Annotated in this window: 186 protein-coding genes, 1 other RNA gene and 3 pseudogenes (1 of these 190 running past the window's edge); 103 read left to right on the forward strand and 87 right to left on the reverse strand. The window is 65.3% G+C overall.

The window, feature by feature from the left end; translation table 11 throughout:
- The 3 genes from J5474_RS14655 to J5474_RS14665 form a co-directional block, all read left to right on the forward strand.
- Positions 1–94 carry the final stretch of an aminotransferase class I/II-fold pyridoxal phosphate-dependent enzyme gene (locus J5474_RS14655; RefSeq protein WP_209361669.1) on the forward strand. The gene continues 1,085 nt to the left of window position 1, outside the view, so 94 of the gene's 1,179 nt are visible here — the last part of the coding sequence; its start codon lies beyond the left edge, outside the window; the stop codon is at positions 92–94.
- Between the two features lie 23 nt (positions 95–117).
- A complete protein-coding gene (locus tag J5474_RS14660; RefSeq protein ID WP_209361670.1) occupies positions 118–3,552 on the forward strand; it encodes a DNA translocase FtsK in 3,435 nt (1,144 codons plus the stop codon).
- Between the two features lie 173 nt (positions 3,553–3,725).
- Positions 3,726–4,454: a hypothetical protein gene (locus J5474_RS14665; protein ID WP_209361671.1), complete on the forward strand. Its 729-nt coding sequence runs from the start codon at positions 3,726–3,728 to the stop codon at positions 4,452–4,454.
- Positions 4,455–4,470: 16 nt separating this feature from the next.
- Here J5474_RS14665 and J5474_RS14670 read toward each other — a convergent pair whose 3' ends face one another.
- Entirely contained in the window at positions 4,471–4,830 is a 360-nt protein-coding gene (locus J5474_RS14670; RefSeq protein WP_209361672.1) for a hypothetical protein, read from the reverse strand.
- A gap of 404 nt (positions 4,831–5,234) precedes the next feature.
- Here J5474_RS14670 and J5474_RS14675 point away from each other — a divergent pair, with 404 nt between their 5' ends.
- Entirely contained in the window at positions 5,235–5,810 is a 576-nt protein-coding gene (locus tag J5474_RS14675) for a LolA family protein (RefSeq protein WP_209361673.1), read from the forward strand.
- A 459-nt stretch (positions 5,811–6,269) separates the two neighbouring features.
- On the opposite strand, the gene J5474_RS14680 is transcribed toward J5474_RS14675, so the two are convergent.
- Positions 6,270–6,863: a transglycosylase SLT domain-containing protein gene (locus J5474_RS14680; RefSeq protein ID WP_209361674.1), complete on the reverse strand. Its 594-nt coding sequence runs from the start codon at positions 6,861–6,863 to the stop codon at positions 6,270–6,272.
- Positions 6,864–7,123: 260 nt separating this feature from the next.
- Between J5474_RS14680 and hspQ the strand changes: the two genes are divergently transcribed.
- The gene (hspQ, locus tag J5474_RS14685) at positions 7,124–7,450 is read left to right on the forward strand and encodes a heat shock protein HspQ (protein ID WP_209361675.1); all 327 of its coding nucleotides are present in this window, start codon (positions 7,124–7,126) and stop codon (positions 7,448–7,450) included.
- A 47-nt stretch (positions 7,451–7,497) separates the two neighbouring features.
- Here hspQ and J5474_RS14690 read toward each other — a convergent pair whose 3' ends face one another.
- The 7 genes from J5474_RS14690 to J5474_RS14720 all read right to left on the reverse strand — a co-directional run bounded on the left by J5474_RS14690 (position 7,498) and on the right by J5474_RS14720 (position 15,081).
- Positions 7,498–8,541 carry a threonine aldolase family protein gene (locus tag J5474_RS14690; RefSeq protein ID WP_209361676.1) on the reverse strand — a complete coding sequence of 348 codons (1,044 nt, stop codon included), beginning with the start codon at positions 8,539–8,541 and terminating at the stop codon, positions 7,498–7,500.
- A 13-nt stretch (positions 8,542–8,554) separates the two neighbouring features.
- Positions 8,555–9,037, reverse strand: a complete 483-nt coding sequence (locus J5474_RS14695; RefSeq protein ID WP_209361677.1) for a YcgN family cysteine cluster protein — start codon at positions 9,035–9,037, stop codon at positions 8,555–8,557.
- A complete protein-coding gene (locus tag J5474_RS14700) occupies positions 9,034–9,966 on the reverse strand; it encodes a bifunctional riboflavin kinase/FAD synthetase (protein WP_209361678.1) in 933 nt (310 codons plus the stop codon). Before J5474_RS14700 ends, J5474_RS14695 begins: the two co-directional genes overlap by 4 nt.
- 317 nt (positions 9,967–10,283) lie before the next feature.
- Positions 10,284–11,753, reverse strand: coding sequence for a MocR-like pyridoxine biosynthesis transcription factor PdxR (gene pdxR, locus J5474_RS14705; RefSeq protein ID WP_209361679.1), 1,470 nt, complete (start codon positions 11,751–11,753; stop codon positions 10,284–10,286).
- A gap of 56 nt (positions 11,754–11,809) precedes the next feature.
- The gene (locus tag J5474_RS14710) at positions 11,810–12,463 is read right to left on the reverse strand and encodes a YggS family pyridoxal phosphate-dependent enzyme (protein ID WP_209361680.1); all 654 of its coding nucleotides are present in this window, start codon (positions 12,461–12,463) and stop codon (positions 11,810–11,812) included.
- On the reverse strand, positions 12,454–13,914 hold the full coding sequence (locus tag J5474_RS14715; RefSeq protein WP_209361681.1) for a tetratricopeptide repeat-containing sulfotransferase family protein: 1,461 nt from the start codon (positions 13,912–13,914) through the stop codon (positions 12,454–12,456). The genes J5474_RS14710 and J5474_RS14715 overlap by 10 nt, the downstream gene beginning before the upstream one ends.
- A gap of 111 nt (positions 13,915–14,025) precedes the next feature.
- Positions 14,026–15,081, reverse strand: a complete 1,056-nt coding sequence (locus tag J5474_RS14720; protein ID WP_209361682.1) for a porin — start codon at positions 15,079–15,081, stop codon at positions 14,026–14,028.
- Positions 15,082–15,363: 282 nt separating this feature from the next.
- Here J5474_RS14720 and J5474_RS14725 point away from each other — a divergent pair, with 282 nt between their 5' ends.
- Positions 15,364–15,879, forward strand: coding sequence for a DUF3576 domain-containing protein (locus J5474_RS14725; protein WP_209361683.1), 516 nt, complete (start codon positions 15,364–15,366; stop codon positions 15,877–15,879).
- Between the two features lie 97 nt (positions 15,880–15,976).
- On the opposite strand, the gene J5474_RS14730 is transcribed toward J5474_RS14725, so the two are convergent.
- Entirely contained in the window at positions 15,977–17,236 is a 1,260-nt protein-coding gene (locus J5474_RS14730) for a glycosyltransferase (RefSeq protein WP_209361684.1), read from the reverse strand.
- A gap of 416 nt (positions 17,237–17,652) precedes the next feature.
- On the opposite strand from J5474_RS14730, the gene leuS reads away from it, so the two are divergent.
- The 4 genes from leuS (at position 17,653) to J5474_RS14750 (ending at position 22,538) form a co-directional block, all read left to right on the forward strand.
- Positions 17,653–20,277 (forward strand): leucine--tRNA ligase, encoded by a 2,625-nt coding sequence (leuS, locus tag J5474_RS14735; protein WP_209361685.1) that lies wholly within the window; start codon positions 17,653–17,655, stop codon positions 20,275–20,277.
- The gene (lptE, locus tag J5474_RS14740) at positions 20,264–20,797 is read left to right on the forward strand and encodes an LPS assembly lipoprotein LptE (RefSeq protein WP_209361686.1); all 534 of its coding nucleotides are present in this window, start codon (positions 20,264–20,266) and stop codon (positions 20,795–20,797) included. The genes leuS and lptE overlap by 14 nt, the downstream gene beginning before the upstream one ends.
- A complete protein-coding gene (gene holA, locus J5474_RS14745; RefSeq protein WP_209361687.1) occupies positions 20,794–21,822 on the forward strand; it encodes a DNA polymerase III subunit delta in 1,029 nt (342 codons plus the stop codon). Before lptE ends, holA begins: the two co-directional genes overlap by 4 nt.
- A 131-nt stretch (positions 21,823–21,953) precedes the next feature.
- Positions 21,954–22,538, forward strand: coding sequence for a glutathione S-transferase family protein (locus J5474_RS14750; RefSeq protein WP_209361688.1), 585 nt, complete (start codon positions 21,954–21,956; stop codon positions 22,536–22,538).
- 4 nt (positions 22,539–22,542) lie between these two features.
- Here the strand turns inward: J5474_RS14750 and J5474_RS14755 are convergent, their stop codons facing one another.
- Positions 22,543–23,490, reverse strand: a complete 948-nt coding sequence (locus J5474_RS14755; RefSeq protein WP_209361689.1) for an L-threonylcarbamoyladenylate synthase — start codon at positions 23,488–23,490, stop codon at positions 22,543–22,545.
- 119 nt (positions 23,491–23,609) lie between these two features.
- Here J5474_RS14755 and J5474_RS14760 point away from each other — a divergent pair, with 119 nt between their 5' ends.
- The 4 genes from J5474_RS14760 to J5474_RS14775 all read left to right on the forward strand — a co-directional run bounded on the left by J5474_RS14760 (position 23,610) and on the right by J5474_RS14775 (position 27,520).
- Positions 23,610–25,298: an acyl-CoA dehydrogenase family protein gene (locus J5474_RS14760; RefSeq protein ID WP_209361690.1), complete on the forward strand. Its 1,689-nt coding sequence runs from the start codon at positions 23,610–23,612 to the stop codon at positions 25,296–25,298.
- Complete coding sequence (locus J5474_RS14765; protein ID WP_209361845.1) at positions 25,298–26,350, forward strand: MBL fold metallo-hydrolase; 1,053 nt, start codon at positions 25,298–25,300, stop codon at positions 26,348–26,350. The genes J5474_RS14760 and J5474_RS14765 overlap by 1 nt, the downstream gene beginning before the upstream one ends.
- Before the next feature lie 185 nt (positions 26,351–26,535).
- A complete protein-coding gene (locus J5474_RS14770) occupies positions 26,536–26,670 on the forward strand; it encodes an aa3-type cytochrome c oxidase subunit IV (RefSeq protein WP_209361691.1) in 135 nt (44 codons plus the stop codon).
- A gap of 178 nt (positions 26,671–26,848) precedes the next feature.
- Complete coding sequence (locus tag J5474_RS14775) at positions 26,849–27,520, forward strand: hypothetical protein (RefSeq protein WP_209361846.1); 672 nt, start codon at positions 26,849–26,851, stop codon at positions 27,518–27,520.
- Between the two features lie 98 nt (positions 27,521–27,618).
- Here J5474_RS14775 and J5474_RS14780 read toward each other — a convergent pair whose 3' ends face one another.
- Both J5474_RS14780 and J5474_RS14785 read right to left on the reverse strand, forming a co-directional pair.
- The gene (locus J5474_RS14780; protein WP_209361692.1) at positions 27,619–27,942 is read right to left on the reverse strand and encodes an AzlD domain-containing protein; all 324 of its coding nucleotides are present in this window, start codon (positions 27,940–27,942) and stop codon (positions 27,619–27,621) included.
- The gene (locus J5474_RS14785; protein ID WP_245216488.1) at positions 27,939–28,721 is read right to left on the reverse strand and encodes an AzlC family ABC transporter permease; all 783 of its coding nucleotides are present in this window, start codon (positions 28,719–28,721) and stop codon (positions 27,939–27,941) included. Before J5474_RS14785 ends, J5474_RS14780 begins: the two co-directional genes overlap by 4 nt.
- 49 nt (positions 28,722–28,770) lie before the next feature.
- On the opposite strand from J5474_RS14785, the gene J5474_RS14790 reads away from it, so the two are divergent.
- The 4 genes from J5474_RS14790 to mobB all read left to right on the forward strand — a co-directional run bounded on the left by J5474_RS14790 (position 28,771) and on the right by mobB (position 31,422).
- A complete protein-coding gene (locus J5474_RS14790; RefSeq protein ID WP_209361693.1) occupies positions 28,771–29,676 on the forward strand; it encodes a formate dehydrogenase accessory sulfurtransferase FdhD in 906 nt (301 codons plus the stop codon).
- Positions 29,666–30,202 (forward strand): hypothetical protein, encoded by a 537-nt coding sequence (locus J5474_RS14795; RefSeq protein ID WP_209361694.1) that lies wholly within the window; start codon positions 29,666–29,668, stop codon positions 30,200–30,202. The genes J5474_RS14790 and J5474_RS14795 overlap by 11 nt, the downstream gene beginning before the upstream one ends.
- 102 nt (positions 30,203–30,304) lie before the next feature.
- Positions 30,305–30,922, forward strand: coding sequence for a molybdenum cofactor guanylyltransferase MobA (gene mobA / locus J5474_RS14800; protein WP_209361695.1), 618 nt, complete (start codon positions 30,305–30,307; stop codon positions 30,920–30,922).
- Positions 30,919–31,422 (forward strand): molybdopterin-guanine dinucleotide biosynthesis protein B, encoded by a 504-nt coding sequence (gene mobB / locus J5474_RS14805; RefSeq protein WP_209361696.1) that lies wholly within the window; start codon positions 30,919–30,921, stop codon positions 31,420–31,422. Before mobA ends, mobB begins: the two co-directional genes overlap by 4 nt.
- Here mobB and J5474_RS14810 read toward each other — a convergent pair.
- From J5474_RS14810 to J5474_RS14835, 6 genes are all read right to left on the reverse strand, one after another.
- Positions 31,419–31,733 (reverse strand): 4a-hydroxytetrahydrobiopterin dehydratase, encoded by a 315-nt coding sequence (locus tag J5474_RS14810; protein ID WP_209361697.1) that lies wholly within the window; start codon positions 31,731–31,733, stop codon positions 31,419–31,421. The two genes, mobB and J5474_RS14810, sit on opposite strands and share 4 nt — an antisense overlap.
- Positions 31,730–32,923: a GNAT family N-acetyltransferase gene (locus tag J5474_RS14815; protein WP_209361698.1), complete on the reverse strand. Its 1,194-nt coding sequence runs from the start codon at positions 32,921–32,923 to the stop codon at positions 31,730–31,732. The genes J5474_RS14810 and J5474_RS14815 overlap by 4 nt, the downstream gene beginning before the upstream one ends.
- Positions 32,924–33,008: 85 nt before the next feature.
- Positions 33,009–33,761 (reverse strand): glycerophosphodiester phosphodiesterase family protein, encoded by a 753-nt coding sequence (locus J5474_RS14820; RefSeq protein WP_209361699.1) that lies wholly within the window; start codon positions 33,759–33,761, stop codon positions 33,009–33,011.
- Positions 33,758–34,222, reverse strand: a complete 465-nt coding sequence (locus tag J5474_RS14825; protein ID WP_209361700.1) for a RidA family protein — start codon at positions 34,220–34,222, stop codon at positions 33,758–33,760. The genes J5474_RS14820 and J5474_RS14825 overlap by 4 nt, the downstream gene beginning before the upstream one ends.
- A 153-nt stretch (positions 34,223–34,375) precedes the next feature.
- On the reverse strand, positions 34,376–35,641 hold the full coding sequence (locus J5474_RS14830; RefSeq protein ID WP_245216504.1) for an HlyD family type I secretion periplasmic adaptor subunit: 1,266 nt from the start codon (positions 35,639–35,641) through the stop codon (positions 34,376–34,378).
- A 311-nt stretch (positions 35,642–35,952) separates the two neighbouring features.
- Positions 35,953–37,686, reverse strand: coding sequence for a type I secretion system permease/ATPase (locus J5474_RS14835; RefSeq protein WP_209361701.1), 1,734 nt, complete (start codon positions 37,684–37,686; stop codon positions 35,953–35,955).
- Between the two features lie 310 nt (positions 37,687–37,996).
- Here J5474_RS14835 and J5474_RS14840 point away from each other — a divergent pair, with 310 nt between their 5' ends.
- From J5474_RS14840 to J5474_RS14850, 3 genes are all read left to right on the forward strand, one after another.
- Positions 37,997–38,746 (forward strand): MlaA family lipoprotein, encoded by a 750-nt coding sequence (locus tag J5474_RS14840; protein WP_209361702.1) that lies wholly within the window; start codon positions 37,997–37,999, stop codon positions 38,744–38,746.
- An 84-nt stretch (positions 38,747–38,830) separates the two neighbouring features.
- Positions 38,831–39,439: an MlaC/ttg2D family ABC transporter substrate-binding protein gene (locus tag J5474_RS14845; protein ID WP_209361703.1), complete on the forward strand. Its 609-nt coding sequence runs from the start codon at positions 38,831–38,833 to the stop codon at positions 39,437–39,439.
- 305 nt (positions 39,440–39,744) lie between these two features.
- A complete protein-coding gene (locus tag J5474_RS14850; RefSeq protein WP_209361704.1) occupies positions 39,745–41,004 on the forward strand; it encodes a molybdopterin-binding protein in 1,260 nt (419 codons plus the stop codon).
- A gap of 212 nt (positions 41,005–41,216) precedes the next feature.
- Here the strand turns inward: J5474_RS14850 and J5474_RS14855 are convergent, their stop codons facing one another.
- On the reverse strand, positions 41,217–42,215 hold the full coding sequence (locus tag J5474_RS14855) for a hypothetical protein (RefSeq protein WP_209361705.1): 999 nt from the start codon (positions 42,213–42,215) through the stop codon (positions 41,217–41,219).
- Between the two features lie 8 nt (positions 42,216–42,223).
- Positions 42,224–42,694, reverse strand: coding sequence for a transcription elongation factor GreA (gene greA, locus J5474_RS14860; protein WP_209361706.1), 471 nt, complete (start codon positions 42,692–42,694; stop codon positions 42,224–42,226).
- Positions 42,695–43,312: 618 nt separating this feature from the next.
- Here greA and J5474_RS14865 point away from each other — a divergent pair.
- The 5 genes from J5474_RS14865 to J5474_RS14885 all read left to right on the forward strand — a co-directional run bounded on the left by J5474_RS14865 (position 43,313) and on the right by J5474_RS14885 (position 49,517).
- Positions 43,313–44,482, forward strand: coding sequence for a calcium-binding protein (locus J5474_RS14865; protein WP_209361707.1), 1,170 nt, complete (start codon positions 43,313–43,315; stop codon positions 44,480–44,482).
- Between the two features lie 275 nt (positions 44,483–44,757).
- Entirely contained in the window at positions 44,758–46,407 is a 1,650-nt protein-coding gene (locus J5474_RS14870) for an electron transfer flavoprotein-ubiquinone oxidoreductase (protein WP_209361708.1), read from the forward strand.
- Positions 46,408–46,533: 126 nt separating this feature from the next.
- A complete protein-coding gene (locus J5474_RS14875; RefSeq protein WP_209361709.1) occupies positions 46,534–46,824 on the forward strand; it encodes a PilZ domain-containing protein in 291 nt (96 codons plus the stop codon).
- 109 nt (positions 46,825–46,933) lie between these two features.
- On the forward strand, positions 46,934–48,703 hold the full coding sequence (locus J5474_RS14880; RefSeq protein ID WP_209361710.1) for a tetratricopeptide repeat protein: 1,770 nt from the start codon (positions 46,934–46,936) through the stop codon (positions 48,701–48,703).
- A complete protein-coding gene (locus tag J5474_RS14885; protein WP_209361711.1) occupies positions 48,690–49,517 on the forward strand; it encodes a 4-(cytidine 5'-diphospho)-2-C-methyl-D-erythritol kinase in 828 nt (275 codons plus the stop codon). Before J5474_RS14880 ends, J5474_RS14885 begins: the two co-directional genes overlap by 14 nt.
- Before the next feature lie 123 nt (positions 49,518–49,640).
- On the opposite strand, the gene J5474_RS14890 is transcribed toward J5474_RS14885, so the two are convergent.
- The gene (locus J5474_RS14890) at positions 49,641–50,636 is read right to left on the reverse strand and encodes a polyprenyl synthetase family protein (protein ID WP_209361712.1); all 996 of its coding nucleotides are present in this window, start codon (positions 50,634–50,636) and stop codon (positions 49,641–49,643) included.
- Positions 50,637–50,705: 69 nt separating this feature from the next.
- Between J5474_RS14890 and J5474_RS14895 the strand changes: the two genes are divergently transcribed.
- From J5474_RS14895 to J5474_RS14905, 3 genes are all read left to right on the forward strand, one after another.
- Entirely contained in the window at positions 50,706–50,921 is a 216-nt protein-coding gene (locus tag J5474_RS14895; RefSeq protein WP_209361713.1) for a putative signal transducing protein, read from the forward strand.
- Positions 50,911–51,693, forward strand: a complete 783-nt coding sequence (locus J5474_RS14900) for a tRNA1(Val) (adenine(37)-N6)-methyltransferase (protein ID WP_245216489.1) — start codon at positions 50,911–50,913, stop codon at positions 51,691–51,693. The genes J5474_RS14895 and J5474_RS14900 overlap by 11 nt, the downstream gene beginning before the upstream one ends.
- A gap of 105 nt (positions 51,694–51,798) precedes the next feature.
- Positions 51,799–51,972: a YdcH family protein gene (locus tag J5474_RS14905; RefSeq protein WP_209361714.1), complete on the forward strand. Its 174-nt coding sequence runs from the start codon at positions 51,799–51,801 to the stop codon at positions 51,970–51,972.
- A 110-nt stretch (positions 51,973–52,082) separates the two neighbouring features.
- On the opposite strand, the gene J5474_RS14910 is transcribed toward J5474_RS14905, so the two are convergent.
- The 5 genes from J5474_RS14910 to J5474_RS14930 all read right to left on the reverse strand — a co-directional run bounded on the left by J5474_RS14910 (position 52,083) and on the right by J5474_RS14930 (position 56,970).
- A complete protein-coding gene (locus J5474_RS14910; RefSeq protein WP_209361715.1) occupies positions 52,083–52,682 on the reverse strand; it encodes an alpha/beta hydrolase in 600 nt (199 codons plus the stop codon).
- A complete protein-coding gene (locus tag J5474_RS14915; protein WP_209361716.1) occupies positions 52,675–53,604 on the reverse strand; it encodes a VOC family protein in 930 nt (309 codons plus the stop codon). Before J5474_RS14915 ends, J5474_RS14910 begins: the two co-directional genes overlap by 8 nt.
- A 222-nt stretch (positions 53,605–53,826) precedes the next feature.
- Positions 53,827–54,549, reverse strand: coding sequence for an acetoacetyl-CoA reductase (gene phbB, locus J5474_RS14920; protein ID WP_209361717.1), 723 nt, complete (start codon positions 54,547–54,549; stop codon positions 53,827–53,829).
- Positions 54,550–54,831: 282 nt separating this feature from the next.
- Positions 54,832–56,007, reverse strand: coding sequence for an acetyl-CoA C-acetyltransferase (locus J5474_RS14925; RefSeq protein WP_209361718.1), 1,176 nt, complete (start codon positions 56,005–56,007; stop codon positions 54,832–54,834).
- Between the two features lie 147 nt (positions 56,008–56,154).
- Entirely contained in the window at positions 56,155–56,970 is an 816-nt protein-coding gene (locus tag J5474_RS14930; RefSeq protein WP_209361850.1) for an EAL domain-containing protein, read from the reverse strand.
- A 357-nt stretch (positions 56,971–57,327) separates the two neighbouring features.
- On the opposite strand from J5474_RS14930, the gene rpsD reads away from it, so the two are divergent.
- Both rpsD and J5474_RS14940 read left to right on the forward strand, forming a co-directional pair.
- Entirely contained in the window at positions 57,328–57,948 is a 621-nt protein-coding gene (gene rpsD / locus J5474_RS14935; RefSeq protein WP_209361719.1) for a 30S ribosomal protein S4, read from the forward strand.
- A 148-nt stretch (positions 57,949–58,096) separates the two neighbouring features.
- Positions 58,097–58,657 (forward strand): hypothetical protein, encoded by a 561-nt coding sequence (locus J5474_RS14940; protein ID WP_245216490.1) that lies wholly within the window; start codon positions 58,097–58,099, stop codon positions 58,655–58,657.
- A 109-nt stretch (positions 58,658–58,766) separates the two neighbouring features.
- Here J5474_RS14940 and J5474_RS14945 read toward each other — a convergent pair whose 3' ends face one another.
- Positions 58,767–58,991: a DUF1127 domain-containing protein gene (locus J5474_RS14945; RefSeq protein WP_209361720.1), complete on the reverse strand. Its 225-nt coding sequence runs from the start codon at positions 58,989–58,991 to the stop codon at positions 58,767–58,769.
- A gap of 276 nt (positions 58,992–59,267) precedes the next feature.
- Complete coding sequence (locus tag J5474_RS14950) at positions 59,268–60,437, reverse strand: amidohydrolase family protein (protein WP_209361721.1); 1,170 nt, start codon at positions 60,435–60,437, stop codon at positions 59,268–59,270.
- Between the two features lie 236 nt (positions 60,438–60,673).
- Between J5474_RS14950 and J5474_RS14955 the strand changes: the two genes are divergently transcribed.
- Together J5474_RS14955 and rpsA are read left to right on the forward strand one after the other, a co-directional pair.
- Positions 60,674–61,627 carry a CorA family divalent cation transporter gene (locus J5474_RS14955; protein WP_209361722.1) on the forward strand — a complete coding sequence of 318 codons (954 nt, stop codon included), beginning with the start codon at positions 60,674–60,676 and terminating at the stop codon, positions 61,625–61,627.
- Positions 61,628–62,304: 677 nt separating this feature from the next.
- Entirely contained in the window at positions 62,305–63,984 is a 1,680-nt protein-coding gene (gene rpsA, locus J5474_RS14960) for a 30S ribosomal protein S1 (protein WP_209361723.1), read from the forward strand.
- A 61-nt stretch (positions 63,985–64,045) separates the two neighbouring features.
- On the opposite strand, the gene J5474_RS22995 is transcribed toward rpsA, so the two are convergent.
- Positions 64,046–64,180: a hypothetical protein gene (locus J5474_RS22995; protein WP_280842519.1), complete on the reverse strand. Its 135-nt coding sequence runs from the start codon at positions 64,178–64,180 to the stop codon at positions 64,046–64,048.
- A gap of 186 nt (positions 64,181–64,366) precedes the next feature.
- On the opposite strand from J5474_RS22995, the gene J5474_RS14965 reads away from it, so the two are divergent.
- The 4 genes from J5474_RS14965 to J5474_RS14980 all read left to right on the forward strand — a co-directional run bounded on the left by J5474_RS14965 (position 64,367) and on the right by J5474_RS14980 (position 66,307).
- On the forward strand, positions 64,367–64,717 hold the full coding sequence (locus J5474_RS14965) for a hypothetical protein (RefSeq protein WP_209361724.1): 351 nt from the start codon (positions 64,367–64,369) through the stop codon (positions 64,715–64,717).
- Positions 64,718–64,943: 226 nt separating this feature from the next.
- A complete protein-coding gene (gene ihfB / locus J5474_RS14970; RefSeq protein ID WP_209361725.1) occupies positions 64,944–65,225 on the forward strand; it encodes an integration host factor subunit beta in 282 nt (93 codons plus the stop codon).
- A 4-nt stretch (positions 65,226–65,229) separates the two neighbouring features.
- Complete coding sequence (locus J5474_RS14975; protein ID WP_209361726.1) at positions 65,230–65,592, forward strand: LapA family protein; 363 nt, start codon at positions 65,230–65,232, stop codon at positions 65,590–65,592.
- 55 nt (positions 65,593–65,647) lie between these two features.
- Positions 65,648–66,307, forward strand: a complete 660-nt coding sequence (locus J5474_RS14980; protein ID WP_209361727.1) for a phosphoribosylanthranilate isomerase — start codon at positions 65,648–65,650, stop codon at positions 66,305–66,307.
- 212 nt (positions 66,308–66,519) lie between these two features.
- On the opposite strand, the gene hemC is transcribed toward J5474_RS14980, so the two are convergent.
- Entirely contained in the window at positions 66,520–67,470 is a 951-nt protein-coding gene (gene hemC / locus J5474_RS14985; protein WP_209361728.1) for a hydroxymethylbilane synthase, read from the reverse strand.
- Between the two features lie 91 nt (positions 67,471–67,561).
- Between hemC and hemE the strand changes: the two genes are divergently transcribed.
- The gene (hemE, locus tag J5474_RS14990) at positions 67,562–68,590 is read left to right on the forward strand and encodes a uroporphyrinogen decarboxylase (protein ID WP_209361729.1); all 1,029 of its coding nucleotides are present in this window, start codon (positions 67,562–67,564) and stop codon (positions 68,588–68,590) included.
- Positions 68,591–68,760: 170 nt separating this feature from the next.
- On the opposite strand, the gene J5474_RS14995 is transcribed toward hemE, so the two are convergent.
- Entirely contained in the window at positions 68,761–69,735 is a 975-nt protein-coding gene (locus J5474_RS14995; protein WP_209361730.1) for a DMT family transporter, read from the reverse strand.
- Positions 69,736–69,931: 196 nt separating this feature from the next.
- Between J5474_RS14995 and J5474_RS15000 the strand changes: the two genes are divergently transcribed.
- From J5474_RS15000 to J5474_RS15025, 6 genes are all read left to right on the forward strand, one after another.
- Positions 69,932–70,858 (forward strand): ABC transporter ATP-binding protein, encoded by a 927-nt coding sequence (locus J5474_RS15000; protein ID WP_209361731.1) that lies wholly within the window; start codon positions 69,932–69,934, stop codon positions 70,856–70,858.
- Positions 70,855–71,616 carry an ABC transporter permease gene (locus J5474_RS15005; protein ID WP_209361732.1) on the forward strand — a complete coding sequence of 254 codons (762 nt, stop codon included), beginning with the start codon at positions 70,855–70,857 and terminating at the stop codon, positions 71,614–71,616. Before J5474_RS15000 ends, J5474_RS15005 begins: the two co-directional genes overlap by 4 nt.
- A 53-nt stretch (positions 71,617–71,669) precedes the next feature.
- Positions 71,670–72,278 (forward strand): hypothetical protein, encoded by a 609-nt coding sequence (locus J5474_RS15010; protein WP_209361733.1) that lies wholly within the window; start codon positions 71,670–71,672, stop codon positions 72,276–72,278.
- A 78-nt stretch (positions 72,279–72,356) separates the two neighbouring features.
- Positions 72,357–73,421 (forward strand): type III polyketide synthase, encoded by a 1,065-nt coding sequence (locus tag J5474_RS15015; RefSeq protein WP_209361734.1) that lies wholly within the window; start codon positions 72,357–72,359, stop codon positions 73,419–73,421.
- Positions 73,418–73,909 carry an isoprenylcysteine carboxyl methyltransferase family protein gene (locus tag J5474_RS15020; protein WP_209361735.1) on the forward strand — a complete coding sequence of 164 codons (492 nt, stop codon included), beginning with the start codon at positions 73,418–73,420 and terminating at the stop codon, positions 73,907–73,909. Before J5474_RS15015 ends, J5474_RS15020 begins: the two co-directional genes overlap by 4 nt.
- Positions 73,910–74,000: 91 nt before the next feature.
- Positions 74,001–75,140: a hypothetical protein gene (locus tag J5474_RS15025; RefSeq protein WP_209361736.1), complete on the forward strand. Its 1,140-nt coding sequence runs from the start codon at positions 74,001–74,003 to the stop codon at positions 75,138–75,140.
- Positions 75,141–75,192: 52 nt separating this feature from the next.
- Here J5474_RS15025 and J5474_RS15030 read toward each other — a convergent pair whose 3' ends face one another.
- Together J5474_RS15030 and J5474_RS15035 are read right to left on the reverse strand one after the other, a co-directional pair.
- Positions 75,193–76,254, reverse strand: coding sequence for a YeeE/YedE family protein (locus J5474_RS15030; protein ID WP_209361737.1), 1,062 nt, complete (start codon positions 76,252–76,254; stop codon positions 75,193–75,195).
- 85 nt (positions 76,255–76,339) lie between these two features.
- Complete coding sequence (locus J5474_RS15035; protein WP_209361738.1) at positions 76,340–77,011, reverse strand: class I SAM-dependent methyltransferase; 672 nt, start codon at positions 77,009–77,011, stop codon at positions 76,340–76,342.
- A gap of 150 nt (positions 77,012–77,161) precedes the next feature.
- Here J5474_RS15035 and J5474_RS15040 point away from each other — a divergent pair, with 150 nt between their 5' ends.
- Both J5474_RS15040 and J5474_RS15045 read left to right on the forward strand, forming a co-directional pair.
- Positions 77,162–77,665, forward strand: coding sequence for a cupin domain-containing protein (locus J5474_RS15040; RefSeq protein ID WP_245216491.1), 504 nt, complete (start codon positions 77,162–77,164; stop codon positions 77,663–77,665).
- A gap of 56 nt (positions 77,666–77,721) precedes the next feature.
- Entirely contained in the window at positions 77,722–78,954 is a 1,233-nt protein-coding gene (locus tag J5474_RS15045; protein ID WP_209361853.1) for an MFS transporter, read from the forward strand.
- Between the two features lie 44 nt (positions 78,955–78,998).
- Here J5474_RS15045 and J5474_RS15050 read toward each other — a convergent pair whose 3' ends face one another.
- Positions 78,999–79,382, reverse strand: coding sequence for a hypothetical protein (locus tag J5474_RS15050; protein WP_209361739.1), 384 nt, complete (start codon positions 79,380–79,382; stop codon positions 78,999–79,001).
- Between the two features lie 180 nt (positions 79,383–79,562).
- Here J5474_RS15050 and J5474_RS15055 point away from each other — a divergent pair, with 180 nt between their 5' ends.
- Both J5474_RS15055 and J5474_RS15060 read left to right on the forward strand, forming a co-directional pair.
- Complete coding sequence (locus J5474_RS15055; protein WP_209361740.1) at positions 79,563–80,429, forward strand: 50S ribosomal protein L11 methyltransferase; 867 nt, start codon at positions 79,563–79,565, stop codon at positions 80,427–80,429.
- 174 nt (positions 80,430–80,603) lie between these two features.
- Positions 80,604–80,948, forward strand: a complete 345-nt coding sequence (locus J5474_RS15060) for a hypothetical protein (RefSeq protein WP_209361741.1) — start codon at positions 80,604–80,606, stop codon at positions 80,946–80,948.
- Between the two features lie 81 nt (positions 80,949–81,029).
- Here the strand turns inward: J5474_RS15060 and J5474_RS15065 are convergent, their stop codons facing one another.
- Positions 81,030–81,233, reverse strand: coding sequence for a DUF1127 domain-containing protein (locus J5474_RS15065; protein ID WP_209361742.1), 204 nt, complete (start codon positions 81,231–81,233; stop codon positions 81,030–81,032).
- Between the two features lie 334 nt (positions 81,234–81,567).
- Between J5474_RS15065 and ruvC the strand changes: the two genes are divergently transcribed.
- The 4 genes from ruvC (at position 81,568) to J5474_RS15085 (ending at position 84,610) form a co-directional block, all read left to right on the forward strand.
- Positions 81,568–82,059, forward strand: coding sequence for a crossover junction endodeoxyribonuclease RuvC (gene ruvC, locus J5474_RS15070; RefSeq protein WP_209361743.1), 492 nt, complete (start codon positions 81,568–81,570; stop codon positions 82,057–82,059).
- Positions 82,060–82,069: 10 nt separating this feature from the next.
- Positions 82,070–82,762, forward strand: a complete 693-nt coding sequence (gene ruvA / locus J5474_RS15075) for a Holliday junction branch migration protein RuvA (RefSeq protein ID WP_209361744.1) — start codon at positions 82,070–82,072, stop codon at positions 82,760–82,762.
- Between the two features lie 71 nt (positions 82,763–82,833).
- Positions 82,834–83,859, forward strand: a complete 1,026-nt coding sequence (ruvB, locus tag J5474_RS15080; protein WP_209361745.1) for a Holliday junction branch migration DNA helicase RuvB — start codon at positions 82,834–82,836, stop codon at positions 83,857–83,859.
- A 97-nt stretch (positions 83,860–83,956) separates the two neighbouring features.
- A complete protein-coding gene (locus J5474_RS15085) occupies positions 83,957–84,610 on the forward strand; it encodes a hypothetical protein (RefSeq protein WP_209361746.1) in 654 nt (217 codons plus the stop codon).
- 129 nt (positions 84,611–84,739) lie between these two features.
- On the opposite strand, the gene J5474_RS15090 is transcribed toward J5474_RS15085, so the two are convergent.
- Together J5474_RS15090 and trpS are read right to left on the reverse strand one after the other, a co-directional pair.
- Positions 84,740–84,967, reverse strand: a complete 228-nt coding sequence (locus J5474_RS15090; protein WP_209361747.1) for a hypothetical protein — start codon at positions 84,965–84,967, stop codon at positions 84,740–84,742.
- A 203-nt stretch (positions 84,968–85,170) separates the two neighbouring features.
- The gene (gene trpS, locus J5474_RS15095; RefSeq protein WP_209361748.1) at positions 85,171–86,202 is read right to left on the reverse strand and encodes a tryptophan--tRNA ligase; all 1,032 of its coding nucleotides are present in this window, start codon (positions 86,200–86,202) and stop codon (positions 85,171–85,173) included.
- 76 nt (positions 86,203–86,278) lie between these two features.
- Here trpS and J5474_RS15100 point away from each other — a divergent pair, with 76 nt between their 5' ends.
- Positions 86,279–86,986, forward strand: a complete 708-nt coding sequence (locus J5474_RS15100; RefSeq protein ID WP_209361749.1) for a rhomboid family intramembrane serine protease — start codon at positions 86,279–86,281, stop codon at positions 86,984–86,986.
- Positions 86,987–87,250: 264 nt separating this feature from the next.
- Here the strand turns inward: J5474_RS15100 and murJ are convergent, their stop codons facing one another.
- Positions 87,251–88,804, reverse strand: a complete 1,554-nt coding sequence (gene murJ, locus J5474_RS15105; RefSeq protein ID WP_209361750.1) for a murein biosynthesis integral membrane protein MurJ — start codon at positions 88,802–88,804, stop codon at positions 87,251–87,253.
- Between the two features lie 313 nt (positions 88,805–89,117).
- On the opposite strand from murJ, the gene J5474_RS15110 reads away from it, so the two are divergent.
- Both J5474_RS15110 and J5474_RS15115 read left to right on the forward strand, forming a co-directional pair.
- Positions 89,118–90,041, forward strand: coding sequence for an HNH endonuclease (locus tag J5474_RS15110; protein ID WP_209361751.1), 924 nt, complete (start codon positions 89,118–89,120; stop codon positions 90,039–90,041).
- Positions 90,042–90,412: 371 nt separating this feature from the next.
- Positions 90,413–90,604, forward strand: coding sequence for a hypothetical protein (locus tag J5474_RS15115; protein WP_209361752.1), 192 nt, complete (start codon positions 90,413–90,415; stop codon positions 90,602–90,604).
- A gap of 276 nt (positions 90,605–90,880) precedes the next feature.
- Here the strand turns inward: J5474_RS15115 and J5474_RS15120 are convergent, their stop codons facing one another.
- Complete coding sequence (locus J5474_RS15120; protein ID WP_209361753.1) at positions 90,881–91,639, reverse strand: YHYH protein; 759 nt, start codon at positions 91,637–91,639, stop codon at positions 90,881–90,883.
- A gap of 161 nt (positions 91,640–91,800) precedes the next feature.
- On the opposite strand from J5474_RS15120, the gene J5474_RS15125 reads away from it, so the two are divergent.
- A complete protein-coding gene (locus J5474_RS15125; RefSeq protein WP_209361754.1) occupies positions 91,801–92,262 on the forward strand; it encodes a hypothetical protein in 462 nt (153 codons plus the stop codon).
- A 64-nt stretch (positions 92,263–92,326) separates the two neighbouring features.
- On the opposite strand, the gene glyA is transcribed toward J5474_RS15125, so the two are convergent.
- Complete coding sequence (gene glyA, locus J5474_RS15130; RefSeq protein ID WP_209361755.1) at positions 92,327–93,610, reverse strand: serine hydroxymethyltransferase; 1,284 nt, start codon at positions 93,608–93,610, stop codon at positions 92,327–92,329.
- A gap of 189 nt (positions 93,611–93,799) precedes the next feature.
- On the opposite strand from glyA, the gene J5474_RS15135 reads away from it, so the two are divergent.
- The 5 genes from J5474_RS15135 (at position 93,800) to J5474_RS15155 (ending at position 98,532) form a co-directional block, all read left to right on the forward strand.
- The gene (locus J5474_RS15135; protein WP_209361756.1) at positions 93,800–94,561 is read left to right on the forward strand and encodes an NAD kinase; all 762 of its coding nucleotides are present in this window, start codon (positions 93,800–93,802) and stop codon (positions 94,559–94,561) included.
- Positions 94,562–94,712: 151 nt separating this feature from the next.
- Positions 94,713–94,931 carry a hypothetical protein gene (locus tag J5474_RS15140; RefSeq protein ID WP_209361757.1) on the forward strand — a complete coding sequence of 73 codons (219 nt, stop codon included), beginning with the start codon at positions 94,713–94,715 and terminating at the stop codon, positions 94,929–94,931.
- A gap of 121 nt (positions 94,932–95,052) precedes the next feature.
- The gene (locus J5474_RS15145; RefSeq protein ID WP_209361758.1) at positions 95,053–95,715 is read left to right on the forward strand and encodes a Hint domain-containing protein; all 663 of its coding nucleotides are present in this window, start codon (positions 95,053–95,055) and stop codon (positions 95,713–95,715) included.
- Between the two features lie 424 nt (positions 95,716–96,139).
- Entirely contained in the window at positions 96,140–97,945 is a 1,806-nt protein-coding gene (gene nhaA, locus J5474_RS15150; protein ID WP_209361759.1) for a Na+/H+ antiporter NhaA, read from the forward strand.
- 41 nt (positions 97,946–97,986) lie between these two features.
- Positions 97,987–98,532: a hypothetical protein gene (locus tag J5474_RS15155; RefSeq protein WP_209361760.1), complete on the forward strand. Its 546-nt coding sequence runs from the start codon at positions 97,987–97,989 to the stop codon at positions 98,530–98,532.
- Positions 98,533–98,584: 52 nt separating this feature from the next.
- Here the strand turns inward: J5474_RS15155 and prpE are convergent, their stop codons facing one another.
- Positions 98,585–100,474: a propionate-CoA ligase PrpE gene (prpE, locus tag J5474_RS15160; RefSeq protein WP_209361761.1), complete on the reverse strand. Its 1,890-nt coding sequence runs from the start codon at positions 100,472–100,474 to the stop codon at positions 98,585–98,587.
- 290 nt (positions 100,475–100,764) lie between these two features.
- On the opposite strand from prpE, the gene J5474_RS15165 reads away from it, so the two are divergent.
- Positions 100,765–101,727, forward strand: coding sequence for a hypothetical protein (locus tag J5474_RS15165; RefSeq protein ID WP_209361762.1), 963 nt, complete (start codon positions 100,765–100,767; stop codon positions 101,725–101,727).
- 76 nt (positions 101,728–101,803) lie between these two features.
- Positions 101,804–102,253: a GIY-YIG nuclease family protein gene (locus J5474_RS15170; RefSeq protein WP_209361763.1), complete on the forward strand. Its 450-nt coding sequence runs from the start codon at positions 101,804–101,806 to the stop codon at positions 102,251–102,253.
- Positions 102,254–102,278: 25 nt separating this feature from the next.
- Here J5474_RS15170 and J5474_RS15175 read toward each other — a convergent pair whose 3' ends face one another.
- Positions 102,279–104,570 (reverse strand): NADP-dependent malic enzyme, encoded by a 2,292-nt coding sequence (locus tag J5474_RS15175; protein ID WP_209361764.1) that lies wholly within the window; start codon positions 104,568–104,570, stop codon positions 102,279–102,281.
- A 306-nt stretch (positions 104,571–104,876) separates the two neighbouring features.
- Between J5474_RS15175 and J5474_RS15180 the strand changes: the two genes are divergently transcribed.
- The 6 genes from J5474_RS15180 to J5474_RS15205 all read left to right on the forward strand — a co-directional run bounded on the left by J5474_RS15180 (position 104,877) and on the right by J5474_RS15205 (position 111,091).
- The gene (locus J5474_RS15180) at positions 104,877–105,269 is read left to right on the forward strand and encodes a cytidine deaminase (RefSeq protein ID WP_209361765.1); all 393 of its coding nucleotides are present in this window, start codon (positions 104,877–104,879) and stop codon (positions 105,267–105,269) included.
- Positions 105,269–106,558: a thymidine phosphorylase gene (locus J5474_RS15185; protein WP_209361854.1), complete on the forward strand. Its 1,290-nt coding sequence runs from the start codon at positions 105,269–105,271 to the stop codon at positions 106,556–106,558. The genes J5474_RS15180 and J5474_RS15185 overlap by 1 nt, the downstream gene beginning before the upstream one ends.
- Positions 106,555–107,766: a phosphopentomutase gene (locus tag J5474_RS15190; RefSeq protein WP_209361766.1), complete on the forward strand. Its 1,212-nt coding sequence runs from the start codon at positions 106,555–106,557 to the stop codon at positions 107,764–107,766. The genes J5474_RS15185 and J5474_RS15190 overlap by 4 nt, the downstream gene beginning before the upstream one ends.
- A complete protein-coding gene (locus J5474_RS15195; RefSeq protein WP_425342892.1) occupies positions 107,763–108,794 on the forward strand; it encodes an adenosine deaminase in 1,032 nt (343 codons plus the stop codon). Before J5474_RS15190 ends, J5474_RS15195 begins: the two co-directional genes overlap by 4 nt.
- Positions 108,791–109,423 (forward strand): uracil phosphoribosyltransferase, encoded by a 633-nt coding sequence (gene upp, locus J5474_RS15200; RefSeq protein WP_209361767.1) that lies wholly within the window; start codon positions 108,791–108,793, stop codon positions 109,421–109,423. Before J5474_RS15195 ends, upp begins: the two co-directional genes overlap by 4 nt.
- 345 nt (positions 109,424–109,768) lie before the next feature.
- Positions 109,769–111,091, forward strand: a complete 1,323-nt coding sequence (locus tag J5474_RS15205; protein ID WP_209361768.1) for an SPOR domain-containing protein — start codon at positions 109,769–109,771, stop codon at positions 111,089–111,091.
- A gap of 71 nt (positions 111,092–111,162) precedes the next feature.
- Here the strand turns inward: J5474_RS15205 and J5474_RS15210 are convergent, their stop codons facing one another.
- Positions 111,163–112,179 (reverse strand): hypothetical protein, encoded by a 1,017-nt coding sequence (locus J5474_RS15210; RefSeq protein WP_209361769.1) that lies wholly within the window; start codon positions 112,177–112,179, stop codon positions 111,163–111,165.
- A gap of 262 nt (positions 112,180–112,441) precedes the next feature.
- Positions 112,442–114,070, reverse strand: a complete 1,629-nt coding sequence (locus tag J5474_RS15215) for an AMP-binding protein (RefSeq protein WP_209361770.1) — start codon at positions 114,068–114,070, stop codon at positions 112,442–112,444.
- A gap of 97 nt (positions 114,071–114,167) precedes the next feature.
- Here J5474_RS15215 and J5474_RS15220 point away from each other — a divergent pair, with 97 nt between their 5' ends.
- Complete coding sequence (locus tag J5474_RS15220; RefSeq protein WP_209361771.1) at positions 114,168–114,818, forward strand: sulfotransferase family 2 domain-containing protein; 651 nt, start codon at positions 114,168–114,170, stop codon at positions 114,816–114,818.
- A 111-nt stretch (positions 114,819–114,929) separates the two neighbouring features.
- On the opposite strand, the gene J5474_RS15225 is transcribed toward J5474_RS15220, so the two are convergent.
- Positions 114,930–115,580 (reverse strand): ribonuclease T2 family protein, encoded by a 651-nt coding sequence (locus J5474_RS15225; RefSeq protein WP_209361772.1) that lies wholly within the window; start codon positions 115,578–115,580, stop codon positions 114,930–114,932.
- A 162-nt stretch (positions 115,581–115,742) separates the two neighbouring features.
- Here J5474_RS15225 and J5474_RS15230 point away from each other — a divergent pair, with 162 nt between their 5' ends.
- Positions 115,743–116,504, forward strand: coding sequence for a DUF1013 domain-containing protein (locus J5474_RS15230; protein WP_209361773.1), 762 nt, complete (start codon positions 115,743–115,745; stop codon positions 116,502–116,504).
- A gap of 83 nt (positions 116,505–116,587) precedes the next feature.
- On the opposite strand, the gene J5474_RS15235 is transcribed toward J5474_RS15230, so the two are convergent.
- From J5474_RS15235 to J5474_RS15250, 4 genes and pseudogenes are all read right to left on the reverse strand, one after another.
- The gene (locus J5474_RS15235; RefSeq protein ID WP_209361774.1) at positions 116,588–117,484 is read right to left on the reverse strand and encodes a hypothetical protein; all 897 of its coding nucleotides are present in this window, start codon (positions 117,482–117,484) and stop codon (positions 116,588–116,590) included.
- 560 nt (positions 117,485–118,044) lie between these two features.
- On the reverse strand, positions 118,045–118,521 hold the full coding sequence (locus J5474_RS15240; protein ID WP_209361775.1) for a hypothetical protein: 477 nt from the start codon (positions 118,519–118,521) through the stop codon (positions 118,045–118,047).
- Between the two features lie 72 nt (positions 118,522–118,593).
- Positions 118,594–118,923 (reverse strand): hypothetical protein, encoded by a 330-nt coding sequence (locus J5474_RS15245; RefSeq protein WP_209361776.1) that lies wholly within the window; start codon positions 118,921–118,923, stop codon positions 118,594–118,596.
- A 130-nt stretch (positions 118,924–119,053) separates the two neighbouring features.
- A pseudogene (locus J5474_RS15250) lies at positions 119,054–119,392 on the reverse strand (IS5/IS1182 family transposase); the annotation flags it as partial.
- 124 nt (positions 119,393–119,516) lie between these two features.
- On the opposite strand from J5474_RS15250, the gene J5474_RS15255 reads away from it, so the two are divergent.
- Complete coding sequence (locus tag J5474_RS15255) at positions 119,517–119,768, forward strand: hypothetical protein (RefSeq protein WP_209361777.1); 252 nt, start codon at positions 119,517–119,519, stop codon at positions 119,766–119,768.
- Positions 119,769–120,123: 355 nt separating this feature from the next.
- Here the strand turns inward: J5474_RS15255 and recR are convergent, their stop codons facing one another.
- The 3 genes from recR to J5474_RS15270 all read right to left on the reverse strand — a co-directional run bounded on the left by recR (position 120,124) and on the right by J5474_RS15270 (position 123,274).
- Positions 120,124–120,717, reverse strand: a complete 594-nt coding sequence (recR, locus tag J5474_RS15260; RefSeq protein WP_209361778.1) for a recombination mediator RecR — start codon at positions 120,715–120,717, stop codon at positions 120,124–120,126.
- 37 nt (positions 120,718–120,754) lie between these two features.
- Positions 120,755–121,099: a YbaB/EbfC family nucleoid-associated protein gene (locus tag J5474_RS15265; RefSeq protein ID WP_209361779.1), complete on the reverse strand. Its 345-nt coding sequence runs from the start codon at positions 121,097–121,099 to the stop codon at positions 120,755–120,757.
- 402 nt (positions 121,100–121,501) lie between these two features.
- Entirely contained in the window at positions 121,502–123,274 is a 1,773-nt protein-coding gene (locus tag J5474_RS15270; protein WP_209361780.1) for a DNA polymerase III subunit gamma/tau, read from the reverse strand.
- Positions 123,275–123,402: 128 nt separating this feature from the next.
- On the opposite strand from J5474_RS15270, the gene ypfJ reads away from it, so the two are divergent.
- The gene (ypfJ, locus tag J5474_RS15275; protein ID WP_209361781.1) at positions 123,403–124,248 is read left to right on the forward strand and encodes a KPN_02809 family neutral zinc metallopeptidase; all 846 of its coding nucleotides are present in this window, start codon (positions 123,403–123,405) and stop codon (positions 124,246–124,248) included.
- A gap of 235 nt (positions 124,249–124,483) precedes the next feature.
- Positions 124,484–125,023 carry a protein-tyrosine phosphatase family protein gene (locus J5474_RS15280; protein ID WP_342454049.1) on the forward strand — a complete coding sequence of 180 codons (540 nt, stop codon included), beginning with the start codon at positions 124,484–124,486 and terminating at the stop codon, positions 125,021–125,023.
- A gap of 113 nt (positions 125,024–125,136) precedes the next feature.
- Here the strand turns inward: J5474_RS15280 and ffs are convergent.
- Positions 125,137–125,236: signal recognition particle sRNA small type (gene ffs, locus J5474_RS15285), an RNA gene on the reverse strand.
- 115 nt (positions 125,237–125,351) lie between these two features.
- Between ffs and J5474_RS15290 the strand changes: the two genes are divergently transcribed.
- Positions 125,352–126,470 carry a THUMP domain-containing class I SAM-dependent RNA methyltransferase gene (locus J5474_RS15290; RefSeq protein WP_209361782.1) on the forward strand — a complete coding sequence of 373 codons (1,119 nt, stop codon included), beginning with the start codon at positions 125,352–125,354 and terminating at the stop codon, positions 126,468–126,470.
- 194 nt (positions 126,471–126,664) lie between these two features.
- Here J5474_RS15290 and J5474_RS15295 read toward each other — a convergent pair whose 3' ends face one another.
- Complete coding sequence (locus J5474_RS15295; protein WP_209361783.1) at positions 126,665–127,603, reverse strand: aldo/keto reductase; 939 nt, start codon at positions 127,601–127,603, stop codon at positions 126,665–126,667.
- 279 nt (positions 127,604–127,882) lie between these two features.
- On the opposite strand from J5474_RS15295, the gene J5474_RS15300 reads away from it, so the two are divergent.
- Entirely contained in the window at positions 127,883–128,284 is a 402-nt protein-coding gene (locus J5474_RS15300; protein ID WP_209361784.1) for a hypothetical protein, read from the forward strand.
- Position 128,285: 1 nt separating this feature from the next.
- Positions 128,286–128,795, forward strand: coding sequence for a hypothetical protein (locus J5474_RS15305; protein WP_209361785.1), 510 nt, complete (start codon positions 128,286–128,288; stop codon positions 128,793–128,795).
- A gap of 219 nt (positions 128,796–129,014) precedes the next feature.
- Here the strand turns inward: J5474_RS15305 and J5474_RS15310 are convergent, their stop codons facing one another.
- The 11 genes from J5474_RS15310 to J5474_RS15360 all read right to left on the reverse strand — a co-directional run bounded on the left by J5474_RS15310 (position 129,015) and on the right by J5474_RS15360 (position 141,175).
- A complete protein-coding gene (locus J5474_RS15310) occupies positions 129,015–130,106 on the reverse strand; it encodes a BMP family ABC transporter substrate-binding protein (protein WP_209361786.1) in 1,092 nt (363 codons plus the stop codon).
- Positions 130,103–130,882 (reverse strand): ion transporter, encoded by a 780-nt coding sequence (locus tag J5474_RS15315; RefSeq protein ID WP_209361787.1) that lies wholly within the window; start codon positions 130,880–130,882, stop codon positions 130,103–130,105. Before J5474_RS15315 ends, J5474_RS15310 begins: the two co-directional genes overlap by 4 nt.
- Complete coding sequence (locus J5474_RS15320; RefSeq protein WP_209361788.1) at positions 130,879–131,802, reverse strand: ABC transporter permease; 924 nt, start codon at positions 131,800–131,802, stop codon at positions 130,879–130,881. Before J5474_RS15320 ends, J5474_RS15315 begins: the two co-directional genes overlap by 4 nt.
- 97 nt (positions 131,803–131,899) lie before the next feature.
- On the reverse strand, positions 131,900–132,985 hold the full coding sequence (locus tag J5474_RS15325; protein WP_209361789.1) for an ABC transporter permease: 1,086 nt from the start codon (positions 132,983–132,985) through the stop codon (positions 131,900–131,902).
- Between the two features lie 120 nt (positions 132,986–133,105).
- On the reverse strand, positions 133,106–134,635 hold the full coding sequence (locus J5474_RS15330; protein WP_209361790.1) for an ABC transporter ATP-binding protein: 1,530 nt from the start codon (positions 134,633–134,635) through the stop codon (positions 133,106–133,108).
- Complete coding sequence (xdhC, locus tag J5474_RS15335) at positions 134,611–135,549, reverse strand: xanthine dehydrogenase accessory protein XdhC (protein WP_209361791.1); 939 nt, start codon at positions 135,547–135,549, stop codon at positions 134,611–134,613. Before xdhC ends, J5474_RS15330 begins: the two co-directional genes overlap by 25 nt.
- Positions 135,546–138,002, reverse strand: a complete 2,457-nt coding sequence (locus tag J5474_RS15340) for a xanthine dehydrogenase molybdopterin binding subunit (RefSeq protein WP_209361792.1) — start codon at positions 138,000–138,002, stop codon at positions 135,546–135,548. Before J5474_RS15340 ends, xdhC begins: the two co-directional genes overlap by 4 nt.
- 67 nt (positions 138,003–138,069) lie before the next feature.
- Positions 138,070–139,428, reverse strand: coding sequence for a xanthine dehydrogenase small subunit (locus J5474_RS15345; protein WP_209361793.1), 1,359 nt, complete (start codon positions 139,426–139,428; stop codon positions 138,070–138,072).
- 218 nt (positions 139,429–139,646) lie between these two features.
- On the reverse strand, positions 139,647–140,132 hold the full coding sequence (locus tag J5474_RS15350) for an SRPBCC family protein (protein ID WP_209361794.1): 486 nt from the start codon (positions 140,130–140,132) through the stop codon (positions 139,647–139,649).
- Complete coding sequence (locus J5474_RS15355; protein WP_209361795.1) at positions 140,129–140,488, reverse strand: ArsR/SmtB family transcription factor; 360 nt, start codon at positions 140,486–140,488, stop codon at positions 140,129–140,131. Before J5474_RS15355 ends, J5474_RS15350 begins: the two co-directional genes overlap by 4 nt.
- Before the next feature lie 57 nt (positions 140,489–140,545).
- A complete protein-coding gene (locus J5474_RS15360; RefSeq protein ID WP_209361796.1) occupies positions 140,546–141,175 on the reverse strand; it encodes a MarR family winged helix-turn-helix transcriptional regulator in 630 nt (209 codons plus the stop codon).
- A 183-nt stretch (positions 141,176–141,358) separates the two neighbouring features.
- Here J5474_RS15360 and J5474_RS15365 point away from each other — a divergent pair, with 183 nt between their 5' ends.
- Positions 141,359–142,867 (forward strand): MDR family MFS transporter, encoded by a 1,509-nt coding sequence (locus J5474_RS15365; protein ID WP_209361797.1) that lies wholly within the window; start codon positions 141,359–141,361, stop codon positions 142,865–142,867.
- Between the two features lie 82 nt (positions 142,868–142,949).
- Here J5474_RS15365 and J5474_RS15370 read toward each other — a convergent pair whose 3' ends face one another.
- Positions 142,950–143,954 (reverse strand): alpha/beta hydrolase, encoded by a 1,005-nt coding sequence (locus J5474_RS15370; RefSeq protein ID WP_209361798.1) that lies wholly within the window; start codon positions 143,952–143,954, stop codon positions 142,950–142,952.
- A 190-nt stretch (positions 143,955–144,144) separates the two neighbouring features.
- Here J5474_RS15370 and dnaE point away from each other — a divergent pair, with 190 nt between their 5' ends.
- The 3 genes from dnaE to J5474_RS15385 all read left to right on the forward strand — a co-directional run bounded on the left by dnaE (position 144,145) and on the right by J5474_RS15385 (position 149,964).
- Positions 144,145–147,651 carry a DNA polymerase III subunit alpha gene (gene dnaE / locus J5474_RS15375; protein ID WP_209361799.1) on the forward strand — a complete coding sequence of 1,169 codons (3,507 nt, stop codon included), beginning with the start codon at positions 144,145–144,147 and terminating at the stop codon, positions 147,649–147,651.
- Positions 147,652–147,808: 157 nt separating this feature from the next.
- Positions 147,809–148,807 carry a hypothetical protein gene (locus tag J5474_RS15380; RefSeq protein ID WP_209361800.1) on the forward strand — a complete coding sequence of 333 codons (999 nt, stop codon included), beginning with the start codon at positions 147,809–147,811 and terminating at the stop codon, positions 148,805–148,807.
- Between the two features lie 101 nt (positions 148,808–148,908).
- Positions 148,909–149,964 carry a potassium channel family protein gene (locus J5474_RS15385; RefSeq protein ID WP_209361801.1) on the forward strand — a complete coding sequence of 352 codons (1,056 nt, stop codon included), beginning with the start codon at positions 148,909–148,911 and terminating at the stop codon, positions 149,962–149,964.
- Between the two features lie 58 nt (positions 149,965–150,022).
- Here J5474_RS15385 and J5474_RS15390 read toward each other — a convergent pair whose 3' ends face one another.
- Positions 150,023–150,262 carry a SlyX family protein gene (locus J5474_RS15390; protein ID WP_245216493.1) on the reverse strand — a complete coding sequence of 80 codons (240 nt, stop codon included), beginning with the start codon at positions 150,260–150,262 and terminating at the stop codon, positions 150,023–150,025.
- 157 nt (positions 150,263–150,419) lie between these two features.
- Here J5474_RS15390 and hisS point away from each other — a divergent pair, with 157 nt between their 5' ends.
- The 3 genes from hisS to hisG are packed head-to-tail and all read left to right on the forward strand — an operon-like array spanning position 150,420 to position 153,684.
- Positions 150,420–151,892, forward strand: coding sequence for a histidine--tRNA ligase (hisS, locus tag J5474_RS15395; protein ID WP_209361802.1), 1,473 nt, complete (start codon positions 150,420–150,422; stop codon positions 151,890–151,892).
- Positions 151,889–152,992 (forward strand): ATP phosphoribosyltransferase regulatory subunit, encoded by a 1,104-nt coding sequence (locus tag J5474_RS15400; protein WP_342454050.1) that lies wholly within the window; start codon positions 151,889–151,891, stop codon positions 152,990–152,992. The genes hisS and J5474_RS15400 overlap by 4 nt, the downstream gene beginning before the upstream one ends.
- The gene (gene hisG / locus J5474_RS15405) at positions 152,989–153,684 is read left to right on the forward strand and encodes an ATP phosphoribosyltransferase (protein WP_209361804.1); all 696 of its coding nucleotides are present in this window, start codon (positions 152,989–152,991) and stop codon (positions 153,682–153,684) included. Before J5474_RS15400 ends, hisG begins: the two co-directional genes overlap by 4 nt.
- A 75-nt stretch (positions 153,685–153,759) precedes the next feature.
- Here hisG and yghU read toward each other — a convergent pair whose 3' ends face one another.
- Positions 153,760–154,596, reverse strand: a complete 837-nt coding sequence (gene yghU, locus J5474_RS15410; protein WP_209361805.1) for a glutathione-dependent disulfide-bond oxidoreductase — start codon at positions 154,594–154,596, stop codon at positions 153,760–153,762.
- Between the two features lie 58 nt (positions 154,597–154,654).
- On the opposite strand from yghU, the gene J5474_RS15415 reads away from it, so the two are divergent.
- Positions 154,655–155,152, forward strand: coding sequence for a YdcF family protein (locus J5474_RS15415; protein WP_209361806.1), 498 nt, complete (start codon positions 154,655–154,657; stop codon positions 155,150–155,152).
- A gap of 314 nt (positions 155,153–155,466) precedes the next feature.
- Here the strand turns inward: J5474_RS15415 and J5474_RS15420 are convergent, their stop codons facing one another.
- On the reverse strand, positions 155,467–155,895 hold the full coding sequence (locus J5474_RS15420) for a DUF1489 family protein (RefSeq protein ID WP_209361807.1): 429 nt from the start codon (positions 155,893–155,895) through the stop codon (positions 155,467–155,469).
- Positions 155,896–156,243: 348 nt separating this feature from the next.
- Between J5474_RS15420 and J5474_RS15425 the strand changes: the two genes are divergently transcribed.
- Together J5474_RS15425 and J5474_RS15430 are read left to right on the forward strand one after the other, a co-directional pair.
- A complete protein-coding gene (locus J5474_RS15425) occupies positions 156,244–157,041 on the forward strand; it encodes an MHYT domain-containing protein (RefSeq protein WP_209361808.1) in 798 nt (265 codons plus the stop codon).
- 329 nt (positions 157,042–157,370) lie between these two features.
- A complete protein-coding gene (locus J5474_RS15430) occupies positions 157,371–159,659 on the forward strand; it encodes an adenosylcobalamin-dependent ribonucleoside-diphosphate reductase (protein ID WP_209361809.1) in 2,289 nt (762 codons plus the stop codon).
- A gap of 562 nt (positions 159,660–160,221) precedes the next feature.
- Here J5474_RS15430 and J5474_RS15435 read toward each other — a convergent pair.
- The 4 genes from J5474_RS15435 to J5474_RS15450 all read right to left on the reverse strand — a co-directional run bounded on the left by J5474_RS15435 (position 160,222) and on the right by J5474_RS15450 (position 163,013).
- Positions 160,222–160,620 carry a hypothetical protein gene (locus J5474_RS15435; RefSeq protein WP_209361810.1) on the reverse strand — a complete coding sequence of 133 codons (399 nt, stop codon included), beginning with the start codon at positions 160,618–160,620 and terminating at the stop codon, positions 160,222–160,224.
- Positions 160,610–160,960 (reverse strand): hypothetical protein, encoded by a 351-nt coding sequence (locus J5474_RS15440; RefSeq protein WP_209361811.1) that lies wholly within the window; start codon positions 160,958–160,960, stop codon positions 160,610–160,612. The genes J5474_RS15435 and J5474_RS15440 overlap by 11 nt, the downstream gene beginning before the upstream one ends.
- Positions 160,961–161,280: 320 nt before the next feature.
- Complete coding sequence (locus J5474_RS15445; RefSeq protein ID WP_209361812.1) at positions 161,281–161,694, reverse strand: hypothetical protein; 414 nt, start codon at positions 161,692–161,694, stop codon at positions 161,281–161,283.
- Positions 161,695–162,572: 878 nt separating this feature from the next.
- A complete protein-coding gene (locus tag J5474_RS15450) occupies positions 162,573–163,013 on the reverse strand; it encodes a hypothetical protein (RefSeq protein ID WP_209361813.1) in 441 nt (146 codons plus the stop codon).
- Positions 163,014–163,162: 149 nt separating this feature from the next.
- Here J5474_RS15450 and J5474_RS15455 point away from each other — a divergent pair, with 149 nt between their 5' ends.
- On the forward strand, positions 163,163–164,419 hold the full coding sequence (locus J5474_RS15455; protein WP_209361814.1) for a hypothetical protein: 1,257 nt from the start codon (positions 163,163–163,165) through the stop codon (positions 164,417–164,419).
- Positions 164,420–164,602: 183 nt separating this feature from the next.
- On the opposite strand, the gene J5474_RS15460 is transcribed toward J5474_RS15455, so the two are convergent.
- Together J5474_RS15460 and J5474_RS15465 are read right to left on the reverse strand one after the other, a co-directional pair.
- A complete protein-coding gene (locus J5474_RS15460) occupies positions 164,603–165,856 on the reverse strand; it encodes a hypothetical protein (protein ID WP_209361815.1) in 1,254 nt (417 codons plus the stop codon).
- Complete coding sequence (locus J5474_RS15465) at positions 165,840–166,529, reverse strand: hypothetical protein (protein ID WP_209361816.1); 690 nt, start codon at positions 166,527–166,529, stop codon at positions 165,840–165,842. Before J5474_RS15465 ends, J5474_RS15460 begins: the two co-directional genes overlap by 17 nt.
- Before the next feature lie 849 nt (positions 166,530–167,378).
- Between J5474_RS15465 and J5474_RS15470 the strand changes: the two genes are divergently transcribed.
- The 5 genes from J5474_RS15470 to J5474_RS15490 all read left to right on the forward strand — a co-directional run bounded on the left by J5474_RS15470 (position 167,379) and on the right by J5474_RS15490 (position 172,496).
- Positions 167,379–168,725: an SNIPE associated domain-containing protein gene (locus J5474_RS15470; protein ID WP_209361817.1), complete on the forward strand. Its 1,347-nt coding sequence runs from the start codon at positions 167,379–167,381 to the stop codon at positions 168,723–168,725.
- A gap of 444 nt (positions 168,726–169,169) precedes the next feature.
- Positions 169,170–169,742, forward strand: a complete 573-nt coding sequence (locus tag J5474_RS15475) for a hypothetical protein (RefSeq protein ID WP_209361818.1) — start codon at positions 169,170–169,172, stop codon at positions 169,740–169,742.
- 21 nt (positions 169,743–169,763) lie between these two features.
- Positions 169,764–170,303: a hypothetical protein gene (locus tag J5474_RS15480; protein ID WP_209361819.1), complete on the forward strand. Its 540-nt coding sequence runs from the start codon at positions 169,764–169,766 to the stop codon at positions 170,301–170,303.
- A 255-nt stretch (positions 170,304–170,558) separates the two neighbouring features.
- Positions 170,559–171,566, forward strand: a complete 1,008-nt coding sequence (locus J5474_RS15485; protein ID WP_209361820.1) for an HNH endonuclease signature motif containing protein — start codon at positions 170,559–170,561, stop codon at positions 171,564–171,566.
- A 207-nt stretch (positions 171,567–171,773) separates the two neighbouring features.
- Complete coding sequence (locus J5474_RS15490) at positions 171,774–172,496, forward strand: hypothetical protein (protein ID WP_209361858.1); 723 nt, start codon at positions 171,774–171,776, stop codon at positions 172,494–172,496.
- 290 nt (positions 172,497–172,786) lie between these two features.
- Here the strand turns inward: J5474_RS15490 and J5474_RS15495 are convergent, their stop codons facing one another.
- From J5474_RS15495 to J5474_RS15520, 6 genes are all read right to left on the reverse strand, one after another.
- Positions 172,787–174,637, reverse strand: a complete 1,851-nt coding sequence (locus tag J5474_RS15495) for an ABC transporter ATP-binding protein (RefSeq protein WP_209361821.1) — start codon at positions 174,635–174,637, stop codon at positions 172,787–172,789.
- 3 nt (positions 174,638–174,640) lie between these two features.
- Positions 174,641–175,513 carry a metallophosphoesterase family protein gene (locus J5474_RS15500; protein ID WP_209361822.1) on the reverse strand — a complete coding sequence of 291 codons (873 nt, stop codon included), beginning with the start codon at positions 175,511–175,513 and terminating at the stop codon, positions 174,641–174,643.
- A gap of 96 nt (positions 175,514–175,609) precedes the next feature.
- Complete coding sequence (locus J5474_RS15505) at positions 175,610–177,163, reverse strand: ABC transporter substrate-binding protein (protein ID WP_209361823.1); 1,554 nt, start codon at positions 177,161–177,163, stop codon at positions 175,610–175,612.
- 77 nt (positions 177,164–177,240) lie between these two features.
- The gene (locus J5474_RS15510; protein ID WP_209361824.1) at positions 177,241–178,143 is read right to left on the reverse strand and encodes an ABC transporter permease; all 903 of its coding nucleotides are present in this window, start codon (positions 178,141–178,143) and stop codon (positions 177,241–177,243) included.
- Positions 178,144–178,150: 7 nt separating this feature from the next.
- Complete coding sequence (locus tag J5474_RS15515) at positions 178,151–179,080, reverse strand: ABC transporter permease (RefSeq protein WP_209361825.1); 930 nt, start codon at positions 179,078–179,080, stop codon at positions 178,151–178,153.
- A complete protein-coding gene (locus J5474_RS15520) occupies positions 179,074–179,856 on the reverse strand; it encodes an HAD-IIA family hydrolase (protein ID WP_209361826.1) in 783 nt (260 codons plus the stop codon). Before J5474_RS15520 ends, J5474_RS15515 begins: the two co-directional genes overlap by 7 nt.
- 152 nt (positions 179,857–180,008) lie before the next feature.
- Here J5474_RS15520 and J5474_RS15525 point away from each other — a divergent pair, with 152 nt between their 5' ends.
- Positions 180,009–180,923 carry a LysR family transcriptional regulator gene (locus J5474_RS15525; protein WP_209361827.1) on the forward strand — a complete coding sequence of 305 codons (915 nt, stop codon included), beginning with the start codon at positions 180,009–180,011 and terminating at the stop codon, positions 180,921–180,923.
- A 154-nt stretch (positions 180,924–181,077) separates the two neighbouring features.
- Here J5474_RS15525 and J5474_RS15530 read toward each other — a convergent pair whose 3' ends face one another.
- The 3 genes and pseudogenes from J5474_RS15530 to J5474_RS15540 form a co-directional block, all read right to left on the reverse strand.
- Positions 181,078–181,917 (reverse strand): ATP-dependent helicase, encoded by an 840-nt coding sequence (locus J5474_RS15530; RefSeq protein ID WP_209361828.1) that lies wholly within the window; start codon positions 181,915–181,917, stop codon positions 181,078–181,080.
- Between the two features lie 158 nt (positions 181,918–182,075).
- Positions 182,076–182,225 (reverse strand): hypothetical protein, encoded by a 150-nt coding sequence (locus J5474_RS15535; protein WP_209361829.1) that lies wholly within the window; start codon positions 182,223–182,225, stop codon positions 182,076–182,078.
- A 75-nt stretch (positions 182,226–182,300) separates the two neighbouring features.
- Positions 182,301–183,314 (reverse strand): annotated as a pseudogene (locus J5474_RS15540) (IS5 family transposase).
- Between the two features lie 62 nt (positions 183,315–183,376).
- Here J5474_RS15540 and J5474_RS15545 point away from each other — a divergent pair.
- A pseudogene (locus J5474_RS15545) lies at positions 183,377–183,921 on the forward strand (transposase); the annotation flags it as partial.
- Between the two features lie 142 nt (positions 183,922–184,063).
- On the opposite strand, the gene J5474_RS15550 reads toward J5474_RS15545, so the two are convergent.
- Entirely contained in the window at positions 184,064–184,930 is an 867-nt protein-coding gene (locus J5474_RS15550; protein WP_209361830.1) for a MurR/RpiR family transcriptional regulator, read from the reverse strand.
- A 158-nt stretch (positions 184,931–185,088) separates the two neighbouring features.
- On the opposite strand from J5474_RS15550, the gene J5474_RS15555 reads away from it, so the two are divergent.
- The 8 genes from J5474_RS15555 to J5474_RS15590 all read left to right on the forward strand — a co-directional run bounded on the left by J5474_RS15555 (position 185,089) and on the right by J5474_RS15590 (position 194,842).
- Positions 185,089–186,033: a TAXI family TRAP transporter solute-binding subunit gene (locus tag J5474_RS15555; protein WP_425342893.1), complete on the forward strand. Its 945-nt coding sequence runs from the start codon at positions 185,089–185,091 to the stop codon at positions 186,031–186,033.
- A gap of 75 nt (positions 186,034–186,108) precedes the next feature.
- Entirely contained in the window at positions 186,109–188,745 is a 2,637-nt protein-coding gene (locus J5474_RS15560) for a TRAP transporter permease (RefSeq protein ID WP_209361831.1), read from the forward strand.
- 12 nt (positions 188,746–188,757) lie between these two features.
- Positions 188,758–189,183: a universal stress protein gene (locus tag J5474_RS15565; RefSeq protein WP_209361832.1), complete on the forward strand. Its 426-nt coding sequence runs from the start codon at positions 188,758–188,760 to the stop codon at positions 189,181–189,183.
- Between the two features lie 3 nt (positions 189,184–189,186).
- Positions 189,187–190,515 carry an aspartate aminotransferase family protein gene (locus J5474_RS15570; RefSeq protein ID WP_209361833.1) on the forward strand — a complete coding sequence of 443 codons (1,329 nt, stop codon included), beginning with the start codon at positions 189,187–189,189 and terminating at the stop codon, positions 190,513–190,515.
- Complete coding sequence (locus J5474_RS15575) at positions 190,512–191,354, forward strand: beta-keto acid cleavage family enzyme (protein ID WP_209361834.1); 843 nt, start codon at positions 190,512–190,514, stop codon at positions 191,352–191,354. Before J5474_RS15570 ends, J5474_RS15575 begins: the two co-directional genes overlap by 4 nt.
- Positions 191,355–191,605: 251 nt before the next feature.
- The gene (locus tag J5474_RS15580; RefSeq protein ID WP_209361835.1) at positions 191,606–192,064 is read left to right on the forward strand and encodes a (2Fe-2S)-binding protein; all 459 of its coding nucleotides are present in this window, start codon (positions 191,606–191,608) and stop codon (positions 192,062–192,064) included.
- A 3-nt stretch (positions 192,065–192,067) separates the two neighbouring features.
- The gene (locus tag J5474_RS15585) at positions 192,068–194,227 is read left to right on the forward strand and encodes a xanthine dehydrogenase family protein molybdopterin-binding subunit (protein ID WP_209361836.1); all 2,160 of its coding nucleotides are present in this window, start codon (positions 192,068–192,070) and stop codon (positions 194,225–194,227) included.
- A 3-nt stretch (positions 194,228–194,230) separates the two neighbouring features.
- Positions 194,231–194,842 carry an Isoquinoline 1-oxidoreductase subunit gene (locus J5474_RS15590; RefSeq protein ID WP_209361837.1) on the forward strand — a complete coding sequence of 204 codons (612 nt, stop codon included), beginning with the start codon at positions 194,231–194,233 and terminating at the stop codon, positions 194,840–194,842.
- Positions 194,843–195,003: 161 nt separating this feature from the next.
- On the opposite strand, the gene J5474_RS15595 is transcribed toward J5474_RS15590, so the two are convergent.
- Positions 195,004–195,453 (reverse strand): alanine racemase C-terminal domain-containing protein, encoded by a 450-nt coding sequence (locus tag J5474_RS15595; protein ID WP_209361838.1) that lies wholly within the window; start codon positions 195,451–195,453, stop codon positions 195,004–195,006.
- Positions 195,454–195,663: the final 210 nt, after the last annotated feature.

Here is a 195,663-nt window from a genome sequence, read left to right on the forward strand (position 1 = left end):
TCCGGGCGCGGGCTACATCCGTGTGGCCATGGTCGCGCCCTTTGACGAAACGCAGGAGGGGCTGACCCTCATCCGGGACACCCTTTACGGATAAAGACAAAAAGACGAGGCGGAACAATGGCATCCTATCAGGTCAACCAGACGAACCGGCGGCGCGACCCGCTGCTCGATTCGACCACGGCAGAGGCGCTGGAAAAGCGCACCCGCGAACTGGTGGGCCTGGCACTGGTCGTCATCGGGCTCATGGTTTCGGCGATGATCGCCTCCTACACACCGGACGACCCGTCGTGGCTCTCGGCCACGGACGCGCCTGTCCAGAACTGGATGGGCACGTTGGGGGCATATATCGCGGCGCCGCTGTTCATGATCGTGGGCATGGGCGCATGGGCGCTGGCGCTGGTGCTGCTGGTCTGGGGCGGGCGCTTTGCGCTGCACCGGGCGGAGGGGCGGGCATTCTCCTGTCTGATCTTCGCGCCGATCTGGCTGGCGCTGTGTTCCGTCTACGCCTCCGGTCTGCCGCAGGGAGCGGGGTGGTCGCATCACTTCGGGCTGGGCGGGCTGTTCGGCGACATGGTCATGGGGTCCGCCCTGACCGCGCTGCCGCTGTCCCCTGCCGTCGGCCTGAAGGTGATGATGCTTCTGACGGGGCTGGGCATCCTCGCGCTGGGCGCCTTCGTGTTGGGCTTCACCCGCGCCGAATTGTCCGCCATCGGGCGTTTCCTCGCCCTTGGCGTGGTGATGACCTATGCCCAGATCGCCCGGCTGCTGGGCCTCGGCGCCCAGGCAGGGCTTTCGGGCGCGGTGCGCAGCGCCCGCATCATGCAGGAAAAGGCATCCGAACGTCGCGCGACAAAAGCCGCCGCCGCAGAAGCGCAGGCGCTGGCCCATGAGGGCATCCCCCCGATGATGGCGAGTTCGGCGGGTGCCTCGCGTGTGCGCCGCTCCGTGCCGGCAATGGACGACAGCCTCGACGTTCCACTGCTGGATGACTACGATATGATGCCCGCGCCGGATTACGCGCCGCTCGCAGCCCCCGCCGCCGAGAAGCCGGAGAAGGCCGGGAAGGGCGGTTTCCTGTCGCGTATGCCCGCACTGATCCGCCGGGCAGAGCCGGAACCGATGCCGCAGCCCGAACTGGTGGACCATCAGGTGCGTCACGACGTCGATGCGCCGCGTCCGGATCGCATCAGTGCCAAGATCGCCCACGCGGTGAAGACGCGCCGCCCGGAGGCCCCGCCGTTGGCCGCGCACAAACCCGATCCGTCAAAGCCGTTGACCAAGGGCCGTGGCTACGGGCCAAAGCCATTGATCTTCAACTCCGCGCCGGGTGCCCAGGCGGGCCTGCCGCCGGAACCGCCGGTAACGGCCGGGGCACCGATTCTGCCGCCGGAGCCGCCGCTGACCGCCGCGTTGGCGCGCACCATGGCCGCCCCGGCGCTGACCGCGACTCGCGGCGGGGTGCCCCAGGCGGCGGCGCCCTTCGCGGAGGCAGCTTTCGGGGAAGCCTCCTTTGGGGCGTATGACGCTTCGGCCTATGACGCAGCCGCGTATGATGGACAGGCCGGTGACATCCAGCCCCATGACGATTACCCTTATGAGGCGGGGCGATACGGCGCCGCCCCGGAGGCTCCTGCCGCGACCCCGTCCGTCGCGATCCACCAGCGCACGCTGCAGGCGGACGCCTATAGCGAACTGACCGACTTCGACGATTATGGCGAAGACTACGACGACGGGCGCCAAGACAGCGACGGCGATGCGCGCGACGACGAGGCAGAAGGCTTCGACGACCGGTCCTGCGAGGAACAGGCGCTGGAGGCCGACGCATGGGAGTCCGATACGACCGTCCCGCCCGCCCCGCCGATGCCCGCGCCAAAAGCCCCGCCGGTGGTGCGCGCGGGCGCCGCCGTCGGCAGCCACGGCCAGATCCCCTCGGCCAAGAAGGTCGTGCAGCAGCCCCTTCGTAAACCGGTGCAGCTCTCGACCCGCGCCCAGTTGGAGGCGCAGCCCAGCCTCGCCTTCGAGGAGAAGGCGGTCGAATACGAATTGCCGCCGCTCTCGCTGCTCATGTCGCCGGACCGGATCGAACGCCACGTGCTGTCCGACGAGGCGTTGGAGGAAAATGCCCGGATGCTGGAAAGCGTCCTGGACGACTACGGCGTGAAGGGGGAAATCGTTTCGGTCCGTCCCGGCCCCGTCGTGACCATGTACGAACTCGAACCCGCGCCGGGCCTCAAGGCGTCGCGCGTGATCGGCCTTGCCGACGATATCGCGCGGTCGATGTCGGCCCTGTCCGCGCGCGTCTCGACCGTTCCGGGGCGCTCCGTAATCGGTATCGAACTGCCAAACGACAAGCGCGAGATGGTCTGCTTCCGCGAAATCCTGTCGTCGCGCGACTACGGTGACGGCAACCACAAGCTGCCTCTGGCGCTGGGCAAGGACATCGGCGGCGGCCCCATGGTCGCAAACCTCGCCAAGATGCCCCACCTGCTGATCGCGGGGACGACAGGCTCCGGTAAATCCGTGGCCATCAACACCATGATCCTCTCGCTGCTGTACAAGCTGACGCCCGAGGATCTGCGGCTGGTGATGATCGACCCGAAGATGCTGGAACTGTCTGTCTATGATGGCATCCCGCACCTGCTGTCCCCCGTCGTGACCGACCCGAAAAAAGCCGTTGTGGCGCTGAAATGGGTCGTGGGCGAAATGGAGGACCGTTACCGCAAGATGTCCAAGATGGGCGTGCGGAACATCGACGGCTATAACTCCCGCGTGAAGGACGCGCAGGAAAAGGGCGAGATGTTCTCTCGCACCGTTCAAACCGGGTTCGACGACGAGACCGGCGAACCGGTGTTCGAGACCGAAGAGATTGTCCCCAAGAAGATGCCCTACATCGTCGTCATCGTCGACGAGATGGCCGACCTGATGATGGTTGCCGGCAAGGAAATCGAAGCCTGCATCCAGCGTCTGGCGCAGATGGCGCGGGCCTCGGGCATCCACCTGATCATGGCAACGCAGCGGCCTTCGGTCGACGTCATCACCGGCACGATCAAGGCGAACTTCCCGACCCGGATTTCCTTCCAGGTGACGTCGAAGATCGACTCGCGGACCATCCTCGGGGAGATGGGGGCCGAACAGCTGCTGGGCATGGGCGACATGCTGTATATGGCTGGCGGGGCAAAGATCACGCGCTGCCACGGGCCGTTCGTGTCGGACGAAGAGGTCGAGGAGATCGTCAACCACCTCAAGGCCTTCGGCCCGCCGGATTACGTCGGCGGCGTGGTGGAGGGCCCCGACGAGGAGAAGGCGGACAACATCGACGCGGTGCTTGGCCTGAATACCGGCGGCAATACCGGCGGCGAGGATGCGCTTTACGATCAGGCCGTCGCCATCGTGATCAAGGACCGCAAGTGTTCCACCTCCTACATCCAGCGCAAGCTGGGCATCGGCTACAACAAGGCCGCGCGACTGGTGGAACAGATGGAGGACGAGGGCGTGGTGTCCCCCGCGAACCACGTGGGCAAACGCGAAATCCTTGTTCCGGAACAAGCCTGACCCGAGAACCGGCGCGATCCCGCCCGAAAGCGGCGGGATCGGCCAGCCTGCGCCGAAGCCGGGCCGACGCCCCGCGAAGCGGATCGACCGGGGGCCGCCCGGTCCTGTAGACCGACAACCGACCGCTGCACCGACGGCCCGACAGCCGACGAATGCGAGAAGGCCCCGCCGCCATGCAAATCCTCTACGCCATCGCTGCAGTGATTGCCGCCGCCACCGCGCTCGTGACCGTAGTTCCGGACACCGAGTCGCTGCCCATGCCTGCCATGGATGGTAGTTTCCCGGTGGAGCGTTACGTGGTGCCGCCGTCCCAGCCAGTGGCGGGCCACGCGCAGGGTTTTTTCGCCAACGACTGGTGGCAATGGCTGATGGCGGCGCCCGCCGGTCAGAACCCACAGGACGATTCCACTGGCCACGCTTGCGCCCGCGATCAGCGCAGCGACGTCTGGTACCTCGCCGGAGCGGTTTCGGCGAAACCGCAGCGCCGAACCTGCACAATTCCCGCCGGACTTCACCTCTTTCTGCCGCTGAGCGCGGTTTACGATACCACGGCGGCCGCGCGCCCGATGACCTGCGCGCAGGTTCGCGCCAGTGCGGCCCATGTTGCCGCTGCGCCGGTGACCCTGCGCGTCACGGTCGATGGAAGCCCGGTGCCCGCCCCCGAGAGGCTGAGGGTATCCTCCAAGGAGTGCTTCGACCTCACTGCCCGGGTTGATCCCGCGCGGGGCGTCGGGAGCCTGTATCCCACCGCAACAGAGGGTCATTTCCTGATGCTCCGTCCGCTGCCGCCGGGGCGGCACCTTCTGACACTGAAGGTCGGCAAACCCGAGGGATCGAAGGCCATGGCCAAGGTGACGCAGGACGTGACCTATGACCTGACAGTCCTGCCGCCCGACCGCTAGGCGGGCGCGGGCGTCGTCACTTGTAGAAATCCACCGCCGTCAGCGCAAAATCGATCCGGCCGGAGGCGGCTGCCAGCGGCAGCGCCAGGCCAAGCAGACGCTGATAGCCCAGCACGCCCTTGGGCCCGGAGGCGTCAAAGAACTGCGCACGTTCCGAGAGGACCGCCTCCATGATCGCCTCGAATGTCGGGGTGCCAGGGCAAGTATGCTGGCGCTCCGATAGACAGGCGCCTTCCGTCTTGGAGAGGTTGAGCGCGCGCAGCGCCGGCGAGACGTAGATGACGCGGAAATCATCCGGCTGCGCATCGGCAGCGGGGCGCACAGCCTCGGCCAGGCTGACGGCAAGCTCGGATCCGACGACATGAAGAAAACGCATCCCCTCGATCTGCGGTGGGACCTTTGGATCGTGGCGCCATGAATCCCATTGCATGAGCATTCGGCGCAGAGCCGGGCTCATCTGGGACAGGTATGGAGCGATGTGGTTCACCGGAAAAGTTCGCTGCGGAAGGGTGCCGATCGGGCCATTGCTCGGTCTATACCATACAGCATACAGCTTGGGTCCAATTCTTCCAACCTTTTGCCGTCGACACAATGTCTCGGGCGGGCGTTCTTTGCTGGTCCGCGGAGTCGCCGCGCGGGATCGGCGTGGGATTGCCGGACGTGATGCGGGTGCTTGAAGGCGGGCCAGGGAGGGTCGATATCGGATGAAACGGGGCTTGATATCGCATGACAGCGCGCTCCATGCCATATGAAGCATTCATCCCATCCGAAAGGACCCGCATGTTCCGCACGTTATTCTCGGCTCTAGCAGCCCTCGTTCTGGCTTTCGCTGCGCTCCCGGCGGCGGCGCAGCAGCTGTCGCTGAAACAGATATCGACCTACCTCAACGCGCTCCAGACGGTGCAGAGCCCCTTTACCCAGATCAATGCCGACGGCACGATCTCGACCGGGACCATCGCAATCAGCCGTCCGGGAAAGGCGCGCTTTGACTACAACGCCCCCGAAAGCGGGCTGGTGCTGGTCTCTTCTGGCGCGGTCTACATCATCGACCGCAAGCTTGGCGGCGACCCGGAGACCTACCCCCTGAACCAGACGCCGCTGTCGATCATTCTCGCGCGGAACGTGGACCTCGGCACGGCGGGGATGGTGACCGGGCACAGCTACGACGGGACCGCCACCATCGTAACCGCGCAGGATCCAAAACGGCCGGAGTACGGATCGATCCAGATGAAGTTCACCGCCGATCCGGTAGAGTTGCGGCAGTGGATCATCACGGACCGCGATGGCACGAAAACGACCGTGGTTCTGGGCGGGCTGGAGAATGTGAAACTGCCGCTGAGCAAATTCCTGCCCTGAACCCTTCGTACGCCAGGATTGCCCGCCCGTGTGTCCTGGCCTGCGGGCGGTGGCCTGAGGGCGGTGGCCTGCGGGCGGTGGCTCAGGCCATTGCACGGCATGGCGTGGCGCGAGAAGCCTTTCGTGCATTGGAGCCCGGCGAGGCCTGGGCCATCCCGGGCCAAGTACAGGTCTAGGTCCAGGTTTAGGTCTGGCAGGCGGGCGGGGCGGAGGCCGAGCTGTTCCGTAGATTGCAGCGCCCCCGGGTGAGACAACGCGTGAAGCCGGGCATTCGAAGCACCATCCTGACGTTGTCAAGGTTGGAAAGGAAGCAGGGGGGGGCGCTGCCCCCGCCGCTCCTGCGGAGCGACTCCCCCGCGGTATTTGCCGAACCAAAGAAGCAGGGGCCCACGCAGACACCCGGACGCGGAACATCGGGTCCGATCGAGAACACCCGCCCAACGGGGCGGGCGCCCTGTTTCAGCGTGCGTGGCGGCAGCGGGCGAGTTGGCTCTGGTAGGTCAGTGATCGCTGGCCGACTTCTGCGGAAACGCGCAGCAGCCATGACTTTGCGTTGTAGGATCCGTTGCGGTAGCCGGTGCGCCCCTCGTGGTAGGCGAGGTAGTGGTTGCGCGCGTCCCACATCGGAATGCCAAGCTGATCGCTCGTTTGCCGCATGTACCAGCCCATGAAGTCCGTGGCGTCCCGGATGTCGTCGCGCCGCGCGTTGCGGCGACCAGAAGAGGCGAGGTATTCCTTCCACGTCCCGTCCAGCGCCTGGCTGTATCCGAAGGCCGAGCTTTGCCGCCCCACGGGGATCACGCCCAGCGTGAACCTCAACGGTGTCCGGGCGTCCGAGTCGAACTTCGATTCCTGGTAGATCGTCGCCATCTGGACGTGCACAGGCACGCCCCATTTGCGTTCAGCGGTCTTGAACGCGCGGTAATAGGTCGGGCGCTGTCGGAGGATCGAACAGGCGTCGTCGAGGTCGTCGGGCGACACGCCGGAGCCGCCTCCGCCACCGCAGGAAGCCAGCACAAGTAAGATCACCAGCGCGCGTAGAAGTCTGCTCATCTGCCTCTCGCGTCGTTTTGGTCTTTTGTTATTAGAGCTATTTTAACGCATGGTCCGCCAAGTGGAAATGACAATTCGCGCCTCTTGCGTGCGGCGGCGCAAAGTGGCAAGGCTTTGCCGAACCCTCCCCTGTGCGCGCATCACCCGCCGCTGTGACTGTTTGTCACTTTTCCACACTCTGTTTCTGGCAAATCCGTGGCTAAAGTTGGACAAGCGCGCCGACGGGGCAGTAGAGTCAGGACATGAAGAAGGTGGAGCACATGCATAGCACGCGCGCGAAATATCACCTGGGACAGGTCGTCCGGCATCGCAAGCATCCGTTCCGCGGTGTGGTCTTTGACGTCGATCCGGAATTCGCCAATACGCAGGAGTGGTACGACGCGATTCCCGAGGAATCGCGTCCGGCCAAGAAGCAGCCGTTCTACCATCTGCTGGCGGAAAACGATCAGAGTTTTTACGTGGCTTACGTCTCGGAACAGAATCTGATCGCGGATTATTCCGGGCAGCCGGTGGACCACCCGGATATCCCCGACCTCTTCGGCGCCTTCACGGACGGAAGCTATGAGCTCCACTTTCAGCTGAACTAGGTGCCCTTGAACTTTCTCTTGCTCGATTCGAAGGCGAAGGCGGTTCCTTAAAGGGCCGCCTTCAACGTTTCCAGGAAGCGCGTCACGGCATCCTCCGACAGGTTCCAGTCGCAGACGAGGCGCGCGCGCACCATGTCGTCCGGTCCGTCGCCGGGTTCAGGCATGTGATAGTAGACCGCGCCCTTCGCCTGAAGCGTCTCATGGGTACGAAGCGGCAAACGGAAGTAGATCAGATTGGCGGGCGTTTGCGTGGTGATCTCCACGCCAAGGTGCCGCATCCCCTCAACGAGCATGGCGCAGGTGGCATTGGCCTTCCGCGCCAGTTCCAGCCAGAGGCCGTCGGCGAGGTAGGCATTCATCTGCGCCGCGAGGTAGCGGTGCTTTGACAGCAGGTGCCCCGAACGCATCCGCCGGAAGGGCAGGCCACGCGCCTTTTCCGGGTCGAAGAAGAGTACCGCCTCCACCCCCATGCAACCGTTCTTGGTTCCGCCAAAGACCACCGCGTCGGCGCCGATCTTCCAGCTCATCTCGGCGGGCGTGCAGCCAAGGCGCGCCACCGCGTTGGCAAAGCGCGCGCCATCCAGATGCACGGTCAGGCCGCGCGAGTGCGCCATGTCAAAGAGGACCCGCAACTCGTCCAGCGTATAGGTGTTGCCGCGCTCCGCGGTGTTGGTGACCGAGAGCGCGCCGCCGCTGGGCTGATGCACGTCGCCGGTGTCCCAGAAGGCCCAGGCCTTCTGCAGCGCCTCGGGCGTGATCTGGTCGCCGGGCACCACGGGCACCAGTTTTGCGCCGCCGGTGTAGAATTCCGGCGCGCCGCATTCGTCGACGTGGATATGCGCGAGGCCGGAGCAATAGACCGCCTGCCAGGGCTGTACCAGCGTGCCCAGCGTCAGCGCGTTGGCTGCCGTGCCACCGGGCATCAGAAAAACCTCTGCTTGGGGCGCGTCGAACAGGGCGCGCAGGGCGGCCTTTGCGGCCTCCGTTTCGGGGTCGTTGCCGTAGCCGTGGTCGTAGCCCTCGTTGACGCGCCTCAGCGCCTCCATCACCTGTGGATGGACAGGACCTGCATTGTCGGATGCGAAATTCATGTGCCCTCTCCGCTCATTGGGGCTCCTCGATGATATGCTCTTCCCAGTCATCCTCGCCGATCTCGAATTCCGGCACGGTCATCTCCTTCATGGAGACGCCAGCGTCGTGCACGCTTTGGGGATCGCCGGTCAGCAGCGGGTGCCAGCCAGGCAGGGGATTGCCGTTCCACAGCAGCTTGTAGGCGCAGGTCTCCGGCATCCAGTACAGGTGTTGCGGGATGTTCTGCGGCGTCATCACGATGCATTCGGGGACGAACTGGTGGCGCATCGGGTACTGCGCGCAGCGGCAGGTGGCATCGTCGAACAGGCGGCAGGCCACGCGGGTCATCACGACCTCGCCGGTCTCCTCGTCCTCGAGCTTGTTCATGCAGCATTTGCCGCAACCGTCACAAAGCGCTTCCCACTCGTCGCGGCTCATGTCGGTCAGCCGCTTCCTTTCCCAAAAGCGCGGCGCGAGGCCGGGCTTCGCGATGCTGTCGGCAGGGGTGTCGTTCACAGCGCCCTCAGGATCTGGCGAGCCGCCGCGCAATCGGCGTCCATCTGGGCTATCAGCGCGTCGAGGCTGTCGAATCTCGCTTCCGGACGCAGGTATTCCACCAGCCCGACCGACAGCGTCGCGCCATAGAGGTCGCCGGTGAAATCGAAGAGGAAGGTTTCGATATTCGGGACCTCCCCGTTGAACATCGGCCGCACTCCGACTGAAGCCGCACCGTGATAGCTACCCTTGTGCGGGCCGTCGCGGACGTCTACCAGCACGGCGTAGACGCCAAAGCGCGGCGGGTGCAGCCCGTCGATGGACATGTTGGCAGTTGGATAGCCCAGTTCGCGGCCGCGTTGCTCGCCGCCGATCACCGCGCCCTCGATCCGGTGCCAGTGGCCCAGCAATTGCGCCGCGTCGCGCGGACGGCCGTCGGACAGCGCCTCGCGGATGGCGGTGGAAGAGACGATCAGCCCGTCAGTCTGCATCAGCTCTGCCACGGTGACGCCAAAGCCCATCTCCGCGCCGAAGCGCTTGAGGTCGTCCACGGTTCCGGCGCGCCCCTTGCCAAAGCAGAAGTCGGCGCCGACCACCACGTTGACCAGCCCCAGCCCGTCGCGGATCACACGTTCGGCGAATTCGCACGGCGCAAGGCCAGCCAGCGCGGTGTTGAAATTCAATTGATAAAGCAGATCGACACCCAGCTTCTCCAGTCGCGCGGCGCGCGCCTCGGCGCTCATGAGCCGAAAGGCGGGCGCGTTCTTGGCAAAGAATTCGCGCGGGTGCGGTTCGAATGTCATTACCCCCAGACGCGCCTCGGGCACGGCCCGTCGCGCGAGGTCGATCACCGCCTGATGGCCCTTGTGTACGCCGTCGAAATTCCCGATCGCCGCGCTGGCGCCACGGTCTTCGGGTCTTGTGTACTGGTAGTCTCTGACGATCCGCATGGCCCCGCAGGTAGTGCATTTCCGGGGCGAAGGGAATGCCCCTTTCTCCGGTTGCAAGGGCTTATGGACCGGGTGGCGGCGGCCCGCTCCGGCTATGGTTTGCGGCGCTCGGCCAAGGTCGCGAAATCCCGGGCGGCGGTGCCGGCCGCGCCGGGGAGGGGGGCGCTGCCCCCCGCTCCTGCGGAGCCCCCCTGCGGTATTTGGGAACCGAAGAACACATAGGGAGGCTCCATGGTTCTTCGGTTTGCCAATACGCCGGGGAGGTGGCCGCAGGTCAACGCGAGCAGCGCGCCTCTATTGCGCGCCCCCGCACCCGTTCAGGCAAGCGCGGCGGCGATCCGCGCCACGCCGTTGGCGATGCGCTCGGACGGAATGGAGCTATAGCCCAGCCGGTAGTGGTGGCGCGGCACCTCCGGTCCGGCAAAGAAGGCGGCGCCGGGTTCGATCAAGACGCTCGACGCGCGCAGGTATTGCGCGAGCGCTGCGGTATCCACGCCATCAGGTGCGCGCATCCACAGCGAGGAGCCGCCATGCGCGCCCTTGCCCGCCACCTCCAGCCCGTGCCGGTCGACGGCCTCCTCCATCACCGCGCGGCGCGCAGCCATCGCGCGCCCGATTCGCCGTACCAGCGCGTCGTAGTGGCCCAGTTGCAGGAACTGGGCCGCTGTGCGCTGGATGTGCCCCGGCGGGTGACGCAGCACCGAGGCACGCAGCGCGCGGGCCTCGCGGATGAAGGCCTCGGACCCCACGAGGTACCCCAGTCTCAGGCCGGGGAAGAGCGTCTTGGAGAAGCTGCCGACGTAGATGACACGGCCCTCGGTGTCCCGGCTTTTCAGCGCCGGGGCCGGGGTGTCGAGGTAGGCCATCTCGAATTCATAGTCATCTTCCACCACCACCGCGTCAAGCGCCGCGGCGCGCGCCAGCAGTGTCTCGCGCCGCTCCTGCGGAAGTGTTGCGGATGTCGGGCACTGGTGCGAGGGCGTGGTAAAGATCACGCGAGTCCCATCCGGGATGGCTTCGGGTGGCAGGCCTGCATCGTCCACCGCCACCGGGGCGATGGCGCTGCCCGCCTGAACAAGCAACTGCCGCATCGCCGGGTAACAGGGGTCCTCCACCGCGACCGCGCGACCCACCGCCAGAAGCTGGACCGCCAGCCAAAGCGCATTCTGGGCGCCGAGCGTGATCAGGATCTCTTCGGCGCGGGCATGGATTCCCCGGCGGGGCAGGGTGTGCTGCGCGATGAAGCGCACCAGCTCGGGGTCGTCGGCGTCGAACTGGTCCTGTGTCAGCGCGTCGAAGTTTTTCGCCCCCAGCGCCTGCATGGCACAGAGGCGCCAGTTCCCGTGGTCAAAAAGCGTCGGGTCCGCCTGCCCGTAGATGAAGGGGTAGCGGTAGGATGCCCAGTCCGCCGGGCGCCCCATGTCGAAGGCCGGACCGCCGGTGTAGCGCCGGGCGAGCATCCGCGACCAGTCCACGGTCTCCCGCCGCGCGGGCAGCGCGCCGAAGGCGGGCGGGGCGGGCGCGTTGTCGGAGACGAAGTAGCCCGACCTTCCGCGCGAGGTCAGGTAGTCGTTGGCCAGCAGCTCGGTATAGGCCAGCGTCACGGTGATCCGGCTCACGCCGAGATGACGGGCCAGCGCGCGGGTGGAGGGGAGCTTCTCGCCCGGGGAAAAGCGCCCTGCGAGGATGCCCTCGGCCACCAGCTGCTGGATGCGCGCCTGCAGCGTGCCCGCCGCAGTGGGGGCGAGGTGGAAGGTTTCGACAGGGATCGGTTTCGCCGCGGCCATGGTCCGAAGCCTATTCTGGACGTAACGCGCGCGCAATCTGGACCGACGCGGGCGCCTTAGCCGTAGTCGCGTTCCCCGAAGATGGCAGAGCCGACGCGCACGTGGGTGGCGCCCGCCGCGATGGCGGCCTCGAAGTCGCCGCTCATCCCCATCGACAGACCCGCCAGCCCGTTGCGCGCGGCTATCTCCGCCAGCATGCGAAAATGCACCTCCGGCGCCACATCAGCGGGTGGGATGCACATCAGCCCGCGCAGCGGCAGATCGAGCGTGCGACACTCCGCGATGAAATCGTCCGCATCCTCCGGCAGGACGCCAGCCTTCTGCGGCTCCGCGCCAGTGTTCACTTGCACGAACAGGTCCGGGCAGCGACCGATCTCCTGCCCCAGCCGCGCCAGCGTACGCGCCAGCTTGGGCCGGTCGACGGAATGGATGGCGTCGAAGAATTCCATCGCCTGCCGCGCCTTGTTGGTCTGCAAGGGGCCGATCAGGTGCACCGAAACCCCGTCATACTCTTCAAGCAGGGAGGGCCAGCGTTCCTGCGCCTCCTGCACGCGGTTCTCGCCAAAAACGCGCTGGCCTTCGTCCAGCACCGCGACCACCCGCTCGCGCGGCTGGACCTTGCTGACGGCGATCAGCTGCACAGTGTCCCTTGTCCGCCCGGCTGCCTCGCAGGCAGCGGCCACGCGGGCCTCGATCTCGCTCAGTCCCATGGAAAATCTCCCCAGGCCTCGATGAAGGGGGCCAGTTCCTTTTCATACCGTCGCCATGCCTCGCGCCGCCCGCCGTGGATCGGCTGACGCACCTGCGCCAGGCTCAGCGTCTTAACCTTGCCGACGTGTTCGTGGAAGCGCAGGCACTGGTCCTCCCACTCCAGACCCGCAGCCGCGATCAGCGCGCGGCTTTGCGGTTCGGGATCGCTCACCAGATCCTCGTAACGCACTTCATGGATCAGGTCGGGCAGGCGCTCTTTCCACCAGCGGATCTGTATGCGGAAGTTGCGGATCTGGTCCGCGATGGCGGGCAGAGAGGCGGCGTAGTTGTGCGTGCCCAGCTTGAAGTGGTTCTTGTAGATCGACAGGGCCACATCGCGCGGGTCGCGGTGCACCACGATAAACCGCGCATCGGGCATACCCCGCGCGATGAGGCCAAGGACCATCTGCGTGTTGATCGCCTTGTCCGTCACCACGCCCGCATCCAGCCCGGTCTCGCGGCGGATCAGCATCTGCACCCGGTCGACCCAGACCGCGAGATCCTCGTCCGCGATGGTGTCGAGGCGCGGGAACGTGCGGAACGGTCCCAGCAGTCGGTCCGCCTGGGTATAGGCATGGCCCATCTCGCCGCCTGCCGTGACCAGAGAATGGCTGGCGATGATCTGTTCCACCAGCGTGGTGCCGGAGCGCGGCGTGCCGCAAACAAAGATCTGCCGGATCGGGCGCGGCTCCAGCCGGGGGGTGAAGTCGCAGCCATCCTGTGCCTCCAGCATGGGCGCCCAGGTGGACAGACCGGCGTTGCGGACGAACGGAGCCAGCCGCTCTTGCGCGGCATTGGCCGCGTTCAGATAGTCAAAAACCTGTTCGTACTGCCCGGAATCCTCCATGGCGCGGGCGAGGGCAAAGCCGAGCTGCATGCGCCCCGTGTCGTTCAGCTTCGGATGCTTCCAGAGCCGTTTCATCTGGGCGATCACGGGATCGCCTTTGCGCAGTTTCACGCAGACGGTCAGCGTGCGATAGAGGTCGGTCGATGTCGGGCTACGCTTGATAAGGCGGCGCAGGATCGTTTCCGCGGCATCGAATTCCCCGATCTGTTGCAAGTAGTCGGCTTTCTGCGCCGTTGCCTGCACCTTGTCCGTGGCGATCTCGATATTGGTCTCGTGCAGGGCCATGACACGCGCGTTGTCGCCAAGCCGGGTGTAGATCGGAAGCGCCGCTTCGATCAGGGCCGGATCCTTCGGGCGTTTCGCCAGTGCGGCGTCCAGCGCCTGTGCGGCACCCGCCGTATCGCCCTGACGGTCGAGCGCGCGGCTCAACTGGAACTGGACCTCCGGCGCGCCGCCGGTGGTCAGGAGAAGCCCGCGCAGCAGCACCTCCGCCCTTTCGGGGGCATCCTCGCGAATCAGCCGCTGGGCCTCGTCAAACTGTTGCTTGATCTGGGCAGGGGTCATTCTGGCTCCGTCTGTTGGTCCGGCGATATCGATCGGCGATCAGCAGGTTTTTCCAAAAGAAAAGAGCGGACGCAAGCGCCCGCTCTTCCCTTAGCCGATTGGCAGGTATCCTTAGAAGGACATTGCCAGACCCAGCGAGTAGGAGTCCCAGTCGGTCGAGACGCCGGCGACTTTGGAAGTGCCGTTGCCGTAACCGAACTGAGCTGCCAGACCGCCGCCCAGATCGTATGCCACTGCCAGGCCGTAGCCATCGGATTCGGCGTTGTTCGCGTAGGTGCCCGACATACGGTCGAAGTTTTCGTACTTGCCGTAGTTCAGGCCGATCGCCAGAGCGTTCATCTCGTAGCCGAAGCCGATGGCGGAGTGCGTTGCGTTCGACACGCCAGCTGCTTCCGGGTCGAACTCGGAGTAGTTCACAGCAACCTTGAAGCCCGATGCGAGCGTCGCGTTGACGGATGCGCCGATGATCGAACCCCAGTCGTTCTGGTCCTGGTAGCCGAGGCCGACGCCGATCTTGGTGCCGCCGAGGTCGCCCGAGTACTTGAAGCCGATGCCGTAGATGTTGTCATCGTCAGCGTTGCCGGCGCAGATGGCGCCTGCGGCAACGGTGGCCGGGCAGATGGTCAGCGCAGCGTTCTGGGTCACGGTGTTCGGCGTGTCGTCCAGCTCTGCGGAGATCGCAACCGCGAAGTCGCCGAAGGCGTACTCGAAGCGTGCAACCTGGCCATCTTCCGAACCGTCGAAGCCGCCGTTGCCGCTGAAGCCCGGGTGCTCGGTCTCGGAGTCATCGATGGAGCCACCGGACAGGTTCACTTCCTGCATGGCCCAGTCCAGGCCACCGTCGGTGTCGCCCATGGTCAGGCGTGCTGCGCCGTATGCGACATAGACGTCTGCGCCGTTGTCGTCAGCACCGCCGGAAGCGGCTGCTTCGTCCAGCTGGACCTTGGCACCGAAGGTCAGGCCGTTGTCGGCTTCACCGGTCATGGTGAAGGTGATTTCGTGCGAGGTCCAGAACTGGGTCACACCATCGGAGTTCACGGTGGCGGAGGTCGCGTAGCGGTTGCCGCCAACAACACCCATTTCAACGGAGCCGGTGACCTTGACTTCTGCAGCCGCGGCACCTGCGAATGCGACCAGAGCGGTGGACGCGAACAGGATCTTTTTCATTGTTTCCCTCATGTGTTCAAAGGCACGTACCAAGCCGTTACCGGCCTTGATGACGTTTCTATGCTCTTCGGGACCCCTTCATGGCAACCCGCTGGAAAGGCCGACGGGGCCAAAGCCGTATTGTGATGCACGATTGCCACAAGCCCTTTCCGGCACTGGGAGCATACGGGCGGTTTTGGGCGATATCCCGCCGACTTGCGCGCGCGTACTGATGGGTTGCCGGAGGCCGCCCGTCACAGTAATGAGAAACCCACAGGCAGTCTCAGGGTGGGAGTAGGACATATGAACGAGCGCAGCACTGTTTCGCGCGCGATGATCGGCGCGGGCCTTGTCGCGGTGATGCTGCTTGGCGCCTGCGGCTGGGGCGGCGGCGCGCGCAAGCCGGTGAATACGCCCACCAACGACCAGATTCAGGCAGATATCCAGGAGCGCGAGGGCCGCAGGGGCCGAGCGGCGGGGTCGATCTTTGACCTGTTCAAGCCGCGCGGCGACCAGGGCCAGATCGGCGCGGTGAACAAGTACATCTGGGACGCCTCGCTTGAGGTGCTGAATTTTCTGCCTGTGGAGACGGTCGATCCGTTCAGCGGCGTGATCAGCACGGGTTATGGCGTGCCGCCAGGTGGCGGTCAGGCCTATCGGGCCACGATCCTGATCACCGACCCGGCGCTGGACGCGCGGTCGCTGAACCTGTCGCTGCAGACCCGCAACGGACCGGCCGCCGCCTCGACCGTGCGCGCGGTGGAGGATGCCATACTGACCCGTGCCCGCCAGTTGCGCGCCCGCGACTCGCGGATCTGAAGCGGCACCAAGCCGGAATGCACGAGGGCCCGGGCGACCGGGCCTTTTTCATGTCCGCCGTTCCTCCGCCGTTCCGGTGGTTGGCGGTCCTGCGGCTTCAGTCCCGGACCGGGCGCGGTTCCAGCTCCGCCAGTTGCCCCACCCATTCAAGGTGCTGCGGCAGGCAGACCCCCGCGAGGTCGTAATGCTCGCGCACGAAGGCGCGTGCCCTGGCGCCCAGCCTCTCGCGGAGGGGCGCATCGTCGAGCAGGGCGCAAAGCCGCTCCACCAGCGCCTCCCCGTCGAAGAAGTCCACCATCAGCCCGGTTTCGCCCTCGGTCATCACCTCGCGCACCGGCTCCGTGCCCGACGCCACGATGGCGCAGCCTGCCGACATCGCCTCCAGCAGCGACCAGGACAGCACGAAGGGGTAGGTGAGATAGACGTGCACCGTGCTGACCTGCATCATCGCGAGGAATCGGTCGTAGGAAACGCGGCCCAGGAAATGCACGCGGTTCCAGTCGGGGCTGGGGATGCGGTCGCGCACCTCGTCGATGTAGATCTGTTTCCAGGTCTGCCCCTTGGGCGGCTTGGCCCCGTAAGAGGTCTCGTCCCCGCCGAGGATGACCACATGCGCGTTTTGTCGCGCCTTCAGGATATCAGGCAGGGCGCGCATGAAGATATGGTAGCCGCGATAGGGTTCGAGGTTGCGGTTGATGAAAGTGATCACCTCGTCGTCGCGGGTCAGCGTGCGGGCGTCGTCGATCGCGAGCGCAGCACCGGGGTTCGGGCGCACGGTTTCGGTGTCGATGCCGTCATGGGCGACGGTGATGCGCTCCTGCCAGTGCTCCGGAAAGGTGGAGGCCTGAAAGGAGGTCGGCGACAGACCTGCGTCCATGATCTCCTCATGCAGGCGGTTGTTGAGGTTCTTCATGCGGATTCGCAGGATGTCGGCCTCGGGCGATTGAGAGGGGAATTCCGGATCGAAGTTCAGGAAGGGAGGTTCGGTCAGGTGGTAGAGCTCGCAATAAAGCCCGAGGCGGGCGTCGGGCCAGACGTCCTTGAGGAACATCGACTCGCCCCAGCCGTGGTGGGCGCAGATCACGTCGGGCTCGAATCCCTGCTGTTTAAGCCCTTTGGCGCCACGGTAGCAGGAGGTCGCGCGCAGCAGCTTTGTTTCGAAATCGGAGAGCCATGGGTGGACGTCCGGCGTGCTGCGGCCCTGGATCGTGTAGGGGATGATGCGCACGCCCTGCCAGGTCTGCGGCTCCTTCACCTTGCAGGTGAGCGCCACCACCTGATGGCCCTGCCGCACCAGCGCCGGGGCGAGGTGCTTGTATTGGCCGGGGAAATTCTGGTGGATCAGCAGAATGCGCATACTCGCCCCTCTTGCACGCGCCTCTCTGGGCGCAATTGGGTCCAAGTGTAGGAGGTCGGGCGCGCGAAGGGAATCCGCTTCTGTTTCCGGTCGCCTTCCGGTCGCCGGGCTTTCGCTTTGCCGGGCAAAGCGAAAGCCCCCCGGCGCGCCCTGCGGGCGCGAAGATGAGTATTTGGAAAGCAGAGAAGCAGGGCGGGGGCGAAGGGGGGAACGGGCCTGCATCGGGGTCTGGGAGGTGTGTTGGCGGGCCCCGAGGGGCGCGAACTGGGGGCGGGGGCGCGAAATTGTCCGCCCTCAACCTTGCGCACTGGTATCGGTCCGGCGTGGGGCTGTGCGGAGCGGGGCACTGGACGATTGCGTCCGCAGGGCCTATCACCCGGCCCGACACTCGTTTCTTTCCCGCCCGGAGTCCGCCCATGTCGCGCTATGATCCCGCCAGCATCGAACCGAAATGGCAGAAGGCCTGGGACGAGGCCCTGACCTTCCGCGCCACGCGCGAGGGCGGCAAGCCCAAGTACTACGTGCTGGAGATGTTCCCCTACCCGTCGGGGCGCATCCACATCGGTCACGTCCGCAATTACACCATGGGCGACGTCATCGCGCGGTACAAGAAACAGAACGGTTTCAACGTGTTGCACCCGATGGGATTCGACGCCTTCGGGATGCCCGCCGAGAACGCCGCCATGGCGTCGGGCGGCCATCCGAAGGACTGGACCTACGGCAATATCGAGACGATGGTGGGCCAGATGAAGCCGCTGGGTTTCGGGCTCGACTGGTCGCGCATGTTCGCCACCTGCGACCCGGAGTATTACGGCCAGCAGCAGGCGCTGTTCATCGACATGCTCTCCGAGGGGCTGGTCTACCGCAAGAATGCCGTGGTCAACTGGGACCCGGTCGACATGACGGTGCTTGCCAACGAGCAGGTCATCGACGGCTGCGGTTGGCGTTCCGGCGCGCCGGTGGAGCGCAAGGAACTCACGCAGTGGTTCTTCAAGATCTCCGACATGGCGGGCGAATTGCTGGACGCCATCGAGGGGCTGGACGACTGGCCTGCCAAGGTCAAGCTGATGCAGGCCAACTGGATCGGGCGGTCGCGCGGGCTGCAATTCTCGTGGGAACTGACGGCGCCGGTGCATGGTGTCGAGACCGTGGAGGTCTACACCACCCGGCCCGATACGTTGCTGGGCGCGTCTTTCCTGGGGCTTAGCCCGGATCACCCGCTGGTAAAGTCTATGGAGGGTGACAACCCGGCGCTGGCCGCCGCCGTGGCAGAGATGCGCAAGGGTGGCACGACCGAGGAGGCGCTGGAGAAGGCGGAGAAGCTGGGATTCGACACCGGTCTCACGGTGCGCCACCCGCTCGACCCCTCGTGGGAGGTGCCGGTCTGGGTCGCCAACTTCATCCTGATGGATTACGGCACCGGGGCGATTTTCGGCTCGCCGGCGCATGATCAGCGCGACCTCGACTTCTGCCGCAAGTACGGCCTGCCGATCAAGGCGACTTTTGATGTGATCGAAGGCGAGGTTTATCATGGCGGAGCGCCCGATTATCGAACAGACGAGCAGACTGCCACGAACCCTCGCGGGATGGTTACGGCCTTCATCCCGCCGAAGTCTGCCAAGGTTAAGTGGCTGAACCACTTCGCCGGACTGGACGAGGCGACGGGGCAGGAGGCGGTGGATATCACCATCGACTGGATGGAGGCGCGCGGCCTGGGCAAGGGCGTCGAGAAATTCCGCCTGCGCGACTGGGGCCTGTCGCGGCAGCGTTATTGGGGCTGCCCGATCCCGGTGGTGCATTGCGACGCCTGCGGCGTGGTGCCTGAGAAGAAAGAGAACCTGCCGATCCAGCTGCCCTATGATGAGGGCGACAAGCCGATCGACTTTTCGACCCCCGGCAACCCGCTGGACCGTCATCCGACCTGGCGCGACTGTGCCTGCCCGTCCTGCGGCCAGCCGGCGAAGCGCGAGACCGACACGATGGATACCTTTGTCGATTCGTCGTGGTATTTCGCCCGCTTCACCGCGCCGCGCGCGGATACGCCCACCGACATGGCGGATGCGGAATACTGGATGAACGTCGACCAGTACATCGGCGGCATCGAGCACGCGATCCTGCACCTGCTCTATTCGCGCTTTTTTGCCCGTGCGATGATCCGCACCGGCCACCTGCCGGAGAAATGCGCCGAGCCGTTCAACGCGCTCTTTACGCAAGGCATGGTGACGCACGCGATCTTCCAGACGAAGAACGCCGAAGGCCGCCCGGTCTACCACTACCCGGAGGATGTGGACCTGCGCGATGGCCGCGGCTTCCTGAAGGATGGCACGGAGGTGGAGATCATCCCCTCCGCGAAGATGTCGAAATCGAAGAACAACGTGGTGGACCCGATGAACATCATCGCCACCTACGGCGCCGACACCGCGCGCTGGTTCGTGCTGTCCGACAGCCCGCCGGAGCGGGACGTGGAATGGACCGCCGCCGGGGCGGAGGCCGCCTCCAAACACCTGGCCCGCGTCCATCGCATCGCCGCGGAGATTGCCGGGGCGGACGTGCCGGAGACAAAGGAGGACGCCGCGCTTCTGAAGGAAACGCACAAGGTCATGCACGACGTGACGTTGGGCGTCGAATCCTTCGGCTTCAACGCTGCGATCGCAAAGCTATATGCCTTCACCAACACCCTGTCGAAGTCGCGTGCCGGGACGCAGACAAAACGCTTTGCCGCGAAGACGCTGGCACAGCTCATGTCGCCGATGACGCCGCACCTTGCGGAAGAAATGTGGCAGCTGCTCGGGGGCGAGGGGCTGATCGCGGAGGCTCCTTGGCCGAAGCCGGACGAGGCCATGCTGGTGGAAGACACCGTCACCCTGCCGATCCAGGTCAACGGCAAGCGCCGGGGCGAGATCGACGTGCCTAAGGGCATGCCCAAGGAAGAGGTTGAAAAGCTCGTCCTCGCACATGATGCTGTGCTCAAGGCGCTCGATGGCGGGCAGCCGAAGAAGCTGATCGTGGTGCCGGGGCGGATCGTGAATGTGGTGGTCTGAGACTGACCGAAAGAACGGCGTGGCGGGGCCGTCCCGCCGGTTGTTGCTGGGGGCGTTGCTGGCGGTGGCCGGCTGCGGCTTTACCCCGGTTTATGGACCGGAGGGGGCCGGCACGGCGCTTCTGGGCAAGGTCGCGCTGACCGCGCCGGGCAACGACAATACCTACGCCTTCAACCGCCGGTTCGAGGAACGGCTGGGCCGGGCGCGGGAGGCCGCGCCATACGGTCTTTCCCTGAGGATCGAGACCGACACGCAGGACATCGGTGCCACGTCGACCGGCTACACCAACCGCATCCGGCTGATCGGCCGCGCCTCCTATGCCCTGATCGACGCCAGCACGGGCAAGACCCTGCACACCGCGCGCACCAATGCCTTCACCGGCTATTCTACCACCGGGTCCACCGTGGCGACGCGCGCCGCGCAACGCGATGCCACCGAACGGCTGATGGTGATCCTCGCCGATCAGGTGATCGACGACCTGCTGCTGCACACGACGGACCTGCCCGGACCCGCAACATGAAGCTTTCCCCGCGCGAGGCTGATGGCTTCTTTCGCAAGCCCGACCCCAAGGTGCCCGGGCTGCTGATCTACGGCGAGGACACCATGCGGGTCGCGATGAAGCGGCAGGAGGCGGTATCGGCACTGATCGGCCCGGAGGGCGAGGCGGAAATGCGCCTGACCCGGTTCAACGGGGCGGACCTGCGGCGCGACGCGGCCATGCTGTTCGACAGGGTGAAAGAGGTGGGCTTCTTCCCCGGGCAGCGAGTCGTGCTGGTGGAGGAAGCGACCGACGGCTGCACGGAGGCCTTCAAGGCCGCTCTGGGCGAGTGGCGCGAGGGTGACGCCATGATCGTCGCCACCGCCGGGGTGCTGGCGGCGAAATCCTCCCTGCGCAAGTTGTTCGAGACCTCGCGCAGCGCGTTGGTGGCGGCGCTCTACGACAACCCGCTGACCCGGACAGAGATCGAGGATGAACTGAAGCGCGCGGGCATCCGCGAGGTCGGCCGCGACGCCATGGGCGCGCTGGAAGCGCTGGGCCGCGATCTGACTCCGGGCGATTTTCGCCAGACTCTTGAGAAGATCGCGTTGTACAAGCACGGCGACGCCGCACCCCTGTCGGTGGACGAAGTGACGCTGATGGCGCCTGCCTCAATCGAGGCGGACATGGACGACGTCTTCAACGTGCTGGCCGAAGGCCGCACTGCCGAAATCGCGCCGATCATGCAGCGGCTGGCGGCGCAGGGCACCGCGCCGGTGACGCTGCTCATCATGGGGGCGCGCCATTTCCGCACGCTTTATGCGCTGGCTTCCGCGCCGGGCGGTCCTGCGGCGGGCATCGGGCGGCTGCGGCCGCCGATCTTCGGTCCGCGCCGCGACCGGATGCTGCGGCAGGCGCAGGGCTGGTCCCCGGAGAAGCTGGAGCAGGCGCTTGGCCTCTTCATGGACACCGACCTGACGCTGCGCTCTGCAGGCCAGAAGGCCCCGGCCTACGCGCTGGTGGAACGTGCCTTTGTCAGGTTGGCGCATCTGGCCGGGCGGCGCTGACGCGCGGGAAATTCGCTCATACCGTTCGCGCATTGGGCGATAAGCCGCCACTGTCCGCAGCTTGGCTTGTGTGCCTGCCGGGGTGTCTGCACACTTTCCGGCAGGCGAAAACAAGCGGCAGGGAACGCGCCATGGATTACAGGCTATACGGGTCGGCGCGGAGCCGGACATTCCGCGTGCTTTGGATGCTGGAGGAGCTGGGCGTGCCCTACGACCACCGTCCCTCCGCGCCAAGGTCGGACGACATCCGTGCCGTGAACCCCACCGGAAAGGTCCCGGTTCTGGGGGTCGAGGGCGGCCTGATCCGCGACAGCTCTGCCATCCTGACCTTTCTCGCGGACCGGCATGGGCGGTTCACCGCGCCCGCCGGATCGGTGGAACGGGGCCAGCAGGATGCCTTGACCTTCCGCGTGCTGGACGAACTCGAAGCGCCCCTCTGGTTCGCCACGCGCCACACCTTCGTGATGCCGGACCCCGACCGTATTCCGGACGTCAAGGCGGGTTGCCGTGCCGATTTCGCCCGTGCGGTCGAAGCGCTGTTCGAAGAGGTCGAAGGTCCCTTCCTGATGGGGGAGGAGATGACCGTGCCGGACTTCATCCTGGGCCATTGCGGCGGCTGGGCGCATCTCGCGAACTTCCCCGAACCCGCGCCTGCCTTTGCCGACTATCTCGATCGGCTGCGCGAACGCCCTGCCTTTCAGCGCGCGCTCGGCTGAGGCCTCAGCGCTCCGCCGCCGCGCGGCTGAGACGGTCGTTGATCGCCACGCCCAACCCGACGTGAGGGATCGGTGAAACCGCGATGCGCGCGGCCCCGGTGGCGTCCAGCCGGTGCAGGAACTCGAAGAGGTTGGCGGCGGCCTCGGTCAGGTCCTCGCCTTCGGACAGGTTCAGGTCGCAGTCCACCGCACCAAAGCCCAGCCGCGCCTCGCCCGGCTCGAATTCCACCGCGTTCAGCCGCACCTGCGCGTTGGGTGCGTAATGCGAGGCCGTTTGTCCTGGGGCAGAGATCATGTCGGCCTCGTGGCGCAGCGCGATGCGCTCGCCCAGCACATGCTCCAGCGCCTCTAGCGTGATGCCGCCGGGGCGTAGCAGCGTAGGGCGCCCGGCCAGCCCGAGGATCGTCGACTCCAGCCCCACCGCGCAGGCTCCGCCATCAAGGATCGCACCGACTCTCCCACCCAGCGAGGCCGCTACATGTCGCGCCCGCGTCGGGCTGATCTGACCCGACCGATTGGCCGATGGCGCCGCGACCGGCACGCCCGCGGCGCGCAGGAGGTCGCGCGCCACCGGTGCGGCAGGCACCCGCACCGCCAGCGTATCGAGCCCCGCAGTCACCAGCTTTGACACGCGCGCGCCATCGCGCAGCGGCAGTACCAGTGTCAGCGGTCCGGGCCAGAAGGCCTCTGCCACCGCCTGCGCCGCGTCCGACCATTCCACAAGCGCCTTCACCGCGTCCAGATCGGCGCAATGCACGATCAGCGGATTGAAGCTCGGCCGACCCTTGGCCTCGTAGATCCCGGCCACCGCGCGGTCGTTGCCCGCATCCGCGCCGAGGCCGTAAACCGTCTCTGTCGGAAAGGCGACCAGCCGCCCCGCGCGCAGCAGGTCCGCGGCGCGGGCGAGACCTTCGGGCGTCGGGGAAAGCGTTTCTGTTGAACAGCCGTTCATGGGGGTGCCCTCGTGACGTGGCGTTCCGGTTGCTGCCATGCCGCAGGGGCATAGGCTTGCGGGAACGGTCCGCTTGCTACTAGGTAGCAAGGGCTTTGCCAAGCCGGAGGAGAGATTTCATGACCTATCGCGCGCCTTTGAGCGACTTTTCCCGCATCCTGAAGCACGTCGTGGGTTATGACCGCGTGGCGGAAACCGCGCTCTTCGAAGAAGCTTCTCCGGAGACGGTGGAGGCCGTGCTGGGCGAGGCCGCGAAGATGTGCGAAGAGGTCATGGCTCCGCTGCAACGCAACGGCGATCTCGACCCCGCGCGGCTGGAAAACGGCGTCGTGCGCACCTCCAGGGGTTTCGCCGAGGGCTACAAAGCCATCGCGGAGGGCGGCTGGATCGCGTCGTCTGCCCCGCCGGAATTCGGCGGCATGGGGCTGCCGATGACCGTCACCACCTGCGTCAACGACATGATGTCCGGCGCCTGCCTCGCGCTGCAACTGAACCCGCTGATGAGCCAGGGCCAGATCGAGGCGCTGGAGCACCACGCCTCCGATGCGCTGAAGGCGGTCTACCTGCCGAAGCTGGTGACCGGCGAATGGGCGGGCACCATGAACCTGACCGAGCCACAGGCGGGATCGGACGTGGGCGCGCTCACCTCGAAGGCGGAGCCGCTGGGCGACGGCAGCTACGCCATCACCGGGCAGAAGATCTTCATCTCCTGGGGCGACAACGACTTCACCGGCAACGTCTGCCACCTCGTGCTGGCGCGGCTGCCCGACGCGGTGCCGGGGACGAAGGGGATTTCGCTCTTCCTCGTGCCGAAGCTGATCCCCGACGCCGCAGGTGACCCCGGCGAGCGCAACAGCCTTCGGGTGGTCAGCCTCGAGCACAAGACCGGCCTCCACGGCTCGCCGACCTGCGTGATGTCCTACGAAGGGGCAAGGGGATGGCTGGTGGGCGAACCCAACGACGGGATGCGCGCCATGTTCACCATGATGAACAATGCCCGCCTCGGCGTCGGCGTTCAGGGCATCGGCGTGGCCGACGCCGCGACCCAGCACGCGCTGTCCTATGCGCAGGAGCGCAAGCAGGGCCGCTCCGAGACCGGCACCATCCTCGGCCATGCCGACGTGCGCCGGATGCTGGCCGAGATGAAGGCCGACACCTACGCTGCCCGCGCCATCGCGCTGACGCTCGCGGTCGCCATCGACATGAGCCGCGCCACGGGTGACGCCGCGTGGACGGCGCGCGCGGGCGTCCTGACGCCGATCGCCAAGGCCTTTGGCACCGATACCGGGATCGAGGTCGCCTCGAAGGGCGTGCAGGTGCATGGCGGCATGGGCTACATCGAGGAAACCGGCGCTGCGCAATTCCTGCGCGACGTGCGCGTGACGGCAATCTACGAAGGCACCAACGGCATTCAGGCCATGGACCTCGTGGGCCGCAAGCTGATGGACGGCGGCGAGGCGGTCTTTGCCCTGATCGAGGAAATCGAATCCCACGCCGAAGTGGCAAAGGCGCATCTCCCGGAGTTGGCCGAAGCCGTCTGGCAGGCCACAGAAACCCTGCGCGAAACCACAGAGGCGCTGCTGAAGCGCGACATGGCCGACCGCTTTGGCGGCGCTGTGCCCTACCTGCGCGCCTTCGCCCGCGTGCTGGGGGCGGACGCGCACCTGCGCTCTGCTTGCGCCGAAGGCGGCGGTGCTGTGGAACGTCTGGCACGCTTCTATATAACCCGGATGCTGCCGGAGCATGTCGGCCTCTGCGCGCAGGCCCGCGCGGGCGACCTGATCCCGGCCGAGGATTTCGCGGCATGATGGACGGCGGACAGGACAGCGCGCCGGGGCCGATCCGCTTCCCCTTCGAGACGCCGCCGGACCACGGGACGGCGATCGAGGTCGCCGACGGCGTGCTCTGGATGCGTCTGCCGCTGCCGATGAAACTGGACCACGTCAACGTCTACGCGCTGGACGACGGTGATGGCTGGACGCTGGTCGACACCGGCATGGCCAGTCGAAAGACCCGCACCATCTGGGAGACGCTGCTCGCCGGGCCCTTGCATGGCAAGCCGGTCAACCGCGTGCTGGTGACGCACCACCACCCCGACCACGTCGGCCTCGCCGGCTGGTTCCAGGAGCAGGGCGCGCAGCTTGTGACCTCGCGCACCGCGTGGCTGCTGGCGCGGATGCTGCAACTCGACCCGCATCCGGCGCCGCCCGAAGAGGTCGTCGCCTACTGGCGTGCCTGTGGCATGGCCGAGGACATCATCGCCAACCGGATGTCCGAGCCGCCCTACATGTTCCCCGCGACGGTCCACCGCATGCCGTTCGGACACAAGCGGCTGGTGCAGGGCGAGACCTTCACGGCCGGCGGGCGGACCTGGGACGTGCACATGGGCGGAGGTCATGCGCCGGAGCACGTCACCCTCTGGTCGCGGGACTGCAACCTCGTGATCGCGGGGGACCAGATCCTGCCCTCGATCTCGCCGAACCTCGGTGTCTACGCCACGGAACCGGAGGCCGATCCCGTGGCCGACTGGCTCGACGCCTGCACCCGCTTCGAACCACTGGCGCGCGAGGATCACCTCGTGCTCGGCGGGCACAAACGGCCCTTCACCGGGCTGCCCGCCCGCCTGCGCCAACTGATCGCCAACCACCACGGCGCGCTGGACCGGCTCGAGCAGTTCCTCTCCGAGCCCGCGACCGCCGCCGGGTGCTTCCAGCCGCTCTACATGCGGACGATTCGCGACGGCGAATACGGGCTGGCGCTGGTGGAGGCCATGGCCCATTGCCTGCATCTCTGGCACGAGGGGCGTGCCACGCGCGAGATCGGCACCGACGGCGCCTGGCGCTTTCGGACGGTGGGCTGAGGCGGGCATTGTGCTTCTTCCTGGTCCAGATGCTCAGACAACTCGGGCGAGGGCCGCTCAGGCCGCGTCCTGAATGCAGCGTACGGAAATTCCGCCTTTGCGCTCTATTGGCGCGGTGACAGGGCGAAAGATTTGCGCTAGATCCCTTGGTCGAAACGCGCATCACCTATTCGGGAGACGGGACAATGGCAGAGCACAAGCACGGCAGCATGGACATCACGGTTCAGGAAAAGACCTTCGAGGGCTTCATCAACTTCACGATCAAATCCGTGATGGTGATCCTGTTCCTCGTGATCGTCATGGCGGTCTTCGGAGCCTGATCTCCCGACATTCCGGGTGCGGGCCGCAGCTGTCTGCGGCACCCCGGCCACGCCGAATTCTTCAAGGCCCGTGGTCACTTGAATGTGACTCGGGCCTTGTGCTTGTCTGCGTCACACAGCGCGATACCTTCCCGCGTGACGGGGCAGAACGAAACGAGTGGAAATCGACATGACCTTGATGCGCGGCCTTCGGGCTTCCCTGGCGCTTTGCGCGGCCCTGACGCTGGCAGCCTGCGGGGCGGGGCAGATATCCGGCCCCAACGCCACCCCGGAGGAGGCCGCGCGCGTGGCCTTCCGGTCGTCCGAGCCGCCGTCGATCACGCTGTATACAATGATCAACAACCGCACGAACGGCGGCGCGCATACTTCCATCATGGTGAACGCACCGACGCAGCGGGTGATCTTCGACCCCGCCGGATCGGTACGCTTCGGTTCCGTGCCGGAAATCGACGACGTGCTCTACGGTATCACCCCGGCGGTGGAAAAGGCCTACGAGAGCGCACACGCCCGCGCCACCTACCGGGTGAAGATCCAGCGCAAGCTGGTGACCCCCGAGGTGGCCGAGCGCGCGCTGCGGCTGGTCCAGACGAACGGGCCGGTGGCTTCGGCGGCCTGCACAACGGCGACCTCTCGCATCCTGCGCCAGTTGCCGGGCTTCGAGGGGCTTCCGCAATCGCTGTTCCCCGACAAGCTGATGGATGCCTTCGCAGAACTGCCCGGCGTCAGCACGCGGGAACTGCGCGAGGACGATGAGGACGACAAGCAGCTTGCCGTGGCGCGGATCGAGCAGGGCTGGGAAGAGGGTCAGCAGCCCGGCCAGCAGCGGCAACAGGCGCGGGCGGGGCAGTAAGCGTGGGGGCTGTGCCCCCTCACCTCCGGAAGTATTTGCACCAAGAAGAAGCAAAGAGTGCCGCGGGGCACCGTCCCACCGAGGCGCTGCGGTTCGGTTTACAGCAGCCAGTTGCCCGCGAGCATGACGGCGGCGCCGGTGGCGAGGGCTGCGTAGAGGTTTTTCGTCGTCGCACCCACAGCAAGGGCGAGCAGCGCGGCGGTCAGGCGCCGCGGGTCGGTTTCACCCCCGTTGGCTGCGGGCCAAAGCACGAGCGGCGCGATCAGTGCTGGGATCACCGCCACGGCGGTGTAACGCAGGTGGCGCAGGATCCATTCCGGCAGCGCGCGGTCCCCGATCAGCCCGAGGAAGACAAAGCGCAATCCGAAGGACCCGAACCCCAGCAGGATGATAACGGTCCAGAGCGCGGTATGGTCGATCATTGCGCCGCTCCCTTCGCGCTGCGACGTTCGGCTTCGGCCCCGGCGATCATGCCCAGCACGGCCCCCGCGATCAGCCCGAGGTTCCACGGCAGAAAGGCAAAGACCAGCGCGCCCGCACCCCCCGCCAATGCCGCCACGCGATGCGCGCCGGTCCGCAGCGCCGGCCCCAGCATCGCGATGAACGCGAGCGGCAGAACGAAGTCCAGCCCGAGGCCTTCGGGGATGGCATTCCCTGCCCAGGCGCCCAGCAGCGTGAACAGGTACCACGGCGGGCAGATCGGCATGGCGACCCCTACGAAGAAGCCGAACTTGGACGCCAGCGACTGGTTCGGGTGCTTTTCGTAGTCCAGCGCGGCGGCGGCATAGGTCTGATCCACCAGGAAATAGGCGGTGAGCGAGCGTTTCCATAGCGGAAGCGGCCCAAGGTGCGGCGTGATCGAGGCCGAATACATCGCCAGGCGCAGGTTTACCGCCAGCGCCGACATCAGAACGACCAGCGTGGGCGTCTGGTCGGCCAGCAGCGTGATGGCGGTGAACTGCGCCGCGCCCGCGATGACGACCACGGAAAACGACAGCGTTTCCAGCACGTTCAGTCCGGCTTCGGTGGCGACCACGCCGAACAGCATGGCGAATGGGCAGACCACAAGGAGAAACGGCAACCCGTCCCGGAAACCCCGGCGAAAGCCCGCGCGGAATTCCGTCCGACCCGTCTCCGGGGCGACCGGGGCATGGGTTCCGAAGCCCGGGCTCTGGCTTGACATCGGGTCGGGCTGGGGCATGGTCTGGACCTCCGGGAGACTGCTCCCGCGTAACGGTGAGGGGCGGAAGATGCAATCGAATGACAGCGGCATTGATCGGGATACAGCGGATACGGAGGGCTACCTGATCGCGCCCGATCCCGGTGCCCCACGCCTGACACGCGGCGTCGAGGGGGTCGATCACGAGGGCAACCCGACCACGATCCGCGTCGTGGAGGAACGCCCCCTGACCATCTACCTGAACGGGCAGGAGATCGTTACCGCGATGACGATCGGCGACTACCCGGAATATCTCGCGCTGGGGTTTCTCAAGAACCAGGGCATGTTGCAGGACGGTGAGTCCGTAACCGGCGTCGATTACGACGAGGAACTGGAGGTCGTCGTGGTGCGCACCGACGGGCAGACCACCTACGAGGAGAAACTGAAGAAAAAGACCCGCACCAGCGGCTGCGCCGTGGGCACGGTCTTTGGTGACATGATGGAGGGGCTGGAGGGGCTGACGCTGCCCGCCTCGCCGGTACGGACATCGTGGCTTTATGCGCTGGCGCACCGGGTCAATACGACACCCTCGCTCTACCTGGAAGCGGGCGCAATCCACGGTTCCGTGCTGTGCCGCGAAGACCGCCCGTTGGTCTATATGGAGGATGTGGGCCGCCATAATGCGGTGGACAAGATCGCCGGGTGGATGGTGTCGGAGGGCGTGTCGGGCGGGGACATGATCCTTTATACCACCGGACGGCTTACCTCCGAAATGGTCATCAAGACCGCGCTCATGGGCATCCCCGTTCTGGCTTCGCGCTCCGGCTTCACCGCCTGGGGGGTAGAGATCGCGCGGCAGGTCGGGCTGACCTGCATCGGCCGCATGAGGGGCAGGCGATTTGTCTGCCTTTCAGGGTCGGAAAGGTTGCAATGGGATGTCGATCCGGCCAGCGTGGCAGAGGAGGATCGCAAGCATCGGAGGAAAAGTGCGGAGTAAACCGCTCATCCTGCACTATCGGCTGACGCCGGAGATGATGATCGACACGATGATGACCCTTGCGCCTATGTCCTTTGGACGTGGCGCAACCGGGGGCGTGGGGGTCGCCTTCCGGATGCTGGGCTGGCTGGCGCTGGCCGCGCTGATGGGTCTCGCGCTGCGATTTTATGGCAGGCATCCGCTGGTGCTGGTGGCGGTCGCCGCTTCTGCCGGGGCGGCGGTGGGCGTGGTCGCCCTGCAAACGACCCTGCACAAGGCCGCCTGGCTGAGCTACCGGCGCATCGCCGAGCGCGCCGCCGCTGAAGGGGAATACCGGCTGGAAATCACCGAAGACCGCCTGCGCGAAGAGACCGCCGAAAGCCTGCGGCAGGTCGCGCTTTCCCAGATCGACAGGGTGCTCAGGATCGACGGCGCCTCCGTGCTGGTGGCGAACGGCCTCGGCTTTGTTGTGCCCGACGAGGCGCTGCCCGACGATATGTCGCCCGAGAACCTGAAGGACTTGCTGAACTGGTGGCGTGGCGAGTGAGCCGCCGCTCTGGACGGCGCGGCGCAGGTCTGAAACAAGAGGCAAAACGGTCGAGGCGGTGCGATTTTTCCGGAAAAATCGCGCAGATGAGGGCAGAGGCGCATGAAGCAGCCAGTGGCGGTAATCCTTGCGGGCGGGCAGGCCACGCGCATGGGCGGCGGGGACAAGGCACTGCTCGCGCTTGGCGGGCGGACCCTGCTCGACCGCGTGATCGAACGCATCGCGCCGCAGGTGGCCGGCCTCTGCCTGAACGCCAATGGCGATCCCGCCCGGTTTGACGCGGGCCTCCCCGTGGTGGCGGATTCGCTGCCCGGCTTTCCCGGTCCGCTCGCGGGCGTGCTGGCGGGGCTCGACTGGGCCGCCGAACAGGGGGCCGACACGCTGGTCAGCGTCGCCGCCGATACGCCCTTTATGCCCTGCGATCTGGTTCCCGTGCTGCTGCGCGCCTCCGAGGGGCAGACGCATCCGCTGGTACTCGCTGCCACCGAAGGCGACGTCGAAACCCGGTCCGCCAAGGGGCGTCTGATCCGGCACCCGACCTTCGGCCTCTGGCCTGTGGCACTGCGCGACGATCTGCGCGCGGCGCTTCGGGACGGGCTGAAGAAGGTCGTGCTCTGGACCGAAGCACACGGCGGGCGAGAGGCGATCTTTTTGGACGACCGCGCCTTTTTCAACATCAACACGCCGGACGATCTGGCGCAGGCGGAGGCGATGCTGTGAAGGTATTCGGCGTCACGGGCTGGAAGAACTCCGGCAAGACCGGCCTGATGGAGCGGCTCGTGGCCGAAATCACGGCGCGCGGATATTCGGTCTCCACGGTGAAACACGCGCATCACGCCTTTGACATCGACCATCCGGGACGGGATTCCTACCGCCACCGGGAGGCGGGCGCGCGCGAGGTCATCCTCGCCTCCCGCAAGCGCGTCGCCCACATGACCGAGCTGCGCGGGGATCCGGAACCCGAGCTTGCCGACCTTTTGCCGCGCCTCGGCCCCTGTGACCTCGTGCTGGTGGAGGGCTACAAGAACGCGCGCCACCCGAAGGTCGAATGCTTCCGTGCCGAGGCGAGGCACAAGCTGATTGCGCCGGGGGATGAAACTATCCGCGCGGTGGCCGCCGACTGCGCCGTGGATACCGCCGTGCCGGTCTTCGTCCTTGATGACACCGGCGCCATCGCGGATTTCATACTGGACGAAACCGGCCTCGCGCCGCGCGGCTAGGCGCCGCCGTGCATCGCCTCGCATAGCGCGTCCAGCTTGCGTGCCAGCTTTGCATCCAGCGACGACAGCCCGTCCACGTCATGCGTGGTCAGCGTCACCTCAACGCGGTTGTAGACGTTCGTCCATTCGGGGTGGTGGTTCCACTTTTCGGCATAGAGCGCGACCTTGGTCATGAAGCCGAAGGCCTCCACGAAATCGCTGAACTGGAAAGTCTTGCGGATCGCGTCCCGTCCCTCGACCAGCGCCCAGCCGGTTGCGAACAGCGGGTCGAGCATGGCCTTCCGGCCGGTATCGGACAATTTCTCGTTCATGGCTGTTCCTCCCCTCGGGTATTCCTGAATGGGCCGTAACCCGTCAAAATCTCGATGTCCTCGTCCACCGCGCGCCGCTCTTCGGCGAGGTAGTGTTCAACCGCGTTCCTGAACGAAGGTTCCGCCAGCCAGTGCAGCGAATGCGTGGCCGCAGGCAGGTATCCGCGCGCCAGCTTGTGTTCGCCCTGCGCGCCGGCCTCCACGCGCTTCATCCCGTGCGCGATCGCATAGTCGATAGCCTGATAATAGCAGGCTTCGAAATGCAAGCATGGGTGGTCTTCGATGCACCCCCAGTACCGCCCGAACAGAACGTCCCGCCCGATGAAATTCAACGCCCCCGCGACAGCGTGCCCCTCGCGTTCGCACATGACCAACGCCACGTCGTCGCGCAGGGTCTCGTGCGCGATCTCGAAGAAGCGGCGCGTCAGGTAGGGCTGACCCCACTTGCGGCTGCCGGTGTCCTGATAGAACCGCCAGAAGGCGTCCCAGTGGCGCGGCTCGATCTCCGCGCCGGTCAGCATCCGGATTTCCCCGCCAAAGGCCTGCGCCTGCCGCCGCTCCTTGCGGATCGTCTTGCGCTTGCGCGACGACAACGCCGCTAGGAAATCGTCAAAGCTTGCGTAACCCTCGTTCAGCCAGTGGAATTGCTGCGTCACCCGGTGCAGGAGCCCCATCTCCGCGCCGGCCTCTGCCTCCTCTTCCGTGCAAAATGTCATGTGTACGGAGGACAAGGCGTGGTTCGCGGCGAACTGCACCGCCCCCTGCACCAGGGCGGACCGCCCCAGCACCTCAAACCCCGGTCTCGTCAGCAGGCGCCGCCCCGTGGCGGGGGTGAAGGGCACGGCGACTTGAAGCTTCGGGTAGTATTGCCCGCCCGCGCGCTCCAGCGCATGCGCCCAGCTGTGGTCAAAGATATACTCGCCCTGGCTATGGCCCTTGGCGTACATCGGCGCGACCGCGACCGTCTCGCCCTCCACCTCCACGCTCAGGTATTGCGGCTCCCAGCCGGTGCGCGGTCCGACGGAACCGGAATCCTCCAGCGCCTTCAAAAACCTGTGCGTGGTAAAGGGATCGATAGGCCGCCCGTTTGCTGCTTCGGGGCAGGCGCAGGCGTCCCAGACCTCCGGCGCGATATGCGCCAGCGATGGCAGGACAGAGACGGTGACATCGCGGGCGGGGGCGTCGGTCATCGGGTCGTTTCGCTGTCAGTCATGGGGTGCAATCTGGCCCCCGTTCCAGCGCGATCAAGCCCCCGCCGCGTGGCGGAGGCCCCGTTCACGCGCGGTATCCCTCGAACGTGATGTTCTCGGCGATTTTGCGTGCCGCTGCCTCTTCGGCGGGCGATCGGATGGTCCAGCACAACACACGTACCCCGCGCGCCTTCAGCTCCGCCACGCGGGGATTGTGCAGGTCGCGGTGGTCGTGGCTGATAAAGTCGAGCCTCATGGCATCGGCCATTTCCAGCCGCCCCAGCGCCTCGCGCGCTTCGCGGGGGAGGGTGGGGTAATCCTCCGCCGTGCCGGCGCAGGAGGTCAGCCCCACGGGGCGGTCGGGACACAGCCGCCCCAGTGCCTCCACCGAATGGGGGTTGAAGGACATGAGCGCCAGCGGCCCGTCGTAACCCCGAAGGGCGCTCGCGGCGGCCGCTTCCAGCGGGCCCACATCCGGACCCATGGCCCCATCCTGGTCCTTCACCTCCACCAGCAGGGGCACCCGGCCACCGACGATCTCCAGCACTTCCACAAAGGTCGGAATGCCGTCAACCGCATCGGTCAGCCGGATCGCCCCCAGCGCAGCCGCATCGCGCTGCCGCAGGGCGCCGGTCTCGCCTGTCAGCCGCTGCAACTGGTAGTCGTGAAACACCATCGGCACCCCGTCGGCGGACATCTGCAGGTCGATCTCGATGGCATAATCCGCCTCCACCGCTGCGCGTACCGCGGCACGGCTGTTCTCCGGCCGCCCGGCGGCACGGTCATGCAGCGCCCGATGCGCGACCGGACGGTCCAGAAACCCTTTCGGCAGCATCATTCGACCTCGAAGATGCCTTCGATTTCCACCGCGACGCCCAGCGGCAGCGCGGCGGCGGAAACGGCGGACCGCGCATGCCGGCCCTTGTCGCCCAGCACCGCCACCATCAGGTCGGAGGCGCCGTTGATCACCTTCGGCTGATCGGTGAAATTTCCAAGCGAGTTGACGAAACCGACCAGCTTCACAACCCGCTTCAGCCGTGTCAGATCGCCTCCCAGTGCCGCCTTCACCTGTGCCAGCAGGCTCAGCGCACAGGCCATGGCGGCGGCAGTGCCTTCCTCCACGGTCAGGTCCGTGCCGACCTTGCCCTTGATCAGTTCGCCGTCCATGGCGCTGATCTGGCCCGATACGTACAGCGTGTTGCCGGTCAGCACGTAGGGAACATAGTTCGCCGCCGGGGCGGGCGCATCGGGCAGGCTCAGGCCAAGCGCCTCGAGGCGGGCTTCGATCTCGTTGGACATCGGGGATCCTCCATCTGTTGCGCCGGACGCTAGAACCCGCGCCGGAAAAGAGGAACCCCCCGCTGCGTCTTCTTGATAAAAATACTCACTGCGACGGGTCGGGCCGCGCCGCACCCGGGCTCGGCCGCAATGCCGGAGCGAGGCTGCGTCAGGTCACTCGCGGAAGGCTTTTGCGAAATAATCGGTGAAAGGCTTCACGAGGTAGGCCAGTGGCGTACGGTCTTCCGTGCGGATGAAGGCCTCCACCGGCATGCCGGGGATCAGCACCGCGCCCTCTGGCAGGCGCGCGATCTCTCCCTCGTTCAGCACGATCTCCGCGCGGTAATAGCTGCGGCGCGCGGCCTCGTCGGTGAAGGCATCCGCCGAGATCTGCCGAACTTCGCCGAACAGCTCCGGCGTCTCCTTCTGGTCCAGAGAGGAAAACCGCAGACCCACGTCCTGATCGACGAAAAGCTTGTCGATGTGGATCGGTTCCACCTGGGCCGCGATCACCAGCGGGCGGTCCTGCGGCACGAGGTAGAGCACCGGATCCGCCGGGCGGATCACCGAACGCGGGGTGAAAATCGTCAGCCCGTAGACCACGCCCGAAACCGGCGCCGTGATCTCCATCCGGCTGAGCCGTTCCTTCAGGGCACGGCGTTGCTCAGCCAACTCGCGTTCACGGAACTGGAGGTCGCGCAGGGTGGTGATCGCCTCCTCGCGGCGCTGGGTCTCCAGCCCGAGAATCTGGATCTCCGTCTCCGTGATGCGGCCCTCCGCCTGCGCCTTCTGCGCGATCAACTCGCCGACGGTGCCGCCCAGCCGGGCCTTTTCCCGCTGCAGGGCCAGCACTTCGGGCGCGCGGATCAGCTTCTTGCGGATCAATTCTTCCTTGTTGGTCAGTTCCTCGCCGATCAGGTCCAACTGCGCGGCCAGCGATGCCTGCTGCGATTCGACCCCGCGCACCTGGTCGGCGATCTGTTCCGTCCGCTTGCGCAGCTGGTCGACCTGCTTGGCCAGCGATTCCGCACGCGCAAAGAACAGGTTGCGCTGGCCCTCCACCAGTTCCGCGATCTCGGGCTCTTGCCGAGCCGCCATCAACAGCGGCTCAGGAAAGACGATCTCCTCAGTGCCGTCGCGTTCGGCCACAAGCCGCGCCCGCCGCGCCATCAATTCAAAAAGCTGTCCCTCCGCGATGGTCAGTTCCGATTGCAGCAGCGTCGGGTCCAGCCGGATCAGCACCTGTCCGGAGGCGACCTCATCGCCCTCGTCCACCAGTATTTCCGAGACCACCCCCCCGTCCGGGTGCTGCACGATCTGCCGGTTCTGGTCGACCTCGATCTGGCCGGAGGCCACGATGGCACCGGAAATGTTCGTCGTGGCCGCCCAGCCGCCGAAACCGCCCACCAGAAGCAGCACGGCGAGGACGCCCGCAATCATCGGCCCGCGCGTCGGAAAGGTCGCGTGGCCCTCCGGTGCCGCAGGGGGCTTTGGTGTGGGCTTTGGTGTGGGCTTTGGTGTGGGCTTTGGCGGCGCGGGGTTCGCCGCGGCCGCCCGCGCAACCGTCGGCCCGGACTTTGAACCGCTGTCTGGCCCGCTGTCTGGCTCTGCCTCTGGCCCTACCTCTGGCCCGATAGCCGGGCCGGCCTTCTGCGGTTCGATCCGGCCAAGGGGCCGCATCGTCTGCTCGCCGCCTTTCAAGCCCCCTCCCGGTACATCATCCGCCTTCTCCCGCGACTCCGGTGTCCTGCTCATCGCATGCCTCCCGGCGTCGCCGCCTTCTGGATCTGCTGGTGGTTCTTCACCATCTGCTGCAGCACCTCATCCTTCGGACCAAAGGCGACGCGCTGTCCGCCCTCCAGCATCAGGAGCTTGTTGCATTCCTTGATGGCCGCCGGGCGGTGCGCCATGATCAGCACCGACTTGCCCTCTGCCCGGAAGCCCGCGATGGCGCGGTTCACCGCTTCGGATCCCTCGTTGTCGAGGTTGGAATTCGGCTCGTCCAGCACCAGCAGTACCGGGTCGCCGTACATGGCCCGCGCCAGGCCGATGCGCTGCATCTGCCCGCCCGAAAGGCGCCCGCCAACCGCGCTGACCCGGGTGTCGTAGCCATGTGGCAACTTCAGGATCATCTCGTGCGCGTCGGCCTTCTTTGCGGCCTCTACCACCTTCGCCGCGTCCGGTTCGGACGACAGGCGCGCGATGTTCTCGGCGATGGTGCCGTCGAACAGCGTAACCCGCTGCGGCAGATATCCGATGTGGCTCCCCAGCACATCCGGCCCGTATTGATCGAGCGAGGCGCCGTCCAGCCGGATCTTGCCCCCTGCGGGCCGCCAGACTCCGGTCAGCGCTCGCGCCAGCGTCGATTTCCCCGACCCCGAGGGCCCGATTACCCCGACGGCGTCGCCGGGGGTGACGTTAAAGGTCACCAGCCGCAGCGATGCCTGCTGTTCGCCGGGGGCCACGATGGTCAGCTGCTGCACGTCCAGCCGCGCTTTCGGGCGGGGCAGGGCGGTGCGCGGCGCCTCCGCCGGAACTTCGCTCAGCAACTGCACGAGGTTGTCCCAGCCCTTCCGCGCCCGCGTCACCATCGGCCACTGGCCGATGGCCAGCTCGATCGGGGCCAGCGCGCGACCCATCAGGATCGACCCGGCGATCATCGCCCCGGAGGACAGTTCTCCCTGCAGGACCAGATAGGCGCCAAGCCCGAGCATCCCCGACTGCAGGATCATGCGAAACGTCTTCGTCATGGTGGAAAAGGTGCCGGTAATGTCGGCGGTGGTGATCTGGCCCGACAGCGCCTCTCCCCGTGCGCCGATCCAGCGGCCAAAGGCATCGCGCCGCATACCCAGCGCCTGCACCATCTCCGCTTCCTGCCGGATCTGCTCCGACGTGCGTTCCGCCTGCATGACGGACATGTTCGCCTTGAGGGTCGGACGGCGTGAAATCAGCTGGTTCGCGAGCGTCACCACGATCAGGACGGAGCCGCCCGCCACCGCGAGCCATCCCATCCATGGATGAAAGACGAAGAGCCCGGCGAGGAAGATCGGGGCCCAGGGTATGTCGAAAGCCGCGAGCAGGACCGGCGAGGACATCAGCCGCTGCACTGATTCGAGGTCGCGCAGGCCGGTCTGGGCCAGTTCGTCCTGCTGGATGGCCGAGCGCCGCAGCACCGCGTCGAAGACCCGCAGGTCCAGAGCCGCCTGAAACCGCGCCGCGACCCGTCCCATGACGCGCCCGCGCACGTAGTCGAGCACGCCCATCATGCTGTAAAGGAACAGAACCAGCACCGAAAGCGCCACCAGCGTCGCCACCGACCGTGACCCCAGCACCCGGTCGTAGACCTGCAGCATGTACATCGGGCCGGTCAGCATCAGCATGTTCACCAGAAAGCTGAAAATACCGACGAACCAGTAATAGGATCGCGACTGCCGCCTTGCGGCGCGCAGTTCCTCGCGTCCGGTGTTCTTGGTCTGGGTGCTCATCCCTTGTGTCTGTCCCTCGATCCATGGCGGTGGTCCCTGACGGGACCTGCGTCGTTTCCTGCAAGGCCGTCCCGCATGGCCGTCCTGTGTGGTCATCCTGCGCACGGGTGGCGCGGGTGATCGGCATGCCTGTGGCCAGCGGGCCCGGTTTCAGGCCGGACGACAAGGCGCCCATTGGCGCATTAAACCCAAAGTACTGCGAAAGTCTGGATTTTCCCTTCCTTCCGTCGTCACAATCTGAAACTAAAACACGGTAACTTTCGGGGAAGCCTTGCTGCTTTCCAATGACTTTCGTCCCGGGAGGACCGGAATGCTCGCCCTCCGTGCGTTTTTCGCCATGGTTCCGCTAGCGCTGACGCTAGCTGCCTGTTCGATTCCCGGACCGGAGCAGGCTCCCGATGGCATCTGGGATCCGAACGAGCCCGCGAACCGCCGCGTGCACGCGTTCAACACCCGCGTCGACGACAAGGTCTTGCGCGGCGCCGGCACTGGCGTCATGGAGGCGTTGCCTGCGGGGGGCCGGCAGGCGGTCAGCCAGTTCGCCGATACGGTCGGCACGCCGCAGACGGTGGTGAACCAACTCCTGCAGTTGCGGCTCTGGCGGGCGACGCAGAACACGCTGCGCTTTGCCCTGAATGCCACCGTCGGGCTGGGCGTTCTGGACCCGGCCTCCGAGTTGGGGCTGACGCCGGACAAGAGCGATTTTGGCGAAACGCTGGCCGTCTGGGGCGTGCCCGAGGGCGCCTACATGGTGGTGCCTTTCGTCGGCCCTTCGACAGAGCGCGGCGCCACCGGCATGGTGGTCGATCTTTTCACCGATCCGCTCGCCTATGTGCTGCATTCGCCCGAACGCTACCTGCCGCCGCTGGCAAAGGCGGCGGACAGGGTCATCGCGCGCGGCGAGTTCTCGCAAACCGTGGATTCGGTTCTATATGACAGCAGCGACGCCTACGCGCAGACCCGGTTGATGCACCTCCAGCACCGCCGTTACACGCTGGGCGCAGAGGACCCCGCCTCGGCCGACATCGACCCGATGGCGCTCGACACGACAGGGTTCTGACGGCCCGCGCTCCGTTGTGGACGAGGCCACGAACACGGCCGCAGACCGGGGCCAAAGCAAGAAGCCAGAGCAAGGAGAAATCCAATGTCCCCCTTCGAGACCCGTCGCGGCGTCATCGGCGCCACGCTCGCCTCCCTCGCCGCGCTGGCCCTGCCGGGTGCCGCGTTCGCCGCGCTGACCGAAGCCGCCGCACGCAAGCTGGTCGACGGACTGGTGGCCGAAATCAACAGGGTCATCGCCTCCGGCAAGTCGCCCTCGGCCATGTACGACGATTTCGAGAAGATCTTTCGCCGTTACGCAGACCTGCCCTACATCGCCGCCTACGCACTGGGCGCCGACGGGCGGCGCGCCACGGCGGCCCAGAAGAAAGCCTTCACCAACGCCTTTACCGGCTATCTCTCGCGCAAGTACGGCTCTCGTTTCCGCGAATTCATCGGCGGCCGGCTCGAAGTTCAGGGCGTCAAGGCCGTGAAGAACTATTACGAAGTCGCCACTACCGCGTACCTGAAGGGCCAGAGCCCCTTCGCCGTGACCTTCCACACCTCGGACCGCACGGGCAAACCCTTGATGTTCAACATGTATATCGAAGGCGTGAACCTGCTTCTGACCGAGCGCACCGAAATCGGCGCCATGCTGGACAAGCGCCGCGGCAATATCGACGCGATGATCGCGGACCTGAAAAAAGCGGGCTAAGCCATCGCCGAGGCGCGTCTCCGGCCAGACATCGGCGCCTTGGCGGCGGTGGACTGTTCCGGCGGCAAGGACTACGCGCGGCCACTGCGGCGCGCCGGGGGCTTGCCCGCTTGCGCCCGGACCGTCTGCGGTTAAAGCTGCGCGTCGACAAGGCGGTGGCAAGGACCGAAAACGGCTGCGGCCCCGGCCATCACGCCGACCCGATCGCCGCCTGCCGTGCGGAACCCCGCCACGACTGTGCCACGACCGCGCCATGACAGATCCCTGACAGATCCCTGCCAGGCCCCGCAAGGACCGAGACCCAGATGACGCTGAAACCGCCGCCCCTCAGCAACGATTGCTTTGCCCTGCCGCCGGGCGTGAACTGGACCCCCGTGGACGACGCCCTGCGCCTGTTGCGGGACCGGCTGACCCGTGTGGTGGCCCCCGAAAGCGTTCCATTGCTGGCAGCCCCGGGCCGGATCCTCGCGCAGGACCTGCCCGCCCTGCGCGCCAATCCGGCGGAGGCCAATACCGCCGTCGATGGCTACGGCTTTGCCGCCGCGCACACGGGCGGGGGCGACATCTCCCTGCCGCTGGTTCAGGGGCGCGCGGCTGCGGGCAAACCTTTCGCGGGCACCGTGCCTCCGGGCCACGCCATACGCGTGCTGACCGGCGCCGCCCTGCCGGAGGGCGTCGATTCGGTCGTGCTGGACGAGGATTGCGCCACCGACGCGCACCATGTGGCCTTTCGCGGCCCGGTCAAACCCGGCGCCAATACCCGCCGCGCGGGCGAGGACATGAACAAGGGCGCAACCGCCCTCGCGCAGGGCCGCCGCATCACCCCGTCCGACCTCGCACTGGCGGCGGCGACGGGGCATGCCACGCTGCCTGTCTACAGCCGTCTGCGCGTTGGTGTGCTCTCCACCGGAGACGAAATCGTGCCAGCGGGCACCACAGCCGCGTCCGGTCAGATCTTCGACGCCAACCGGCCCATGTTGCTGGCAATGGCGACGCGCATGGGGTTCGATGCGATCGATCTCGGCCATGTTCCGGACGACCGGGCCACCCTCCGCGCCCGCCTCGATGCGGCCGCCGCCGATGTTGACGTGATCCTGACATCGGGGGGGGCCTCTGCGGGGGACGAGGACCATGTCTCCGCTCTCCTGCGCGAAACGGGGGCGCTGACGGAATGGCGCATCGCGCTGAAACCGGGCCGCCCGCTGGCGCTGGGCCTCTGGGGGGGCACGCCGGTCTTCGGCCTGCCGGGCAACCCGGTCGCGGCCTTCACCTGTACCCTGATCTTCGCCCGCCCCGCCATGGACCTGCTCGCCGGTGCCGGCTGGTCGGAGCCCACGGGCTTCACCGTCCCCGCCGCCTTCGCCAAGTCCAAGAAACCCGGTCGCCGCGAATACCTGCGCGCCCGCATCCGCGATGGCCGGGCCAAGGTCTTCCGGTCCGAAGGCTCGGGCCGCATTTCCGGTCTTTCATGGGCCGAAGGCCTCGTGGAACTGGGTGATGGACCGTGCGAAATCGCCCCCGGCGACCCGGTCCGCTACATCCCCTTCGGCAGCTTCGGTCTCTGAAACGGATCCGTCCAGCGCAAAGAAACGCCCAAGCCCCGCGTTTCTTCGGTTTCCAAATACCGCGGGGGGAAGGCGCGGCACGCGCCGGGGGGCAGAGCCCCCGTCAACGCCCGGATCCGGGCGTCAGGCATCATTGCGCACGCCAGTTGCCTGCCGGGAATTGTCCGGGCCCGGTCCGCACCCGGTATGGGAAGGGCTGCATGGGAGGGGCGTCAGTCGAAGGTCCCCGCCACGCGGCCCAGCAGCATGAAGGCACGCGAAGTCCGCGTCCCCGCAAAGGCGGAAATCTCCTCGTCCGAAAGCGCCTGCTCGACGCTTGAGAACAACTGATCGTAGCGCCGCAGGAAGTGGTGCGCCGCATCGCGAAAGATCGGGTCCTCGCGCATCCGCCCCGCCGCCAGTGCCAGCGAAGAACGGTCGTGCACCCCGCCCAGGGCCGCGATGGCGCGGCCGCGCTCGCCGCGTGCAAAGGCGCGCCAGACATCGGTGCGCGCCATGTCCGGGCGCAGGTCGTCCATGTAGATGCCGTCCTGGCTCAGCAGCGTCAGGATGTCCTGCGCCGCCTGGATCAGCTTGGCCGCCGCGCGGTCCTTCAGCGCGCGACGCAGCGCGGCAAAGCCCTCGTCGTCCTCCGCCGTTTCGGGAAAGTGCAGCGCGCGGATCAGGTCGCCACTGGCCAGCGGCGGTTGGAGCGCCTCGGCGGGAGTGCCCAGCGACAGCGTCGGCTGGTCGTCCTCCACGCGGGCGCCGCCCGCCTGCACCGGTTCCGCCTGACGCACGCCGCCCAGCATCGCCAGCGTCGCCTCGAGATTCTTCATCCCGCCGCCCAGATCGTCCAGCCGCTTGACGATCTGCGGATGCGGCGGCTGTCCCTTGCCGGCCTGGCTTTGCGCGACATAGGCCTGCCGCAAGGCATCGATGGCCGCCTGCAGGCGCGCGCTCTCGCTGCGCATCACCTGGGAGGCGCGCACCGCCAGCGCCGCGACCCAGATCAGCGCCACCGGCAGCACCACCACCATGAGGACAAGGAGAAAGTTCATCCCCGCCCCGTCGCCGCCCGCCAGCCCGCCAGCCAGGAAGAACCACCCCGCCAGCAGAAGCCAGACCACGGTCAGCGCCGCGGCGGCGATTTCCACCGGCGTGACGCCGATCTCCTCGCCACGGCTGTACAGGCCCGGCGGCGTCGGTCTGGCTTCGGTCTTCTCGGCCATGGCGTGCCTTACTTATAGGTGATCGTCAGGATCTCGTAGGCGCGCTGCCCGCCGGGGGTGTTCACCTCGACGCTGTCGCCTTCTTCCTTGCCGATCAGCGCCCGCGCGATGGGGGATTTGACGTTCAGCAGGCCCTTCTCGATGGAGGCCTCGTGCTCGCCGACGATCTGCCAGGTCTTCTCCTCGTCGGTATCCTCGTCGACCACGGTGACCGTGGCGCCGAACTTGATCGGGCCCGACAGCGTCTTCGGGTCGATCACCTCGGCCAGCCCCATCACGCCTTCGAGTTCCTTGATCCGGCCTTCGATGAAGCCCTGTTTCTCGCGCGCGGAATGATACTCCGCGTTTTCCTTCAGATCGCCCAGTTCGCGTGCCTCCGCGATCGCCTGAATGATGGCGGGACGCTCCACGGACTTGAGCTGCTTCAATTCTGCTTCGAGCGCGGTGTGACCCGCGCGGGTGATCAGGATCTTGTCCATTTCGGATCTTCTTTACTGAGAGACGCGTTGAATGCGGAAAGTGTCGCGTGTGAGCCTTGATGTAAAGGCTGGTGATGAACAGGCATGTAATGTCCAAAGGTTCGCCTGGCCAGACGCATTCTCGCAATCCCGGCGGTATTGAGCGGTGGCTTGCACGGGCTGGACGCATCCGCAGGTACACCGGCCGGCAGCGCAGTCAGCGAGACCGGCCAGTCACCGGGGCCAGCCGCAAAGCGACCGGCACAGTCTGGTATGGCGGCACGGCTGCATTGAATCCGCGTCGTCCGAATCGCCCTGGCCGCGAAGTATGCATTTAGTTTTCGGCAAACTGGACCAATCTGGCACACTGTTTCCACGGAGTGGGCAAAATTCGGTGAAATCAGGGCGCTCTCCGCCCTGTTTTCGCCATGACTGGCGGAAGTCTGGTCAGCGCCCCCCCGCCCGGCTGCACAGTTGGCGCGGGGGCCAGTCAGCGGCCTGTTCCACATTTGAATGACGGGATCAGGGGGGGTGAAATCATGCCGGCAACATCAGGAAACGACAACTTCTCGGGCGATGCAAGTGGCAACCTCGAACTGCTGCTCGGGGGGGACGACACCTATTTCGGCGGCGAAGGCAATGACACCGTCGATGGCGGCGCGGGGGGACGACGAACTCTGGGGCGAACTCGATGACGACTCGCTGAAGGGCGGGCTCGGCCATGACCACCTGCTGGGCGGGGAGGGCAACGACACGCTGGATGGCGGTCTGGACAACGACACCATGGACGGCGAATCCGGCGATGACCTGATGCTGGGTGGCGAGGGCGACGACTGGATGACCGGCGGCGACGGCGCCGATACCATCGACGGCGAGGCGGGCGAGGATACACTCGAAGGCGGTGATGGCGATGACTGGATCCGTGGCGGGCTGGACGACGACATCATGGTTGGCGGCAGCGGCGACGACAGCCTCGAGGGCGACGAGGGCATCGACACCCTGGCCGGGGGCGACGGTGCCGACACGCTTTTCGGTGGCGGGGGCGATGACCGCATGGTCGGCGGCGACGAAAACGACATGCTCGACGGCGGCAAAGGAGACGACTCGTTGCTTGGCGAACAGGGGGACGACACGGTTCAGGGCGGTGCCGGCAACGACACCCTCGACGGAGGCCTGGGTCATGACACCCTGATCGGCGGGGCTGGCAAGGACAGCCTTTCGGGTGGGGAGGGCGACGACCTGATCCACGTCGCCGGTGAATTCACCAACGATTACGGCGCCGACACCGCGTTCGGCGGCGGCGGCGATGACATGATCGTGGGGGCGAACGGCGCGCAGCTTCTGATGGGGGAGGGGGGCAACGACACGCTGACCGGGGGCGACGATCTGGCGACCTCCGACCGGGACACGCTGGATGGCGGTGACGGCGACGACCTTTTGATGTCAGTCCAGGCCACCACGCCCACGGTCACGCGGCAGATGGACGGCGATCTGCTGCTCGGCGGCGCGGGCAACGATACCGCGATTGGCGGCATGGCGGATGACACCATCGACGGCGGCGATGGCGATGATGTACTGACCGGCGGCGCCGGAGCGGACGTCTTCGTCTTCATCGGCGCGGCAGGCGTCGACCACATCACGGATTTCGACGTGGCCGAGGACGCCGTGGACCTCTCCGCCCTGACCTGGAGCTCGGTCTCCTGGTTTGACAACGGGGCGAGCGGCGTCGACGTGCTCATCGACGGCGTCATGGTGGCCGTCATCGACGATGTGACGCCGGTCGACCTGCTGGCAACCACGATCCTCTGATCGCGCGCCCACCGGTATACGACGGCCCGCCCTGACCGGCGGGCCGGTTGCCGTTTTCGTGCCAGACGCGGTAACTGCCCCGGAAGACGCGCCGATATCGCCCCGAATGTTCTCGGAAGGATCGCGGAAAGCACCCGCAAACCAGCCCGCGCGCCGGGGGTTGCGGCACCGTGACGCTGCGCGCGCATTGACGTATGCCGCAGAGGCGAGATAGGAATTTTGAAATTTTATTACCCGGCCTGCGCGCACGGCGGGGTTTCTCTGGAGGAGTGGACATGAGCGAGATCGAACGCGAGTCGATGGAATACGACGTGGTCATCGTTGGCGGTGGCCCTGCGGGCCTCTCCGCCGCGATCCGTCTGAAACAGCTGGACCCCGAGCTGTCCGTGGTCCTGCTCGAGAAAGGCTCCGAAGTCGGCGCGCATATCCTGTCGGGCGCGGTGCTCGACCCTTGCGGGCTGGACGCGCTGATCCCCGACTGGAAGGAAAAGGGCGCGCCGCTGACCGTCCCGGTGCGCGAGGACAACTTCTACCTGCTGGGCGAAGAGGGCGAGATCCGCATCCCGAACTGGCCGATGCCGAAGCTGATGAACAACCACGGCAACTATATCGTGTCGATGGGCAACGTCTGCCGCTGGATGGCCGAGCAGGCCGAGGCGCTGGGTGTGGAGATCTTCCCCGGCATGGCATGTTCCGAACTGGTCTACGGCGAGGACGGCGCGGTGAAAGGCGTGGTCGCGGGGGTCTTCGGGCTTGAACCCGACGGCACCGTGGGTCCGAACTCCGAGCCGGGCATGGAACTGCACGGCAAATACGTCTTCCTCGGCGAAGGCGTGCGCGGCTCGCTCTCGAAGGAGGTCATCGAGCGGTTCGACCTCTCGCAAGGCCACTGCCCGCAGAAATACGGCATCGGCATGAAGGAAATCTGGGAGATCGACCCGGCCAAGCACCGCGAGGGCACCGTGACCCACACCATGGGGTGGCCGCTGGGCGGCAACGCCGGGGGCGGGTCGTTCATATATCACCTCGACAACAATCAGGTCTATGTCGGCTTCGTGGTGCACCTCAACTACGAGAACCCGCACCTTTATCCCTACATGGAATTCCAGCGGTTCAAGCACCACCCGATGGTCGCGGAGCTGCTGGAAGGCGGCAAGCGGGTGTCCTACGGCGCGCGCGCCATCTCCGAAGGCGGCTATCAGTCCATGCCGAAGATGGTCGCGCCGGGCGTGGCGCTGCTGGGCTGTTCCGTGGGCATGGTCAACGTGCCGCGCATCAAGGGCAACCACAATGCGATGCTGTCGGGCAAGGCCGCGGCCGAGGCGGCGCATGAGGCGATCAAGGCAGGCCGCGCGGGCGACGAACTGACCGGCTACGAAACGGAGGTGCGCAACGGGGCCATCGGCGAAGACCTGAAGAAGGTTCGCAACGTCAAACCGATGTGGTCGAAGTGGGGCATGTTCCCGTCCCTCGCGCTGGGCGGGCTCGACATGTGGACCAATTCGCTCTTCGCCGGATCGCTCTTCGGCACCCTGCGGCACGGCAAATCCGACGCCGCCGCCACCGGCAAGGCCGCCGACCACAAACCGATCGACTACCCCAAGCCCGACGGCAAGCTGTCCTTCGACCGGCTGACGAACGTGTCCTTCTCCTTCACCAACCACGAAGAAAGCCAGCCCTGCCACCTGAAGCTGAAGGACCCCTCCGTCCCGATCGCCGTCAACCTGCCGACGTTCGACGAACCGGCGCAGCGCTACTGCCCGGCGGGCGTCTACGAGGTCGTGGAGAAGGACGGTCAGCAGGAATTCGTCATCAACTTCCAGAACTGCGTGCACTGCAAGACCTGCGACATCAAGGACCCCTCCCAGAACATCGTCTGGACGGTTCCGCAGGGCGGCGACGGGCCGAACTACCCCAACATGTGACACACGGGGCGTCCCCAGGCGGGGGCGCCCCGCACCGGGACCGCTTCCGTTTCCACAGCGGTGTTAACACCTTCGAAACACCTGCGGCGCCATCCTGCGGGGGTTAAATCGTGAGGATTCATCCCGATGCTGAAACAACGCGCCGACCGCTTGCCCAGCGCCCTGGGGTTCGAGCTGTCCACCCCCTCCGGGGACTTCGCCGCGACCATCGTCAATGTCTCGCCCTCCGGTGCCTTTGCCGAAGGATCGCTGCCGCTTTCGATCGGCGAACAGGTCAGCCTGACCGCCCTGAAGCAGACGGTCGGCGCCCGCGTCGTCCGTGTCTCGCCACGCGGGGCCGCGCTGCAATTCGAACAACCGCTCGACCCCGTGCAACTGGAAAACCTGCGTCAATACCGCGACCTCCACATGTTGTGATCGCCGCAGCCCCCCCGGACCGCCATAGCCGCGCGGGTCCGCATGGACATGACCTCCGGGGCGCTCTAGGCTCTGCGACGATCGACAGTACACAAGGGAGGCCGGGAACTTGACGCTTCGGGCAAACATCTGGGCAAGGGCCCTCCGGGCAACCGTTCTGACGCTGACCGCATCGGCGCTCGCCACGGGGCTGACCGCCACGACCCCTGCGACCGCGCGCGCCGACCAGCCGGCTCCCGGCTTCGCGGGCGAATATCTCGCCGCGCGGCAGGCCAGCTTCCTGGGCGATTTCAAATCGGCCGCGCATCACTACGGCCGCGCGCTGGCCTTCGATCCGAACCGCCCCGCGCTGCTCGAACGTGCTATCCTCGCGGAAATGTCCATGGGCGACTTCGCCCGCGCCGCCCTGCTGGCGCAGCGCATGTCGGAGGCCGGCCAGGAAAGCCAGATCGCCCAGATGGCCTTTATCACCCATGCGGCGATGAACGAAAACTACGCTTCCATCATTCAGGCGGTGAATGACAAGAAGGGCATCGGCCCGCTTGCCGACGGTCTGGTCAAGGCATGGGCCCAGCTTGGCACTGGCGACATGAGCGCGGCGCTCCTCTCCTTCGACGCGGTCGCCGCGATGCAGGGCCTCGCCCCCTTCGCCGCCTACCACAAGGCGCTCGCCCTCGCCTCCGTCGGCGATTTCGACAGTGCCGCCGCCATCTTCGACGCGGACGAGGCGAGCGGTATGGCCTCCACCCGGCGCGGCGTCATGGCGCGCGCCGAAATCCTGTCGCAGCTCGACCGCCAGTCCGATGCGGTGACCCTGCTCGACGACAGCTTTGGCAGCGACCTCGACCCCGCGCTGAAGCAGATGCGCACTGCCCTCGCATCGGGTGAAAAACTCGCCTTCAGCCATGTCCGTACGCCGAAGGACGGCATGGCGGAAGTCTTCTATTCCCTCGCCGGCGCGCTGTCGAACGAGGGCAGCGACGAACTCACGCTTCTCTATACCCGCATGGCCGAATCCCTGCGCCCCGACCACACCGACGCGATCCTCCTTTCGGGCGAAATCCTGTCGAAAATGGGCCAGTTCGCCATGGCGGAGGCGGCCTTTGAACAGGTTCCCGAAACCGACCCCTCGTGGCACGCCGCCGTGATGGGAGAGGCGGAGGCCCTGCGCGATCGCGGCGACATCGACGGCGCCATCCTTCTGCTGGAAAATCTGGCGGCGCAGCGCCCCGACCTTGCCGTGGCGCAGACCACGCTGGGCGATCTCTACCGCCAGCAGGAACGCTACGAGGATGCCGTCACGGCCTATTCCCGCGCGCTGGAGCTCTTTGCGGAGGAGACCGATCGCCAATGGTTCCTTTTTTATGCTCGTGCCATCGCCTTTGAGCGTCAGAACAAATGGTCAGAGGCAGAGGCCGATTTCCGCAAGGCGCTGGAGCTGAACCCGGAACAGCCGCAGGTGCTGAACTACCTCGGATATTCGCTGGTCGAACAACAGGTCAAACTGGACGAGGCCCTGTCGATGATCGAACGCGCCGTCGCAGCGCGGCCGAACTCCGGCTATATCGTCGACAGTCTTGGCTGGGTGCTCTACCGCCTCGGCCGCTACGAAGAGGCCGTTCCGCACATGGAAAAGGCCGCTGAACTCATGCCCATCGACCCGGTGGTGAACGACCATCTGGGCGACGTCTACTGGGCCGTGGGGCGCAAGCGCGAGGCGGAGTTCATGTGGCACCGCGCGCTGTCTTTCGTCGATTGGGAGGACGCCGCGGCAGAGGCCGATCCGGAGCGTATCCAGCGCAAGCTGGCCGTGGGTCTGGATCGGGTTCTGACCGAAGAAGGCGCGCCGCCGCTGGTCAGGGCCGATGTCGCCGACTGACGCTTTCGCCCCGGCGAAGGTCAATCTGGCGCTGCACGTCACCGGGCAGCGCGCCGATGGCTATCACCTGCTCGACAGTCTCGTGGTCTTTGCCGACGTGGGCGATCGCGTGCGCGTGACAGAGGCGCGCGCCATGGCGCTGACCGTCACCGGCCCGCGTGCTGCAGGCGTCCCCGCCGACGCGCGCAACCTGTGCTGGAAGGCTTCGGAATGGTTCGGGGAATCGGTCTCCATTGTTCTGGAAAAGCATCTTCCGGCGGCGGCGGGCATCGGCGGTGGCTCCTCGGACGCCGCCGCGACGCTGCGTGCCGTGGCGGACCTCCGCGGGCGCCCCGTGCCTTCCGAGGGGTTGGAGCGTCTCGGCGCCGACGTCCCCGTCTGCATGGTCGGTCACGCCGCGCGCATGGCGGGGATCGGTGACGTGGTGCACCCCCTCCCGCCGCTTGCGCTACACGCGGTGCTGGTCAATCCGGGCGTCGACGTGTCCACGCCTGCGGTGTTCAAGGCCCTGACGCAAAAGACCAATCCGCCGATGGCGGAGATGCCCGCTGCTGCGGGCGGGGCAGGGGGCTTTGTGGATTGGCTCGCCGCGCAACGCAACGATCTTCAGGTGCCCGCCGTGGCGCTCCAGCCGGTCATCGGCCACGTCCTCGCCGCGCTTGAGGCCAGCCCCGGCGCGCGTCTTGTCCGCATGTCCGGCTCCGGCGCGACGTGCTTTGCGCTATATGACGACAGCGCCGAGGCCGAGGCCGCCGCCGATGGGCTTCGCGCCCTGCACGCCGACTGGTGGGTGGAACCCTGCACCCTGCGCTGACGGTTCACGTCTTCCCCCGGGGCCCCGGCCCCGGCGGGATAGCGTTAAGATCCGGTAAATCCGGTCAGCCCAAGCCTTTGATTTTGCTCAATCGGATGGCGTGTCCCATGCTGGGACACCGGCTCAGCTGACCCGCGCCACCACGTAATCGTTGAGCTCGATCAGCAGGTCCCGAAGCTCGCTTTGCGGGAAGGTCAGCATCGCCGCCTTGGCCCGCCCGGCCCAGGCCAGCGCCTCGGACCGGGTCTCATCGAGCGCGCCGTGCCGGTTCAAAAGTTCGAGCGCCCGATCAAGGTCGCCGTCACGCTGGTCGCCTTTCTCGATGACCCGTTTCCAGAAGGCCCGCTCCTCCTCGCCGGCCCTGGCATGGGCCTTGATCAGCGGCAGGGTCAGTTTTCTTTCCCGGAAATCGTCGCCCACGTTTTTCCCGGTGGCGTCCGAACCCCAATAGTCCAGCAGGTCATCGACGATCTGAAAGGCGATCCCAAGCGCGTCGCCATATTCAAAGAGGGCGCGCACCTCTTCCTCCGGACGGCCCGCGATGACGCCGCCGACCTCGGTCGCCGCCGAGAACAGGGCCGCCGTCTTGCCCCGCACCACCTGAAGGTAGATTTCCTCGGTGGTCTTCAGGTCCTGTGCGGCGGTCAGCTGCAGGACCTCGCCCTCCGCGATGGTCGCCGCCGCGTCCGACAGGATCCGCAGCACCCGCAGGTTGCCCGTCTCGGTCATCAACTGGAACGACCGGGCAAAGAGGTAGTCCCCCACCAGTACCGACGACTTGTTGTCCCAGAGCAGGTTCGCCGTTTTCCGCCCGCGCCGCAGCGCGCTTTCGTCGACCACATCGTCATGCAGCAGGGTCGCGGTGTGGATGAATTCGACCGTGGAAGCGAGATGGATGTGGTAAGGACCCTCATAGCCGCAGAGCTTTGCCGCAGCCAGCGTCAGCATCGGTCGCAGCCGCTTTCCGCCCGCCTCCACCAGATAGGCGGTGACCTCCGGGATACGCGGCGCGTGCTTCGAAGCCATCCGGTCACGGATCAGACCATTCACGGCCTGCATTTCCGGCGCCAGAATTTGGGCCAGACGTTCGTGCGGCTTCGCGCTTATTTGATCCAACATCCCGACTCCTCATGCGTTCTGTGGCATCAAGGCTCGACAAGAACCACTGCCCGTCTCTAAATCATGTCCATGGAAGAGCTACTGCGCACCACCGACATCACCCTGATACCACTCGCCAAAACCATCCTTGACGCGGAGGATATACCCAGCTTTGAACTGGACGTAAACATGAGCATCCTCGAGGGGTCGATCGGCATTTTGCCACGTCGTTTGATGGTGCGCACGGCGGATCTCACGCGGGCGCGGCGGTTGCTGGAACTGGCCGGCGTGAACCTTGCGGGCTGACCCCTTCGCAGACGCAGAGCTGACCCGCGATGCCATGCTGGGCGGGCGGGTACAGCTATGGCAGCCGCGCGAGGGCTATCGTGCGGGGACCGACCCTGTTCTGCTGGCGGCCACCATTGCGGCGGGGGCCGGACAATCCGTTCTGGAGCTGGGCTGTGGCGGCGGCGCGGCGCTGTGCTGCCTGGGTGCGCGGGTGCCGGGGCTCAGGCTCGCCGGGGTGGAGATCCAGCCGGCCTACGCCGACCTGGCGCGCCGCAATCTGGTGGACAATGGGCTGGAGGGCATCGTCTGGGACGGTGACATCTCCGATCCTCCACGGGCGCTGAAGGCGGAAAGCTTCGACTTCGTCATGGCCAATCCGCCCTATTTCGAGACCGGCAAAGGCCTTGCCGCGCAGGAGCCGGGGCGGGGCACCGGGCGTGCCGGGGCGCTGCCGTTGGGGGATTGGGTCAGCATCGCCGCGAAGCGTCTGAAGCCGCGCGGCTACGCCACTTTCATCCAGCGGGTGGAGCGTCTGCCCGAACTCCTGGCCGCGATGGACGGGCCACTTGGGTCGCTGGAGCTGTTGCCCCTGTTGCCACGGGAAGGCCGGGGGCCGCGCTTGATCCTGCTGCGAGGACGCAAGGACGGGCGCGCGCCGTTCCGCTTTCACGCGCCCATGGCCATTCATCCTGCCCTGATTCGGGACAATGCCCCGGACAACTATACGGAGCGTTTCCGCAATGTGATGCAGCAGGGCCGTGCGTTACCTTTCGAGGCAGACCCCGGCTGATTTTTGCCGATTGTTACAGTTTCGTGAAGCATAATCGCATGCGCGGCGTGACAGAATGCCCATGTTGTGCTGCACTGAAACTCCCACCATCGAAAGGAGGATCCCATGAGCTTGAGCTCGCATCTGCAGGAACTGAAGAGGAAGCACCAGTCTCTTTCGGACGCCGTGGAAGTCGCGCAGCGATCACCCGGCACGGACGACCTGCACATCGCGTCGCTGAAAAAGCAGAAACTGCGGATCAAGGAGGAAATAACGCGCCTTTCGTCTACCGTCGCCTGAGTTATGTCGACGCGGCCTGTCCTGACCCATGTCGGGGCAGGTTCGCGCCAGCGATCTTTCAGATGTGGAACATGTGCCTTGCCCGGGATCACGGCGTTCCAACTGGCCCCTCACCCCCTCAGAAATTCCACCACAGTATTCACCTCGTCCTGGGTGATCTCATGCCCGTGGGCATGCCATTCGGTCCGCAGGTCGGCCCCCTGGCCTTCCAGCCAGGCGCAGAAGGCGCGCGTCGCATCAGGCGGGCAGATCGGATCGCGCCGTCCGGCAGTGACCAGAACCCGGGTGCCCGCCAATGCCGGTGCCGGGGCGGGCTGCCATGGAATCAGCGGGTGCATCAGCGCGAGGTCCGTGAACAGGGCTGGCTGCGCCATGGCGACGGCGGCGAGGATATTGGCGCCGTTGGAGTAGCCCAGCCCCATGACTCGCGTGGCCCCGGTGCGTGCGCGCGCAGCCTCGACAAAGCGCAGCATCGCTTCCGTCCGGCGCGCAAGATCCGCCATATCGTAAAGCCCCTCCGCCCTGCGCCGGAAGTAGCGTAGCGCACCGTGCTCCGACACATCGCCGCGCGGAGAAATCACATGCGCCTCGGGCAGGACCTCGCTGGCAAAACCGTGGAATTGAGCCTCTGTCCCGCCGGTGCCATGGCAGGTGAAGATGAGCGGTGCGCCGGGCTGGCCTGAGGTTTCGGCATAGGCGTAGTCAGTCATGGATCGGCTCCAGATGCCGTTCCAGCGTCGCGCGCAGGTGTTCGTGCTGGCGGGGCAGCTTCAATGCTTCGCCGAGATGCGCGGTATCCTCGTCCCGGTCGAAGCCCGGTTCGTTGGTCGCCACCTCGAAAAGCACGCCGCCGGGCGTGCGGAAGTAGATCGCCCAGAAGTAATCGCGGTCGATAACCGGCGTGACCTGATAACCGGTGTCCATCAGGGCCTTGCGGACTTCGAGCTGCTTGTCGCGGTTGTCGACGGAAAAGGCGACGTGATGCACCGAACCGGCGCCCTGCGCGGCGTGGGCGGCATCGACTTCGGTAATGTCGATGACCTGCGCCGCATTGCCCCCCGGCACCCGTAAGCGGGTGACATTGTTCTCCGACGCCTCCCTTTCGTAGCCCATGAAGCGCAGTAACTCAGCACTGGCGGCGGCGCCGCGCGGGTCCAAGCGCATGTCGGCAGAATGAAAGCCCCGGATCGCCACGTCCTGCGGCACGTCGGCGACCCATGGAGTACGGTCGTCGTCCTGCGCCACGAGCGCGAAACCATCGCCGTCAGGCCCCCTGAACATCAGGCGTTGCTCGCCCATACGGTCTGTACGGACCATGCCTTCGGTGCCAAGCGTGGCGAGGCGTTCCTCCCAGAAGGGCAGGGCGTCCCTGGGGACAGCAAAGGCGGTGGTGCCGACCTCGCCGGTCCCGGGACGGCCGCGGGCCGCATTGCGAAAGGGAAAATAGGTCATCACCGTGCCCGGAGTGCCCGTCGCGTTACCGTAGTAAAGGTGATAAACGTCCGGGGCGTCGAAGTTCACGGTCTTCTTGACCCGTCTCAGGCCAAGCGCCTTCGTGAAAAATGCATTGTTTTCCTGCGCGCTGGAGGCCAGCGAGGTCACGTGGTGCAGACCGTTGATCTGGTTGAGCATGATGAATCCTCCGGTTTCTGGGCAGGATATAGGGTCAGACTGATCGCATGGCATCGCCGGTCGGCGCGGGGAATTGGTGCGCCAGCGCAGAGTCGGCGAGGGGCAGTTCTTCGGCGAAAGACCGTGACGGGGAAACGCGAAACGCCCCGGCGCGCGGCCGGGGCGTTTCGGAGGGAGCGTGTGCGGGCGGGCGCGCAAAAATGCCGCCGCCGGCGCGGTTTTTCAGGCGAAGAATTGCGCGCCATTCGCCGAAATGGTCGACCCGTTGATGAAGCCCGCGTCATCGGACGCGAGGAAGACCACGCAACGCGCGATTTCCTCCGGTTCGCCCAGACGGCCGGTGGGGATCTGACCGATGATAGACTCGCGCACCTTCTCCGGCACGGCCATGACCATTTCGGTTGCGATGTAGCCCGGGCAAATGGCGTTTGCGGTGATACCGGCACGCGCGCCTTCCTGTGCGAGGCTCTTCACGATGCCGAGGTCGCCCGCCTTCGTCGCCGCGTAGTTCACCTGCGCGAACTGGCCCTTCTGGCCGTTGATCGAGGAGATCACGATCACGCGGCCGAACTTGCGCTCACGCATCCCCGGCCAGATCGGGTGAACGGTATTGAAGACGCCTGTGAGGTTGGTATCGACCACCTCTTTCCACTGTTCCGGCGTCATCTTGTGGAAGGGCGCGTCGCGGGTGATGCCGGCGTTGGCCACGACGACGTCGATGGGGCCGAGGTCGGCTTCGACCTGCGCGATGCCCGCCTTGGACGACTCGTAGTCGGCCACGTTCCACTTGTAGGTCTTGATGCCTGTTTCGGCCGAAAAAGCGGCGGCCTTCTCGTCGTTGCCGGCGTAGGTCGCGGCCACGGTGTAGCCTTCGGCCTTCAGCGCCTTGGAAATCGCTTCGCCGATGCCGCGGCTACCGCCGGTCACGAGTGCAACTCTTGCCATGTGGGAACTCCTCCAGTTCTTGGTAATAGCTTGGTAACTTTGTTACCTGCGTGATTCCATCTTCGCAACAATATTGCGCGCAATATTTTGGCTTGGCGCGTGTTCCTGGGTTGAGGCTGCTTGTCGTCCTTGCGGCACGTCACATCCCGGAACCGTCGCTCACTCCTCTCCCGGAGGTCCAGCATTGCGCACCTCTCCCCGGAAAGCAAAGCCGGAAGCCGACCCGCCGAGGCAGACTCCAGAAAGAAGAACGGGCCCCGAAGGGCCCGCCGCTCTGGTCGCTCAGGCGCGCTCGACGCAGAGCGCAACGCCCATGCCGCCGCCGATGCAGAGTGTGGCGAGACCCTTCTTCGCGTCCCGGCGCTGCATCTCGAAAAGCAGCGTGTTCAGGACGCGCGCCCCCGACGCTCCGATCGGGTGGCCGATGGCGATGGCACCGCCGTTCACGTTCACGATCTCCGGATTCCAGCCCATGTCCTTGTTCACGGCGCAGGCCTGTGCAGCGAAAGCTTCGTTGGCCTCCACCAGGTCGAGGTCCTCGGCTTTCCAACCGGCCTTTTCCAGCGCCTTGCGCGAGGCGTAGATCGGGCCGACGCCCATGATCTTGGGATCGAGACCGGCCGTCGCATAGGAGGCGATGCGAGCCATCGGGGTGATGCCGCGCTTTTCAGCGTTCTCGGCGGACATCAGCAGAACACCGGCGGCGCCGTCATTGATGCCCGACGCATTGGCCGCTGTCACTGACCCGTCCTTGGTGAAGGCCGGGCGCAGTTTCTGCATGGATTCGATGGTGGCGCCGTGGCGGATGTACTCGTCCTTGTCCATCACGATCTCGCCCTTGCGGGTCTTGATGATGAAGGGGATGATCTCGTCCGCGAACTTGCCTGCGTTCTGGGCGGCTTCGGCTTTGTTCTGCGAGGCCAGCGCGAATTCATCCTGCATCTCGCGGGTGATCTGCCACTGCGATGCGACGTTTTCTGCGGTCTGGCCCATGTGGTAGCCGTTGAACGCGTCCCACAGCCCGTCCTTGATCATGGTGTCGATGTAGGACACGTCGCCCATCTTGTAGCCCTGACGCAGGTTCTGCGCGTGGGGCGACATGGACATGTTTTCCTGACCACCGGCGCAGACGATATCCGCATCGCCCAGCATGATGTGCTGAGCGGCCAACGCGACCGAGCGCAGGCCGGAGCCACAGACCTGGTTGATTGACCAGGCGGCCGAGCTCTCGGGCAGGCCGGCGTTGATATGCGCCTGGCGGGCGGGGTTCTGGCCCTGCGCCGCGGTCAGCACCTGGCCGAGGATGGTCTCGGAGACCTCGCCCTTTTCGATGCCTGCGCGCTGAACCAGCGCCTCCAGAACGGCGGTGCCCAGATCGTGCGCGGGGGTGTTCGCGAACGAACCGCCAAAGCTGCCGACGCCGGTGCGGGCGGCGCTTGCGATAACGACATTGGTCATGTGGTGTCCTCCTGGCCAAGCGTTCATATGCGCGGACCCGCCGTGTGCGGGCCGCTTCTGTCTCGCCTGTCGGCTCTGGGGATTAACCGATTTTCCGAATTGTCAAAAGGGAAAGCGTGCTGCGCGGCAGCGCGGCACAAAAGCGCATCACGCGAGCTTCCGTTCCGTCGCCTCCCGCCATGCGGGCGTGATGCTGGGCGCGGCAAGGAAATAACCCTGCAGGCAGTCCAGCCCGAGCCCGCGCAAGCATTCGGCATCGGCCTCTGTCTCGACGTTCTCGGCGACAGTGAACATGTCGAACTGCTCGGCGATTCGGACTATGGCGGCAACAAGCACCTGGTTGTCCGGATCCAGCGCGATACCCCGACAGAATTCGCCGTCGATCTTCAGGATGTCGAAACTGAATTCCTTGAAATGCCGCAGTGCGGTATAGCCAGAACCAAAGTCGTCGATGGCGAAGGTGATGCCGCGACTCTGCATATCATCCATGAAGGTGATGACCAGTTCCGGCACCAGCATGGCGGAATGTTCGGTGATCTCCAGGATCAGCCGTTCGGCAACGGTGGGGTCCTGATCGAGCCCACGGTGCAGCACCGCCATCCATTTTTGGTACCCGATGGAGCGCGCCGACATGTTGATCGCCAGCCTCAGGTCGGGAACGCGTGCCAGCTCTGCCAGCCCTTGCTCCAATGCGATGCAGTCGAGCATCCGCCCATATTCGGTTTCTTCCACCGCATCCATGAAGTCCGCCGCCGGGATGACCCGGCCTGTTTCGTCCAGCACGCGAATCAGTCCCTCTTGGAAGGCTGGCTGACAGGGAGGGCAGGCCTGGACCACCGGCTGGAAGGCCAGTATCACCTGCCGGTGCTGGATGGCCCGGCGCACCATATCGAGGATCTTGCCGTCGCGCAGGAGCACCGCGTGTTCCAGTGCGTTCAGCGACCCGGTGGTGGTCTTGCCCATGGCTTGCTCCGACAGTTCCGTTTCGCGCGCCCCGCCGGACGCGTCCGTTCGTTGGGCCTGCATTCTGCGCCGCCAAATATTGAACGGTTATTAACGCTCCGGTTTGTTGAGAATTGTCTGGTAAGATCTCCCACGCATCCCGCCGCGGCTTTCAGGTCTTTATGCGCGTGACCTTCATGACTCCCGCGCTTGACACCGGCGCAGGGGCGTGTATTTGGGCGGCTTCATTGGTGTTGGTGGCCCCCGCAAGGGGATGCCTGTCACATCGGGCAGCCGGGATGCCACAGGTCGCAAGATCAGGCAGTCCGGTCCGGTGAGAGGACAACGCCCTTCGTAACACAAGAAGGAGATCAGACCGTGACCAAACGCACGTCTGCCAAGTACAAGATCGACCGCCGCATGGGCGAAAACATCTGGGGCCGTCCGAAGTCCCCGGTGAACCGCCGCGAATACGGGCCCGGCCAGCACGGTCAGCGCCGCAAGCAGAAGATGTCCGACTTCGGTCTGCAGCTGCGCGCCAAGCAGAAGCTGAAGGGCTACTACGGCGACATGACCGAGAAGCAGTTCCGCCGCATCTTCTCCGACGCAGAGCGCGCCAAGGGCGACACCGGTGAGCTGCTGATCGGCCTGCTCGAGCGCCGCCTCGACGCCGTTGTCTACCGCGCCAAGTTCGTGCCGACCGTCTTTGCCGCCCGCCAGTTCGTGAACCACGGCCACGTGACCGTGAATGGCCAGCGCGTGAACATCCCATCCTACCGCGTGAAGGAAGGCGACGTCATCGAGGTTCGCGAGAAGTCGAAGCAGATGGCAGCCCTGCTGGAAGCCACCCAGTTGGCCGAGCGCGACGTGCCCGACTACATCGAGGCCGACCACTCCAAGATGAAAGCCACCTTCGTGCGGACCCCGGGTCTGTCGGACGTGCCGTACCCGGTGATCATGGAACCGAACCTCGTCATCGAATACTACGCGCAGAACTAAGGTTCTCTGCGAAACGGGGCGGATTTTCCGCCTCCTCCCATACGGGGCCGTCCTTCGGGGCGGCCCTTTGCTTTTGTCCTCACGGGATCGTCGGTATGCCGGGCGGTCGATCCGGGGTAGGACAGGGCCGGAAAAAAGGGAGACATCCATGCACCGATTGGTCCTGACGGCGGCAGTGGCCGCGATGCTGCCCGGCCTCGCGCTGGCGCAGATGCACGGCCCCGGCAGGATGGGGGCGCATCACGGAGCCGGTGGCCTCGGCCATGACGAGGTTATCATGCCCGGCCTGCGCGGGCTGGACGCCACACCGGAGGAAAGCGCGGAGATGGCGGTGATGTTTCGCAACTTTCAGACCCTTTCCCGCCGGGTGGAGACGCTGCCGAACGGGATTCGCACCGTGACCACGTCCTCGGACCCGGACGTGATGGCGGCGCTCGTCAGCCACGTCACCGGCATGATCGCCCGCGTCGAGGACGGGCGCGATCCGCAGGTGTTTGTCCAAAGCCCGACGCTGGACGTCTTCTTTGCCCGCGGCGCGGGGATCGAAACGGACATTGCGGTAACGGAGGCGGGGATTGTCGTGACCCAGACCGCAACAGATCCGGATCTGGTTGCGGCGCTGCAGATCCACGCGGCAGAGGTTTCTGACATGGCCGCGCGGGGCATGGCGGCGGTGCACGACCGGATGATGTCTCGGTCGGGAAACTGAACCCGGACACGACTGCCCCGGACATGCGAAGGCCGCCGCGTCCAGTCAGGATGCGACGGCCTTTGCGACGATTGCCGGCCCGTTTCGGAGCCGGCGATGCCCGGATGTCTCAGACGTAATAGACGTCGCGAAAGACGTGGTGTGCGATGCCTTGACGCGTCAGACCGCGTGCGGCCAGCTCGTCGTCGGACAGGGCCTGCAGGCGCTCTATTTCCCGCATGCGGTGGGAATTCTCCGCGATGGAGGCCAGGGATTCCAGAACGCCGTTCAGGCCGCTCATGATGGTCTCCAGGATGCCGCGGCGCGGTGCGTGGTCGTGCGTGATATGTGCCATAGTTCGATATGCCTCTTTCGGTTGGGTTCAGCTCCCTCCGTGAAGGCAAGTTATGCCGCACTGCGGCAATTTTCCAGTGCGGTTGCAGCAAGGCCGCTGCCACGAGGGTGCATGGCTAAGCCGGGAAATCGTAAGGCTGCGTAAGGAAATGGCGGTTCGGACGGTCCGCCTACTTTGCGAGGTGCTTCGGCTCGGGATGCCCCAGGCACGGACCGCAGTCGCTCGGTTTGGCGTGGATGCGCGGCCTCGGCAGGAGGTGACCGGGTGGGCCTGGGCCTACTCCGCCGCCAAACCCGACGTGGCGCGGGCGGGGGCAAAGCGTTCTGCCGCCTCTCCGGTGACCCAGACAAGGCGGCCGCCAACAAGCGTTGCCTCCACGCTTCGGCGCCCGGCGTGGACAATGACAAGATCGGCGCGGCGATCATAGTCGATGATGCCCCGGTCCGTGAGCCGCGCCAGCGCAGCAGGTCTGGCAGAGACCGCCTCCCACGCTTTCGGCAGGTCCATGATGCCCTCGCTGGCGAGGCGAAAGGCCGCCTGAACCAGCGCCCCGGGTTCCTCACCCGAGACCAGCGCATCGCCCAGCCCGGCGCGCAGCAGATCCGGCGTTTGCCCCGGTTTGCTTCCGGTCACTTCCGATGCCGACAGCAGGATCGGATCCCCCACCGCGCGCGCCAGTGCCGCCGCGGCCCGGCGTTGGGGGAGGGCACAGACCTTCGCGCCGATCTGGGTGTAGTACTCGCGTGTCTCGCCGTCGGAATCGCCGCGGCTGCCGTAAACCACGCCGAGCGCGTCAAAGGCCTCCGACAGGCGGCACAGGTGCCGAGGCACGTCGCGGCGCCGTGCCTCCGCCCGCTCCAGCGCGGCGAGGTGGGCATCGATGCTTCGACCGGAGCCGTGCGCATGGTGGCTGAGCGCGGCAAGCCCTGCTTCGGCCATTTGCCGCGCGGATTCGAGCTCGTTGCGGAAGAGGACGCTGCCGACGGCATGGCGGCGGACCGTGGCCAGCAGGTAGTCCTGACTGTCCACCGTGTTCACCTCGCAAAGGATCTGGGCCTGCAGGTCGGTCATTGCGATCGTGCGGTAGGCCTCCAGTGCGCGCAGGAAGGCGTCGCAATGTTCTGGCGCATGGATGCCGCCCTCCCAGCTCCAGTCATGCGCCAGCCAGCCGGTGGTGATGCCGTTTCGTGCTGCGATCCCGTCGCAGATACGCAGGGCCTCGGCCAGCCGTGGCCGGGCGGCGGGCGGACCGGCCAGTTGCCGTGTCAGGGCGCAGCCATGCAGATCGACGATGCCGGGCAGGATGTAGAAACCCGTCAGGTCGACCTCGGGAAGGGGGCCTTTTGAAATGCGGCCGTCCTCCACGGCCACGGAGCGCCGCTGAAGCGCTCCATCGCGGAGGATCGTCGCGCCGGTCAGGCGCAGGCGGGCAGGGTAATGGGGCATGGCGGGGGCTGGCTGCTGCGGTTTCTTTTCTCTCTCGTCCCGCAGTCATAAGGGGCTTATGTATCGGCGCGGTGACACGTTTGCCGGGAAAACGGGAGCCGCTGAGCATTTTCGCGGCTTGGTGGTCTGGCGGGCTTCTAGTCCCCGGCCTTGGCGGGAGGCCGGAACCATTCCTGCCCCGGAGAGCTTGAACCGTCGGGGTCGGCGAGGCCAGAGGTCGAAACAGAGGGGGCACGATGCTGAAATCCTTCCACGTCAAGGGCGAGCGGCTGCAGTTGCAGACGGAGGGCGCCGGTCTGGAGCAGGCGCAGTGGATCGACCTGTTCGACCCCGGCGAAGAAGAGGTCGCGGGGGTCCAGGCATTGGGCTTCGACGTGCCTAAGCTGGCGGATATGGAGGAAATCGAGATTTCCAACCGGCTCTACAAGGCCGGCGAGGTCGAAGTGCTGACGGTTGCCCTGCCGGGGATCGCAGCGGATGGGGGGCGCAAGTTCGCCCCGGTCGCCTTCCTGCTGTCGCCCCGGCAGATGGTGACGGTCCGCTACCACGCGCCGCGGTCGTTCGATACCTTCCCGAGTCACGCGCATTCTTCATCGGCGGGCTGCGACAGTCATCTGCACCTGTTCCTCGGCTTGATCGAAGAGATCGTCGCCCGCATCGCGGATCTGCTCGAAGGCGAGGGGCGGGCGCTGGATGCGGCCTCGCGGCGGTTGTTCAACGACGACGGGGAGAACGAGGACCTTCTGGAGGAGATGTTGCGGACCGTGGGGCAGCGGGGGGAGGCGCTGGCGAACCACCGGCACGCGCTTCTGACACTGGAACGGGCGCTCACGACCTTTGCCCTGAATCTGTCGGCCAAGGCGCCGGGGGCGTTGAAGGCGGTCCTGAAGGCCCGCACGCGGGATATTCAGAGCCTTGTCGTGCATGCCGATTTCCTGACCGGACGGGTGGCGCATGTGACGGATGTGATCCTCGGCATGATCAATCTGGAGCAATCGGACGCCAATCGGATCCTGTCGGTGGTGGCGGTCCTGTTTCTGCCGCCGACGCTGGTGGCCTCGATCTACGGCATGAATTTCCAGGTCCTTCCGGGGGTGAACCAGCCGCATGGCTGGCTGATCGCGACCGGGCTGATGGCGGGGTCCGCGATCGGGACCTATGTCTATTTCAAATGGAAAGACTGGCTCTGAGCGGGTGGGGCCCCGGAGGCGGCGTCCCTGCATGGGACATTTGCGGATCTGTTTCGTTTCAGGGGCTTACGGCGGTGGGATTCAGGGTTTGTTAGGGTTCCCAAGCCTCGTCGGACTGAGAGAACCTGTTTCGCATCCGACGGCCGACTGGCTTACCCATGGCCCTCAGGGACCTTCAGGCGCTCGGCGCATCGTCGCTCCGCGTCAAAACGCCGAAGTCCGGTTCGTATCCCTGCGCATGATGGTGAGAGTGGGGCGTGTCCCCTTCAGATGCCGCCGCCGTCCTCCCGCGCGTCTTTTTCCGAACCCACTGGACGCCTCGTGAGAAGTGTGGCTTTTGGCTGCTTCAGACATCTTCCATGCATTGCGCCAAGATCCATGCATTGCGCCAAGAATGCGGGCGAGCCCCGTCGGGCGCATGGTGCCGGGCGCATGGTCGAATTTCAAACCGGGACGCTCCCCGCTGCCCGCACAGCTTGACCGCCGCAGCGGTACGCGCTATATGCGCGCCCGTCGACAAGGCAAAAACTGCCGCGACGTGCAGCGAGCAGGGCCGGAAAAACCGGCCCTATTTGTGTTGTGCGTGTTCGTGGAACGAGCCCCGGCACCCTAGCAATCAGACCGGCGGAGACAACCGTTCGGCCAGCATAACCCGTTGTAAAGGAAATTAAAGCCACATGGCAAACACCACATCCATGGAAGAATTCGAAGCGCTCCTGAACGAGAGCCTCGAGATGGACACCCCGGACGAAGGTTCCGTGGTCAAAGGCAAGGTCATCGCGATCGAAGCGGGCCAGGCCATCATCGACGTCGGCTACAAGATGGAAGGCCGCGTCGAGCTGAAGGAATTCGCTGAACCCGGCGAGCAGCCGAACGTTCAGGTCGGTGACGAAGTGGAGGTCTTCCTCCGCGCCGCCGAAAACGCCCGTGGCGAAGCCGTCATCTCGCGCGAGATGGCCCGCCGCGAAGAGGCGTGGGATCGTCTCGAGAAGGCATACGCCGACGACCAGCGCGTCGAAGGCGCGATCTTTGGCCGCGTCAAGGGCGGCTTCACCGTCGACCTCGGCGGCGCCGTGGCCTTCCTGCCCGGTTCGCAGGTCGATGTGCGCCCCGTGCGCGACGCAGGCCCGCTCATGGGTCTCAAGCAGCCGTTCCAGATCCTCAAGATGGACCGTCGCCGCGGCAACATCGTTGTCTCGCGTCGCGCGATCCTCGAAGAGTCCCGCGCCGAGCAGCGCGCCGAAGTCATCGGCAAGCTGCAGGAAGGCGATGCGGTTGACGGCGTGGTCAAGAACATCACCGAGTACGGCGCATTCGTCGACCTCGGCGGCGTTGACGGCCTGCTGCACGTGACCGACATGGCATGGCGCCGTGTGAACCACCCGTCGGAAATCCTGTCGATCGGTGAGACTGTCAAAGTGCAGGTCATCAAGATCAACAAGGAAACCCACCGTATTTCCCTCGGCATGAAGCAGTTGCAGGAAGATCCGTGGGATCTGGTGGGCGTCAAGTACCCGCTGGGTTCGGTCCACAAGGGTCGCGTCACCAACATCACCGATTACGGCGCATTCGTTGAGCTGGAAGCCGGTGTCGAGGGTCTGGTCCACGTCTCCGAGATGTCCTGGACCAAGAAGAACGTGCACCCCGGCAAGATCGTGTCGACCTCGCAGGAAGTCGACGTCATGGTGCTGGAGATCGACGGTGCCAAGCGCCGCGTGAGCCTGGGCCTGAAGCAGACGCAGCGCAACCCGTGGGAAGTCTTCTCCGAGACGCACCCCGAGGGCACGCAGGTCGAAGGCGAAGTCAAGAACATTACCGAATTCGGTCTGTTCATCGGTCTCGAAGGCGAGATCGACGGCATGGTGCACCTGTCCGACCTGTCGTGGGACGAGCGTGGCGAAGACGCCATCCAGAGCTACCGCAAGGGCGACGTCGTGCAGGCGGTTGTCTCCGAGGTCGACGTCGAGAAGGAGCGCATCTCGCTCTCCATCAAGGCGCTGGGCGGTGACAAGTTCGCCGATGCAGTCGGCGGCGTGAAGCGCGGCGCGATCATCACCGTCGAAGTGACGGCGATCGAGGACGGCGGCATCGAGGTGGAATACGAGGGCATGAAGTCCTTCATCCGCCGTTCCGACCTGTCGCGTGACCGTGCAGAGCAGCGCCCGGAGCGTTTCTCGGTCGGTAACAAGATCGACGTGCGCGTGACCAACATCGACTCCAAGACGCGTCGTCTGGGCCTGTCGATCAAGGCACGCGAGATCGCCGAAGAGAAGGAAGCCGTGGAACAGTACGGTTCCTCCGACTCGGGCGCATCGCTGGGCGATATCCTTGGCGCCGCGCTGAAGGGCGACAACTAAGATACCTGCGCATCGCTGCGCAGACAGGAAGGCCCCCGCTCTTGCGGGGGCCTTTTTCGTTTCACCGCAGCCACCAGTGGGGCGGCGTCCAGCGCAGGGTCGGATGGCGCGGCGGCAGACCGAGGTCGGCGCGGGTGCGGGCGTCCATGTCCTGATCGCCGGCGCGGGATTTCGGGGGGCGGAACATGCGGAACATCGGTCGGGTCCTATCAGTGGTTGAATACCCGTGAAGGATGGCGGGCAGGGTGGCACCGGGCGACCCGGATCCTGCGCCTGCACACTCCGGATCATGCGGCTTCGGACGGGGAGGGCGGTGCGAAAAGGCTCGCCTCCCCGGACGAGGTTTTCTATCAAGGGGAGAGACGCGGTGAAGGAGGCAGTCATGCGGAAGGATCTGGTTCCGGGGGTGTGCCTTCTTGTGTGCCTTCTTGTGTGCCTTATGGGGGTGGCGCTGCCCTGGGGTGGCGCGGTGGCGCAGGACATCGTGCTGCCCGCGGACGATCCGGGCATCCGGCAGGCGGCCCCGCAGCAGGGCACCGATCTGGTGATGAAGCCCTACACGGTGAAGGATCAGAACCAGTTGCGCGGCCGTTACGGCGCGGCCTGGTCCGAAGCCGAAGTCAGGAGCCGCGCGGCGCAGACCTGCGCGGAGCACGGGATGCGGCTGGTCTACTTCAAGTCGGAGACGCGCGACGGCAAGGGGCGCACGGAATTCGCCGCCGTCTGCCGGTAGCCGCGCGCGAATCGTCGCGGGGACGGATGCGCGCCGCTGCGGCGCGGCGCAAGGGTGGGCGCGGGAATCGTTGCCCGATCCACACAGATTCTCCCCGAATCATCGGCAAACATATGCAAAAACAAGGTTTTCCAGTTTTTTCCCCTGTTCCCGTCGGCCGATTGCGTGCGTATAGTTTCCGGATAACGCGCCGGACCCACACAGGCGCGGCAGGGGGAAGCGAAGTATGATCAGATCGGAACTGATCCAGAAGATTGCGGACGAGAACCCGCACCTGTATCAGCGTGACGTGGAGCGGATCGTGAACACGATCTTCGAGGAAATCACCAATGCCATGGCCCGGGGCGACCGGGTCGAGCTGCGGGGCTTCGGAGCGTTCTCGGTCAAGAAGCGGGATGCGCGCGTCGGGCGGAACCCCCGGACAGGGGATTCGGTTGAGGTCGAAGAGAAACACGTCCCCTTCTTCAAGACCGGGAAGCTCTTGCGGGACCGCCTGAACGGGAAGTAACCCCATGCGCTACATTCGCTATGCTGTCTACGCGGTGGTCGCCATCGTGCTCATCGTCATCTCTCTCGCGAACCGCGGGGCCGTCACGCTGAGCACGCTGCCCGAGGGGCTGGCGGCGGTGCCGGGGATGGGCTGGCTTGCGGTGTCCGTGCAGCTGCCGCTGTTCCTCGTGGTGCTGGGGTCCATGCTGCTCGGCTTTGTGATCGGCGAACTTTTCGAGTGGCTGCGGGAACACAAGTACCGCGCGGAGGCCGCCCGCAAGCAGGGCGAAGTGAAGAAGCTGGAGCGAGAGCTTAAGAAGACGCAGGGTGAGCGCGACAAGGACAAGGACGAAGTACTGGCGATCCTCGACCAGTCGCGCGCCTGACGATTGCCAACGCGGCGGTTTTTCCGAGAAAAATCGCGACGGGGGGCGAGATAACATGAATGACATTCGAGTAAAGATCTGCGGCCTCAGCCGCGCCGAGGACGTGGCCGCCTGCGCGGAGGCCGGGGCGGCCTATGGCGGCTTTGTCTTTTTTCCGAAAAGCCCGCGCGCAGTGACGCCCGAGCAGGCGCGCGCGCTGGCGCTGGAGGCGCCCGTCGGGCTGGCAAAGGTCGCGCTGGTGGTGAATGCCGACGACGCGCTGCTGGATGCGGTCACCGCGACGGTGCCGCTGGACATGCTGCAACTGCACGGGTCGGAAACGCCGGAGCGCGTAACCGAAGTGCGGGCGCGCTATGGCCTGCCCGTGATGAAGGCGGTAGGCGTCGCCACCGAGGACGATCTGCCGAAGCTGGGGCTGTACGCACAGGTGGCCGATCAGTTGCTGATCGACGCAAAACCTGCGCCAGGGGCGGAACTGCCCGGCGGCAACGGGCTGTCGTTCGACTGGCGGCTGATCGCCGGGCGGCGCTGGCCGCGCCCCTGGATGCTGGCGGGCGGGCTGACTCCGGAAAACGTCGGTGAGGCGATCCGCATGACCGGAGCGGCGCAGGTGGACGTATCGTCCGGCGTCGAAAGCGCGCCGGGCGTGAAGGACGCCGGCCGGATTGCCGATTTCATCGCCGCCGCCAAGGCCGATCCTGTCCCCCGTTTGTGAGGCGTGCCCGGCAGGCTGACCGGACTGTACCGTGACGCGAGGGGCGGTCGGTCCGGCTGGCCGCCGCCTTGCCCATCGGGGGTCTCGGAGAAATTCGGGGCGGCATTCCGAGCGGGATTCGGACCGCCCCGCCGATACCAGCGCAGGGCGGGCGAAAATCATTCCGGACACACGCGGAGTACGCCGCCCAGGATGGCGGCGCGCACTCTGACTCACATGTGATCGAAGAAATCCGGCCCCGCCAGCGACAGAAGCTGTTCGGCCAGTTGCCGGCCCAGCGCGGGGCCGTCGCCGACCGCGCCGCTGATTTCCCCGGCGTGGGCCGTGCTGCCGTCGGTCTTCAGGATTTCGCCGCGCAGGCGCAGGCGGTCGCCGTCCAGCTCCGCAAGCCCGGCAATGGGCGTCTCGCACGATCCGTCGAGCCGAGCGAGGAAGGCGCGCTCCGCGTCGATCCTGAGGCCGGTATCGCGGTCGTGCAGCGGCACCAGCAATGATTCTGTCATCGTATCGCCAATGCGGCGCTCGATCCCGATGGCGCCCTGCGCGATCGCGGGCAGCATGTCCTCCACCGCGACCGCGTGCTGCGGCACGCCGGGGATCTTCATCCGGTTCAGCCCCGCGCAGGCGAGGAAGGTGGCATAGGCCACCCCGTCCGAGAGTTTCTTGAGCCGGGTCTGGAGGTTGCCGCGAAACTCCACCACTTGCAGGTCGGGGCGGCGGTGCAGCAATTGCGCCCGGCGGCGCAACGACGAGGTCCCCACCACGGCGCCCTGCGGCAGGTCGTGGATGGTCTCGGCATGGGGGCAGATGAAGGCGTCACGCGGGTCTTCGCGCGGCAGATAGCAGTCAAGCACCAGCCCCTCGGGCTGCACCGTCGGCATGTCCTTCATCGAATGCACGGCGATGTGGATGTCGCCGCGCAGCAGCGCTTCCTCGATCTCCTTGGTGAACAGCCCCTTGTTGCCCACGACTTTCAGCGGGACGTCGGCGTCGATCAGCGTGCGATCGTCGCCGGAGGTCTTGATGATGACGATCTCGAAGGCGTCCTCGGGCAGGTCGAAGGCCGCGCGCAGGCGTTCGCGCGTCTCGAAAGCCTGGGCGAGGGCAAGCGGCGAGCCTCGGGTGCCGATTTTCAGCGGGGCGGAAGCGGAAGGCATGGTCATGCGCGCAGCTTTATGCGTCAGGCTGTCGGCTGGCAACCGGCAGCGTATTGCCCTAAGTGCGGCGAAAGGACATTTTCCGGGAGGCCTGACCATGACCAAGACCCTGTTGCGCGCGCTGGCGGGCGAAACGCTGGATGTGCCGCCGATCTGGATGATGCGGCAGGCCGGGCGTTACCTGCCGGAATACCGCGCCACGCGGGCGGAGGCGGGCGACTTCCTGTCGCTGTGCTACAACCCCGAACTCGCGGCGGAGGTAACGCTGCAGCCGATCCGGCGCTACGGCTTTGACGCGGCGATCCTGTTCGCCGACATCCTGCTGCTGCCGCAGGCGCTGGGGGCGGACCTGTGGTTCGTCACGGGCGAGGGGCCGCGACTGTCGACGGTGACGACGGAGGCGGATTTCGCAAGGCTCGGGTCGGGGGCAATGATTCATGACACGCTGCACCCGATCTACGAAACCGTGCGCATCCTGCGCCGGGAACTGCCGGAGGACGTGCCGCTGATCGGTTTCGCCGGGGCGCCGTGGACGGTGGCCACATACATGATCGCGGGCCAGGGGACAAAGAATCAGGGCCCGGCGCACGCGCTGAAGGCGGAAAACCGGGCGCTGTTCGAGGCGTTGATCGAGCGGCTGACGGAGACGACCATCGACTACCTTTCAAAGCAGGTCGAGGCCGGGGCCGAGGTGGTGAAGATCTTCGACAGCTGGGCGGGGTCGCTGAAGGGCGAGGATTTCGACCGCTTCGCGCTGGAGCCCTGCCGCCGCATCACGCAGGAGCTGAAGTCCCGCTTCCCCGGTCTTCCGGTGATCGGTTTCCCGCGGCAGGCGGGGGAGAAATACGTGGGCTTTCACGCGGCGACGGGCGTCGACTGCGTGGCGGTGGACGATTCGGTCAGCCCGGAGTGGGTGGCGGAGAACGTCCAGCCCCATGGCTGCGTGCAGGGCAACCTGAAGAACACGCACCTTGTAACCGGGGGACAGGCCCTGGTGGACGAAACCCGCCGCGTGGTCGAGGCTCTGGGCAAGGGGCCGCATATCTTCAACCTCGGTCACGGGATCACCCCGGACGCGGACCCGGAGAACGTGCAGATCATGATCGACACGGTGCGCGGGCGATAAGGCCCGAAGGGGGGCGCTGCCCCCCGCGCTGGCGCGCTCCCCCCGGAGGTATTTGGAGAAGCAGAGAAGCAGAGCGAGTATTTCCTGCTTCTTTGCTTCGAAAATACTCCGGAGGGGCCCGGGGAGGCAGAGCCTTCCCGGCGGGTCGGCGACGCAGTCGCCGAAATCCCTCAGCGGCGGCCCCAGCGGGTGCGGCGTCCCGGCGCGGGGGCGGCGCGGATCTGTTCGCGCAGGAAGACAAAGAGACCCGCACCGATGATCAGGGCGCAGCCGGCCCATGTGGCGGGTGTCGGCCATTCCCCGAAGGTCAGCCAGCCCCAGAGGATCGCCAACGGCAGGCCCACGTATTCGAATGGTGCGATGGTAGCGGCATCCGCGAGCCGGTATGCCGCCGAGAGGCAGTACCCCACCAGGCCAGAACACAGTCCGAGGCCGATGAACACTGGCCAATCTTCGGGTGCGGGCCAGTGCCACGCGCGCAGCAGGAAGATCAGGCTTTCGTCTGTGAGGCCTTCGGCAAAGCGCCCGTCGCCCGCGACCAGGTAGAAGGTCATGGAAACCACCAGAAAGGTGCCTTGCGTGTAGACCGCCAGGGCGGAGGCGCGCGTGGTCAGTCCCAGTCTGCGGGTCAGCACCTGCATCAGCGCGTAGAACAGCGCCGCCACCACCGGGAGGAGCAGGACGCCGCGGTTACCCGAGGGCTCTGCCTCCCACGGCTGTTGCATGACGATGACGCCGAGGAGGCCCACGAGCACGGCCGAGAGTCTGAGCGCCCCGACCTTTTCGCCCAGGAGCGGAATGGAGAGCAGCGTGATGAAGAGCGGCGCCACGAAGAAAAGCGCCGTGGCCTGGCCCAGTGGCAGCACCGCCACCGCCGCGTAGAAGGTCATGTTGGCCAGCACGACCAGCAGCCCGCGCAGCGCGTGCAGAAGCGGCGTCCGAGTCCGCAGGATGCGCGGGCCGCCCTCCATCATGACGAAACCGAAGGTGAAGATCAGCCCGATGGCGGAGCGTGCAAAGACCATCTCGTGCAGGGGATAGCCGCCGGATAGCCACTTGATCAGCAGGTCGTTCACGGAGATGGCGATGACGCCGACGCAGATGAAGAGAATGCCGAGGGCGGGTTTGTCTAATCGGTCGGTCATGGGACTCCGGTCTGAAAGGGCGGGACTGAGGTGCGGGTCTGGGGGCGGGAATGGCTACCGGTTTGGGGTTTCGGGTCTTTGGGCGCGCGCGATGCTCCTGCCGGAAACCGTCATGCATGGGCTCTATGCGTTTCTGCAGGATTGCCTCGCGCGGTGCGGGGGTTAGATGTGTGGGCGCAAACAGGAGGGCCCCGGTATGGCTATGGTGGAAATCGACGGCGTGCGAAAGCGCTACGAAGGCGGATTCGAGGCCTTGCGCGGTGTCGACCTCGCAATCGAGGAGGGCGAGATCCTTGCGCTGCTCGGTCCGAACGGGGCGGGCAAGACGACGCTGATCTCTGCGATCTGCGGCATCACGCTGCCCACGGAGGGGACAATCCGTGTCGGGGGCAACGACGTTGTGGCCGATTATCGCGCGGCGCGCGACCTCGTGGGGCTGGTGCCGCAGGAGGTGAACCTCGAACCCTTCGAAAAGGTCATCAACACGGTCCGGTTTTCGCGCGGGTTGTTCGGCAAACCGAAGAACGAGGCGCTGATCGAGGACGTTCTGCGCAAGCTGTCGCTGTGGGACAAGCGCGACAATGCCATCCGCGAGCTGTCGGGCGGAATGAAACGGCGTGTGCTGATCGCCAAGGCGCTGGCGCATGAGCCGCGCGTGCTGTTCCTCGATGAACCGACGGCGGGCGTCGACGTGGAACTGCGCCGCGACATGTGGGAGGTGGTCGCCGACCTCAAGCGGCAGGGTGTCACCATCATCCTGACCACCCATTACATCGAGGAGGCGGAGGCGATCGCCGACCGTGTCGGTGTCATCAACAAGGGGCAGATCCTGTTGGTGGAGGAAAAGGCCGCGCTTATGCGGCGCATGGGCGAAAAGGAGTTGCGCATCGAGCTGGGCACGCCGCTGGATGCGGTGCCCGAAGCGCTGGAAGGTTTCGGGCTGGAGGTTTCGGGCGGCGATCTGGTCTACCGCTACGACAGCCATGCGGAACGCACCGGGATCGGTCGGCTGATGGCCGCCGTTGCCGGGGCGGGGCTGGTGGTGCGCGACGTGGCCACCGTGCAGAAATCGCTCGAGGATATTTTCGTTGGCCTCGTGGCCAGACAGGAGGACGCGGCATGAACATGCGAGCAGTGGGTGCCATCTACAGGTTCGAAATGGCGCGGTTCTTCCGCACCCTGTTCCAGAGCTTCATCTCTCCGGTGATCTCGACCTCGCTTTATTTCGTTGTTTTCGGCGCGGCGATCGGGTCGCGCATCGATCAGGTGGAGGGCGTCAGCTATGGCGCGTTCATCGTGCCGGGGCTGATCATGCTGTCGGTGATGACGCAGGCGCTGTCGAACGCGTCCTTCGGCATCTACTTCCCGAAGTTCGTGGGCACGATCTATGAATTGCTTTCTGCCCCGGTGAACTTCCTCGAAATCGTCATGGGCTATGTCGGCGCGGCGGCGACAAAGGCGTTCTTTATCGGGATGGTGATCCTTGGCACCTCGGCGCTGTTCGTGGATCTGCAGATCCTGCACCCGGTGGCGGTCCTGGCCTTCATGGTGCTGACCTGCCTGTCGTTCTCGCTGTTCGGGTTCATCATCGGCATCTGGGCGAAGAATTTCGAGCAGTTGCAGCTTATCCCGATGCTGGTGGTGACGCCGTTGGTGTTCCTTGGCGGGGCCTTCTATTCGATCTCCATGCTGCCGGGCGCGTGGCAGACGGTGGCGCTGTTCAATCCGGTGGTCTACCTGATCTCGGGGATGCGCTGGGCCTTCTTCGGCATTGCGGACGTGTCGGTGGTGATCTCGCTGGCGGCGATCTTAGGGTTCTTCCTGCTGTGCCTTGGCGTGATCTGGTGGATCTTCCGCACCGGCTGGCGCATCCGGTCCTGAGGCTCGACAGCGGCTGACGGCTCTGGGATGCTGGTCCCGGAGGGAGGGCCGCGATGCTGCCGAAAATCCTGTTCGGACTGGATGTGCTGCTGGGCTCGCGCTTTGCCGCCGTCACGGCGACGGGCGAGGGGCTGGTGATCCGGTCCACGAACCTCGGGGTGGTGGTGCTGTTCGGGCTGGCCGGTCTGGCGCTGGCGGGGATTCTGGTGGCGGAGATGATCCGCCACGGGCTGACGGCCCGGCGCGGCCACATGGCGCGGACATCGCTGGGCGTGGTCGTGACCTGCGTGGCGGTGATGTCCGGGTTGACCTTTGGCGCGACAGAGGCCCGCGTCAGCCCGGAACGGATCGTGGTGGAGGTGCGCACGGTGCTGGGGGTATCCGCCGAGGAGATGGCCGTTTCGGAAGTCACGCAGCTGGGCGTGGCGAGCGCGCGCATCAAGGCGGCGACACGGAATGGCTCCCCCGTGGGACCGGACAGAACGGGTTACGGCCTGCGGGTCGTGGGCCGCGACGGGCGGCGGCTGCGGTTGACGCCCGTCGCGGCGGGGCGGCTGGACGATGTTTCGTCCGCGGTGCGGACGGTGCAGGGTTACCTGGAAACCGCGACGGGGCGACCGGTGCGCACCAACCTGCACCGCTACGCCGGGGACGGCGAGTGAAACCTTTGGGCTCTCGCGGGCGTTGAGCCGGGATTGCCCGACATACACGCGCCTCCACGGCGCGGGAAAGGTTTCCCGATGACGGCCTACCTGCATTCCACCGCCGTTGCGGTGCCGCCATATGTGCTGGAGCAGGGGGAGGTCGTGGCCCATGCGCGCGAAATCCTCGCGCCGCGCTACCCCGAGTTCGACCGCATTGCCAGGGCATTCCACACGGCGGGGATCGACCGGCGCCATTCGGTGGTGCCGATCGAGTGGTTCCGGGGCACGCACGGCTGGGCCGAGCGCAACGCCCGCTACATGGAGGGCGCGACGGAGCTTTTCGTGCAGGCGGCGGGGCGCGCGCTGGAGGCGGCGGGCTGGACGGCGGAAGAGGTCGATTGCATCGTCACAGTGTCGTCCACCGGCATCGCCACACCCACGCTGGAGGCGCAGGCGCTGGTTCGGATGGGATTTCGTGAGGACGTTCTGCGTGTGCCGGTCTTTGGGCTGGGCTGCGCGGGCGGCGTTTCGGGCGCCATCGTGGCGCAACGCATGGCGCTGGCCGCACCTGGCGACAGGGTGCTGATGGTGGCGGTAGAGACATGCTCGCTCGCGTTTCGGGCCGACCGTATGCAGAAGGCCGACATCATCGCGGCGGTGCTCTTTGCCGACGGGGCGGCGGCGCTGTGCCTGTCGACCGACCGGCCCGAGGGTCAGGCGGTGGCGCTGGGCCGACCCCACCAGCACACGTGGCGCGAAACGCTGCCGATCATGGGCTGGGATGTGGACGATACCGGGCTGGGCGTGGTCTTTGACCGCTCGATCCCGGATTTCGTACGATCCGAGTACCTGCCCGCCGCAGAGGCGGCACTGGCCCGCGCCGGGATGCGCCGCGGGAAGGTGGACCGCTTTGTCTGCCATCCCGGCGGGGCAAAGGTGGTGTCCGCACTGGAACGCGTGCTGCGGCTGGAGCAGGGCAGCCTGACGGATGAGCGCGACGTGTTGCGCGATTACGGCAACATGTCCTCGCCCACGGTGATCTTTGTCCTCGACCGGGTGCTGAGGGGCGGGCAGAGCGGGCGCATGATGGCCTGCGCGCTGGGGCCGGGCTTCACCGCGGCCTTCCTGCCGCTGGATGTGCCCGAAAGGATCGCGGCATGACCGGCGCGATCCTGTTCCTGATGGTCGTGATCGCGCAGCGGCTGGGCGAGCTGTGGCTGGCGCGGCGCAATACGGCGCGGCTTCTGGAGCGGGGCGCGGTGGAACATGGCGCCGGGCACTACCCGGTGATGGTGGCGCTGCATTCGGCTTGGGTGGTGGCGCTGGTGTGGTTCGGCTGGGACCGTCCGCTGGTGCTGGGCTGGCTTGTCCTCTGGCTGGTGCTGCAGGGGCTGCGGGCGTGGATCCTGCTGAGCCTCGGGGCGCGCTGGACGACGCGGGTGATCGTGCTGGACGAACCGCTGGTGGTGCGCGGACCCTACCGGCTGATCCCGCATCCCAACTACGCGCTGGTGGTGGCGGAGATCTTCGTCACTCCGATGGTGCTGGGGCTCTGGCCCGTGGCGCTGGTGTTCTCGATCCTGAACGCGGCCATGCTGTGGTGGCGCATCCGCGTGGAGAACGCGGCGCTGGCAGACCTGCGAGAGTGACACATAAGGGGTGACAAACGCATCCGACTACCGGAATGTCATGTGACGCCGAGAGTTTCGGCGCAAGGATGGCGCAGCTTGTGGTGGTCGAATGTCGCTTCTCAGGATCTATCGTACGCGCAGATCTCTGGATCAGGCGAGCAACCGGCACATGCTTGCGCAGTTCCGCAACCGGCTGGGATGCGATCTGCTGGAGGCGGCGCGTGACCTTGGGTCGCCCGCCGGGGGCGTGGGCGATCGGCAAGGGGATCAGCCGGTGCTGGCGGAGGCGCGGCGATTGCTGGAGCTGCCGGAGGATCAGTTCACCTGGCGCGACGGCTACAAGGCGGAATACCTTTTGGCGGGCCTCCTGCCGCCGGAGCAGATGAGCGATCTGGCCGAACGGAAGATCGGGCTGTTGAAGGACATCCGCCCCGATGTCTTTGATCGCTACACCGCGCGGCTGGCCGAATTGCGCGATGCGCAGCCGCCGCACGCGGTGCCGCAGGCCAGGACCGACGCGCTCCGCAGCCTGATGCGGCGGGTTCTGGACGACGTGCACTGGATCCTTGCGCAGCGCCACGAGAACCGCGTCTACCTCGAACGCTACACGCGCTGGATCAGCATCGGTGCGGGGCTGCTGATCGCGGTGTTCATCGCGCTGCTGACGGGCCTCGGGACCTTTGACACGACGCTGGGACCCTATACCGGGCTTGCCATGGCGGTGGGTGCGGGGATCGTCGGGTCGAGTTTCAGCGTGCTGTCGGGGGCGATGCCGGACCCGGACCGCCTGTCAATCGAAGAGATGAAGCGCCTGACGCTGGGCTGGGTGGTCGTGCTGCGTCTGACAGTGGGCGGCCTTGGGGCGACGATCCTGTATTTCTTCTTTGAATCGGGTTGGCTGGGCGGTGATCTCGTGCCGCAGTTGCACGAGATCGGCTTTAGCGTTCTGAAACCCGTGCCGGAGTTCTGCAGCGACCTGATCGTGCGCTTGCAGGCCCTGAGCCCGGCACCTGACGCCACCGTGGTTGACCAGGTGCGCGCGGCGGTGGCGGATGTGCTGGGAGAGGAGGACGCCTGCCGCCTCGGGGCGGAGGGCGTGACGATCCGCGCCAACCGGGTGCCTAACGCCGACCTGAGCAAGCTGCTGGTCTGGAGTTTTGCCGCCGGGTTTTCAGAGAAACTGGTGACCGCGCTGCTGGTGCGGGTGCAGGACAGCAAATCCGCGAAGGGCGATACCCCGGCGCATTGATTGGCACGTTGATCGGCGCGTTGATCGGGGAGCCGCAGGACGCGGAGGGGGATCAGACGGCGGCGGGCTGGCCCCGTCCGCCAAGAATCATGTCCGTGGTCATGCCGCCAACCCACATGCAGAACAGTGCCAGCCACGCCGTCCCGGCAAGGATCGACCCGCCGGAGACGCCCGCCCCGATGGCGCAGCCGCCCGCCAGCATGCCGCCAAAACCCATCAGCGCCGCCCCCACCATGGCGTTGCGCAGGGGGGTGGGGCCTTCGAACCCCTGGATTTTCAAATCGCCCGCAATGAGGGCCGAGAGGAACGATCCCAGCACGACGCCGGGCACGAGGCCGATGTCGAACTCCAGCCCGGCGGTGCGGTCGAGGAAGAACATCAGCATGTTGGCGGAGGGGCCGGTGAAGGTCAGGCTTTCGATCTGCACCGGGTCGAAGGCGGATTGCGCCAGCGTGAAGGTCAGCGCGTAGCCCACGGCGGCGGCAAAGCCCACGCCGGACGCAAAGATCAGCCGCGACGCGCCGATCCGGTGGCGGCGCGACAGTTCCAGCGCTACCAGCGCGATGACGAGGCCGATCACCAGTCCCGCCTCGCGCGGGAGGTGCAGGGCCGAGAGCAGGTTCATGTTGCGCCCGTCCGAGGTGATCCAGAGCGCGGCGATACGGTCGCGCAACGGCGCAAGCCAGCCCTTCAGCGACATCTGCGCCACCACCGCAAAGATCAGCCCCGACACGACGGAACGCAGGTTTCCCGTCGCCGCCAGCACCAGGAGGCGCCCCGAGCAGCCGCGCGCCAGCACCATGCCCGCGCCGAACATCAGCCCGCCGACGATGGCCCCGGACCAACTGCCCGGCACCGCCATCATGCGGGCCTGCGCGGTGTCGATCAGACCCAGAAGCTGCGCGCCCTGCACCCAGACCACGGCGGTCGAAAAGGTCAGCAGCCAGACCGCGACCTTGTCCTGCATCATGCCCCGGGCGAATTCGACCACAGCCGCGCGCAGGCAGAAGCGGCTGCGGTGGGCGGCGACGCCAAAGATCACGCCGGTGACGAGGCCGAACAGCGCGGCGGTCGGGCTTTCGCCGATCCGGTCGATCAGGGGGACGATATCCATGGGTCTGCACTCCTCGCGTGGGTCGCGGGAGGTCATGGCACGCTGCGTCGCAGCGCGACTTGATACAGATCAGGATATGCGAATGTTATGCGGCGACGTCGCGTCGCGCCACGAAAAGGACCTGCCCGCGTGGCAGCACCCGGTCATCGCGGGTGACCTGCCAACCGGCGGTCCGGGCGATATGGGTCACGTCCTCGGGCAGCAGGTGGTAGGGCGGGCGCAGGTCGTGGGTGACGACGCCATCGGGCTGGCGGAAGGGCCGCGCGGCCCGTTCTGCGTCCGGAGCAAGGAAGACGGTGAAGAACACGCTCTCCAGCGCCGGGAGTCGCTGCAGGTTGGTCAGCGCGCGGCGCAGCCAGGCCATGGGCAGGTGCGGGAAGACAGCAAAGGCGATGGCGTGGGTGATCGTATCGGGCACGCCGGGAAAGTCGAAGGCAGCGTCTTCGACGAGATGCGACAGTGGCAAGCGGTCGGGGTCGGCGAGTTCGGCGGCGTGCCCCGCCAGCAGCAGCGCGCGCGAGGCGTCGGTGGCGTGGTAATGCCCCGGCTCAAGGTAGGGCACCGCCCGGCAGCCCAGCCGCAAAGCACCTGCGCCGACATCCAGCAGGTGGTGATCGGGGTGCAGCCCATGGTCGGTGAGCAACTGCATTTGCAGGCGCCCGGTTTCCTCCCAACGGCCACCGACGATGGCGCGGTGCCGCCCCTCGGCGATGGCCTTGGCGTGAAAACCGGCGGCGTCATAGGGGTTCGTTGTCATGGCGCGGCTCTGCGCTCGAAGCGGCGCGGCGTCAAGCGGCGTCGTCGACCGTGATTTCCCCGCGACATTGGCGTGTCGCGAAAGGCGCAGACCAGCGGGGCAGGTGCAGGCAGCCTCTTGCCAGTGTGGGCGCAAGGCGGAGGCGGTGCCATGACGGATGTGACGGATGTGACGGATGTGATGGAGGTGATGGACGTGACCAGCGGGATGGACATGACGGAGATGCTGACCATGGGCATGGCGGCCATGCAGACCTTGCCGGTGGTGGCCAATGCCGACCACGCGCCGCTCGAGGGCGGCGAGGACCCGGCCTTTGGAACGGTTCGCTGGCGGACGATCTTTGACGCGGACCGTACGGCGACTTCGGCCATGGTGCTGGGTGTGGCGGAATTCGGCCCCGAAGGCACGCTGGCGCCGCACCGTCATGCCCCCGCCGAGATCTACTTTGGCCTGTCGGGGAACGGCGTCGTGACCATCGACGGGGTGGCGCACGGGATCGCGCCGGGCGTGGCACTGTACCTGCCACCTGACGTGGAACACGGCACGGTGGCGGGGCCGGAGGGGCTGCGCTTTCTCTACGTCTTCCCGCGCGACCGCTTTGCCGAGGTGGAGTATCGGTTTACCGCTGAGGGTGACGTGGTCGAGGTGCAATAATCCATGCCCTCAGCATGATTTCGCTCGCCAAGGCGGCTGACCGGGCGTAATCGGGAATCATGAGACCCGTACCGCTTCATGACGCCCGTTCGCTGCCGATCCATCGCCGACCGATCACGCTGCTGTTCCTCATGGCCATCGCCATGCCGCTGAGCTTTGCCACATGGTCAGCGCTGCTGAACAATTTCGTCATCGAAGTGGCGCAGTTCGACGGCTCTGACATCGGCTGGCTGCACTCGGTGCGCGAGATCCCAGGCTTCCTCGCCATCGGGGTGATCCTCGTTCTGCTGGTGATGCGCGAGCAGGTGCTGGCACTGGTGTCGCTGGCGCTGCTGGGTGTGGCGACGGCGGTGACGGCGTGGTTTCCCACCATGGGCGGGCTGCTCATGGTGACACTGCTGTCCTCTATCGGGTTTCACTACTACGAGACGGTGAATCAGTCGCTACAGCTGCAATGGTTGCGCAAGGACCGCGCGCCGCAGGTGCTGGGCTGGCTGATCGCGGCCGGATCGGCGGCCACGCTGATGGCCTACGGTGTGATCGTGCTGACCTGGGAAGCGTTCGATCTGTCCTACAACACGGTTTTCATTGTCTCGGGCGGGCTGACGCTGGTGATCGTCGCCTACTGCGCGCTGATGTTTCCGCAATTCGAAAGCCCGAACCCGCAGAAGAAGAGCTTTGTCCTGCGGCGGCGCTACTGGCTGTATTATGCGCTGCAATTCATGTCGGGCGCGCGGCGGCAGATCTTTGTGGTCTTCGCGGGCTTCATGATGGTGGAACGCTTTGGTTTCGCCGTGCACGAGGTGACGGCGCTTTACCTTGTGAACCTCGTGGCGAACATGCTGATCGGCCCGGTCTTCGGGCGCGCTGTCTTCCACTTTGGCGAACGCAACACGCTGGTCTTCGAATACGTCGGGCTGACGCTGGTCTTCACGCTTTATGGCGGGATCTACTGGTTCGGCTGGGGCGTGGTGCTGGCGGCCACGCTATACGTGATCGACCACCTGTTCTTTGCCATGGCGCTGGCGCTGAAGACCTACTTTCAGAAAATCGCGGACCCCGGCGACATCGCGCCCACTGCCGCTGTCGCCTTCACCATCAACCACATCGCGGCGGTCTTCCTTCCGGCGGCGCTGGGCTACCTGTGGCTGAAGGCTCCGGGGGCGGTCTTTGGCCTTGCGTCCTGCATGGCGATGATCTCGCTGGGGCTGGCGCTTCTGATTCCGCGTCACCCCGAGCCGGGCAACGAAACGCGGCTGTCCGGGCTGGTGCCCGCACCGGCGGAGTAGTCCCGGCGCCTTGTCCGGGGTGCCATTTGCGGGGCGGGCGCGTTTCAGTGCCGGCAGAGAGGCTGGATGTCGAAGCTGGTGATCTGCTCGCCCAGTATCTCGAACTTCAGCGTCGACATGCAGCCGGAGGCGGTGGTCGCCGTGCCCTCCAGCTCTGTCGGTTTGCCGCTGGCGACCGAAGCGCTGGTGAAGGTCACCTTCTGATAGGGTTCCGCCCCGGCGAACATCTCGGTGAACTTGTCCGCCGTCAGTTGGTCGCGCAGGGCTGGGTGCATCAGCATGTGCGCGCCCGGTGTGTCGCCAGAGCTGGAAAGCAGCACGAACTGCTTGGCCACGTCGCGCGAGCCCGAGGAGAAGACCGTGACGGCGACGACAATGAGGACAATGACGGCGACAAAGCCGCCGAGGATCTTGAAAACGGTTTTCATGGCTATTCCCCTGGAGAGGAGGTTGAACGAGGATCGTGCACAAAGACGTTGGGGCAATGGGGAAAGGATGCCAGAGGGGTCATCTGGCGGCAAGCGGGGGATTCCGGACCGCCGCGCCCCTCTCTGGTGCAGGGCGCAAAGCTGGTGTAAGGGCAGCCAACCCCCGAACGGAGATTACCCATGCCCACCTGGACCGCCTTTACCAAGCTTGACGACAAGGACCGCGCCGAGGGTCTGGGCGAGGCCATGGAGGAGATGGAGCCGGAACCCACCGGCGTAGGCGTCTTCGAGATGGAGGACGGATCGGGTCTGTGGGAGGTCGGCGCCTACTTCCTGGAGGAGCCGGATGCGGTGGAACTGGCGCTGCTTGCGGCGGGCTTTGGGACGCAGCGGTTCGTTGTCTCGGAGGTGCCGGACACCGATTGGGTCGACAAGGTACGGCGCGAGCTGACGCCGGTGGTGGCGGGGCGGTTCTTTGTCTACGGCAGCCATGATGCGGACAAGATCCCCGAAGGATCGGAACCGTTGCTGATCGAGGCGGCCATGGCATTTGGCACCGGGCACCACGGCACGACGCAGGGCTGTCTGGAAGCGCTGGACCGGCTTGCGAACGAAGGTTTCGTCGGGAAGAATGTGGCCGACGTGGGCTGCGGCACCGCCGTGCTGGCCATGGCGGCAGCGCGCATCTGGCCGAATACGGTGATCGCTTCGGACATCGACGATGTGGCGGTGGAAGTGGCGGAGGCCAACGTCGCCGCCAACGATCTGGGCGACAAGGTGATATGCGCCGTTGCAGCGGGCTTTGAGTCCGACGCGCTGCGGACGCGCGCGCCCTATGACCTGGTGTTTGCAAACATCCTCAAGCAACCGCTGATCGACCTTGCACCGTCGATGAAACAGCACGTGGCCGAGGGCGGCTACATGATCCTGTCGGGCATCCTGACGCGGCAGGCGGACGACGTCGTGGCGGCCTATGCGGAGCAGGGGATTTCCGAGGTGCGCCGGGGCGTCATCAACGATTGGGTGACGCTCGTCCTGCAGAAATGAGGCTGCGGGGGCCAGTAACGGGGTCCAGTATCGCGGGCGCGAAGTCTGGCGGCGAATTAAGAAAGGTTAACGACACATTTGCGTAAAACTTTGGGCAGATGCCGCAATGTCGCCGCAATCGAAGTTTAAAAATCTCCGCATCCGGTGGGGGCCGGTATGCATGAGGCTTTCATCATGGAAGACGCTCTGAACAGGTATCGCCACCGCGAGGACGCGGTGCGGCGCAAGCACGCCCGTCTGGCCAAGGGATACGTCACCAAGCTGGACAGAAACGGCGTCTACGTCCAGGTCCCCGACAGCAAGGCGGGCGGAATGTCGCTGCGCGTTGTGCTGTACGCGGCGGTGATCTTTTTCGGATTCAAGGTCATGATCCTGACCGGTCTGGGCGAAGCGGATTACGGCGCCAGCTTGCAGGCGCTGTCACAGGGGTCGCTGTTCGAACGCGCCGGTGCATGGATGATGCAAGCCGACCCGCTCACGGCGAAACTATCCGAACTCGTGTCTCTTCTGATTACCTGAACTCTCGATCCGCCGCTCACGGAAAAAAGGCCGCGTCTCTTTCGAGTCGCGGCCTTTTCTCATGCGCGGTCGCTGACATGGTCAGCGCTTTGCGACGGTATCGATGTCGCCACGGCACAGGCCGATGTCGGACAGTTCGCGGTCGGACAGGGCCGAGAGGCTCTTGCGGGTGACGCGGGCGTCGTTCCAGCTGTTCAGTGCGCCAAAGGCGGACGCGAAGACGGACCCGATGCGCGCGGCGGAGCCGGTGGCGGAGGGGATGCGGGTGGTGTCGAATGCGGACATGATCTGAGGTCTCTCGATAGGGGTGCTCGTTTGCAAAGCGCACGTAAATTGGGCGGCGGACCAAAACAAGACGCTTAGATTGCATGGGACGGATGCAAAATCCGCATGGCTCGATATGCGGTTAATGGTCTGTAAAAATTGGCAAAAATTCGCCTGAGCACTGTGTCGTTTCCGGCGCCTGAAGCGGCGGATTCGGCCAGCGGATTTGCTGCGACCGGGTGGGTGTGTCGCAAACGCGCGAGCGCGTGTCGAATTTATGCCGCCGCGCATTAACCTTGGCACATGTTCGCGTTTCGTGCTAATCCTTGCGACAAAATGACAAGAGCGGGCAGGTATGCGGATTTTAGGCATTGATCCGGGGTTGCGACACCTCGGATGGGGCGTGATCGACGTCGAGGGCAGCCGGTTGCGGCATGTCGCCAACGGGACCTGCGATTCGGATGGCGCGGCGGAACTGTCGCTGCGGCTATTGTCGCTGCACGGTCAGCTGACACGGGTTTTCGAGACCTGGCGCCCGGATCAGGCGGCGATTGAGAAGACTTTCGTCAACAAGGACGCGGTGGGCACGTTGAAGCTGGGGCAGGCGCGGGGTGTGGCGCTGCTGGTGCCCGCGCAGTTCGGGCTGTCGGTGGGCGAATACGCCCCCAACCAGGTCAAGAAGACGGTGGTCGGCGTCGGCCACGCGGACAAGGCGCAGATCCAGCATATGGTAAAGATGCAATTGCCCGGCGCGGTGCTGACCGGACCGGACGCGGCGGACGCGCTGGCCATTGCCATCTGCCACGCGCATCAATCGGGAATGCAAAGAATGAAGGTGCGGGCATGAGGGTCTTGTCGTGATTGGGCGTATCGCGGGCGTCATCGTTTACAAGGGCGACGATCATGTGCTGATCGACGTGCGGGGGGTGGGCTACATGGTCTACTGCACCGACCGGGTTCTGGCGGCATTGGGCCGAGGCGGAGAGGCGGTCGCGCTGTATACCGACTTGCTGGTGCGAGAGGACCTGTTGCAGCTCTTCGGCTTTCCGACGCTGGTGGAGAAGGAGTGGTTCCGCCTGCTCATGTCGGTGCAGGGGGTGGGGGCAAAGGCGTCACTGGCGATCCTCTCCGCGTTGGGGGCGGATGGCACCAGCCGGGCGATCGCGCTGGGCGACTGGAACGCGATCAAGGCGGCCAAGGGCATCGGCCCGAAGTCGGCGCAGCGCGTCGTCAACGAGCTGAAGGACAAGGCGCCCACGGTCATGGCCATGGGCATCAATGCGCCAGTGGGGGCAGCGGGCGTGCCGGGCAGCACGGCGGCACCCGAGGACGACGCGGTGATCGAGGCAGCGGGCGCGCCCGCCCAAGCCGCTGCGGCCCCAAGTCCGTCGCCCTCGGCGCAGGCAGAAGCCTTGTCCGCGCTGGGCAACCTCGGCTATGCGCCGGGAGAGGCGGCCGGCGCGGTGGCGCAGGCGGCGGGCGAAGCGCCGGAGGAGGATACCGCGGGGCTGATCCGCGCGGCGCTGCGGCTTTTGGCGCCGAAGGGGTGAGGCGGGGCGCGCCCCGTCCCGCAGACGAAGGCGGTGGGTTCCAAACCCACCCTACGGAGTGAAGCAGTCGCATGGGACCTGATCCGACATTGCGTCCGGAGCCGCTGCCGGAGGACCGCGACCGGGCGCTTCGGCCGCAGATGCTTGACGATTTCGTGGGGCAGGCGGAGGCGCGGGCCAACCTGCGGGTCTTTATCGAAAGCGCGCGCACGCGTGGCGAGGCGATGGACCATACGCTGTTTCACGGCCCCCCCGGACTGGGCAAGACCACTCTGGCGCAGATCATGGCGCGGGAGCTGGGGGTCGGATTTCGCATGACCTCCGGGCCGGTGCTGGCGAAGGCGGGCGATCTGGCGGCGATCCTGACCAACCTCGAAGCGCGCGACGTTCTGTTCATCGACGAGATCCACCGCATGAGCGCGGTGGTCGAGGAGGTGCTGTACCCGGCGATGGAGGATTACGAACTGGACCTCGTGATCGGCGAGGGTCCGGCGGCGCGGACGGTGCGGATCGAGTTGCAGCCCTTCACGCTGGTCGGGGCCACGACACGTCTCGGGTTGTTGCAGACGCCCCTGCGCGACCGCTTCGGCATTCCGACACGGCTGAATTTCTACACCATCGACGAGCTGGAGACCATCGTCGCGGGCAACGCGCGCAAGCTCGGCGTGCGGGTCGAAGGCGACGGCGCGCTGGAGATCGCCCGCCGCGCGCGCGGTACGCCACGCATTGCCGGACGGCTCTTGCGCCGGGTCGTGGATTTTGCCGTGGTCGAGGGTGGTGGCGTGGTGACGCGCGCTCTGGCGGACAGCTCGTTGACGCGGCTCGGTGTCGATGCGCTGGGGTTGGACGGCGCGGACCGGCGCTACCTTCAGCTGATCGCCCAAAGCTACGGTGGCGGGCCAGTGGGGATCGAAACGCTGTCGGCCGCACTATCCGAAAGCCGCGACGCGCTGGAGGAGGTGGTGGAACCCTATCTGCTGCAACAGGGCCTGATCCAGCGGACCCCGCGTGGCCGAATGCTGACGCAGGCCTCGTGGCGGCACATCGGGCTGGAACCCCCGCGCGCGCCCGGGCAGGGGACGCTCTTCGACGGCTGACCGGTTGCCCTGCGGGGGCTGCGGGGTGTATCCCCGCGCCGGATCATTCTGTGGCGCCTGACTTGGCGGCGCGACTGCGGACAGCGGAGTTGAGCAATTGGAAAGCGAAGAGACAGGGGCGGTTTCGCCGGAGGCGGTGACGGCGCTGTTCACCCGCGAGGCGGGGGGCTACTTCTGCGCCCGCTGGGGGCGACCCATCGCGCCGATCATCTTTGGGATCGAGGATGAAACCCTGGCGGTGGTGAAGGGCGCGCTGGAGGCGGTCTGCTCCATGGCCGGGCATCAGATGGCAGAGACTGACCCGGAGCAGGGCACCAACCTGATGGTGTTCTTCTTCCGCGACTGGGCGGAGCTGAACGCGGTGCCGGACCTCGGACGCATGGTGGAAGGCCTGCCGGAGATGCTGGCCCGGCTGGAGACGGAGGGGGCCAACCAGTATCGCGTCTTCCGCTTCGATGCCAATGGCGCGATCCGGGCCTGTTTCGTCTTTCTGCGGATGGACGCGGCCCTGGCGGCGGTCCCGGCAGAGGAGCTTGCCCTGACGCAGGCCGTGCAAGTCATGCTGAGCTGGTCCGAAGGCGCCTTTCGCACCCGCGCGCCGCTGGCGCTGGCGGCGGGGCGCGCGGTGCTGCGCCCGGATGTGGCTGCGGTGATCCGCGCGGCCTATGATCCGGTGATGCCTGCGGCCGCGGACGATCCCAGCCATGCGCTGCGACTGGCGGCGCGGGCGACGCTGGCGCTGACGGGGTGACTGTCCAGACCGCGATGGCGGGCGGCGTGGTGCTATCGAGCCAGCGGCGGGGCCATCGAGCACGCCGGGCAGGCAGCGCCGGAAGGTGACCATGGGATGGCCGCGTGCCTCGCGGCTGATCGGGCCGAATCAGGACGCGTCGGTAACCAGCGCGAAATGCGAAATATAGGCAAGGTTGAAGGTCGAGAGGCTGGGGGGCTGATGCCGGAGGGGGCCATAGTCGCCCGGCGCAATATCAACCAGCGCCAGCAGCCTGACCCGACGGAGCAGGTGGCAGAAGGCGGTCAGGCGGTCGGCCCGGTCCGTGATTGTGTCAATGTCGTCGCTGACATCGCCGGTAAAATGCGCCTCGACCATGCAAAGGCCGGGATCGAAAGAATAACTGAGCGGGCATCGGTCCTCCCAGGGCGGAGGCCCCTTTGGGGGGCTGGTTGATTGACCGGGTCAGTTTGTGAGGGGGATTCTGAAAGGCAAATGATTTATTCCACGCCGCCGCCCCAGCGCAGCACGCAGAAGGCCCGATCGTGGACCGGGCCTTTGATGTATCCATCATCCGGGCGTCAGCGCACCATGCCGACGATGTCGAGCGTACGCGCCATGATCGGGTTGGCGATTTCGCGGGCGCGTTCGGCACCACGACGGAGGATGGCGTCGATCTCGTCCGGTGTCTGCATCAGGCGCCCCATCTCGGTTGAGATGGGCGACAGCTTTGCTACCGCGAGGTCTGCCAGCATCGGCTTGAACTCCGAAAACTGCCTGCCGCCAACCTCGGCCAGCACTTGCGCCTGCGTCTGGTCGTTGAGCGCGGCGTAGATGTTGACGAGGTTCTTCGCCTCCGGGCGGCCCTCCAGCCCCTCGGCCTCCGAGGGCAGGGCGTCGGGGTCGGTCTTCGCCTTGCGGATCTTGGCCGCGATGGAGTCGGAATCGTCGGTCAGGTTGATGCGCGACATATCCGAGGGGTCGGATTTCGACATCTTCTTCGACCCGTCGCGCAGCGACATGACGCGGGTCGCCGTGCCCTCGATCACCGGTTCGGGGATCGGGAAGAAATCCACCCCGAAATCGTGATTGAACTTGGTGGCGATGTCACGGGTCAGTTCGACGTGCTGCTTCTGATCCTCGCCGACAGGGACGTGGGTCGCGTGGTACAGCAGGATGTCCGCCGCCATCAGCGCCGGGTAGGCGAAAAGGCCAAGCGAGGCGTTCTGAGCGTTCTTGCCCGCCTTGTCCTTCCACTGGGTCATGCGCTGCATCCAGCCCATGCGGGCGACACAGTTGAACACCCAGCCCAGTTCGGCATGGGCGCTGACCTGGCTCTGGTTGAACAGGATCGACTTTTCCGGGTCGAGGCCCGAGGCGATGTAGCCCGCGCAGAGTTCGCGCGTGGCGTTGCGCAGGCTGGCCGGATCCTGCCAGACGGTGATCGCGTGCAGATCGACCATGCAGTAGATCGACTGCACCCCGCTGTTCTGGCTGTCGACGAAACGCTTCAGCGCGCCGAGGTAATTGCCCAGCGTCAGCCCGCCTGAGGGCTGGATGCCGGAAAAGACCCGGGGCGTGAAGGCGGGAGAGGTTTGGACCCCCTCGGTCATGGCGATGTCTCCGTCTGGAAAAAGCTGTCCGGCTGGCGTACCGAGGGGGCGCACACCCGTCAAGGAAGAAGCCGACATGAGCGATCCCAACGACCCGCGCAAGCACCCGATGAACGAGGCCCCCGTGCACCCGGTGCCGCCGGTGGTGGTGGCGATGTTTCTCGTCCTGCTGGGAATCGAGGCGGTCTTTACTCTGGGCGAGATGGGGATGGTCGGCGGGCCGGAAGGGATCGGGCTGCGCGCCACCTACATCGAGCGGTTCGGGTTTTCCGGGCAGGTCTTCGACTGGATGATGGCAACCGGGACATGGCCATTGCACCACTTGCTGAGGGTCTTCTCTTACAGCTTCCTGCACGGGTCGTTCTATCAGGCCATCTTTGGCATGGTTTTCATCCTCGCCATGGGCAAGGCAGTGGTGGAGGCCATGGGGGCGCTGCCCTTCGTGGCGATCTATTTCGCCAGCGCGGCGGTGGGAGCGGTTGCCTTTGGTGTGCTCAGCGACGGGCCGTGGTTGATCGGGGCCTATCCGGCGGCCTACGGGCTTATCGGCGGGTTTTCCTACCTGCTGTGGCTGCAACTCGGCGCGGTGGGGGCCCCGCAGATGCGCGCCTTCAGTCTGATCGGAGTGCTGCTGGCGATCCAGCTGCTCTTTGGGCTCATGTTTGGCAGCGATGACAGCTGGATCGCGGAGCTTGCGGGCTTCGTCACGGGCTTTTTGCTGTCGGTGGTGCTGATCCCGGGCGGCTGGGCGCGGTTGCTGGCGCGTCTCAGGGGCGCGCGCTGACGGTCAGAAAGACGCTTGGGCTGCCGTCCGGCCATGCGCCGGGCCGGGGACCTGCGCAGTGCCCCGAGCGGCTCTGCCAGGGCCGGATGCCGCCCGCCACGGGTGCGGTCGGCCCGGGTCGCAAGAGCGGCTCTGGCAGGCGCGGGGTCTCAGCGGCACTTCGGGCATCACGCTTTGGATGGCGACTTGCTGCGCCACTCATGTCTGCATCGGATCACTGCGCCTGCGCAGCGCTGGGGGCTTTGGGGATCGTGGCGGGAGCGGTTACCGCGCTTTTCTCCGGCTGAGGATGCTGCGGAACTCCGACAGGCGGAAGGCGCCAAGCGCCTGCCCCGCGATGCCGTAGACAGCGGCCCCGATGGCAATCAGGGCCAGCAGCGCCAAGACGCGGGTAAAGGGCTGTTCCAGCCAGGGACGCAGGGCTTGTTCCGCACCCCAAAGCACCGCGCCCATGATGGCGGAGGCAGCAATGACGCGCATCAGGCGTGAATAGAAACGCGCGTCGAACCGGGCGACATCGCCCATGCGTCGTGCGCCCCAGCCCAGTTGCACGACCATCGTCCAGCCGGCCAGAGACGTAGCGATGGCGGGCGCCAGCCAGCCTAGCCAGGGCGCAAGGCCGATTGCGGCCACGGCATTGATGACCATGGACCAGACCGCATAGCGGAACGGAGACCGCGTATCCTCCCGTGCGAAGAACAGCGGTTGCAGAACCTTCTGAAGCACGAAGGCGGGCAGCCCGAGGCCGTAGATCGCCACAGCCAGCGCAATGGCGCGGGCGTCGGCCGGCCCGGTACGGCCGTGCTCGAACAGGACCGAAACCAGCGGCAGCGGGATCACCACCAGCGCCACGGCGCAGGGTACGGTCAGCGCGAGGCTGAGTTCGCCCGCTCGCGAAAAGGCCGCGCGCCCGCCGTTGTGATCCTCCGCCTTCAGGCGGCGCGACAGGTCAGGCAGCAGCACGATGCCGATTGCGATGCCCACGACGCCCAGCGGCAACTGATAGAGGCGGTCGGCGGAGTAAAGCCAGCCCACGGCCTTGTCGAAGTGGGAGGCCACCTGCTGGCCCACCAGCAGGTTCACCTGCATCACGCCCCCGGCCAGCGCCGCCGGGATGGCGATGCGGGTAAGGCGTTTCATGTCGGGGCTGAGGCGCGGGCGGCCCGGGCGCACCCGCAGGCCGGAGCGTTCGGCGGCCACCCAGACCAGCAGCAGCTGCGCCACCCCGGCAAGCGGAATGCAGCAGATCAGCCACCAGATCGCGTCTCCTCCGAGGTAGGCGGGGCCCAACAGCAGCGCGGTCACCACGAGGATGTTCAACAGCACCGGTGCGGCGGCGGCCGCAGCGAAATGCCCCGCCGCATTCAGCGCGCCGGAGAAAAGCGCGGCAAGCGAGATGAGCAGGATATAGGGAAAGGTGATGCGCCCGAAGGCGGTGGTAAGGTCGAAGCGCTCATCTCCGGCAAAACCGCCTGCCGTGGCCCAGACCAGCGCGGGCATGAAGATCAAGGCCAGCGCGGTGAGGATCAGCAGGACAAAGGCCAGCCCGTTGAAGGCATCGCGGGCGAACTGCTGCGGATGTTCGTCGGCCTCGAGTTTTTTCGAGAACATCGGCACGAAGGCGGCATTGAACGCGCCCTCGGCAAAGAAGCGGCGGAACATGTTGGGCAGGCGGAAAGCGGCAACGAAGGCGTCCATCAACGGGCCGGGGCCGATAAGGGTCGCGATGAGGATGTCGCGCACGAGCCCGAGAACGCGGGACGCAAGCGTCCAGAAGCCGACAGTGAGAACGCCCGAGACGAGGCGGATGGGTTTCATGATGTAGGATCGCCCGATTGATGCCCGTTTGATGTCGGCGTATCGTGAAAGGCCAGCCGGGTGAAGCCCGCCCGTGGCTGCTGCGCGAAACCTGAACGAAACCTGTAGGACATCGGCGGAGGCCCGGGGTTTCGTTCCCGAGGGTGGTCCTGCGACGAGGCGGAGGGCGCTGCCCGGCCGTCGATTGCCGCTCTCAAGCGCAATCTGAGCCATGGCAGCGCGGCGGTGTCCGGAGAATACCCGCTTCAACTGTGCTTGAACGCCTCGCGCAGGAAATCCTTGCATCTCCGGCTGTTACAGTTTTCCTGGGCGCATGGTGAAGCTTGTCCTCCTGCACAAGGCCGACTCGATTTACGAGGACGAGCCTGATGTGGTTTACGATTTCCCGCGTACCTACCTCAAGGCGGTCGAGGAGGCCGTCGGCGACTGGATCGTCTATTACGAGCCCGTGAAGGCCGGGCCGCGCGGCTACTTCGCGGTTGCGAAGATCGACCGGGTGATCCCGAAGCCGGGGGTCGAGGGGCGGTTCCTGGCCATGATCGCGCCGGGCAGCTTCCTTCCCTTCGACTGGGAGGTGCCGCGGCTGATGCAGGGCCGGCCCATGGAGGCCGCGCTGACCGAGCCCGATGGCTCGCCGAAGAAGGGCGGCGCCGTGCAGCTTGCCGTGCGGCGGCTGCCGGAAGCCGACTTCGCCCGCATCGTGAACCTCGGCCTGCCTCAGGAGCTGGAGCAGATCGAGACGACACGCTACGACCCGCAGCGGTCCGGCCTTGCCGAGGGGGCCCAGACCTTCGAGCGACCGGTGCTCGAGCGGCTCACCCGCAGGCCCTACCGCGATGTTGCGTTTCGTCGGAAGGTTCGCGAGGCCTATGGCTTCCGTTGCGCCATGTCGGGCCTGATGCTGCGCAACGGCGGCGGGCGGCCCGAGGTGCAGGCGGCGCATATTCGGCCCGTTGAGAGTCAGGGCAGCGACTCGGTCCGCAACGGACTGGCGCTGTCGGGGACGCTGCACTGGATGTTCGATCGCGGCCTGCTCTCGGTCGCTGATGACGGCGAGACGATCCTTGTATCCCACAACAAAGTGCCGGGCGATGTCGTGGGGCGGTTACTGGCGCCGGATGGTAAGCTGGTGAGACCCGCCGATCCAAGGAACGCGCCGCACCCGGAGAACCTGCGCTGGCACCGTGAAAATGTTTTCGGCCGCATGTTGCCGAGCGAGCCTGTTTCCTGGGGATAGGGACTTGCCAGCCCCTGCGACCGCAGTCGGGGGATGGTGTTGCCGGCGTTGCGGGTAAATGCCAAAAGGACCCGGCAGTTGCTGCGCCTCTGCAAACACATGAATGGCAGTTTGTGGCCGCGTTCATCCAGCGCGCTGATATCGACCGGCGGCACGTTCTTGTGTCGCTTGGGCTTGTCGGCTGCGTCTGGCCGACTTGCGCGGTGCCGGGGTGTTCTGGGCCTTGGTCGGCACGAATAGCCGCGGCAACAAGTCCCGTCACGAGGGAATCCTGAGCAGTCGCCTCTGGATCGGAGAAGCGTAGGTCTGCAAACTCGGACGACGTTATCACCCCGACACCGGCGAGCGCGCGTTCTTCACGACCGAGGCGGATGCTGCGTGGGAGACCTTCGAGGATCTGTGGATCGTTCCTCGGGCGCAAGCCCCTGCTGTCAGGCCCGGAACTGATCCACACCTTCGAACAAGCGTTCCGCGCCGAGATGCGGCAACTCGAGGTCGAGGATACCGTTTCCGACCTGAAGTCCCAAGAGCGCAGGCGCAGCGCTGGCGACACAGAGATGTAGTCAGGGGCAAGGTGCTCGAGGCCCAGCCTTTGGCCCGTCAGGCCGCCAAGGCGCAGCCCGCTCAGGACATCCCTGCACGTTTCGCTCAGTCGGCCGACGATCTGGAAGTTTTGCCTGGAGCCCCGAACCGTGGCGCAGGCGAACGAGCACCTTCCGAAGTTGATCCTGAGCGTCACGCTGACATCCGTCCCGCAAGAAGCCCGCAAGAAGAAGGCTGGCCGTCGACGCCAAGACCGATCTTGCAGAGCGCGGGGGATGCTCTCCGGGTGACGTGGGTTAGCGGATCCGGGTGATCTGTGTGCCGTAGAGGCAGCGCGGGAAGAAGGGAAAGCCGTCGGTGGCGAAGTAGAGGTAGTGGCCGTTCACGGTGGCCCCGTTGCATTCATCGAGGTTGCCTGCCCCCCGGATGTGTTCGTAGTCCTCCACGTAGGTTCCATCGTGGCGGCCGCCGGGAGCGGTCCGGCGGCTGCCCTGTTTGAGCATCCACGCGGGGCGGGCCTTGGACCCGATGTAATGGATCGGGAAACCGTCGGCGGCGTATCCGATCAGAGAGGTGTCGCTCACGCCGGTCAGTGCCGGGGGCATGCCGTGGTAATGGTAGAGGCCGCGTTCGTCCACATGGGCGTTCTGGTTGTCGAGGCCGAGCGCATCGCGGGCGCCCATGGCTTCGAGCAGCCAGCCCGAGGCCGGATCGCGCGAATGCCGGCGCGGGCTGGCCGCATCGTAGTAGTCGGCGGTGTCGGGGCGGATGATGACGCCGTTGGTGGCGATGCCGGGGGTCTGGACGGGTTGCGGGCTGGAACCCTTTTTCGGGTTCGACGGCACGCAGACGCGGGTATTCTGCTGCCGGATGGCATGTGGGTTGCCGCGATTGGGGAACTTGCCCGTGGCATGATCCGGCAGGCCATTGGAGGAGATGCAGGTCTGCCCGCCCCGGGTGGTGATCGTCACGCCGTTCTGGGCAGCGAGCGGCGCTGCGCCAAGAATTATGGCGAGCGTGGTGCTGATGAGGGTTGCCGGGATCGGGCTGCGCATTGGTCTCTCCTCCTGTTTTCGGGGGATGATACGGGGTGGCGATGAGTTTTTGTCGCAAAAATTGGGGTTGCCAATATCTGACTAAAATACTTATAAATTATTGATGAATTGTCCGAGCCTTCCCGCGCGTGGAGCGGAGGGTTCCTGAGGGAGATCGAGGGATGGGACTTCAGTCAAATGGATGCGCCGAGTCGCGGCGGGGAACACGGATCGAGGCGCTCCGCCTGACGCCACCGGAATTCATCGTGCTGAGCATCGCGCGGCATTACCTCGAGACCTTTGCGGCACCCGGAGAGCATGGCTGGCTGGCGGCCACATCGGACGCACTGGCGTGCTTCGGGTCAGAGCAGGGGCCGCGCGCAGGGCTGTCGGTGCTGTGTGCGGTGCAGGCGATGCGGCAGGCGCGGCAGTCGGTGTTCCGCTTCAACGCCGCGCGCTGCGCGTCCTGTTCGGCCTGGGTCAGCGATCACGAAAAACTGTTCATGAACACGCTGCGCGCGGTAGTGCGTGGCCATGAGGCAGCGGCGCAGGGCTACGCGGGGATCCTGTGCGAAGGCAACGAGACGGAGGCCTTTCTGCGCGCGCTTTCGGTGCTCGTGGAGGATTGCGGGCTGGTGCGCTGACGAAAAAGGGCGGGGATTTCCCCGCCCTTCAGTCGTCTGGTCGTCCGATCGATCCGCAGTCGGTTCAGAGCGTCGGGTAGATCGGGAATTTCTGGCAAAGCGCCTCGACCTCGGCCTTTACCTTGGCTTCGACCTCGGCATTGCCGTCCTCACCATTGGCGGCGAGACCGTCGACCACTTCGATGATCCAGTCGGCGATCTGGCGGAACTCGGCCTCGCCAAACCCGCGCGTGGTGCCAGCGGGCGATCCGAGGCGGATGCCGCTGGTCACGGTCGGCTTTTCGGGGTCGAACGGCACGCCGTTCTTGTTGCAGGTGATGTGCGCGCGGCCGAGCGCCTTTTCGGTGGCGTTGCCCTTCACGCCCTTGGGGCGCAGATCGACCAGAACCACGTGGGTGTCGGTGCCGTGGGTCACGGTGTCCAGCCCGCCCTTGATCAGTTGGTCGGACAGGGCCTGCGCATTGGCGATGACGTTTTGTGCGTAGGTCTTGAAGCCGGGACGCAGTGCCTCGCCAAAGGCCACGGCCTTCGCAGCGATGACGTGCATCAGCGGGCCGCCCTGAATGCCGGGGAAGATTGCGGAGTTGACCTTTTTGGCGATGGTTTCGTCGTTGGTCAGGATCATGCCGCCGCGCGGGCCGCGCAGGGTCTTGTGGGTGGTGGTGGTCGCCACATGCGCATGCGGGAAGGGCGAGGGGTGTTCGCCCGCGGCGACCAGACCCGCGAAATGCGCCATGTCGACGTGCAGATAGGCGCCCACCATGTCGGCGATTTCGCGCATCCTGGCAAAGTCGATCTGACGCGGGATGGCGGAGCCGCCTGCGATGATGATCTTCGGCTGGTGCTCCTTTGCCAGCGCCTCGACCTGATCGTAGTCCAGCATGTTGTCCTGCTGCCGCACGCCATATTGCACGGCATTGAACCACTTGCCGGACTGGTTCGGTTTGGCCCCGTGGGTCAGGTGCCCGCCCGCGTCGAGGCTCATGCCGAGGATGGTGTCGCCGGGCTGGATCAGCGCCTGATACACGCCCTGATTGGCCTGGGAGCCGGAGTTCGGCTGTACGTTGGCGAACGCGCAGCCGAACAGTTGCTCTGCTCGCTCGATGGCGAGGTTCTCGGCCACATCGACCCAGTCGCAGCCGCCGTAGTAGCGGCGGCCCGGATACCCTTCGGCATATTTGTTGGTCAGGACGGAGCCCTGCGCCTGCATCACGGCGCGGGAAACGATGTTTTCACTGGCGATCAGTTCGATCTCGTCGCGCTGGCGGCCCAATTCGCCGGTGATCGCGGCAAAGAGTTCGGGATCGCGGTCGGCGAGGTCTTCGGTGAAGAAACCGTTCGTGGTCATGGTGCGGGCCTCCTGTCAGGATTCGGTTAACGGCTCTCGTAAAGGAAAGCCGGGGAGCGTCAAATATGGCAAAACGACTTAGTGTAATATTCTTGCGGCACGTCTGGTTCATGGCGGTCGAATGTGGTTCGATCCGCGACGAAAGACGCGGGTCGGAAACCCGCGCCACTTGTTCGCCGGGAGAAAGCCATGTCGCTCAGGATCGCCTTTTGCGCGTCGCGCGCGCCGATCGCGCAGGCCGCGCTGGCCGCGTTGACGCGGCGCTACGGCGATCACGCCGAGCGCGGCGCCGATGTGATCGTGGCGCTGGGCGGTGACGGTTTCATGCTGCAGACGCTGCACCGCACGCAGGAGGTCGCGGCACCAGTCTACGGGATGAACCGCGGCACGGTGGGATTCTTGATGAACGGCTACTCCGAGCACGGGCTGGTGGAACGCCTTAAGGCGGCGGAAGAGGCGGTGATCAACCCGCTGGGGATGCGCGCGCTCTGCGCGGACGGAACGGAACATCGCGGGTTGGCCATCAACGAAGTCTCGCTGTTGCGCGCCGGTCCGCAGGCGGCAAAGCTGAAGATCAGCGTCGACGGCAAGGTGCGCCTGCCGGAACTTGTCTGCGACGGAGCGCTGGTGGCGACGCCCGCCGGATCAACCGCCTACAACTACAGCGCGCATGGGCCAATTCTGCCGATTGGCGCGGATGTGCTGGCGCTGACGGCGGTGGCGGCCTTCCGGCCCCGGCGCTGGCGTGGGGCGCTGCTGCCAAAGGCAGCGGAGGTGGGCTTCGAAGTGCTGGAGGCCGAGAAGCGCCCGGTGATGGCGGAGGCGGACAGCGTTTCCGTTCGGGACGTGCTGCAGGTGCACGTGCGGTCGGAGCCGGGGGTGCAGCACCGGGTACTTTTCGATCCGGGCCATGGCCTGGAGGAACGGCTTATCCGCGAGCAGTTTGTCTGAGGCGCCGACGCACGGGACTGTCTGCCTGACGGCAGAGGCGCCCGCCCGCCGTCCCGCCGCCGCCCGAGTCGTTGAAGGGCGCCTTTGATCGCGATGACGAAGGTAACGGCTATCGGGCCTGCGCCAGGCGGCATTGGCGCGGTCGTTGGGTATGAGTCTGATTTCGACCTGCCCGGTGACCGGCGCGTTCGTCCGCCAAGGGGTGAAAGAGGGCATGATGGACCCCGTCACGGCAAAAGAGACGGTGTCAGCGTCGGCACGGATCGCCTGGGCATCACGTTCGGGGATGAGCCGGCTGCCCGCCAGAAGGTTCTGGATTTTGCCAATTGCCGGAAAGGAAGTCTCTACCCACCAAGGAATTGATGCATAAAATGCGACGTTTCTCTGCCCGGCGTGAACCTCGGATTTACTTGCGGCGGGGATAGTGCCCGCCATCACGCGGGGAGGGCGGCTGTTGCGGCGCCTCGCGTTTCGGACATCAGGGGGCGCCGATGTGTTTTGTAAAAGGATGTACAATTGCGACGCCGGGCGGCGGTCGCCCGGTGGAATCTTTGAAGCCGGGGGATCTGGTCGCCACGCTTGACGGCGCGGCCGAGACGGTTCTTTGGGTCGGTCGGTCGCGCATTACCTGGGCCGAGCAGATGTCGGACCAGCGCAAGCGCCCGATCCGCATCGGGCGGGAGGCCCTGGGCCCCGGCACGCCGGAGCGCGCGGTGATGATTGCGCCCACGCATCGGGTGCTGGTGCGTTCGCCCCAGGTTTCGCGCCTCGCCGGGGAGCGGGAGGCGCTGGTGCCCGCGCTGGCATTGACGCCGTTGCCGGGGGTGCGACTGATGCCCTCGTTACCGGAACTCGACTACATCCACCTCGCCTGCGCGCGCCACGTCCTGCTGCTGGCCGAAGGTGCGGGGGTCGAAAGCATCCTGCCGGAGCCACTGGCAGTGCAGGCCATGGCGCCGACCCAGCGCATCGACCTAGCGGAAACGCTGGGCTGGGCCGAGGGTCACTGGCAAGAGATGCGGCGCGTGCGCCCGATCCTGTCGATGCGAAAGGCGGAAAAGCTGGTGGAGCGGTCGATGCGCAGCCGGATGCCATTGGTGGTGCCGCTACGCGAAACGCCGCAGGTGGCACGGATCGGCCACCGGGCCGGATAGCAACTGCGGCGCGGCGGTTCGGATCTGGTTTGGCTTGGGTTTGGTCCGGCAAACCTGCGGCAGACTCACAGAGATACGGTTGGCCGGACACGACCTGAAGGGCAGTGGGCGTACACACGCCGAGCCAAGGCCATCGACGGACACGCGCCGGCGCCGCAGGCGACCCGCATAACCGCGGGTGTTCAGTCGCCGGATGCCGTCTGCCGGACGCTGTCTGCCGGGCGGGGTCCACGAGGGCGGTGCACCGTCTGGCGCAGCGGGGTTCCGCCGGGCAGCGGGGCAGGTGCCCAGGCAGGCGGAGCGGGCATTCCGGGGGCTATTCCGTGGGCTATTCCGGGGTCTCAAGACTTGCTCGGAGAGGATTTTGCCTCATCTTGCCGGGCAGGGGCGACGAACGGCCCGGTCAGACAACGAGGCCCCACGCTTGGCACATGATCTCGAATGCACCTACGATCCCGACCGCGACATCGTGCTGGAAGGCGGTGGCGAGGTCGAAATCATCTGGTACGTGGATTACACCTGCCGCCATACCCGGCGCATCCGCGACATCATCCGCCGCTCTCCGAAACGTTTCGGCGAGCAGAGCACAGCGACGGTGGTGCGCTTCATCATGCCCGAAGAGGGCGACCGGGGCGCAGAACTGGCGGCCCGCGCTGCCATTGCCGCGGAACGGCAGGGTAAATTCGCTGACATGCACCGCCTGCTGTTCGAACAGCCCCCCCAGTATACACAGGAGGGGCTGGAAAATCTGGCCCGGCACCTGTCCCTCGACCTTTACCAGTTCCGTGACGACATGCGCGCAGAGGCGACGGACGAAAAGCTGGCCTTTGACCGGAACGCGCTGGGGGACACCTCTGACCTGCATATGCCGCTGATCTTCATCGACGGGCGATTTTACGGCGGGGCATGGGACGAGGACGCGATCATCGATGCCATCGAGCGCCCGCTGGGCGTGCGCATCTCGCTGGCGGGAGAGGATTTCTTTCACTGGGCGGCCTCGGCCGGGCTGGTGCTGATCCTCGCCACGCTGGCGGCGCTGGTGGTCGCCAACGTGGGCTGGCACGACAGCTACGAACAGTTTCGCGAAACCGATTTCGCCCTGAGTTTCGGCGAGCACAGCTTTGCCCTGCCGCTGGAAATGTGGATCAACGACGGCCTCATGGCGTTGTTCTTCCTGCTGGTCGGCATCGAGATCAAACGCGAGATCATCTTTGGCGAACTCAGCGAATGGGACCGCGCCATTCTGCCGATCATCGGCGCGGTGGGCGGCATGGTAGTGCCCGCGCTCGTTTACGTCGGCATCAACTTTGGCGGCGAATACATCCACGGCTGGGGCGTGCCGATGGCGACCGACATCGCCTTTACCCTCGGGATCATGGCGCTGCTGGGGTCGAAGGTGCCGACCTCGCTGAAGGTCTTCGTTTCCGCGCTCGCCATCGCCGACGACCTCGGTGCGATCATGGTCATCGCGCTGTTCTACGGCGAAGGTTTCCACCTGCAGCCCTTCTTCCTCGCGCTTGCGGTCATGGCGGTGATGGCGGCGCTGAACTGGGGCAGGGTCTGGAACCGGATGCCCTACATGTTCCTGGGCGTGGTGTTGTGGTATTACATCCACGAAAGCGGGCTGCATGCGACGCTGGCAGGGGTCATCACCGCGGCGATGCTGCCCTCGCGCCGCCCGGCGGACGGCCGCAGCGTGGCCGCGCAGGCCGCAGCGATCGTAGAGGGCGAGGACGAGCCCGCGAAGATGGGCGACACCGCCGTGCGCCGCCTGCAGAACGCGGTGGAACGCCTGCGCGAGCCGGGCTTTCACCTGCAGGAGGCGCTGGAGGCCTATTCCAACTATCTGATCCTGCCGCTTTTTGCCTTCTTCAACACCGGGTTGCTGATCATCGGATCGAGCTTCTCTCCCCTCGCGCCCGAAAGCCTTGGGGTGATGCTGGGGCTGCTGATCGGAAAGCCGCTGGGCATCGTCGGCATCGTCTGGATCGCGACGAAACTGGGCTTTGCGCGGTTGTCGTCCGAGATCAGCTGGCTGCAGATGATCGGTGCCGGGTTCCTGGCCGGGGTCGGCTTTACCATGTCGATCTTCATCAGTTCGGCCGCTTTCGAGGGCGGAGAGCTGGAAAGCGTGAAACTGGCGGTCCTGCTGGCCTCCACTTGCGCGGCGGTGGCCGGATCCGCAATCCTGTGGTTCGCGCCAAAGATCGGGGCGAACGGAACGGGCTGAGCACCCACGCGTTCCTGTGGCAGGACACAAGGAGATCCGCCATGAAGACCCTGACACTTGCCGCGCTGTTGGCAGGCACTGCCTGTGCCGCGCTGGCGCAGGACGCGGAACCGAGCGAGCGCACGCTGGTAACCGGCGAAATGCTGCAGGAGATCGTCGCAGAAGCGCCCTACGAATGCGCCAACTACGACATGGACAGCGACAGTTGCGAGGCGGTGACGCAGCTCACCTTTGACGGGGATATGGTGGCAGGCACGGCACGTAGCCTCTTTGCGGACGATGTGGAGGGTACGGTGATGGGCACCGGGACGTTGGAGGGGGACCGCATCTGCATGGCTCCCGATGACATCACGATGCAGTTGCAAAGCCCCGACAGCACGATGAACGAGATGGTGCAGAACCAGTTCATGGCCGCGATCGAGGCGCTGGGCACGCTATGCACCACCTATTACGCGCTTGAGGATGGCGGCTATGTATCGGTGACCACGCAGGCGGACGGCACGCCCATTCCAGACGGTGAGGAAGGCGTGCAATTCTTCGGGCAGGAAAAGTCGCTGCGTGCGGTGCCCGAGGAAATCGAGACCTGAGGATTGCCCTTATACGCAAAGGCCCCGCCGCCAAGCGGGGCCTTTGCGGTGATCATTTTGCGTAGCCAAGGCCCCGCAGCGCTTGGCTGATCTCTTCCAGGATCCCCGGGTCGTCGATTGTCGCGGGCATTTTGAAGGTCTCGCTGTCGGCGATCTTCACCATGGTCGCGCGCAGGATCTTGCCGGAGCGGGTCTTTGGCAGACGGTCCACCACGCAAGCGAGTTTGAACGCCGCCACCGGTCCGATCTGCTGGCGCACCAGTGCCACGCTTTCTTTCACGATGACGTCGTGCGGGCGGTTGCAGCCAGCGTTCAGACACAAAAAGCCCAGAGGCAACTGCCCCTTCAGGTCGTCCGTGACCCCGATTACCGCACATTCGGCCACGTCTGCGTGGGAAGCGAGCACCTCCTCCATCGCGCCGGTGGACAGGCGGTGGCCCGCGACATTGATGACGTCATCGGTGCGCGCCATGATGTAGAGGTATCCCTCCGCGTCCTTCATCCCCGCGTCGCCGGTTTCGTAGTAACCGGGGAAGTGGTCGAGGTAGGACTTCTGGAACCGTCCTTCTGCGTTCCACAGCGTCGGCAGGGTGCCGGGGGGCAGCGGCAGCTTCACCGCGATGGCCCCCAATTCGCCGTCGGGAAGCGGGTGGCCCGCCTCGTCGAGGATCTGGACATCGTAGCCCGGCATCGGCACCGTGGGGGATCCGAGCTTGACCGGCAGTTCCTCGATCCCCAACGGGTTCGCGGCGATGGACCACCCGGTTTCGGTCTGCCACCAGTGATCGATCACCGGCACCTTCAGGTGTTCCTGCGCCCATTCGATGGTGGCCGGATCGGCGCGTTCCCCGGCAAGGAAGACCGCGCGCAAGTCAGTCAGGTCGTATTTCGCGATGAACCCGCCCTTCGGATCTTCGCGTTTCACCGCGCGAAAGGCTGTGGGGGCGGTGAAGAACGACCGCACCTTGTGTTCGGAGATCACCCGCCAGAAGGTACCCGCATCGGGCGTGCCGACGGGCTTGCCTTCGAACACGATGGTGGTGTTGCCGTGGATCAGCGGCCCATAGCAGATGTAGGAATGCCCCACGACCCACCCTACATCGGATGCGGCCCAGAAGACATCGCCGGGATCGACGTTGTAGATGTTCTTCATCGACCAGTTCAGCGCCACGAGATGCCCGCCGGTGTGGCGGACAACGCCCTTGGGCTGGCCCGTGGTGCCGGAGGTATAGAGGATGTAGGCGGGGTGGTTGCCTTCTACCGGGACACAGTCGGCGGGTTGCACGCCGTACTGAAAGCCATGCCAGTTGTAGTCGCGGCCCGGTATCAGTTTCGCCACCTCCTGTTCGCGTTGAAAGATCACGCAGAAATCGGGCTTGTGGGTCGCCTGCTCGATGGCGTTGTCGAGCAGGGGCTTGTAATGCACCACGCGCCCCGGCTCCATGCCGCAGCTTGCCGCGATGATCGCCTTGGGTGTCGCGTCGTCGATGCGGACCGCCAGTTCATGGGCGGCGAACCCGCCAAAAACCACCGAATGCACCGCGCCCAGCCGCGCGCAGGCCAGCATTGCCTCCAACGCCTCGGGGATCATCGGCATGTAGATGATGACGCGGTCGCCCTTCTCCACGCCCTTCGCGCGCAGCGCGCCTGCCAGCATAGCCACCCGGTTGCGCAATTCGACAAAGGAGATTTCGCGCTTCGTATGCGTGATGGGGCTGTCGTAGATGATGGCGGTCTGCTCGCCGCGTCCGGCCTCGACGTGGCGGTCCACGGCGTTCCAGCAGGTGTTCACCATACCGTCCGCGAACCATTCGTACATATGGTCGCCGCGGTCAAAAAGCGCCTGCGACGGGGGGGTGTCCCAGTCGATTGCGCGGGCCGCCTCCATCCAGAATGCGTCCGGGTCGGCTTTCCAGCTGTCGTAGACGTCCTTGTATCCCATGGGCCCTCTCCTCCGCGGTCTCCTCGCCTTCGGGCTTAGGACGCGGGTAGGCGCTCTCGCAAGTGTGTTGGCGCATGACAGGACGGATTAACGCAGGAAGTTTGCGGACGCACGGCGGGCGCGGCCTGAAAATCTTTGCAAATCCGGAGGATCTGTGCGGCAGGGTGCGAAGATGCGGCACCTTTGCAAACCGTCACCTGCGCCCTGTGCAAAGCGGCGAGTCGCTTGACGCGATGGCCCCGCCGTGGCCTCCTTCGGGCAAAAGAACGGGGCAGGTTGCGGGAACGAGGATGAGAGCACATCGGGCGATTGCGGGCCTCATGGCGTGCCTTGTCGCAGGCTTCATGGGGTCCCTTGCCAGCGCCGCGCAGGCGAAATGGGTTTACCAGGATGGGCCGGAAACTGGCCGCCACGCGGCCTGGGTCTGCGCTGACGGGGCGGGCGCAGGCAAGGACGGGCGGCTGTGCTTCGGCCTGTCATGCGACGCGGGGCAGGGGATCCGTTTCGGCCTGAGCGCGCAGGGGGATGCCGTATTGCTGGCGCGGGCCGACCTCAATGTGCTGATCTTTGTTGGCGCGCGGGCACTGGCACCTCTGTCCTTTACCACGACGGGCCTTGGGACCTTCGAGGCGCCCCTGACCGCCGCCCACGCCGGGGCGATAGCGCGTTTGCAGGCCGGGTCGGCGATGGACCTGCGCTATTGGGAAACGGAGGATGCGCCGCCGCTGCTATGGCGTTTGTCACTGAAGGGGTCGCGCGCCGCGCTTGACGCATTGCAGGGCGCTTGCCCGGTGCCGGCGCCAGAGGCACCGTCGCAGGTGGTCGAAAGGGACCCTGCGGCGCGGGTGCTGACAGACATGCGTGCGGCCTGTGCGGCACTGGGCGGCACGGTGACAGTCGGTGAGGGTTACGCGACTGCGGTCGACCTTGCTGCGCCGGAGGTCGCCGCGTCGGGTGCACGAACGGTGGAACTGGCGGACGAACAGAAGGACGGTTTGATCCTGCGCCACGAGCGCCTGATTTGTTCTGCACAGGACAATCTGGTTTGCGGACCCGCCGGTTGCCTTGCCTCTGTCTGGAAGCCGGGGCCAACGGGCTACGCGCGGGTCTTCCTCAACGCCGTTCAGGACATCGCCATGGAGACCCCCGGCGCGCTGCGCCTTTTGCTTCGCGGTGCGCTCTGCGGATCTCGCCGCGCGGGTTCCTGCACGCAGATCTGGACCCTTCAGGACGGGAGGCTCGCGCCGGAGTAGGTCAGGCTTACCTGACTTTACGGAATGGCTGCCGGGTCGGACAGTCTGTTGATGCGGGCGCTGCGGGAGTGGATCGATGGAACAGCCGGACTGGATGGAATGGGTGCAATGGGCGCAGCCGGTCGCGGCCCCAAAGCTTGTGGCCGACATGTCGCTGATCCCGACGCATCCGGGTTTCTACGCCTTCACGGAAGACCCGGCCCCGCTGCGCAAGCACCACGTGCTTTATATCGGAGAGACCGGCATGGCGGGGGGGCTGCGCGCGCGCCTGCGCAGCTATCTGCGCGCCGATCCGACAACGACGAAGGTCCGGCACATGGGGGCGCTGTTTATCCTGCACCGCCGCCACCAGAATATCGAAGCCCGGCTTGTGGACCCGGCCCATACGGGCACGATCTATGTACGCTGGGCGCCGTTGATGATCGCCCGCCGTGCCCGCATGGATATCGAGACCGCGATGATGCAGTACTACGAATGCCACTACAATCAACGGCAGATGAAATCCGCGACGCCCTACGATACCTGAGCTGCGGCCGTTCAGCCGCCACCGTTCAGCCGTAGACGTCGACCGGGGTGCCCGCGATGGCGGCCATGTTCAAAAGGCCCCGCGCCGTGATCGAGGGCGTCACGATATGCGCCCGGTTGCCCATCCCCATCAGGATCGGCCCGACCTCCAGCCCGCCCGCCTTCATCTTCAGGATATTGCGAGTGGCGGATGCCGTGTCCGCATGGCCAAAGATCAGCACGTTGGCGGCCCCTTTCATGCGATTGCCGGGCATCAGCCTCTCGCGCAGCTCGGGGTCGAGAGCCGCATCCACGTTCATCTCGCCCTCGTAACAGAAATCGCATTCCCGCGCGTCGAGGATCTCCAGCGCCTCGCGCAGCCGCTTGCCCGAGCCTTCGGGGTGGTTGCCAAAGGACGACTGCGAACAGAAGGCCACGTTGGGTGACAGCCCGAAGCGGCGTACATGGCGCGCGGCGCCGATGGCACTGTGGGCCAGTTCCTCGGGCGTGGGGCGGCTGTGGACGTGGGTATCGGCAATGAACAGCGGGCCGTCTTCGAGGATCATCAGCGACAGGGCGCCCTGCGGGTGCAGCCGCGCGCTGCCCAGAACCTGCCGGATGTAGTTCAAATGCCAGCGGTATTCCCCGAAGGTGCCACAGATCATGCTGTCGGCCTCGTCGCGCTGCACCATGATGGCGGCGATGGCGGTGGTGTTGGTGCGCATGATCGCGCGGGCAAGGTCCGGTGTCACGCCGCGCCGTGCCATGATGCGGTGATAGGTCTCCCAGTAGTCGCGGTAGCGGGGGTCGTTTTCCGGGTTCACGATGTGGAAATCCTGCCCTGGCCGGACCTTCAGGCCAAAGCGTTCGCAGCGCGCTTCCATGACTTCGGGACGGCCGATGAGGATCGGCGTTTCCGTGGTCTCCTCCAGGATGGCCTGCGCGGCGCGCAGTACGCGCTCGTCCTCGCCCTCGGAAAACACGATGCGGCGCGATGCGGTGGCGGCGGCCTCGAAAACCGGGCGCATGAGCAACGCCGACTTGAAGACGGAGGCGTCGAGCTTGTGCTTGTAGGCCTTCAGATCGGTCAGCGGGCGGGTGGCGACGCCGGTTTCCATCGCGGCCTTGGCCACAGCGGTCGACACGACGCCCGAAAGACGCGGGTCGAAAGGCTTCGGGATCAGGTAATCCGCGCCAAAGGTCAGCTGCTCGCCCCGGTAGGCGGCGGCAGCCTCCGCGCTGGTCGTGGCTCGTGCCAGCGCGGCGATGCCTTCGACGCAGGCCACTTCCATTTCATCGTTGATCGTGGTGGCGCCCACGTCCAGTGCGCCCCGGAAGATGAAGGGGAAGCACAGCACATTGTTGACCTGATTGGGGAAATCGCTGCGTCCGGTGGCGATGATCGCATCCGGTGCCGCCTCGCGGGCGAGATCGGGCATCAATTCCGGCGTCGGGTTGGCGAGGGCAAAGATGATCGGTCGGGCGGTCATCCGCCGAACGTGTTCGGGGTGCAGCACGCCCGGCCCCGACAGCCCGAGGAAGAGGTCGGCGCCGTCGATCACGTCATCCAGCGTCCGCTTGTCCGACGCCTGCGCGAACGCAGCCTTCTGCGGGTTCATGTCCTCTGCCCGGCCTTCGTAGACCAGCCCGTGGATGTCGCACAGCCAGATGTTCTCGCGCTTCACCCCCAGCTTCAGAAGCATGTTCAGACAGGCGATGCCCGCCGCCCCGCCGCCGGTGGAGACGACCTTGACGTCCTCGAACCGCTTGCCGGCCACATGCAGTGCGTTGGTGGCCGCCGCGCCCACAACGATGGCCGTGCCGTGCTGGTCGTCGTGGAAAACGGGGATGTTCATGCGCTCGCGACAGATCCGTTCGACGATGAAGCAATCCGGCGCCTTGATGTCCTCAAGGTTCACGGCGCCGAATGTCGGCTCCAGCGCGCAGACGATCTCGGCCAGCTTTTCCGGGTCGTGTTCGTCCACTTCGATATCGAAACAGTCGATGCCGGCGAACTTCTTGAACAGGACCGCCTTGCCCTCCATCACCGGCTTTGACGCCAGCGCGCCGATGTTGCCCAGCCCCAGAACGGCGGTGCCGTTGGAGATCACCGCCACGAGGTTGCCCTTTGTGGTATAGCGCCGTGCGTTGGCCGGGTCGGCCTTGATCTCGAGGCAGGCCTCCGCCACTCCGGGGGAGTAGGCGCGGCTGAGGTCGCGGCCGTTGGCCATCGGTTTCGTCGCGCGGATCTCCAGTTTCCCGGGTTTCGGGTTCTCGTGATAGAACAGCGCCGCTTCGCGGAGAATGTCCTTCGAGGTGTCGGGGCTCTGGTCGTCCATGCGGTTTCCTCCGATGCGCTGCCGCGCAATGGTTTAGCGTTAAACCATGTGTTTGGTGCCTGTGGGTCCGGCGATAACAGGGCAGGCCATGCCTTGCCAAGTGCGTGGGGCGGTTATCGGGCCGATCCGCCTTGCTGCGCGGGCTGTGGTTGCGATTCTCCTCACCTGCAGGCTGGGCGCGACGGGGGGGTTAATCAAGCCCCGAGCGCCCGCCGCTTTCCCCGAGGACGGGCTTGCAAATGCGGCGGCGCGCTTTCACCATGGCGCGACCCTGAACCAACAAGACCCTCAACGAAGGAGTCATCCATGTCCCTGGCCGATGCTGCCCGCGCGGTGCGCGAAAACGCCTACGCGCCCTATTCGCATTTCAAGGTGGGAGCGGCGCTGAAGACGCCATCGGGCGAAGTCTTTGTCGGCTGCAACGTGGAGAATGTCGCTTACCCCGAGGGCACCTGTGCCGAGGCCGGCGCGATCGCCGCCATGGTCGCGGCGGGCGAAACGGAGTTCGCAGAGGTCTGTGTCATCGCGGATAGCCCGCACCCGGTGCCGCCCTGCGGTGGCTGCCGCCAGAAGCTGATGGAATTCGGCAAGCCGGGCGCAAAGGTCACGCTGGCCACGCTCGACGGTGCGGTCTTCGAAACCACTGTGGCGGACCTGCTGCCGGGCGCCTTTAGCAACGATCACATGGACCGCGCATGATGGACGCCCGCGCCGTCATCGCGCACCTCAGGCGCGGAGAGGAACCGAGCCCCGAAGAACTGACGTGGTTCGCCGAAGGACTCGCCGACGGAGGCGTGAGCGATGCGCAGGGGGGAGCCTTTGCCATGGGCGTCTGCCTGCGCGGATTGTCCGAGGCAGGACGCGTGGCGCTGACCCTTGCCATGCGCGATTCCGGCCATGTGCTCGACTGGGACCTCCCCGGCCCGGTCGTGGACAAGCATTCCACCGGCGGCGTCGGTGACTGCGTGAGCCTCGTGCTCGCGCCCATGCTGGCCGACTGCGGCGTCTACGTGCCGATGATCTCGGGGCGGGGGCTGGGCCATACCGGCGGCACTCTGGACAAACTCGAGGCGATCCCCGGTTACGGCGTCAGCCCCGACGAGGACCGTCTGCGGCAGATCGTGGCCGACGTGGGCTGCGCCATCGTCAGCGCCTCCGCCGACATCGCGCCCGCCGACAAGCGTCTTTATGCGATCCGCGACATTTCCGGCACGGTCGAAAGCCTTGATCTCATCACCGCCTCCATCCTGTCAAAGAAGCTCGCCGCCGGGCTGCATTCGCTGGTGCTGGACGTGAAATGCGGCTCTGGTGCCTTCATGAAAACCCGGGAGGAGGCCCGCGCGCTGGCGCGGGCGCTGGTGGGCACGGCGAATGCCGCCGGTTGCCCGACCTCGGCGCTGATCACCGACATGGACCAGCCGCTGGTGCCCTCTCTCGGCAACGCGCTGGAGGTCGACCTCTGCATGGAGGTGCTGACCGGGGCACGTTCCGGCCCCCTGCGGGATCTGAGCATCACGCTGGGCGCGGAATTGCTGAAGACCGCCGGGATCGACGGCGGCGCGGCAAAACTGGAAACCGCACTGGCTTCCGGTGCTGCGGCAGAACGCTTCGGGCGCATGGTTTATGAACTTGGCGGGCCGATGGACTTTGTTCAGGACTGGCGCCGTTTCCTGCCGGAGGCGCCCGTGATCCGCGAGATCGCCGCCAAGGAGGCGGGGACTGTGGCGCGCATCGACGGCGAGGCGCTGGGGCTGGCGGTGGTCGACCTAGGCGGCGGACGTCGGGTGGAATCCGATGTGATCAACCCGGCGGTCGGCCTGACGGAGGTCGTCCGGCTGGGCACGCGCGTGGAAAAAGGCCAGCCGCTTGCCCGTGTGCACGCCGCCCGCGAAAGCCAGGCCGACGAGGCCGAGGCCGTAGTCCGCGCCGCGATCCTCATGGGCGGGGCGCCCGCGCCGCGCCCGCTGGTGTTGGAGCGGGTGGCATGACCCGGGCTTTTCTCGTGGTGATGGATTCCGTGGGCATCGGCGGCGCGCCGGACGCGGGCGCGTTCTTCAACGACGGCACACCCGACACGGGCGCGGATACGCTGGGCCACATCCATGACGTCTGTGCGGCGGGGCAGGCAGAGGAGGGGCGCAGCGGCCCGCTGCACCTGCCGGTGCTGGCGGGGCTGGGCCTTTACCACGCCGCCGATCTGGCCAGCGGGGCCGGGCGCGCTGCCATGCCGCCGGCGCAGGCCTCCGGGCGCTGGGGGGCCGCGACGGAGACCTCCATCGGCAAGGACACGCCCTCCGGCCACTGGGAACTGGCCGGGCTGCCGGTGCCGTGGGACTGGCATTACTTCCCGAAGGCGGAGCCAGCCTTCCCCGACGACCTCGTGCGACGGGTCTGCGACCTCGCGGGCAGCGACGGCATCCTCGGCAACTGTCACGGCTCCGGCACGGTCATGATCGACCGCTTCGGCAAGGAACACGTCCGCACCGGCCGCCCGATCTGCTACACCTCTGCCGACAGCGTGTTCCAGATCGCCGCGCATGAGGAGCACTTCGGCCTCGACCGGCTCTACAAGCTTTGCGAAGACCTCGCGCCGATGCTGCACGCCATGAAGGTCGGCCGCGTCATCGCGCGTCCCTTTGTGGGCGAGCCGGGCCGCTACACCCGTACGACGAACCGTCACGATTACGCCATCCTGCCACCTGGCCCGGTCCTGACCAACTGGGTGCAGGACGCGGGACGCCGGGTCCATGCCATCGGCAAGATCGGCGACATCTTCTCCATGACCGGCATCGACACGGTGGCGAAAGGCGCGGACGCGGCGCTGATGGACCACCTCTTCGAGGCGGTGGACTCCCGGTCCGATGGCAGCCTGACCTTTGCCAACTTCGTCGAGTTCGACAGCCTGTATGGCCATCGCCGCGATGTCTCGGGATATGCCCGGCACCTCGAATGGTTCGACGCCTGCCTTGGGCGCCTGTTGCCGAAACTGCGCAAGGGCGACTTGCTGATCATTACCGCCGACCACGGCAACGATCCCACCTGGATCGGTACCGACCACACGCGCGAACGCGTGCCGGTGCTGGTGCATGGCGCGGGGCAGGGCAGCCTCGGCCAAATCGGTTTTGCCGATGTGGCGGCCTCCATCGCCGCGCATCTGAACGTGCCTGCCCAAGGCCCCGGAAGGAGCTTCCTGTGAGTGACAGAGACCCCGACGCCCCCCTGACCGAAGAAGAGCTGCACGCCATCGTGCATCTACCCAAGGTCGAGCTTCACACCCATTTCGAAGGCATGGCCCCGCCCGCCTTCATCCGTGGCCTTGCGAAGGAAAAAAAGGTCGATCTGTCACGGATCTTCCGGCCCGACGGGTCATATGACTACCGCGACTTCTGGCACTTTCTCGAGGTCTACGAGGCGGCGACATCCGTCCTGAAAAGCCCGGAGGACTTTGCCCGCCTCTGTACCGCCGTGCTGGAGGAAAGCGCGGCGAACGGCGTGGTCTACCAGGAAACCTTCCTTTCGCCGGACTTTTGCGGCGGTGGCGATGTGGCGGCGTGGAAGGAATACCTGCACGCGATCCGCGAAGCGGCGACCGTCGCCGAACGCGACCTGGGCATCACCCTGCGCGGCGTCATCACCTGCATCCGCCACTTTGGCTCAGATCAGGCGCGGGATACAGCCTGTTGCGCGGCGGAGACGGCGGGCGATTTCATCACCGGCTTCGGCATGGGCGGGGATGAGAAGAAGGGCCGCCAGCGCGATTTCTCCTGGGCCTTCGATTGCGCGCGCGAGGCGGGCCTGCAACTGACCACCCACGCGGGCGAGTGGAACGGCCCGTCGGAGGTGCGCGAGGCGGTGGAGGATCTCGGCGTCGAACGCATCGGTCATGGCGTCAACGCGCATACCGACCCGGCCTTGCTGGAGATGCTGGCCGAGCGCGGCGTCACACTTGAGGTCTGTCCCGGCTCCAACGTTTTTCTCGGTGTTTTTCCGTCGCTGGACCAACACCCGATCGCCAAATTGCGCAAGGCGGGCGTGCCGGTCACGATCTCCACCGATGACCCGCCGTTCTTCCACACGACCATGCGGAAGGAGTACGAAGCGCTTGCGAAGACCTTCCGCTGGGGCGAAGAGGACTTCCGAGACCTGAATCGCATCGCCATCGGGGCGGCCTTCTGCGACGAGGCCACCCGCAGCGCGATCGCCAAGCGACTGGAGCAGCCATGACCGACCACCTCACCATCGTCGACCACCCCCTTGTGCAGCACAAGCTGTCGATCATGCGAAACAAGGAGACCTCCACCGCCTCCTTCCGCCAGTTGCTGCGCGAGATCAGCCACCTTCTGGCCTATGAGGTCACGCGCGAACTGCCGATGACCGACGTGCGCATCGAGACCCCGCTGATGGCGATGGATGCCCCCATGATCGAGGGCAAGAAGCTGGCGCTGGTATCGATCCTGCGCGCGGGCAACGGCCTGCTGGATGGTATCCTGGAACTGATTCCGGCGGCGCGCGTGGGCTTTATCGGGCTTTACCGCGACGAGGAAACGCTCCAGCCAGTTGAGTATTACAACAAACTCCCGGCCAACCTCGGGGACCGCGTGACCATCGTGGTGGACCCGATGCTGGCGACGGGCAACTCCTCTGCCGCGGCCATCGACATGGTTAAGGCGGCGGGCGCGAAAGACATCCGTTTCCTCTGCCTGCTGGCCGCGCCCGAAGGCGTCGCCCGCATGAAGGAGGCGCACCCCGACGTCCCCGTGGTGACCGCCGCGCTGGACGAGAAGCTGAACGAGAAGGGCTACATCGTTCCCGGTCTTGGCGATGCGGGCGACCGGATGTTCGGCACGAAATAACGCCTCTGTGGTGGTGAAACGCATAAAGCCAGCGGGTCAAACCGCTGGTTTCTTCGAGGCGGCCGGTGATTGGCCCCGAGGTTCCCCGTCAGAATCGAAAGCTGTTCCCGTTGCCGCAACGGACTTAGGGCCTTGCCGCGGTGCGTCCACGGGGGGTGAGGAAATAGATCGTTTCCACCAGACGCCTTTATCTGCGGCCCAAAATAAGGCGATTCTGGCACTGGCGGATACCACCGCTAGTTTATTCACAGGAGTCCAGTGGATTCTTGTCAACGCCAAGGTTCTCAAAGCTTTACAGGTCAAAGCTGATCGGACAAGGTGCGATGTACATCTGTGGGGGCAGACATGACGATAAATAAACTGGCGCTTTGTGCCACGATTGTAACCTACCTTGCCGGGCTCGGTGGGGCTGCCAGCGCGCAGAACGCCATTCCCGCGAACTTTCCGCCCAAGGACTATCAAGGGCGGCAATTTGTGGATAACGCCGGATGCGTCTTTGTCCGGGCGGGCTTTGACGGGTTGGTGAACTGGGTGCCGCGTGTGACCCGCCAGCGCAAGCAGCTTTGCGGTCAGACGCCGACCTTTGGTGGCAGCGCGACGGTGCAGGCCACGGCCCCCGCGCCGCAACGCGTGGCCACCGCGCCCGCTCCGGTCCAGATCACCATGGCCCCGAAACCGGAACCCGCTCCGGTCGCGGCACCGGCCCGGACAGCCGTCGCCCCCGTGCGCGCGACGCCGCAGCCAGTAGTCCGCCGCACGACCACGCCGCCCCGGGCACCCGTGGTCATCAAGGCTCCCGTCTCGAAACCAGCCTATGCGGAACCGCCGCGCGTTGTACGCCGGATGCCCGCCACCACGGCGCCCAGCCCCACCGCCTCCACCGCGCGCGCGCGCATTCCGGTACAGGAAGCCTGCGCCGCCGGTCGCAACAGCAGCGGTGGCACGCCGATCCGCTGCGGGCCGCAGACAAAGTCGCATGTGACCATCGTCCGCCGGGGCGAGGCTCCCGGACCCGGCAAGAACGTCTACTACAACCGCAGCTCGTGGGAGGACTCGGCGTTGTCGCCGCAGACCCGCATCGTGCCGCGGAAGGTCTACGAGGCGCGCGACGCGCAGATCGCTTCGGTTCCGGCAGGCTACAAGCCTGCCTGGGAGGACGACCGCCTGAACCCCTACAGGGCGATCCAGACGGTGCAGGGCTACATGGACACGCAAGAGGTCTGGTCCAATCAGGTGCCGCGCCGCCTGATCAGCCAGGCAAACCCGCGCCAGCCCTTCCCGAAAAACCTCTGGACCACCAAATACCGTCACGAAGTCAAGCCGCTCGCCGTCGCCTATCGCGCCACGCAGGGATACCCGCCCGCCGAGGTGCGGATGGCCTACGCGGAGCAGTCAGTCTACCGTACAGACGTGCTCTCCACCCGCAGCGCGCAGCCCGCCCCCACTGGCGGCTACGTGGAGATCGGCGTTTTCACCACCCGGGCCAAGGCGCAGGCGGCAGCGGCGCGCCTCGCGGCGGCAGGCTTGCCGGTAAAGGCGGCGACGATCACGCGGGGCGACGCTTCCATGCAACGGCTGCGCGTGGGACCCTACGGCTCCGCCGCGGCGCTGCACTCGGCACTCTCGGCGGTGCACGGGGCGGGCTATACCAGCGCCTACCTGCGCTGAACGGCGCCAAAAACAATACATGACCCGCGTGCCACCCCGGCGCGCGGGTTTCGCTCTGAGGGATGGGGTCGTCAGCCGTTGCAGATCGCCTGCAACCGGACCCAGTCGGCATCCGACAATACCATGCGTGATCCCTCGATGCGGCGCGGGTCCGCCTCGATCAACGGCAAGGTGGACTCGCCGGTCCCATCCACCGCGTAGGCGTAGGGCGACGTGCGCAGTTCCGCCTTGGCAAAGGCCTCCAGCAGGTTCTCCACATGCGGCGCGGGCTGCGGATGGGTCATGACATGTTCCGCGTAGGCGTCGAGCGCGCTGTCTGGCATCTCTCCGGTGGTCAGCAACCGCAGCGAGGCGATAAGCCCCGCGTGCGCCAGAAGATCGCCCAGGGGATCGCTGGCCCTGACCCGCATGCTTTCCACCAGCGCAAAGCCCGCCGCCACGTCGGGATCGTCGTGATCCTCTACCACGCGGCGATTGAGCAGGATAATGCTGCCCGGCAAATGCGCGCTGGTGAAACTGCCGCCGGGCAGGACCACGACGCTGCCTCCCTGCTGGATACGCTGTGAAAACCGCCGCAACGGTTCACGGGCCTCGGAAGCGTTGCAGGCCTGTCCGGTCAGGCGGGTGACATGGCTCAGGAGGCGCGCGCCGATCTCGGCCCGTTTCACCTGTGGCACGACGGTGGTAGCATAGCTTGCCAGCGCGCCGGGCAACCAGAAGACCGCCAGAACCAGCCCCAGCGCCACTGCCGAACCCGTAACGATAAAGCGCAGTTTCCCCGGCCGCGGCCTCCGCCGGTCTATGGCCCTCAGCAAGCGGTCGAGGCCCGCGATCATCTCGGTCTCATCCGCCCCCAGTTCCAGGGTCTCTTCGGGGGCACCCTCGGGATGGTAGATCGCGGGCAGCGCATGGCCGTTCGACCGTTGGACCGCGCCCAGCGACCAATGCGCCAGAATGTCTCCGGCGGTAGAGCTCATGGTCAGCGTGGCGTCCCCCAGCGACACGATGACCTCACGGCGCTGCGCCTCCGCATCGGGGCGCCAGAGGCCGGTTGCCTCGAGCCGTTGAAACTTGGTCAATGCCGTCATGCGGGGCTGCTCTGCCTCTGTTGCGCGCGAAACGATAGCACGCCGCCCGGAGCGGGTGCAATCTGGCAACATGCCTGCCCGCCAGGCTCCCGGCACGCGCTAAACCACGGGTCCGCGCCTCTGCTTCTTTGGTTCAAAAACACCGCGATGGGGGGCCGGTCGGATCGCGCAGCGATCCGAAACTGCTGGCACCACATTGGCCGGGTCTTCTTTACGGTGTCGGATAGGGCCTGAAGATGCCCGCCCTATATCTTCAACCGGTTCATGACATCTCCGCCGCCAGCTTGCGCAGCTCGAACTTCTGAATCTTGCCTGTCGAGGTCTTCGGCAATTCCCGGAACACCACAGCCTTCGGACACTTGAATCCGGCGAGCCTCTCACGGGCGTGTGCGATCAGATCTTCCGCCGTAGCCGAGCGTCCGTCCTTCAACTCGACAAAGGCGCAAGGCACCTCGCCCCACTTCTCGTCCGGCTTCGCCACCACGGCACAGAGCAGCACCGCCGGGTGCGCCATGAGCACGCCCTCGACCTCCACCGAGGATATGTTCTCCCCGCCCGAGATGATGATGTCCTTCGCCCGGTCCGCGATTTTCAGGTAATTGTCCGGGTACATCACCGCGATATCACCGGAGTGGAAGACGCCCCCGGCGAAGGCCTCCCGCGTGGCCCGGGGGTTCTTGAGGTATCCCTTCATCACGCCGTTGCCGCGAAAGACGATTTCGCCCCTTGCCGCCCCATCGCGCGCCACCGGGCGGCCTTCGTCGTCCCAGACGTCCATCGGTTCGAGGAAGGGCATGGCGACGCCCTGCCGCGACTTCTGCGCAGCGCGCGCGTCGCCCTGCATCGGCTCCCACTTCGACTGCCAGGTGCATTCGGTGCCGGGGCCGTAGGTCTCGGTCAGACCGTAGACGTGGGTGATGTTGAAGCCCATGGGTTCGATTGCCGCCAGCGTGGCGGGGGCGGGGGGCGCTCCAGCGGTGAAGACCTCCACCACCTGATCGAAGGCGCGTCGCTGGTCCTCGGGTGCGTTGATGAGCGTGTTCAGCACGATGGGCGCGCCGCCGAAATGCGTCACGCCCTCATCGGCGATGGCATCATAGATCGCGTCGGCGCGGATGTCGCGACAGCAGACCACGGTGCCCCCGACCGAAGGCATCATCCATGTGTGACACCAACCGTTGCAGTGAAACAGCGGCACGATGGTCAGGTAGACGGGGTGCAGTACCATCCGCCAGGACAGAACCTGCCCCATGGCGTTCAGGTAGGCGCCGCGATGGTGGTAGACTACACCCTTCGGCTGCCCCGTGGTGCCGGAGGTGTAGTTGAGCGCGATGCTCTCCCATTCGTCCTGCGGCATGATCCAGTCGAAACCTTCGTCGCCCGTGGCGAGGAAAGCTTCGTATTCGGTATACTGCCCGCCCGCGTGAACGCCCGCCTGGTCGTCAGCCACTTCGATGATCGCGGGAGCCTCCCCCTCCATCCGCTCCAGCGCCTGTGCCAGTACCGGCAGAAACTGCGGGTCGACCAGCACGACCTTCGCTTCGCCGTGGTCGAGGATATAGGCGATGGTATCGACGTCGAGCCGGGTGTTGATCGTGTTCAGAACCGCGCCGCAAGCGGGTACGCCGAAGTGCGCCTCCGCCTGCGCGGGGATGTTTGGCAGGATTGTCGCCACCACGTCGCCGGGCGCCACTCCGGCCTTTGCCAGCGCCGAGGCAAGGCGCGTGATCCGCGCGGTGTATTCGGCGTAGCTGCGGCGGGTCTGCCCGTAAACCAGTGCCGGATGGTCCGGCCAGATCTGCACCGCTCGGGTCAGGAAGGACAGCGGGGTCAGCGGCACGAAGTTGGCCGCGCATTTCTCCAGTCCGGTTTCATCCTTCAGCCAGCCCATGGCATCCTCCCTGCGTTACCTGCGCAACTTTATTGCGCGAGTTGACGTCGAAGGAAAAGGGGGATTTCGTGTCGGGGAAAGCAGGAGCCACTTTCAGATGATAATTTCCCCCGGTCGCCGCTACATCTTTGTCCATATTCCGAAGACCGGTGGCACCTCCATGGCCTCGGCGCTGGAGGCACGCGCCATGCGTGGTGACATCCTGATCGGAGACACGCCCAAGGCGAAGAAACGCCGCCCACGGGTTAAGAAGCTGCAAGCACAGGCGGCGGGACGGTTGTGGAAGCATTCGACACTGAAGGACATCGAAGGCGTGGTGGGAGAGTCCGAGGTGCGCGATTACTTTGTCTTCACCTTCGTGCGCAACCCGTGGGACCGGATGGTGAGCTACTACCACTGGCTCAGGGCGCAGACCTTCGACCACAGTCAGGTCAGGCTGGCGCAGATGATGACCTTCGGCGATTTCGTGAAGCACCCTTTCACCGCGCAGGCGATGACATTCAATCCCTATTCCAGCTACGTACAGGACTGGACGGGGGAGGGGCGCTGCAACCAGTACATCCGGCTTGAGCATTGGCGCAACGACATGGATCTGCTGGAGGATCACTTGGGGTTTGTGCCGGGGATCGGGCACCTGAACCGTTCGGTCCGGCACCCGGATTACCGGATGTATTACACCGACCAGACGGCGGAGGTGGTGGACCGTATCTGCCGCGAGGACGTGATGCGCTTCGGCTATCGGTTCTGAGAGGTTTCGCCTTGGCGGGGCCAGGGCGTCCGGCTGGGGCTCCGCCCCCGCACCCCCAGGAGTATTTTGCCAAGAAGAAACGGGGGGGGCGTTCGCCGGGTTTGAGGGCGGCTAGCGGATGGGCTCGAAGAGGGCGTCCTTCATTCGGCAATCTCTTACCGTGTCGCGGCCGCAGGGGACGGGGGAAAGGTCCCTCGACAGGCAGATGCGGACTTCCTGGATGTAGCCGCTCTTACAGGTGACGGTAATCATGTCGCGCTCCAGCGCGGGGTTGGCTTTCATGAAGGCTTCTTCGACCACGGCGGCGGGCAGTTTCACCGCGCTGTCGAGCTTGCGGAAGACCTCCGGTCGAGCGATTGAGCTGTAAGCCTGGCGTGAGAGCGCGTAGTAGCGGCTGGCGGACAGGCCGGAGCAGACTCCGTGTTTCTTCCACTGATGCCAGGCCAGACCTGAGGTGCCCATGATGTCCGCCATTCCGGCGGTCATGTGGCGGGCAGGGGCCTGTTCCACCGTCGGACAATAGGCGGGCCAGCCGCGGTGGTACTGCGGCCAGAGCCCGTGCAGCACCCAGCCGAAATCGTCATCGCACTGTTCGGAATGACGCGCGTCGCCTTCCAGCGCACACCAGTTGGGCGACCAGCTCAGCGACATCACGTAGTAGTCGAAGGTGCCGGATTCCTCGCCATCCGCCCGGACGGCGTGGCCGACGAAGGCCGACAGGAGGGCGCTGGCGAGCAGGCAGGCGGTGACAAGGCGGCGCATTTTTCCGTTTCCTTTTTGGTTGTGCGGCACTATATAGCCCCGGAGTTTCCCGACAACGGTAACCCGCCCCGGAGCCCCTCCGAGGCATCCCGAGGCCCCTCAAAGGCGGTTTCGGGGGGCGGAGAAACCATGGCCGTTCGTCAGTGCATAGGAGAATGAGAGATGTCCAAGCTGCTGCATCCCAAGGCGACCGCCGTCTGGCTGGTGGACAACACGACGCTGAGCTTCAAGCAGATCGCCGATTTCACCGGCTTTCACGAGCTTGAGATACAGGGCATTGCCGACGGTGACGTTGCGGTGGGCGTGAAGGGCTTCGACCCGGTTGCCAACAACCAGCTCGAGCAAGCCGAAATCGACCGGGCGGAAAAGGATTCGCTCTACAGGATGAAGGTTAAATTCAACCCCGCCGCACGGGACGAGGATAAGCGCCGTGGCCCGCGTTACACGCCCCTGTCAAAGCGGCAGGATCGCCCGAATTCCATCCTCTGGCTGGTGAAGTTCCACCCCGAACTGACCGACAGCCAGATCGCGAAGCTGGTCGGGACCACGAAGCCTACCATCCAGTCGATCCGGGAGCGCACGCACTGGAACATCCAGAACATGCAGCCGATCGACCCGGTGGCGCTGGGTTTGTGCAAGCAGACCGAACTGGACGCCGCCGTGGCCAAGGCCGCGAAGGACATGGAACGCGTCATGACCGACGACGAGCGCCGCAAGCTGGTGTCGACCGAGCAGAGCCTCGGGATGGATTCCAACGAGCAGCGCCTGCCGTCGAACATGGAAGGTCTGGAGAACTTCTCCTTCTCCGATCCGCGCGGCGATGACGACGAGGACGAGAAGGACGACAACAACTATCTCGACGCGGACAGCTTCTTCAACTTGCCTGGCGAGTCGAAGGACGATGAGGAGGATGACCGTCCCTGAACGGTATCCCCGCGCGACAACAGAGGGGCGGTCCTGCGGGGCCGTCCTTTTGTTTCCGCAGGGGTTGCGGCATCAGAATTGCGTCAGAAGTGGAAGCCGATCCCTGCCAAGGCGCCGGCCTCGCCCTGCTTGTCCACCGACATCTCCACGCGGCCGCCAACGCCGTTTCGCGCGGCAAAGCCGGTGCCGAGGCTGAATTGCGTCGTCCCAAACGCATCGCTTGCGCCGATTGTGGCGGTGCCGACGTTCAGATCATCCTGATTGCCACCGTAAAGACCCATGGCCGCATAGGGGCGCAGCGACCATCCGCGCAGCTGCATGGGCATCCCCAGCTCCGCGCGAAGGCGGGAGGCGGTGCTTTCGCGGGCGCCCACTGTTTGGCCACCGTAACCCGTCACGGTGAAGTCGCGGGTTTCGTGACGCAGCAGATCGCCCTGAATCGTCAGGTCTACGCCTTTCTGCGGCGTGCCGGATAGCTGTGTGGTGATGCGGCCGCTCAAGCCCGTGAGGCGCCCGTCATGATCGGCGCTGCCGGTCAGGGCGTCGGGCGCGTCGACGACATTGTGGCTTCGGCCGACGTAGGCGGTGGCACCGTAGCGCATGTGTGGCGTTTCGCCGGCGTAAGCAAGTCCGAGGAAGTAGGATCGGATGCGCGCCTCTTCGCGGTCGTTCGACAGGTCACTGGCGGCCTGCCCGTAGCCGAGGAAGGCGGAAACGCCGCTCTGACCGAAGCCGTAGCCCGCAACGGCGTTGCGCCGCAGCACATCCGACGACTGCGCAGCCGGCGGCGAGGCCACCGTTCTGGCGGTGCTGCCCATGGTCCAGATGCCGGGGCGCTGCGCGTCCAGCGCGCTGCTGGCAAGGCCGAAGCCGATCTCGCGGCCCAGCAGGTCGCTTTGCGACAGGGTCGCGGGGTCGACCGCCTGGGCTGCGGCGGCAAGGGGCAGGAGCGCGAAGGCTGTGGCGGCGAGCAATTTCATGAGCAGCGTCCCGGGAGCGGCGGTGACTTGCAGCACAGGTGTACCTATTGCCAACGCAGGACAAGGGACCAGGCGCAGGTTCCACGCGGTTGTTGCACGAATGCCGAGCGAAGGGCTGGCGGTACGGTAGGCGCTGCGGGGTTCAACTCTGGTTAACGGGGGCGGAGGGGCGACGGGCCTGTGACTGAGAGCAATTCCAGTCCATTAAGCCTGAAGTTTTGACCATTGTTAAAGCACTTATTGACCACCGGGATGTTTCTCGGTGGTCTTTTGGTTTCAGAGGGAATGTGGGTCCTGCGAGCGAGTTATCAAAACCGAAACTCAAAAAAACGAGATTGCATGGGGTCGTCGCAAAGCTCCGCCGAACTTTAGCGGCCTCAGGCTATTAAAATGAGCTTTGAATAGCCGGAACGCGTTGTCTTGGCCTCTGAGGCTCACCGGGCTGCGCGCAGCCAGCCTCAGAGCGGTTCCCGAGCCAAATTGGAAGGGGCCACGGCTATGCCATGGCCCCTTGTTCTGCCTGCTCAGTCAACTGTGCTATCCGCCGCGCTCCGCAAGACTCAAAGCGAAGCAACCGCGGCCATGCCGCTGGCGCCGGGAACGGGCGTCCGGGCCGACCGTCCGAAGGGTGGGCCCCCTACGTCATTCGAAAACAGCCAGGGCCGCGAGATGATCACTGACGAGCCACGCGTGGCGCTGCATCTCGTCGAGGTGATTGAACAGGATTCCAATCCTGCGTCCCAATTCAGAGCCGCCAATCTCGTAGGGTGACCTTCTTCCGAGTGGTAGATCACAGGCACGCCACCCACATCATCAATGAGGGTATTGAGGCGATCCAACACATCCTGCGCAGTATCCAGTTTATGCGGCGTGAAAAGGTCCTCGACAGACAACTTGCAGCTAGCATCGATCGCAAAACGAAGCGACAGAGGCAGAGCGCCGCGCACGGAGTGGATTGCGTTGCTCAATTTGTGCTGGCATGCGATCGCTCGGGCAGCGGATTGTTCGACGTTGGCATGAATGGTATTCGAATTCACGAGTGTTCTCCTGTAAACGGTGCCAGGCGGTTTCGGCACGTCAAGCTGGCGCACAGAATGCGCCAGACGCTCCTATAGCCAGGCGCGCGCCTCCCGGAGGCCTTCGAGCAATAGGCAAATTTCCTCGATGACAGGGCTCATGGGATCGATCGCAGCGAACCGTTCGGCCTCGATCCGATCGAGGTCATGAACATGATCGAGCCCAAGTAGGCTCTCCATGGCGTCCAGTTCACGACGCATATGTGAGGTGGTGCACGGTGAAACACACATGAAGTCGATAAGGCGCTGCACGCGCGCTTCAGCGTCGCGGCCGCCTAAAAGCATTGCGGCCGAGCAAAGAGCAGTGGCATTGGACAGAATGAAGGCAGCGGGGGAGGGAGTTGAAAGGAAGTCACGAGGCATTGGCCATCTCCTTGTGGGTGCTGACCCAAAGCGGCCAGCGTCAAGACCCGCGGCACCTCATTCGGTGCTTCAACAAAGCATTGTTGCAGAAAGGCGGGCTGAGGCGTGAGTGACCCTTTCCCGCTCAGGCTCATGCCACGCGAACGACCTCGGCGGTGCCGAGCGTGTTGAAGCGATTGATAAGGGCGACCCGGATGTGGATTTCGGCGGTTTGGCGAACGGGATCCCGCGCGGAGATGCGCTCGCCGAAAGCCTCCAAGCAACGCATCTTGGCCTCCACGCGGCTGCGGGCGTGGTATCCGGTCCACCGCTTCCGGAATGCCCGACCGTAGTGACGCGTGGCGCGCCGGGTTTCGTTGCGCGCCTGGGCAGCCGGGCAGTCCTCTTTCCAAGCCCGACCGTTCCTTCGGACAGGTATGATTGCCGTGCCGCCGCGTGCGATGACGGCGCTGAGGCAGCGGCGGGTATGCCCTTCCGAGGTCAAGTCGGTTGCGCACTCAGCACTTCGGGGCATGACTGCGACAAAAGCGTTCGCAGCCCTCAAGCTGACCAAGGACGCTGGGTAGGAACTCGTAGATCGCTATCCGGAAGAGGTGTCGCTCGCATCGCACAAGATTTCTGGTGATCATGGACACTACACGATCACCCGATTTCTTCCCGAAGCAATCACAGATTTCGGCGCGCAGTTCACTACGCTGGCTCGCGCCGCAGAAATACATGGGCCAGGGGCGAAAGAACTGAAGCAGTCGCTGAAGAAGATCGGTGCGAAGCCAGAGCTTCCTTGGCGAGCCGTCGGCGCGGATATCTACTTGGTTTCCGACATAGGAAAGGTCGTGCCGACCTAACTCTTACGACGAACTCTTGAACTATGAACAAGGCCGCCCTCCTGGGCGGCCTTTGTCGTTTTCAACTCGTAATCTGAGGAGGAACAGCTTCTCCGCCTGTCTGATGGCCAGCATATGGTATCAGAGTGGACAAAACTAACGGCGTTCGACAAAGGCGCGGCGCGGAAAATCAACAGGTTACGGGGTGCCAGTGGACTTTATATGCTTACCCTTACAGGGCCCGTGACAGATCTGAGTTTCGAGCGGCAATCGGGGGGGGCGAGAGCGGTTTCGCCGCGACGGCTTCGCCCAAAGTCTCCCGAAAGAGGGCCAAGGGAAGTAAAGAGGCGGACGCGCTGACAGGCGGTCCTGCAACTCAGAAACGTTTCCGGGCGTTCAGCGCGGCGGTGATGGTGCCGTCGTCGAGGTAGTCGAGTTCGCCTCCGATGGGCACACCCTGGGCGAGGGAGGACAGGGCGACGCGCCCCTCCAGCTGGTCGGCGATGTAATGCGCCGTGGTCTGGCCGTCGATGGTGGCGTTGAGCGCGAGGATCACCTCCGTGACTCGCTCGGCGGCGAGGCGATCCTTTAGCCGGGGGATCCGCAGTTCGTCCGGGCCGATGCCGTCGAGCGCCGAGAGCGTGCCACCGAGCACGTGGTAGCGGCCGCGAAAGACCTGCGCGCGTTCCATCGCCCAGAGGTCGGCCACGTCTTCCACCACGCAGAGGATGCCGTTGGCACGCGCTTCGTCGGCGCAGATCGGACAGACGTCCCCGGTGGAGACATTGCCGCAATTCAGGCATTCGCGCGCGGTGGCAGCGACTTGCGCCATGGCTTCGGCCAAGGGGGCCAGCAGCGCGCCGCGCTTGCGGATCAGGTGCAGAACCGCCCGCCGCGCAGACCGGGGCCCGAGGCCCGGCAGGCGGGCCATCAGATCGATCAGCGTCTCGATGGGGTTCTTTTCGCGCACCGTGTCACCGGGCGGGGAGGCCCCGCCCGTCCTCCGCTCAGAACGGCAGTTTCATGTCGGTCGGCAGGCCGAGTTCTTCGGAGAGCTTCTTCATCTCCGTTTCGGCGCGCTGCGACGCCTTTGCCTGTGCGTCCTTGATCGCGGCGAGGATCAGATCCTCGGCCACTTCCTTTTCCGACGGAACAAAGATCGAGGGGTCGATGTCGATTCCGGTCAGTTCGCCTTTGGCCGTGGCGGTCGCCTTCACGAGGCCCGCGCCGCTTTCGCCCGTGACCACGATGGTCTTGAGCTCTTCCTGCAGCTGCACCACGCGGCCCTGCATTTCCTTGGCTTGCTGCATCATCTTGGCCATGTCACCAAGTTGTCCGAGGCCCTTGAACATCTTTACGTCTCCCGAATGCGGGGCCGATCCAGACGGCCCCAAAGGTCGCAAGGCTTATTGCAAGGCAGAGCGGGATGGACAAGTGCGGAGGACCTTCGTACCCGTCGCGGCCGGCGAACTCCCGCAGGATTGGGAGGCAGGCAGCCATGCGATGGCACAAGCGGCGCTCAGCGCAGTCTTGACGACCAGGGGCATGGGCCATGGGCCGCGACTCAGAGCGGAGGGTGATCCGCGCCAGTGCCAGCCTGCGCGGCGACGGGGGACGCGCCCCTCTTCGGGAGATCGGTCCAGCCCTGTACCGGGGCATGCGCGCGCGGCGTGGCCCTTGTTTCAGACTCTTGCCAGATTGAAAGCGGCGAAAGAGAGGGAGCAGGCAAGTGAAGCCTTCGAGGGGCGCGCGGGTCAGTCCTCGTCAAACGGGTCCCATTCGTCTTCGACCTCTTCCAGCGCGTCGGCCTTGGCGGCGGCCTCGACCTCGGCCTGAGTCTTGATCGTCCTGATCTTCGCCTTAGGGAAGGCCGCCAGCGCCGCCTGCACCAGAGGGTGCCGCGAGGCCTCGTCTTTCAGTGCCTGGGCGGCGGCATCGCGGACCTCGACGACCGTTGGTTCGGTGCAGCCGTTGACCACCGTGACCGCCCAGCGGGAGCCCGTCCAGCGCTGCAAGGCGGTGCCGAGCTTCGACGCCAGCGAGGGGTCGGCGTTGGCGGTCGGGGTGAACTCGATCCGACCCGGCTGGTAGGCGGCCAGGCGCAAGCTGCCCTCGACCTCGACCAGCAGCTTCACGTCGCGGTGGTGGCGTATGAGGTCGAGCACATGCTCGAAAGTCGGGTAGACGGCCAGCGCTTCTGCCCGCGCCACGGCCACGGCGGAGCGGCCCGCGCCGTGTACGGCCGAGGCTACGGGACCGCCAGAAGGCCCCTGATGTGTCTGCGCCGGGTGACCGTAGGCCTGTGTCTGGCCACCCGAATGGTGCGCCGGTGCGCCCCCGCCCGACCCCGAAGGCATCGGCGGCGGCTGGGTCGATTGCAGCTGTTTCATGAGCTCCTCGGGCGAGGGCAGATCGGCCACGTGGGTGAGGCGGATCACCGCCATCTCGGCGGCCATGATCGCCGAAGGCGCGTTCGACACCTCCTCGATCGCCTTGAGCAGCATCTGCCAGGCCCGGCCGAGGCTGCGCTGACCGAGGCCATCGGCAAAGGCCTGCCCGCGTGCCCGTTCGTCGGGCGAAATGGTCGGGTCCTCGGCCGCCTCCGGGGTGATCTTGACCACGGAGACCCAGTGCGTGAGTTCCGCAAGGTCAGAAAGCACCGCAAGCGGGTCCGCCCCGTCGGCGTATTGCGCCGCCAGTTCGTTCAGCGCGCCCGCTGCATCGCCGCGCATGATGCGCTCGAACAGGTCCATGGTCCGGCCGCGATCAGCCAGCCCCAGCATCGCGCGGACCTGGTCGGCAGTGGTTTCCCCTGCGCCGTGGGAAATCGCCTGGTCGAGCAGCGAGGTCGCATCCCGGGCCGACCCTTCGGCGGCGCGGGTGATCAGCGCCAGCGCCTCGTCGGTGATTTCCGCGCTTTCGGCCGTTGCGATCTTTTGCAGCAGGCCGATCATCACCTCCGGCTCGATCCGCCGCAGGTCGAAGCGCTGGCAGCGCGACAGAACCGTTACCGGAACCTGCCGGATTTCCGTCGTGGCAAAGATGAATTTCACATGGGCGGGCGGTTCCTCCAGCGTCTTCAGCAGCGCGTTGAACGCGCTCTTCGACAGCATGTGGACCTCGTCGATGATGTAGATCTTGTAGCGCGCCGACGCGGCGCGGTAGTGTACCGATTCAATGATCTCGCGAATGTCGCCCACACCCGTGCGCGAGGCGGCGTCCATCTCCATCACATCGACATGGCGGCCCTCCATGATGGCCACGCAATGCTCGCACTGGCCGCAGGGTTCGGTCGTTGGCTTGCCTTCGCCATCGGGGCCGATGCAGTTCATCCCCTTGGCGATGATCCGCGCGGTGGTGGTCTTCCCCGTGCCGCGAATCCCCGTCATGATGAACGCCTGCGCGATACGGTCCGCCGCGAAGGCGTTCTTCAGCGTGCGCACCATGGCGTCCTGCCCGACAAGGTCGGCAAAGGTCTCGGGGCGGTACTTCCGGGCGAGCACCTGATAGGCGGGTTGGTCGGTCATGCGCAGTCCTTGAGGGTCGCGGCCAAACTAGGGGTCCGGTCCGGGGACCGCAAGCCTCGCCGGAACCGTGACGGTCCGTGCGCGTTGCGCGTAGAGTTCCATCACGACACCGTTCACGGAGAGAGAGCATGCGGCTGAGAGGCGTTCGCGGAAGCAGCAACATCGAGGATCGGCGGCGCATGGGGGGCGGCGGGGCCGCCGTGGGGGGACTGGGCATCGGCGGCGTGCTTCTGGTGCTGGCCATCGGGTATTTTACCGGCATCGACGTGACGCCATTGCTGAATGGTGGCACCACCGCACCCACAACCGGCCAGACGCGCGACCTGACGCAGGCCGAAGAACAGGCCGGACAGTTCTCCTCTCAGGTGCTGGCCACCACCGAAAGCGTCTGGTCCGGGATCTTTCCGCAAGCCTTCGGCAAGGAATACGAGCCGCCTGTGCTGGTGCTGTTTTCCGGCGTGACCCAATCGCCCTGCGGCGGGGCCTCCGGTGCGACGGGGCCGTTCTACTGTCCGGTGGACGAAAAGGCCTACCTCGACACCGCCTTCTTTGCGTACATGCAGCAGGAACTCGGTGCTGGCGGCGACTTCGCGCAGGCCTACGTGATCGCGCATGAGGTCGCGCACCACGTGCAGGACGAAATCGGCATTCTCCCCAAGATCAACCAGATGCGTCAGGACGCATCCGAGCGTGACGCCAACGCCATGACCGTGCGGCTGGAACTGCAGGCGGATTGTCTGTCGGGGGTCTGGGCGTCACAGGTGGACGGGCTGCTTGAACCCGGCGATATCGACGAGGCGTTGAACGCAGCCGAACGGATCGGAGACGACTACCTGCAGCGCCGCGCCGGGCGAGTGCCGAATCCGCACAGCTTCACTCATGGCACGTCCGAGCAGCGCCAGCGCTGGTTCTCGACCGGCTACAAGTCGGGCGATCCGGCAGGCTGCGACACCTTCAACGCGCCGGAACTCTGATAAAGCCTTGCGTCCGGGCAGGGCGGGGCAGGGCGGGGCAGGGCGGGCGCCCCGGAATTCGGGGCTGCCCTCCTGCAGTAGCATTCCCTTGCGCCTGGGGTCTGGCTTATCCGGGAGCGTGCGGTCGCGGCGTCAAGCGAATCGCTGGGAAAGGGGCGTCAAGCGTGTAAGATCCCCGAAGTGCCGAAAATTTTATGTGAAATGGGATGATGACGGGACGACGAGGCGCGACAGAGTGAGAGAGACGCCCGGGACAACTGCGGTGGTGATGCACGCCCTGCCGGTGGGCGGTGGCATCCTCTGCCTGTCATCGCTGCCCGGCAGGGGCGGCGATTATCGCGGCGATCTCGAACACATGTCGCACTGGAGGCCCGCCATGGTGATCTCGCTCGTCACGGAGGTCGAACTGGTGGAGGCCGGAGCCCAGGCGCTGGGTCAGCACATTCAGGACAAGGGCACGCGCTGGGTGCAGCTATCTATACCGACGGGTGAGGAGCCCTCGGCCCGGGTGCGGGAGCGTTGGCCGCAGGTGGCGGCGCAGGCGCAGCGGGCGCTTCTGGGGGGCGGTCGGGTGCTGGTCCATTCCGCCCACGGTGGTGGGCGTTGCGGAATGGTCGCGCTGCGGCTGATGATTGAAACGGGCGAAGCGAAAGACGAGGCGCTGGCCCGGCTGCGGGCGATCTGTCCGGAATGCGAGGGCAACACTGGTCAGACGAACTGGTCGCTGAAGGCGGAACGGGGGGCGGTGCGCTTCGTAAGACATCCGGAGCGTTGAGGGGCGCGCGCACGGCTGTGGGTATGTCCCGGCGGGTGTCTGGTGCGCGGATTGCAGTGGCGGGAGTCGGATAGGCCGGAATCGAAAAGGCCGGAACGGTAGTTCCGGCCTTTTGGGGTGAGAGATTGCAACGACCCAGGCGGGAATCGTTACGGCTGCTTCCTTCCGGACCTGACCGGGTTGGCGAAGCGCCTGCCCGCACAACCTCTCGATGGGGTATTTAGGCGTATCGCCATCGGAATGCAAGGGCCGGGTCCGCATACGGCTGCGGACCGGGGGGACTGGACGCAGCTCTGGACGTGGGACGCGGATCGGGTATGAGCAGGGCATGGAGACACCTTTCGAGATATTCCTGAGCGCCCCTCCGGGGCTGGAGCCGCTTTTGCAGCAGGAAGTTGCCGAAGCCGGGTTCGATGCCCCCGAACTGGCGCCCGGCGGTGTCGTCACGCGCGGCGGCTGGCCCGAGGTCTGGCGCGCGAACCTGTGCCTGCGTGGCGCGGGGCGGGTGCTGGTGCGCTTTGCCGAATTCCGCGCTTTCCACCTTGCACAGCTGGACAAGCGGGCGAGGAAGCTCGACTGGGGTGCGGTGCTTCCGAAGGGGGCCGCCTGCCGCGTGGATGTGACGTGCCGCAATTCAAAGATCTACCACGATCGCGCCGCGCGTGCGCGGATCGCGGGCGCGATCGAGGCCTTCGGGGGGACGGTGTCGCCCGAAGGAGCGCTGCGCGTGATGGCCCGGATCGAGGACGACCTTGTCACGCTCTCGCTCGATACTTCGGGGGAACTGCTGCACCGGCGCGGCTGGAAGGAAGCCGTGGGCAAGGCCCCCCTGCGCGAAACGCTGGCGGCGCTGTTTCTGCGGGCCAGCGGCTATGACGGTAGTGAACCCGTGGTGGACCCGATGTGCGGCTCCGGTACCTTCGTGATCGAAGCCGCGCAATGGGCGGCGGGGATGGCGCCCGGCCGGGCGCGCGACTTTGCCTTCGAGGACCTGCCGTCGTTCCGGGCGGGGGAATTCGCTACGTTGAAAGCGGAAACCGATGTCCCGGGGCGCGAGGCGGGATTGCGCGAGGCGGGACTGCTGTTTCACGGATCCGACCGGGACGACGGCGCGATCCGTGGCGCCACCGCCAACGCCGAACGGGCCGGGGTGGCCGATCTGTGCCGGTTCCGCCGCGCGGCGATCAGCGACCTCGAGCGCCCGGAGGGCACGCCCGGCCTCGTCATGGTGAACCCGCCCTATGGCGCGCGCATCGGCGACCGGAAGCTCCTGTTCGGTCTGTACGGATCGCTGGGCGCTGTGCTGAAGGAACGCTTCGCCGGTTGGAGACTTGGCATGGTCACCTCCGATGGCGGGCTGGCAAAGGCCACGGGGCTCGACTTGCGGGCGGGCCCGCCGGTGGCCTTCGGTGGGCTGACAGTAAAGTTGTATCAGGCGGAGCTCTGAACCGGGGATGCGCGCCGGACCGGGGAAGGGGGCTCTGCCCCCGTCCCTGCGGGACTCCCCCGCGGTATTTCGGAACCAAAGAAGCCGGGGGCGGGATGCGTTGCGGCTTCGGAAGGCGGCCACGGTGATCGGGCACTGACTGTGTCGTTCCACCGATGCTGCGTCAAAGCGACGGGGCGGCGAGGCGCCCTCGGTCAGGCTTCTTCAAGCCGGTCGGTGGCCGGTGGCGGGGTTGGCCCGAGCGTCGAGAGACGCGCGCGCAGATCCTCGTCCATCGGGTAGCTGATCGCCGCGAGGGAGGGGCGCAGCTGTGCCTCTGACCGGGCGGACAGGATGGGGATCGGGCGCGCGGGATGCGTCGCCACCCACGCCACGGCGAGGGTCGCGGGGTCAGCGCCGATCTCCGCGGCCAGGTCCACCAGCGCCCGGGCGGTATCGTGTGACTGGTCCCCGCCATAGCGCTTGGCGTAGCGGGCGTCGGTGGCAAGACGACCGCCGGTGCCGGTATCCTTCGTGTACTTGCCTGTCAGCAGGCCACCGCCGAGGGGCGAATAGGTCGCGGCGAGGATGTCCTCGGAGCCGCACATGGGCAGGATTTCCACCTCGGCCTGCCGTTTCGCGAGGTTGTACATGGGTTGCAGCACATCGATTCGGGTGCCGAAAGTGGCGGCGACGGCCTGTGCCTTCATCACCTGCCATGCAGCGTAGTTGGATACGCCGATGTAACGGATGCCGCCGCCGGATTGCAGCTGCGCCAGTGCCTCGAAGGTTTCCTCCAGCGGCGTCTCGCCATCCCAGCGGTGCATGTAGAAGAGGTCGATGGTGTCGATGTTCAGACGCTTGCGGCTTTCTTCGAAGGTTTCGAGGATGTTCGCGCGGGCGGCGCCACCGGCATAGCCTGCCTTTGTCGCGACGAAGATGCGGTCGCGTTCGGATGCGATAAGGCGACCGAGGATGCGCTCGGATTCGCCCTCCGTGTAGGAATAGGCGGTGTCGAAATGGCGAATGCCGGCGGCGCGGCAGGCGTCGTACATTTCGCGTGCGGCGCGATCGTCGGCGGCGCCGCCAAATTGCATGCAGCCAAAGGCGAAGCGGGCGGGCGTATCGCCCGAGAGAGTCGTGAGTGTTGTCATGGCCGGACTTTGGCACAGTGCGGTGTGCGGCGGAAGGGTATCGGCAGTGCCGCGAGCGAACGAAGCGGCCGAACGCGCGGCAAGGCCAGCGGAGCACGCCACGATGTTGAATTCACCAAGGCATCGGCTGGTGAAGGGGGCAGGCGCGGTGTTCGGATCAGGTGGCCAGGGTAGGCATCACGGTATGCGGTCGGGGGCAATCATGGAGGGTGGAAAACATCTTGGGGTTGCGGGAGGGGGCGTGATACGATTGCCCGGTCTCGTCGAGGAGGGTGCACCATGTGGAAGGGTTCTGTCGTGCTCTGGCTGCTTTGGGTCGGGTCTTCCCTCGCGCAACAAGAGACTGGGGCGGCAGACGCTGTACCGGACGCGCCGGGAGTCATTGCGGAGCAGGCCGCCGATGAGGGGACTGCGTCCCAGTCGGAGACCGCGGCGGTGTCCCGGCAGGAGGCCGAGCCGGACTGCGAAGACGTCACGGAGAAGAATGCGACCGGGGCGACCCTGACTGTCGCTGAATCCAACCTGTTGATGCTTTGCTTTACCCTGAAGCCGGTCGAATTGCAGGAGATCCTCAGCCAAGGATGGGTGGGGTTCCAAGCCTATCAGCCGCCGGCCGGTCTTCTGGATCAATACGAAAAGCAATTGATGGGGCCGGGCAGTACCGGCCTGATCGGGGGATGAGATGCATTGGGTCGATCTGATCGCAGCCGCGGAGAAAACGGGAATTGTGCTTCTGGCCTCTTCCATCCTGCCGGTGGCCGTGTTGATCGGGGCAGGGCTGGCGAACCGGAGGGAGAAACCGGACCGCCTGCCGACGGGCCAGTTGGCCATGGTCGCGCTGGTGTTCGGCTGTCTGGCCTGCGTGACCGGCCTGATCGCGGGGGCGAGCCGCACGGCGGTGACGGGGCAGGTTCTGCCCGCGGCGCTTGGCCTGATCGGGGCCGTGGCGCTTTATACCGTCATCCAGAAGGAGGCGAGCCTGCCGGTGGCCGGCTGCGCCGTCCTGGCATTTTCGTTGATGCTGGCCTTTGGCACGGTGTTGGGGAGCTATGAACGCGCGCGGTCGCAGGCCTTTGCGGAGGCGCAGCGCTACGACATGGGCATTCTTAAGACGCAGGCCGACATCGAGGCCGTCATCAACGGTTATCGCCGCGCCCGCGCGCTGCCAGTGCTGGATTTTTCCGGCGAGTAGGGGTGAAGCGGGAAGTGTCGGGCCACTGCGTCGTCATGGCCGGAATATTATTTACGAAGAACTGACCTTGCCTCGGGATGTGTGACACGGGCTGGATCATACCCGGCCGGGGCACACGGGTTATTTTGGCAAGGGCCGCACCCGAAAAGAAAGGTCCCCGCGCATGCACGCAGGGACCTTCCCGTTAGCGGTTGAACCAGAAAGCCTCTGAACAGATGCTTACTGCGGGATTTCCGCGTCGATGCCTTCGACGTAGAAGTTCATCCCCAGCAGGGTGCCGTCGTCGGCGGTTTCGCCCTCGGCCAGCCAGTCGGATCCGTCGGCCTTTTTCAGCGGACCGGTGAAGGGGTGGTAGTCGCCCGCCGCGATCTGGTCCTTCATCGCAAGCGCTTCGGCCTTCACGTCTTCCGGCACGGCGGATGAGATATCACCGATGCCGACCATGCCCGCGCCGATACCGTCCCATGTGTCATCGGATTCCCAGGTGCCGTCCATCACCGCCTGAATGCGCTCGATGTAGTAGGGGCCCCAGTTGTCGATGATCGAGGAGACGCGCGGCATGGGGCCGAATTCCGCCATGTCGGAGGCCTGTCCGAAGGTGATGACGTCACCTGCTTCCTGTGCGGCGGCCTGCGGTGCGGTGGAATCGGTGTGCTGCAGTATCACGTCGCAGCCCTGCTCGATCAGCGCCTTGGCGGCGTCGGCCTCTTTGGCCGGGTCGAACCAGGTGTAGGCCCAGATGATCTTGAACTCGACGTCCGGGTTCACCTTCTTGGCGTGGATGTAGGCGGAGTTGATACCGCGGATGACCTCGGGGATCGGGTAGGAGGCGATGTAGCCGACCTTGTTCGACTTTGTCATGCGGCCCGCGATGGTGCCCTGGATGGCGCGGCCCTCGTAGAAGCGGGCGGAGTAGACGCCGACGTTCTCAGCCTTCTTGAAGCCGGTGGCGTGCTCGAACTTCACGTCCGGGAACTTCGAGGCCACGGCCAGGGTCTGGTCCATGTAGCCGAAGGATGTGGTAAAGATGATGTCGGCACCCGACAGGGCCATCTGGGTGATGGCACGCTCGGCGTCGGCACCTTCCGGAACGCTTTCCTGATAGATGGTCTTGAGTTTGTCGCCAAAGTGCTCTTCGGCGTGGACTCGGCCCTGGTTGTGCTCATAGGTCCAGCCGCCGTCACCGATCGGCCCGACGAAGATGAAACCCGCAGTGACGGGGCCGTGGCTTTCGGCCAGGGCGGCGGTGCCGCCAAAGGTTGCCAGCGTCAGCGCCGCGGCGCCGGTTTGCAGAAGGGTACGTCTTTTCATTGTGAACTCCCGTTGTCGGATCGTTGGTCGGTTGGTTTGGTTGGCTCGGGCGCGGACATCAGCGCCGAGGTGATGACGCCCGCCGGGATGGCCACGATGCCGAGGCCGATGAGCAGGACGAATGCTGTGAAGATGCGGCCCCCGAGGGTGATCGGATACACGTCACCGTAGCCGACGGTGGTGAGCGTCGCCAGAGCCCACCAGAGCGCTTCGGGGATGGAGCCGAAAGCCTCGGGCTGGGCCTTGTGTTCGAACTGGTAGATGCCGACGGCGGCGATGAAAAGCATGATCGCCGCCATGAAGACGGCGAGTATGAGTTCGTCGCGGGAGGAGGCGATGGCGTATTCGATGCGGGCCAGCGCACGGCGCATCCGAAGGAGTTTCAGCATGCGGAAGACGCGCATGACGCGCAGGGTGCGCAGGACCTGCGCGTCGGGCAACAGAAACAGCAGCGCGGGCAGAATCGCCATCAGATCGATGACGCCCCAGAAGCTGGTGGCGTAACGCAGTCGATCCGGCGCGGACCACAGGCGCAGCGCGTATTCCAGCGTGAAGATGCCCAGAAGCAGGACTTCGAGGCCCATCAGCGCGCCGTGCAGTGCGGGCGGCAGGTCGGGGATCGACTGCACCGTGATGACAAGGGCCGAGAGCAGGATCAGCAGGTAAAGCGTGGTCGCCACATGGCGCGCCCAGGACGAGCCTTCTCCATCGAGAAGGTCGTCCAGTCGGACGCGCAGGGGGCGGGTGTCCCTGCCAGATGCGATGCCGTGGGTCATGATGTGGCGTGGAAGGGCTTTCCGAGGGCTGCGGGGGCGCCGTGGTGGCCGCGCGCGGAGATCACGACCAGCACGAGGATGGTGACGACGTAGGGCGAGGCCGAGAGCAGCGCCACGGGGACATCGGCGCCCGCCGCCTGCAGGTTCAGCTGCAGCACGGTGACGCCGCCAAAGAGGTAGGCGCCGACCAGCACGCGGCCCGCCCGCCATGAGGCGAAGACCACCAGCGCCAGCGCGATCCAGCCCGCGCCTGCCGTCATGCCTTCGGTCCATTGCGGCACGCGCACGAGGCTGAGGTAGGCCCCGCCAAGCCCCGCACAGGCGCCACCGTAGAGGATCGCGGCAAGGCGGATCAGCACGACCTTGTAGCCCAGCGCGTGGGCGGAGTCGTGGCTTTCGCCGGTGGCGCGCAGGATGAGCCCGGCGCGGGTGTACTTCAGGAAGGCCCATGTGGCGGCGACCAGCGCGAGGGAAAAGTAGACGACGATGTCATGGGAGAACAGCATTCGCCCCACGACGGGGAGATCGGAGAGCGGTCCAAGGTCGAGCTTTGGCAGGGTCGGGCTTTTGATGCCCTCGTAGGGTTTGCCGATCAGGCTGGAGAGGCCGAGTCCGGTCAGCGTCAAGCCAAGCCCGGTGGCGACCTGGTTCGAGAGCAGGAACTGGGTCAGCACACCGAAGGCCAGCGACAGAGCGGAGGCGGCCACGGCGGCGGCGACGAATCCGAGCAGCGGCGAGCCTGTGTTCACGGCGATGGCAAAGCCCACCACGGCGCCGGTGATCATCATGCCCTCGACCCCGAGGTTGAGGACGCCTGCGCGTTCGACCACGAGCTCGCCCAAGGCCGCAAGCAGTATCGGTGTCGCGGAGACCATGATGGAGGCCACCAGAAGAACGGGGTTGATGGCGCTCAGATCCATGCGCTGTCCTTTGTCGAACGGTGGAGGGGGGCTCTGCCCCCCGCGCGGCCGCGCTCCCCCCCGCGGTATTTGTGAACCAAAGAAGCAGGGGGGCGGGTCATGCGGCGGCCTTTTGGGAAAGGCGGATGCGGAAGTTGGTGAAGACGTCCATGGCCAACAGGAAGAACAACAGCATCCCCTGGAAGAGCTGGATGGCGGCGGCTGGCAGGCCGAGCATGAGCTGCGCCAGTTCGCCACCGATGTACGTCAGCGCCATGAGGAGGCCCGCCAGCAGAATGCCGATCGGGTTCAGGCGGCCGAGAAAGGCGACGATGATCGCGGTAAAGCCGTAGCCCGAACCGAAATCGATGGTGACCTGGCCCGCCGGGCCGGTGACTTCGAACAGACCGGCCATGCCCGCCAGCGCCCCGGAGAGGCCGAGGCAGAAAAGTATCATGCGCGCCGGGTTGACGCCTGCAAGGCGCGCGGCGCGCGGGGCCTCGCCGGTCAGCCGCACCTGGTAGCCCAGCATGTGACGGCTGAGCAGCACATAGGCAAAGATGACCGCGATGAGCGCCGCGACCACCCCCCAATGGGTGCCGGTGCCCGCGAAGATCTCCGCATTATGGGCAGCCTCCCATTGCTTGAAGTTGCGCGAACCGGGAAACCCCATGCCCTCCGGGTTCCGCAGCAGGCCGGTGGCGACTGAGCCGAGGATGGTTTCCGCCACGTAGACCAGCATCAGGGAAACCAGGATCTCGTTGGTCCCGAGCTTCGTCTTGAGGAGAGCGGGGATCATGCCCCAGGCCCAGCCACCCAGAGCACCTGCGAGGATCATCAGCGGGAAGATCAGCACAGAGTCGGAGGGGTAGAAGGCAAGCCCCGCCGCCGCGCCACAGATCGCGCCCATGATGTATTGGCCTTCGGCGCCAATGTTCCAGATCCCGGCACGGAAGCCGATCGAGAGGCCGATGGCGATGAGGATCAGCGGCGCGGCCTTTACCAGCAGTTGCGGCCGAGAGTAGGCGGCGAACTGCGGGTGAAAGAGCGGATCCCAGAACAGCGTGCGGATCGCCTCGAACGGATTCGCACCAAGCGCCCAGAACAGCATACCGCCCACCACCATGGTCAGGACCACGGCGAGAACCGGCGTCAGCGCAGACATCAGGCGTGACGGTTGCGGGCGTTTCTCGAGGCGGATCATCGGGCGGCTCCGGGAGCGGGGAAGAAAGCTGGGTATTTCAGCCAAGAAGCGGCAGGGGCGCGCTCCTTGTGTTTCGTCTTTGTGCAAATACTCACTGCGACGGCACGGTGGGCGCTGTGGTCAAGGCCAGGCGTTGACATCGGCCACCTCCATGTCGTGCGCGCCGCCCATCATCAGGCCGATCTGTTCGATGTCGAGCCCGGCCACCGGGCGAAGCGGGGACAGTCGGCCTTCGTTCAGGGCGCCGAAGCGGTCGGAGACCTGCATGAGTTCGTCGAGGTCCTGGGATATGACGATCACCGCGCCGCCGCGTGCGGCCACGTCGAGGATCGCCTGGCGGATGAAGGCGGCCGCGGCCGCGTCGACGCCCCATGTGGGCTGGTTCAGCACGAGCACGTCTGGAGCCTGCGCGATCTCGCGCCCGACAACGAATTTCTGCAGGTTACCGCCCGAGAGCGCACGCGCCGCCGTCCCAGAGCCGGGGGTGCGCACGTCGAACCGGGCAATGACTTCCTCGGCGAAGGTGCGCGCGCGGGTCCAGTTGATGAAACCGTTCGCGACCAGTCGTTTGCGGTGGGCGGCGGTGAGCACGGCGTTTTCCGTCAGGCTCATGTCCGGGGCCGCGGCGTGGCCGAGGCGTTCCTCGGGGCCAGAGAGCAGGCCTTCGGCGCGGCGATGCGCGGGACCTTTGCGGCTGACGTCGGATCCCTTGAGGTGGACTGTGCCCGCAGGCGCCAGGCGCTCGCCCGACAGCGCATCGAGCAGCTCGTCCTGCCCGTTGCCCGCAACGCCGCCGAGCCCCAGCACCTCGCCCGCACGCACGGAGAGTGAGATGCCGCGCAGGGGCGTGCCAAAGGCGCCGGGCGCGGGCAGCGACAGGTCGCGGATTTCCAGCAACACCGCGCCCTTTTCGGTGGCGCGGGCCTGGGGCGTGGCAAAGCTGGAGCCGACCATGAGTTCGGCCATCTCGCGCGCGGTGGTGTCGCGCGGCACGCAGGTGCCGACGTTTTTCCCCAGCCGAAGGATGGTGGCATGATCGCAGAGCGCGCGGATTTCTTCGAGCTTGTGGGAAATATACAGGATGGAGGTTCCCTCTGCCTGCAATTTTCTAAGCGTTTCGAAGAGGATATCGACCTCTTGGGGGGTCAGAACGGACGTCGGTTCGTCCATGATCAGCAGGCGTGGATCCTGCAGCAGGCAACGGATTATCTCGACCCTTTGGCGTTCTCCCGCGGACAGGGTGCCGACGGTGCGCGACGGATCGAGCGGCAGGCCGTAGGTCTCGGACACGGTGCGGATGCGGCGCGCAAGGTCGCGCATGGGGGGCGGGGTTTCCATCCCCAGAGCCACGTTTTCGGCCACGTTCAGCGCGTTGAATAACGAAAAGTGCTGGAAGACCATGGCGACACCACTGGCGCGCGCCTCGGAGGGTTTGGCGGGATGATAGGGGGCGCCGTTCAGGGTCATGACGCCGGAATCGGGTTTCACCAGCCCGTAGATCATCTTGACCAGGGTGGATTTGCCCGCGCCGTTCTCGCCCAGAAGCGCATGGATTTCGCCCTTGCCGATCGCGAAGGACACGGAGTCGTTGGCGATCACGCCGGGGTAGGCCTTTGTCAGGCCGTCTATGCGGAGGAGCGTGTCGTCCACGAATGCTGTCCCTGTCGTTTTTTCATCTCGAGTAACTGGGTCGCGACCCCGATGGCAATGGCTTGAGGGTGTTTCCCGAGGTCTTTTTGCCCAATCGGGCAGCAGATGCGGCTTATTGCGGCGTCATCGTGACCGGAGGCGCGCAGGCGGCGGGAGAAGCGCGCCCACTTCGTGTCCGACCCGATCAGGCCGCAGAATTTGAAGCCACGCGTGATCGCGGCATTACAGAGCGCGAAGTCGATCGCATGGGAATAGGTGAGGATGAGGTGTTCGGCGTCGCGCGGCGCGTGCGCCATGAGGTGGGCCGGGGCGGCGGTGGGGATGGTGGTGACGCCCTGCATGACCTCTGGCGGAAATCGCTCCGGCGCGGTGTCGACCCATGTGATGCGCAGGTCCGGCAGCGGCGCGAGGGTGGCGACCAGTGCCCGGCCCACGTGGCCCGCGCCCCAGATCCAGAGATCGCGGGCGGGGCGCAGGATTGGCTCGACCATCCAGTCGCCAAAGCGTTTCGGGTCGGGGGCGAGGCCACGCGCGCGAGCATGGTCGAGCAGGCGCGCGACTTCCAGCGGCATCGCGCCGGGGCCGCGGGCAAAGGGGGTGTCGTTGACGGGCAACGTGTCGGCGGTAAACCGTTCGGTCAGCAGCGTGACCGCGCCGCCACAGCACTGCCCAAGATCGGGGCCCAGCGGGTGGCGAGTGAAGCCATTGCGGTCAAAGGCGCGCTGCGCCGCCTCAAGCTCAAGCGCGCCGCCGCCGATGGTGCCCGATTGCCCGAAGCCCGTGCCCTCGCGCCAGACCAGCATCGCCGCGCCGACCTCGCGCGGGGTGGACCCGGCGGTCGCGGCGACCACCACGCGCGCGACCGTGCCGTGTCGGACGCAGGCCGCGCGCAGGGTATCAAGGTCGAGGCTCATCCGCCAGTGCCGCGCAGGGACCCGAACGCCGCCAGCAGCCTTTCCGGCGTGGCAGGTGCGTCGAGCGACGGGTAGGCGTCACCACAGGCCGCCAGCGCGTCCGACAGTGCGAGGAAGGCGGAGATGCCCAGCATGAAGGGCGGCTCCCCCACAGCTTTCGATCGGCCAACAGTGGGGACGTGGTTCTCGCCGTCCCAAAGGCTTACATTGAACACGTCGGGGCGGTCGGAACAGGCGGGGATCTTGTAGGTTGACGGCGCGTGTGTGCGCAGGCGGCCATGGTCGTCCCAGACCAGTTCTTCCGTGGTCAGCCAGCCAGCTCCCTGAACGTAGCCGCCCTCGATCTGGCCCACGTCCAGCGCGGGGTTCAGCGAGGCGCCGCAGTCGTGCAGGATGTCGGTGCGCAGGATGCGGTTTTCGCCGGTGAGTGTGTCGAGGACGACTTCTGTCACCGCCGCGCCGTGGGCGAAGTAGTAGAAAGGCCGGCCATGACCACGCATCCGGTCCCACGAGATCTCCGGCGTCGCGTAGTAGCCCGCCGCCGACAGGCTGATGCGTGCCTGGTAACACAGCGCGGCAGCCTCGGCGAAACTCATCGTTGTCTTGCCCGCTATGACACGGCCATCCGCGAAGCGCACCGCGTCGGGCTCCACCCCGTGGACACTGGCCAGATGCGCCGCCATTCGCGCGCGGATCGCGGCGCAGGCATTGGCCACCGCCGCGCCATTCAGGTCCGACCCGGAGGACGCGGCCGTGGCGGAGGTGTTCGGCACCTTGGCGGTATCGGTAGCGGTGATGCGCACCGCGTCCAGCGGCACGCCGAACCCATGTGCCGCCACCTGTGCCACCTTCTGGAACAGACCCTGTCCCATCTCGGTGCCGCCGTGGTTCATCAGGATCGAACCGTCGTGATAGACATGCACCAGCGCCCCCGCCTGATTGAGGTGGGTGAGCGTGAAGGAAATGCCGAACTTCACAGGCGAGAGCGCGATACCGCGTTTCAGCACCGGGTTGGCGGCGTTCCACTCCGCGATGCGCGCCCGGCGGGCGTGGTACTCGGCGCGCTCCGCCAGCCGTTCGGTCATCTCATGCAGGATGAAGCCCTCCACCGGCTGCCCATAGGGCGTGGTCTGCACTCCCGCGGGGACGGCGGGCGCCGCGCCCGCGTCCTGCGGTCCGCCGCGCGAGGTCAGCTCCGCCTCCGGGTCCGGCACAACCTGCTTCTCTGCTTCCGAAATACTCCCGGGGGTGCGAGGCGCAGCCGAGCAGGGGGCGGGAGCCCCCCCGCTTGTCCTCTCCGAAACCGAACCGCTCGGAGCGTAGTAGTTGCGCTGCCTGACCACCAGCGGATCAAGGTTCAGAACATGCGCCACGTGATCCACCACGCGCTCGATCCCCAGAACGCCCTGCGGCCCGCCGAACCCGCGATAAGCCGTGGCGGACTGGGTATTGGTCTTCAGGCGGTGGCTTTCGATCCGGACGTTCGGCAGCCAATAGGCGTTGTCGGCGTGCAGCATGGCCCGGTCGGCCACGGGCAGCGACAGGTCCTGCGCCCAGCCGCAGCGGGTGTAGTGGATGAAGTCGATGCCCAGCAAGTGGCCGTCCTCGTCAAAGCCCGCCTTGTACCGGATGCGGAAGTCGTGCCGTTTGCCGGTGATGATGAAATCGTCGTCGCGGTCGTAGCGCATCTTTGCCGGGCGGCCGGTGGCCTGGGCTACCACGGCGCAGGCGATGGCCAGCGCGTTGCCCTGGCTTTCCTTGCCGCCAAAACCGCCGCCCATTCGGCGCGTCTCCACCCGCACGTCGTGCATGGCTAGGTGCAGCGCATGCGCCACCTTGTGCTGGATCTCGGACGGGTGCTGGGTCGAGCTGTGGACATGCAGCGTGCCGTCGTCCTGTGGCAGCGCGGCCGCGGCCTGGCCTTCGAGGTAGAAATGCTCTTGCCCGCCCATCTCGAGCAGGCCGTCGACGCGGCGGGGGGCCGTTGCGATGGCCCCGGCGGCGTCGCCGCGTGACCAGATCACCGGACCGGATTCAAAGCGGCTGTCGGCATCCAGCGCCTGTTCGATCGTCAGGATCGGGGTCTCGGCCAGGGTTTCCAGTGTGGCAAGTAGGGCGGCACGTCGCGCGGCGCGGTGGCTGGTGGCCGCCACGAGGAAGACCGGCTGGCCCTGGTAATGCAATGTGCCGTCGCTGAGCAGCGGTTCGTCATGCGCGGACGGCGAGCAGTCGCAGTCGGACGGCAGGTCCGCGTGTGTCCAGACGCGCACCACGCCCGGCGCGGTACGCACGGCGTCGAGGTCGAGCGACGCGATCCGCCCGCGCGCGATGGGCGACAGCCCGAAGGCAAGGTGCAGAGCGTTCGCGGGCAGCGGGATGTCGTCGAGATAGCGCGCCGCGCCCGTGACGTGCTGGCGCGCGGAATCGTGGGGCAGGGGTTTGCGCAGGGTCATGACGTCGATCGCCTTGGCTGGCCGGGCAGGTGAGTATTTGCGAAGCAGAGAAACAGGGGCGCGGTTCTCATGGTCTCACCTCCAGCACGGATGAGGCGCCGCCAGAGTCCTCGAGGAAGTAGCGAGAGAGCATGTTGCGCGCGGCCTCCAGCCGGTAGCTGGCGGAGGCGCGCATGTCGGAGAGCGGCTGGAAGTCTTCGGCCCAGGCGTCGCGGACGGCTTCCAGGGTCGCTTCGGTCCAGGGTTTGCCCTGCAGGGCGGCCTCGACCGCGCGAGCGCGTTTCGGTATGCCCGCCATGCCGCCAAAGGCTATGCGGGCCCCGGTCACACGCCCGTTTTCGGTGGTGATGGCGAAGGCGCCGCAGACGGCGGAAATATCCTGATCGAAGCGTTTCGAGAGCTTGTAGACCCGCAGCCGGTCGGGCTGGCGCGGGATTGAGATCGCCTCCAGGAATTCGCCGGGCGCGCGGTCCTGTTTGCCGTAGTCGAGGAAGAAATCCGCGATCTGAAGGGCGCGGCGGGTGTCGCCGTGGCGCAGGTGCAGGGAGGCGTTCAGTGCGATGAGCGCGGGCGGGTTGTCCCCGATTGGGGAACCGTTGGCCACGTTGCCGCCGATGGTGGCGGCGTTGCGGACCTGGGTGGAGCCGTAGCGGCGGATCATTTCGGCATAGGAGGGGTGGTGGTCGGTCATGAGCGCGCGCACGCGGTCCATGGTGACGCCGGCGCCGATGCGGATCGCCTTATCGGTCACCTCGATCTGCTGCAGGTCGCGGCAGCGGTTCAGGAAGATCGGGGCAGACAGGTCGCGCAACTGTTTCGTCACCCAGAGGCCGACGTCGGTGGCCCCGGCGACCAGCACTGCGTCGGGCTGCGCGGCATAGAGCGCCGCGAGCGCGTCGGCGGTTTCGGGCGCGTGGGGATTGGCGGCTGCGGCGGGGGGCGCGTCGGTCATGTGCGCGGGCACGGGCTGGTTCTCGGCCGCCTGTGCGGCGCGGATGATGGGGGCGTAGCCGGTGCAGCGGCACAGGTTGCCCGCCAGCGCGTCGTCGTGTCCAGTATCGCCGTTCAGTTGCGCAGTCGCCATCGAAACCACGAAGCCCGGCGTGCAGAAACCGCATTGCGAGCCGTGATGTGCGACCATGGCCTGTTGCACCGGGTGCAGGGTGCCGTCCACTTGGGCGATCCCTTCGACCGTGCGCACGGCTTTGCCGTCGAGCTGTGGTACGAAGAGGATGCAGGCGTTGAGCGCCCGCGCGCCGCGCTCGTCCGTGACCATGACGGTGCAGGCCCCGCAATCACCCTCGTTGCAGCCCTCTTTGGTGCCGGTGAGCCCGCGCGTGTCGCGCAGCCAGTCGAGCAGAGTCAGCGTCGGGGAGACGTCGGTGAGCGCCACTTCTCTTCCGTTCAGAAGAAAGGTGATGTTCATGTTGTTTACCAGCCGCGATACCGGTGGGCGGAGGCCCCGGCGGATGACCCACCGTGCGCGCCCTCGATGCGGCGTAGAAGGCGCGCGAAAATTGCCGTTGTCACGACAAGGCTAGGCGTCGGGGCTTCGGAATGGCAAGGGAATTCTGCCCGTGGCCTGCCCGTTCGCCAGGCAACGCCACGGAAAGCGCCTGATTCGCGTGGCGTTGCCGCGCGCTTTCAGAGCGTTTCTGCCAGTGCCGCCAGCTGGTCGGTGGTCAGACCCCACCCCGTGGCGAACCCCATCTGTTCATGCTTTTCGCGGGCGGCGGCGTCGTTGTGCAGGATCACCGCGCGGTAGAGCGTTCCGCCAGCGCCATCCGGCATCATGGTGATGGTCGCGGTCATGAAGCCCGAGCCGTTGGGGCGGTAATCGGCGCGCAGGGCGTCGGTGAAGGTCAGGCGGCGTTCCGGCTCGACCTCGAGCAGGCAGCCGTCGGAGTTGCTGTCGCAGGTCTCGCCCTCGCCGTTCGGCCCCTGCATCCGGGTGAAGAAGCGGCCGCCAGGGCGCAGGTCGACCACCGCTTCTGTCACGCGCCAGGGTTTGGGGCAGAACCAGAGCTTCATCAGTGCGGGTTCGGTCCAGCAGCGCCAGACGGCGGCCGGGGTGGCGGGGATGCGCCGTTCGAGAGAGAGGTCGGTGTCCTGACAGAAATGCAGGGTCATGGCGGCAGTCCTTGTGGGTCCGGTGGGCGGGGAGTGCCGCGCTCCAGTGCCTCCGCCAGCAGGGCGAGGCGGTCGGTGCAGCCTTCCCACAGGCGACGCTGACGGGCGAGCCAGCCCTCCGCCAGCCCGAGGGGCGTGGGGTCGATGTGGACCATACGCGGGCGGCCGGATTTGATCGTGCGAACCAGCCCGGCCCGTTCGAGGCGGCCCAGATGTTTGAGGAAGGAGGGCAGCGCCATGGCGTGCGGCTCCGACAGTTCGGAGACAGAGGCGGGGCCGTCCACCAGCCGCTCGATCACCGCACGGCGGGTGGGGTCGGCGATAGAGACGGAGAAGAGGCCGATATGGTTAGTCATAGGGCCAACCATCGGCCGGGTCGCGAGTCGCGTAAAGCGGAAAGCTTTGTCCAGGCGCTAAGCTTCAGCGTCGGTGCCGTCGGCTTCCTTGTCCGGCCCGAGGTCCGAGAGCGTGTCTCGCAGCTTGGCGATTTCCTCGGTCACGAGGGCGCCGGGGCAGGCGGCACTATCGGACCACGCGGAAAAGCGGTCGAGCAGCGGAATGAAGGTCGCGATCTCTTCTGTCGTCCAGTTCTGCAGGTAGCTGCCCAGCACCAGGAATTTGTAGGTCCGCACCGCTTCGACGATGCGGGTGCCGTCCTCCGTCAGTTCCAGCACCGTGCGGCGCGCGTCGGCCTGGCTGACGGCCCGTTGCAGAAGGCCGCGTCCGATCAGGTCGGAGGTCATGCGCGAGGCCCGCGAGGGGTCGATGTTCAGGCGCTGGGCCACGGTGGAGACCATCGTCTCCCGCTCGCAGTCCTCGCCGAATTCGTTCGCCGGGGCCCAGACCGCCATCAGCACGTCGAGCTGCGCGAGATCGACAGGCAGGCCAAGTTCGGACAGGGCGCGGTAGCCGAGTTCCCGCTTGAAGACCCGCCGCCGCCAGACCTGCAGGATCGCGTCGATCTCGAGCGACGCCTGCGCGTGCTCCGGGTCGATGCCCGCCGGGGCCAGCTGTTGCTTCAGTCTGTCGTCTCTTTCGGCCATGTTCACCTACCTGAGGCGCCGCATTGCGGCAATTGTTGTGATACGTGCTGTTGACACGCATTTGCCTGCGACACATATTTAGTCTCAAACCCGGCCATTTTCAACGCGGACCTGCGCGGGGCGCCAGCCTGTTGCGGGAAAGATGGCCTGTTACTCCCATGGATATGCAAGGATTTCGACCGAATGTCACTGAGTGAAACCGCGGCGCAGTACGAAGATGCGCCCGATCGGGCGATGATTCGGCTCACGCTCGGAGCTGTGGCGGCGACGCTGCTGTTTGCTTCGCTGGGCCAGACCATCGTTTCGACTGCGCTGCCGATCATGGTGGCGGATCTGGGGGGAATGGACCACATCACCTGGGTCATCACCGCCTACCTGCTGGCCTCCACCATCGGCGCGCCGCTGGCGGGCAAGCTGGGTGACATGTACGGGCGCAAGCTGGTGCTGCAATCGGGCATAGGCGTCTTTGTCGTCGGCGCGGTGCTGTGCGGTGTGGCCTCGAGCATGGGGGTGGTGATCGCCGGACGCGCGGTGCAGGGGTTGGGGGCAGGCGCGCTGATCGTGACCGCCATGGCCACGGTGGGCGATCTGCTGCCGCCGCGCCAGAGGGGCATGGCGCAGGGAATCCTTGGTGCGGCCTTCGGGGTGTCTACCGTGGTGGGGCCGCTGTTGGGCGGGTTCATCGTGCAGCACTGGTCGTGGCACTGGATCTTCTTTGTGAACCTCCCGGTGGGGGCGGTGGCATTCGTCATTATCGGCATGGCGCTGCCGCGCCGCACGGACCTGCGCAAGCGCCGGGTGGACTATGCCGGGGCGGGGCTGCTGGCGGCGACGCTCGCAGCGATCGTGATGCTGCCCAACGCGGCCGCCGAGGGCGGCGGCTGGGCTGGTCCGGCGGTGGTGATGGTCGCGGTGATCGGGCTGCTGGCGCTGGTGGGCTTCGTCGTCACAGAACGCCGCGCAGAGGAACCGATCCTGCCCATGAGCCTGTTTTCCAACAACACTTTCGTGGTGGTGAACACTGTTGGGCTGATGGTGGGAACGGCGATGTTCGGCACGATCACCTTCCTGCCGTTGTACCTGCAGGTGGTGAAGGGGGTGTCGCCCACGGCGTCGGGCCTGTTCCTCGTACCGATGATGGGCGGGCTGATCCTCGCCTCTACCATGGCGGGCCGGGTCATGTCGAAGACCGGGCGCTACAAGCTGATGCCGGTGCTGTCGACGGGGCTTCTGGCGGTGGGCATGGGGCTGATGACAATGCTGTCGGTCGATACGCCGCTGGGGGTGATCGCTGCAACCATGGTGATGATCGGGCTGGGGCTGGGGCCGGTGTTTTCCGTCGGCGTGGCAGCGATCCAGAATGCAATCCCGCGCGAGCAGTTGGGCGTCGGCACCGCCAGCGCGAACATGTTCCGGCTGATCGGCGGCGCGGTGGGCACGGCGGCCTTTGGCGCGGTGTTCAGCGCCGGGCTGGCGCGCGAACTGTCGGGCCATGTGCCCGGCGCGGCGGAGGGCGGGCTGCGCTCGCTCGGTGCGGAGGCCGTGCGCGCCATGCCGGCGGAGATGCAGGTTCTGGTGATGCAAGGCTTTGCCGCCGCGCTGCACCCGGTGTTCTGGGCGGCGACGGTGGCGGCGGCGCTGGGTTGTGTCGCATCAACCCGCCTGCGGGAGCTTCCGCTGCGCGACGCCTGATGTCGGCCGAAAGCTTCTCCAAGCCTGTCTCAGGCACGTTTCTGTCGGTACAGGGACAGAGTTTCAGGGTGTCTCCCCCGCGTCATGGACGCGGTACTGCCGGTCCCTCGGGTGAGGGGCCGGTCTTTTTCTGGTCCGGGGGGGCGTCGTTTCGGGCGGTCTGGAGATGTGCGGGCCAGTTTCCGGGCCGGATCGCGGGGCGGGTGAGGAAGGCGGCGACCTCTTCCATGGCGGCGCGACTGCCAAGGATGCCATTGTGCCCGAGGTTGTCCCACGCCGACAGCCGCGCGGTGGGGCAAAGGGTCTCGAAGCTTTCGACCTGTTCGAAGGGGGCCGCGTAGTCGCTACGGGCATGCAGAAGAAGGATATCCTCCTCGCGTTCGGTCGCCACGGGGCGCCAGGGCGTGTCCATGACATAGGGCGCGCTACGGGCGTCCAGTCGGTCGAGGAAGCGCTGGAGGCAGCGCCCGGAGATGCCGTATTGCCGGGCGCCCAGCGTCACGAGGTGGCGCACGTCAAGCACGGCGGAGATCATCGCCACGCGCGGGCAGCGCAGTCCCGCGTCCATCGCAAGAAGCGCGGCGGAGGCCGACAGGCAATGCGCCGCCAGGCCGTCGTAGGGACCATGCTGGAGACCCGCCAGCCGGATCGCCTCGACGATGTCATTGAGCGCGCATTCGCTGAAGTGGCCGTGCAGGTGGCCCGGCAGCACGAGCATGTCGCAGGCGGCGCCTTGTGCCTCGAGTGCGTGAAGCAGGCGCGCGAACTGTCGGAAGTGGCCGTCATGCCCCGGCACGATCAGAACGCGCGGCGCCTGCGGTCCCGCGCCGGGCTTTCGCAGCAGGGCGCAATCGGGGGCGATCTGCACCACCTCGAAGCCGTAGCGGTGCAGGGCGGGATCGTCCAGAAGCCCCTTCGCCGAGCACAGGTAGCGATGCGCCAGAACCGCGGCGGTGTAATCCGGCAGGAGCCGCGCCGCGACGCGCAGTGCCAGCCGCCGTAGCCATACGCGCAGCGTGGCCCGGTCGTGCTGCTCCGCCTCAAGCGCGGCGGGGGATAGGTCGGAAAAAGGTGGCAAATCGGTCATGCGGGGCGGATCAAATGATTGTGCTCTGTGCTGTCAACCTGTTGGGTAACCTATGGGGCGAAAACGGCGGTATTTTGTCGTGAATGTCCCCGTAGCGAGGCCGATCCAAGGCTTTCACGGCATTCGCCGCTGGCGGGGATGCCGCCGGGACGGGCTTTCACCCTCCGTGCATCGGGCCTAGAGTGCAGCCATGGCCGATCCCCGATTCATCCACCTCCGCGTTCACACCGAATACTCCCTGCTCGAAGGCGCCTTGCGGCTGAAGAAGCTGCCGGGACAGATCGCCGATATGGGCATGCCCGCTGTGGCGGTGACGGATACCAACAACCTCTTTGCCGCGCTGGAGTTTTCCGTGGGCGCGAGCGCGGCGGGCGTGCAGCCGATCGTCGGCTGCCAGATGGACCTTCGCTACGTCGACCCCGCGCCGGGCGAGCGCGTGAAGGACCCCGCGCCGGTGGTGCTGCTCGCGCAGACCGAACGCGGCTACGAACACCTGATGAAGCTCAACTCCTGCCTTTACATGCGCCGCGACAACGAGCTGGCGCATGTCACGCTGGAGGAACTGGAGAGCCATTCCGAGGACCTTATCTGCCTGACCGGCGGGCCGGACGGCCCGGTGGGCCGCCTGCTGCGCCAGCCCGCCCGCGCCCAGGCCGAGACGCTCATGCGCCGCCTGGCGCAGATTTTCGGCGACCGGCTCTACGTCGAACTCCAGCGCCATCCGCAGGAGGACGGCCAGCTGCCCGAGGCGGAGAAGATGACCGAACGCGGGCTGGTGGAGATGGCCTACGACCTTTCGATCCCGCTGGTGGCGACGAACGACGTCTATTTCCCGAAATCGTCGATGTACGAGGCCCACGACGCGATGATCTGCATCGCGGAGGGAGCCTATGTCGACCAGATCGAACCGCGCCGCCGCCTGACACCGCAACATTACCTCAAGACGCCGGAGGAGATGGCGATCCTCTTTGCCGATCTGCCGGAGGCGCTGGAAAACACCGTCGAGATCGCGAAGCGCTGTGCCTTCATGGCGTATCGACGCGACCCGATCCTGCCGAAATTCGCCGACGATGAGGTGGCCGAACTGCGCCGCATGGCGAACGAGGGGCTGCAGGCCCGGCTTGCCGTAATCCCGCACGCTGTGCCGGTCGAGGAATATCAGGAACGGCTGGACTTCGAACTGGGCATCATCGAGGGCATGGGCTTCCCCGGCTACTTCCTGATCGTGGCGGATTTCATCCAGTGGGCCAAGGACAACAACATTCCCGTCGGTCCGGGGCGGGGGTCAGGTGCCGGATCGCTAGTGGCCTATGCGTTGACCGTTACCGACCTCGATCCGCTGCGTTACTCGCTGCTGTTCGAACGCTTCCTGAATCCGGAACGCGTCTCGATGCCCGACTTCGACATCGACTTCTGCATGGACCGCCGCGAAGAGGTGATCCGCTACGTGCAGGACAAGTACGGCCACGACCGCGTGGCGCAGATCATCACCTTTGGCGCGCTGCTCTCGAAGGCGGCGGTGCGCGACATGGGCCGCGTGTTGCAGATGCCCTACGGCCAGGTCGACCGTCTGTCGAAGATGATCCCGGTGGAGGGCGTGAAACCCGTCTCCATCGAACAGGCGTTGCGTGACGAACCGCGACTCGCCGAAGAGGCGAGGAACGAGGAGGTCGTCGACCGCCTGCTGAAATACGGGATGCAGGTGGAGGGGCTGTTGCGCTCCGCTGGGACCCACGCGGCGGGTGTCGTGATCGCGGACCGCCCCACGGACGAACTGGTGCCGCTGTATCGCGATCCGCGTTCCGACATGCCCGCGACGCAGTTCAACATGAAGTGGGTCGAACAGGCCGGTCTGGTCAAATTCGACTTCCTCGGCCTGAAGACGCTGACCGTGGTGCAGAACGCCTGCGACCTGATCTACAAATCCGGCCGCCCGCTTCACGTCGCCGCCGACGGCACGCAGCTCTACGAGCCCGCCGAGGGCGCGGAGAACCAGATCAACCTTATCCCGCTGGATGATGAAGTCACCTACAAGCTCTATGCCAGCGCGAAGACCGTCGCTGTGTTCCAGGTGGAAAGCTCAGGGATGATGGATGCGCTCAAGCGCATGAAGCCCACCTGCATCGAGGACATCGTGGCGCTCGTGGCGCTCTACCGTCCGGGTCCGATGGAGAACATCCCGACCTATTGCGAGGTGAAGAACGGGGTGAAGGAGATCACCTCCGTCCACCCGTCGATCGACCACATTCTCGCGGAAACGCAGGGCATCATCGTCTACCAGGAGCAGGTGATGCAGATCGCGCAGGTCATGGCGGGTTACAGCCTTGGCGGCGCCGACCTGCTGCGCCGCGCCATGGGCAAGAAGATCAAGGAGGCGATGGACGCCGAGCGCCCGAAGTTCGAGCAGGGCGCGGCCAAGAACGGGGTTGATAAAAAGAAGGCCAGCGAGGTCTTCGACCTGCTGGAGAAATTCGCCAACTACGGTTTCAACAAGTCCCACGCGGCGGCCTATGCTGTGGTGTCCTACTACACGGCATGGCTGAAGGCGAACCACGCGGTGGAATTCATGGCTGGCGTCATGAATTGCGATATCCACCTGACGGACAAGCTGGGGGTCTATTTCGAGGAAGTCCGCAAGGGCTTGAAACTGCCTTGGGTGCCGCCCTGTGTGAACCGGTCCTTGGCGACGTTCGACGTGGTGGACCAGGAACTGGTCTACGCGCTGGGCGCGCTGAAGAACGTCGGCCTTGAGGCGATGAAGCTGGTGGTCGAGGGCCGGGGCGAGAAACCCTTTTCCACGATTTTTGACTTTGCCCGCCGGGTGGAGCTGAAGAAGGTCGGAAAACGCCCGCTGGAGATGATGGCGCGGGCGGGGTGCTTTGACGTTCTGGACCCGAACCGGCGGCGCATCTTCGACAGCCTGGACGCGCTGGTGGCGTACTCCGCCGCGATCCATGAGCAGAAGGAATCGGCGCAGGTATCGCTGTTTGGGGAGGCAGGGGACGACCTGCCCGAGCCGCGGCTGTCGCCCGTGTCGGACTGGCTGCCCGCCGAACGGCTGGCGGAGGAGTTCAAGGCCGTCGGTTTCTACCTGTCAGGCCACCCGCTGGACGACTACATGCCCGCGCTGAAACGCACCGACGTTGTCACGCTTGACGAGGTGACCGCCAAGGCGGAGCGCGGCCCGCTGGTGGCAAAACTGGCGGGCGTCGTGGCTGGACGTCAGGAGCGCAAGTCGGCGCGCGGTAACCGCTTCGCCTTCGCCCAGCTCTCCGACCCGACCGGCGCCTACGAGGTGACGATCTTCTCCGACACGCTGGAGAAATGCCGCGAGCATCTGGAAACCGGGTCAAAGGTCGTGGTGACCGTCGAGGCGACCATGGAAAGCGACCAACTGAAGCTGTTGGCGCGCGGGATCATGCCGGTTGAGATGGCAGCGGGCAGCGGGCCGGGGGCACCGTTGGGGTTGCGCATCTACGTCGACACGCCGCACACGCTGTCGCTGATCGCAGGCGTGCTGGGCGAGGCCCGCGAAAAGATGCCGAAGGCGCAGCGCGGTCCGATCCACCTGCGGCTGGCCGCACCCGGCCTGCCGGGAGAGGTAGAGATGGACCTCGAAGAGCCCTTCCCCGTGACGCCGGAAATCAAGGGCGCGGTGAAGTCGCTGGATGGCGTCCTGGCGGTCGAGGATTTCTGAAATCCGGGCGGGGCGCTGCGGGCGTGCCGTCCAGGTCCGCCATGGTTTGCGCTGCTGCGCGCGACTTCATGCCTGATGCCGCGTGGCTATGCCTTCGGGGTGTGGACGCGGACCGTTCCTTCGGGCTAGGAGGGATGAGACGTGGCTTGGGGGCAACATGCGCAAAATTTTCTTCAGGATCGGTCTGGCGTTAACGCTTGCCGCGACTCTGTCGGGATGCAGTGGCGATCCCCTGCGTGACGTGCCCCGGCTGGCAGAGGTCGACGTGGCGGAGGCGGCGGGCGAGGCCGAGGTGGTGGCCTCTGACGGTGGTGAGGTCCTGCCGGAGACCGCCGCCTCCGGCGAGGCCCCGCGCCGGGGGCTTCTGGGTTTCCTGAAACGCAAGGCCGACGCCGGGAAGGCAGAGGCTGTCGCGCCGGGCTCCGTGGGCGAGGTTGCGGCAAAGCCGGACGGCGAGTTCGCCGAGCCTGCGGACGTGGAAACGGGAGAAACAGCCGCCCAGGGAGCCGCGCCGCAGGCAAAGGCCGTCGCGGTGGCCGCCCCGGCGCAAGATCGCGGGCTATTCGGTTTCCTGAAAGGCACAGGGGCAGACGGGGGGGGCACGCTGACCGCCATGCCTGCGGACAGTAGCCGCGCCTCCCGCTACGCGCCGAAACCCGGGGCGGTGGATGCCCGCGAGGTACCTTTCGGCAGGACGTTGCCCTATGGCGAGATCGCCCGCGTCTGCAACGTCCCCGAGACGCAGCTGGGCACCAAGGCCGGAAGCTGGCCGGAGCGCGGTGCCCGCTATGACCTGCGCGACAGTGCGCCCGGCAGTACCGGGGCCCGCACCTACTACCTGACGGGGTTTCGCGACGGCTGCGCGCGGCAGTTCACCGCCGCGCTGGTGATGTTCGGCTCTCCCGAGACATGGGAGCAGATCCACTACGGGCCGGCGGGGGAGTCCCTGCCCGTGCTGGCGACTGACACGGCGTTCGAAGCGGTGAAGTCCAGGGTCTGTCGCGTCGGAGCCGGCAAGCCCTGCGGCAAGCGCATGAGCGCGCTGGAGCGGGACACGGTTTTCGTCAGCCTGTACGAGCGTTTCGAGGACAATACCCGCTGGAAGAACCTGCTGATCCATGGCGGCGAAGTGGTCGCGATGGGCAGCAGCGACTGATCCTCCAGCACGCGCCGGCGGTGCGCGCCCGGAACGCATTCAATTCCCGAGATGGGGGCGCTAGGCTGTCGGGATCGGTCAGCCGCGCGGAAGGGGCGTGAATGGACATCCTTGCTTCGCCCGGACGGACACTGGCGGCGATCGTGGCCTATCTTTGCGCGGTGGTGGTCGTCGCGACAAGCGCCTACATGGCCGCGGGCTGGAGCCTTGGCGACAGTTTCTACATGGTGCTCATCACGGTCTATTCGGTGGGCTACAACGAAGTGCACCCGGCGGAGACGACCTATCTGCGGGCGGTGACGCTGGGGACGATGATCTTTGGGTGCACGGGCACGATTCTGTTCACCGGCTCGTTGGTGCAGGTGCTGACGGCGTCGCAGTTGAACCGGGTATTCGGGAGGCAGAGGATGGAACGCGACGTGGCGCGGCTGAAGGGGCACGTGATCGTGGTGGGGCTGGGCCGCACGGGCATGATGCTGGCACGCGAGCTGAAGGCGGGCGGCGCGGGGTTTGTCGCGGTGGAGGTCGACCCCAAGAAGGCCGAGACGGCGGAGGCGTTGGGTTTTCTCTGCGTGATCGGCGACGGCACCGACGAGGACGTGCTGAAGGAGGCGGGGATCGGCCGTGCGCGCGCTCTGGCTACGGTGCTGCCCAACGATGCGGCGAATGTCTTTATCACGTTGTCTGCGCGCAGTCTGAATCCGGAGGTGACCATCGTCGCGCGTGGCGAGATGCCCGCGACAGAAGGCAAATTGCGGCAGGCGGGGGCGGATCATGTCGTGCTGCCCGCGCATATCGGTGCGGAGCGGGTGGCGGAGGTGATCCTCTACCCGGAGCTGACAAGGCACCCGCGCCGCATCGATGTTCAGCACGCGCGCGAACGGGTGCTGCGCAACATGGGGCTGGAGACGGAGGTGGTGGTCGCACCCGAGGGCGGGTCGATGACCGGGCGTTCGGTCGCAGAGATCGAAGCGCGCGGCGCCGGGCGTTTCATGGTGGTGCAGGTGATGCGGCAGGCGGGTGAGGTTGTCACCCGCCCGGAACCGGATTTCGTGGTTGCGGCGGGCGACGGCGTAATGATCGTCGGACGCGGCGTGGCCGGTCTGCGCTGCCTGTTCGACGCGCCGGAAGCCACGGAGAGTCCGCCGGCGGCGTGAGCGGGCAAGGCGGCGGCCCCAGAAACGGACTCGGTGGCAGCCCCTCGCCGCTGCCCTCTCAGTAATGGGGCGGGCGCTCGTCTCCGACGATAACGCCACCGGGGGCGTCGGCCTCGCGCTCCGCCTCGCGGCGGACGAGGATGTCCACCCGCCGTGTCAGCGCGCGGAGTTCGCCGTCCTGACGCGCGACGATATCGGAAAGATCCTCCACTGCGGCGAGCAGATGGGCAGCGCGCTCTTCGAGAAGTTGCAGGCGGTCGGGGGTATCGGTGGTGCTAACTTGGGGCGTATCGGTCATGGTGTGCTCCTTCGACGTTGCGACCATGGCGGCCTGTTGTGTCACTAAGGACGCCTGGGCGGCGCTTCAAGGGGCGCTCTGGCTCCGGGCTTGCTTGCCGATGGGCGGCGGAGCGGCTAGAGGGAGCGCGACGGATAAAACAGCCGGACGTTGACCAATGGCCAAAGAGAAGAAGACCCCGCGCCCCAAGGCAGAGACGCCGAAGGGATTCCGCGATTACTTCGGGACCGAGGTGACGGAGCGCGCAGAGATGCTGCGCGCCATCGCGGCGGTGTACCATCGCTACGGTTTCGAGGCGCTGGAATCGTCCGGCGTGGAGACGGTGGAGGCACTGGGCAAGTTCCTGCCCGATGTGGACCGCCCGAACGAGGGTGTCTTTGCCTGGCTGGACGAGGACGAGAAGTGGATGGCGCTGCGCTACGACCTGACGGCGCCGCTGGCGCGGGTCTACGCGCAGCATCGCAACGACCTGCCGCTGCCCTACCGGCGCTACGCCATGGGGCCGGTCTGGCGCAACGAAAAGCCGGGGCCGGGGCGCTATCGCCAGTTCTACCAGTGCGATGCGGACACCGTGGGCGCGGCATCGGTGGCGGCTGACGCGGAGATCTGCGCACTGCTGGCGGATTGCCTTGAAATCGTGGGGATTCCGCGCGGGGATTACCTGGTCCGGGTGAACAACCGGAAGGTCCTGAATGGCGTGCTCGAATGCATGGGGCTGACCGATGACGCTCAGCGTGACGCCGTGCTGCGTACCATCGACAAATTCGACAAGGTGGGCGAAGGCGGCGTGCGCGAGCTGCTGGGCAAAGGGCGGCTGGACGTGTCGGGCGCCTATATCGATGGCGTGGGCCTGTCGGACGAGCAGGCCGAGCCGGTGATCGCTTTCCTGACCTCCGGGCGACTGGAGACTTCCGAGACGCTGGCCAATCTGCGCACCGCCATCGGTGAAAGCAAGGTCGGCGCCGAGGGCGTGGCCGAGCTGGAAGAGATTGCCACGCTGCTGGAGGCCCAGGGCTACGGGCCGGATCGCATCGTCATCGATCCGTCGGTGGTGCGGGGCTTGGGTTACTACACCGGGCCGGTGTTCGAGGCGGAACTGACCTTCGAGATCCTCGACGAGAAGGGCCGCAAGCGGCAGTTCGGGTCCGTTGCGGGGGGCGGGCGGTACGACGACCTGGTGAAGCGGTTCACCGGGCAGGCGGTGCCCGCGACGGGCGTTTCCATCGGCGTCGACCGTCTGCTGGCGGCACTGCGCGAGAAGGGCCGCATCGGCGGCACCGAACAGGGGCCCGTGGTCGTCACCGTCATGGACAAGGCGCGCATGGCCGACTACCAGGCCATGGTCGCGGAACTGCGGCAGGCGGGCATCCGGGCGGAGGTCTACCTCGGCAACCCGAAGAACTTTGGCAACCAGTTGAAATACGCGGACAAGCGCCTCTCGCCTGTCGCCGTCATCGAGGGCGGCGACGAAAAGGAGCGCGGCGTGGTGCAGATCAAGGACCTGATCCTTGGTGCGAAGCTGGCAGAAGATGCGAGCCTTGAGGAATGGAAGGAGCGCCCCAGCCAGTACGAGATTCCGCGTGGCGATCTGGTGGTGAAGGTGCGCGAGATCCTGGGGCTGTATTCGTGAGTCTGCCATTGATCCGGGCAAAGGCCGAGGCGCTGAAAGCGCGTTTTGCCGCGTCAGGGGCGGCGCCGGTCGACTGCGCGGTGCTGCAACCGGCGGAAATCTTGCTGGACCTCTACGGCGAGGACGTGCGCACGCGGGCCTTCGTCACCACGGACCCGGTACGGGGCGAGGTGGTGCTTCGGCCCGATTTTACTGTGCCCGTCGTCCAGATGCACATGGCCGAAGGCGCGGAGCCCGCGCGCTACACCTACGCGGGCGAGGTCTTTCGCCGGCAGGAGGCGCACCCGGAGCGCGCCTCCGAGTATTTTCAGGTCGGCTACGAAGTCTTTGACCGAAATGGTGCGGCCGCGGACGCAGAGGTCTTTGCCCTGTTCGCAGAAGTGCTGGAACCCTACGGGCTGCGTCCGGTGACTGGCGATATAGGAATCCTGACGGCGGCGGTGCAGGGGCTCGACACCTCTGCCGCGCGACGGGCGGCCCTGATGCGGCATATCTGGCGGCCGCGGCGCTTCAGGGCGCTTCTGGACCGCTACTCGGGACGTGCGCCCATGCCTGCATCACGCGCGGCGCTCTTGGCCGCGTCTGACCCGATGGCCGGTGCCGGTCCGATGATCGGCCTGCGCAGCGAGGCGGAGATCCGGCAACGCGTCGAGCTTTTGCGGCTCGACGCAGAGGAGCCGACGCTTTCGGCCGAGCAGGTGACGCTGATCGACGCGCTGATGCGGGTCTCCGAGGCGTGTCCCTACGCGCTCGAGCGCATGCGCGACATCGCCGTGGACATGCCCGCCATCGCCCCGGCGGTAGAGGCCTATGACGCCCGCTGCGAAGCGCTGGCGGCGCGCGGGGTGGACGTGGCGCGGCTGGCCTTCGACGCGGGCTATGGCCGGTCGTCGATGGAATATTACGACGGCTTCGTCTTTGGATTTATCTGCCCGCAGAGACCCGACTGGCCGCCGGTGGCCACCGGCGGCCGCTACGACGCGCTGACGCGGCAACTGGGGCAGGGGCGCGAGATCCCGGCGGTGGGCGCGGTGATCCGCCCCGGCCTGCTGGTGGAGCTCGACGCGCGCGACGGGCGAGGGCCGGAGGTGGGCGCATGACGATCAAGCTGGGCGTGCCGTCCAAAGGGCGGCTGATGGAGAAGACCTTTGACTGGTTCGGGGCGCGCGGTGTGTCGCTGTCGCGGACCGGGTCGGAGCGCGAGTATTCCGGTGCGGTCGAGGGCATCGAAGGCGTCGAATTGGTGCTGCTGAGCGCCGGCGAGATCCCGCGCGAACTGGCCGCCGGGCGCATCCATCTCGGTGTCACCGGCATCGACCTCGTGCAGGAAAAGCTGGTGCAATGGGATCAGAAGGTTCAGGTTCTGGCAGAGCTGGGCTTTGGTCACGCCGACCTGATCGTGGCGGTGCCTGCCTGCTGGGTTGACGTGAACACGCTCGATGATCTGGATGCGGCGGCGGCGGCTTTCCGGGCGCGGCACGGGTTCCGTATGCGGATCGCGACAAAGTACCACCGGCTGGTGCGAGCCTATCTGCACGCGGGCGGCGTGGCGGACTACCAGTTGGTGGACAGTCAGGGCGCGACCGAGGGCACGGTGAAGAACCTCACGGCAGAGGCCATCGCGGACATCACGTCCTCGGGTGAAACACTGCGCGCCAACCACCTGAAATTGCTGGCGGAGGCGCCCGTCCTGCGGTCGCAGGCGACGCTGTTCCGGTCGCGGGTGGCACAGCTGAGCGAAGCGGATCGGGGCGTACTGCGGGCGCTCTGCGCGCAGTTGGGCGTCGAGTAACCTTCACGGGCAGGGACGACCTCTGAATCGGGGATGTTCGGGAACGGGCGGGGCGTCGACCCCGCCCTTTTGCGTTCAGCCGTTCAGAACCTTGTCGATGTCCGCTGCGGAATGCCGGTTCTCGACAAGGCCATCGCCCACGCGGTTGACGATGCGCCCGCGCTGCACGGCGGGGCGGTCAAGGACCTGATCGGCCCAGCGAAGCAGGTTCTTGTAGCTGCCCACGTCGAGGAATTCGCCGGCGTCATAGCTTTCGCCATGCACGGTACGACCGTACCACGGCCAGATCGCCATGTCGGCGATGGTGTAATGATCCCCGACCATGAACTCGTTTTCCGCCAGGTGACGATCGAGCACGTCCATCTGGCGCTTCACCTCCATGGTGAACCGGTTGATCGGGTATTCCCACTTCTCCGGCGCGTAGGCGTAGAAATGGCCGAAGCCGCCGCCGAGGTAGGGGGCGGAGCCCATCTGCCAGAACAGCCAGGACAGCATTTCGGCGCGCATCTCGCGCGGGCCGAGGAAGGCGTCGAATTTTTCCGCCAGGTGCATCAGGATGGCGGCGGATTCGAAGACCCGAACGGGCGTATCGCCGGAGCGGTCGACCAGCGCCGGGATTTTTGAATTCGGGTTTGCCGCTACGAATCCGGAGCCGAACTGATCGCCATCGCCGATCCGGACGAGCCATGCGTCGTATTCGGCGGCGTGGCCGGCGGCGAGAAGCTCCTCGAAGAGGATGGTGACCTTCTGGCCGTTCGGCGTGCCCATGGAGTAGAGCTGATAGGGGTGATCGCCCACCGGCAGGTCCTTGTCGTGGGTGGCGCCGGCGATGGGGCGGTTCAGGTTGGCCCAGGTGCCGCCTGAGGGCTTTTCCCAGGTCCAGACTTTGGGGGGCGTGTAGATGTCGGTCATGGTGTCTCCTGTCGCTTGGGGCGCAAGGTAGCGGATGGAACGCGGGATGGAAGGGCAGATGGAAGAGAGGACCTGTGCGCTGGTGCTGGGGGCGATGGTGCGGGAAGGCGGGGTGGCCTCGCCCGCGCTGAGGCGACGGGCGGAACACGCCGCCGCCCTGTTCCAGGCAGGACGGGTGGCGCGGGTGGTCTGCTCCGGTGCGGAACGCTGGCATGCGCCGTCGGAGGCACGGATCGCGGCGATGGTCTGCGCGGAGGCGGGCGTGCCGGAGGCCGCGCTGGCGCTGGAGGAAGCGGCGCGCACCACGCTGGAGAACCTCGTGCTGTCGCGCCCGCTGCTGGCAGGCTTTGCCCGGGTGGTGATCGTCACGGACCGCTTTCATGCGCCGCGCGCGCGCCTGCTGGCGGAGCGGATTGGGCTGGTGGCGGAGGTCTCCAGCCCGGCATATCGCCCGCCGGTGACACAGCGATTGGTCGCGTCACGGTTGCGGGAAGCTGGCGCGCTGGCATGGTCTTGGGCAAGCGGGGAAGGACGCGGACACGATGGCAAGAGGTGAACCGGTCCACCATTTATTTTCCTGAATCCAGTTATTTAAGGGCTTGTCCGGGGACTCGTCGTCAGGGTAGAGACGGTGCATACAATAAAAAAAGTCAAGGCAGTAACAGGCAAGTGTGTGGTGATCGTTCTAGGCGATCTCCTCAGGCTTGTGCCGGAAACGGCGCAATCTCTCTCTCATGTGTTGGCCATCGGGCCGGGCTTTGCCCGGCTCGATGCGCTATTTGGGGCGTGGGTGCGTGTCCGTTGGCCTGCCACAGTCGGGGCGGGTAAAAATCAAGATCGCTACGCACAGTGATTGCGTTCTGGCTGCTGCTAAAGGATGCCGATTTCCGCCAGAGCGTTGGCGAGCTCTGGGGGAAGGGTTTCTTCGGACGCGCGATGCGCGGGCAGATCGGCGGGAGCGTCCTGGGGTGCGAGGTAGCGCCACCCCTGAAAGGCGCGGCGCGGCGCGGTGGTGGTGCGGATCACTTCCGGGTCGAGCACGATGGCGCAGCGGTCGATCCCGTCCTGCCCGGTGACCGGGTCCAGCCGCAGGATGCGCTGGCGCGCCTGTACCAGCCCCTTGATGACCCAGAAGATCGAGCCGCCGTTCAACACTTCCTTTTTGCGCTTCGGCCACATGCGGGTGACGTGGCGGGGCAACCCTTCGGGCCAGCGCGGCGCCATGGAGGCCTGCCAAGCGGCGAGATCCTCCACCGTCTCCGTGCCGACTGAGAGCTTGATGAGGTGGGTGGTGGTCATGGGCTGTCCCCGTGTGGCGAGTGACAGAGGATAGGGGCAGGGCGGGAGTGCTTCAAGGTGGCGCGGCGCAGGACGGAACGTCGAGGCCGGTCTGGTAACGCCGCCCGGCTCAGATGCCGCCGTGGGGCCGGCATGGTCGGAGAATCATCTGCTCAGGCATTTACTCCGGGCTTCGGAAATAGGTTGCGCAGACAACGGCTTGACTGGGTTTCTGCTGGGTTTTCCGGAAATCCGGGTTTGCGGGCGTTAATTGCGGAAAGAGGCATGTACTAATACGAATTTGCCACAAATACGCCTTTATCGCAGACGATCCCGAGGGCAGGTGATCAAGATGTGAGACTATGAGTCATGTTTGGAAATATTTTGCACGGCGTCCTCGAAACGGAAGCGGGATTCGTCCTCGCCGCCGCCGCGGTGTGTAGCTTGACGGCGGCCACGCTGATATTGCTGATGCGGTATTCGCACCTCGCGACCCCGTCTCAGCGTATGTACGGCGCATTCTGGATCGCGGTGATCGCCGGGGTCGGCGTCTGGACGACGCATTTCGTGGCAATGATCGGCTACCGGCCCGACGCCGCGCTGACCTACGATCTGACACTCACGATCGTGTCGATCTTCATCGGGATCATCTTTGTCGGTGTGCCCTTCGCGTCGACTGAATTTCTCTACACAAGGTTCCAGCGTGCGTGCCTTGGAGTCCTGAGCGGCCTTGGCGTGGCGGCGATGCACATGACCGGGATGACGGCCGTGCAGAATTGCCTCGCCACCTATAATCCCTTCATCCTGTTCACGGGCATCATGGTTTCCGTCCTCAGCCTTGGCTGGGCCCTGACACGCAGCCGCGCCAATGCACTCGGGCTTATGAAGACGGCGGGCGGTATCGTCGTCGGCGTCTGTGCTCTGCATTTCCTCGCGATGTCGAGCGTGTCGCTGGAGGTGCTTGACACCGTGACCATGGGACTCGGCGATGCGACTTTTGCCATCTTTGTCTTCGTGGTGGCGCTCGGGGTCTTTGCTGCAGCCTTCATTGGCACGCTCAACCATCGCCGCTCGCTGGCGTCGCTCTGCAGCAACTACGCGACGAGTTTCGTCATGGAGCAGGGCGATCTGCGCGAGCTGCGTCTGTCCTTGCGTACCGAGAACTGAGCTTCCCGCCGCGGGCGGCAGGCTCTTCCATACGTTCCGGATCCGCTTGATCCCTGATCAATCCGCCAGCCGGCCTCACTGCGCAGCAGGAGTGCCGGCTGCGCTGTTTTCAAGGTGCCGGAAAACGGCAGGTGCTGCCGTCGCAGGGGTGTCACAGGCGTGTCACAGGCGGGGCGAAAAGCCAATCGGCTGTTCAGCCGCGAAGCAGGATGTGGTATGGATCGGGTTCCCTTGGGTCGAAATCTGGTGGATTTCAACCGAACGGCTTGTGGAATCAATTCCGGCTGGGGTAACTGGCCGCTCTTTCCGAACTTGGAGTCCTGCTGCACATGACCCGCTTTGCTGCCCCCATCGCCGAACAGATCTGGGATATGAAATACCGCCTGAAGGAAGCCGATGGCGCCCCGGTCGACAAATCGGTCGAGGACACCTGGCGCCGCATCGCGCGCAGCCTCGCGCAGGCAGAGACGGACCCCAAGACCTGGGAAGAGAGGTTTTACACTGCGCTGGAAGATTTCAAGTACCTGCCCGCCGGACGCATCACCGCCGGGGCGGGGACCGATCGGTCCGTGACCCTGTTCAACTGCTTTGTCATGGGGACGATTCCGGACACGATGGCGGGCATCTTCGACATGTTGAAAGAAGCCGCGCTGACCATGCAGCAGGGTGGCGGGATCGGCTACGATTTTTCCACCATCCGGCCGAAGGGTGCGCCGGTGGCGGGTGTGGCGGCGGATGCCTCGGGCCCGCTGTCCTTCATGGACGTGTGGGACGCCATGTGCCGCACGATCATGTCGGCGGGCTCGCGTCGAGGCGCGATGATGGCGACCATGCGCTGCGATCACCCGGACGTGGAACAATTCATCGCCGCCAAGGCGGATTCGGCCCGTCTGCGCATGTTCAACCTTTCGGTGCTGGTCACCGACGACTTCATGGAGGCGGTGAAGGCGGACGGCCCGTGGGAACTTCAGTTCGACGGTGTGGTGTATCACACCCTGCAGGCGCGCGACCTGTGGAACCGCATCATGAAGGCGACCTATGATTACGCCGAGCCGGGGGTGATCTTCATCGACCGGATCAACAAGGCGAACAACCTGTCCTATTGCGAGACCATCGCGGCGACCAACCCCTGCGGGGAGCAGCCACTGCCGCCCTACGGCGCCTGCCTTCTTGGGTCCGTGAACCTTGCGCGGCTGGTTGCGGAACCGTTTTCGGACGCCGCGCATCTGGACGAGGAGAAGCTGTCCGAGCTGGTTGCCTGCGCCATCCGCATGATGGACAACGTGGTGGACGTGTCGCGCTTTCCGCTGCCCCAGCAGGCCGAGGAGGCGCAGAACAAGCGCCGGATCGGCCTCGGGGTGACGGGGCTGGCGGACGCGCTGCTGATGTGCGGCCAGCGCTACGGCACCGAAGAGGCGGCGCAGGTGGCTGAACGCTGGCTGAAGGCCATCGCGCGGGCCTCCTACCTGGCCTCCGTGGATCTGGCGAAGGAGAAGGGTGCCTTCCCGTTGTTCGACGCCGAGAAGTACCTGGCGTCGGGCAACATGATGCAGATGGACGAGGACGTGCGGTCCGCGGTGCGCGAACACGGTATCCGCAACGCGCTGGTGACCTCGATCGCGCCGACGGGGACGATCTCGCTCTATGCAGGCAACGTGTCCTCGGGGATCGAGCCGGTCTTTGCCTATGCCTACACCCGCAAGGTGCTGCAGAAGGACGGCACCCGGACCGAGGAAGAGGTGGTCGACTACGCGGTGAAGATGTACCGCGAACTGCACGGCGAGGACGCGGAACTGCCCGACTACTTCGTGAACGCGCAGACACTGGCCCCGCTCGATCACGTGCGGATGCAGGCGGCGGCGCAGAAATGGGTGGATTCGTCCATTTCGAAGACGATCAATTGCCCGGAGGACATTTCCTTCGAGGATTTCAAGGAGGTCTACATGGCCGCCTACGAATCCGGCTGCAAGGGCTGCACCACCTACCGCCCGAACGACGTGACCGGCTCTGTCCTGTCGGTGTCGGAGGAGAAGAAATCGCCCGAGATGGTAGCGAACACCGATGCGGAGCCGATGGCGCCGCATGGCGATGTCATCTACATGGCGGAGCCGCTCGACCGGCCCGAATACCTGGAGGGCAACACCTACAAGCTGAAGTGGCCTGACAGCGAGCACGCCATCTACCTGACCATCAATGACATTATCGTTTCGGGTCACCGGCGGCCCTTCGAGGTCTTCATCAACTCCAAGAACATGGAACACTATGCCTGGACGCTGGCGCTGACGCGAATGATCTCTGCGGTGTTCCGGCGCGGCGGGGACGTATCGTTTGTCGTTGAGGAGCTGAAGGCGGTCTTCGACCCGCGCGGCGGCGCTTGGGTGCAGGGCAAATACATCCCGTCAATCCTCGCGGCCATTGGCGGCGTGATCGAGCGTCACCTCGTGGCGATCGGCTTCCTTGAAGGCGAGGGCATGGGCTTGAAGTCGGATCCGACGGCAAAGGTCGTGGGCTTGGACGCTCCTCGTGGCAAGTCATGCCCATCGTGCGGGCAGTTCTCCATGATGATGGTCGAAGGCTGCATGACGTGCTCCTCGTGCGGTCACTCCAAGTGCGGATAATCGCGGGCGTGAATTGGTGTGTGTTTTTACGGGCGTAGTTATGCCAAAATCCGTGAATTCGCCTGCCAAGGGTCGGGACTTGTATTGCCAGGAGTCCGTTAAGGATTGAAATCACTGGGTTTCTTGAGAACGCGTATCCAAGCCTGTTTTGGTGGGAAAATGCTGCCGTGACAGTCCTGCTGGCAGGTCCCCCCTGAGTTCTCCGACATGAGTAAAAGTTCGGCCCGCTTCCCCTCCGGGAGGCGGGCCGTTTTTCCTTGTCAGTTTCTGCTTTTATGGGGCCCATGGCCTCGCTGCCCGCGTGGCAACGGGGGTCTTTTTCCTACAGCATTTCCGATCCACGGTGTCGGTAGTCGGCGCTCCGGGTCATTTATTGCCCAAGGCGGAGCATGTTGGGTGATTTTGACGCGCTACATGAGAGCGTTTCGCGCCTGAGGCAGATGGAGACAGGACACGGTTTCCAGAAACCTGATCGGAAGGCGTAAGTTGGCTGTGTGCCGAACCCGACAGGAGGAAAGAAGGGCGGCTTTCGCCGCCCTTTTCCGAAGTGCCTGCGAATTGCCTATGGGGATCGCCAGCGTCGCAACGCACCCTCGATGCGCGCGTAGGCCTGGATGACCTCGTGCCTCGAGTGATGGCCGTCGCAAAACTGATGGCCGTAGGTGTCTGCGCGGGTATCTTCGATCGTGTAGCCGAGCGCGAGAAACGCCTCGTGCGCCGCCTCGGTCAGCGGCGCCGGGTGTCTCGGCGAAGTGATGACGGTCACGCCGGCGATCTGCCGACCGATCTGGGTGTAGTGCCGGTCCACCCAGACATGGACACGAGAAAGGCTGTGCATCTCGATGAGCCACAGCGTTACGTCGCAGATGTCCTGCTCCAACCCGAACTCGTCAGGATAGACGCTCAGGCGGCGCTGGCGCGCCACCTGAAGGGCACAACGTGCCCCGGTCTCAGTCGGCATGTCGGAACCGAGCGAGAAGATCGCTGACGCGCGCGCCGTGCCACCGTGTCATGTCGGAGGCTGGTAGGCCTCGCTCATGACCGATCCGGTCGAGCGAAGACGATGCCTGATCGGCCAGGATACGCCGAATGTCCCGCAGCGCGGCCTCGACGGCATCTGTATCCGGGATCGGCTGCCCGAAGGCGCCATGCAGGTCACAGAGCGCGGCGAAGCCGCTCGGATCATCGAGTGCGTCGAGCAGGTCGCAGAGGCTCGCGCCGTGGCGGCGGAGGTGCTGCTCCACCGCATATGCGGCGCCGAGACGGGCCTCGGCAGTGTCGAGGGTGGCGGTGTTGAGCATGATGTTCTCCCTTTCATGCGATGCGGAAACGGTGCTGGTGTGCCTATTCTTCGGCGTCATATTCCGTCGCGGGGAGATGTTTGGGCGTTGGCAGGGTCCTTTCGGATGGTTGTGATGACTGGTCTTGGGTGCTGGTGACGAGAAAATTAGTCGTTCGTCGGCATAACGAAGAAGAAATCTGCCAGGCGCAGGATTTTTTTCGGCTGTCGCGCCGCACCGCCGGCGAAGTTTCAAGGCGGTGCAAGGTTGGGCATCGATCCTTGCTTCCGTCTGACAGTGCGGCGCCGACCTTGCAAACCGAGCATGGCCGGCGCCGTAGTTCACGCCGCGTCCTGGGCCTGGAGAGCGAGCGCCAGCGCGTCCCGCTCGTCGTCCCGTTCGCCGATCTCGACCAGAAGGTCATAGAGCCGGTCGGTGAGCAGGCAGAGCTCTTCCACTTCCGGACTGGCAGGGTCGAGGAGAACCCAGGACGACAGGTCGGGTTCGAACGCGTCGACCACCGGATCGAGCGACAGGAGCCGATGCAGATCGACGAGTCTGCGCCGCGTCGCCCGATCGAGGCGCGAGGCTTCGCGCAAGCCGGACATGAGGCGCAGGACGCGCGCGATTCCGGACTCACCGTCGATCAGCCCCGCGGCGTTGCATAGAGCCGATCCGTGCTTGTCGAAATGCGCGCGAACGGCAGCGAGTTGCGGATCTACGGACAGGGTCTTCGTTGGGAGCTTGCGCAGCATGGTGGTCCTCCTGTTGGTTGTGCGTCATCTGCCAGTCGTGGCAGCATCAAGCCTGTCCGCCTTTCTTTTCCGATCTTCTCCCCGTGCTCCTGCTTGCGTCGATTGACCGTTGTTCCCGTCTCTCGATTTGGAGATTGGCCAGCCGCCCGCAGAACGAAGAAAAAACTTCGGCTCTCTTCGGCCGTGAGGAGAATCCTCTGCCAGGGTCGTCATTCGGTGTCATGGTGCCGATTGACGACCCTGGCCCCAAGCGCTGTGACACCCCGGCCGGACAGCGGCGTTCCCGTCCGCACCGGACACCTTCCCGGGAGCACCGACAGAGATCATGGAGAGGTGTCTCCGTGAGGTCTGGACAGATATTCTGAGACTACTGGCGGAAAAAATTTCCGTCTGATCTCGACCGTTCCACTTCTTCCCTATGACGGACGGAATGAAGATGCCGTTCGGGACTGCACGATGAGCGAAGAGAAAGGAGGCAGCGAAACCCAGAACCACTGGACGCTCGTGAACTGTGTTATGCATCACCGAAAAGCAGCGCGCTGCGGGGACCTGATCAGTCCCCAGAGGTGGTGGCATCCGCATGAGCGGAAGCAACGACGTGCATCCCGGACAAATTCCCATGCCATCTGTCGGAGAGGGCCGCCTTGGCAGCCTTCGCAGTCCCGGCCGCTGACGGGAGACGACCACGAGCGCGGCGGCGCTCGTTTCTACTTGCCAGAGGAAACATCCCACGCTGATATCGCTACTCAGAATTCCAACAAGATTGGATGGCGCCTCCGGGTGCGACGATCCAAGAACGCCGACGCGCGCAGGGCCTTGGCGGATGTGCCCAGTATATTCTCTGCCGACGCCCCTGGCCGGTGGCTCGGCTTGGCGTGCTATTTTGGAAGCTGCCGCTGCTCGAGCGTCTTGTCGTCGCCATCGGATTTCATGGCGTCGGCGATGAGGTGGTTCACCGTCTCGTCGAAATACGCCGTCACCTCGCGGTGGAGGGTGCGGAACTCCGCGGCGACCGTGCGTTCGAAACCGGCTTGCCGCGCCCGGACCATGACGGTGGTTCGACGTTGCCGGGGATAGCGATAGGGTCGCACCCCGTGCTTGCGGCAGAGCGCCACGAAGATGCGCACCGACCAGACGTCCGGCAGGGAATACTGCAGCTCGATCTCCGGGTCCGCGTCGTCCGCGGTTCCGACATCCAGCCTGGCCTGAAGCCGGTCACGCGCCGCACCGGCCGCGGCCCGTTCGCCGGGGGTGGCACCTCGGGCGAACAGATGCTCGAGCTTGGCAAGTTTCTCGCGGATATCCCTGTCGCTGGTCATGTGATCGCTCCCTTCCTGCGCAGGCCCGATGGCCGGATCACCGACGAAAGGTCAACCCGATCGGCCCTGTCGATGTGGTTCGGCCAAAGGCGCCCGGGTCTTCATCCTGGAACCTGCCTGTGTCAGTCTCGACAGGACAAGAGGATGACATGGCGCGAAACACGACCCACAAATGGGCCTTCAAGCCCGGCATGCGCGCTGGCGCATTCGGCTGGCGCGGCACGGCGAAGGCCACCGCGCGGTTGAAGGCGGCGACGCGCGAGATCAAGGCCGTGCGGAAGAGCGATGCCGTCGCGGCCGGCGAGGGCGTCATCGCGCTCGCGGAACGCATCTGGCCGGCCTTCGAGCATATCGACACCTCCTCCGGCGCGCTCGGCACGGCCGTGGCGCGCACCCTCGAAGACCTGGCCCCGATCCTGATCGACGCCCCGGCGGACGAGAGCACGCGCGCTGCCTGGACGGAGCGGTTGCGCAGGGCCATTCTCGACGACGGCGTCGACTATCTCGCCCCGCTCGCCGACCGTTTCGGCGAGATCGCTCAGGTGCCGTCGGTGATCAACGACCACGCGGATCGCGATCTCGACCTGATCTCGGTCGCATGGGCGGATCACGCCCGCTTCTCGCATGTCCCGAGCGCCACGCTGACCCTCTCCTGCCTGCTCGAGGCAGGCCGCCACGAGGAATTGCTCGCCCTCGTGGACAGCGCCAGGACGCGGCTGTGGTTCCATGAGAAATTCGCGGCCGAGGCGCTTGTCCGCCAGGGCCGCGAGGCCGAGGCCCTGGCGCGCGCCGCGGCGCTGCTCGAAGGGGAACGCATGCCGCCGGGGTATCGTGCCATTGCGCAGTTCTGCGAAACCCTTCTGATCCGTCAAGGCAAGGCGGACGAGGCCTATGCTCGCTATGGCCTGCCGATGACGGTAGGCGGCACGTGGCTGGCGATGTGGCGCGACCTCGTGAAGCGCTACCCTGACAGGGAACCGCGCAGGGTCCTCGAGGACCTGATGGCGCATCACGGACGGAAGGGGAAATGGTTCGCCGCCGCGAAGACCGCCGGATATCTCGACATCGCCCTCGACTGCGCCGCCGACCACGAGGCCGCGCCCGCCACGCTGATCCGCGCCGCCCGGGACTTCGCGCAGAAGGACCCCGCCTTCGCGGCTGGCGTGGCCCTGCATGCCCTAAAGCACCTGCACGCCGACCGAGGTTACGACGCCTCCCCCCTCGACTTCGACGACGCGGTCTCCCACCTCATGACAGCCGCCCGACAGATCGACCGGACGTCATGGGCGCTGGACCAGTTGCGCAGGATCGCCGAGGATGGAAGCGGAGATGACCTGATGGTCAAGCGGCTGCGACTGCTGATCGCGCGGCTGGCAGGAGAGATTGGCGCTTGGACCAATTCATGAGCGCGACGGGCGGAGAGCTGACCTTCGTTGCACACCGCATGAATGGCAGCGATGTGCAGGAAGCGGACCTCACCGAGTCAATCCCCGAGGCGGTCGTGCCTCAGAGCTTAGCCTACCTCCCCGAGAAGAATACGTTCGTCCGAAGCACCCAAAAGAAGCCGGCGAAGGCGATGAAGAGTACCCTCAGTCGGATAGTAATCTTCGCACCTTGGCTCTCTGTGCGGAGTCTTTCGCAGTTCGGTCGAGAGCTTGGCGCAAAACGTTGATCTGGTTCACTGACAGATCCATGTGAACGTCTGAGGCAAAGTCGAATAGGGGAGCGAAGCTGTTGATCCGGGCGAGCGCGTCATCTAGTGAGAGCGCCCCGACCGCCCCACGATTGTTGTTTAGCCATCTGAGCATCTCCAAGGTCCTTTCCACGCTCCCTTGGTGCATAATCTGGCGGAACAAGGCGCTACGAACCTTCGTGGGAACCTTGGCTTCCAGGACCTGACGAGTACGCGACGCTGGCCAATCAGCCTTGATGATACGGAGAGCGATACGCTCGGCTTCGTCGGCACTGCAATTGAACTCGACTGTTTCGATGAAGTCCAATTTCTGTAAAGGGTCATCAAGGTGATCTAGTACGTCCTCGATCGCTCCGGCATGGATGGCTCGGTGCTTGTTGATTTGCTCAGCTCTGCGGAGGATTGAGCTGAAAAGAACATCTCGAGCTCTATCGTTCTTATGCTCCCCCCCTCCGTTCAAAGGCTTATCAATGGGATCCACGTATATCCACTGCGCGTCCAGAGCAACGCTCGGCTGGAGTTTCCCGATCAAGTCTCCAACTGCGTCCCCAAACCTTTGAAAATAGTCATCCACAATAAGTCTGAAAGTGACTTGACCGATCTCGCATTGTAGATCTCCTAGTAGGCCAAATAGCTCTAGAAAGAAATCAAAATTGTCCTCTTCAGCAAAACGAATTAACCTTACGAGAACACGCTGCGTGTACCTCTCATCTAACGGTTTATCTGCAGGATAGTCCCTTCTCAAAGGAGAGAGCAGTATATCCTTCAAGAGTGGGGCCTCGGGGAACGGGGTTCGCTTCAGTTCACCGAGCGGAGTATTCTGGCACTCGAAGGTTTCGACAAAGTCCAAGATCAACTCGACGCGGATCGACCGAATCTTCCTGCGCCTCTGGCGCGTGCGGAGCTCCCGATCACCTTTCTGAAATTTCACTCGCTGCTCAACTGTAATATGAGCGGCGTGATATTGAGCTCCCCTGTCCGTGAGGTAATCGATCTGCTTTCCGGAAAGGTTAATCCCTGTCAGATCAATATTCATGAGAATCCTTTCTGCAGGGATCCCGGAGGTCGCGGCCGCTTTTGCCGCAAGTTCCTTCAAATCCTGGCTGTCAGAGGACAGTACCTCCGCGGCTGCTTCAAGAGCTCTGATCAAGGATTGGGATTGTCGCATCGCAAATTGTCATCTCCGCATAGGGATCATCTATGAGTTGGCCGACGGACAGCCCTTCTGCCAATAGCGCTTCGCGAATTACTCCTCGGGCAATCAGCAAGCGTTCCTTGCTCCCCGGCTTTCCAAACAGCCGCCCCTCTTGCTCTTCGTCCTTGAGCTTGACGTCGTGGATGTCAATGTCTTCACGCAAGCAGCGCACTTCGATGCGAGTAATGGGGGTCATTGCCTTGGTTTCCTCGCGCAAGCGTCTTTCCTCTTCTCGTAAATCAATCAAGGTCAAGCGGGGCTCCGTTTGCACATCAAACACTGGGCCTTTGAGGCAGCCGCCCAGCTCTTCGCCGTTCACGGTCCATGCATCGTGGCCCTCTCGGGAGCGCGTGAACTGCTCATTATAGGAGCTCTTAGAGAGGCTAGAAGTGGTAGATCTTTCGGAAACCGCGCTCAACTCCGCCTCGGCTCCAGCATCGAAGGCGGGGGTTCGGGAGAGGCTAAGCTTAGAGCGAACACTTCCGGAGGATTTCTTCTTCTTAGTTAGCGCAATCTCTTGGGCGCCCATGGGCTTTTGACGCCGCACGCTCGAGCGATCTACGGAGAATCCATCGAGTGGGCGGATGAACACTATTTCACACTGCTTGACCCCGACTTTGAAGGTCACAGCAGTCTCTCTTCCGCCTCCAAGGCGCTCTATGTTGAAACTGACATCCGCGTACAGTGTGAAGCGGCGCGGGTCCTCGGCGGACCGCTGAAACCAAGCATCCACTACAACAAGGCGTTTCAGGCTCCTATGAGTATTGTCCGAGAACTCAGTCCATTGACTTTGGGAGTTGGTCAAGATGATGCCCTCAAAATGCGCCCAATTAAAGCGTAACTGTTTTACGTTTGCACGCAAGAGAGTTAGCGTTCAGCCATATGTTATCACGACAGGGAAAAGGTGCCTTGCTTGGCCGCCCCCCCATTAAGTATTCGGAGCCGTGTTTAAGCTATACCTCCGTCGCTGGTCGCAAGCAGCGACAACTGAGCTGCAAGGGATATGCCCACGGCCGTTGAATGCCCCGCAACGGATGCCAAAGTCCGCGTTGGGGCTAGAATCAGTCATCCGCTGCGCCTGGCGTGAAGGTCGGCTCCGGGCCGGGAGCGGTCATCTGGTTGGCCGCGCCCAGCCGAGCAAGGTCAAGATTCGCGTGCTGCAGCGCCGCATGTTGGCTTCGAGCCCAAACTGATCGTGACCATGCCACGGCTTCGCTGCGGGTGCATTTGTCCGCTCCCAGCCCAAAGTGACCGGGACGAAGCGAGGTTGGCTCTCGTTGTCACACATGCACAAATCGCGCCTCGACTTCCCGGAACCTGACATTCAAGCTGTCAAACGCGGCTGTTTGCCCTCAATGGCGGCAGTGAGCCCAACTTGCATATTCGTTAAAGTCCGGTGAAGGTCTGCAAATCTTCTCCGTGATCGACTACGCTGCACAAGTCCGATTGACAAAAAGACATTGAAAGGTTGCAAACAGTGGACCCCATTACGATTTTCGCAATCGCTTGGTTGCTCCTACCCATCCTTCTTTTGATCCTCTGGCTTCGCGCTCGTGGTGCAAAGAACCGCGCCGAAAAGAGGATTACGGAAGCAGAAGCAACCGCAGACGTGCTCAAGGAAAAATACGCGCCCATTACGGCTGTTGAGGATGAAGTCTCGACACTAAAAGACACGGCGACAGAGATACAGAAGCAAATCGAAGAGACACGTAGCTCTTATTCTGAGAAGCGCGCCACGCTGAAAAAGCTAGAGCAACAAGTCGCGATTTATGATGAAAAGCTCTCTTTCGCGGAGCTGGGCGTCTATGAACCTCATTTCGAGTTCAACGACGCTGACGAATACAAGCAAGAGATCAAAAGTATCCGAGACCGCCAGAAAGTAATGGTCTCGGCAAAAACCTCAACTCTTTGTCCAACTGATTGGCAAGTGGACGGAAGCCGCGCCAAGGGTCAGACGATGATTAACCGCCAGACCCGTTTGACCATGCGGGCTTTCAACAACGAATGTGAAGCCGCGACCGCAAACACACGCTGGAACAACGTCAACGCGATGGAGAAGCGTATTCTCAATGCGGCGACGCAAATCGATAAAGCGAACGAGTCCATGAACCTACGCATCAGTGATCAATATGTCAGCCTCAAGCTGGACGAATTGCACGCGACCCATGAATACCGTGAGCGGCTTAAGGTGGAGAAAGAAGAGCGCGCGGAACTGGCCCGCGCAGAACGGGAAGAGAAAAAGCTGCTGGCGGAAGCTGAAGCGGCAGAGCGTGAAGAGGAACGGTATCAGAAACTCTTAGATAAGGCCCGCTCTGAGGCTGGCGTCGATGAAAGCCGCATTGCGGAGCTTGAAGCGGCCTTGGCCGAAGCTCACGCCACAAGCGAGCGCGCCCGCGCAATGGCTGAGATGACTAAATCTGGCTACGTCTACATCATCTCGAATATCGGTTCCTTTGGCGAGGATGTGGTGAAGATCGGTCTGACCCGGCGGCTTGAACCCGATGACCGTGTGAAAGAGCTTGGCGACGCAAGCGTCCCGTTCGGCTTCGACACACACGCCATGATTTACTCGGATGAAGCCCCCGCCCTCGAAAGCGCTCTACACAAAGAGTTCGCACACCGCCGTGTGAACGCTTCCAACATGCGAAAAGAGTTCTTTCGAGTCGGCTTGGAAGAGGTCCATGACGCTGTAAAACGCCTTGCACCGTCCGCGAGTTTCTTTTCAGACCGAGAGGCGCAGGAATGGCATGAAACCCTCTCCCGCCGCAAAGAGGCGTTGAAGGACTTGGCACGGCCATCAGGCGAATTGCCGGAGGAGATATAGTCGTGAAAGTTGCCATTGGCGACAACAGCAGCGAAAGCTCACTTTGTCCGCACTGCCGACCTTCACTCTCCGAAAATGCTGCGCGGTGGACGAATGGCCGGTTTAGTGAAGCTGCACCGCAGCGCTCGGCAAAGAAGCGAACGGCAGGTGTGGGCCGTGAGTTACGAACCGTGCTGGGTCCACCGGCAATTATGCTGTAAAGCGAACGTCGTGCTGACCCGGGCTTCAGTTGGATTGGCGCACGAAGATTCTCTGGAGTGGTTCTACGTGCTCACTGCTCGAGACCGAGAAACATCAAGCACAAAGATGTCCAAACGCCCTCGCAGTTCATCCGGCAGGCGCTCCTCGATCGCGGCTTGGAGTTGCGATGCAGTCCGATATTTGTGCCGGATCAAGCCGGCGACAGGCCATTCTGGTCCATACCATATGACAAAAAATGATCCCTTGTTCATCGGCGTGCTGATGCACCGAGTAGCGATCTGCAAGCTGAGATTCTGCCGCGGAGAAGAGATCTCGGTGCCACTGTCCCTTGCCATCAATCACGAGCATTCTGGCCTGCCCGCGGACCATTCGCGTCGCCGTGAGGTCACATCGATTACGAGCGCCCAGCTGATGTTCTACAACGTCGTGAATGTCGAAGGAATGCAGGCGGGGCTTGAGCCACGCGGAAACCCGGAACATCGCGCCAACCTCGTCGAGCCGTCCAGTCCCATTGTAAAACTGATCGATCACTCCACTATCACCAGCGCGGATATCCTTCTGCAATTCGTCAAAAAACTCCATCACCAGCGCACGAAGCTGCTCCACACTCGCTGGCAGCCCACCATCCAAGGATGCAGAGATCTCGGCTGGCCCCGGACGAGACGACGTCAACGCCGCCTTGCGGCGAAGATCCGCGCGAATGCTGCGCAGGTCATTGTGCGCAGGGGCTGTAATTTCCTCGGCGAGCAACCTCTCGACAACAGGAAGGGCGACGGTCGGGTCGTCACGGCCAATCTGCCAGACAAGATCACGTAGAAAGCGGTATGATGTTGAGAAATGACGGATTATCTTGGCAACCGCAGTGACAAAGCCTTGGATACGCTAATAAGGCGTAGCGAAGCCGCCACAAAGTTGAATACACAACAGCAAGACAATTTAAGTTCTGCAAAGCGCATTCTTGCAGAGCGTAGCGCCGCCAAGGTAAAGTCACATTTCGACATCCATCGTGCTATCACCTTTCTGGCATCAGTTGCGAATGAACAGAGACTTTGCAGCTATAAGGAATTGGCTTTGGAGTGCATCAACAATCCTAAGGCCGAATGGTCCACTTACTACCGAAAACTCGGCGGTCAGAATGGACTGATGCAATCGATTATCCGCCATTGCGCAGCCAACGGGCTGCCCCATCTCGCCTCACTGGTTGTGCGACAGGATGAAGTTAAGGCGGGGCCAAATGTGCCGCCTGACCGCGAAGGCGAAGCCGAATACGGTTTCAAACGAGGAATGGTCGACGAAGGCTTGGCGAAACGAGGTGTGGACACTGACGCATTAGTCCTGGAACATCGTCAAGCTTGCTTTGCATGGCGTGAAGGGTAGCGAGCGCAGGTCCCGGGCCTGAACCGACCTTCAATTGACCAACGATACTACGATGCATCCCGCCCAAGCCGACATAAACGTTCTTTCGTAGTAGTGGCGTCGGTTGAGGGTGCGCTGACCTCGTTTTTCTTGACAATGACTGCGCATATTCGAAAATATATCGGTGCGTTTGAGGCCTGAGGCAGCGACAGAGGCCTTATTTCACGTCTGCCCACAGCACCGGACAATTTCGGGGAAGGCAGAGACAACTTTGCAATGGAGAGTGTGGTGCCATTCCCGAAATCGCTTGTCGGTGAAAACAATCACCTGTTGGATATCTTCGAAACTGAAGTCGAAGCAGAGTATCGAGGCGAACGATACCGCGCCCGCGACAACGGCGCGGTGTATCGTTTCAACGAGTTTCGGAAACGCGCCAGACCGCTCGACAAGAAGTGGACCTTCGGACGACAGGACCTTACGACCGGCTACCATCTTTTAGCCGGGGTGCCGATCCACCGCATAGTTTGCACCGCTTTCAACGGCCCGCCACCCACCGATAAGCACGTAGTTGACCACATCGACACCAACCGAGCGAACAACAGGCCCGAAAATCTGCGCTGGCTCACGCGGCTGGAAAACGCCCTGTTGAACGAAATCACCGCCCGGCGCATCGAACTGGCGTATGGCTCTATTGAAGCGTTTCTCGAAGACCCCTCGAAGCCAATGAATGAGACCTCCTTTCCCGACGTCTCATGGATGCGAACCGTGTCCAAGGAAGAAGGTGCAAGAACCAAGTCCCGTTTTGAGGCATGGGCAAAGAGCGGGTCGGCCCCGAGCGGCGGCGCAATCGGTGAGTGGCTCTACGGCACCCGTGAGCGTGCTGACTTCGAGCCGGAGCCGGAAGAGTATGAGAGCCTGACGCCTTCGGCGATCCAAGTGAAGTGGAGGGTCCCGACTGAGTTTCCGGGATGCCCGGAGGCGGTCTCAAAGGATGGCTTGGAGCAATATGCCCTGAAACTTCGGTTCGGACAGGTCTTTGCCCGCAACGACATTTATCAGAGCTTGGTCGTCCAGTGCGCGATCATCGAAGACGGACTGGTCGTTCTGACCCACAATCCTGAGGAAAATGCGATCAAGGATTGGGCTGTCGCCATGGTAACGATTCATGGGGAGCTGTTCGCTCACCGCAGCGAGCATCAATACTTCACGCTACAGGGAGCGCTGAAGACCTTCTGCGAACTGACCGGCGAGAGCTTGGACGACAACATCGATGACTATACTTGAGAGGCGTGCGACCTCTTTTGGTATAGCCCTTGTCCCATATCGAGTGCCGGACCGGCCCACATTAGCTGCCATTCAGTGACGAGCCAACATGCTGCGGCGCGGCCCGTCGAACCGGCCACTCGCTAAAGGCGCGAAACTCCATAGGTGACGATTTTACACCGTGCTGACATCATGGAATCGCCGCAAGGTCTGTGGCAGCATCCTGATATGATCAATTTTCGCACTCTCGCCGATGACCATCCCGACCTCGCGCATTCTCCGCTACTTCGGGGCGCTCTCCTGACCCTGCAATATGCGCAGAAGCACGGATCAATCGGTCTGACCAAGACCAAGGCCTTCAAGCGCGTTTTCGTCCATTGGGCCGTCGAGCATTTCGACTGGCCGGGAAAAAGCGCGGAAGAGATGTTCCGCTACAACAAGGTTATCAATGAATACGAGTTTACCCCACTCGAGGTTCTGCATTTCCTAATGATTTCCCTGCGTTTGGGACGTCACTTCAAGGGTGAGTTTCGGCTGACCAAGCGCGGCGCAGAGCTGGCGCAAGCCCCTGGCCGACTCTTTGCTGAGCTGGTCCCATACTTTGTGTTTCAAACCGATCACGCTTCCTATGCACGCTTCGGGGACCGCCCCTTCGGAAAATGGCACGTCTGGATGAACGTGATTAACGTGGAGGCTGATCACGGCACTACCGAGGCTGCCTTGTTCGAAACCTTCTACGGTGAGCCAGAAGTCTGGCACACGGCGGGGTGGCGAGAGATGGCCGCGTTCTCATCTTGCGTGCTGCGGCCGCTCGAATGGGCTGGATTGCTGATCGAGACCCGCGAAGACGATTTCGGCAAGCCGGTGTGTCATGTCTTTAAGACCCCACTCTGGCGCAGTGCTCTCAAACTTGAGACCGATGACATGCTGCGACCGAAATCCGTTCAGTGAGATGCTTTCACTGCTCTCAAAACGCAACGCTACTGGCACTTGACGGCCCATACCGGCCTTTCGCGGGCACTTGGTCTGCTGCAGCGCAGCTTTCCAAGAGCGGCCATTCGTGCATCGCGCAGCATTCTCGAAGCGCGAGTGACGGCACTGCGAACAAAAGCCGACCTTTTCCCAAGGGCGATGAATAGGCCCGATCAATCATTCCGCCACGCCATTTTCGTGAGAACCATGCCCTGCAAAGACGCCGGTTCCGCGGTCGGTCGAATGAACGACGAGGCTTGTTGGCGGTGTCAGACCCGATCAAGCTGGCTTCGAGACACGGGCAGGGAAGTGGCGCTTCCATGTGCATTTTCACGCGGCGTTTGGAGAGGTGTCCCGAACAACATGGCGCTGGCCCGGTCATGGGCGGCAACGAAATGCCCATCCGCGACCTCAACCATCTCGGCGCGCGCGGGGGTTTGCTGCGCCGGCAACAGCAGCTTGGGCGGCGTCAGTTTCGGCAGGTCCAGGGCGCGGTCGTCGCGCCGGGCCGGGTCGGGCACCGGAACGGCGGCGAGCAGCCGGCGGGTATAGGGGTGCTGCGGGTTATGCAGCACCGCCTCGGTCGGCCCGGTCTCGACGATCTGGCCGGACCACATCACCGCCACGCGGTGGCTGACCCGCTCCACCACCGCGATGTCGTGGGAGATGAAGAGGAAAGAAACCCGGTCCTCCTCCTGCAGCTTCGCCATCAGCTCGGTCACCTGGCGGGCGACGGAGACGTCGAGCGCCGAGACGGCCTCGTCCGCCACGATCAGCGAGGGGCGCACCGAGAGCGCGCGGGCGATGCAGAGCCGCTGGCGCTGGCCGCCGGAGAACTGGTGGGCGAAGCGGTTGGCCGCGTCGGGTTCCAGCCCGACCTTCTGGAGCAATTCTTCGGCCAGCGCCTGACGCTCGGCGCGGCTCATGCGCGACTGGATCTGCGCCGGTTCGGTGATCAGATCGCGCACCGCCATGCGGGGATTGAGGCTGGCGAAGGGGTCCTGGAACACCATCTGCGCCTCCTTGCGAATGCCGCGCAGTTCCGCAGTTTCCAGCCGGGTGATCTCACGCCCGTTGAGATGCACGCGGCCCGCGGTCGGATCGACCAGCCGCAGCACCGCGCGGGCCAGGGTGGACTTGCCGCAGCCGGATTCGCCCACCAGCCCCAGCGTTTCCCCCGGCGCGATGGAAAGCGAGACGCCGTTCACCGCGTGATAGTCCAGATGCGCGCCGGGCCGCAGCCCGCGCTGCACCGGGAAGCGCACGGCCAGATCCTCGACCGCCAGCACCGGCGCCTCTGCCCGGTGCAGCGGTTTCGGCGCGCCGCTGCCGAGCTTCGGTGTCGCCGCCATCAGCGCCTGGGTGTAGGGCGCGCGGGGGCGCAGGAAGACATCCTCGACCGGGCCTTCCTCGACCTTGTCGCCGCGGCAAAGCACCACGACACGGTCGGCGATCTTGGCGACCACGCCCATATCGTGGGTGATGAACAGAACGGCGGTGCCGATCTGTTCCTGCAGCTCGCGGATCAGGGCGAGGATCTCGGCTTGGGTAGTGACGTCGAGCGCGGTGGTGGGTTCATCCGCGATCAGCAGATCCGGACGGCAGGCCAGCGCCATGGCGATCATCACCCGCTGCCGCAACCCGCCCGACAATTCATGCGGGAACTGGTCGAGCCGGCGCTCGGGCTCCGGAATCTTTACCCGCTCAAACGCCTCGCGCGCTGCGGCCCGGGCGGCGCCGGTATCGAGGCCCTGATGCAGCCGCAGCACCTCGGCCACTTGCTCGCCCAGCGGCATCACCGGGTTCAGGGCCGTCATCGGCTCCTGAAAGATCATCGAGACGCGGTTGCCACGCACCTGCTGCATCTGCCGGTCGGTGAGTGAGGAGAGTTCAAGTTCGGGCGTTCCGTGCAGCCGGACGCGGCCGCCGGAGATCGAGCCGCCCTCGCGTTCGATCAGACGCAGGAGCGCCAGCGCGGTGGCCGATTTGCCGGAGCCAGACTCGCCCACCAGCGCCACCGTCTCCCCCCTTGCGATGTCGAAGGAGAGGTCGCGGACCGCGTTGAACGATCCGAAATTCAGGCTCAGGTTTTCGACGGAAAGAAGGGGGGAGCGGGTCATCGGTCAGCCCTCGGTCCGGGTGTGGCGCGCGCGCAGCTCGGGGTGGGCGCGGAACTCCGGCAGGGCCGGGGTCCAGCGCCGGGCGCTGGGGCGGAACGCGGTGCTGAAGGGGTCGTCGCCGGCCACCTCCCAGCGGACGGTATCGCCCAGCTCGATCACCCCCATGGCACCGGCGGGGGCGCCCTCGTTGGTGAAGCTTTCGGTCAGCGATTGCTGGGTCAGATGCGGGATGCCGTCGACCGTGGTCACGGTGTTCCAGTGCACGTGACCGGCAAGGCAAACAACCGGCACCCCGGCCTGTGCCAGAGCGGCGCGGGCGCGCTCGGCCATCGGATAGGTGGAATGGCTCGGGTTGTTCTGGAAGTAATAGTTGCCGATCTGCGAATGACCCGAGAGCGGCACGTGGCTGACTACCAGCAGCGGCCGGTCGGCGGCCTGGGCGGTGCGCGACAGCCACAGCAAGTCGGCCTCGCGCAGCACGAAACCGGAGTGATCGGCGCCGCGATAGATCCGGCTGTCGGCGCGCCACAGCGCGATGCGCCAGCCGCCGACGTCGTGGGTTTCATGGCCCAGCGACTGGCCGAGGATTTCCTCGTTCTGCTCGACGCTCAGGTGATCGCGGTCATGGTTGCCGTTCAGGTGCCAGATCGGTTTCTCGACAGCGCGGAAGGCCTCGGCCACCTCGGCCTCAAGCCGCAAATCGGTGTCGTGATCGACGTCGGAGATCCTGTCACCCAGATCGAGCACGTGGGTCACATCGACGTCGCGGACATAACGGGCGAACTCCTCCATCAGCGTCATGGCGGTATCGCCGCGTTTGGTGGCAGAGGGGGTGCCGTGGTGGATATCGGCAACGATGGCGAGACGGAGGGTCATGACGGGATCTTTCCTGATACGTGGGCCGGGACGGCCGGCCCTGTGGTCTCACGTTGAAGGGTCAGCCCGCCGCGCAAACGGCGGGCTGGAGAGTGTTCAGTTCGATGCAAACGAAATCGAACCGGCACGGAAATCGAGCACGTAGGGAATGTGGCCCGGCTTCGGCGCCCAGCTCACGTCCTTGCGCATCGCCCAGCTTTCAAACGGACGGTACAGCGGCAGCACCGGCGGATCCTGCTTGATGCGCTCCATCAGCTCGGCATAGGCGGCCTTGCGGGCTTCGACGTCCTTGGAGAAGCGGAACCGTTCCCAGATCGCCGCATACTCTTCGTCGGTGTTGAAGCGGCCTTCGCCCTCGGACGGGCCGTTCGGTGCCCACATCACCCCGAAGGAGCCGAACGGGTCGGCGAAATACATCGGGTTCGACCAGTTGCGCGCCATCAGGTCGGGCGAACCGCCGGACCATTTCTCGGCGATGTTGACGCGGCCGTTGATGCCCACTTCTTTCCACATCTCGGTGATGGCCTGGGCGGCCAGCAGACCGTTGGTGTAGTAGGTGGGGTGAGTGTCGAAAGTGATCTCGAACCCGTCGTAGCCGGCCTCTGTCAGAAGCTTTTTGGCCTTTTCCGGGTTGTATTCGAAGGTGGTCAGTTCCGGCATGTAGAGCGCGCCGAACTCCTTGTAGGTATGGGTCGACGGCACCACGGCCTTGCCCAGCCACAGCGCTTCGTTCAGCGTGTCGCGGTCGATCGCCAGGCTCATCGCCTGACGGATGCGCGGATCCTGCAGCTTGGGGTGGTTCGCGTTCATGATCATGACGTGAAAGAGCGGCGTGGCGCTGCCCACGGTGCGCAGGTTCTGGTCGGCTTCGATCATCGCCAGATGGTCGGGGGCGATATTGGTGATGATGTCCGCTTCTCCGGTTTTCAGCGCGGTCACGCGTGAGGCGGTTTCGGGGATCTGTTGCACGGTGGCGCGGGCCAGCGGCGCCTTTTCACCCCAGAAGTTGTCGAAACGCTCCCAGACCAGGCGCTCGCCGGGGATGAACTCCGCCACGCGGTAGGGGCCGGTGCCGACGGGGGCCAGCGAGAAGGCCTCGAAATCGTCGTCCTCGGCCACCTTGGGATCGCCGGTCAGGCCCTTGGTGTAGTCCTCGGGGATGATCATGACCTGCTGCAGGTTCAGCAGGGTGTTCCACAGCGGCTCTTCCTTCTCGACCGAGATCCGCACGGTCAGGTCGTCGATCTTCTCGGCCTTGACGAAGTTGCCCAGACGGTCGCGCGAGCGCACCACGTAGGGCGGGAAGGTCGCCTGGTACATGCGGTTCAGCGAGAACACGACGTCATCGGCGGTCATCGGCTCGCCGTTGTGGAAGGTGACGCCTTCGCGCAGCTTCAGTTCCATGGTCTTGGGGTCGACCAGTTTCCACTCGGTTGCCAGCGCCGGCTGCCAGTCGGCTTCCAGCGTGTCGTGGTTGCGGTCGATCAGGGTGTCGAAGCTGTTGTAGTAGAATTGCGAGCCGACGTTGGAGTGGTCGCGACCGGGGTCGAGGTAGCTCGACACGTTGGCGGCGCCGACGGTGATTTCCTGCGCGGCGAGGCCGGTGGCAAGGCCGGCGGCGAGAGCGGTGGACAGCAGCAGTCTCAGCATTGGTTTTCTCCGTAGTGCTGGATTGACAGGTGTAGGTGCGGGGGCCTTGGCAGCCCTCTGTTGTTGATTTTCCGGGGTCATCGGGCGCGCAGCCTCACGTCGGCACCGTCGCGCAGCCAGTCGCCGAGGATTTGCACGGCGAAGGTGATCAGCAGGATCATCATCGCGGGTGCGATCACGATCCAGGGCGCGGTGGGCATGTAGTCGCGGCCGATGCCGACCATGGAACCGAGCGTGGCGGTGGGCGGCTGCACGCCGAGGCCGAGGAACGAAAGCGTGCTTTCCAGCAGCACGATGTTCGACAGCGACAGGGTGAACTGCACCACCAGCGGCGAGACGATATTGGGCAGCAGGTGATGCCGTGCGATCCGCAAGGGGCCGGCGCCGGCGGCGCGGGCGGCCTCGATGAATGGCATGTTCATCAGCCGCTTCACCTCGCCGCGCACGATGCGGGCATATTGTTCCCAACCGGCGAGGCCGAGGACGAGGACGATCACCTGGATCGAGCTGCCGAGGATGGCGAGCAGGAACAGCGCGACGAGAGTGAACGGGACGGCGATCTGGGTGTCGACCGCGGCCATGATGGTGGCCTCGGTGCGGCCGCCGGCGATTCCCGCGAGCAGCCCCAGCGTGCCGCCGATCATCAGCCCCAGCGTGGCGCCGAGGCCGGCCAGCATCAGGGTCAGCCGCAGCCCGTAGAGGCTGCGCGAAAACACATCACGGCCCAGCTCGTCGGTGCCCAGCAGGTAGCCGGCCTTGGCGCGCTCGAACCCCAGCGGCGGGCGCAGGCGCGAGATCAAGCTTTGCGAATTGGGATCGAACGGCGCGATCAGCGGTGCGAAGATCGCGAGCACAACCAGCGCGATGCCGATCAGGATCGCGGCCTTCTGGATCACATCGGCGCTGCGCCAAAGCTGATAGGCGGCGGCGGGCAGCGACGGGGCGGGCAGCGACGGGGCGGGGACGGCGGGATAGGTCATGTCGGCCTCACGCTTTCACGGTGTGGCGCAGACGCGGATCGGCCCAGGCATAGGCCAGATCGACAGCTGCGTTGATGACGATGACGGCGAGTGCGACGGTCAGCACGCCGAATTGCAGCACCGGGTAGTCGCGGCGCAGAGCGGAGGAGACCAGCAGATCGCCGATCCCGGGCCAGGCGAAGATCGACTCGATCACCACCGATCCGGCGGCAGCGAGGCCCGCGACCTGCAGACCGATCACCGACAGGATGGTGATGCCGGCGTTTCGCAGCCCGTGTTTGACGATGACGCGCGCCTCCGGCAGGCCCTTCGCGCGGGCGGTGCGCATGAAATCCTGCCCCAGCACGTCGAGCATGGCATTGCGGGTGAACCGGGTGAGCGCGGCGATCAGAACGCCCGCCATCGCCACGGTCGGCATGATGAAGTGCAGCGCGGTGCCGTTGCCCACCACAGGCAGCCAGTTCAGCCAGTAGGAGAAGACCAGCATCATCACGATGGCGAGCACGAAGTTCGGCACCGCATAGCCGAGGAAGGCCACCGCCATCACCGCGCTGCCGACCCAGCTCTTGCGCCAGATCGCGGCGGCGATGCCCAGCGGGATCGACACCAGCAGCGTCAGCGCCATCGCCGGCAGCAGCAGTTGCGCCGAGGGCCAGAGCCGCTCCACCACGATCTCCGACACCGGGCGGCGCTCGATGAACGACAGGCCGAACTGCCCGTCGGTAAAGGCGTGCAGGAAGGCCAGGTATTGGCTGAACAGCGGCTTATCCAGATCGTAGTACTCGATCAGCAGCGCGCGGTCCTCGCTGGTGATACCTTCGCCGACGACGTAGTCGATCGCATCGCCAGACAGCCGGGTGGCGAAGAACACGATGGTGACGATTGCGAAAAAGGTCAGCGCCATCCGCGTCAGGGTGCGCAGGGCATAGCTCAGCATGAGCAGGCTCCGGTTTTCTCGGCGGCTCTGGGGTGCGCGGCGACGGGTTCGCCCGGGCGGGCGAGGCGGAGGAATTCGACGCCCGCCGCGGCGGCGGCCTCGCCGTCGGTTTCCGGCGTGTCGCCGATGAAGACGGCCGCGCCGGGGGTAACGCCCGCGCGCCGCAACGCCTCACGCGGCAGGTCGGGGGCGGGTTTGCCCAGGCTCGTGGCGATGGCCTTGGGCACAATGGCCGCGACGGCGGCCCAGAGCGCGCCGGTCTCGGGCTGCGGCGTGCCGTCGGCGCCGGGGTGGAACGGGTCGGGGTTGGCCAGCGTCACCGGCACACCGGCATGCGCCAGAGCCGCGATGCGGGCTATATCGGCAAAGCAGAGCGCGCGGTCGCGCGCCAGGATCACCATATCCGGGGTGTCGCGATCATGAATGAGGCCGAGCCGTTCGGCCAGCGCCTGCAGCGGCGGTTCCGCATATAGCGCCAGCCGCGCCGCCGGGCGCGCCTGCTGAACGGCGCGCAGGGTCATTTCGCCGGCCAGCACGATGCGCTCTGCCGGCAGCGACAGGCCCAGCCCGGTCAGGCGCCGCGACAACGTCTCGGCGGTGTCGGAGGAGTTGTTGGAGACCACCCACAGCCGCTCGCCGCAGCGTTCGAACAGCTCCGGCACATCAGGCAGCACCGTATTGCCGGAGACCAGGCAGCCGTCCAGATCAGCGAGGATCGCGGCCCGGTCCGGCCAGGGTCCGTCAAGAAATTTCTGCAGTTGGACCGGTTGGATCATGCCAATAGTTCTCCGTTCGGGGGAATACCCCGGTGTTGCCTGTGGCGGCGTCGGTTTGGGTTGTCGCGGGCCGGCGGTGAACCGGCTGATGGGGGCGGTATGGCGGCCGACTGTAACCGCGTCGTTACGTATGCAAGCTAATGTTGCAGGCTATGAAAGCATCGGTTTCAGAAGCCGCGCCCGGCCTCTCTCTTTCGCGTTTGCGTGCTTTGACGGCGGTCGCGGAGGAGGGGTCCTATTCCGCGGCAGCCCGGCGAATCGGCGTCTCGCATTCCGCCGTCGCGCAGCAGGTCCGCGATCTGGAGCGGGCGTATCAGATTCACCTGTTCGACCGGGTGCGCGGGGTGCTGCGGCCGACGCCGGCCTGTCTGGAGCTTTGCGATATCGGCAACCGGATGCAGGAGGCCGCCCACGACGCCGCCCGGGTGCTGGCGCGGCGGGGGCCCTCCGGCCAGCACCGGCTGCGGGTTGGGCTGGGCAATTCGATGCCCGGGATCGCCATCGTCGGGCGGGTGCTGGCGCAGCATCCATCCCTGACCGTCACCGTGGACAGCGGTTCGCATCAGGAGATCATGGCGGCGGTGTCGCGGCGCGAAGTCGACGTGGCGGTGCTTCCCGACCTGCCTGCCGACAAGCGGTTCCGCCGTGCGCGGGTGCTGAGCCAGGAGGTGGTCGCGATCGTCTCGCCCGACAACCCGATGGCGGACCGGGGCGAGGTGACGCTGGAGGAACTGGCCGCCAGCCCGCTGGTGTTCCGGTCGCCCGGGTCCTCGACGCAGAAAATCGTGGACCGCGGCTTTCGCCAATCCGGTTTCCAGCCCGAACCCCGTTTGACGGCCGATACCAGGGATGCCGTCTACGAGGCGGTCGCGCTCGGGATTGGGGTCGGCTTCATGTGGCGCTTCGGAACCTACCGCTCGGATACCGTGCGCCGCATCAGGATCCCCGAATTCGCGTCCACCGTGGACGAGGTCGTGTTCGCCTTGGCCGATGAACGCAACGCGCTGGTCGACCTGTTCTTCAACGTGGCCGGGCAGCTCCGGCCAGAAGTGATAATGCAGCTCTGAGATTTCTTGAAAGGGGGGATTTTCGATTCCTGGGTCGTTGTCCCCTTGAGCCGACAGGACCATAGCGACCGCACGCGACAGAAGCCCGAAGCAAGGACGGTATTTTAGGTTATCATTCGAAAGACCAGACTGGATCTGAGCGGAGGACCGCAGCCTATCCTTCTACCAATGGCTTCGCATTTCGAGGTCGAACCAGAAGCACGAAGTTGCGTGCCCGCGTGATTCCGACGCGCAGCAGCCGCCGCGACGGAGCGACGTCGGGTGCTTCATGGCCCAGAAAGAACGGGCTTGAGTACACACCTTCAACCATCACGACACCGTCAAACTCTTTCACTTTGGATTTGTGCATAGTCATGAGTGAGACACCCTTGGGATCACTCTCAAGACCGATGAGCTTCTCCTGATCAAGCACGCTGCGGATCATGCGCGCCGCGCCCTCATAGGTCGCCCGGTCGATCCAGCGTCCAGACAGCGCTGTCGCCAGCGTAACGGACGCAAGGAACAGTCTCACCATCCGCGCGTCCTGGAAGATCGCCTTCAGATCATCATGAGCTTGGAACGCCGTCCGGACGGCGTTCCAGTCTCTGACCGGATCGCCTGTCAGAGCGGGGATCGCCGATAGCGCACCCTCGAAGGTTTTCGGCGAGCCTTGCGTTAGCCCCTTGCCCTCTGCGACCTTGGTTTTAGCTTTCCCAAAGCGCGCCACCTTCGTGCCTGCCGCCTTCGCACCGCGCCCACCATAGCGTTGGCAAAAATCCTTCTTAATGAGGAAATACTCTTCGATCTTGGCGTGCATGGCCTCGCGCGCAGCAGGCGTGCCCAGAGAGACGAATTCCAGCGCCGCCGCAATCGCGACGCCCGCCAACGCTGACAGTTCTTGGTCCCAGACAATGTCATGCAGGATCGGCTTGCCCGAACCCGGCCCGCCAATGACCAACGCGTGACCTTGTTCGTCTATGACTGATTGGCGTTTTGCGCAGATCGTACAAGCCATGACCTACAGTATGTCCTCGATATCGAGCGGATCGGGGTCATCCGGCCCGTCTTAGCCGTCGCCTGCATCATCGGTATCGTCCAGCGCGGACAACGCCATGTCGGCGGCGACGGTTTCCAGAAAGGTCTTCACCGTGTCGGGATCTCGTCCAGCGTCTCTCATTGCTCGATCAGCATTGCCGCAAAGCCCGAGCCCTTCTTGGCTTGGAGGACCTGCTTGGACAGCGCGATCACGTCGTCATCGCTTTCGCCGCCTTTCAGATACCCCTTATCTGTCAGATAGTCGGGATGGTCCTTGGCTTGATCCAAAAACCGCCGATGGACCGCAGGGGCGCTGTTGCACAAATCAGTTGATGACCGCAGTTCCCCTTTCCCCGGACACACTTATCCCAGGGCCACGGTGACCGGGATGCCGAGGGCAGTGAAGCGGTTCATGACCGCCGAACGGATCTGAACTTTGGCAACCTGGCGATCGAAGTCGCGGGACATCAGCCTCTGTCCGAACAGCTTCACGCAGTTCATTTTCGTCTCCACCCTGCTTCGTCGGTGGTAGCCGCTCCAGTTCCGCCGCAGCGTCCGGCCAAGATGCTGTGACGTCCTCAGGATCTCGTTCCGCGCCCGGGCTCCTGCAGTGTCCGGCTTCCAGGGCCTCGCGATGCGGCAGGGCGGGATGATTGCTGCCGCACCTCGGCCGGCGACGGTGTCCTGGCAGGCGCGCGTGTCGCTGGCACCGTCCGCTGTCACGGTGGCGATCTCCTGATCCGGAGGGATCCGGGCAAGCAGGTCCGGCAGCATCGGCGCGTCCACTGCCCGGCAGGCGCACGCGCAGCGTGCTGCCGGGAGGGGCCGACATTGCTGGAGGTGACCTCGACCGCCCGGATCTCCAACGTTCCTCATCGATCCCGAGGTGGATCTTGCGCCAGACCTTGCGTTTCGAGCCGCCGTGCTTGCGGGCGTGCCACTCGCCTTCGCCCTCCGCCTTGATGCCGGTGCTGTCCACGAGCAGGTGCAGCTGCCCCTTGAAGCCGCGATACGGGATGGTCACGTTAAAAGTCTTCTGGCCCCTCTCGCCAGCATCTTGCAGCTGCGCCTGCCGGGCAGAGGACGTAACAGAGTGCTGAAGTCCGGCACGGACCAGCCCAGCGCGGACAGTTCGAGCAGGCTCGCCACGAAACCGGTCGATTGGCGGAGCGGCAGCCCGAGGAGGGCCTTGAGGGTGAGGCAGGCCTGGATCGCTGCGTCGCTATAGGCCTGCTGACGGCCACGACGCCACGACGGAATGGCTTCCCACTGCATCGAGGGATCGAACCAGACGGTCAGCGATCCACGCCGCCTCAGCGCCTGATTGTAGCTTTGCAAGGTGGTGGTCTTGTAGGTCGTCTTCGGAGGTCTGCTCATGCCCTCCGGCTACTACATTGGATTCACGAGGTGAATCCCACACACCTTTGTGCAACAAGGCCCTGAAGGCCCGCCGAACAGCGACCAGCATGGCCGCGAAAAAGGGGGCGTGGACGCCTGATCGGTCGCACCAAAGGCGGCATGAACCACTGCCCGGCAGGGCATTGCGCAGCAATGTCCCGAGAGGGACCAAACTGCACGCCATCTGCGATAGCCAGGGGCGCCCGCTTGATCTGTTCGTGACTGCCGGACAGGTGAGTGATTGCATCGGCGCACGGGCGTTGCTGAGCAGCCTGCCAGATGTCGACTGGTTGCTCGGGGACTGCAGATATGATGCCGATTGGTTCAGAGAAGCATTACAATACAGAGGGATACGCACCTGTATTCCTGGCCGGAGACAGCGGAAGAAACCGGTGAAATATGACATGCGCCGCTACAAACGGCGCAACCGCTGCTTTCGTGACATTGCTTCGCAATGCACTGCCGGGCAGTGATCAAGATCATGTTCGGCAGGCTCAAGGATTGGCGGCGTGTTGCGACCCGATACGACAGGTGCCCAAAGGTCGTCCTGTCAGCCATCGCTCTCGCGGCCATCGTCATCTATTAGCTTTGAAACTGAATGAGTCCAGAGCCTAGGGTTTGACGGCGTTCGGAGATGGGAGCCAGTCATTGGAAACGGGAGGGATCTATTGCCGCGCGGGAGATCTGATGGAGCAAGGTAGGATCCGCTGGACGATTGATGCCATCCCCTATCGGTCGGTACCGAAGTATCCGCCGTAACGCGTAATGCGCTCTTCAAAATTCCCTACCCTCTCAGCCACCTCCGTATTTCGCGACGCCATCGCAGCGAGGATCATTTCCACGGTCAGGAGGGCACCGACAAGGGATGGCAGCAGTTGCGGGCCCGACATCGGCAGGATGATCGTCTTTTCTGCACCAAGGGTGATCGGCGAGGATTCCGTGTCTGTCAGAACGATGATCTGCGCGCCTTTCTCACGGGCGATCTGGCATGCACGAACGACTTCGGCCGAGTAGTGTTCGTAAGTGATGGCAACCAGCACGTCATCGGGGCTGACGTGAGAAATCTGGTCAAGTATGCCACCTGGCAGGGACGGAACCTCCACGAAATTCTCGAAAGCCATTGCGCCAACATACGAAAAGTAGTGCGCGACGGAAAAGCAGCTGCGAACGCCAATGGTGTGGACCTTGTGCGCCGTCAGGAGGATCTCCACGCAACTGTCGATCTCGGCGATGTTTGTTCGTGAGGTGACGGTGTCGAAGTTCTGCTTATTGGCCGCGATCAATTCACGGTAGATCCTGGCGCCTTCACGCCCGCTCAGTGCCCGGGCCCGTGTCGCATAACTTTTGCCCCGGTTCTGCACGAAGTACTGCACCTCCGCGCGGAACTGAGTGTAGCCGTCATATCCCAAGGATTGCGCCAGCCGCGGTGCCAGGTTTGCATCGACCCCAGCCGATTCCGTCAGGCCGCGAATCGAAAGGAACGCGACCTCGTCGAAATGATCGAGCACCCAGCGCGCAAAGGTCGCCAGCTTTCGTGGACCGGTGTGGGCAAGGGTCGTCAGTCGCCTCTTGACCGTCTCTTCGCTGGTTGCCATCCAACCGTTTCCATATAGTTTCTTGCTTGCCAAACAGATAGACCATGGCAAAATTCAAAAACAATTGCATTATTTTCTTCATCAGATAATGCAAACGCATCATCGGGGCGACGCCCCGTCACATCCAGGGAGGGATTCTCGTGAAATTCGCAAAAATCATCGCCATTGCCGGTATGGCCGCCGCCGCTTCGCCGGTTCTGGCTCAGGATACGTTCGTCTCCATCGGCACTGGCGGGGTGACCGGCGTCTACTATCCGACCGGTGGCGCGATTTGCCGCATGATGGCAAAGACCCGGAAGGAAACCGGCATCCGCTGCGCCGTGGAATCCACCGGCGGTTCGGTCTACAACATCAACGCGATCCGCTCGGGCGAGCTGGAATTCGGCGTCGCCCAGTCCGACTGGCAGTTCCACGCGTACAACGGCAGCTCGCAATTCGCTGAGCAAGGCGCTTTCGAAGGTCTGCGCGCCGTGTTCTCCATCCACCCGGAGCCGTTCACCGTGGTTGCACGCGCCGACGCGGGCATCACCAACTTCGAGGACCTCAAGGGCAAGCGCGTCAACGTCGGGAACCCCGGTTCCGGCCAGCGCGGCACGATGGAAGTCCTGATGGAGGCCCTGGGTTGGACTATGGACGATTTTGCCCTGTCGTCCGAGCTTCAGGCCGCCGAGCAAAGCCAGGCGCTGTGCGACAACAACATCGACGCGATGGTCTATACCGTGGGTCACCCGTCGGGCTCGATCCAGGAGGCCACCACCGCCTGTGACGCCGTTCTGGTCAACGTGACTGGCGAAGCGGTCGACAAGCTGGTGGCCGACAATCCGTTCTACCGCTCCGCGACCATCCCGGGCGGCATGTACCGTGGAAATGACAATGACACCAGCACCTTCGGTGTCGGCGCGACCCTCGTCTCCTCGACCGATGTGTCCGAAGAGGTGGTCTACAACCTCGTGAAGTCGGTCTTTTCGGATATCGACGCGTTCCGTAGTCTGCACCCGGCTTTTGCGAACCTCGATCCAAAGGAAATGGCGAATGACGGCCTGTCGGCGCCGCTGCACCCCGGTGCTGAACGCTACTTCCGCGAAGCTGGCCTGATCGACTAACACCGACAAAGTCGGTTAGGATACCGAGGGGCGCCGCACCACGAGGCGGCGCCCTTTCTTTCAGGGGGAGCAAGCATGAGCGAACAAGACGTTTCCGGCAAGCGCCGCGATTTTTCGGACGACGATCTGCAGGATCTCGTCGCCAGCACCGATACCGGCGGGCGCAACCCGACCAACAGGGCGGTTGCCTTGATCATCGCCGGGGCTGCGCTCGCCTGGTCGCTGTTCCAGCTCTGGATCGCGCAGCCGCAGCTGTGGTTCGGATCCTGGGTGCCGGTGCTGAATTCCTCGCAGACGCGTCCCGTACATCTGGCTTTCGCGATCTTCCTCGCCTTCCTCGCCTATCCCGCCAGCGGCCGGTCACCCCGTGATCGGGTGCCCGTGGTCGACTGGGCGCTGGCGATCGTCGGTGCCGCATGCGCCTTTTATGTCTTCCTGTTTTCCCGTGACCTTGCCATGACGGCGCGGTCGGGCCTGCCGACCACGCCGCAAATCGTCATCGGCACCGTCGGGATCGTGCTGCTGCTCGAAGCGTCGCGCCGTGCGCTGGGTCCGGCACTGACCATCGTGGGGTCGATCTTCCTGCTCTATGCCTACGCGGGCACCGGCTGGCTGATCCCCGACATCATCGAACACGCGGGTCTTTCCTTCAACTCCATCGTTAACGCGCAGTGGCTTGATACCACGGGCGTCTTCGGCATTCCGCTTGGCGTATCGACGGCCTTCGTCTTTCTGTTCGTCCTCTTCGGGTCGTTGCTCGACAAGGCGGGGGCGGGGAATTACTTCATCCAGATCGCCTTTGCCGGGCTGGGGTCGCTGCGGGGCGGACCGGCCAAGGCCGCCGTGGTCGGATCGGCCATGACGGGCCTTATCTCGGGGTCTTCGATTGCGAACGTGGTGACCACCGGCACCTTCACCATCCCACTGATGAAGCGCGTAGGCTTCTCTGCCGAAAAGGCCGGCGCGGTCGAGGTGGCGTCGTCCGTCAATGGTCAGATCATGCCGCCGGTTATGGGGGCCGCGGCCTTTCTGATGGTCGAGTTTGTCGGCATTTCCTACGTGGAGGTGATCAAGCACGCCTTCATTCCGGCGGTGATCTCGTACATCGCACTGGTCTACATCGTTCACCTCGAAGCGCTGAAGCGCGACATGCCCGCCCTTGGCGAGGCTGCGAACCTTGGCCGGATGTTCCTGAAGATCTTCATCGGTTTTGTCGTTTCGGCCGTTGCGTTTACCGCTCTCGTCTATGCCATCAACGGCCTGCGCGCCGTGGCACCGAGCCTGTCCGGTCCGGTAATCCTTGCCGCGATCCTGGTGATCTACCTGTTGATGGTGCGGACCGCCGCGCGCCAGCCGGAGCTGTCGCTGGATGATCCCAACGAACCCGGGTTCAAGCTGCCGACCGTTGCAGAGGTCTTTCCGACGGGCCTGCACTATATCCTGCCGATCATCGTTCTGGTCTGGTTCCTGATGATCGAGATGCAGTCGCCGGGCAAGTCCGCCTTCTACGCGGTCGGAGTCATGCTCGTCATAATCGCGACCCAGCGCCCGTTAAAAGCGATGTTCCGTGGCGAGGATGTGGGGGCCGCGACCCGCGCCGGGCTGGGCGACCTGATCGAAGGGCTGATCGCCGGCGCGCGCAACATGATCGGCATCGGTGTGGCGACCGCCGCGGCAGGGATCATCGTGGCCACCGTGACCAAGACCCCCATCGGCACCGAGCTCGCCGGTCTGGTGGAGATGCTGTCCGGCGGAAATCTGATGATCATGCTGATGCTTGTTGGTGTGTTCTCGCTGATCCTCGGCATGGGGCTCCCGACGACGGCGAATTATATCGTCGTCTCGTCCCTCATGGCGTCGGTCGTGGTCTCGCTCGGGGCGCAGGAGGGGCTGATCGTGCCCTTGATCGCGGCGCACCTCTTTGTGTTTTATTTCGGGATCATGGCCGATGTGACGCCTCCTGTCGGCCTGGCCAGTTTTGCGGCCGCCGCGGTATCGGGGGGCGATCCGATCAGAACCGGATTTACCGCGTTCTTCTATTCGATGCGCACGGTCGCGTTGCCCTTCCTGTTCGTCTACAATCCTACGCTGATCCTGTATGGCGTGGATCTGGGGACGACCGTGGGCATCCTGCAGGCGATCCTCGTGTTCATCGTGGCCACCATCGCCATGCTGCTGTTCGCGGCGGCAACGCAGGGGTACTTTCTTGCACGCTCCCGCGCCTGGGAAAGCGCCGTGCTGCTGCTCGTGGCTTTCACGCTGTTCGTGCCGGGCTTCTGGCTGGACCGCATCCAGCCTCGGTTCGAGGACCTTCCCCCAACGCAACTGGCGCAGGCCTTTGACGAAGCCGCACCCGGCGACACTGTGCGCTTCGTCGTCGCCGGTCCATCCTACACCGATGGTTCGCCGACCACGCTGACCGTGGTTCATACCGTGCAGGATACCGACCCGGTCACGGGTCGGGCCGACGCAGCGGGGCTGCTGCTCATGCCCGAGGGCGACAAGCTATACATGGATGAGCCGATGTTCGGCACGGATTTCCAGCAGAAATTCCAGGGGTTCGACTTCTACGGCGAACCCCGCGTCGAGGTGACGAACCTGCAGCACCCCGCAAAGCGGATGCCAAAGCAGCTGTTCTGGCTGCCGGCGTTGCTTCTGCTCGGGCTGGTGATTGTCATGCAGCGTCGTCGCCAGACCAAGCCCGCGTTCTGAGGAGGAACGACAATGTCCAAGACAATCCTGTTTCCCGTCGACATCAACAATGCCGAAGCGGCGGTGCGTCCTCTGGCCGAAGCGCTGGCGATGTTGGGCACGGAAGGGGTGCTGCATGTCGTAACCGTTCTGCCCAGCCTCGGGTTTTCCCAGATCACGAACTTTTTCCCCAAGGGCTACGAAAAGGCTCACATGGCGGAGGTCGGCAAGCTGTTGGTGAAATGGGTCGACGCCCACGTGCCGGATGAAGTGGAAGTGCATCCTCACGTCCTGCACGGCGCGATCTACGACGAGATCCTGCGCGCCGCCAACAAGCTCGCGGTGGATGTCATCGTCATGGGGGCGCACCGGCCCGAACTGTCGGACTACCTGCTTGGCCCCAATGCCGCGCGGGTGGTGCGCCATGCCAGGCAATCCGTCTACGTCGTCAGGAGCTGAAGAATGGCGAATCACATCTTTGGCCGTTCCACCAAGGGCCAATTGCCGACCGCCGTTTCGGGGGACGGCTGCTACCTGATAGACGCGGCGGGCAAGCGGTATCTCGACGGCTCCGGCGGGGCTGCCGTGTCCTGCCTCGGCCATAGCAATGCCCATGTCCGCGCGGCGCTGCACGACCAACTGGACCGGCTGGCCTTTGCGCACACGGGGTTCTTTACCTCGGACCCGGCGGAGGTTCTCGCGGATCGGCTCGTGGCCGAGGCCCCCGAGGGGATCGACCGGGTCTACCTCGTTTCCGGCGGGTCGGAGGCGGTGGAGGCCGCGATCAAGCTGGCGCGACAATACTTCATGGAAATCGGCCAACCCCTGCGGCACCGGGTGATTGCCCGCCGCCAAAGCTATCACGGCAATACGCTGGGCGCGCTTGCGGCAGGCGGCAACGAATGGCGCCGCACGCAGTTCGCGCCGCTACTGGTGGAAACCTCGCATATCGCGCCCTGCTACGAGTACCGCGACCGGCGCGACAATGAGGCGACGGAGGCTTATGGCCAGCGGGTTGCAGACGAACTGGAAACCGAAATCCAGCGTCTCGGACCCGAAAGCGTGATGGCCTTTGTGGCCGAGCCGGTCGTCGGGGCCACGGCGGGGGCGGTGCCAGCGGTCCCCGGCTATCTCAAGCGTGTCCGCGAGATCTGTGATCGTCATGGCATCCTGCTGATCCTGGACGAGGTAATGTGCGGCATGGGGCGCACGGGGCACCTGTTCGCCTGTCTCGAAGACGACGTTTCGCCAGACATGATCACCATCGCCAAAGGGCTTGGCGCAGGCTACCAGCCAATCGGGGCGCTGCTTGTGCAGGGCGCGATCTATGATGCCATCGCCGCAGGAAGCGGTTTCTTCCAGCACGGGCATACCTACATGGGCCATGCCATGGCGGCCGCCGCTGCCAATGCCGTGCTGGACGAGATCAAGGGTCGGGACCTTCTGGCCCGGGTGCGCACGCAGGGCGAGAAACTCGACGCCGCGCTGCGGGTCGAATTCGGCCAGCACCCGCATGTCGGCGATATCCGCGGTCGCGGTCTGTTCCGCGGTGTGGAACTGGTCGAGAACCGTGAAACCAAGGCGCCGTTCGACCCGGCGCGCAAGTTCAACGCCCGGATCAAGGCGAATGCCTTCGAGGCCGGTCTGATCTGCTACCCGATGGGCGGCACGATCGACGGGCAGCGCGGCGATCATGTCCTTCTGGCCCCTCCCTTCATCATCGAGGACAACCAGATCGACGAATTGGTGACCAAGCTGTCCGGCGCCATCAAGGGGGCCTTGGCCGCATGAGACCGCTTCCACGGATCATGGTCGCGCCGAACGGCGCCCGGCTGACCAAGAAGGACCACCCAGGCGTGCCGGTGACCATCCCCGAGGTCGTCGCCACCGCGCGTGCCTGCGCCGCCGAAGGCGCCGATGGCTTGCACGCTCATGTCCGCGACGCAGCGCAGCAGCATGTGCTGGATGCGGGGCTGTACCGCGAACTCCTCGCCGAACTTTCCTCAGCTCTGCCCGGATTTTACGCCCAGATCACGACCGAGGCGGTTGGCCGCTACTCGGCCGTGGAACAACGCGCTCTGGTCCGGACTATCAAGCCCGAGGCCGTCTCAGTCGCGCTTAGGGAAATCACCGAAGGCGAGGGCGACGCGGAAACAAGACGTTTTTTCCATGAATGCCACGAGGCCGGTATCGGCGTGCAGCACATCCTGTTCGATGAGGCCGATATTTCGCATCTTGCGCGATTGGTCGACGGCGGGGTGGTTCCGAAGGCAGACCTCGCGGCGCTGATTGTGTTCGGGCGATACTCGACCGGACAGAAGTCCGCGCCCGAGGATCTCGTGGGGCCAACCGACTTCTTGTCCAGCTGTTTCGAGAACATCGACTGGGCTGTTTGCGCATTCGGCGAACTGGAAACCGATTGCTTGCTGGCCGCCGACAGGCTGGGCGGCAAGATGCGGATCGGTTTTGAAAACAACCGGCTGAACCGCGACCGGGGGAACGCCGGGGACAACGCTGAACGGGTCCGTGAATTGGTGGCCTGCCTGAGCGCCCGGCCTGACGCAAGGGCAGAAAACGACTCTGACCTGATACCCGACCCCGACGACCGTCTGCGACATCTCTCAATTTGACCTCGGCACGTCGCGGCAAACGCGATGTCGTGTGGAGCCACTATTAAGGAGGGCTGGGACGAGGCCAGGCCCATTCCGATGTGCGGTCCGCCCCACGGGTAGGGCTGGGTCAGAGGCACAGCCGTGGTCACGTTGCTTCCTGACAGCCTCGGCACAAGCAGTCACAATTCATTTTCTCGACGCCAGCGACCTTGGCCCTACCTGCGACGCACCCACCAAGCGAATACGCGAAACAGCCAGGGAGGGCGCGCATGGCCACCTTTGAACTCAACGGCAAGGAAGTGACGGTCAACGTCCCGGACGACACCCCGCTTCTGTGGGTCCTTCGGGATGAACTCAGGATGACCGGGACCAAGTTCGGCTGCGGCGTGGCGCAATGCGGCGCCTGCACCGTCATGCTGAACGGCATGACACGGCGGTCCTGCGTGACGCCGGTCTCCATGGTGGATGGCAGCTTTGTCACGACAATCGAATCTATCGACGGACCTGAAGCGGAGGCCGTGCAGGCCGCCTGGGAAAAGCTGGACGTGCCGCAATGTGGCTGGTGCCAGTCCGGCCAGGTCATGAGCGCGACCGCGCTGCTGCGCGAGATCCCCAAGCCCACCGACGAGGACATCGACAACGCCATGGCGGGCAACATCTGCCGCTGTGCCACCTATGTCCGCATCCGCAAGGCGATCCACGACGCCGCAGACACGCTGGAGGGTTGAGGCATGACCAGAATGAACCGCAGGGGCTTTCTTGCCTCTTCCGCCGGGCTGGTGATCGGCATGACGCTCCCCATCGCCGCGCGCGCCCAGTCCGGGGCTGCGCTGGCGTTCCAGGGCGATGGCACCGAGGGTGCCTTTGCGCCGAACTCCTTCGTGCGTGTGGCTCCCGATGACACCGTCACCGTGATGATCAAGCACATCGAGTTCGGCCAGGGCCCCTATACCGGCCTGTCGACCCTTGTGGCCGAGGAGATGGACGCCGACTGGTCGCAGATGCGTGCGGAAGCGGCCCCCGCCGATCCGGTCTACAAGAACCTCGCCTTCGGGATGCAGGGCACCGGCGGCTCCACCGCCATGGCGAACAGCTACATGCAGATGCGCAAGGCCGGCGCCGCCGCGCGCGCCATGCTTGTCGCCGCCGCCGCCGAGGAGTGGGGCGTGCCGGCTTCCGAGATATCCGTCTCAAAGGGGGTAATTTCCCACCGCGACAAATCCTCGGGCTTTGGCGCGCTTGCCGAGAAGGCCGCGCAACAAACCCCGCCCGAGGACCCCGCTGTGAAGTCCGCCGACCAGTTCGTATTGATCGGTCAGGACTTGCCCAAGCTCGACACGGAAGCCAAATCCAATGGCACCGCCATCTTCTCGATGGATGTCTACCGTGACGGCATGCTGACCGTGGTCGTGGCCCATCCGCCAAAGTTCGGCGCGACCGTCGCCTCCTTCGATGCAACCGCGGCGCTGGAGGTTCCGGGCGTCGAAGCCGTGCACCAGGTGTCACAGGGTGTCGCCGTCTATGCGTCGTCGACCTACGCCGCCGTGAAGGGGCGCCATGCGCTCAAGGTCGAGTGGGACGAGAGCGGCGCGGAGACCCGCTCCTCCGAGGCCATCTACCAGGCCTTTTCCGAGGCCGCGGCCGAGGGCGGTCAGGATGCTGAGGTCATCGGCGAAGGGACCGCAGGCATCGACGGCGCGGCGCAGGTGATCGAAGCGGAGTTCCGCTTCCCTTACCTTGCCCATGCACCGATGGAGCCACTCGACGGCGTACTCGAATACGCCGAAGACAGGGCCGAGGTCTGGATGGGGTCGCAGTTCCCAGCGCTTGACCTGCCTGCCGTGGCCACCACGCTGGGCTTTGACCCGGCGAATGTGCGGGTGAACGTCATGCTGGCCGGGGGAAGCTTTGGCCGCCGCGCACAGGATACGGCGCATTTCGCCAATGAACTGGCCGAGGTGGCTAAGGCCGCAGGCCCCGGCACCTACAAGCTGGTCTGGACCCGCGAAGACGACCTGCACGGTGGCTATTACCGCCCGCTGACGGTTCACCGCATGCGCGCGGGTCTGGCCGGGGATGGCACGCTGACGGGCTGGGAAGACGTGGTGGCGAACCAGTCCATCATGTCGGGCGGGCCGATGGCGCAGATGATGCAGGATGGCATGGACCCGACCTCCTACGAGGGTTCGACCAAGATGCCCTATGACATCGCCCATGCGCGCACCGGTTGGGCACAGATGGAAAGCCCGGTCCCCGTACTCTGGTGGCGCTCCGTCGGGCACACCCACACTGGCTACGCCACGGAGGTCTTTCTCGACATGGTGCTGGAGGCGCAGGGCAAGGACCCTGTGCAGGGACGCCTTGACCTGCTGAAGTCAGACAAGTCGCGCGATCGTGGCGTGCTGCGGAAGGTGGCCGAGATGGCTGGCTGGGACGGCACGAAGGTCAAGGGCGAGAAGGCCTATGGCGTCGCCCTGCACGAAAGCTTTGAAACCTACGTGGCCCAGATAGCCGAGGTCTCGGAGGTGGACGGCATGCCGAAGGTACATCGCGTCTGGTGCGCGGTGGACTGCGGCGTGGCGGTGAACCCCAACGTGATCCGCGCGCAGATGGAGGGCGGGATCGGCTTTGGCCTCGGAACCGTGCTTTTCGACGAAATCACGTTGGGCGAGGGCGGCGCGGTACAGCAGTCGAACTTTGACACATACCGAATGCTGCGCATCAACGAGATGCCGGAGGTAATGGTAGAGATCATCCCGTCCGACGCCGACCCCACCGGCGTGGGCGAGCCGGGTGTGCCGCCCATCGGCCCTGCCGTGGCCAACGCATGGCGTGCGCTGACCGGCGAGCCCGTGACCACACTGCCCTTTGCCAAGAAATACGGAGCCTGAGCCATGAATAAACTACTGATCGCGGCGCTACTCCTTGCCGCGCCCGCCTTCGTCGAAACGGCCCGGGCCGAGACCGTGAACGGCCTGCGCACCGTGGATGAATTCGACGGCATCGAGAACGAGACAGAGCGTTCGGCGGCGCTCTTCCAGGAGATGATGGTGGTGATCGAACACCCGCGCTGCATGAACTGTCACCCGGTGGACAATTCGCCACGGCAGGGCGTGGAGATGCGCGTCCATGAGCCGCCCGTGGTGCGCGGGGACGCGGACTTCGGCGCGCCGGGGATGCGGTGTAACACCTGCCACGGACCACAGAACGTCACCTTCGAGACGGGCGAAGGCTCCATTCCGGGTCACGAGCCCTGGATGCTGGCCCCGTTGAGCATGGGGTGGATCGGCAAAAGCGCCGCTGAAATCTGCGCCCAGCTGAAGGACCCCGAACGCAACGGTGGCAAGACACTGGCGGAACTCCACGAGCACAACGCCGAGGACGGGCTTGTGGGGTGGGGCTGGCACCCGGGCGAGGGACGTGAACCTGCCCCCGGTACCCAGGAAATCTTTGGCCAACTCACCCAGTCCTGGATCGATACCGGCGCCGCTTGCCCGGCCGGTTGATCGCTCGTTCAAGACTGGCGCGCCGACCGTACGCGGGATCGGCGCGCCATCTAAGCCCTTTCATTCGAGGACCCGTGGAACGCAGCGGACCATTTTAGCGAGCTTTCGATGTATGGCCGCGAAATCTGGCCGGTCTCTCCTGGATACGACTTGGGGGATTGTCAGCGGTAAACCCGGCGGTTCCGCATTCCCCAGTCGGCAAGCAGATCAGGCAGGATTGTACCGAACTGTTCGACCACGGCAGGCGGTCCGATGCGCAAACGGCCTTCGCCGCCGAACAGCGTCGCCTCGTCGCCGACCTGTACATCGGGGATTTCGGTCACATCCACGACGATCCCGTTCATGGAGGTCTTGCCGAGAGCCGGGGCCAGCGTTCCCCTGATCAGGACCGCCCCCCGATCGTCTGCGATCCGGGCGTAGCCCGCCGCATACCCGATTGAAATACAGGCCAGACGGCGATCCGCAGTCAGACGGCCGTCGCAATCGTAGCCGACGGTCGATCCTTTCAGGTATTGGCCCAGATGCACCACGCGGGATTTCAGCTCCATCGTCGGACGAAACCCCATTTCCTGGGCCAGCACCCCGTAAAGGATGGCGCCGCAGCGGACCATATCGGCGCCGACCCGTTCGCCTGCCAGCAGTGTCAGGCTGCTACCCGCGTGCCCAAGGAGATCGGACCTGTTCAGCCCGCCTTCGTCACAGACCCAGCCGACCTGCTGCGCGAACCGTACCGAAGCCTGACCCCGGTCTTGAACAGGCCGATAATCGTTTCGGCCAGTGCGTTGTCATAGGAGTCCCCCACGCTGCCGACCGATGGCTCC

The sequence above is a fragment of the Sagittula salina genome (assembly GCF_017813235.1).
GTDB classification, from domain to species: domain Bacteria; phylum Pseudomonadota; class Alphaproteobacteria; order Rhodobacterales; family Rhodobacteraceae; genus Sagittula; species Sagittula salina.

Excerpts from the sequence above, each read along its gene's own strand:
- J5474_RS14660 (WP_209361670.1), top strand. The coding sequence starts at position 118 with ATGGCATCCTATCAGGTCAACCAGACGAACCGGCGGCGCGACCCGCTG.
- J5474_RS14665 (WP_209361671.1), top strand. The coding sequence starts at position 3,726 with ATGCAAATCCTCTACGCCATCGCTGCAGTGATTGCCGCCGCCACCGCG.
- J5474_RS14670 (WP_209361672.1), bottom strand. The coding sequence starts at position 4,830 with ATGCGTTTTCTTCATGTCGTCGGATCCGAGCTTGCCGTCAGCCTGGCC.
- J5474_RS14675 (WP_209361673.1), top strand. The coding sequence starts at position 5,235 with ATGTTCCGCACGTTATTCTCGGCTCTAGCAGCCCTCGTTCTGGCTTTC.
- J5474_RS14680 (WP_209361674.1), bottom strand. The coding sequence starts at position 6,863 with ATGAGCAGACTTCTACGCGCGCTGGTGATCTTACTTGTGCTGGCTTCC.
- hspQ (WP_209361675.1), top strand. The coding sequence starts at position 7,124 with ATGCATAGCACGCGCGCGAAATATCACCTGGGACAGGTCGTCCGGCAT.
- J5474_RS14690 (WP_209361676.1), bottom strand. The coding sequence starts at position 8,541 with ATGAATTTCGCATCCGACAATGCAGGTCCTGTCCATCCACAGGTGATG.
- J5474_RS14700 (WP_209361678.1), bottom strand. The coding sequence starts at position 9,966 with ATGCGGATCGTCAGAGACTACCAGTACACAAGACCCGAAGACCGTGGC.
- pdxR (WP_209361679.1), bottom strand. The coding sequence starts at position 11,753 with ATGGCCGCGGCGAAACCGATCCCTGTCGAAACCTTCCACCTCGCCCCC.
- J5474_RS14710 (WP_209361680.1), bottom strand. The coding sequence starts at position 12,463 with ATGGGACTGAGCGAGATCGAGGCCCGCGTGGCCGCTGCCTGCGAGGCA.
- J5474_RS14715 (WP_209361681.1), bottom strand. The coding sequence starts at position 13,914 with ATGACCCCTGCCCAGATCAAGCAACAGTTTGACGAGGCCCAGCGGCTG.
- J5474_RS14720 (WP_209361682.1), bottom strand. The coding sequence starts at position 15,081 with ATGAAAAAGATCCTGTTCGCGTCCACCGCTCTGGTCGCATTCGCAGGT.
- J5474_RS14725 (WP_209361683.1), top strand. The coding sequence starts at position 15,364 with ATGAACGAGCGCAGCACTGTTTCGCGCGCGATGATCGGCGCGGGCCTT.
- J5474_RS14730 (WP_209361684.1), bottom strand. The coding sequence starts at position 17,236 with ATGCGCATTCTGCTGATCCACCAGAATTTCCCCGGCCAATACAAGCAC.
- leuS (WP_209361685.1), top strand. The coding sequence starts at position 17,653 with ATGTCGCGCTATGATCCCGCCAGCATCGAACCGAAATGGCAGAAGGCC.
- lptE (WP_209361686.1), top strand. The coding sequence starts at position 20,264 with ATGTGGTGGTCTGAGACTGACCGAAAGAACGGCGTGGCGGGGCCGTCC.
- holA (WP_209361687.1), top strand. The coding sequence starts at position 20,794 with ATGAAGCTTTCCCCGCGCGAGGCTGATGGCTTCTTTCGCAAGCCCGAC.
- J5474_RS14750 (WP_209361688.1), top strand. The coding sequence starts at position 21,954 with ATGGATTACAGGCTATACGGGTCGGCGCGGAGCCGGACATTCCGCGTG.
- J5474_RS14755 (WP_209361689.1), bottom strand. The coding sequence starts at position 23,490 with ATGAACGGCTGTTCAACAGAAACGCTTTCCCCGACGCCCGAAGGTCTC.
- J5474_RS14760 (WP_209361690.1), top strand. The coding sequence starts at position 23,610 with ATGACCTATCGCGCGCCTTTGAGCGACTTTTCCCGCATCCTGAAGCAC.
- J5474_RS14765 (WP_209361845.1), top strand. The coding sequence starts at position 25,298 with ATGGACGGCGGACAGGACAGCGCGCCGGGGCCGATCCGCTTCCCCTTC.
- J5474_RS14770 (WP_209361691.1), top strand. The coding sequence starts at position 26,536 with ATGGCAGAGCACAAGCACGGCAGCATGGACATCACGGTTCAGGAAAAG.
- J5474_RS14775 (WP_209361846.1), top strand. The coding sequence starts at position 26,849 with ATGCGCGGCCTTCGGGCTTCCCTGGCGCTTTGCGCGGCCCTGACGCTG.
- J5474_RS14780 (WP_209361692.1), bottom strand. The coding sequence starts at position 27,942 with ATGATCGACCATACCGCGCTCTGGACCGTTATCATCCTGCTGGGGTTC.
- J5474_RS14785 (WP_245216488.1), bottom strand. The coding sequence starts at position 28,721 with ATGCCCCAGCCCGACCCGATGTCAAGCCAGAGCCCGGGCTTCGGAACC.
- J5474_RS14790 (WP_209361693.1), top strand. The coding sequence starts at position 28,771 with ATGCAATCGAATGACAGCGGCATTGATCGGGATACAGCGGATACGGAG.
- mobA (WP_209361695.1), top strand. The coding sequence starts at position 30,305 with ATGAAGCAGCCAGTGGCGGTAATCCTTGCGGGCGGGCAGGCCACGCGC.
- J5474_RS14810 (WP_209361697.1), bottom strand. The coding sequence starts at position 31,733 with ATGAACGAGAAATTGTCCGATACCGGCCGGAAGGCCATGCTCGACCCG.
- J5474_RS14815 (WP_209361698.1), bottom strand. The coding sequence starts at position 32,923 with ATGACCGACGCCCCCGCCCGCGATGTCACCGTCTCTGTCCTGCCATCG.
- J5474_RS14820 (WP_209361699.1), bottom strand. The coding sequence starts at position 33,761 with ATGATGCTGCCGAAAGGGTTTCTGGACCGTCCGGTCGCGCATCGGGCG.
- J5474_RS14825 (WP_209361700.1), bottom strand. The coding sequence starts at position 34,222 with ATGTCCAACGAGATCGAAGCCCGCCTCGAGGCGCTTGGCCTGAGCCTG.
- J5474_RS14830 (WP_245216504.1), bottom strand. The coding sequence starts at position 35,641 with ATGATTGCGGGCGTCCTCGCCGTGCTGCTTCTGGTGGGCGGTTTCGGC.
- J5474_RS14835 (WP_209361701.1), bottom strand. The coding sequence starts at position 37,686 with ATGAGCACCCAGACCAAGAACACCGGACGCGAGGAACTGCGCGCCGCA.
- J5474_RS14840 (WP_209361702.1), top strand. The coding sequence starts at position 37,997 with ATGCTCGCCCTCCGTGCGTTTTTCGCCATGGTTCCGCTAGCGCTGACG.
- J5474_RS14845 (WP_209361703.1), top strand. The coding sequence starts at position 38,831 with ATGTCCCCCTTCGAGACCCGTCGCGGCGTCATCGGCGCCACGCTCGCC.
- J5474_RS14850 (WP_209361704.1), top strand. The coding sequence starts at position 39,745 with ATGACGCTGAAACCGCCGCCCCTCAGCAACGATTGCTTTGCCCTGCCG.
- J5474_RS14855 (WP_209361705.1), bottom strand. The coding sequence starts at position 42,215 with ATGGCCGAGAAGACCGAAGCCAGACCGACGCCGCCGGGCCTGTACAGC.
- greA (WP_209361706.1), bottom strand. The coding sequence starts at position 42,694 with ATGGACAAGATCCTGATCACCCGCGCGGGTCACACCGCGCTCGAAGCA.
- J5474_RS14865 (WP_209361707.1), top strand. The coding sequence starts at position 43,313 with ATGACACCGTCGATGGCGGCGCGGGGGGACGACGAACTCTGGGGCGAA.
- J5474_RS14870 (WP_209361708.1), top strand. The coding sequence starts at position 44,758 with ATGAGCGAGATCGAACGCGAGTCGATGGAATACGACGTGGTCATCGTT.
- J5474_RS14875 (WP_209361709.1), top strand. The coding sequence starts at position 46,534 with ATGCTGAAACAACGCGCCGACCGCTTGCCCAGCGCCCTGGGGTTCGAG.
- J5474_RS14885 (WP_209361711.1), top strand. The coding sequence starts at position 48,690 with ATGTCGCCGACTGACGCTTTCGCCCCGGCGAAGGTCAATCTGGCGCTG.
- J5474_RS14890 (WP_209361712.1), bottom strand. The coding sequence starts at position 50,636 with ATGTTGGATCAAATAAGCGCGAAGCCGCACGAACGTCTGGCCCAAATT.
- J5474_RS14895 (WP_209361713.1), top strand. The coding sequence starts at position 50,706 with ATGGAAGAGCTACTGCGCACCACCGACATCACCCTGATACCACTCGCC.
- J5474_RS14905 (WP_209361714.1), top strand. The coding sequence starts at position 51,799 with ATGAGCTTGAGCTCGCATCTGCAGGAACTGAAGAGGAAGCACCAGTCT.
- J5474_RS14910 (WP_209361715.1), bottom strand. The coding sequence starts at position 52,682 with ATGACTGACTACGCCTATGCCGAAACCTCAGGCCAGCCCGGCGCACCG.
- J5474_RS14915 (WP_209361716.1), bottom strand. The coding sequence starts at position 53,604 with ATGCTCAACCAGATCAACGGTCTGCACCACGTGACCTCGCTGGCCTCC.
- phbB (WP_209361717.1), bottom strand. The coding sequence starts at position 54,549 with ATGGCAAGAGTTGCACTCGTGACCGGCGGTAGCCGCGGCATCGGCGAA.
- J5474_RS14925 (WP_209361718.1), bottom strand. The coding sequence starts at position 56,007 with ATGACCAATGTCGTTATCGCAAGCGCCGCCCGCACCGGCGTCGGCAGC.
- J5474_RS14930 (WP_209361850.1), bottom strand. The coding sequence starts at position 56,970 with ATGGGCAAGACCACCACCGGGTCGCTGAACGCACTGGAACACGCGGTG.
- J5474_RS14940 (WP_245216490.1), top strand. The coding sequence starts at position 58,097 with ATGCACCGATTGGTCCTGACGGCGGCAGTGGCCGCGATGCTGCCCGGC.
- J5474_RS14945 (WP_209361720.1), bottom strand. The coding sequence starts at position 58,991 with ATGGCACATATCACGCACGACCACGCACCGCGCCGCGGCATCCTGGAG.
- J5474_RS14950 (WP_209361721.1), bottom strand. The coding sequence starts at position 60,437 with ATGCCCCATTACCCTGCCCGCCTGCGCCTGACCGGCGCGACGATCCTC.
- J5474_RS14955 (WP_209361722.1), top strand. The coding sequence starts at position 60,674 with ATGCTGAAATCCTTCCACGTCAAGGGCGAGCGGCTGCAGTTGCAGACG.
- rpsA (WP_209361723.1), top strand. The coding sequence starts at position 62,305 with ATGGCAAACACCACATCCATGGAAGAATTCGAAGCGCTCCTGAACGAG.
- J5474_RS22995 (WP_280842519.1), bottom strand. The coding sequence starts at position 64,180 with ATGTTCCGCATGTTCCGCCCCCCGAAATCCCGCGCCGGCGATCAGGAC.
- J5474_RS14965 (WP_209361724.1), top strand. The coding sequence starts at position 64,367 with ATGCGGAAGGATCTGGTTCCGGGGGTGTGCCTTCTTGTGTGCCTTCTT.
- ihfB (WP_209361725.1), top strand. The coding sequence starts at position 64,944 with ATGATCAGATCGGAACTGATCCAGAAGATTGCGGACGAGAACCCGCAC.
- J5474_RS14975 (WP_209361726.1), top strand. The coding sequence starts at position 65,230 with ATGCGCTACATTCGCTATGCTGTCTACGCGGTGGTCGCCATCGTGCTC.
- J5474_RS14980 (WP_209361727.1), top strand. The coding sequence starts at position 65,648 with ATGAATGACATTCGAGTAAAGATCTGCGGCCTCAGCCGCGCCGAGGAC.
- hemC (WP_209361728.1), bottom strand. The coding sequence starts at position 67,470 with ATGACCATGCCTTCCGCTTCCGCCCCGCTGAAAATCGGCACCCGAGGC.
- hemE (WP_209361729.1), top strand. The coding sequence starts at position 67,562 with ATGACCAAGACCCTGTTGCGCGCGCTGGCGGGCGAAACGCTGGATGTG.
- J5474_RS14995 (WP_209361730.1), bottom strand. The coding sequence starts at position 69,735 with ATGACCGACCGATTAGACAAACCCGCCCTCGGCATTCTCTTCATCTGC.
- J5474_RS15000 (WP_209361731.1), top strand. The coding sequence starts at position 69,932 with ATGGCTATGGTGGAAATCGACGGCGTGCGAAAGCGCTACGAAGGCGGA.
- J5474_RS15005 (WP_209361732.1), top strand. The coding sequence starts at position 70,855 with ATGAACATGCGAGCAGTGGGTGCCATCTACAGGTTCGAAATGGCGCGG.
- J5474_RS15010 (WP_209361733.1), top strand. The coding sequence starts at position 71,670 with ATGCTGCCGAAAATCCTGTTCGGACTGGATGTGCTGCTGGGCTCGCGC.
- J5474_RS15015 (WP_209361734.1), top strand. The coding sequence starts at position 72,357 with ATGACGGCCTACCTGCATTCCACCGCCGTTGCGGTGCCGCCATATGTG.
- J5474_RS15020 (WP_209361735.1), top strand. The coding sequence starts at position 73,418 with ATGACCGGCGCGATCCTGTTCCTGATGGTCGTGATCGCGCAGCGGCTG.
- J5474_RS15025 (WP_209361736.1), top strand. The coding sequence starts at position 74,001 with ATGTCGCTTCTCAGGATCTATCGTACGCGCAGATCTCTGGATCAGGCG.
- J5474_RS15030 (WP_209361737.1), bottom strand. The coding sequence starts at position 76,254 with ATGGATATCGTCCCCCTGATCGACCGGATCGGCGAAAGCCCGACCGCC.
- J5474_RS15035 (WP_209361738.1), bottom strand. The coding sequence starts at position 77,011 with ATGACAACGAACCCCTATGACGCCGCCGGTTTTCACGCCAAGGCCATC.
- J5474_RS15040 (WP_245216491.1), top strand. The coding sequence starts at position 77,162 with ATGACGGATGTGACGGATGTGACGGATGTGATGGAGGTGATGGACGTG.
- J5474_RS15050 (WP_209361739.1), bottom strand. The coding sequence starts at position 79,382 with ATGAAAACCGTTTTCAAGATCCTCGGCGGCTTTGTCGCCGTCATTGTC.
- J5474_RS15055 (WP_209361740.1), top strand. The coding sequence starts at position 79,563 with ATGCCCACCTGGACCGCCTTTACCAAGCTTGACGACAAGGACCGCGCC.
- J5474_RS15060 (WP_209361741.1), top strand. The coding sequence starts at position 80,604 with ATGGAAGACGCTCTGAACAGGTATCGCCACCGCGAGGACGCGGTGCGG.
- J5474_RS15065 (WP_209361742.1), bottom strand. The coding sequence starts at position 81,233 with ATGTCCGCATTCGACACCACCCGCATCCCCTCCGCCACCGGCTCCGCC.
- ruvC (WP_209361743.1), top strand. The coding sequence starts at position 81,568 with ATGCGGATTTTAGGCATTGATCCGGGGTTGCGACACCTCGGATGGGGC.
- ruvB (WP_209361745.1), top strand. The coding sequence starts at position 82,834 with ATGGGACCTGATCCGACATTGCGTCCGGAGCCGCTGCCGGAGGACCGC.
- J5474_RS15090 (WP_209361747.1), bottom strand. The coding sequence starts at position 84,967 with ATGGTCGAGGCGCATTTTACCGGCGATGTCAGCGACGACATTGACACA.
- trpS (WP_209361748.1), bottom strand. The coding sequence starts at position 86,202 with ATGACCGAGGGGGTCCAAACCTCTCCCGCCTTCACGCCCCGGGTCTTT.
- J5474_RS15100 (WP_209361749.1), top strand. The coding sequence starts at position 86,279 with ATGAGCGATCCCAACGACCCGCGCAAGCACCCGATGAACGAGGCCCCC.
- murJ (WP_209361750.1), bottom strand. The coding sequence starts at position 88,804 with ATGAAACCCATCCGCCTCGTCTCGGGCGTTCTCACTGTCGGCTTCTGG.
- J5474_RS15110 (WP_209361751.1), top strand. The coding sequence starts at position 89,118 with ATGGTGAAGCTTGTCCTCCTGCACAAGGCCGACTCGATTTACGAGGAC.
- J5474_RS15115 (WP_209361752.1), top strand. The coding sequence starts at position 90,413 with ATGCTGCGTGGGAGACCTTCGAGGATCTGTGGATCGTTCCTCGGGCGC.
- J5474_RS15120 (WP_209361753.1), bottom strand. The coding sequence starts at position 91,639 with ATGCGCAGCCCGATCCCGGCAACCCTCATCAGCACCACGCTCGCCATA.
- J5474_RS15125 (WP_209361754.1), top strand. The coding sequence starts at position 91,801 with ATGGGACTTCAGTCAAATGGATGCGCCGAGTCGCGGCGGGGAACACGG.
- glyA (WP_209361755.1), bottom strand. The coding sequence starts at position 93,610 with ATGACCACGAACGGTTTCTTCACCGAAGACCTCGCCGACCGCGATCCC.
- J5474_RS15135 (WP_209361756.1), top strand. The coding sequence starts at position 93,800 with ATGTCGCTCAGGATCGCCTTTTGCGCGTCGCGCGCGCCGATCGCGCAG.
- J5474_RS15140 (WP_209361757.1), top strand. The coding sequence starts at position 94,713 with ATGAGTCTGATTTCGACCTGCCCGGTGACCGGCGCGTTCGTCCGCCAA.
- J5474_RS15145 (WP_209361758.1), top strand. The coding sequence starts at position 95,053 with ATGTGTTTTGTAAAAGGATGTACAATTGCGACGCCGGGCGGCGGTCGC.
- J5474_RS15155 (WP_209361760.1), top strand. The coding sequence starts at position 97,987 with ATGAAGACCCTGACACTTGCCGCGCTGTTGGCAGGCACTGCCTGTGCC.
- prpE (WP_209361761.1), bottom strand. The coding sequence starts at position 100,474 with ATGGGATACAAGGACGTCTACGACAGCTGGAAAGCCGACCCGGACGCA.
- J5474_RS15165 (WP_209361762.1), top strand. The coding sequence starts at position 100,765 with ATGAGAGCACATCGGGCGATTGCGGGCCTCATGGCGTGCCTTGTCGCA.
- J5474_RS15170 (WP_209361763.1), top strand. The coding sequence starts at position 101,804 with ATGGAACAGCCGGACTGGATGGAATGGGTGCAATGGGCGCAGCCGGTC.
- J5474_RS15175 (WP_209361764.1), bottom strand. The coding sequence starts at position 104,570 with ATGGACGACCAGAGCCCCGACACCTCGAAGGACATTCTCCGCGAAGCG.
- J5474_RS15180 (WP_209361765.1), top strand. The coding sequence starts at position 104,877 with ATGTCCCTGGCCGATGCTGCCCGCGCGGTGCGCGAAAACGCCTACGCG.
- J5474_RS15185 (WP_209361854.1), top strand. The coding sequence starts at position 105,269 with ATGGACGCCCGCGCCGTCATCGCGCACCTCAGGCGCGGAGAGGAACCG.
- J5474_RS15190 (WP_209361766.1), top strand. The coding sequence starts at position 106,555 with ATGACCCGGGCTTTTCTCGTGGTGATGGATTCCGTGGGCATCGGCGGC.
- upp (WP_209361767.1), top strand. The coding sequence starts at position 108,791 with ATGACCGACCACCTCACCATCGTCGACCACCCCCTTGTGCAGCACAAG.
- J5474_RS15205 (WP_209361768.1), top strand. The coding sequence starts at position 109,769 with ATGACGATAAATAAACTGGCGCTTTGTGCCACGATTGTAACCTACCTT.
- J5474_RS15210 (WP_209361769.1), bottom strand. The coding sequence starts at position 112,179 with ATGACGGCATTGACCAAGTTTCAACGGCTCGAGGCAACCGGCCTCTGG.
- J5474_RS15215 (WP_209361770.1), bottom strand. The coding sequence starts at position 114,070 with ATGGGCTGGCTGAAGGATGAAACCGGACTGGAGAAATGCGCGGCCAAC.
- J5474_RS15220 (WP_209361771.1), top strand. The coding sequence starts at position 114,168 with ATGATAATTTCCCCCGGTCGCCGCTACATCTTTGTCCATATTCCGAAG.
- J5474_RS15225 (WP_209361772.1), bottom strand. The coding sequence starts at position 115,580 with ATGCGCCGCCTTGTCACCGCCTGCCTGCTCGCCAGCGCCCTCCTGTCG.
- J5474_RS15230 (WP_209361773.1), top strand. The coding sequence starts at position 115,743 with ATGTCCAAGCTGCTGCATCCCAAGGCGACCGCCGTCTGGCTGGTGGAC.
- J5474_RS15235 (WP_209361774.1), bottom strand. The coding sequence starts at position 117,484 with ATGAAATTGCTCGCCGCCACAGCCTTCGCGCTCCTGCCCCTTGCCGCC.
- J5474_RS15245 (WP_209361776.1), bottom strand. The coding sequence starts at position 118,923 with ATGCCTCGTGACTTCCTTTCAACTCCCTCCCCCGCTGCCTTCATTCTG.
- J5474_RS15265 (WP_209361779.1), bottom strand. The coding sequence starts at position 121,099 with ATGTTCAAGGGCCTCGGACAACTTGGTGACATGGCCAAGATGATGCAG.
- J5474_RS15270 (WP_209361780.1), bottom strand. The coding sequence starts at position 123,274 with ATGACCGACCAACCCGCCTATCAGGTGCTCGCCCGGAAGTACCGCCCC.
- ypfJ (WP_209361781.1), top strand. The coding sequence starts at position 123,403 with ATGCGGCTGAGAGGCGTTCGCGGAAGCAGCAACATCGAGGATCGGCGG.
- J5474_RS15290 (WP_209361782.1), top strand. The coding sequence starts at position 125,352 with ATGGAGACACCTTTCGAGATATTCCTGAGCGCCCCTCCGGGGCTGGAG.
- J5474_RS15295 (WP_209361783.1), bottom strand. The coding sequence starts at position 127,603 with ATGACAACACTCACGACTCTCTCGGGCGATACGCCCGCCCGCTTCGCC.
- J5474_RS15300 (WP_209361784.1), top strand. The coding sequence starts at position 127,883 with ATGTGGAAGGGTTCTGTCGTGCTCTGGCTGCTTTGGGTCGGGTCTTCC.
- J5474_RS15305 (WP_209361785.1), top strand. The coding sequence starts at position 128,286 with ATGCATTGGGTCGATCTGATCGCAGCCGCGGAGAAAACGGGAATTGTG.
- J5474_RS15310 (WP_209361786.1), bottom strand. The coding sequence starts at position 130,106 with ATGAAAAGACGTACCCTTCTGCAAACCGGCGCCGCGGCGCTGACGCTG.
- J5474_RS15315 (WP_209361787.1), bottom strand. The coding sequence starts at position 130,882 with ATGACCCACGGCATCGCATCTGGCAGGGACACCCGCCCCCTGCGCGTC.
- J5474_RS15320 (WP_209361788.1), bottom strand. The coding sequence starts at position 131,802 with ATGGATCTGAGCGCCATCAACCCCGTTCTTCTGGTGGCCTCCATCATG.
- J5474_RS15325 (WP_209361789.1), bottom strand. The coding sequence starts at position 132,985 with ATGATCCGCCTCGAGAAACGCCCGCAACCGTCACGCCTGATGTCTGCG.
- xdhC (WP_209361791.1), bottom strand. The coding sequence starts at position 135,549 with ATGAGCCTCGACCTTGATACCCTGCGCGCGGCCTGCGTCCGACACGGC.
- J5474_RS15340 (WP_209361792.1), bottom strand. The coding sequence starts at position 138,002 with ATGACCCTGCGCAAACCCCTGCCCCACGATTCCGCGCGCCAGCACGTC.
- J5474_RS15345 (WP_209361793.1), bottom strand. The coding sequence starts at position 139,428 with ATGAACATCACCTTTCTTCTGAACGGAAGAGAAGTGGCGCTCACCGAC.
- J5474_RS15350 (WP_209361794.1), bottom strand. The coding sequence starts at position 140,132 with ATGACCCTGCATTTCTGTCAGGACACCGACCTCTCTCTCGAACGGCGC.
- J5474_RS15355 (WP_209361795.1), bottom strand. The coding sequence starts at position 140,488 with ATGACTAACCATATCGGCCTCTTCTCCGTCTCTATCGCCGACCCCACC.
- J5474_RS15360 (WP_209361796.1), bottom strand. The coding sequence starts at position 141,175 with ATGGCCGAAAGAGACGACAGACTGAAGCAACAGCTGGCCCCGGCGGGC.
- J5474_RS15365 (WP_209361797.1), top strand. The coding sequence starts at position 141,359 with ATGTCACTGAGTGAAACCGCGGCGCAGTACGAAGATGCGCCCGATCGG.
- J5474_RS15370 (WP_209361798.1), bottom strand. The coding sequence starts at position 143,954 with ATGACCGATTTGCCACCTTTTTCCGACCTATCCCCCGCCGCGCTTGAG.
- dnaE (WP_209361799.1), top strand. The coding sequence starts at position 144,145 with ATGGCCGATCCCCGATTCATCCACCTCCGCGTTCACACCGAATACTCC.
- J5474_RS15380 (WP_209361800.1), top strand. The coding sequence starts at position 147,809 with ATGCGCAAAATTTTCTTCAGGATCGGTCTGGCGTTAACGCTTGCCGCG.
- J5474_RS15385 (WP_209361801.1), top strand. The coding sequence starts at position 148,909 with ATGGACATCCTTGCTTCGCCCGGACGGACACTGGCGGCGATCGTGGCC.
- J5474_RS15390 (WP_245216493.1), bottom strand. The coding sequence starts at position 150,262 with ATGACCGATACGCCCCAAGTTAGCACCACCGATACCCCCGACCGCCTG.
- hisS (WP_209361802.1), top strand. The coding sequence starts at position 150,420 with ATGGCCAAAGAGAAGAAGACCCCGCGCCCCAAGGCAGAGACGCCGAAG.
- hisG (WP_209361804.1), top strand. The coding sequence starts at position 152,989 with ATGACGATCAAGCTGGGCGTGCCGTCCAAAGGGCGGCTGATGGAGAAG.
- yghU (WP_209361805.1), bottom strand. The coding sequence starts at position 154,596 with ATGACCGACATCTACACGCCCCCCAAAGTCTGGACCTGGGAAAAGCCC.
- J5474_RS15415 (WP_209361806.1), top strand. The coding sequence starts at position 154,655 with ATGGAAGAGAGGACCTGTGCGCTGGTGCTGGGGGCGATGGTGCGGGAA.
- J5474_RS15420 (WP_209361807.1), bottom strand. The coding sequence starts at position 155,895 with ATGACCACCACCCACCTCATCAAGCTCTCAGTCGGCACGGAGACGGTG.
- J5474_RS15425 (WP_209361808.1), top strand. The coding sequence starts at position 156,244 with ATGTTTGGAAATATTTTGCACGGCGTCCTCGAAACGGAAGCGGGATTC.
- J5474_RS15430 (WP_209361809.1), top strand. The coding sequence starts at position 157,371 with ATGACCCGCTTTGCTGCCCCCATCGCCGAACAGATCTGGGATATGAAA.
- J5474_RS15435 (WP_209361810.1), bottom strand. The coding sequence starts at position 160,620 with ATGCCGACTGAGACCGGGGCACGTTGTGCCCTTCAGGTGGCGCGCCAG.
- J5474_RS15440 (WP_209361811.1), bottom strand. The coding sequence starts at position 160,960 with ATGCTCAACACCGCCACCCTCGACACTGCCGAGGCCCGTCTCGGCGCC.
- J5474_RS15445 (WP_209361812.1), bottom strand. The coding sequence starts at position 161,694 with ATGCTGCGCAAGCTCCCAACGAAGACCCTGTCCGTAGATCCGCAACTC.
- J5474_RS15450 (WP_209361813.1), bottom strand. The coding sequence starts at position 163,013 with ATGACCAGCGACAGGGATATCCGCGAGAAACTTGCCAAGCTCGAGCAT.
- J5474_RS15455 (WP_209361814.1), top strand. The coding sequence starts at position 163,163 with ATGGCGCGAAACACGACCCACAAATGGGCCTTCAAGCCCGGCATGCGC.
- J5474_RS15480 (WP_209361819.1), top strand. The coding sequence starts at position 169,764 with ATGACGGATTATCTTGGCAACCGCAGTGACAAAGCCTTGGATACGCTA.
- J5474_RS15485 (WP_209361820.1), top strand. The coding sequence starts at position 170,559 with ATGGAGAGTGTGGTGCCATTCCCGAAATCGCTTGTCGGTGAAAACAAT.
- J5474_RS15490 (WP_209361858.1), top strand. The coding sequence starts at position 171,774 with ATGATCAATTTTCGCACTCTCGCCGATGACCATCCCGACCTCGCGCAT.
- J5474_RS15495 (WP_209361821.1), bottom strand. The coding sequence starts at position 174,637 with ATGACCCGCTCCCCCCTTCTTTCCGTCGAAAACCTGAGCCTGAATTTC.
- J5474_RS15500 (WP_209361822.1), bottom strand. The coding sequence starts at position 175,513 with ATGACCCTCCGTCTCGCCATCGTTGCCGATATCCACCACGGCACCCCC.
- J5474_RS15505 (WP_209361823.1), bottom strand. The coding sequence starts at position 177,163 with ATGCTGAGACTGCTGCTGTCCACCGCTCTCGCCGCCGGCCTTGCCACC.
- J5474_RS15510 (WP_209361824.1), bottom strand. The coding sequence starts at position 178,143 with ATGACCTATCCCGCCGTCCCCGCCCCGTCGCTGCCCGCCCCGTCGCTG.
- J5474_RS15515 (WP_209361825.1), bottom strand. The coding sequence starts at position 179,080 with ATGCTGAGCTATGCCCTGCGCACCCTGACGCGGATGGCGCTGACCTTT.
- J5474_RS15520 (WP_209361826.1), bottom strand. The coding sequence starts at position 179,856 with ATGATCCAACCGGTCCAACTGCAGAAATTTCTTGACGGACCCTGGCCG.
- J5474_RS15525 (WP_209361827.1), top strand. The coding sequence starts at position 180,009 with ATGAAAGCATCGGTTTCAGAAGCCGCGCCCGGCCTCTCTCTTTCGCGT.
- J5474_RS15530 (WP_209361828.1), bottom strand. The coding sequence starts at position 181,917 with ATGGCTTGTACGATCTGCGCAAAACGCCAATCAGTCATAGACGAACAA.
- J5474_RS15550 (WP_209361830.1), bottom strand. The coding sequence starts at position 184,930 with ATGGCAACCAGCGAAGAGACGGTCAAGAGGCGACTGACGACCCTTGCC.
- J5474_RS15560 (WP_209361831.1), top strand. The coding sequence starts at position 186,109 with ATGAGCGAACAAGACGTTTCCGGCAAGCGCCGCGATTTTTCGGACGAC.
- J5474_RS15565 (WP_209361832.1), top strand. The coding sequence starts at position 188,758 with ATGTCCAAGACAATCCTGTTTCCCGTCGACATCAACAATGCCGAAGCG.
- J5474_RS15570 (WP_209361833.1), top strand. The coding sequence starts at position 189,187 with ATGGCGAATCACATCTTTGGCCGTTCCACCAAGGGCCAATTGCCGACC.
- J5474_RS15575 (WP_209361834.1), top strand. The coding sequence starts at position 190,512 with ATGAGACCGCTTCCACGGATCATGGTCGCGCCGAACGGCGCCCGGCTG.
- J5474_RS15580 (WP_209361835.1), top strand. The coding sequence starts at position 191,606 with ATGGCCACCTTTGAACTCAACGGCAAGGAAGTGACGGTCAACGTCCCG.
- J5474_RS15585 (WP_209361836.1), top strand. The coding sequence starts at position 192,068 with ATGACCAGAATGAACCGCAGGGGCTTTCTTGCCTCTTCCGCCGGGCTG.
- J5474_RS15590 (WP_209361837.1), top strand. The coding sequence starts at position 194,231 with ATGAATAAACTACTGATCGCGGCGCTACTCCTTGCCGCGCCCGCCTTC.
- J5474_RS15595 (WP_209361838.1), bottom strand. The coding sequence starts at position 195,453 with ATGGTCCGCTGCGGCGCCATCCTTTACGGGGTGCTGGCCCAGGAAATG.